Source organism: Bombilactobacillus sp. ESL1092 (assembly GCF_058107465.1).
The window spans coordinates 634,385-865,070 of the sequence record NZ_CM176594.1 but is presented as its reverse complement, the minus strand read 5'-3'; the positions used below and the strand labels follow the sequence as shown (position 1 = coordinate 865,070).

Annotated in this window: 188 protein-coding genes, 3 rRNA genes, 1 pseudogene, 1 riboswitch and 1 other annotated feature (2 of these 194 cut by a window edge); of the genes and pseudogenes, 132 read left to right on the top strand and 60 right to left on the bottom strand. The window is 38.9% G+C overall.

Annotation, left to right across the window (positions count from 1 at the left end; translation table 11 throughout):
- From AC3B6Y_RS03990 to AC3B6Y_RS03980, 3 genes are all read left to right on the top strand, one after another.
- Positions 1-559: the 3' portion of a DNA-3-methyladenine glycosylase I gene (locus AC3B6Y_RS03990; RefSeq protein ID WP_489769383.1), read on the top strand. It extends 14 nt beyond the left edge of the window; only the last 559 of its 573 coding nucleotides appear in the window; its start codon lies beyond the left edge, outside the window; its stop codon occupies positions 557-559.
- A gap of 229 nt (positions 560-788) precedes the next feature.
- Positions 789-2,195, top strand: coding sequence for a DHA2 family efflux MFS transporter permease subunit (locus tag AC3B6Y_RS03985; RefSeq protein WP_489757693.1), 1,407 nt, complete (start codon positions 789-791; stop codon positions 2,193-2,195).
- Positions 2,196-2,654: 459 nt separating this feature from the next.
- Entirely contained in the window at positions 2,655-3,524 is an 870-nt protein-coding gene (locus AC3B6Y_RS03980; RefSeq protein ID WP_489756843.1) for an aldo/keto reductase, read from the top strand.
- Positions 3,525-3,775: 251 nt separating this feature from the next.
- Here AC3B6Y_RS03980 and AC3B6Y_RS03975 read toward each other — a convergent pair whose 3' ends face one another.
- From AC3B6Y_RS03975 to amaP, 3 genes are read right to left on the bottom strand one after another with little or no spacing between them, the layout of a single operon-like run.
- Complete coding sequence (locus AC3B6Y_RS03975; RefSeq protein ID WP_489756842.1) at positions 3,776-4,270, bottom strand: Asp23/Gls24 family envelope stress response protein; 495 nt, start codon at positions 4,268-4,270, stop codon at positions 3,776-3,778.
- A 29-nt stretch (positions 4,271-4,299) separates the two neighbouring features.
- Positions 4,300-4,479: a DUF2273 domain-containing protein gene (locus tag AC3B6Y_RS03970; RefSeq protein WP_489756841.1), complete on the bottom strand. Its 180-nt coding sequence runs from the start codon at positions 4,477-4,479 to the stop codon at positions 4,300-4,302.
- Between the two features lie 12 nt (positions 4,480-4,491).
- Positions 4,492-5,049 carry an alkaline shock response membrane anchor protein AmaP gene (amaP, locus tag AC3B6Y_RS03965; RefSeq protein ID WP_489769384.1) on the bottom strand — a complete coding sequence of 186 codons (558 nt, stop codon included), beginning with the start codon at positions 5,047-5,049 and terminating at the stop codon, positions 4,492-4,494.
- A 188-nt stretch (positions 5,050-5,237) separates the two neighbouring features.
- Here amaP and AC3B6Y_RS03960 point away from each other — a divergent pair, with 188 nt between their 5' ends.
- The gene (locus AC3B6Y_RS03960; RefSeq protein ID WP_489756839.1) at positions 5,238-5,684 is read left to right on the top strand and encodes a pyridoxamine 5'-phosphate oxidase family protein; all 447 of its coding nucleotides are present in this window, start codon (positions 5,238-5,240) and stop codon (positions 5,682-5,684) included.
- A 146-nt stretch (positions 5,685-5,830) separates the two neighbouring features.
- Here the strand turns inward: AC3B6Y_RS03960 and AC3B6Y_RS03955 are convergent, their stop codons facing one another.
- The 3 genes from AC3B6Y_RS03955 to AC3B6Y_RS03945 are packed head-to-tail and all read right to left on the bottom strand — an operon-like array spanning position 5,831 to position 8,385.
- A complete protein-coding gene (locus AC3B6Y_RS03955) occupies positions 5,831-6,973 on the bottom strand; it encodes an ABC transporter permease (protein WP_489775026.1) in 1,143 nt (380 codons plus the stop codon).
- Positions 6,970-7,641: an ABC transporter ATP-binding protein gene (locus tag AC3B6Y_RS03950; RefSeq protein ID WP_489791449.1), complete on the bottom strand. Its 672-nt coding sequence runs from the start codon at positions 7,639-7,641 to the stop codon at positions 6,970-6,972. The genes AC3B6Y_RS03955 and AC3B6Y_RS03950 overlap by 4 nt, the downstream gene beginning before the upstream one ends.
- Positions 7,642-8,385: a hypothetical protein gene (locus tag AC3B6Y_RS03945; protein WP_489756836.1), complete on the bottom strand. Its 744-nt coding sequence runs from the start codon at positions 8,383-8,385 to the stop codon at positions 7,642-7,644.
- A gap of 523 nt (positions 8,386-8,908) precedes the next feature.
- On the opposite strand from AC3B6Y_RS03945, the gene AC3B6Y_RS03940 reads away from it, so the two are divergent.
- On the top strand, positions 8,909-10,348 hold the full coding sequence (locus AC3B6Y_RS03940; protein ID WP_489790139.1) for a glycoside hydrolase family 1 protein: 1,440 nt from the start codon (positions 8,909-8,911) through the stop codon (positions 10,346-10,348).
- Positions 10,349-10,486: 138 nt separating this feature from the next.
- Positions 10,487-11,014 carry a flavodoxin gene (locus tag AC3B6Y_RS03935; protein WP_489791447.1) on the top strand — a complete coding sequence of 176 codons (528 nt, stop codon included), beginning with the start codon at positions 10,487-10,489 and terminating at the stop codon, positions 11,012-11,014.
- Between the two features lie 112 nt (positions 11,015-11,126).
- On the opposite strand, the gene AC3B6Y_RS03930 is transcribed toward AC3B6Y_RS03935, so the two are convergent.
- Complete coding sequence (locus AC3B6Y_RS03930) at positions 11,127-11,669, bottom strand: TetR/AcrR family transcriptional regulator (protein WP_489769390.1); 543 nt, start codon at positions 11,667-11,669, stop codon at positions 11,127-11,129.
- A 122-nt stretch (positions 11,670-11,791) separates the two neighbouring features.
- Here AC3B6Y_RS03930 and AC3B6Y_RS03925 point away from each other — a divergent pair, with 122 nt between their 5' ends.
- The 5 genes from AC3B6Y_RS03925 (at position 11,792) to AC3B6Y_RS03905 (ending at position 15,427) form a co-directional block, all read left to right on the top strand.
- Positions 11,792-12,580, top strand: coding sequence for a hypothetical protein (locus AC3B6Y_RS03925; RefSeq protein ID WP_489791446.1), 789 nt, complete (start codon positions 11,792-11,794; stop codon positions 12,578-12,580).
- A gap of 292 nt (positions 12,581-12,872) precedes the next feature.
- Positions 12,873-13,727, top strand: coding sequence for an ABC transporter ATP-binding protein (locus tag AC3B6Y_RS03920; protein WP_489791444.1), 855 nt, complete (start codon positions 12,873-12,875; stop codon positions 13,725-13,727).
- A complete protein-coding gene (locus AC3B6Y_RS03915; RefSeq protein ID WP_489791443.1) occupies positions 13,724-14,581 on the top strand; it encodes an ABC transporter permease in 858 nt (285 codons plus the stop codon). The genes AC3B6Y_RS03920 and AC3B6Y_RS03915 overlap by 4 nt, the downstream gene beginning before the upstream one ends.
- 4 nt (positions 14,582-14,585) lie before the next feature.
- The gene (locus tag AC3B6Y_RS03910; RefSeq protein ID WP_489769394.1) at positions 14,586-15,038 is read left to right on the top strand and encodes a LytTR family DNA-binding domain-containing protein; all 453 of its coding nucleotides are present in this window, start codon (positions 14,586-14,588) and stop codon (positions 15,036-15,038) included.
- The gene (locus tag AC3B6Y_RS03905) at positions 15,035-15,427 is read left to right on the top strand and encodes a DUF3021 family protein (protein ID WP_489791442.1); all 393 of its coding nucleotides are present in this window, start codon (positions 15,035-15,037) and stop codon (positions 15,425-15,427) included. The genes AC3B6Y_RS03910 and AC3B6Y_RS03905 overlap by 4 nt, the downstream gene beginning before the upstream one ends.
- An 80-nt stretch (positions 15,428-15,507) precedes the next feature.
- Here the strand turns inward: AC3B6Y_RS03905 and AC3B6Y_RS03900 are convergent, their stop codons facing one another.
- Positions 15,508-16,944: a nicotinate phosphoribosyltransferase gene (locus AC3B6Y_RS03900; protein WP_489790414.1), complete on the bottom strand. Its 1,437-nt coding sequence runs from the start codon at positions 16,942-16,944 to the stop codon at positions 15,508-15,510.
- Positions 16,945-17,154: 210 nt separating this feature from the next.
- A riboswitch (M-box (ykoK) riboswitch) is annotated at positions 17,155-17,317 on the top strand.
- A 204-nt stretch (positions 17,318-17,521) separates the two neighbouring features.
- Here AC3B6Y_RS03900 and mgtA point away from each other — a divergent pair.
- Positions 17,522-20,164 carry a magnesium-translocating P-type ATPase gene (mgtA, locus tag AC3B6Y_RS03895; RefSeq protein WP_489791441.1) on the top strand — a complete coding sequence of 881 codons (2,643 nt, stop codon included), beginning with the start codon at positions 17,522-17,524 and terminating at the stop codon, positions 20,162-20,164.
- Positions 20,161-20,406, top strand: coding sequence for a hypothetical protein (locus AC3B6Y_RS03890; RefSeq protein ID WP_489769397.1), 246 nt, complete (start codon positions 20,161-20,163; stop codon positions 20,404-20,406). The genes mgtA and AC3B6Y_RS03890 overlap by 4 nt, the downstream gene beginning before the upstream one ends.
- A 142-nt stretch (positions 20,407-20,548) precedes the next feature.
- Here AC3B6Y_RS03890 and AC3B6Y_RS03885 read toward each other — a convergent pair whose 3' ends face one another.
- Together AC3B6Y_RS03885 and AC3B6Y_RS03880 are read right to left on the bottom strand one after the other, a co-directional pair.
- On the bottom strand, positions 20,549-21,004 hold the full coding sequence (locus AC3B6Y_RS03885) for a threonine/serine exporter family protein (RefSeq protein WP_489769398.1): 456 nt from the start codon (positions 21,002-21,004) through the stop codon (positions 20,549-20,551).
- 12 nt (positions 21,005-21,016) lie between these two features.
- On the bottom strand, positions 21,017-21,766 hold the full coding sequence (locus tag AC3B6Y_RS03880; protein ID WP_489769399.1) for a threonine/serine exporter family protein: 750 nt from the start codon (positions 21,764-21,766) through the stop codon (positions 21,017-21,019).
- Positions 21,767-21,840: 74 nt separating this feature from the next.
- Here AC3B6Y_RS03880 and AC3B6Y_RS03875 point away from each other — a divergent pair, with 74 nt between their 5' ends.
- Both AC3B6Y_RS03875 and AC3B6Y_RS03870 read left to right on the top strand, forming a co-directional pair.
- A complete protein-coding gene (locus AC3B6Y_RS03875; RefSeq protein WP_489769400.1) occupies positions 21,841-22,473 on the top strand; it encodes an NAD-dependent epimerase/dehydratase family protein in 633 nt (210 codons plus the stop codon).
- 79 nt (positions 22,474-22,552) lie between these two features.
- The gene (locus tag AC3B6Y_RS03870) at positions 22,553-22,816 is read left to right on the top strand and encodes a SemiSWEET family transporter (protein ID WP_489756828.1); all 264 of its coding nucleotides are present in this window, start codon (positions 22,553-22,555) and stop codon (positions 22,814-22,816) included.
- Between the two features lie 199 nt (positions 22,817-23,015).
- Here the strand turns inward: AC3B6Y_RS03870 and AC3B6Y_RS03865 are convergent, their stop codons facing one another.
- The gene (locus AC3B6Y_RS03865) at positions 23,016-23,771 is read right to left on the bottom strand and encodes a biotin--[acetyl-CoA-carboxylase] ligase (protein WP_489791440.1); all 756 of its coding nucleotides are present in this window, start codon (positions 23,769-23,771) and stop codon (positions 23,016-23,018) included.
- A gap of 194 nt (positions 23,772-23,965) precedes the next feature.
- Between AC3B6Y_RS03865 and fabZ (AC3B6Y_RS03860) the strand changes: the two genes are divergently transcribed.
- From fabZ (AC3B6Y_RS03860) to AC3B6Y_RS03745, 24 genes are all read left to right on the top strand, one after another.
- Positions 23,966-24,406 carry a 3-hydroxyacyl-ACP dehydratase FabZ gene (gene fabZ, locus AC3B6Y_RS03860; protein WP_489756826.1) on the top strand — a complete coding sequence of 147 codons (441 nt, stop codon included), beginning with the start codon at positions 23,966-23,968 and terminating at the stop codon, positions 24,404-24,406.
- 44 nt (positions 24,407-24,450) lie between these two features.
- Entirely contained in the window at positions 24,451-24,912 is a 462-nt protein-coding gene (locus AC3B6Y_RS03855; RefSeq protein ID WP_489756825.1) for a MarR family winged helix-turn-helix transcriptional regulator, read from the top strand.
- A 6-nt stretch (positions 24,913-24,918) separates the two neighbouring features.
- Complete coding sequence (locus AC3B6Y_RS03850) at positions 24,919-25,890, top strand: beta-ketoacyl-ACP synthase III (RefSeq protein WP_489756824.1); 972 nt, start codon at positions 24,919-24,921, stop codon at positions 25,888-25,890.
- Between the two features lie 26 nt (positions 25,891-25,916).
- The gene (locus AC3B6Y_RS03845) at positions 25,917-26,165 is read left to right on the top strand and encodes an acyl carrier protein (protein WP_489756823.1); all 249 of its coding nucleotides are present in this window, start codon (positions 25,917-25,919) and stop codon (positions 26,163-26,165) included.
- A 2-nt stretch (positions 26,166-26,167) separates the two neighbouring features.
- Positions 26,168-27,121, top strand: coding sequence for an enoyl-[acyl-carrier-protein] reductase FabK (fabK, locus tag AC3B6Y_RS03840; protein ID WP_489756822.1), 954 nt, complete (start codon positions 26,168-26,170; stop codon positions 27,119-27,121).
- Entirely contained in the window at positions 27,111-28,061 is a 951-nt protein-coding gene (locus tag AC3B6Y_RS03835) for an ACP S-malonyltransferase (protein ID WP_489769402.1), read from the top strand. Before fabK ends, AC3B6Y_RS03835 begins: the two co-directional genes overlap by 11 nt.
- Positions 28,061-28,795 (top strand): 3-oxoacyl-[acyl-carrier-protein] reductase, encoded by a 735-nt coding sequence (fabG, locus tag AC3B6Y_RS03830; RefSeq protein WP_489756820.1) that lies wholly within the window; start codon positions 28,061-28,063, stop codon positions 28,793-28,795. The genes AC3B6Y_RS03835 and fabG overlap by 1 nt, the downstream gene beginning before the upstream one ends.
- A gap of 11 nt (positions 28,796-28,806) precedes the next feature.
- Positions 28,807-30,039 (top strand): beta-ketoacyl-ACP synthase II, encoded by a 1,233-nt coding sequence (gene fabF, locus AC3B6Y_RS03825; RefSeq protein WP_489769403.1) that lies wholly within the window; start codon positions 28,807-28,809, stop codon positions 30,037-30,039.
- Complete coding sequence (locus AC3B6Y_RS03820) at positions 30,040-30,465, top strand: acetyl-CoA carboxylase biotin carboxyl carrier protein (RefSeq protein WP_489756818.1); 426 nt, start codon at positions 30,040-30,042, stop codon at positions 30,463-30,465.
- Positions 30,466-30,482: 17 nt separating this feature from the next.
- Positions 30,483-30,929 carry a 3-hydroxyacyl-ACP dehydratase FabZ gene (gene fabZ / locus AC3B6Y_RS03815; protein WP_489756817.1) on the top strand — a complete coding sequence of 149 codons (447 nt, stop codon included), beginning with the start codon at positions 30,483-30,485 and terminating at the stop codon, positions 30,927-30,929.
- A gap of 12 nt (positions 30,930-30,941) precedes the next feature.
- A complete protein-coding gene (locus AC3B6Y_RS03810; RefSeq protein ID WP_489756816.1) occupies positions 30,942-32,327 on the top strand; it encodes an acetyl-CoA carboxylase biotin carboxylase subunit in 1,386 nt (461 codons plus the stop codon).
- On the top strand, positions 32,320-33,177 hold the full coding sequence (locus tag AC3B6Y_RS03805) for an acetyl-CoA carboxylase carboxyltransferase subunit beta (protein WP_489756815.1): 858 nt from the start codon (positions 32,320-32,322) through the stop codon (positions 33,175-33,177). The genes AC3B6Y_RS03810 and AC3B6Y_RS03805 overlap by 8 nt, the downstream gene beginning before the upstream one ends.
- Before the next feature lie 16 nt (positions 33,178-33,193).
- Positions 33,194-33,937, top strand: a complete 744-nt coding sequence (gene accA, locus AC3B6Y_RS03800; protein ID WP_489757691.1) for a carboxyltransferase subunit alpha — start codon at positions 33,194-33,196, stop codon at positions 33,935-33,937.
- A gap of 158 nt (positions 33,938-34,095) precedes the next feature.
- Positions 34,096-35,091 (top strand): zinc ribbon domain-containing protein, encoded by a 996-nt coding sequence (locus AC3B6Y_RS03795; RefSeq protein ID WP_489769404.1) that lies wholly within the window; start codon positions 34,096-34,098, stop codon positions 35,089-35,091.
- Positions 35,092-35,161: 70 nt separating this feature from the next.
- The gene (locus tag AC3B6Y_RS03790; RefSeq protein WP_489769849.1) at positions 35,162-35,848 is read left to right on the top strand and encodes a response regulator transcription factor; all 687 of its coding nucleotides are present in this window, start codon (positions 35,162-35,164) and stop codon (positions 35,846-35,848) included.
- 2 nt (positions 35,849-35,850) lie between these two features.
- Entirely contained in the window at positions 35,851-36,894 is a 1,044-nt protein-coding gene (locus AC3B6Y_RS03785; protein ID WP_489791439.1) for a sensor histidine kinase, read from the top strand.
- Complete coding sequence (locus AC3B6Y_RS03780) at positions 36,891-38,423, top strand: UDP-N-acetylmuramoyl-L-alanyl-D-glutamate--2,6-diaminopimelate ligase (RefSeq protein WP_489791438.1); 1,533 nt, start codon at positions 36,891-36,893, stop codon at positions 38,421-38,423. The genes AC3B6Y_RS03785 and AC3B6Y_RS03780 overlap by 4 nt, the downstream gene beginning before the upstream one ends.
- 2 nt (positions 38,424-38,425) lie before the next feature.
- The gene (locus AC3B6Y_RS03775; protein WP_489769406.1) at positions 38,426-39,172 is read left to right on the top strand and encodes an aspartate/glutamate racemase family protein; all 747 of its coding nucleotides are present in this window, start codon (positions 38,426-38,428) and stop codon (positions 39,170-39,172) included.
- 147 nt (positions 39,173-39,319) lie between these two features.
- Positions 39,320-40,447, top strand: coding sequence for an LCP family protein (locus AC3B6Y_RS03770; protein ID WP_489756810.1), 1,128 nt, complete (start codon positions 39,320-39,322; stop codon positions 40,445-40,447).
- A gap of 399 nt (positions 40,448-40,846) precedes the next feature.
- Positions 40,847-42,413, top strand: a 16S ribosomal RNA gene (locus AC3B6Y_RS03765).
- A gap of 149 nt (positions 42,414-42,562) precedes the next feature.
- Positions 42,563-45,479, top strand: a 23S ribosomal RNA gene (locus AC3B6Y_RS03760).
- A 73-nt stretch (positions 45,480-45,552) separates the two neighbouring features.
- Positions 45,553-45,669, top strand: a 5S ribosomal RNA gene (gene rrf / locus AC3B6Y_RS03755).
- The 16S, 23S and 5S rRNA genes sit together here, the layout of an rRNA operon.
- A gap of 76 nt (positions 45,670-45,745) precedes the next feature.
- Positions 45,746-46,501 carry a threonine/serine exporter family protein gene (locus AC3B6Y_RS03750; RefSeq protein ID WP_489769408.1) on the top strand — a complete coding sequence of 252 codons (756 nt, stop codon included), beginning with the start codon at positions 45,746-45,748 and terminating at the stop codon, positions 46,499-46,501.
- Positions 46,502-46,518: 17 nt separating this feature from the next.
- Positions 46,519-46,968: a threonine/serine exporter family protein gene (locus AC3B6Y_RS03745; RefSeq protein ID WP_489756808.1), complete on the top strand. Its 450-nt coding sequence runs from the start codon at positions 46,519-46,521 to the stop codon at positions 46,966-46,968.
- 173 nt (positions 46,969-47,141) lie between these two features.
- Here AC3B6Y_RS03745 and AC3B6Y_RS03740 read toward each other — a convergent pair whose 3' ends face one another.
- Entirely contained in the window at positions 47,142-47,975 is an 834-nt protein-coding gene (locus AC3B6Y_RS03740) for an alpha/beta hydrolase (RefSeq protein WP_489769409.1), read from the bottom strand.
- The gene (locus AC3B6Y_RS03735; protein ID WP_489791437.1) at positions 47,953-49,059 is read right to left on the bottom strand and encodes a hypothetical protein; all 1,107 of its coding nucleotides are present in this window, start codon (positions 49,057-49,059) and stop codon (positions 47,953-47,955) included. Before AC3B6Y_RS03735 ends, AC3B6Y_RS03740 begins: the two co-directional genes overlap by 23 nt.
- An 80-nt stretch (positions 49,060-49,139) precedes the next feature.
- Here AC3B6Y_RS03735 and AC3B6Y_RS03730 point away from each other — a divergent pair, with 80 nt between their 5' ends.
- Complete coding sequence (locus AC3B6Y_RS03730) at positions 49,140-50,324, top strand: MFS transporter (RefSeq protein WP_489756805.1); 1,185 nt, start codon at positions 49,140-49,142, stop codon at positions 50,322-50,324.
- Positions 50,325-51,248, top strand: a complete 924-nt coding sequence (locus tag AC3B6Y_RS03725) for an alpha/beta hydrolase (RefSeq protein WP_489791436.1) — start codon at positions 50,325-50,327, stop codon at positions 51,246-51,248. It abuts the gene before it with no gap.
- Positions 51,249-51,267: 19 nt separating this feature from the next.
- Here the strand turns inward: AC3B6Y_RS03725 and AC3B6Y_RS03720 are convergent, their stop codons facing one another.
- Complete coding sequence (locus AC3B6Y_RS03720) at positions 51,268-51,795, bottom strand: GNAT family N-acetyltransferase (RefSeq protein ID WP_489756803.1); 528 nt, start codon at positions 51,793-51,795, stop codon at positions 51,268-51,270.
- Positions 51,796-52,014: 219 nt separating this feature from the next.
- Here AC3B6Y_RS03720 and AC3B6Y_RS03715 point away from each other — a divergent pair, with 219 nt between their 5' ends.
- The 3 genes and pseudogenes from AC3B6Y_RS03715 to AC3B6Y_RS03705 all read left to right on the top strand — a co-directional run.
- Positions 52,015-53,655 carry a peptide ABC transporter substrate-binding protein gene (locus tag AC3B6Y_RS03715; protein WP_489791435.1) on the top strand — a complete coding sequence of 547 codons (1,641 nt, stop codon included), beginning with the start codon at positions 52,015-52,017 and terminating at the stop codon, positions 53,653-53,655.
- A gap of 314 nt (positions 53,656-53,969) precedes the next feature.
- Positions 53,970-54,392, top strand: a complete 423-nt coding sequence (locus AC3B6Y_RS03710) for a hypothetical protein (RefSeq protein WP_489791434.1) — start codon at positions 53,970-53,972, stop codon at positions 54,390-54,392.
- Positions 54,374-54,523: pseudogene (locus AC3B6Y_RS03705) on the top strand (family 1 glycosylhydrolase); the annotation flags it as partial. The gene AC3B6Y_RS03710 and the pseudogene AC3B6Y_RS03705, both read left to right, overlap by 19 nt.
- 26 nt (positions 54,524-54,549) lie before the next feature.
- Here AC3B6Y_RS03705 and AC3B6Y_RS03700 read toward each other — a convergent pair.
- From AC3B6Y_RS03700 to trpX, 3 genes are read right to left on the bottom strand one after another with little or no spacing between them, the layout of a single operon-like run.
- Positions 54,550-55,356, bottom strand: a complete 807-nt coding sequence (locus tag AC3B6Y_RS03700; RefSeq protein ID WP_489791432.1) for an ABC transporter ATP-binding protein — start codon at positions 55,354-55,356, stop codon at positions 54,550-54,552.
- Positions 55,346-56,248, bottom strand: a complete 903-nt coding sequence (locus AC3B6Y_RS03695) for an ABC transporter permease (protein ID WP_489756799.1) — start codon at positions 56,246-56,248, stop codon at positions 55,346-55,348. The genes AC3B6Y_RS03700 and AC3B6Y_RS03695 overlap by 11 nt, the downstream gene beginning before the upstream one ends.
- Positions 56,245-57,249 carry a tryptophan ABC transporter substrate-binding protein gene (trpX, locus tag AC3B6Y_RS03690; RefSeq protein WP_489775045.1) on the bottom strand — a complete coding sequence of 335 codons (1,005 nt, stop codon included), beginning with the start codon at positions 57,247-57,249 and terminating at the stop codon, positions 56,245-56,247. Before trpX ends, AC3B6Y_RS03695 begins: the two co-directional genes overlap by 4 nt.
- A gap of 627 nt (positions 57,250-57,876) precedes the next feature.
- Between trpX and AC3B6Y_RS03685 the strand changes: the two genes are divergently transcribed.
- Both AC3B6Y_RS03685 and AC3B6Y_RS03680 read left to right on the top strand, forming a co-directional pair.
- Positions 57,877-58,509 carry a hypothetical protein gene (locus AC3B6Y_RS03685; RefSeq protein WP_489756797.1) on the top strand — a complete coding sequence of 211 codons (633 nt, stop codon included), beginning with the start codon at positions 57,877-57,879 and terminating at the stop codon, positions 58,507-58,509.
- A 773-nt stretch (positions 58,510-59,282) separates the two neighbouring features.
- Positions 59,283-59,825 (top strand): TetR/AcrR family transcriptional regulator, encoded by a 543-nt coding sequence (locus AC3B6Y_RS03680; RefSeq protein ID WP_489756796.1) that lies wholly within the window; start codon positions 59,283-59,285, stop codon positions 59,823-59,825.
- Positions 59,826-59,891: 66 nt separating this feature from the next.
- Here the strand turns inward: AC3B6Y_RS03680 and AC3B6Y_RS03675 are convergent, their stop codons facing one another.
- Positions 59,892-60,584, bottom strand: a complete 693-nt coding sequence (locus tag AC3B6Y_RS03675) for a hypothetical protein (RefSeq protein WP_489756795.1) — start codon at positions 60,582-60,584, stop codon at positions 59,892-59,894.
- 385 nt (positions 60,585-60,969) lie between these two features.
- Between AC3B6Y_RS03675 and AC3B6Y_RS03670 the strand changes: the two genes are divergently transcribed.
- The 3 genes from AC3B6Y_RS03670 (at position 60,970) to AC3B6Y_RS03660 (ending at position 64,794) form a co-directional block, all read left to right on the top strand.
- Positions 60,970-62,244: an MFS transporter gene (locus tag AC3B6Y_RS03670; RefSeq protein WP_489791430.1), complete on the top strand. Its 1,275-nt coding sequence runs from the start codon at positions 60,970-60,972 to the stop codon at positions 62,242-62,244.
- Between the two features lie 21 nt (positions 62,245-62,265).
- The gene (locus AC3B6Y_RS03665; protein ID WP_489769414.1) at positions 62,266-63,690 is read left to right on the top strand and encodes a glycoside hydrolase family 32 protein; all 1,425 of its coding nucleotides are present in this window, start codon (positions 62,266-62,268) and stop codon (positions 63,688-63,690) included.
- Between the two features lie 120 nt (positions 63,691-63,810).
- Positions 63,811-64,794, top strand: a complete 984-nt coding sequence (locus AC3B6Y_RS03660; RefSeq protein ID WP_489769415.1) for a LacI family DNA-binding transcriptional regulator — start codon at positions 63,811-63,813, stop codon at positions 64,792-64,794.
- Positions 64,795-64,877: 83 nt separating this feature from the next.
- Here AC3B6Y_RS03660 and AC3B6Y_RS03655 read toward each other — a convergent pair whose 3' ends face one another.
- The gene (locus AC3B6Y_RS03655; RefSeq protein ID WP_489791428.1) at positions 64,878-65,648 is read right to left on the bottom strand and encodes a tyrosine-protein phosphatase; all 771 of its coding nucleotides are present in this window, start codon (positions 65,646-65,648) and stop codon (positions 64,878-64,880) included.
- Between the two features lie 59 nt (positions 65,649-65,707).
- Here AC3B6Y_RS03655 and AC3B6Y_RS03650 point away from each other — a divergent pair, with 59 nt between their 5' ends.
- Complete coding sequence (locus AC3B6Y_RS03650; protein ID WP_489769417.1) at positions 65,708-66,451, top strand: glycosyltransferase family 2 protein; 744 nt, start codon at positions 65,708-65,710, stop codon at positions 66,449-66,451.
- 17 nt (positions 66,452-66,468) lie between these two features.
- Entirely contained in the window at positions 66,469-66,849 is a 381-nt protein-coding gene (locus tag AC3B6Y_RS03645) for a YueI family protein (protein ID WP_489769418.1), read from the top strand.
- 103 nt (positions 66,850-66,952) lie between these two features.
- Here the strand turns inward: AC3B6Y_RS03645 and AC3B6Y_RS03640 are convergent, their stop codons facing one another.
- Positions 66,953-69,277 (bottom strand): HAD-IC family P-type ATPase, encoded by a 2,325-nt coding sequence (locus AC3B6Y_RS03640; protein WP_489756788.1) that lies wholly within the window; start codon positions 69,275-69,277, stop codon positions 66,953-66,955.
- 73 nt (positions 69,278-69,350) lie between these two features.
- Here AC3B6Y_RS03640 and AC3B6Y_RS03635 point away from each other — a divergent pair, with 73 nt between their 5' ends.
- Entirely contained in the window at positions 69,351-69,998 is a 648-nt protein-coding gene (locus AC3B6Y_RS03635) for an HAD hydrolase-like protein (RefSeq protein WP_489791427.1), read from the top strand.
- Entirely contained in the window at positions 69,995-70,918 is a 924-nt protein-coding gene (locus AC3B6Y_RS03630; RefSeq protein WP_489791426.1) for an alpha/beta hydrolase, read from the top strand. The genes AC3B6Y_RS03635 and AC3B6Y_RS03630 overlap by 4 nt, the downstream gene beginning before the upstream one ends.
- A gap of 176 nt (positions 70,919-71,094) precedes the next feature.
- Here AC3B6Y_RS03630 and AC3B6Y_RS03625 read toward each other — a convergent pair whose 3' ends face one another.
- From AC3B6Y_RS03625 to AC3B6Y_RS03615, 3 genes are all read right to left on the bottom strand, one after another.
- Complete coding sequence (locus AC3B6Y_RS03625) at positions 71,095-72,507, bottom strand: C69 family dipeptidase (protein WP_489791425.1); 1,413 nt, start codon at positions 72,505-72,507, stop codon at positions 71,095-71,097.
- A 154-nt stretch (positions 72,508-72,661) separates the two neighbouring features.
- Positions 72,662-73,576 carry a class II fructose-1,6-bisphosphate aldolase gene (gene fba, locus AC3B6Y_RS03620; RefSeq protein ID WP_489756784.1) on the bottom strand — a complete coding sequence of 305 codons (915 nt, stop codon included), beginning with the start codon at positions 73,574-73,576 and terminating at the stop codon, positions 72,662-72,664.
- A gap of 677 nt (positions 73,577-74,253) precedes the next feature.
- Positions 74,254-75,072, bottom strand: a complete 819-nt coding sequence (locus AC3B6Y_RS03615; protein WP_489756783.1) for a helix-turn-helix transcriptional regulator — start codon at positions 75,070-75,072, stop codon at positions 74,254-74,256.
- Between the two features lie 158 nt (positions 75,073-75,230).
- Between AC3B6Y_RS03615 and AC3B6Y_RS03610 the strand changes: the two genes are divergently transcribed.
- Genes AC3B6Y_RS03610 through AC3B6Y_RS03600 form a run of 3 tightly spaced genes read left to right on the top strand, consistent with a single transcriptional unit; the run spans position 75,231 to position 78,147 of the window.
- Positions 75,231-76,895, top strand: coding sequence for a glycoside hydrolase family 43 protein (locus AC3B6Y_RS03610; RefSeq protein ID WP_489756782.1), 1,665 nt, complete (start codon positions 75,231-75,233; stop codon positions 76,893-76,895).
- Between the two features lie 8 nt (positions 76,896-76,903).
- Positions 76,904-77,176, top strand: coding sequence for a hypothetical protein (locus AC3B6Y_RS03605; RefSeq protein ID WP_489791423.1), 273 nt, complete (start codon positions 76,904-76,906; stop codon positions 77,174-77,176).
- A gap of 56 nt (positions 77,177-77,232) precedes the next feature.
- Entirely contained in the window at positions 77,233-78,147 is a 915-nt protein-coding gene (locus AC3B6Y_RS03600) for an MFS transporter (RefSeq protein ID WP_489791422.1), read from the top strand.
- Between the two features lie 153 nt (positions 78,148-78,300).
- Here AC3B6Y_RS03600 and AC3B6Y_RS03595 read toward each other — a convergent pair whose 3' ends face one another.
- The 4 genes from AC3B6Y_RS03595 to AC3B6Y_RS03580 form a co-directional block, all read right to left on the bottom strand.
- Positions 78,301-79,473, bottom strand: a complete 1,173-nt coding sequence (locus AC3B6Y_RS03595; RefSeq protein ID WP_489756780.1) for an ROK family protein — start codon at positions 79,471-79,473, stop codon at positions 78,301-78,303.
- A gap of 172 nt (positions 79,474-79,645) precedes the next feature.
- Positions 79,646-81,142 carry a xylulokinase gene (xylB, locus tag AC3B6Y_RS03590; RefSeq protein WP_489769423.1) on the bottom strand — a complete coding sequence of 499 codons (1,497 nt, stop codon included), beginning with the start codon at positions 81,140-81,142 and terminating at the stop codon, positions 79,646-79,648.
- A 112-nt stretch (positions 81,143-81,254) separates the two neighbouring features.
- Complete coding sequence (gene xylA / locus AC3B6Y_RS03585) at positions 81,255-82,598, bottom strand: xylose isomerase (protein ID WP_489791421.1); 1,344 nt, start codon at positions 82,596-82,598, stop codon at positions 81,255-81,257.
- Positions 82,599-82,710: 112 nt separating this feature from the next.
- A complete protein-coding gene (locus tag AC3B6Y_RS03580; protein ID WP_489769425.1) occupies positions 82,711-84,066 on the bottom strand; it encodes a sugar porter family MFS transporter in 1,356 nt (451 codons plus the stop codon).
- A 187-nt stretch (positions 84,067-84,253) separates the two neighbouring features.
- Positions 84,254-84,489 (top strand) — a binding site (T-box leader).
- 62 nt (positions 84,490-84,551) lie between these two features.
- Between AC3B6Y_RS03580 and asnA the strand changes: the two genes are divergently transcribed.
- On the top strand, positions 84,552-85,559 hold the full coding sequence (gene asnA, locus AC3B6Y_RS03575) for an aspartate--ammonia ligase (RefSeq protein ID WP_489791420.1): 1,008 nt from the start codon (positions 84,552-84,554) through the stop codon (positions 85,557-85,559).
- Positions 85,560-85,847: 288 nt separating this feature from the next.
- On the opposite strand, the gene AC3B6Y_RS03570 is transcribed toward asnA, so the two are convergent.
- Positions 85,848-86,426 carry a TetR/AcrR family transcriptional regulator gene (locus AC3B6Y_RS03570; RefSeq protein WP_489791419.1) on the bottom strand — a complete coding sequence of 193 codons (579 nt, stop codon included), beginning with the start codon at positions 86,424-86,426 and terminating at the stop codon, positions 85,848-85,850.
- 2 nt (positions 86,427-86,428) lie between these two features.
- Positions 86,429-87,757, bottom strand: a complete 1,329-nt coding sequence (locus AC3B6Y_RS03565) for a YhgE/Pip domain-containing protein (RefSeq protein ID WP_489791418.1) — start codon at positions 87,755-87,757, stop codon at positions 86,429-86,431.
- 318 nt (positions 87,758-88,075) lie between these two features.
- Here AC3B6Y_RS03565 and AC3B6Y_RS03560 point away from each other — a divergent pair, with 318 nt between their 5' ends.
- The gene (locus tag AC3B6Y_RS03560; protein ID WP_489791416.1) at positions 88,076-89,275 is read left to right on the top strand and encodes a CPBP family intramembrane glutamic endopeptidase; all 1,200 of its coding nucleotides are present in this window, start codon (positions 88,076-88,078) and stop codon (positions 89,273-89,275) included.
- A gap of 97 nt (positions 89,276-89,372) precedes the next feature.
- On the opposite strand, the gene AC3B6Y_RS03555 is transcribed toward AC3B6Y_RS03560, so the two are convergent.
- The 4 genes from AC3B6Y_RS03555 to AC3B6Y_RS03540 form a co-directional block, all read right to left on the bottom strand.
- On the bottom strand, positions 89,373-90,728 hold the full coding sequence (locus AC3B6Y_RS03555; protein WP_489756772.1) for a hemolysin family protein: 1,356 nt from the start codon (positions 90,726-90,728) through the stop codon (positions 89,373-89,375).
- Between the two features lie 134 nt (positions 90,729-90,862).
- Positions 90,863-92,014: a cation:proton antiporter gene (locus tag AC3B6Y_RS03550; protein ID WP_489756771.1), complete on the bottom strand. Its 1,152-nt coding sequence runs from the start codon at positions 92,012-92,014 to the stop codon at positions 90,863-90,865.
- A 166-nt stretch (positions 92,015-92,180) separates the two neighbouring features.
- Positions 92,181-93,710, bottom strand: a complete 1,530-nt coding sequence (locus tag AC3B6Y_RS03545; protein WP_489757689.1) for a ClC family H(+)/Cl(-) exchange transporter — start codon at positions 93,708-93,710, stop codon at positions 92,181-92,183.
- 56 nt (positions 93,711-93,766) lie between these two features.
- Positions 93,767-94,351, bottom strand: coding sequence for an endonuclease III domain-containing protein (locus AC3B6Y_RS03540; protein WP_489791414.1), 585 nt, complete (start codon positions 94,349-94,351; stop codon positions 93,767-93,769).
- A 186-nt stretch (positions 94,352-94,537) separates the two neighbouring features.
- Here AC3B6Y_RS03540 and AC3B6Y_RS03535 point away from each other — a divergent pair, with 186 nt between their 5' ends.
- Entirely contained in the window at positions 94,538-95,671 is a 1,134-nt protein-coding gene (locus tag AC3B6Y_RS03535; protein ID WP_489791412.1) for an NADH-dependent flavin oxidoreductase, read from the top strand.
- Between the two features lie 38 nt (positions 95,672-95,709).
- Positions 95,710-96,612, top strand: coding sequence for a TIM barrel protein (locus tag AC3B6Y_RS03530; protein ID WP_489791410.1), 903 nt, complete (start codon positions 95,710-95,712; stop codon positions 96,610-96,612).
- Here AC3B6Y_RS03530 and AC3B6Y_RS03525 read toward each other — a convergent pair.
- Positions 96,609-96,947 (bottom strand): winged helix-turn-helix transcriptional regulator, encoded by a 339-nt coding sequence (locus tag AC3B6Y_RS03525; RefSeq protein ID WP_489756767.1) that lies wholly within the window; start codon positions 96,945-96,947, stop codon positions 96,609-96,611. The two genes, AC3B6Y_RS03530 and AC3B6Y_RS03525, sit on opposite strands and share 4 nt — an antisense overlap.
- A 62-nt stretch (positions 96,948-97,009) precedes the next feature.
- Between AC3B6Y_RS03525 and budC the strand changes: the two genes are divergently transcribed.
- The gene (budC, locus tag AC3B6Y_RS03520) at positions 97,010-97,783 is read left to right on the top strand and encodes a meso-2,3-butanediol dehydrogenase (RefSeq protein WP_489756766.1); all 774 of its coding nucleotides are present in this window, start codon (positions 97,010-97,012) and stop codon (positions 97,781-97,783) included.
- A 204-nt stretch (positions 97,784-97,987) separates the two neighbouring features.
- Here budC and AC3B6Y_RS03515 read toward each other — a convergent pair whose 3' ends face one another.
- The gene (locus AC3B6Y_RS03515; RefSeq protein ID WP_489791409.1) at positions 97,988-100,579 is read right to left on the bottom strand and encodes a BspA family leucine-rich repeat surface protein; all 2,592 of its coding nucleotides are present in this window, start codon (positions 100,577-100,579) and stop codon (positions 97,988-97,990) included.
- Between the two features lie 229 nt (positions 100,580-100,808).
- Between AC3B6Y_RS03515 and AC3B6Y_RS03510 the strand changes: the two genes are divergently transcribed.
- The gene (locus tag AC3B6Y_RS03510) at positions 100,809-101,534 is read left to right on the top strand and encodes a GntR family transcriptional regulator (RefSeq protein WP_489756764.1); all 726 of its coding nucleotides are present in this window, start codon (positions 100,809-100,811) and stop codon (positions 101,532-101,534) included.
- Between the two features lie 142 nt (positions 101,535-101,676).
- Positions 101,677-104,043, top strand: coding sequence for a phosphoketolase family protein (locus AC3B6Y_RS03505; protein WP_489769435.1), 2,367 nt, complete (start codon positions 101,677-101,679; stop codon positions 104,041-104,043).
- A gap of 80 nt (positions 104,044-104,123) precedes the next feature.
- On the opposite strand, the gene AC3B6Y_RS03500 is transcribed toward AC3B6Y_RS03505, so the two are convergent.
- A complete protein-coding gene (locus AC3B6Y_RS03500; protein WP_489791501.1) occupies positions 104,124-105,062 on the bottom strand; it encodes a zinc-binding dehydrogenase in 939 nt (312 codons plus the stop codon).
- 339 nt (positions 105,063-105,401) lie between these two features.
- Complete coding sequence (locus AC3B6Y_RS03495) at positions 105,402-106,214, bottom strand: tyrosine-protein phosphatase (protein WP_489791408.1); 813 nt, start codon at positions 106,212-106,214, stop codon at positions 105,402-105,404.
- Positions 106,215-106,430: 216 nt separating this feature from the next.
- On the opposite strand from AC3B6Y_RS03495, the gene AC3B6Y_RS03490 reads away from it, so the two are divergent.
- Positions 106,431-106,913: a universal stress protein gene (locus AC3B6Y_RS03490; protein WP_489756760.1), complete on the top strand. Its 483-nt coding sequence runs from the start codon at positions 106,431-106,433 to the stop codon at positions 106,911-106,913.
- Between the two features lie 60 nt (positions 106,914-106,973).
- Here AC3B6Y_RS03490 and AC3B6Y_RS03485 read toward each other — a convergent pair whose 3' ends face one another.
- Positions 106,974-108,863, bottom strand: a complete 1,890-nt coding sequence (locus AC3B6Y_RS03485) for a beta-glucoside-specific PTS transporter subunit IIABC (protein WP_489791406.1) — start codon at positions 108,861-108,863, stop codon at positions 106,974-106,976.
- 496 nt (positions 108,864-109,359) lie between these two features.
- On the opposite strand from AC3B6Y_RS03485, the gene AC3B6Y_RS03480 reads away from it, so the two are divergent.
- The 5 genes from AC3B6Y_RS03480 to AC3B6Y_RS03460 all read left to right on the top strand — a co-directional run bounded on the left by AC3B6Y_RS03480 (position 109,360) and on the right by AC3B6Y_RS03460 (position 113,736).
- On the top strand, positions 109,360-109,851 hold the full coding sequence (locus AC3B6Y_RS03480) for a hypothetical protein (RefSeq protein ID WP_489791405.1): 492 nt from the start codon (positions 109,360-109,362) through the stop codon (positions 109,849-109,851).
- Between the two features lie 81 nt (positions 109,852-109,932).
- Positions 109,933-110,451: a GNAT family N-acetyltransferase gene (locus AC3B6Y_RS03475; protein WP_489756757.1), complete on the top strand. Its 519-nt coding sequence runs from the start codon at positions 109,933-109,935 to the stop codon at positions 110,449-110,451.
- Between the two features lie 186 nt (positions 110,452-110,637).
- Positions 110,638-111,510 (top strand): hypothetical protein, encoded by an 873-nt coding sequence (locus tag AC3B6Y_RS03470; RefSeq protein WP_489791404.1) that lies wholly within the window; start codon positions 110,638-110,640, stop codon positions 111,508-111,510.
- Positions 111,511-111,994: 484 nt separating this feature from the next.
- Entirely contained in the window at positions 111,995-113,245 is a 1,251-nt protein-coding gene (locus tag AC3B6Y_RS03465) for a carboxylate--amine ligase (protein ID WP_489791403.1), read from the top strand.
- A 20-nt stretch (positions 113,246-113,265) separates the two neighbouring features.
- Positions 113,266-113,736 carry a universal stress protein gene (locus AC3B6Y_RS03460; RefSeq protein WP_489756754.1) on the top strand — a complete coding sequence of 157 codons (471 nt, stop codon included), beginning with the start codon at positions 113,266-113,268 and terminating at the stop codon, positions 113,734-113,736.
- A 214-nt stretch (positions 113,737-113,950) separates the two neighbouring features.
- Here the strand turns inward: AC3B6Y_RS03460 and AC3B6Y_RS03455 are convergent, their stop codons facing one another.
- On the bottom strand, positions 113,951-114,964 hold the full coding sequence (locus tag AC3B6Y_RS03455; protein ID WP_489791401.1) for an NAD(P)H-dependent glycerol-3-phosphate dehydrogenase: 1,014 nt from the start codon (positions 114,962-114,964) through the stop codon (positions 113,951-113,953).
- Between the two features lie 96 nt (positions 114,965-115,060).
- Entirely contained in the window at positions 115,061-115,948 is an 888-nt protein-coding gene (locus tag AC3B6Y_RS03450) for an AraC family transcriptional regulator (protein ID WP_489756751.1), read from the bottom strand.
- A gap of 158 nt (positions 115,949-116,106) precedes the next feature.
- Here AC3B6Y_RS03450 and AC3B6Y_RS03445 point away from each other — a divergent pair, with 158 nt between their 5' ends.
- From AC3B6Y_RS03445 to celB, 16 genes are all read left to right on the top strand, one after another.
- The gene (locus AC3B6Y_RS03445) at positions 116,107-118,035 is read left to right on the top strand and encodes a sugar MFS transporter (protein ID WP_489791400.1); all 1,929 of its coding nucleotides are present in this window, start codon (positions 116,107-116,109) and stop codon (positions 118,033-118,035) included.
- An 11-nt stretch (positions 118,036-118,046) separates the two neighbouring features.
- Positions 118,047-120,251, top strand: coding sequence for an alpha-galactosidase (locus AC3B6Y_RS03440; RefSeq protein ID WP_489791399.1), 2,205 nt, complete (start codon positions 118,047-118,049; stop codon positions 120,249-120,251).
- Positions 120,252-120,305: 54 nt separating this feature from the next.
- Positions 120,306-121,481 carry a galactokinase gene (locus tag AC3B6Y_RS03435; protein WP_489791397.1) on the top strand — a complete coding sequence of 392 codons (1,176 nt, stop codon included), beginning with the start codon at positions 120,306-120,308 and terminating at the stop codon, positions 121,479-121,481.
- Positions 121,482-121,486: 5 nt separating this feature from the next.
- Positions 121,487-122,956 (top strand): UDP-glucose--hexose-1-phosphate uridylyltransferase, encoded by a 1,470-nt coding sequence (locus AC3B6Y_RS03430; RefSeq protein ID WP_489791396.1) that lies wholly within the window; start codon positions 121,487-121,489, stop codon positions 122,954-122,956.
- Between the two features lie 231 nt (positions 122,957-123,187).
- A complete protein-coding gene (locus AC3B6Y_RS03425; RefSeq protein WP_489791394.1) occupies positions 123,188-124,372 on the top strand; it encodes a phosphoenolpyruvate hydrolase family protein in 1,185 nt (394 codons plus the stop codon).
- Between the two features lie 85 nt (positions 124,373-124,457).
- Positions 124,458-125,672 carry a Tm-1-like ATP-binding domain-containing protein gene (locus tag AC3B6Y_RS03420; RefSeq protein WP_489791393.1) on the top strand — a complete coding sequence of 405 codons (1,215 nt, stop codon included), beginning with the start codon at positions 124,458-124,460 and terminating at the stop codon, positions 125,670-125,672.
- A gap of 1 nt (position 125,673) precedes the next feature.
- Entirely contained in the window at positions 125,674-126,504 is an 831-nt protein-coding gene (locus AC3B6Y_RS03415; protein WP_489756744.1) for a phosphoenolpyruvate hydrolase family protein, read from the top strand.
- A 162-nt stretch (positions 126,505-126,666) separates the two neighbouring features.
- Positions 126,667-128,613, top strand: a complete 1,947-nt coding sequence (locus tag AC3B6Y_RS03410) for a M13 family metallopeptidase (RefSeq protein WP_489791391.1) — start codon at positions 126,667-126,669, stop codon at positions 128,611-128,613.
- A gap of 260 nt (positions 128,614-128,873) precedes the next feature.
- Positions 128,874-129,818 (top strand): aldo/keto reductase, encoded by a 945-nt coding sequence (locus AC3B6Y_RS03405; protein ID WP_489791389.1) that lies wholly within the window; start codon positions 128,874-128,876, stop codon positions 129,816-129,818.
- A gap of 414 nt (positions 129,819-130,232) precedes the next feature.
- Positions 130,233-132,458 (top strand): putative mucin/carbohydrate-binding domain-containing protein, encoded by a 2,226-nt coding sequence (locus tag AC3B6Y_RS03400; protein WP_489791388.1) that lies wholly within the window; start codon positions 130,233-130,235, stop codon positions 132,456-132,458.
- A gap of 250 nt (positions 132,459-132,708) precedes the next feature.
- A complete protein-coding gene (locus AC3B6Y_RS03395; protein WP_489791387.1) occupies positions 132,709-133,416 on the top strand; it encodes a B3/B4 domain-containing protein in 708 nt (235 codons plus the stop codon).
- A 475-nt stretch (positions 133,417-133,891) separates the two neighbouring features.
- A complete protein-coding gene (locus AC3B6Y_RS03390; protein WP_489791386.1) occupies positions 133,892-134,440 on the top strand; it encodes a cysteine hydrolase family protein in 549 nt (182 codons plus the stop codon).
- Positions 134,441-134,756: 316 nt separating this feature from the next.
- Complete coding sequence (locus tag AC3B6Y_RS03385) at positions 134,757-135,542, top strand: 2-keto-4-pentenoate hydratase (protein WP_489791384.1); 786 nt, start codon at positions 134,757-134,759, stop codon at positions 135,540-135,542.
- Between the two features lie 280 nt (positions 135,543-135,822).
- Complete coding sequence (locus AC3B6Y_RS03380) at positions 135,823-137,463, top strand: mannitol dehydrogenase family protein (RefSeq protein WP_489791383.1); 1,641 nt, start codon at positions 135,823-135,825, stop codon at positions 137,461-137,463.
- Between the two features lie 226 nt (positions 137,464-137,689).
- On the top strand, positions 137,690-139,066 hold the full coding sequence (locus AC3B6Y_RS03375; protein ID WP_489791381.1) for a glycoside hydrolase family 1 protein: 1,377 nt from the start codon (positions 137,690-137,692) through the stop codon (positions 139,064-139,066).
- Positions 139,066-140,436: a PTS cellobiose transporter subunit IIC gene (gene celB / locus AC3B6Y_RS03370; RefSeq protein ID WP_489791379.1), complete on the top strand. Its 1,371-nt coding sequence runs from the start codon at positions 139,066-139,068 to the stop codon at positions 140,434-140,436. The genes AC3B6Y_RS03375 and celB overlap by 1 nt, the downstream gene beginning before the upstream one ends.
- 172 nt (positions 140,437-140,608) lie before the next feature.
- Here celB and AC3B6Y_RS03365 read toward each other — a convergent pair whose 3' ends face one another.
- Positions 140,609-141,619, bottom strand: coding sequence for a LacI family DNA-binding transcriptional regulator (locus AC3B6Y_RS03365; protein WP_489791378.1), 1,011 nt, complete (start codon positions 141,617-141,619; stop codon positions 140,609-140,611).
- 146 nt (positions 141,620-141,765) lie between these two features.
- Between AC3B6Y_RS03365 and AC3B6Y_RS03360 the strand changes: the two genes are divergently transcribed.
- The 8 genes from AC3B6Y_RS03360 to AC3B6Y_RS03325 all read left to right on the top strand — a co-directional run bounded on the left by AC3B6Y_RS03360 (position 141,766) and on the right by AC3B6Y_RS03325 (position 150,318).
- On the top strand, positions 141,766-142,497 hold the full coding sequence (locus AC3B6Y_RS03360) for a hypothetical protein (RefSeq protein ID WP_489791377.1): 732 nt from the start codon (positions 141,766-141,768) through the stop codon (positions 142,495-142,497).
- 13 nt (positions 142,498-142,510) lie between these two features.
- Entirely contained in the window at positions 142,511-143,962 is a 1,452-nt protein-coding gene (locus AC3B6Y_RS03355; RefSeq protein ID WP_489756732.1) for a PTS transporter subunit IIC, read from the top strand.
- Between the two features lie 21 nt (positions 143,963-143,983).
- A complete protein-coding gene (locus AC3B6Y_RS03350) occupies positions 143,984-144,952 on the top strand; it encodes an amidohydrolase family protein (RefSeq protein ID WP_489756731.1) in 969 nt (322 codons plus the stop codon).
- A 108-nt stretch (positions 144,953-145,060) separates the two neighbouring features.
- Positions 145,061-146,017, top strand: coding sequence for an NAD(P)-dependent oxidoreductase (locus AC3B6Y_RS03345; protein WP_489769454.1), 957 nt, complete (start codon positions 145,061-145,063; stop codon positions 146,015-146,017).
- 116 nt (positions 146,018-146,133) lie between these two features.
- The gene (locus AC3B6Y_RS03340) at positions 146,134-147,138 is read left to right on the top strand and encodes a hypothetical protein (RefSeq protein ID WP_489791375.1); all 1,005 of its coding nucleotides are present in this window, start codon (positions 146,134-146,136) and stop codon (positions 147,136-147,138) included.
- A gap of 12 nt (positions 147,139-147,150) precedes the next feature.
- Positions 147,151-148,683: an FGGY-family carbohydrate kinase gene (locus tag AC3B6Y_RS03335; protein ID WP_489791374.1), complete on the top strand. Its 1,533-nt coding sequence runs from the start codon at positions 147,151-147,153 to the stop codon at positions 148,681-148,683.
- A complete protein-coding gene (locus AC3B6Y_RS03330) occupies positions 148,680-149,552 on the top strand; it encodes an L-ribulose-5-phosphate 3-epimerase (RefSeq protein ID WP_489791373.1) in 873 nt (290 codons plus the stop codon). Before AC3B6Y_RS03335 ends, AC3B6Y_RS03330 begins: the two co-directional genes overlap by 4 nt.
- Before the next feature lie 70 nt (positions 149,553-149,622).
- On the top strand, positions 149,623-150,318 hold the full coding sequence (locus AC3B6Y_RS03325) for an L-ribulose-5-phosphate 4-epimerase (RefSeq protein ID WP_489756726.1): 696 nt from the start codon (positions 149,623-149,625) through the stop codon (positions 150,316-150,318).
- Positions 150,319-150,432: 114 nt separating this feature from the next.
- Here the strand turns inward: AC3B6Y_RS03325 and AC3B6Y_RS03320 are convergent, their stop codons facing one another.
- Both AC3B6Y_RS03320 and AC3B6Y_RS03315 read right to left on the bottom strand, forming a co-directional pair.
- The gene (locus AC3B6Y_RS03320; protein ID WP_489775085.1) at positions 150,433-150,870 is read right to left on the bottom strand and encodes a GNAT family N-acetyltransferase; all 438 of its coding nucleotides are present in this window, start codon (positions 150,868-150,870) and stop codon (positions 150,433-150,435) included.
- Between the two features lie 10 nt (positions 150,871-150,880).
- Positions 150,881-151,309, bottom strand: a complete 429-nt coding sequence (locus tag AC3B6Y_RS03315; protein ID WP_489791372.1) for a MarR family winged helix-turn-helix transcriptional regulator — start codon at positions 151,307-151,309, stop codon at positions 150,881-150,883.
- A 339-nt stretch (positions 151,310-151,648) separates the two neighbouring features.
- On the opposite strand from AC3B6Y_RS03315, the gene AC3B6Y_RS03310 reads away from it, so the two are divergent.
- On the top strand, positions 151,649-153,019 hold the full coding sequence (locus AC3B6Y_RS03310) for an NAD-dependent succinate-semialdehyde dehydrogenase (protein ID WP_489791371.1): 1,371 nt from the start codon (positions 151,649-151,651) through the stop codon (positions 153,017-153,019).
- Positions 153,020-153,077: 58 nt separating this feature from the next.
- Here AC3B6Y_RS03310 and AC3B6Y_RS03305 read toward each other — a convergent pair whose 3' ends face one another.
- The 3 genes from AC3B6Y_RS03305 to menB form a co-directional block, all read right to left on the bottom strand.
- Positions 153,078-153,611: a DUF308 domain-containing protein gene (locus AC3B6Y_RS03305; protein WP_489775088.1), complete on the bottom strand. Its 534-nt coding sequence runs from the start codon at positions 153,609-153,611 to the stop codon at positions 153,078-153,080.
- Positions 153,612-153,664: 53 nt separating this feature from the next.
- Positions 153,665-155,083 carry an o-succinylbenzoate--CoA ligase gene (locus AC3B6Y_RS03300; RefSeq protein WP_489791370.1) on the bottom strand — a complete coding sequence of 473 codons (1,419 nt, stop codon included), beginning with the start codon at positions 155,081-155,083 and terminating at the stop codon, positions 153,665-153,667.
- A gap of 236 nt (positions 155,084-155,319) precedes the next feature.
- On the bottom strand, positions 155,320-156,135 hold the full coding sequence (gene menB / locus AC3B6Y_RS03295; protein ID WP_489756720.1) for a 1,4-dihydroxy-2-naphthoyl-CoA synthase: 816 nt from the start codon (positions 156,133-156,135) through the stop codon (positions 155,320-155,322).
- Between menB and AC3B6Y_RS03290 the strand changes: the two genes are divergently transcribed.
- Both AC3B6Y_RS03290 and AC3B6Y_RS03285 read left to right on the top strand, forming a co-directional pair.
- A complete protein-coding gene (locus AC3B6Y_RS03290) occupies positions 156,116-156,541 on the top strand; it encodes a PaaI family thioesterase (RefSeq protein WP_489791499.1) in 426 nt (141 codons plus the stop codon). The two genes, menB and AC3B6Y_RS03290, sit on opposite strands and share 20 nt — an antisense overlap.
- Before the next feature lie 244 nt (positions 156,542-156,785).
- Positions 156,786-158,510: a pyruvate oxidase gene (locus tag AC3B6Y_RS03285; protein WP_489756719.1), complete on the top strand. Its 1,725-nt coding sequence runs from the start codon at positions 156,786-156,788 to the stop codon at positions 158,508-158,510.
- 178 nt (positions 158,511-158,688) lie between these two features.
- Here AC3B6Y_RS03285 and AC3B6Y_RS03280 read toward each other — a convergent pair whose 3' ends face one another.
- Complete coding sequence (locus tag AC3B6Y_RS03280; protein ID WP_489791368.1) at positions 158,689-159,087, bottom strand: GNAT family N-acetyltransferase; 399 nt, start codon at positions 159,085-159,087, stop codon at positions 158,689-158,691.
- A gap of 56 nt (positions 159,088-159,143) precedes the next feature.
- A complete protein-coding gene (locus AC3B6Y_RS03275) occupies positions 159,144-159,770 on the bottom strand; it encodes a nitroreductase family protein (RefSeq protein ID WP_489756717.1) in 627 nt (208 codons plus the stop codon).
- A 314-nt stretch (positions 159,771-160,084) separates the two neighbouring features.
- Between AC3B6Y_RS03275 and AC3B6Y_RS03270 the strand changes: the two genes are divergently transcribed.
- From AC3B6Y_RS03270 to AC3B6Y_RS03220, 11 genes are all read left to right on the top strand, one after another.
- On the top strand, positions 160,085-160,309 hold the full coding sequence (locus AC3B6Y_RS03270; RefSeq protein WP_489756716.1) for a hypothetical protein: 225 nt from the start codon (positions 160,085-160,087) through the stop codon (positions 160,307-160,309).
- A 93-nt stretch (positions 160,310-160,402) separates the two neighbouring features.
- Positions 160,403-161,275, top strand: a complete 873-nt coding sequence (locus AC3B6Y_RS03265) for an McbB family protein (RefSeq protein ID WP_489756715.1) — start codon at positions 160,403-160,405, stop codon at positions 161,273-161,275.
- Entirely contained in the window at positions 161,265-162,101 is an 837-nt protein-coding gene (locus AC3B6Y_RS03260; protein WP_489775090.1) for a nitroreductase family protein, read from the top strand. The genes AC3B6Y_RS03265 and AC3B6Y_RS03260 overlap by 11 nt, the downstream gene beginning before the upstream one ends.
- Positions 162,102-162,106: 5 nt before the next feature.
- On the top strand, positions 162,107-163,132 hold the full coding sequence (locus AC3B6Y_RS03255) for a YcaO-like family protein (protein WP_489791367.1): 1,026 nt from the start codon (positions 162,107-162,109) through the stop codon (positions 163,130-163,132).
- A gap of 12 nt (positions 163,133-163,144) precedes the next feature.
- Positions 163,145-164,221, top strand: a complete 1,077-nt coding sequence (locus tag AC3B6Y_RS03250) for a YcaO-like family protein (protein ID WP_489791365.1) — start codon at positions 163,145-163,147, stop codon at positions 164,219-164,221.
- Positions 164,222-164,232: 11 nt separating this feature from the next.
- On the top strand, positions 164,233-164,997 hold the full coding sequence (locus AC3B6Y_RS03245) for a hypothetical protein (RefSeq protein WP_489756711.1): 765 nt from the start codon (positions 164,233-164,235) through the stop codon (positions 164,995-164,997).
- A 12-nt stretch (positions 164,998-165,009) separates the two neighbouring features.
- A complete protein-coding gene (locus AC3B6Y_RS03240) occupies positions 165,010-165,705 on the top strand; it encodes an ATP-binding cassette domain-containing protein (protein WP_489756710.1) in 696 nt (231 codons plus the stop codon).
- A 169-nt stretch (positions 165,706-165,874) separates the two neighbouring features.
- Positions 165,875-166,630, top strand: coding sequence for a MurR/RpiR family transcriptional regulator (locus AC3B6Y_RS03235; protein WP_489756709.1), 756 nt, complete (start codon positions 165,875-165,877; stop codon positions 166,628-166,630).
- Between the two features lie 154 nt (positions 166,631-166,784).
- Positions 166,785-168,389 (top strand): maltose/glucose-specific PTS transporter subunit IIBC, encoded by a 1,605-nt coding sequence (gene malX / locus AC3B6Y_RS03230; protein WP_489756708.1) that lies wholly within the window; start codon positions 166,785-166,787, stop codon positions 168,387-168,389.
- Complete coding sequence (locus AC3B6Y_RS03225; protein ID WP_489791363.1) at positions 168,379-169,563, top strand: MalY/PatB family protein; 1,185 nt, start codon at positions 168,379-168,381, stop codon at positions 169,561-169,563. Before malX ends, AC3B6Y_RS03225 begins: the two co-directional genes overlap by 11 nt.
- A gap of 1 nt (position 169,564) precedes the next feature.
- Entirely contained in the window at positions 169,565-170,041 is a 477-nt protein-coding gene (locus AC3B6Y_RS03220; protein ID WP_489775094.1) for a PTS sugar transporter subunit IIA, read from the top strand.
- A 71-nt stretch (positions 170,042-170,112) separates the two neighbouring features.
- On the opposite strand, the gene AC3B6Y_RS03215 is transcribed toward AC3B6Y_RS03220, so the two are convergent.
- The 5 genes from AC3B6Y_RS03215 to AC3B6Y_RS03195 all read right to left on the bottom strand — a co-directional run bounded on the left by AC3B6Y_RS03215 (position 170,113) and on the right by AC3B6Y_RS03195 (position 175,161).
- Entirely contained in the window at positions 170,113-170,439 is a 327-nt protein-coding gene (locus AC3B6Y_RS03215) for a hypothetical protein (protein ID WP_489756705.1), read from the bottom strand.
- Between the two features lie 61 nt (positions 170,440-170,500).
- Positions 170,501-171,676: an MFS transporter gene (locus AC3B6Y_RS03210; RefSeq protein ID WP_489791361.1), complete on the bottom strand. Its 1,176-nt coding sequence runs from the start codon at positions 171,674-171,676 to the stop codon at positions 170,501-170,503.
- Between the two features lie 234 nt (positions 171,677-171,910).
- Positions 171,911-172,795 (bottom strand): PfkB family carbohydrate kinase, encoded by an 885-nt coding sequence (locus AC3B6Y_RS03205; protein ID WP_489791360.1) that lies wholly within the window; start codon positions 172,793-172,795, stop codon positions 171,911-171,913.
- Positions 172,785-174,152 carry a purine-cytosine permease family protein gene (locus AC3B6Y_RS03200; RefSeq protein WP_489756703.1) on the bottom strand — a complete coding sequence of 456 codons (1,368 nt, stop codon included), beginning with the start codon at positions 174,150-174,152 and terminating at the stop codon, positions 172,785-172,787. Before AC3B6Y_RS03200 ends, AC3B6Y_RS03205 begins: the two co-directional genes overlap by 11 nt.
- Positions 174,153-174,162: 10 nt before the next feature.
- Positions 174,163-175,161: an ADP-ribosylglycohydrolase family protein gene (locus AC3B6Y_RS03195; RefSeq protein WP_489791359.1), complete on the bottom strand. Its 999-nt coding sequence runs from the start codon at positions 175,159-175,161 to the stop codon at positions 174,163-174,165.
- Between the two features lie 248 nt (positions 175,162-175,409).
- Between AC3B6Y_RS03195 and AC3B6Y_RS03190 the strand changes: the two genes are divergently transcribed.
- Positions 175,410-176,594, top strand: a complete 1,185-nt coding sequence (locus AC3B6Y_RS03190) for a MalY/PatB family protein (RefSeq protein WP_489791357.1) — start codon at positions 175,410-175,412, stop codon at positions 176,592-176,594.
- 34 nt (positions 176,595-176,628) lie between these two features.
- Here the strand turns inward: AC3B6Y_RS03190 and AC3B6Y_RS03185 are convergent, their stop codons facing one another.
- On the bottom strand, positions 176,629-177,060 hold the full coding sequence (locus AC3B6Y_RS03185; protein ID WP_489769473.1) for a Fur family transcriptional regulator: 432 nt from the start codon (positions 177,058-177,060) through the stop codon (positions 176,629-176,631).
- Positions 177,061-177,342: 282 nt separating this feature from the next.
- Between AC3B6Y_RS03185 and AC3B6Y_RS03180 the strand changes: the two genes are divergently transcribed.
- From AC3B6Y_RS03180 to AC3B6Y_RS03170, 3 genes are read left to right on the top strand one after another with little or no spacing between them, the layout of a single operon-like run.
- Entirely contained in the window at positions 177,343-178,245 is a 903-nt protein-coding gene (locus AC3B6Y_RS03180; RefSeq protein WP_489756699.1) for a metal ABC transporter solute-binding protein, Zn/Mn family, read from the top strand.
- Entirely contained in the window at positions 178,238-178,867 is a 630-nt protein-coding gene (locus AC3B6Y_RS03175) for a metal ABC transporter ATP-binding protein (RefSeq protein ID WP_489756698.1), read from the top strand. The genes AC3B6Y_RS03180 and AC3B6Y_RS03175 overlap by 8 nt, the downstream gene beginning before the upstream one ends.
- Position 178,868: 1 nt before the next feature.
- Positions 178,869-179,663, top strand: coding sequence for a metal ABC transporter permease (locus AC3B6Y_RS03170; protein WP_489756697.1), 795 nt, complete (start codon positions 178,869-178,871; stop codon positions 179,661-179,663).
- Positions 179,664-179,770: 107 nt separating this feature from the next.
- On the opposite strand, the gene AC3B6Y_RS03165 is transcribed toward AC3B6Y_RS03170, so the two are convergent.
- Positions 179,771-181,057: an APC family permease gene (locus AC3B6Y_RS03165; protein WP_489769475.1), complete on the bottom strand. Its 1,287-nt coding sequence runs from the start codon at positions 181,055-181,057 to the stop codon at positions 179,771-179,773.
- A 234-nt stretch (positions 181,058-181,291) separates the two neighbouring features.
- Here AC3B6Y_RS03165 and AC3B6Y_RS03160 point away from each other — a divergent pair, with 234 nt between their 5' ends.
- Complete coding sequence (locus AC3B6Y_RS03160; protein ID WP_489791356.1) at positions 181,292-182,767, top strand: phage tail tip lysozyme; 1,476 nt, start codon at positions 181,292-181,294, stop codon at positions 182,765-182,767.
- A gap of 279 nt (positions 182,768-183,046) precedes the next feature.
- On the opposite strand, the gene AC3B6Y_RS03155 is transcribed toward AC3B6Y_RS03160, so the two are convergent.
- Positions 183,047-184,036: a D-2-hydroxyacid dehydrogenase gene (locus AC3B6Y_RS03155; protein ID WP_489756694.1), complete on the bottom strand. Its 990-nt coding sequence runs from the start codon at positions 184,034-184,036 to the stop codon at positions 183,047-183,049.
- Positions 184,036-185,217 (bottom strand): aminotransferase class I/II-fold pyridoxal phosphate-dependent enzyme, encoded by a 1,182-nt coding sequence (locus AC3B6Y_RS03150; RefSeq protein WP_489791354.1) that lies wholly within the window; start codon positions 185,215-185,217, stop codon positions 184,036-184,038. The genes AC3B6Y_RS03155 and AC3B6Y_RS03150 overlap by 1 nt, the downstream gene beginning before the upstream one ends.
- Positions 185,218-185,802: 585 nt before the next feature.
- On the opposite strand from AC3B6Y_RS03150, the gene AC3B6Y_RS03145 reads away from it, so the two are divergent.
- Positions 185,803-187,200, top strand: coding sequence for an amino acid permease (locus tag AC3B6Y_RS03145; RefSeq protein WP_489756692.1), 1,398 nt, complete (start codon positions 185,803-185,805; stop codon positions 187,198-187,200).
- Between the two features lie 138 nt (positions 187,201-187,338).
- On the opposite strand, the gene AC3B6Y_RS03140 is transcribed toward AC3B6Y_RS03145, so the two are convergent.
- Complete coding sequence (locus AC3B6Y_RS03140) at positions 187,339-188,253, bottom strand: magnesium transporter CorA family protein (RefSeq protein ID WP_489756691.1); 915 nt, start codon at positions 188,251-188,253, stop codon at positions 187,339-187,341.
- A 206-nt stretch (positions 188,254-188,459) separates the two neighbouring features.
- Between AC3B6Y_RS03140 and AC3B6Y_RS03135 the strand changes: the two genes are divergently transcribed.
- On the top strand, positions 188,460-188,831 hold the full coding sequence (locus AC3B6Y_RS03135) for a cupredoxin domain-containing protein (protein ID WP_489756690.1): 372 nt from the start codon (positions 188,460-188,462) through the stop codon (positions 188,829-188,831).
- A gap of 20 nt (positions 188,832-188,851) precedes the next feature.
- Positions 188,852-190,774, top strand: a complete 1,923-nt coding sequence (locus tag AC3B6Y_RS03130) for a copper-translocating P-type ATPase (RefSeq protein WP_489791497.1) — start codon at positions 188,852-188,854, stop codon at positions 190,772-190,774.
- Here the strand turns inward: AC3B6Y_RS03130 and AC3B6Y_RS03125 are convergent.
- Positions 190,771-193,326, bottom strand: coding sequence for a hypothetical protein (locus AC3B6Y_RS03125; protein WP_489791353.1), 2,556 nt, complete (start codon positions 193,324-193,326; stop codon positions 190,771-190,773). The genes AC3B6Y_RS03130 and AC3B6Y_RS03125 overlap by 4 nt on opposite strands.
- Before the next feature lie 291 nt (positions 193,327-193,617).
- On the opposite strand from AC3B6Y_RS03125, the gene AC3B6Y_RS03120 reads away from it, so the two are divergent.
- Both AC3B6Y_RS03120 and AC3B6Y_RS03115 read left to right on the top strand, forming a co-directional pair.
- A complete protein-coding gene (locus AC3B6Y_RS03120) occupies positions 193,618-193,992 on the top strand; it encodes a winged helix-turn-helix transcriptional regulator (protein WP_489756688.1) in 375 nt (124 codons plus the stop codon).
- Positions 193,993-194,077: 85 nt separating this feature from the next.
- Positions 194,078-195,256 (top strand): NADH-dependent flavin oxidoreductase, encoded by a 1,179-nt coding sequence (locus AC3B6Y_RS03115; RefSeq protein ID WP_489791352.1) that lies wholly within the window; start codon positions 194,078-194,080, stop codon positions 195,254-195,256.
- A gap of 109 nt (positions 195,257-195,365) precedes the next feature.
- Here AC3B6Y_RS03115 and AC3B6Y_RS03110 read toward each other — a convergent pair whose 3' ends face one another.
- Positions 195,366-196,238 (bottom strand): hypothetical protein, encoded by an 873-nt coding sequence (locus tag AC3B6Y_RS03110; RefSeq protein WP_489756686.1) that lies wholly within the window; start codon positions 196,236-196,238, stop codon positions 195,366-195,368.
- Between the two features lie 341 nt (positions 196,239-196,579).
- Here AC3B6Y_RS03110 and AC3B6Y_RS03105 point away from each other — a divergent pair, with 341 nt between their 5' ends.
- The 15 genes from AC3B6Y_RS03105 to AC3B6Y_RS03035 form a co-directional block, all read left to right on the top strand.
- A complete protein-coding gene (locus tag AC3B6Y_RS03105; protein ID WP_489756685.1) occupies positions 196,580-197,305 on the top strand; it encodes a MucBP domain-containing protein in 726 nt (241 codons plus the stop codon).
- Positions 197,305-198,984, top strand: coding sequence for a hypothetical protein (locus tag AC3B6Y_RS03100; RefSeq protein WP_489791351.1), 1,680 nt, complete (start codon positions 197,305-197,307; stop codon positions 198,982-198,984). Before AC3B6Y_RS03105 ends, AC3B6Y_RS03100 begins: the two co-directional genes overlap by 1 nt.
- A 303-nt stretch (positions 198,985-199,287) precedes the next feature.
- The gene (locus AC3B6Y_RS03095; RefSeq protein ID WP_489791350.1) at positions 199,288-199,506 is read left to right on the top strand and encodes a DUF1659 domain-containing protein; all 219 of its coding nucleotides are present in this window, start codon (positions 199,288-199,290) and stop codon (positions 199,504-199,506) included.
- A gap of 11 nt (positions 199,507-199,517) precedes the next feature.
- Positions 199,518-199,730 (top strand): DUF2922 domain-containing protein, encoded by a 213-nt coding sequence (locus AC3B6Y_RS03090; RefSeq protein ID WP_489756682.1) that lies wholly within the window; start codon positions 199,518-199,520, stop codon positions 199,728-199,730.
- Positions 199,731-199,880: 150 nt separating this feature from the next.
- The gene (locus AC3B6Y_RS03085) at positions 199,881-200,588 is read left to right on the top strand and encodes an MgtC/SapB family protein (protein WP_489756681.1); all 708 of its coding nucleotides are present in this window, start codon (positions 199,881-199,883) and stop codon (positions 200,586-200,588) included.
- Between the two features lie 181 nt (positions 200,589-200,769).
- A complete protein-coding gene (locus tag AC3B6Y_RS03080) occupies positions 200,770-201,303 on the top strand; it encodes a TetR/AcrR family transcriptional regulator (protein WP_489756680.1) in 534 nt (177 codons plus the stop codon).
- Between the two features lie 262 nt (positions 201,304-201,565).
- On the top strand, positions 201,566-214,123 hold the full coding sequence (locus tag AC3B6Y_RS03075; RefSeq protein WP_489791349.1) for a DUF1542 domain-containing protein: 12,558 nt from the start codon (positions 201,566-201,568) through the stop codon (positions 214,121-214,123).
- Between the two features lie 192 nt (positions 214,124-214,315).
- Entirely contained in the window at positions 214,316-216,196 is a 1,881-nt protein-coding gene (locus AC3B6Y_RS03070; protein WP_489791347.1) for a mucin-binding protein, read from the top strand.
- A gap of 246 nt (positions 216,197-216,442) precedes the next feature.
- Entirely contained in the window at positions 216,443-225,415 is an 8,973-nt protein-coding gene (locus tag AC3B6Y_RS03065; protein ID WP_489791346.1) for a DUF1542 domain-containing protein, read from the top strand.
- A gap of 211 nt (positions 225,416-225,626) precedes the next feature.
- Entirely contained in the window at positions 225,627-226,160 is a 534-nt protein-coding gene (locus tag AC3B6Y_RS03060) for a TetR-like C-terminal domain-containing protein (protein ID WP_489756676.1), read from the top strand.
- Positions 226,161-226,282: 122 nt separating this feature from the next.
- Positions 226,283-227,905: an SLAP domain-containing protein gene (locus AC3B6Y_RS03055; RefSeq protein ID WP_489791345.1), complete on the top strand. Its 1,623-nt coding sequence runs from the start codon at positions 226,283-226,285 to the stop codon at positions 227,903-227,905.
- Between the two features lie 186 nt (positions 227,906-228,091).
- Complete coding sequence (locus AC3B6Y_RS03050; protein ID WP_489791344.1) at positions 228,092-228,508, top strand: hypothetical protein; 417 nt, start codon at positions 228,092-228,094, stop codon at positions 228,506-228,508.
- Positions 228,509-228,527: 19 nt separating this feature from the next.
- Positions 228,528-228,716: a hypothetical protein gene (locus AC3B6Y_RS03045; protein WP_489791342.1), complete on the top strand. Its 189-nt coding sequence runs from the start codon at positions 228,528-228,530 to the stop codon at positions 228,714-228,716.
- 18 nt (positions 228,717-228,734) lie between these two features.
- Positions 228,735-229,709, top strand: a complete 975-nt coding sequence (locus tag AC3B6Y_RS03040) for a hypothetical protein (protein WP_489791340.1) — start codon at positions 228,735-228,737, stop codon at positions 229,707-229,709.
- Positions 229,710-230,437: 728 nt separating this feature from the next.
- Positions 230,438-230,686, top strand: the start of a protein-coding gene (locus AC3B6Y_RS03035; protein WP_489791338.1) for an SLAP domain-containing protein. 1,164 nt of this gene lie beyond the right edge of the window; only the first 249 of its 1,413 coding nucleotides appear in the window; the start codon lies at positions 230,438-230,440; its stop codon lies beyond the right edge, outside the window.

The following is a 230,686-nucleotide window of genomic DNA, read 5'->3' as shown; positions in this document are numbered from 1 at the left end:
TTCTCCAAATGTTCAGCGTTGTCCGTGGGTGGGCGATGATTCCTTAATGATACGCTATCATGACTACGAATGGTGTCGACCGACGCATGCTGATCGTAAGTTATTTGAATTTTTAGTACTGGAAATGATGCAAGCAGGCTTAAGTTGGAAAACCGTCTTGCATAAGCGTCGAGCGATGAATCAAGCATTTTGTTATTTTGACGTGCAAAAAATTGCGCAGGCAGATCCCTTAATGCAGGCTGCTTGGTTGCAGAATCCAGCTTTAATTAGGAATAAACGAAAGCTAGCGGCGATGGTTAATAATGCCCAAGTCTTTTTATCAGTACAACAACAATTTGGTACTTTCAACCAATGGGTTTGGACTTTAGCTGGTAATCGGGTGCACAATCACCACTGGCAGTCGCCAGAACAGGTGCCTACCACGTCACCTTTAGCGCAAAAAATGACCCGTGATTTTAAACAAAAAGGTTTTAAATTTGTCGGTCCCACGATTATGTATTCTTACTTGCAGGCTATTGGTGTTGTTAATGATCATTTACAAAGTTGTTCTTTTAAATAGTCTTATTTATAGTGCTTCAAAGATGCCTTTATTATGCAGGGTTGATGATAATTATCAATTCCTTGGTGATAAGGGTATTTTTTTAGTTATTACTAGAAATTTGAGTGACAGTAGGAGTGCTGATTTCATTTTTTTACAAAAAAAACTTACATCAAATTTTTTATTTTGCTAAGATAATCAAGTTGCGAAAAAATGAATTGAAATTCAAAGGAGTTTTTACATGGATGAAATGAAAGCTGTTGTAAAAGTGCAAAAACCCTGGCTAGTCATGTCTAGTATGTTAATTGGGGCCTTTGTGGGGATGTTATCGGAAACATCATTAAACATTGCACTACCACAATTAATGAAGGCTTTTAATGTCAGTGCTGCCACTGTGCAGCTCTTAGTCACTGGTTATATGTTAGTTATTGGTATTGTGTTACCATTTTCGAGTTTATTAACGAAATGGTTTACGACACGGCAAATTGTGATTTTTGGGTTAAGTGATTTTATTGTCGGCGCGATTATTGCGGCGCTGGCACCAAACTTTGGTATTTTGTTGTTAGGTCGAGTCATTCAAGGCTTAGGGACGGGTTTAATCTTACCGTTAATGTTTACTGTCGCAATGACGATTTTCCCGCCGTATAAATTAGGCGCAGCGATGGGTGTTTGTGCGTTGGTGATTATGTTAGCACCAGCTGTTGGTCCCACGTTAACGGGTTTAATTTTAGGCAAATTAACTTGGCATTGGGTATTTTGGTTGTTTGTTCCGTTTTTAGCCATTGGTTTAATTTTAGCGATCTTTGGTTTAAAAAATGTTGGGCAAATTTCTAAGCCTCATGTTGATCTTTGGTCAGTTTTAGAATCCGTTGTTGGTTTTTCCGCCTTAGTGTTAGGCGTTAGTTTTGCAAGTGAATGGGGCTGGGGTTCACCTTTAGTCTTAGGTTTATTAGTTGTGGGAATTATTGTCTTAGTTTTATATGCTTGGCGGCAATTACATTTGACCACTCCAGTGTTGAACTTACATGTCTTTAGACATCCAGCGTTTACCTTAGGAGCACTAGGCGTCATGTTAGACTTTGCGATTATTTTGTCGGCAATGTATTTATTGCCACAATATTTGCAGCAAGGACTGTCACTACCAGTTGCTCTAACAGGAATGATTATGTTACCTGGAGGGATTATTAACGCAATTGTGTCTGCCGTAGCAGGCCGCTTATACGATACTTTTGGGGCTAAGAAACCGGCTGTGGCTGGCTTTTTAATCGCTGTTTTAGGTGTGGTTATGTTATTATTATCCAATCAACATTCAACGCTGTTTTACATTATTTTGGCGCACGTGATCTTAATGATTGGTTGTCCACTAGCGATGTCACCTGCTCAAACGCATGCTTTGAATTCTTTATCTGGAATTGAGTCCGCGGATGGTAGTACGATTTTAAATACAATGCAACAAGTTGTCGGTGCTGTGGCTACGGCCTTATCAACGAGCTTTTTAAGCTTAGGCCAACATAATATTGCGGGCAATATGGCAACGAAGTTTACCAATGGTGTCCACTATGGCTTGTACTTTACCTTAGCTCTAGCCATTGCTGGGGTCTTAATTGCTTTTAATTTACGCAAGCAAGATCCACAAACACACTTAGAAGAAAAATAAAATGTTTGAAAAACAGAAGTTGGAACAATTTTCTGACTTTTGGTGCATCATAAAGCAAAAATGTTCGTATTAAATACGAGCATTTTTTTGTATCCGCTGCTTTTTTAGACGTTTTGATTGACTTAGAGTTAACTATAAGTATTATGATTAAAACGTAGTTGAGTAGTTTTTCAGCAGTTTGATAGCAGTATTTGATATTAGCGCTCCAAAGGACAAAAACTTGCGCCTAACTACGCCCAAGTACTAAAGTTAAAACCGATTTTAGTCTTGGTCTAGGTTATTGCTCAGTTTTTAAACGTCCTTTGTCGCAGTATTTGATATAGCGTTCCAAAAACCAAAAGCTTGCGTTTAACTACAACTAAGCTCTCAAGTCAAGAATCGACTTAAGACCTTAGTTTAGGTTAATCCTCAGCTTTTAAGCGGTTTTTGTCGCAGTATTTTATTAAAGGAGAGATGATGATGAGTATTTTAACAGAAGACTATACTTTAGCTAACGGCGTCAAAATTCCTAAGTTAGCTTTTGGAACATGGTTAATTGATAATGATCAAGTTCAACAACCAGTTCAAACAGCTTTGGCTGCTGGTTATCGTCATATTGATACAGCTCAAGCTTATGGTAATGAGGCCGGCATTGGTCAAGCCCTACAAGCTTCAGGAGTTAAGCGCTCAGATATTTTTGTCACTTCAAAATTGGCTGCTGAAATCAAGTCTTATCAAGAAGCAGTGGCTGCCATTGATCAATCACTGCAAACAATGGATTTGGACTATCTGGATTTGATGATTATTCATGCACCGCAGCCGTGGTCTGATTTTCGTAATGGTGAACATTATTTTGAAGGTAACTTAGCGGCTTGGCGCGCTTTAGAAGAAGCCTATCAAGCTGGTAAGTTGCGCGCTATTGGCGTTTCCAATTTTGAAAAGGTAGACGTTGATAATATTGTGAAGAATGGCTCGGTTAAACCAATGGTTAATCAAGTGTTAGCTCATATTGCTAATACACCATTTGAGTTAATTGACTACTGCCAAAAGCAGGATATCTTAGTTGAAGCCTATTCACCAGTCGCCCACGGTGAGATTTTACAAAATCCGCTCGTACAACAAATGGCTGCTAAGTACCAAGTTGAGCCCGCACAGTTATGTATTCGTTATTGTCTACAACTCAATTTGTTACCATTACCAAAGTCACAAACACCAGCGCATATTAAGAGTAATACGCAAGTTGATTTTGAAATTTCAGCCGCTGATATGGAGCAATTAAAGACTATTGAACATATCAAGGATTATGGTCAAGCAAACGATTTTCCAGTGTATGATAAATCGGATAAATAAAAGTTAATCAAAAAGGGCAGCTCACTAATTTAGATTGAGCTGTCTTTTTTTGCTTTGAAAGTGAAATAAAAAAATAGTACGCAGATTTGATTTGTTTTATAAAGGGTAGAAACTGGCATTTAACTACAAAAAAATCCTCAAGTTAAAAACTAACTTCAGGATTTTTTTTAGGCTATACTCAGTTTCTAAACAAATCTTTTGTCATGAATTTATAATCCTGAGCTTTGACCCGCTCTTTGTCGCAACTAAAATTATTGAACTCGTTGTTCATCACGCTTTTGTTGTTGCTTTTGGGATTGCTTTTGTTCAACTTTTTGTTTGGTATCTTTGGCAGAACCACTCAAGCGATCTTGCAAGCTAACGGAATCTTTTTCATGTTGTTGTTGAGTCTTAATGTCTACGACACTGACATTAACTTCCACGACATCTAAATCAGTCATGGATTTAACTTTTTCAAAAATTTGCTTTTTAATTTGATCATATAATTTTGCGATATCAATGCCGTATTCAGCAACAATATCAATATCAACTGCTACTTGTTTTTTACCGACTTCAACATTAATACCGGAAGTAACATCATCATTGTTGACTAATTTATCCGTTAAATTAGAGAAAAAGCCACCATCAATTGTTAAAAGACCATCAATATCTGATAAAGCAATGCCAATGATTTTTTGAATAACTTTGGAATCATAAGTTAATTCACCTTTAATTTGTTCTGCATTCGTATTTGTTGTTTGTGCCATTTTGATCTTCTCCTTTATCCAAAATTAAATTATTTATCATGCAATTGTTGCAGTAGTGGCCAATAATGACCAACAAGGCCACCGATGATTGCCAGTACTACTAAGAAAATAGTGCTTAAAAAACCTAAAACCAAAAAACAAACTGCTAAAAGTAAACCAATAATCACGCCAATAGTTTCGCCAGCGTGTTGGTCCAACCATTCTTTCATTGGAATGCCTCCTTAATAAACACGCTTTTTCTTCGGATCAGTCTGTGACTCAAAATTGGTAAAACGAATTTCAATCTTGGGCTTTTGTTGGACTCCTAATAACTGACGTAAATTATCTTCTAGTTGCTTTAAGTAGGCCACTAGCTTTTGTTTGACGCTATCACCGGGAGCTAAATCCCCGCTGACTTTAATCCGCAAATGATGGTTGGTTAATTTGGAACTAACTTTGGGATTTTGCAGGTAAGGTAAGTCCGCCAGTGAAGCGTTGATAAAGCCATTAATGGCCTTATTAGTAATTTTGACTTGTCCAGTGGGTTTATGAATTAATTGAAATTTATTGCGTGTCGGCCAGAAAATTAAAATTAGTAATAAGACAATTATTAATAAACCACTCAAGGCACTAATAATTACCAGGTACCAAATCCAAAGATCATTTAGTGAGACTAAATCAGGCAATTTTAGTCCTAGATATTGTTGCCACAAATGATTATTGCTCCATAAAATATAGAGCGGTAGCGGTAATAAAAGAATTAAGCTAATAATTAAAAACCATTTTTTGCTTCGTTTCAATTTTTCACTATCCTTTCTCCAACTAATTGTTATGGTAGCACGCGATCTGTTAGCGGTCTAATAATATGATTATTTGGTGAGAAATATTTTAAATCTTGTTAGTTTTTTGTCCAAAGTAAGACTTGAAACGTGTAATTTAACGGTATCAATTGTAGACTAAGGGCAAATAATGGAAATGGGTGGATAACATGAAGCAAACAATTCTGCAAGCTAACCAATACATTAAAAACGCTAAAGTTTGTGAAGTGGCGACGATTGATCGAATGGGTTTTCCCAGTCTTGTTTCGTTAACCCCCTTAACTTATCAACGCAGTGTGGCGACTATCTTGTTTTACACACGGTTTGAAAACTCTACAGTGGTTAATTTGGCCAATTGTGCCAATGCTGCTGTACTTTTTTTTAACGAACAAGATTATTCGTCAGTGATGTTAAAAGGTAGTCTGAAAATTGTGGCCCCCATTTCGGAACAAATGCGGCATAATTTAACAACTTTTCAAAAGCAATTACAATATGAACATCCCATTTTTTTACAGTTTCATACGTTATCAGTTAAACTACGCTCTGCTAATTTAAGTAATGATTTTACCAGCCAGCAGGGCAGTAGCGCGCATAATAAGATGGAAACAAAAAATTAATGCTCACATTGGGTCTTAGATCATCCGAGCATTAATTAATGATTGTGTTTTAAAAGTCAACAGTTTTTGCCTAAGCGGATTCAGATTTTAAAATTGAATTCGGTTAGTGCTTTACTGTTAAACGAATTTTGTTTTAGCGATTTGAATTACCTAATTAAGTTAACAATATTGCGTTTAGCAGCGCGGCGGGCGGGAGTATAGCTAAAGATAATGCCTACTAATAAGACAATTACTAAGACGATAATAATGTTGGTGGCTGTAATATCCATGGCAAAATGTTGAATATGCATGGCATTGACAATTGCTTGAATACTCAGGGCTAGTAATAAGGATACCAATCCACCAGCTAAAGTTAATAGGGTTCCTTCCATTAAAAATTGCAACGTAATATCATGCTTGCTGGCACCGATGGAGCGACGTAAACCAATCTCTTGCGTACGTTCAGCAATATTAGCAGTCATGGTGGTCATAATCCCCATCCCGGCAGTTACTAATGAGATTCCGGCAATAATGGCAATAAAGGCGGCCAGCATTTTAATAATTTTATCCATTTGTTTTTTGGCACCACTTGTATCCGGACAACTATAATCGCCCAAAGTATGATAAAAACCCTTGTTCTCTAACGTTTGTAAAATTTGAGCTTTGGCGTGTTGTTCTTGTTTCGCGGAGAGGTTCTTTTGTAAAGTGACATCCATTTCATCATAATCGTTAGCATGGCGTCCCTTGAGTAAACGATAATCATCTTGACTGATTCTGCCGCCAGCGGGGCCAGAGCCAATGGCAGGCACGGGTTTACTATAAAGTTTCGTAACTTCAAACGGGCGATCTTGGATGAAGAGATATTCCCCCACGCGGATATTACTAAAATTCGTATCTTTGAGTAACGCCTGATTTAATTCAATAACATTAGTTTTATGCGCATTGGGCCCAGATTTAATGGCTTCCAAATCCAATGATTTATTTTGCCCTTGCCAAACGAGATTCTTACTCAAAATGTCGTAAGACGGCAGAGTGACTTTTTGAACATGGGGCAAATTGCGAATTAGTTGTAAATCTGATTTTTGAAAGCTCCCAGTCTCTTCGTTGGGAATATACTCAATCATGAGCTTGTCACCTTCGTAACCTTGGAAAAAGAGGTGACTCACCGTTTTACTTAAACCATTACCGATTCCGAGGACTAATAAAACACTTAATGTGCCCACGATAATGCCCATGACCGACATCAGATTACGGAAGAAGCGTTTGCGTACACTATTAATAGCGATGCGCAGGTTGTTAAAAAATTTCATTGATATAACCGCCCATCTTTGATTTTGATAATCCGATCAGCAAATTGTGCTACCATTTCGCTATGCGTCACCATAATGATGGTTTTGTGTTGCTTAGCGTGCAAGTGTTGCATTAATTCCATGATCTTCAGTGAAGTGGCTGAGTCTAAGGCTCCGGTTGGTTCGTCGGCAATAATTAGTTTGGGGTCATTAACCAAAGCTCGTGCAATGGATACCCGCTGTTGCTGACCACCAGATAATTGCGTGGGGTATTTATTGGTTTGATCACTTAAGCCGACTTGCTCCAAGAGTTCTAAAATTCTGGACTTACGCGAGCGAAACGGATTTTTGCTATAAACATTAGGTAAATTGACATTGTCGAAAATAGTATAGTTGCGCAATAATTTGAAATTTTGAAAGACAAAACCAATGTATTGATTACGCAAATGTGATAAGCGGCGATCACTTTTGATTTGTTTCACGTTGGTCCCGTTGAGTTGATAAGTTCCTTGGTAAGCAGTGTCTAATAAACCGAGAATATTAATTAAAGTGGATTTACCCGAGCCTGAAGGCCCCATGACCGCCACGAACTCGCCCTCAGTAATGGCTAAATCGGGAATACTTAAGACATACTGATTTTTTTGATCATAGGACTTATGAATGTTCGAAAGTTGAATTACATTTGTCATTTATTTATCCTTGTCAATTAATTTAGTTTGTGGTTGTAAATAATTACGGTCAACATAATAATATTGGGGGTCTTTTTGTTGAATTTGCTCCGGACCTAAAGCTTTTTTAGTCCCGTCTGCTAGTTGCACTTGTTGATGATGAACTAATTTTTTCGGAATTTGTGTGTATTTTGAAGGAATGGAGATAATGACGTGTTGCCCTAAACGATACGTTTGGGGAAGTGATGTTTCAAAATTATAATAAGAAACGCCCGCCGTTTGTTTAACACTATTTAACTGTAAATAAGTGATCTGAGCCGCTTGAGCTGTTGTGTTGTTACCAGTTAAAGCTTTGACCTGAACATTATCGCCAACTTGAATTTTATTTAAATCATATTCTGAAACGGTTCCTTGAGCTTTAAACGGAGTCGTATAAACAGCGTTTTGGTCGTTACCGAGTTCAAAGACACCGTTGCTTGGAGCTAGTTGGCCGGTAGTATCTAATTTTTCACCGCGATAAACGCTGGCGCCGTTTTGAACTAATAATTGCCAATCGTTAACTTTCACGACCGGATATTTTTGTTGGTAAGTGACGTTGGCAGATAACTCCAGCGGGCTAGCAGCATGAACGACATAACTATGTTGCGTGTGCTTCGGTTTAGCAGCAGCTTTGGAGTGGGCTTGTTGACCGTGCCACCATAAACCACCACCTAGTACAAGAATAATGACGACAATAATTGTTATCCAAAGGCTTTTCTTTTTCATATTCAACATCCTTTAACTTTGAAGTATGTAACACATCAGCTGTGTACTACCACACTATAACTCTAAAAGGAGAATTTTGCAATTCACTTTTAATCTGACAGACCAAAATTTAATTTAAATAATAATTAACCTGCTAAATTACTGATTAATTGAATTTTCAACGCACTTTTTGAAAAAAGCAGTGAAAAGAAAAAAATTAATTGCACTTTCTTGATGAAATATTTATTTTATGGCCGTTAGTCAGCCTGTTAACATCAGTTGTCGATTACAGAAATAATATTAAAAAAGTAAAACTTTCTGTGATTTTTCATGTAAGAAAATGATATAGTGTTCTCTATAGATGCGGTTAAAATTGCTGGTCAGATAAAAAGTAATAGTTTTATGCTGATCTCTCGCTTGTAATTTTCAATCTATACTAAAAAGTAAGCGCTACAGTTGCATCGTTTACAAATGATCGGCAGTAGCGCTGGTCATAGTTGAAAGTTAACCGCTCAGAATGATTCAAGATTTAGGAGGAAGTTTAATGAGTTTTCCAAAAAACTTTTTATGGGGTGGCGCTACGGCGGCTAACCAATTAGAAGGTGCTTATCAAGAAGGTGGCAAGGGTTTATCACTACCAGATGCTTTGCCCGGCGGTAAGGATCGCATGGCTATTGTGAATGATCCAGAATTTGATTTTTCGATTGATACTGATAAGTATTTCTATCCCAACCATATTGGTAATGATCATTACCATCACTTTAAAGAAGATATCAAATTATTCGCAGAGATGGGTTTTAAGTGTTATCGGTTTTCCATTGCTTGGTCGCGGATTTTTCCCAATGGTGATGAAGAACAACCCAACGAAGCAGGCTTGAAATTTTATGACGAATTGATTGCTGAATGTTTGAAATATAATATTGAACCAGTCATTACGATTTCACATTATGAAATGCCTTTAAACTTAGTAACCACTTATGGCGGCTGGAAAAATAAAAAGTTAATCGACTTTTACGAACGTTTCGCTAGAACCGTCTTGACTCGTTACCATAAGCAAGTTAAGTATTGGATGACTTTTAACGAAATTAATAGTGCCGCCCATTTTCCAGTGATGGGTCAAGGTTTAGTTGTAGCTAATGGTGCCAATGATAAGAAGAATATTTTCCAAGCTTGGCATAATCAATTTGTTTCGAGTTCTAAAGCTGTCAAAATTGGACATGAATTAGATCCTGATTTACAAATTGGTTGCATGATTTTGTATGCTACTAATTACAGTTATGACTCTAATCCGGTCAATCAATTAGCTTCTTTGCAAGATAATCAAGCTAATAATTTCTTCTGTGCGGATGTGCAAGTACGTGGACATTATCCAGCTTATACGAAGAGTTTATTAGCACGCAATGGTGTGCAAATTAGTGATTTAGATTATACGGATGAAGAGTTAGACTTGTTAGCTAAATATCCAGTTGATTACATTGGCTTTAGTTACTACATGTCAACAGTGACGGAAGTGACTCGCTCTGATAACAAAACCACTGCTGGTAATTTAATGGGTGGCGTCGAGAATCCGTTCTTGAAATCTAGTGATTGGGGTTGGCAAATTGACCCTACCGGTTTACGGATTGCCTTAAATGAATTGTCTGATCGCTATCAAAAACCAGTCTTTGTCGTAGAAAATGGTTTAGGTGCGATGGATCAAGCTGATGAGAATCATTACGTTGCTGATGATTACCGGATTGATTATTTACGTGAACATATCAAAGCAATCGATGATGCGATTGATGATGGGGTTGACGTGATGGGCTATACGCCATGGGGGTGCATTGACTTAGTTAGTGCTTCCACCGGTGAAATGGCAAAACGCTATGGCTTTATCTATGTTGATGAAGATAACAATTGCCAAGGAACTTTCAAACGTTACAAGAAGAAGTCCTTTGATTGGTATAAGCAAGTTATTGCCTCTAATGGTGAAAATTTAGATTAATTTAAAAAACACTTGTCTCGAAATTATGAGGCAAGTGTTTTTTGATACTTGAATTTGACTAAATAATAAGTAATGATGGTCATAAAAAGAAATTATGTGAAAAAAAGTCAAAATCATTAACTTGAGGGGCGATGTGGAATGGTGAAAGCAAACAATCTAATTGTTTATTACAGTAGAACGGGTAATACAAAAGCGGTGGCACAGATCATTCAACAACTAGTTGGTGGTGATCTATTTGAAATCCAAGGAAAAGATACACCAATTCAAGACTACGAAGAACAAGTACGGCAAAATGTATTGGAACAAAATGAAAATATTTTACCAGCAATTAAAACTCAAATAACGAATTTTGAAGACTATCAAAAAATTTTTGTGGGGGCCCCCACCTGGAATATGGCCTTACCACAAATTGTCATGACATTTCTGAAACAATATGATTTTACTAATAAAATTGTCATTCCCTTTAATACCCATGGTGGTTTTGGCAGTGGTGCGAGCTTTACGCAGATTAAACAAACTGTGCGGGCACAACAAGTGTTGCCAGGTTTTTCGTTTGAAGGCGGACTAGAAAAACGGGGCATTGGCCTGGCTATTCAAGGGCGAAAACGTCAAGAAGCCAGTCAAAAAGTGCAAGACTGGTTGCGTAAGATTAACCTAAAAGCTTAAGGCTTGTGATAAAAAATAATGAGCTGCAATAAAAAGAACCACTTAGTTTGTCGGGCCTAAATCTGACAAATTAAGTGGTTTTTTCAATAACTATTTAATTGTGGGGAGAATTTTAGATAAATCCCGTTAAATAATTAGCACAAGTTAGCGCTAGTTGTTGTGGACTTTCCGGGTTAGCACTAGTTAACCAATGAATTAAAACGTTAAAGCTAGCACCGGATAAAAAGTAGAGTTGGTAACGATCAATGGAATTGGCGGGCATATTGCCTATGGATTCTTCAATATAGCGATCTAAAGTTTGCAATAATAATAATCCGTAACCCTTTTGATAAATCAAAAGTACGTAAGTCCGATTTTCTAAAAAAACGGTGAGTGATTGGGCAAATTTTTGCACGACTTGTTCATAAGAGAAGACATCTTTTAGGTTATTGTATTCGTGTGTTGAAGTTAATTTATCATGTAATTGATCCAAATAAAATTCAATCAGTTGAGCTTTGCTTTGAAAATTACGATAGAAACTACTGCGGGCAGTGTGGGCTTGTTTAGTGAGTTGAGTAATAGTAATTTCATTTGGTTCGTACTTTTTCAAAAGTTGGAAAAATGCAGTTATTAACTGCTGCTTGATGCGCTGATTTTCATTAGTTCCATAATACATGTTGTTTTCTCCCCTTATTTTAGTGACACAAATAAGTTAAAACTGTTGCACTAAATTATATTGTACTACTGCATTGATAACAGTATAGTAATCCTAATTAAAAATAGGAAGTGTCCATTATTATGCAGGAGATCACGATTAAAGTTAATATTGACGGTGACAATTATTCAGAACAACAATTACGATTGCTTCGATTTGAACGCGAAAAACATGTTTTACAGGAACTGTTGTATTTAGGAGCAAACATCAAATATCAAGGACGGGATTTAACCTATGAAGATGTGAATTACCTAAGTTATGAAGAAGCTACTCAGGTTAATTTACAGGCTAAAGCGGACTTAGGAATTGAAAAGATTCGACAATTATATGCAGAGTCTACCAAACGTTCAGAACAAATGTGGCGCGATATTGTTCAGAACTTTGATGAACAAGCTGAAATGATTCCTGCACGAGCAACTTTAGTAGTGACTGGAATGACTTTGGCACAATATCAAGAAAAATTAGCTTCTGTTTTGAGTGGCAGTGACTTATCTGTGATGTCGGAAAATCCCGAACATTTTCAGTTTACTGAAATGACTAACGGTGATGTAACAGAGAATTTGGGTATGGAAACGATGGGAATGTATGGTGGCCCGACCGAAGTTGTTTTGATGAAAGATGATCCCACGATTCAAACTAAAGTGACCGCAGATCCTGGGTTTCCACCAGCTAAGGCAGGTACTTCACGGTTACTGGATGGCACTTTACGGCATGATATTGCACGTCATCAAATGCGTGATATACCAAATGGCTTTGAGTTAAGGACTTGTGTTTATTTTCCTAAAGGAACGCCTAAAGAGATGGTTGAAGGTCATAAAATTCATTTAGCCTTAGAAGCTTATGAAATGATTAAAGCAGCAGTTGAAGCTTAAAATCAAATTTTATTTAAGATGTGGTTGAGACAAAAAAATTTGCAATCTTTTGTCCCAATCGCATCTTTTTTATTGCAAAAATTGGAATAGTAGTTAGTAGGATAGTCTGTTTCTAAATAATAGTTGCTTTTCAAAATTTAAGTAAAAAAGCAAAATACTACTTGATGAGTAAAAAATTTTAGGTACTTCATTGGCTTTTTAATAATCCAGAAATAACCACTTGTGTTCAATGCTGAGACAATTTAACTTTTCTTCGACATACTAACAATAACTGCTAGTAGAGGAGAAAAAAATGTTAATTGAAACTATTGGCTTAACTAAAAAATATGGTTCCAAGATTGCTTTAAATGCGATTAATCTTCAAATTGCCACTGGACAATTGGTCGCTTATTTAGGAACTAACGGTGCCGGCAAATCGACGACGATAAATATTTTAACAGGTTTGATGAAACCCACGACAGGAATCGTTCGCTATGCTGCCGACTTAAAGATGGGCGTTGTGTTTCAAGACAGTGTTTTAGACAAGAGGTTATCGGTGAAAAGCAATATTTTATCCAGAGCAAAAATGTACAAGCATTATGACAAAGACTGGTTAGCGGAGTTAATTGAAGTTATTGGAATCAAGCAATTTTGGAAGCAGAAATATGGCACTCTATCAGGCGGTCAAAGACGACGCGTAGACATTGCCAGAGCTTTAATTGACCAACCTAACTTGTTGTTTTTAGATGAGCCAACTACAGGTTTGGATCTACAAACTAGGTTAGTAATTTGGGATTTGTTACAGAAATTGCAACGCGAACAAGGTTTAACAATCTTTTTGACCACGCATTATTTGGAAGAAGCAGAAAATGCTGATCAAATGTACATCTTAGAAAATGGTAACCTTTTGGCCAGTGGTTCAACAGCAAGCATTAAAAAACGCTATGCTCCTAATAAATTGAAGATTCAAGCTGATGATGTTCAGAAAATTAAAGCTACCAGTGGTATACAAAAAAGGTCTGAGAATCAAATTGAACTATTGGGGTTGACTAGTAAACAGGCGATAGAGGTTTTACAAAATAATGCCACTATAATCCGTGATTTTGAATACCAGCAAGGTTCCATTGATGATGCTTTTATTAAAATTACGGGAAAGGAGCTGCAATGATGATAGCTTTGGTTCAGCGCAATATTAAAGTTTACTTTAGCAATGTTACAGGTGCTATGATGTCGTGTTTAGGGGCACTAATTGGTTTTTTTATTTATGTTTGTTTCTTACAAAGGTATCTTTTGGGGTCACTACCAGTTGTTTCTAATAAAAAACAGTTACTGGATTTGTGGATGTTGGCGGGATTAATAGTCATTGCGGGTATTACTACTTCTTTTCAAGCATTGAGTCAATTCGTGATCGATCGAGAAACTCATACAGCAGCTGATTTTCAATTGACCCATGTATCACCAGCCAAACGGAGTTTTAGTTATATTTTGGCGGCAACGTTTATTAGCTTCTTAATGCAAATCTTGGTGTTAGTACTAGCAGGTAGTTATTTTAAGTTAGTTGATAAAGTTGATCTACCAGCTGATTTTTATTTACCAGCAGTGGGTGTCATGTTTGTTGGTGGTCTGGCAGCCACTTTAGCTAATCAATTACTAGCGTTATTCATTAATTCCAGTACAACTTATAGTCACTGGGCTTCCATTATCAGTGCTGCATCCGGCTTTATCGTAGCCACTTATATGCCTTATGGGATGCTCTCCAAAAGTATGCAAACTTTGGTAAAATTAATTCCAAGTAGTTATGAAGCAGCCAGTTTACGTAGCCTTTTACTCAATGATTTGCGGGGAAGCAATCTGGCTTTGCCCTTGCGATTAAAAATGTTGCAGGATTTGGCAATTCATTTGGAAATTAAAGGACAACTTTTGACTAATGCCTTGAATACTTATGTAGAACTGGTGATCATAGCTGTGCTTTTGCTATTAGTTGCGGGTTTATCAATAATGATGAATCAAAGAAAGAAGTAATGATTTGAAAATTAGCGTACACATTGACCCTGGCCTGAATAAAGACGAGATTGCGGTAGAACTTAAGGCGGGTGCTGAGTCACTGGCGGTTGATAACTTATTATCCTACATTAAGCAATATGAGTTACAGGAACAAACTTTATTACCGATTAAAATAGCAGATCGGATTTTGACAATTAAGATGAAAGATTTAATCAAAATTGAAGTACAGGGTAAAAATTTAACCTATTATACTAAAGAAACTGTCATTGAGTCTAAAGGCCATTTATATCAAGTTTTAGAAAAACTAACTGCTGATTTTATTCAAGTTTCACGACATTGTGTCATTAATCTGGATTATCTGGATTCACTGGAAACGGGTTTTGCTGGCAATATGGTGGCTATTTTACAATTTAATTTAAAGACTGATGTTTCGCGGAAGTATTTAATAGAATTAGAAAAGAAGTTGGGATTATGATAAAAATATTACGTCAAGCTGTCAAACAGTTTATTACAGGGGTCGGATTTGGATCAATGGTTTATTTGCTAGTTTTGGCATGTATTCCTCATGAAATCAATATTTCTTTACTAACCGTTTTCGGCGTTTTCATATTTAGTGGATTAATGGGTGAAGGATCTTTTTTGATGGATACTGACTTTCCATTTTTAATAGCACTAGGATTACACTTCATTTTGATGTTGATTTTATTTTTAATGATGATGCTAGTTTGTCATTGGCCTATTGCTGTTTGGACGATTGTACTTTTTCTAGTGACATATATTATTATTTGGTTAGTGATTTTAACGCTCCGTGAGCAGCAAGTTCAGCGTATTAACTCCCGGCTACAAAAGCGTAAGTCCAAGTGATGGAAAGAAATAAAGTATAGAAATTAAAAACCACTGAGTAATCAGATTTTTAATCTGGCTTACTCAGTGGTTTTTGTTTCTTAGTTGTTTAAACTTTGTTGAATTAATTCGGTTTGTAAATCAGCCAATTTAGTGGTGATATAAACCGGATAAAAATCAGGATTAACCGTTCTTAATGTGGCTTCAGGTAATTCCGCTAATTTTTGCTGACATTGTTTTTGAATTTTGAACACGTCAGTTTCGCTTTTGACTACATGACCGTGGTCCAAAATTTGTTGTGATAATTCTTCAGCATCAAAGTTGGCCAGAGTAACCTGCTTTTTAACGGATAACGGATTGGAGTCCACTACTGACAAATTAGTTGGTAAAACTTCATCCGCTAAACTAATCACATCCGCAAAAGCTTGGTGATTTTGTTTGTCGTATAAGCGATAAGTTTTCTTAATGCCCGGTAAAGTTAACTTGTCGCGATTATCACTGACTTTAATCTTTGGAATTAATTGTCCGTCGTCAATGACGGCTGCTAATTTATAGACGCCACTGAGGACGGGGGAAGAAGCACTGGTAATTAATTTTTCCCCGACACCAAAGTTATCAATTTGTGCACCTTCATTGAGTAATGATTGAATGACGCGTTCGTCTAAGGCGTTTGAAACCGTGATTTTAATTTGAGACAATCCGGCATCATTGAGAGCTTGACGGGCTTTTTTGGTTAGTTGTGCAATATCGCCAGAATCAATGCGAATCCCACCTTGAACTTGCTGGCCGCCTTGCTGTAATTCTTGAAAGACAGTAATGGCATTAGGTAAACCCGAATTTAAGACGTCATATGTGTCAATTAAAAAGGAAGCATTGTTAGGGTAAATTTGTGCCCATTGGCGAAAAGCGGTAAGTTCATCTGGGAAAGATTCTACCCAAGCATGTGCCATTGTGCCAGCTGGGGGAATGTTAAACATTTGGGCGGCTAAGACATTTGAAGTACTGGTGCATCCACCAATAACTGCTGCTCGGGCACCGTTAACGGCACTGTCCGGTCCTTGGGCGCGGCGCGCACCAAATTCCATCACGGGTTTGTTGTGTGCGGCAAAAGTAATCCGGCGCGCTTTTGTAGCAATCAAGGATTCATGGTTTAAAATGTTTAAAATTAATGTTTCTAACAATTGCGTTTGAATTAAAGGTCCTTGGACAGTCATAATTGGTTCGCGAGGAAAGACTGGGGTACCTTCGGGGATTGCGGTAATGGAGCAGTCAAATTTAAAATTCTTGAGATAATCTAAAAAACTAGGGCTAAATGTGTTCAATGAAGCGAGATACTTAACATCGTCATCCGTATAGTGGAAATCTGCAACCGCTTCAATAACTTGTTGTAAGCCAGCAGCGATAATAAAGCTACCATTGTCGGGAACTTTGCGAAAGAAGACGTCAAACACGCCTTGCTTGTCTTTGCTAACTGCATCATAACCATTGGCCATGGTAAATTCATATAAATCAGTCAACATTGCTAAATTTTTCATGATATAGTTGTCCTTATTAATTTTTTGACAGAGTTCAACCAACCAATAGTGGTCTGAATAATCGGTCAAAACTATCACAGCTAGTATAGCATTACTAGGAAAGCATGAGTAGTTTTCACCGGTAAATACTTGATTTCTAATTGATTAAGCAGAATACTTGACTTGTCCGTTATCCCGTGTTAACTTATCATTTGTATTATATATAATTGATAACTAACTAAAAGAATAAAAGAGGCTCCTATTCGGACACATGCTACTGTACAGAAACGTTGCGAAACGCCAATGTATAGGACAGAACTTGCCGACCGAAGGCAAGTTCCCAAGTAGCTAGACTAAGTCTTTACGCCGGGTAGTGCTAAACGAAAATTTTAGGAGTCGCGAATAATTTTTTTGCGGCTTCTTTTTTTTGACTGTATCAATTGAAATTGTGACTAATGTCAGTTAGGCATGGTATGAAGAAATATTATTTGTATTACTAATATGAAGATTTTCTTTTTATCTCAACTTCAATGAAAGTTTATCAGGCAGTCAATAGGTGTTTATGAGCCTCCTTTGTTTAAAAACAAGGAGGTCTTTTTTGATGTTATCAGATCCAGAATTATTGAAGTTGGCTCAAGCGACTCCAGAGGCGGTGCAACAACAGTTTCACACGCAAACAACCGGTTTGACGAGTCAAGAAGTGACAGCTCTTCAACAAAAGTATGGGAGTAATCAGTTAGTTTATCACCACAAAACTCCCGTGTATCGCCAATTTTTACGAGCTTTTGCTACACCTTTTACACTAGTACTGCTGGTTTTAGCTGTCATTTCTTTTTGGACGGATTATGTTTTAGCCAGTCCAGCTGATAAAAGTTTCACGGCGACTGTAATTATTTTAGTCATGGTTATTGTCAGTGGCACCATGACTTTAATTCAGTCCATTCAATCAAGCAATGCTGCGGAAAAATTGCAATCGTTAGTGCAGGTTAATGTCCAGGTTTTTCGAGATCGACAATTACAAACAATTGCTTTGGCTGATTTAGTACCCGGAGATATTGTTAAATTAGCTGCTGGCGATTTGATTCCTGCAGATTTAAGAGTGCTGCAAGCCCGCGATTTGTTGGTATCACAAACGGCGTTAACGGGTGAAAGTTATCCGGTGGAAAAAGTAGTACAGTCAACGGACACTCATTATGAGCAAATTACTGATTTAAAAACATTAATTTTTATGGGGAGTAATGTGGTTAGTGGTACAGCTTTGGCCTTGGTTGTGGCTACCGGACAGCAGACGCGTTTTGGGGAAGTTACTCAAGGATTAACGAACAAAAAAATCACTGTGACTAATTTTGATGTGGGGATTAGTCAAACATCGTGGCTCTTAATTCGGTTTATGGCAATTATGGCCCCGATTGTTTGTGTTCTCAATGGTTTAACCAAAGGTAATTGGCTACAAGCCCTATTGTTTGGCGTTTCTACGGCAGTGGGCTTGACGCCCGAAATGTTACCCGTGATTGTGACTACTAATTTAGTCCGCGGAGCTTTAACAATGGCCAAACAGCAAACGGTGGTGAAGGACTTAAATGCGATTCAAAACTTTGGCGCCATGGATGTCTTATGTACAGATAAAACGGGGACGTTAACCCAAGATCAAATTATTTTAGAACATTATTTAGACGTGCATCAACAGGTCAATCCTCGCGTTTTACAGTATGCCTATTTAAATAGTCAGTTTCAAACGGGGTTAAATAATTTAATGGATCAGGCCATTATCCAAGCTGCGACAACTTTGGATTTGGAAGTTACGAATTATCAAAAAATTGATGAAATACCGTTTGATTTTAAACGGCGCCGTTTAAGTACAGTGGTACAGGTGCCCCAGCAAGCTGTCACAATGGTTACCAAGGGTGCATTTGAAGAAATACTACAAATTTGCTCTTATGTAGAGGACCAAGGACAAGTTGTAGCTTTGACGCCTGAGTGGCAAAAGCAATTGCAACAACAGGTCAGGAATTTGAATCAAGCCGGCTTGCGCGTGTTAGGCTTGGCCTATAAAACCAATCCTCAAGCCTCAGCTGATGCTAAATTAACAGTTGCTGATGAACAAGATATGGTCTTTTTAGGCTATTTAACCTTTTTAGATCCCCCGAAACAATCGGTGAAACAAGCATTATCTTCTTTGGCAGAGTATGGCACACAAGTCAAAATTATTACGGGTGATAATCAATTAGTAACTTCAGCTGTTTGTCAAAAAATTAATTTTGCAGTACAGAATGTGTTAACGGGACAAGAAGTCAGTCAATTAACTCCTGAACAGTTGCAACGCGCGGTGGAAACAACCAACGTTTTTGTGAAAGTTGGGCCTGAGCAAAAAGCTTTAATTGTGCAAACTTTGCGCAAAAATCAACATGTAGTGGGCTTTTTAGGTGATGGCATTAATGATGCACCGGCCATGAAAGCTGCCGATGTAGGAATTTCCGTAGATAGTGCTGTTGATATTGCCAAAGAGTCGGCAGCAATTATCTTATTACAAAAAGATTTGCAGGTCTTAGAACAAGGAGTTTTAGTCGGGCGCCAAACTTTTGGTAACATTATGAAATATATTAAAGCGACGTGTTCTTCCAATTTTGGCAACATGTTATCCGTTTTGTGTGCTAGTATCTTTTTACCATTTTTGCCCATGCAGCCATTACAATTACTATTTTTAAATTTGACTTATGATTTGTCCTGCTTAGTTATTCCATGGGACAGAATGGATCCCGAGTATTTAAAAGTTCCACGCAAATGGGAGGCACGCTCCATTGGCCGATTTATGGCAATTTTGGGACCGACGAGTTCATTATTTGATATTACGACGTATTTAGCCATGTATTTTGTGATTTGCCCACAAGTACTGGGGCATACTTTCGGACAAGTTCATGGTTTGGCGCAACAAGAATTTATGCAAATATTTAATAGTGGTTGGTTTGTAGAATCTCTCTGGACGCAGACTCTAGTTTTGCACGCTTTGCGAACACAGAAAATTCCTTTTGTGCAAAGTCGTGCTGCTAAGCCAGTACTACTTGTCACAATAGGGGCCGTCCTGGTTGGTTCATTAATTCCGTTTACCGCCATTGGACACTTTTTAAGATTGGCTCCTTTGCCAACTAATTTCTGGTGGTTACTCGGATTAACGGTAGTTTGTTATTTAGTATTAGTAACAATCGTCAAAAGAATTTACGTCCAACGTTATGGAGAATTGTTATGAAATCAAAGTTGAAAACTGAATTACGTTATCCTACCCAATTAATTATTGCCTTAACTTGGTTATGTATCGGAATTGCTTGGCTATTCGTGCAACCTGTAACGTGGACAACAGGGTTATTGGCAGGTTTGTTTATTGTTGGTGCCAGTTTAATGATTGTGGATTGTAGTACTAAAGGACACCGATTTGTAAAACGTATTTGGCAAAAATGTTGTAGCAAATGCCACTTAAAAGCCGAAGACTAACCTAAATTAAGGACTTAAGCATTTTTTGCTTGAGTCCTTAATTGTAGTTAGACAGTTAGATACAAGTTCCTATTCGTTGAAACACTACAATGTCTTAATTGATAGACATTCTTTGGCTTTCAAATTTGGCACAATATTTAACTTACTTTGGGTGCCGCAATTTGGTAGCGATATGTTGAAACCAAACTTCCCCAATCAATTGCGCTAGAACGTAGCCTAAAGCAATGGCCCCGGTTAATAAGGTAACATGTAAAACCTGTGTTAAGGCACTGTCACGTTGTCCAGTCATGAATTGTTCCAAGGCTTGGTAGGCACTGGCGCCTGGTACCAATGGGACGAGTCCAGGAATGTTAAAAATGGTACTGGGCTGTTTTTTTACCCGTGCTAAGATTAGTCCACTTAACCCGACGACTAGCGCCCCTAAAAAGTTCGCGGCAATTTTACCAACATTAATTTGAACCAACAACCAATAACAGGTCCAGCCTAAGCTGCCAGCAAATCCGGCCCAGCCTAAAGCTTTGACAGGCACTTGAATAAAGAGCCCAAACGCCACTGTGCCGATAAAACTTAACCCGATTTGTACTAATAAGTGATACATGCTAGCACTTCCTTAACTAATTAAATAAAAAGCAATCCCCACGCCGACAGCAATGGCGCCAACGACCATGCTGGACTCAATGCCGCGTTCAATCCCCGCTAACAAATTGCCTTCAAACAAATCTCGTAAAGCATTAGTCATCGGGACGCCGGGCACTAACGGCATAATGGCGCCAATGATAATGTTATTGATACTTTTACCACCAAAGAAATGAACGTCACCCATAGCCAATAAGGCAATTACTAACGCGCCGATTAATTCGCCGACGAACCGCAAACGACTGTGTTGCCCAATTACGATAGCGATCCAATAACCTAAAGCGCCAATGATAAAAGTACTCACAAAATCCTTCCAGTCGTATTTTTGCGTGAAGATAATCATTAAACACGCACTTTCTAAGCCCGCACCAAAGGTTTGCGTTGCTAAGGAAAATAAGGGGCGATCGCGCTTGATTTGCCGTAATTGTTGCTCAAAGGTAGCTAAATCAATTTCTTGAGCTTCGTACTGGCGGGAGAGTGTATTGACTCTGGTAATGTTATTCATATTGATGCCGCGCCGTGAAATTTGTAAAAAACGAGTATATGGCGCTTTTTTAAAGCTGACTAAAACTCCCGTTAAACTGGTGAAAGCGGCATTATCAACTTCTTGACCACAAAAGGCAATGCGGCGCATTGTATCTTCGACACGATACATTTCTGAACCGGCTTCCACTAAAATCTGTCCGGCTAAAAGACACACTTCCATTAATTGATCTTGCTGCATCTAAGCACCTTCTTTGAAACTAATTAATCATTATTATACTATATTCGTTAAATTGTTTGGGGGAGGTGAAAAGAGTGCAAGTTGGAATTATGGGCGGATCCGGTTATTTAGGACAGCAAGTGATTCGCCAGCTGCACAAACATCCGACTTGGCGAATTATTAGTTTTTCTCGTCATGGGCAGCAAAACTTGCCAACAAATATTCAGCAAATGGCTCAATTTGTAAGCACTGATATTTTGCACGATGATCAGTGGCAATATTGGTTAAACCAATGTGATTGGGTAATTGATTTAGTCGGAATTTTACGAGAACAGCCGCGGCAAAATATAACTTATCAAACGATGACTTTCGCTCCAGCCAAGATTGTGACAGATTATATTGTTCAACAACAATTAACCACGAAGATGTTGTATGTGGCGGCCAATTGGGCGCCGTGGGGCTTGAAAAAATATTTATTTTATAAAGATCAAACAGCCCTGTATGTCAAACACCAGTTACAGCAGCAAGCAGTGATTATCTATCCAAATTTAATTTATGATCGACAACGGCTAACTAGTTGGGGCTTGGCGCAATTATTACGACTGAGTAATTTACCAGCCATTGCGCCGATGACCCGCATAGCGTTTAGTCAAGAAATTGATAAAATTTTGCAACAGCAAGTGAGCTTTTTGCAACAGCGCCGTTTCTTGCATGAAAAAAATATGTAATTTTACTGTAAATTAAATCAAGGGTGTTTTAAACTAAAAACATTATTGTTATTTTACTGAACTGGGAGGAGTAAGGTTGATGTCAAAAAAAGAAAGATTTATGACTACTTTAGGCTGGATTGCTACGGGAACAGCGATTTTAATGTATGTTTCCTATATTCCACAAATTATTAGTAATTTACATGGAGCGAAGGGTAATCCAGCGCAGCCACTAGCGACCGTCTTGAATACCTTATTATGGGTTATCTATGCTTTGTTCAAAGATCATCGTGATTATCCATTGGCTGTTAGCAATGGTGCCGGTGTGATTTTTGGGGCTTTGGCAGTATTAACAGCTTTGTAAAAAAGCAAAGAGAAGTGGGGATCAAAAGAATTTTTCGTAAATTTCAACGAATATTTTCTTTTTACCCAACTTCTCTTTTTTAATTTTACCAACAATTTGGTAAGTGATTAATTGAGGTATTTAATGATGAATGTTGAAAATTAATTATGATAAAATTCTCAAATTTGAGAATGGCAATAAGCACCATGTCAGTGATTGATTAAATTGTTCGCACCTTCGTGGCATCACCACTGGCAATGACTTGCAAGCCGTGAGCGGTTTGTAAAATTAAACTGGCTTTTTGAGTAACACCGACAATTTGGCCGTAAACGACCTTTGGCCCCATTTGCACTTGCACTGTCTGGTTTTTCCAAGCCAGCTTGTCTTGATAGTCAGGTAAGAAAAAGCCAGTCGCAAAATGATCTTTGAAGTGCCAGATTTGCTGCAATAAATGGACGATCAATTGACAGATTGCTTGCTCAGTCGGTTGTTTGGTCAAAAGATTGGCCCCAATTGCTAAGTGATCTTGATAAAGATTAAGACCAATGCCAATAATAGCAACTTGGGGACGCGGCTGTTCGACTAAAATTCCAGAAATTTTCTGATCATTGACTAAAAGATCATTGACCCATTTAATTTGGGTTTCGAGTTGCCATTGTTGTTCAATGGCCTGATTTAAACACCAAGCAATACCGGTTGTTAAGAGTCCTTGATTTTGGGCAGTTAACTTTGGCAAAGCTAAACCAAGTGAGAGATAAATGCCACCAGTTTGAGAAATAAAGTTACGCCCTTTTTTACCATAGCCATTCGTTTGTTGATTACTGATCACTAGCTGAGGTGAAAATTTTTTTTGGCGGGCGACTTGTTGCTTTAATAATTGGTTGGTGGAAGTGACTTGATCATACCAAGCAATTTGCTGAGCTAAAAACGGCAGCTGCTGGTTTAATTGTTGTTCTAACAAAGTTAAATGTTGCATAATTAATTAGACCTCACATGAGTAAACTAATTTGAGCTTCAAAATAAAATAATTACGTAAAAAGAGACGAACTAAAAGCTATTCAAATCGGTCTTTATCATAGTCAAATTTGACATTTTAAGCAAGTTGCAATATGATACTGCCATCAAACAGTTTGATGTTTGAAATAAAATAAAGGAGCTGTTGGAATCTTAATGGAACTAAATTCAAGTGAAATACGGGCGTTAATTCCCAATCGATATCCGATCTTTTTCATGGACGGAGTGCAAGATATGCAAGTCGATAAATCAATTCAAGCGGTGAAGAACGTAACCGCTGATGAATCGTTTGTTGACAGTTATCGACCGGGACAATTTGTGATGCCATCAACGTTGATTATTGAAACCTTAGCTCAAGCAGCCTCAATTTTTATTTTGAGCTCACCGAGTTTTAAAAATAAAACAGCTTACTTAGGTGGGATTCCGAAGGCTGAATTTTTGTTTGATGTTCATGCTGGCGATCAGTTGCAGTTAAAAGTGGAATTAAAAAGACAACGTCAAAATATTGGCTTGGTTAGTTGCGTGGCGTCGGTTCATGATAAGCCAGCAGTGACAGCGGAATTAATGTTTATTGTCGAGGATGCGGTTCGTAGTTAACGGATTAGTTGCAGTTATTTTGACATTCTATAGGAGTAATACGAATGAAAGATAAAATGCAACGGATCAACCGGTTATTGACCACGGTTTATACTGATATTATGCGGGTTGAAGAACGGGAATTAAAAAAGAGTGATTTTAAGGACATTTCAGTTAAAGAAATGCACGCCATTGATGCAATTACTATGTATGATCACAAAACCAGTTCGCAATTAGCAGAAGAGTTAATGATTACTCCTGGTACAGTCACGACAATGGTTAATAATTTGGTACGTAAAGGTTATGTCGTCCGGATTCATGGCGATGATGACCGCCGAATTGTGCGTTTGGGTTTGACGAGAAAAGGCCGTTTAGTTTATCGAGCACATGATTTGTTTCATCGACAAATGGTAGCTAAGTTTATTGAAAACTTTGACGAGAACCAAGTTGAGATTATTGAACATGCCTTACTCAATTTACGAGCCTTTTTAGAATTTCCCGCGCATATCGATAAAACAAAGGAGTAATCCAGATTGGGATTGAGAATTAAGCAAACAGCTTATTATGTACCTGACAAGATTGTCAGCAATGATGATCTAACAAAGTTTATGGATACTTCGGATGAGTGGATTGCTTCCAGAACCGGCATTAAGCAACGCCACATTGCGCAAAAGCAACAAACTTCAGATTTAGCGTTGCAAGTAGCACAGCAGTTATTAGCAGCTAGTGATTTACCAGCAACTAGTTTAGATTTTATTATTGTGGCGACGATGTCACCAGATTATCAAACACCATCCACAGCGGCTTTAGTTCAAGGCAAGTTACAAGCCAATCAAGCATTTGCGTTTGATATTAGTGCAGCTTGTTCGGGGTTTATTTACGGCTTAGCTTTGGCTGATAAACTGTTAGCAACTACTTACCAACGTGGTTTAGTGATTGGTGCGGAAACTTTATCTAAATTGGTTGATTGGCAAGATCGTTCAACCGCGGTCTTATTTGGTGATGGTGCTGCAGGCGTTTTGGTGGAAGCTGATGCTAAGCATCCAGGATTGGTGGCTGAGGATTTGCAAACCTTAGGTGCGCAAAGTTCGGCACTCACAGCTGGGTATTTGCCGTTAAATTCGATCTTTAATCAAGATCAAACTGATCCACAACAGCGTTATTTTATGATGGATGGTCATGCTGTTTATCGCTTTGCCACCCATGAAGTACCCAATTCCATTCAACGTGTTTTAGCCAAAGCTAATTGGAACGTGAATGATATTGATTACTTTTTATTGCATCAAGCAAATGGGCGCATTATTAAAAGTATTGCACAACATTTAGATCAACCCGTAACTAAGTTTTTGCAGAATGTTGCAGAATTTGGCAATACTTCGGCAGCTAGTGTACCATTACTATTGGCGCAAAGTGTTGCAAACAAGCAAATTCAACGCGGGCAAAAGTTGATCTTAAGTGGTTTTGGCGGAGGTTTAACCGTCGGTAGTTTAGCGTTAGTTTATTAATTTTAATTATAAGGGAGTTTTATATTATGTCAGATCAAGAAATTTTTAACAAAGTCAAAGAAATTATTGTCGACCAAACAGGTGAAGAAGAAGAAGAAGTTACTTTACAAGCTAATATCAAAGATGATTTAAATGCTGATAGTTTGGATATTTTTGAAGTAATCAACGAATTAGAAGATGAATTTGACATCAAAATTGAAAATGAAGATGGTATTCAAACTGTGCAAGATCTAGTTGATTTTGTGAAGCAACAACTAGAAGCAAAGGAAGATTAAGCATGAAGTTAAGTCCATTTATTCAAAGTCTGGGATTGAAATATCCGATTTTTCAAGGGGGAATGGCCTGGGTCGCTGATGGTAAATTGGCGGCCGCTGTTTCCAATGCTGGTGGTTTAGGAATTATTGGTGCAGGCAATGCACCAGGTTCTGCAATTGCCGAAGAGATTAAAATTGCGCGGTCTTTAACCGATCGACCTTTCGGGGTCAATGTTATGTTATTGTCACCGCATGTTGAAGAAGTGGTGGAAGTTGTCTTGGAATATAAAGACAGCATCGCTTTAGTTACTACGGGTGCTGGTAATCCTGGCGATTACTTTACACGCTTTAAAGCGGCTAATATCAAAGTTATTCCAGTCGTTGGTTCTGTAGCATTGGCCAAAATGATGGAACGTGTTGGTGCAGATGCCGTGATTGCAGAAGGTATGGAATCTGGTGGTCATATTGGAAAGTTAACGACAATGGCCTTAGTTCCTCAAGTGGTTGATGCGGTTAATATTCCTGTCATTGCGGCTGGTGGTATTGGTGATGGCCGTGGTTTGGCAGCGGCTATGATGCTGGGTGCGCAAGGTGTCCAAATGGGAACCCGCTTTTTAGTAGCTACCGAATCTAAAGTTCATCCCACTTATAAAAAAGCGGTTTTGAAGGCTAATGATGCCAGCACAATGGTTACCGGTGACTTTGCAGGTCATCCATCTAGAGTTTTGAAAAACAAAATGGCTAAGACTTATGTGAAGTTAGAAAAAGCTGAAGCCGCTAAAGAGCATCCTAATTATAGTGATATTGAAGAATTAGGTAATGGTAGTTTGCGGCGTGCAGTTTTAGATGGTGATGCCAAGACCGGTGCTTATATGGCTGGTGAAATCTCTGGTTTGGTTAAAAAAGAACAACCAGCAGCTGAGATCTTGGAAGATGTTTATTCCCGGGCAGATCGGCTTTTAGGCGGTGACTATTAAGATGTTGGGATTACTGTTTAGCGGTCAAGGTGCCCAAAAAACAGGAATTACACAGGACCTGTACGAAAGTTTGCCAAGTTTTAAGCAGCATATTGATCAAGCAGCCGAAATTTTACAGTTAGACTTGCCAAGTATTTTATATGATGCAGCTTTGTCTGATCAGTTAGCACAAACGCGCTTGGCGCAACCGGCTATTTTGGCCATGAGTTGGAGCTTATATCAGGAATTAAAAGACTATTTAACTACTAAAGATTGCTTTGGCTTAGGACTAAGCTTAGGCGAATATAGTGCTTTAACTAGCAGTGGTTACGTTGATTTTGCTACCGGTTTGCAATTGATTAAGCGGCGTGGCGAATTAATGCAACAAGCTAGTGAGCAAACGGCCAGTGAAATGGTCGCCATTATGAAAGCCGATTTAGCTAGTGTTGAACAAGCAGTTCAGCAAGCTAGTCAATTCGGTGCCATTGGTGTGGCCAATGTTAATACACCACAACAGATTGTCATTGGTGGCGTCCCTACAGCAGTAGAGCGGGCTGTTGATTTATTAAAGCAGCAGCAGGAAAAACTACGGGTTGTTCCATTAAAAGTTAGTGGAGCTTTTCATACACCGTTGATGCAACCAATTCAGGCACAATTAAATTCGGCCTTAACGAAAGTTAATTGGCAGACCGGAACATTTCCAGTATTTAGTACGACCACTAAACAAGAATTTGCTCCGCAAACTTTGAGTGATAATCTTACGCAACAGTTAGTTTCGACCACTTATTTTGCAGCTACTTTACAACAGCAAGCATCAGATTTAACGGCAGTTCTGGAGTTGGGACCTGGGAAAACCTTATTAGGCTTTGCTAAAAAGATTGTGCGGAAGATTCCTACTTATCAAGTTGATAGTTATGATGGACTGCAACAGACAATTACAGCGTTGGAGGCAATGGATTAATGGAACTCAAAGACAAAGTAGTTTTAATAACCGGTAGCTCACGAGGTATTGGTTTAGCAATTGCCAAAGCTTTTGCACAGCAAGGAGCGAATATCGTTTTAAATGCGCGGCATCCCATTAGTGCCGACGTGCAAGCTCAAATTACCGCTTTTGGGGTTCAATGTTTTGATATTAGTGCTGACGTGACGCAGATGGACTCTGCAGAACAATTAATTAAGCAAACATTGGCTGCAGCGGGCCACATTGATGTTGTAGTTAATAATGCAGGAATTACTCGCGATGGTTTATTGAACCGGATGTCACAAGAAGACTTTGACAGTGTCTTACAAACTAATTTAGTGGGAACTTTTAATGTTATTCGTCAGGCATTACGGCCAATGTACAAACAACGTTCGGGATGTTTTATTAATTTAGCCAGTGTTGTTGGCTTGACTGGTAATATTGGTCAGGCTAATTATGCTGCCAGTAAAGCCGGCATCATTGGGTTAACGAAATCAGTTGCGAAAGAAGTGGCTTTGCGTAATTTACGTTGTAATGCAATTGCTCCCGGAATGATTGATACCCAAATGACGCAGCAATTAAGTGATAAACGGCAACAAGAAATTATTAAACAAATTCCACTACAGCGCTTTGGTCAAGTTGAAGAAATTGCCCAAACTGCTGTCTTTTTGGCTCAAAATAATTATATTACTGGCCAAACATTGACGGTCGATGGCGGCTTAACAATGCAGTAAGGAGAATCATTATGACAAGAGTAGTAATAACAGGACTAGGGGCTGTTACCCCTATCGGTAACGATGTTGCTAGTTTTCAAGCAGGTTTAAATTCACAAAAGATTGGTTTTGAACCAATTACTTATTTTGATGCAACTAGTACAGGAGTTACAGTTGCTGGACAGTTAGATGATTTTGATGCGTTACAGCATTTAACAAAAAAAGATACGAAGCGCATGGATGCTTTTACCCAATATGCGGTTTATGCTAGCGATGAAGCCATGGCGCAAGCCCAAATCAATGCTGAGAATACTGATGCCGATCGTTTAGGCGTAATCTGGGGTTCTGGTATTGGCGGTTTAACGACAATTCAACAACAAGTGATCAAAATGCATGATAAGGGTGCGGATCGGGTTTCGCCAATGTTTGTGCCCACTGCGATTGCTAATATGGCAGCTGGTAATTTGTCTATGCGTTACCAGGCCCATAATATTAGTACGACAATTGTGACTGCTTGTGCTTCCAGTACGAATGCGATCGGTGAAGCTTACCGTCAAATTAAAGATGGACGTAGTGACGTTATGATTACTGGTGGTTCAGAAGCTTCCATTAATCAGATTGGGATTGCAGGTTTTGCGTCTTTGTCAACCTTGTCTAAGGCCACTGATCCGACCAAAGCTAGCCTACCATTTGACGAAAGTCGTTCAGGCTTTGTGATGGGCGAGGGTGCCGGAACGTTAATTTTGGAATCTTTAGAACATGCGCAAGCACGTGGTGCTGAAATTTTGGGTGAAATTGTTGGCTATGGAACAACATCTGATGCTTACCATATTACTTCTCCAGACCCGAAAGGTACCCAAGCGGCGCGGGCAATGAGTTTAGCTATGCAAGAAGCCCAAATCACGCCGCAACAAGTGGGCTATATTAATGCTCATGGCACGGGAACTAAAGGCAATGACTCGGCAGAATCAAAGGCTATTAATCAAGTTTTTGGTGCTGATAGTTCAGTTTTAGTCTCCAGTACGAAGAGTATGACTGGTCATTTATTGGGCGCTGCGGGTGCAGTCGAAGCAGTTGCCACAACCTTGGCATTACAATCTGGACAATTGCCAGTGAATGTTGGAATTATGAATCAAGATGCAGACTGTGATGTGAACCTAGTAACAACTAACAATAACCAACGGACAATTGATTATGCACTCAGCAACTCCTTTGGTTTTGGTGGTCATAATGCAGTTCTAGCAATGAAAAGGTGGCAAGCTTAAATGACTTTTGAAGAAATTCAAGCTCTCATGAAGCAAGTTAATCAAAGTAACATTAATGAATTAGATTTGGATTTTGATGGTGGACATTTGTATTTGAGCAAGCAAAGTCAAACTGCTCCAGCCACCGTAACTCCTAGTTCAGTAGTACCAGATAATCAAGCTACTGTGGTAGAAGATACAGCACAATTGCCGCAAATCAAGTCGCCTTTAGTTGGGATTGTTTATCTCCAATCTTCTCCTGACCAACCACAATTTAAAAAAGTTGGGGATCAAGTAGAAGTGGGCGATGTTGTTTGTGTCATTGAAGCAATGAAGATGATGACAGAAGTTAAGAGTGAGATTAAGGGAACTATTAGTGAAATCTTAGTTTCTGATGAAGAGGTTGTGGAATATGATCAACCCCTATTTACTGTCACACCCAATTAGGAGGGCTCAGAAGATTAATGGAAGCAAATGAAAATAAACAAAGTTTAGATGTTGTCCAAATTCAAGAAATTTTACCACATCGTTACCCAATGTTATTAGTCGATCGAGTACTAGATTATCAACCTGGTCAATATGCAATTGGTCGCAAGAATGTTTCTGTCAATGAAAGTTATTTCCAGGGACATTTTCCGGGTAACCCCGTGATGCCTGGAGCTTTAATCTTGGAAGCTTTGGCACAAACAGGGGCAATTGCTTTATTAACGATGCCTGAATTTAAAGGCAAGACCGCTTATTTCGGTGGTGTTAAGAAAGTTAAATTCCGGCAAATGGTACGTCCCGGCGATAGTTTACGTTTGGAAGTTAAATTAGATAAATTACGTGGAAATATTGGTATTGGTAAAGCGACTGCTTATGTTGATGACCAAATTGCTTGTTCTGGTGAATTAACATTTGCCGTACAGTAGGTGAGAGTTGAAATGTTGGAAAAAGTTTTAATTGCCAACCGTGGGGAAATTGCTGTGCGGATTATTCGCGCTTTACGCGAATTAAATATTACCTCAGTAGCAGTTTATTCAACGGCTGATAAAAATGCACAACATGTGAAAGAAGCCGATGAAGCAGTTTGCATTGGTGGCCCACAACCAGCTGATTCCTATTTGAATATGCAAAACATTGTGAGTGCGGCTTTATTAACAGGAGCGCAAGCAATCCACCCAGGTTATGGCTTTTTATCCGAAAGTCCGGAATTTGCACAATTGTGTGAAGAATGTCAGTTGACTTTTATTGGTCCTAAGGCCAAAACCATTGCGTTGATGGGTAATAAGGCTAATGCGCGGATTACCATGCAACAAAATGAGGTGCCGGTTATTCCGGGTAGTGAAGGTTTTGTCGCTAATGCGCAAGAAGCATTAGCAATTGCCCAAAAAGTCGGTTATCCAGTCATGCTCAAAGCCGCTGCTGGTGGTGGCGGTAAAGGAATTCGTAAAGTTTTTAAACCAGAAGAATTAAGTGATTCTTTTGTGCAAGCGCAAGAAGAAGCAAAGTTATCTTTTGGTGATGACCGCATGTATTTGGAAAAGATTATCTCTCCTGCTAAGCATATTGAAGTTCAGATTATGGCTGATCAAGCAGGGCACGTGGTGGCCTTGCCTGAACGAGACTGTTCCTTACAACGACGGCAACAAAAAGTTTTGGAAGAAACGCCTTGCGTAGAGATTAATGAGCAAGAACGGCAACATTTGCAGCAGTTAGCCATTCGCGCAGTCAAAGCAATTGACTATCAAAATGTAGGGACGATTGAATTTTTAATGGATCCGCAACATCATTTTTATTTCATGGAAATGAATACGCGGATTCAGGTAGAACATTCTATTACTGAAGAAGTAGCGCAAGTTGATTTGGTGCAAGAGCAATTAAAAATTGCTGCAGGCGCTGATTTGTCCATGACGCAAGCGGATGTGCAGATCCATGGTGCAGCTATCGAAGCGAGAATTAATGCGGAAGATCCGAAAAAGAATTTTCAACCGCAGGCTGGTCAGATTAAGCAAATGTCCTGGCCCGGTGGGCTAGGGGTTCGCGTTGAAAGTGGCGTGAACAGTGGTGATCAGATATCACCATTTTATGATTCAATGATTATTAAGATTATTGCTTTTGGTTCACAGCGCCCGGTCGTTTTGCGCCGTTTGATTAATTCATTGCGAGAATTCAAAATTGATGGTGTCACGACGAACGATGATTTCTTGATTCAATTATTACAACAAGAGGAAGTTCGCCAAGGTCATTATTTGACCACATATATTGATCAAAAGTTTTTACCGCAATATATGGCACAATCCTCAAAGGGGGCTAGTGACGATGAGTGAAAATCATTTTGCGCCTCATCCGATTCAAGCCTTAAATAGTTATTATCATAATGTTCCACAAGGAATTTTTCGTTATTGTCCTCATTGTGGCAGTAAGTTTTATTTTCGGCGGGCCGGTAAATTTCAAGTTTGTCCGGAATGTGGTTATGGTTTTCGGGTGAATGCTCGCCAACGCTTGAAGATGTTAACGAAAGATTTTCAAGAATGGGATGCTGAGTTAGCCACGACTGATCCTTTAAAGTTTCCAGATTATCAAGAGAAATTGCATAAGGCTCAGACGAAGACAAAATTGTTGGATTCAGTTTTAACTGGACAAGCCAAGTTGGCTCAACATGATGTGGCTTTAGGAATTATGGATCCTAACTTCATTATGGGAAGTTTAGGAACAGCTACTGGTGAAAAAATTACCCGTTTATTTGAGCAAGCAACAGAACGAAAATTACCAGTTGTTATGTTCACTGCTTCTGGTGGTGCTCGGATGCAAGAAGGAATTCATTCCTTAATGCAGATGGCGAAAATCTCGCAAGCAATTAATGAACATCGCCAAGCTGGATTATTGTATGTGGCAGTGATCATGGATCCTACTACCGGAGGCGTAACAGCTAGCTTTGCCTCACAGGCTGATATTACGCTAGCAGAACCCCAAGCGTTGTTAGGTTTTGCTGGGCGGCGCGTCATTGAGCAAACCATCAATAAGAAATTGCCTTCAGATTTTCAAAGTGTAGAAAACGCTTATCAGCATGGTTTTATTGATGAAATTGTGGCGCGACCACAACAACTACAGAAATTAGATCAAATCTTGACAATTTTTGCTGGTCAAAAGTGGAAGGGAGCTGCGCAAAGTGAGTAAACAAGTTAGTACGATCATGGAAGGTGCGCGAAGTGATAGGAAAGCTGACTTGCAACCGCTGATTGATCAATTATTTACGGACTTTTTTGCTGTACATGGCGATCAAGTGGATAGTGATGATCCGGCGATTATTGCCGGCTTTGCTAAGCTCAAGCAACGGACGGTGGCGGTAGTAGCCACGAATAAAGGTCAGGAATTAGAGGAACGCCTAGCCACTCATTTTGGTAGTCCAACCCCGCAAGGTTATCGGAAAGCTTTACGCGTAATGAAATTAGCGCAAAAAATGGGTGCACCAATTGTCACGTTGATTAATACTCCAGGTGCTTATCCGGGTGAAGAGGCTGAAGTGAAAGGTCAAGGCCAAATATTGGCTAAGAGCATCAGTGAAATGTTGCAACTGCAAGTTCCCATTTTAACTATTATTATTGGCGAAGCAGGTTCGGGTGGCGCGTTAGCTTTGGCCTGTTCTGATCAAGTGTGGATGCTAGAACACAGTATGTATACTGTTCTTTCGCCAGAAGGCTTTGCTTCTATTATGTGGAAAGATTCCAAGCTGGCTAATAAAGCAGCGGAAATGATGCATATTGAACCCGCTTGGTTGAAACAAAATCAAATTATTGAACAAGTTTTACCCGAGACGGTTTTAGATGAGCAAGCCAAACAATTACAGACCTTGATTGATCAACAATTGGCTCAATTCGATCAGTTAAGTTTGTCTGATTTATTGCAACAGCGCAAAGAACGATTTCGTAAATTTTAATAAAATGTCTGATTAAGCGCAGCCAGCACCTATTTTGTTGGTTGCGCTTAATTTGTTTAAAAATTTAGTTGATAAAATTTGGTAATTCTTCATAATTATCCTTTAAGATAAAACTATAATTATCAATTAATATAACTGAAATTGAAAGGATGATTTTGATGCAATATTGTCCCAACTGTGGTGCCAAAATCAAAGCTAATGCCAAAAAATGTCCGACCTGTGGTTATCAATTAGTGGCGAAGCCGCAAAGAGCGCACGCTGATGCTGATGGTAGAGATCAAACTTATTCGCGGGCACAGCGTTATCATCAATCTTCGACTAATTCTATGGTCAGTTTTTTGCTCTGGCTCAAGAATAATCCCATTATGGATGTTTTAGCCGTTATTTTTGTTATTTTGACTTATGTTTATATCGGTAAATGGTTGAGCTTAGTGGTCGCACTGGGATTGATTGCGGCCGGTTATTGGCACGCTAATCGGCGGCAAACTAATCTGGATCAAAAAATCCGGAATGCTTTTCGCCGCAAACAGCCGGCAACTTCTGCGGCTATTAAACGGCGTCCAATGATCAAAGCGCGCGCTGATCACTATCAACAACCGAATTTTACCAAACCCTTACAACCACAAACTCAAGCGGGAGTAACAGAAGTGTCAACGGTTGCGCCAACAACCAAGTCAAAAAATCAGCGCTCGTGGCTGTTATTAATTATTGCAGGTATTTTATTGAGTAGCAGCTACTGGCCAAACTTTTTTAGTAATAACTTTTTTGGCAGCAATGTGGTGACTAATTTCTCTTTAGCGCAGACTATTAAACAAGCACTTAACTTGTTAAATTATTACTTACATTTTCAAATTAATCCGGATCTAGGATTATGGATTATTGCTGCCGGACCATTATTGATTATCTTGGGCGCCTTGATGCCGAATCATTTTGGGAAAAAGTTAATTAAGTGGGGTAATGTTTGGAACTTACTGTGGTATTTTGGTGGTTGGTTAATCTTACATGTGAGTTTGAGCTTTGCCGCTAAAAGTGGTGTCATGCAACCACTAAGTCTCGGTGCTAGTGGCAAATCAGCTTTAACATTGAGTATTTTATTATTAATTTTAACAATTTGGGATTGGCATCAATTCAAACAGAGTAATGTGCGGCAATAAGCGTTTCTTAAGATATGGTATGATATGGTTAAGTTTGGGAGATATAAGTTAACTTGTGAGGCGATAATTGTTGAAAATTTTAGTGGTAGACGATGACCAAGATATTGTGGAACTGCTCAGCATTTATTTAAAAAATGAAGGCTATCAACCAGTTGTTGCTAATTCTGGTGTACAAGCGCTCGATCAATTAAAAGCTAATCCGGATATTGCACTCTTAATATTAGACATTATGATGCCCGGCATGTCAGGAATTGAAGTGATTAAAAAATTACGTAAGGATTCACAAATTCCCATTATTGTAGTTTCTGCCAAAACTAGTGATTTGGATAAAATCCAAGGACTAATTACGGGTGCTGATGACTATGTGGTTAAACCCTTTAATCCGTTAGAGGTGATGGCCCGGGTGAAATCTTTGTTGCGCCGGACCCATGCTCAAGGTCACGAAATTTTACCAGATAAATTAGAAATTGGACCAATTACCATCGATAAAAGCTCCCACGAAGTCGTGACCAATGCGGGAGTGAAAGTGCAACTCACAGCATTGGAATTTGGCATTTTATATTTACTAGCCAGTCATCCTAATCGCGTCTTTTCTGCAGATGAGATCTTTGAGCGTGTCTGGAAGCAAGAAAGTGTGATTTCTGCCAAAACAGTGATGGTTCATGTGAGTCATTTGCGTGATAAATTAGAAGAAGCAACTAATGGTGAACAAGTCATCGAAACCGTTTGGGGTGTTGGCTACAAAGTGGAGGCTTAAACATGAAGGCAATGCTGTCCCGTCGGTGGGTAGTTTATATAACGACCATTATTTTCGTATTGGCCGTCGGCGGTGAACTCAAATGGGCCACGGTGATTAATCAAACGCCCCAGTTATGGTGGTTGATAGGATTGTTAGACGGGTTAGTAATAATTCTTTTAGCCTATCAATATTTATATCAACGCCAATTACATCGTACACAGTATTATCTGCAACATTTGGCGCGTGGCGAAGCGACTAGTGCTGATGGTATTACTATTTTGGAACTGCAACAATTAATTCAACAAATGGATAAAGTGATGCAAACCGCCAGTGAATCCATGAAAAATCAAGTGGCTGCGGAACAAAGTAAAGACGAATTGATTACTAATGTGAGTCATGATTTACGGACGCCATTGACGTCAATTATTGGCTTTTTAGGTTTAATTGAACAAAATCCGCAAACGTCAACGGCCGATGTGCAAAAATACGTGCATATTGCTTATCAAAAATCGTTACAGTTACGTTCGTTAGTGAATGATTTATTTGAATATGTTCGTGCTAATAACTCGAACACTAAATTAAATATTCAAACATTCGATATGATTCAAATGTTGGAACAGATTGATGCAGATTTTGAATTAGAAGCTAAAAAGCAGCATATTCAAATGGAAGTGGTTAGTGCTGTTCCACAGTTAATCATGCAAGCTGATAGTCAAAAGCTTGGGCGAGTTTTTAATAATTTAGTAATTAATGCCATCAAGTATGGTCAAGGTGCCGATCATATTTGGTTGTGCGCTAAAGAACAACAAGATCACGTAATTTTACAGGTGATTAATAATGGCCAAGCGATTGCTCCAGAAAATCAGCAACACTTGTTTGATCGTTTTTATCGTGTCGATCAGTCTCGTTCGAGTAAAACGGGGGGAACAGGCTTAGGGTTGGCCATTGCCAAAAGCTTGGTGCAAATGCAACATGGACAGATTACAGTCCACTCTGATGCACAACAAACTTGTTTTCAGATTGACTTACCGAAAAATTTAACCAGTGAAGGAGATAAATCATGACTTTGATTTTAAATGGTTGTACTTTATTATTGCAGGAACATAAGTTGCTAAAACAGGCTGATATTGTGTTTGACAATGAAATTACCGCCGTAACTTACGATTCACGGCAGGCACAAAAGGATGGCATGTTCTTTTGCAAAGGAACACATTTTAAAGAAAGTTATTTAAAGCAGGCTCAGGCTAATGGAGCAACAACCTATGTTTCTGAAGTAGCATATCCAGATATCAAGGGCATGAATGCCTTAATTGTAACCGACGTGCAGAAAGCGATGGCGTTATTAGGGGCGGCTTTTTATGGTTACCCACAGAATGATCTGTTTATTATTGCTTTTACAGGAACTAAAGGGAAAACGACTTCGTCCTACTTTACACGTGGAATTTTGCAAAATTATTCGAATCAAAAGACCGCCTTATTTTCGACGATTGATCGGATTTTAGGACCGAAGCCCAGTCAGAAATTTAAGTCCAATTTAACTACTCCAGAATCACTGGATTTATTTCATGATATGCGTGAAGCCGTAGATAGTGGGATGACGCATTTGGTGATGGAAGTTTCATCACAGGCTTATAAGCGTAACCGTGTTTATGGTTTAACATATGATGTTGGCTTCTTTTTAAACATCTCACCTGATCATATTGGTCCCAATGAACATCCCGATTTTGCCGATTATCTTCATTGCAAATTACAGCTCTTAGTAAATTCAAAGAGTTGTGTGATTAATGGAGATACTGACTATTTTGACGAAGTATATTTAGCAGCTAAAGCGACAACTCCTAGTTCTAAACTGTATGTTTTTTCACGCCAAGGTGGCAATGAACAAGTGGCGGACTTTGTTTATCAGAGTAAAGAGAGTACATTGGCAGAAAGTGAATTTACGATCAGGGCCCAAAGTGCTAAAGCTCAGCAACTGAATATTGCTGGTGATTATCAATTAAGTTTGATTGGTGACTTTAACGAAGCTAATGCGACTGCCGCAATTATTGGTGCTGGGATTGCGGGGGCCCCTTATGAATTGGCTCAAACATCTATTATGGATGTTCATATTCCGGGACGGATGGAATCAATTAAGACCAAGCAACACGGCACAATTTACGTTGATTATGCGCATAATTACGCTAGCATGTCGGCGTTGTTACATTTTTTAAAAACGGAAAATCCACAATCCAAAATTATCGTGGTAGTTGGTAGTACGGGCGACAAGGGCGTTTCGCGGCGTTCAGGTTTTGCTAAAGCTCTAAGTAAATACGCTAATCAGGCGTATTTAACGACTGATGATCCGGGATTTGAAGATCCTCAAGCTATTTGTGAAGAAATCAATCAGTTAATTGATCATACGAAAGTGCAAGTGGCAATTATTCTAGATCGTCAGCAGGCGATTCAAGCGGCGATTACTACTAGTCAACCGCAAGATATTGTCGTGTTAGCTGGTAAAGGTGAAGATAAGTACCAAAAAATTCGTGGTGTGAATGTGGATTATCCCAATGACTTAAATGTGGCACAACAGATAGTTCAGGAAATTGAGGGATAGCGATGAAAGACTTTTTTACAATTATTGGCGGCATGGGCACGGCAGCCACGGAAAGTTTTGTGCGTCTGTTAAATGCAAGAACCCCTGCAATTAAGGATCAAGAATATTTAAATTATTTATTAGTCAATCATGCTAGTATTCCTGATCGAACCGATTATATTTTGGATCATCAAAAACCGAATTTTTATCCCGATTTGTTAGAAGATATTCAACAACAATCACTCTTACAGCCCGCTTTTATGGTTATTATTTGCAATACTGCGCATTATTTCTATGAACAATTACAACAAGAGACGTCAATTCCATTATTGCATATGCCCCGGAGTGCTGTTAGCTATTTGAAACAGCACTATCCCCGAGCGCAAAAAGTGGGATTAATTGCCACGAAAGGTACTTTAGCGGATCAAGTCTATCAACAAGAATTACAACAACAGGGATTAGATTATACGTTGGGTGATGAACAGCTGCAGGCGGATGTGATGACTTTGATCTATGATTGTATCAAAGAACAAGGGATAGTTGATGCACAGTTATATCATCAGATTCTCAAGCGAATGGTGCATGATTTTGGAGCCGACGTGGTTATTTTAGGTTGTACAGAACTTTCTTTGGCCCAAGAGAAAGCACCGCAACATAATTATTCAGTAGTTGATGCGCAAAGTATTATGGTTGATACTTGTGTCAATTTAGGTCAAAGGCTACAGCAAGGCTTACCCGTAATGATTCAAGCTGGAGTAGCGCAGTCCTAGACTGAAAATTATTTTATATTAGAATTGCATTATTGCTTTGATAATGTATAATTAATAATCTAAATTGTGAAAAGCTTATTTAGCTTAGCGCTAAATCAAAATTCACAGTTGAGTAAATCATTTAGAATTTTGAGGTTAATTGAAGTAATGAATAATTCAGAACCAAATAAATCCTTATTGAAACGCAATCAAAAAGTTTCGATGCAATCACAGCACCAAATGGGAAGTCATCGTTTTTTGAAGAGCATTTTGCTCTTTTTAATTATGGCTATTTTTATCGTCGGGGCTTACGGCTTTCGGATTTACTCGCAAGCTAGTAATGCTTTAGGCAATGCTTATCGGCCGAGTACCGCAATTCGACCTTCCAAAACGATCGCGCAAAAAAAGCCAGTTACTATTCTATTGTTAGGAGTAGATACAGGCGATGAAGGACGCACTGATCGTGGTAATTCAGATACTATGATTTTGGCAACGATCAATCCACAAACTAAAAAAACAGTGTTAATGAGTATTCCACGGGATACTTTATCGGAAATTTATGGGATAAAAAGCGGCCAGCATGTGATTCAGAAAATTAATTCCGCTTATAATTTAGGAGAGTCTGAGGCAGCGGTGAAAACTGTGCAAAAATTAGTTAATATCAAGATTGATAATTATATTACTTTGGACTTTCATTCACTGCCTAAAATAGTAGACGCAGTCGGTGGAGTTGAAGTAGATGCACCGTTTGCGTTCAGTTACGATGGCAGTAGTTTTCATAAAGGTAAGCAAGTCATTAACGGCAAACAAAGTCTGTCTTACGCACGAATGCGTTACGACGATCCGCAAGGCGATTATGGTCGGCAAATGCGACAACGTCAGGTTATTATGGCAATTGTCAAAAAAGCAACTTCTCTAAGTACGTTACCTAATCTTCAAAAAGTGTTGAATAGCATTTCTAATTCGATGAGTACTAATCTATCATTGGATGATATTACTGCGTTAATTCAATATTATCGAGGAGCGTCTAAAAACATGGACTCTGATCATTTGCAAGGGCACGGCACCCTAATTGACGGAATTTCTTATGAAGTAGCGCCAACTAAAGAATTACAGCGCGTATCGGATAAATTAAGAACCAGTGTTGGCCAAGATAAAGAAAAGATTAATAACGTCGAGACACGACAAAATAAAATGAATGTGACGAAAAATGGTTTTGATTTTAAGGAAAAAGTAAATCAAAATTATGTAATTTATGGCGAAAATGTTAATAGTAATTACTTGATTGATAACTAAAAAGCAATTTATTTTAAAAATAAATTGCTTTTTTTATATCGTAAAAAAGCAGTCATACCAAGGGATAGAGCAATAAGTAGCAAAAAAGAATAAAAAAAGATGGGCAAAGGGGTTGCAAAAGGGTAAAAAAGTTGATAATATATTTTCTGTTGTCAATGAGTCATGCGCGTCACTGTTAAGCAAATAAAAAAAACAGTTGACAAGCTCATGATAAGATGATAAACTAAATGAGCCGCTTAATCAAGTGGTAATCAACAAAAAGTTAAGTAGATCTTTGAAAACTGAACAAAGTTTCTTTAAAAGCCAAGTGCTGGGTTCTTGAAAAAGAACCTGTCAATTTAAAAGTAATAAAGAAGACAAAGAACGTTAGAGTTCTAAGTCTGAGTCAACAAACTAACAAAAAATGAGAGTTTGATCCTGGCTCAGGACGAACGCTGGCGGCGTGCCTAATACATGCAAGTCGAGCGAGCAGAAGTAACGGAATACCTTCGGGTAGGAAGATATGGACGCGAGCGGCGGATGGGTGAGTAACACGTAGGTAACCTGCCCTTTAGCGGGGGATAACAATTGGAAACAGTTGCTAATACCGCATAAAGTGCTTAATCACATGATTAAGGAATGAAAGACGGTTTCGGCTGTCACTAAAGGATGGACCTGCGGCGTATTAGCTAGTTGGTGAGGTAAAGGCCCACCAAGGCGATGATACGTAGCCGACCTGAGAGGGTAATCGGCCACATTGGGACTGAGACACGGCCCAAACTCCTACGGGAGGCAGCAGTAGGGAATCTTCCACAATGGACGAAAGTCTGATGGAGCAACGCCGCGTGGATGAAGAAGGTTTTCGGATCGTAAAATCCTGTTGTTGAAGAAGAACGTGCTTGAGAGTAACTGCTCAAGTAGTGACGGTATTCAACCAGAAAGTCACGGCTAACTACGTGCCAGCAGCCGCGGTAATACGTAGGTGGCAAGCGTTGTCCGGATTTATTGGGCGTAAAGGGAGCGCAGGCGGTTTGAAAAGTCTGAATGTGAAAGCCCTCAGCTTAACTGAGGAAGTGCATCGGAAACTGTCAAACTTGAGTGCAGAAGAGGAGAGTGGAACTCCATGTGTAGCGGTGAAATGCGTAGATATATGGAAGAACACCAGTGGCGAAGGCGGCTCTCTGGTCTGTAACTGACGCTGAGGCTCGAAAGCATGGGTAGCGAACAGGATTAGATACCCTGGTAGTCCATGCCGTAAACGATGAGTGCTAAGTGTTGGGAGGTTTCCGCCTCTCAGTGCTGCAGCTAACGCATTAAGCACTCCGCCTGGGGAGTACGACCGCAAGGTTGAAACTCAAAGGAATTGACGGGGGCCCGCACAAGCGGTGGAGCATGTGGTTTAATTCGAAGCAACGCGAAGAACCTTACCAGGTCTTGACATCTCCTGAAAGCTGTAGAGATACAGGGTTCCCTTCGGGGACAGGAAGACAGGTGGTGCATGGTTGTCGTCAGCTCGTGTCGTGAGATGTTGGGTTAAGTCCCGCAACGAGCGCAACCCTTGTTACTAGTTGCCAGCATTAAGTTGGGCACTCTAGTGAGACTGCCGGTGACAAACCGGAGGAAGGTGGGGACGACGTCAAATCATCATGCCCCTTATGACCTGGGCTACACACGTGCTACAATGGATGGTACAACGAGAAGCGAACTCGTGAGGGCAAGCAGAACTCTAAAAACCATTCTCAGTTCGGATTGCAGGCTGCAACTCGCCTGTATGAAGTTGGAATCGCTAGTAATCGTGGATCAGCATGCCACGGTGAATACGTTCTCGGGCCTTGTACACACCGCCCGTCACACCATGAGAGTTTGTAATACCCAAAGCCGGTGGGGTAACCCTTCGGGGAGCTAGCCGTCTAAGGTAGGACAAATGATTAGGGTGAAGTCGTAACAAGGTAGCCGTAGGAGAACCTGCGGCTGGATCACCTCCTTTCTAAGGAAAAATAAACGGAAAGCAGTTGGCAAGAAACTTTGTTTAGTTTTGAGAGGTCTACTCTCAAACATTAGTACTTTGAAAACTGAATATTATGAGAAGAAAGACACCGAGAATCGAGAGATTCGAAAGTAAGAAGTAATAAGTAAGGTTAAGATAATAAGGGCGCACGGTGGATGCCTAGGTACTAGGAGCCGAAGAAGGACGCAACGAACAGCGAAATGCTCCGGGGAGTTGTAAGTAAACGAAGATCCGGAGATATCCGAATGGGGGAACCCGGCTAAGGTAAAGCTTAGTCACACTGCGACGAAAGTTGTAAGTGAGGAAGACGTGGTGAACTGAAACATCTAAGTAGCCATAGGAAGAGAAAGAAAAATCGATTTCCTGAGTAGCGGCGAGCGAAACGGAAAGAGCCCAAACCAGAGAGCATGCTCTTTGGGGTTGTAGGACTGGGACGTGAGATAGTCGAAGATAGCTGAATCAGTTGGGAAGCTGAACCAGAGATAGTGATAGTCTAGTAGGCGAAATCAGAGACACTCTACCAGTATCCTGAGTACGGCGGGGCACGTGAAACCCCGTCGGAAGCAGGGAGGACCATCTCCCAAGGCTAAATACTCCCTAGTGACCGATAGAGAACAAGTACCGTGAGGGAAAGGTGAAAAGCACCCCGGAAGGGGAGTGAAATAGATCCTGAAACCGTGTGCCTACAAGTAGTCAGAGCTCGTTAAAGAGTGATGGCGTGCCTTTTGTAGAATGAACCGGCGAGTTACGATTGCGTGCGAGGTTAAGTTGAGAAGACGGAGCCGCAGCGAAAGCGAGTCTGAATAGGGCGAAAGAGAGTACGTAGTCGTAGACCCGAAACCAAGTGACCTACCCATGTCCAGGTTGAAGGTGCGGTAAAACGCACTGGAGGACCGAACCCACGTAAGTTGAAAATTGCGGGGATGAGGTGTGGGTAGCGGTGAAATTCCAAACGAACTTGGAGATAGCTGGTTCTCTCCGAAATAGCTTTAGGGCTAGCCTCGGAGAAGAGGATCTTGGAGGTAGAGCACTGTTTGGACTAGGGGCCCAACATGGGTTACTGAATTCAGATAAACTCCGAATGCCAAAGATCTTTCTCCGGGAGTCAGACGGTGAGTGATAAGATCCATCGTCGAAAGGGGAACAGCCCAGATCACCAGTTAAGGTCCCAAAATCCATACTAAGTGGAAAAGGAAGTGGAACTGCACAGACAACTAGGATGTTGGCTTAGAAGCAGCAACTCATTTAAAGAGTGCGTAATAGCTCACTAGTCGAGTGGTTCTGCGCCGAAAATGTACCGGGGCTAAGTATGGTACCGAAACTGTGGATGTGCATCGAAAGATGTACGTGGTAGGAGAGCGTTGTAAGCACGAAGAAGCCAGATCGAGAGGACTGGTGGAGAGCTTAGAAGTGAGAATGCCGGTATGAGTAGCGAAAGACCAGTGAGAATCTGGTCCACCGGATGACTAAGGTTTCCTGGGGAAGGCTCGTCCGCCCAGGGTTAGTCGGGACCTAAGATGAGGCCGAGAGGCGTAATCGATGGAAAACAGGTTGAGATTCCTGTACTGTTCAGTGTTGTTTGAACGATGGAGGGACGCAGGAGATGAATTGTGAGCATGCAGCTGGAAAAGCATGTCTAAGCAGCGAGTCTGGATATGAGTCAAATGCTTATAACCGCGAAGGATGAGTTGTGATAGGGAGCGAAATTAAAGTAGCGAAGCACAATAGTCACACTGCCGAGAAAAGCTTCTAGTGAGACACTGAATACCCGTACCGCAAACCGACACAGGTAGTCAAGGAGAGAATCCTAAGGTGAGCGAGAGAACTATCGTTAAGGAACTCGGCAAAATAGCCCCGTAACTTTGGAAGAAGGGGTGCTGGTGTAAGAGCCAGCCGCAGTGAAAAGGCCCAAACAACTGTTTATCAAAAACACAGGTCTCTGCAAAATCGTAAGATGACGTATAGGGGCTGACGCCTGCCCGGTGCTGGAAGGTTAAGAGGATGAGTTAGACTTTGGTCGAAGCCCAGAATTGAAGCCCCAGTAAACGGCGGCCGTAACTATAACGGTCCTAAGGTAGCGAAATTCCTTGTCGGGTAAGTTCCGACCCGCACGAAAGGCGTAATGATTTGGGCACTGTCTCAACGATAGACTCGGTGAAATTATAATACCCGTGAAGATGCAGGTTACCCGCGACAGGACGGAAAGACCCCATGGAGCTTTACTGTAGCTTGATATTGAGTTTTTGTGTAACATGTACAGGATAGGTAGGAGCCGTAGAGATCGGTACGCTAGTATCGAAGGAGGCGCTGGTGGGATACTACCCTTGTTATATGAAAGCTCTAACCCGCGCCGTTGAAGCACGGCGGGAGACAGTGTCAGGTGGGCAGTTTGACTGGGGCGGTCGCCTCCTAAACAGTAACGGAGGCGCCCAAAGGTTCCCTCAGAATGGTTGGAAATCATTCGTAGAGTGTAAAGGTAGAAGGGAGCTTGACTGCGAGACAGACAAGTCGAGCAGGGACGAAAGTCGGGCTTAATGATCCGGTGGCACCGTATGGAAGGGCCATCGCTCAACGGACAAAAGCTACCCTGGGGATAACAGGCTTATCTCCCCCAAGAGTTCACATCGACGGGGAGGTTTGGCACCTCGATGTCGGCTCATCGCATCCTGGGGCTGTAGTCGGTCCCAAGGGTTGGGCTGTTCGCCCATTAAAGCGGTACGCGAGCTGGGTTCAGAACGTCGTGAGACAGTTCGGTCCCTATCCGTCGCGGGCGTAGGAAATTTGAGAGGATCTGTCCTTAGTACGAGAGGACCGGGATGGACATACCACTGGTGTACCAGTTGTCTTGCCAAAGGCATAGCTGGGTAGCTAAGTATGGAAGGGATAAACGCTGAAAGCATCTAAGTGTGAAACCCACCTCAAGATGAGATTTCCCATTCAGTAATGAAGTAAGACCCCTCAAAGAAGATGAGGTAGATAGGTTGCGAGTGGAAGTGTAGTGATACATGGAGCTGAGCAATACTAATCGGTCGAGGGCTTAACCAAGGGTGTCGAGTAAGAACATAATATTCAGTTTTGAGAGGACTAAGGTTCTTTCAGAAGGTAAGAAGAGAGCAAGTGTGGTGGCGATAGCGAGGAGGAAACACCTGGAATCATGCCGAACACAGAAGTTAAGCTTCTCAGCGCCGAAAGTAGTTGGTGGGAAACTACCTGCGAGGATAGGTCGTTGCCATGCTGCTTATAAAAGATTATCATTTTAATAATGATAATCTTTTTTTGTGTCTTTAAAAAGAATAGGATGAGTACTGATTATGGCTTACAAACAACAACGACGAATAGTTGACGTCGGATTATTAGCGGGAAAAATTATGATTGAATCCGGAGCAGAAATGCATCGTGCCCAGGATACAATGCAACGAATTTTGCTAAAGGGTGGAATTGAACACCCGGAGATTTATACGACGCCGACGGGAATTTTTTTAAGCGCTGATCGTTTGACTAATACAAGAATGGTGCAAATTAACCACGAAACGACTAATTTATATAAAGTGACGGAAGTTAATTCATTATCACGTCAATTTGTGGCTGAACAATTAACTTTAGAGCAATTAGAACAAGGGTTACAGCAAATTGAGCGGTCGATGTTAGATTTTCCATTGTGGTTAAAAGCGGCTGGCGCTTTTTTGTTGAGTTGCACCTTGATGATTTTATTTGTGGGCGAATATGATTGGGTTGATTTTGTGCCTGCAGGAATTGTAGGAATGATTGGTTATTTAATTGATTATTTTGTCAAACAATGGATTGATATTAGTTTTATCAGTACTTTTTTAGCAGCAACCACTATTGCGCTTTTAGCCGTTGTGCTTCAAAAAATTCACTGTGTAAATAATTTAAACTACTTAATTATTGGTGCTGTGATGCCCTTAGTGCCAGGAGTATCGTTAACGAATGCACTGCGCGACCTGATGGCACGGCACTTAATATCAGGGTTAGCTCGAATGGGTTCGGCGATTTTGAGTGCAATGGCGATTGGCGGCGGTATCGCAATGGTACTGAGATTCTTTTAAAGAAAGGAGTTTCGTATATGATACTAAATGCGATTCAAATTATTATTCAAATTACATTTAGCTTTGTCGGCACCATTGGATATGCACTCTGTATTAATATTCCGCGCACAGCGCTCATTACTAGTGGTGTTTGTGGATCATTAGGCTGGATGATTTATTGGATTTTAAGTAATTTTGTGAAATCAGGTAAAGTATTCGCTAACTTAATTGCGGCACTAATGATTGGAATTGTTAGTTATTTATGTGCGCGTTATAAAAAGATGCCCGTGAGTCTATTTAATATACCAGCGTTGGTGCCACTAGTTCCTGGAGCAACCGCATATCAAGCTGTACGAGCATTGGTTTTTGGACAAATCTTCGAAGGGCTGCATTTAACAGTGCTAGTCATTTTAATTATTGGGGCAATTGCAATGGGCTATATCTTAGCCCAATTAATTGTAGATCTTGCATTTCGGCGTTATTCATGATAAATTGATGATATGCGATGAGTCGAGTGATCACTTTTTAGTGATGATTCTGGGAATGTCGATTGTTATTAATAACAATAGCCAGCGGATATGGTGACATTTTTATCATTAGATGTGAACTGATGATAAATATTACTTGAAGTAATATCCCTTTAAAAAAGCCATAACAAAAGTTATGGCTTTTTTTCATTATTAAAATTAAATTGGTTCAAGATGTTTTCACGAATAATGTTTCGAACTTGTTGGTTAGCTAATAAACTGGAATGCTCACTATCGTCACCAGTGACGGTGGCCTGTGTGTATTTAGCGACCGTATTTTGAAAAATATATTTACCCGCTTCGACACTTTGATAAGGTACAGTGCCATCATCTTGATAATTTTTAGTGCCCGCAATGGAATCGACAATTAAATTCTTGGGTAATTGTTGGCGGTGCTGGTGTAATTGGTGAAAAATTGCGGTTTGATTTTTGATATTGGATTCTAAAGAATTGTAGGGCGTACCAATGGTAATTAAATGATTGATGCGCAAAGCGTTTTGATTAAAATATTTTTCTAAATACCACGTCCAAATTAAGCCGCCGTTAGAGTGACCGACGGCAGAGAAGTTGTTAAAGTTATAATTAGCAGTTAAATAATTGATAGCTAATTTGAGCCAGTAAGTTTGCTTTTTAATATTCTGGTATCCGTCAGCGTTATTTTGAAAAGCAATCACAATAAAAGGTTGTTTATCATGAGCAGTAATTTTCCCCGTCACATGCAAGTGATTGTTCGTCCGCACCGTAATTTTGACAATACTATGTCTTTTTTTAGGGGTATTATATTGCTTTAATAAATCATCAAAGCGATTTTGTGAAGCAGAACTGCCAGGGATAAAGATCACCGGGGATAGTGTTGAATTGTGGAACGCTTTTTCACTATAAACAGCCTGCTTCATTTGAAAATAGGCAGGAATACTGCTGAGGACAAAGATCAAGAGAATAATTTTAATCCACAGTGATTTTTTCATGGGCAACCTCCGCTTTCACAAATGGCAAATAAATTAAAGTGGAACTAAGGATGGCTAAAAGAGTCGCGAACAAAGCTGCCCAGTTGCCATTGGTTCCTAAAAAGTTCCAAAGAAAAGTTGGGGTGCCGGCAAAAATTTGGTAAATGGCAGGTGACGCCCATTTCAAATTAATGAAACAGTAACCAATCAGCATGCTTACTAAGGGGCTCACAATAAAGGGAATTAGGAAGCGATAATTGAATAAGACTGGTAGTTTAATGAGTAATGGGGCGTTCAGTCCAAACATGCTGGGAATCAAATTTTCGAGCACGATTTGGTAGCGATGATAATACAAAAGCGCAAAAATTAACCCCAAACAGCACCCGATTCCTCCTAAAAAGGCATAGCTAGTATAAAGCGAATGGGTATTCAATGGATAAGGCAAACTTTGATGTGATAAAGCAGCACTCAAATTGGCAGTAGCTGCGGGTGAGTTGATGGCTTGACTTTTAGCATTAAAGGGATTGATGAGCCCGAGCCAACTGCCCAGACAACGAATAATTGTCAGAAAAAATAAACTGAGTGGTTGAATTTTTTGAACATTAGTGGAAATACCAGGAATATTATTGAACCAACTCAAAGGGTTTAACCAATTTAAGCTATAGCCCAAAATAATAGCCACAGTAATAATCAAGGTAGGACAGTGGAGACGATTTAAAATTAAGGAACTTATCAAACTAATAATAATCACCAATAAAATCGGTGGTTGATTCAGATAAAGATTGGTATCATGGTTTAAACAAGTTAAAATAATTACTAAGCAAGTGCAGCAATGTGTGACTAAAGATGCTTGCGGCTGGAATTTTTGGGAAATAAGATAGCTAAGTAGTAATAAAATACCGAACTCCAATAAATTATTTAAATTTAGGAATAAGGGTAAATAGTGACTGAGGTTCGGTAAATGTAAGAGATGACGTAAAAAACCATTCGGGTTTATAACGCTACTAGTGATGAGATGTGAATAAGCATCAACTAGGACAAAGGGATAGAGCCAAGTTAAGATTTGTTGTCCTTGTTGTTTAATATTTGATAAATGAATGTTCAATCTAAATGCTCCTCTTCAAAAGATTGTGGCTAGATGTTAGTAACTATGACTTAATCCAAAAAACGGAAAGGAATTCTTCGATGGCAAATGAACAGCAACGGTGGTTATTAATTATGAATGTAATTTTTAATCTCGTTATGGGCTTTATTTTACCAGTGAATACTATTTTTATAACGAAATATTTACACGAATCAATGATTACTGCTGGTTGGGTCCTAATGATCTATTCCTTAGTGATGATGCTGGGTAATGCTTTGGGCGGTTATTTGTTTGATCGGTTTTCGCATACGAAAACGTTGTGCTGTGGCTATTTATTAGCGGCACTCGGTTTTGTGATTATGGCGGTTAATCATCAGTGGCCCTTGTATCCCGTTTGGTTAGTGATCGTAGGCTTAGGCATGGGCATTAGTTATACGGCGGTGAACTCATATACGGCGGTGGCAGCTCAGCAAAGTCATACGCCCCAAAAGGTTTTCAATGCAATGTATTTGGCGGCCAACGTCGGGATTGCCATTGGCTCCATGCTGGTGAGTGTGATTTTTCAAAGTAGTATTTTTTTAACTTTCTTTTTGCCAGCATTGTGTTTTGGCTTGTGTTTGGTAATTGTGTTTTGGCGTGGTTCGATCTTGGATGGCGTTCAACAGGTCCAGCATGCAAACTACCACGCTCCTTCAACTAATAATGGGCACACTAACCAGTTAAAGTCCCAACATTTGAGGTTGAATTTGATACTTTTATGCTTAGCCACTTTAATTGTCTGGTTAGGTTACTCACAGTGGGATAGCAATATGTCCTTATATATGTTAGATCGGCATTTAACAATGCACCAGTATAGTTTATTATTTAGTATTAACGCGGCGTCACTGATTATTATTCAGCCCTTGATGAATCAAATCATGACGCATTTGTTTCAATCCTTAAAATTTCAGATTGGTACGGGATTATTGATTATGGCGGGGTCATTTTTATTGTTACCTAATGCGACACATTATAGTCAATATGTGTGGAGCATGTTATTACTAACCATTGGAGAATCAGTTACGTTCCCCACCATTCCTGCCTTACTCAATAAATTTGCGAACGCGGATAACCAAGGACGCTATCAAAGCTTTTATGTCATCTTTGGTTCATTAGGACGGGCTGTCGGTCCTTATTTAGGCAGTCTATTGGCAACTCAATGGACTTTTAATAATCTATTTTTATTGATTTTTATTACGATTACATTAGCTGCCATGGGCGTTTTTTTAGTAAAGGAGGTCCGATAAATGTTTAAGAAAAAATTAGCCGGTGTAACAGTTTTAGGAACAGTTCCTTTACTAATCGGAAAAGTCTTGTTTGAATATGTACAGCGTCGTGACAGTTCAGCGTTAAAAACGCAACCACCACAATACTCATCCACCAACCAGGCCATGAAATGGGCCCAACAGTTTGAACAATTACCACATCGCACAGTCCAGTTAGTAGCCCATGATGGCTGGACGTTAACGGGCTTTTTGACCAGTAATCCCCAAAACTTAGGAACGGTTTTAATTGTTCATGGTTTTGGGGTGGATCATCATTCATTAGATAAAATTGGTGGTTTATTTTATCAATTGGGCTATAACGTTTTACAACCTGATAATCGCGCTGCGGGTTTAAGTGGCGGTGACTATTTAAGTTATGGTTATTTGGAAAAATATGATGTGCAGTTGTGGCTGCAGTGGCTACAACAACAATCTCAATTACAGGCACCTTTGATTTTATTTGGGGCGTCGATGGGAGCAGCGACTGTTTTACAGAGTTTGGCTTTATCTTTGCCCCCGCAATTAGCCGGCGTGATTGCCGATTCTAGTTACACTAATGCCCAGGCTATTAGTGAGTATACTATTCATCGTCAGTTTAAGTTGCCTAGTAAAGCCATAACCCAGTTGATTTCATTATGGTCGAAAGTTAAGTTTGGTGCCAGTTATGCGCAAATTGATGTCCGACCAGCATTGCAGCAAACGAAAGTCCCGGTTTTGCTAATTCGTGGTTTAAAAGATACGACGGTGCCCCCACAAATGTCAGCTCAATTAATGCAAGGAGTAACTTCAGCAGTGCAATTGGTGGACTTTGTTGATGGGAGCCATATTCGTTCCATTGAAAGTGATCCGCAGCGTTACGCACAAGTGATTCAACAATTCTGTGCACAGGTCACGGTCAAAAAATAAGTTTGAAGCTGGTCAGTGATTAATGACCAGCTTTTTTACTGCAAAAATCTTGAAAGTGGCGGCCCCAAATATCTAAGTCCAAAACTTTGCCTTGATTATTGGCTACGGCCGGTAAGTGACCCCAACGTTGGAAATTATTTTTACTAAATAAATGTTCACTTGCTAAGTTGGCACTAAAAATATAGGCAACAACTGTTTTTATATGCAAACTTTTTAATTGCGGAAAAATAAAATCTAGGGTGGCTTGGCCGAGACCTTGATGTTGTGCATTCTTATCTAAATAAATACTGATTTCACTGGTAGTTTGATAAGCAGCCCGACCATAAAAATCGGATAAGCTAGCCCAGCCCACAATTTGTTGCTTTTGTAAAATAACCCATAACGGACGTAGGGGATTTTGTTGATGTTCTAAAAACCAGCTTTGGCGTTGGGCGACAGTAACGGGTTCTAAATCGGCGGTAATCGTTTGGATAGGAATACTTTGGTTATAAATGGTAACGATGGTACTTAAATCTGGCAGCGTTGCTAAACGAAAAGTTGCTGGCATTAAAAAAATCTCCTCATAATTAATCTTAATAAAAGTGATTATAGTAGTTTTAAACGCGTAACTCAAGTGTTTGGTTCGTGTTGGTCGGGTTGCTGATTATTTTTACATTAATAATAATTATAAAAATAGCCACAACATCTCATTTACTTTTAATTAAAAAGAGAGTAAACTCAACACAACTAAACGGCTACAAAATTTAAGGGAGAAGAGATGGGAGCAATGAAGTTACCAAAGATGTTGCTGGGTGGTGGCATGACCTTGACGGCGGCTGTATTAATGGTAGGCTGTGGTTCCAAACAGGCTCAAGCGCCCACTAATGAAGTGCGGATTATGTCCAAAGACCTGTTAGCAACCATGGATACTTCCATGATGACTGATATTTTGAGCGCGCAAGCGGCACAGAATACCATGGCAGGTTTATATCGTTATAATGGTAAGACTATCGAACCAGAATTATCCACTAAAGTGGTTAAGCCAACCAATAACGGTTTAACTTATACCTTTCCATTACGCAAGAACGCTAAATGGAGCAATGGCGATCCAGTAGTGGCTAACGATTTTGTTAATTCTTGGCGGCGGACGGTTAATCCCCAAACTAAATCTCAATACGCTTATATCTATGAGGGGATTGCTAACGCCAAGGCGATTACTGCCGGGAAAAAACCAGTGGATTCTTTGGGGGTTAAAGCCTTAGATGCACATACTTTACAGGTTACTCTAGAGAAGCCAATTCCATATTTTAATGAATTATTAACGGGCTCGCAATTTTATCCGCAGAATCCGCGGGCCACTAAAAAGTGGGGGAAGAAGTATGGAACCAATTCGAAGACTTTAGTTTTCGATGGACCCTACAAATTGCAGAATTGGAGTAATTCCGATAATACGTGGACTGAAGTTAAGAATAATACTTATTGGAATGCCAAGCACGTTAAGGTCAAAACTTTGAAATACCAAGTCGTCAAAGATGCTTCGACTGCGTTGAATTTGTATCAATCGGATAAGTTGGACCGTGCGGAATTGAGTGGCGATACTTCTAAACAAATGAAGAATTCCAAGGGTTATAGCGTCCAAAAGCAAAATTCGACTGATTATATTGAACTCAACCAGAAGAAGTTGCCGATGTTCAAGAATCAAAAAATTCGGCAAGCTTTATCCTTTGCAATTGACCGCAAACAATTGACGAAAAAAGTTTTGGGTAATGGAACTTCAGTAGCTACTTCTGTAACGGCTGCCGATATGGCTTATGATCCTAAGGATCAATCGAAAGATTTTGTCAGTGAAACGAGTGGCACTGGTAAAGCCTATACCAAATATGATTTGGCTAAAGCTAAGCAGTTATGGAAACAAGGATTACAAGAAAGTGGTCAAACCAAGAAAAAATTTAATTTGGTTTTGTTAAGTGACGATACGGATATTGCCAAACAACAAAGTGAATTTTTACAAAGTCAATTACAAAAATTACCAGGTTTGAAAGTTACATTGAATAATGTACCGTATAAGAGTCGACTCAGTCGCTCAGTGAGTGGAGACTTTGATATGGTCATTACGCAATGGAATGCTGATTTTCCAGATCCGATTAATTTCTTAACCTTATTTATGACTAATAATTCTTATAATAGTGGTAAGTGGAGTAATCCACAGTATGACGCTTTATTGAATAAGAGCATGAATGAAGATGCCAATAATGTCACCGCACGTTGGAACGATATGAAAGCAGCGCAAGATATCATTAATGAACAACAAGGTGTCATTCCGCTATATCAAAATGGTCAAGCCTTTATGACGAAATCTAGAATTAAGAACCTGGATTTGAATCCGGACAATATGTATAACATGACTAACGTCCGTCTGAAAAAGTAGTTGAAGAATGTTTGATAGAATCTTCAAGTGTGTCGAAAGACAACTTTAATGAAGATTCTATTTTTTTGCTTTCCGCATCAAATGAAACGAAATATCAAAGTTTAATCCTTTTTTTGGAAATTCTGTCCCACTTTTGAAACAATTATCCGACAATTACTTTTGTTGTGTCGTTTCTGCAACACTTCAACCATTCTTGTAGTGGTTCTTTGCCTAAATTTTGGTTAATATACAATTGTCAACTGAGAGAAGTTCTCTCATCTGATCATAATTGTAGAACATTGTAACTTAAGACCTCTTATTAGGAGGTTGTTACAATGAAAACATTTTTAAGTCTTTTAAGCGTTTTAGCATTAAACGCTTCTGTGGTTTTTACTAATCCTGCTGGTTACTCCCCTAGTGCCGCAGCTGATGATGTAAAAACTGAAACAATGAGTGCTGTAAACCCCATATCAAATAATAAAAAACAGCAACCCATTCAAGTTAAGTCGGAATTAGCCAGTACTCCCCATACTGGTAGTTCTCTTAACTACTTCCCCAAAGATACTACTAGTCAAATGAATCAAAGTTCTCCCCAGAACAATGAATCAAAACAAACGGTACCTTCCCCCCAAGCAGATACCGCAAAGACCCCAACGTTGAGTGGTCAGCAAAGTAGTGATACTACTAATGCCATCGCGTTTAACAATGTTAAGTTTCCAATCGGAGATTTCCACGGCAGCTGTCCACAGGTGAAATGAAAAAACGTTACGGTCTAATTTATGTGGATATGGATGATCAGGGCCGAGGAACTTTAAACAGAACGCCTAAAAAGTCCTATTATTGGCTGAAAAAGATTATTGCAACTAATGGCGCAGCCTTGACTGAATAGCCGTCCTTAATAAAAAGGATTGCATGTTAGGCCTGAGAAATGTTTACTGGAGATTCGTGCGCGGATTTGGTTAAGAGTGCAGCTAACGCAGTAGCGGTTAGCTGCTTTTTTTCAGCGGCTGTAAAATCAGCTTGAATTTGCCCCTGATTTAAAACAATTAGCCGATTACCATATTGGAGTGCATCTTCAAGATGGTGGGTAATCATTAAACAAGTTAAATGTTGTTGGGTAACAATCTGATTAGTCTGGTCCAGTAACTGTTGGCTACTATGCGGATCTAATGCGGCGGTATGCTCATCTAATAATAAAAGCTCGGGTTGGTTTAAGGTGGCCATCAAAAAACTTAAAGTTTGTCTTTGACCGCCAGACAAATTTTCGGTTGGAGTATCGAGACGTTGGTTCAAGCTATTGCCGATGCGGGTAGTTAGTGCTTTGATTTGGGGCCGATTAGCCTGCAAATGACGAAAATGTAACCCCCGCTTTTGCCCTCTTTTAGTTGCTAATAAAATATTTTCGGCCACCGTCATTCTAGGTGCGGTACCACTTTTAGGGTCTTGAAAAACCCGGCTTAAAAATTTAGTACGTTGGGCAATTGAAGTTGTCGTAATATCTTTTTTATGGTGTAAAATTTGCCCATAATTTGGTTTAATATCTCCCGCTAACACGTTAAACAAAGTCGATTTACCGGCACCATTAGCACCAACAATGGTAATGAAATCTCCAGGATAAATTTGGAAATTTAGTTGATTAAGGATAGTAGCCTCATTATTCGTCTTTTGGTTAACTAAAGTGGTAATGTTTTTTAATTGTAGGATTGGTTGGCTATTTGTCATTATTAGGGCCTCCTTTTGCAAAAATAGTGTCTAATTTTAACCAATGTCGCAATTGCGGCAACATCAAACAAATGGCTAAGATAATAGCCGAAATCAAATTTAAATCATTAGTCGAAAAACCTAGTTGCAGAACAATTAGGAGAATAAAACGATAAATAATACTACCTAAAGTGACCGCAATTAAGCGCTGATTGAGGGTTAATTCGCCAAAAACAACTTCGCCAATAATGATGGACGCTAAAGCAATTACAATAATGCCAATACCCATATTAGCGTCAGCGTAACCATTATTTTGAGCGATTAAGGCGCCACTGAGTCCAACCAAACCATTGGAAATGGCTAAACCTAGAATAGTCATATTATCGGTGTTAATGCCTAACGACTGCGCCATGGTCGGATTATCACCAGTTACAATGAAAGCTTGGCCTAAGTCAGTCATTAAAAAGCAGCAAATTAATCCAGTAATAATAATGATAGCCAACCCACCAATGGTAATACTGTCAAAATAACGGGGTAAAGTTTTGAAGAAAGCGGCAGTGAAAAAAGTTTTTTGGCCTAGTAGTGAGACATTAGCGCCCCCCATAATTCGCAGGTTAACGGATAGACAGCCAGTCATAACTAAAATGCCCGCTAATAAGATGGGAATCTTCCCCTTTGTATATAACAATCCAGTAATTAAGCCTCCCACAGCTCCTGCTAAACAACCCAAAATGGTGGCTATTAAAGGTGAAAGACCGTGGGTAATGGCAGTTACAGTAACCGCTGCCCCTAGAGGAAAGGTTCCTTCAACGGTCATATCAGCAAAATTGAGAATACGAAAAGTTAAAAACAACGCAATACCTAAAATAGCCCAGAGTAATCCTTGCCCGATACTTGATGTAATTAAACTCATTTGATAATGCCTCCATCTCTCTGCGCAGCTTGCATAATTTTAGCGGGAACATGTAAATGCAGGCGCTGAACTTCTTTTTCATTGATAAGATAATGTCCTTTGATCACGTGTTGCACCGGATAATTAGCGGTTTGGTGTCCATGTAAAACATTGCCCGCCATTTCACCAGCTACGATTCCTAAATCTTTTTGCTTAATTGCATAAGCAGCACTGCCACCATCAGGCACCATGGTTTCCGCACAAGGGAAAACCGGAATGTTAGCATTATTAGTTACTTTGACTAAAGTCTTCATCGCGGAAGCAATGCCATTATCTTGGGGAGCGTAAACGGCATCGACTTGTGTCACCATTTGGGCAGCAACTTGTTGTAAATCATTGGTGTTCGTGATAGTGAACAATTTGGGTGTTAAACCTGCTTGGCGGACCACTTTGGCAAAAGCATGGGCGTTAGTTTGCCCACCATGATCAGAAGAAGTATAGATAATACCAATTCTTTGAGCCTGTGGCATGATAGTTCTAATGAGTTTGAACTGTTGTTTAACAGGATTCAAACCAGAAGAACCTGTAATATTAGCACCTGGATGGCGTTCGGACTTGACTAAGCCACTAGAAGCAGGAGCAGAAATGCCGGCTAACATAATGGGAGTATTACTTTGAGCACTGTTGGCTAAAGCCTGTGCAGCTGGAGTAGCGATCCCGACTAACAAATGATCTTTGTTAGCTAATTGTTGGGACATAGTTTTGAGATTGCTTTGATCACCCTGCGCATTTAAAAAATCAATCCGCAAATTTTTACCGACAATAAATCCTTTTTTCTTTAATCCTAGAACTACGCCTTTATGAATTTGATCCAAGGCGGGATGAGTGACCATTTGTAAAATTCCCACACGCGTTACTTGCGTGGAATTGGTAGCAGTTTGGGTGTTTGCTTTGGGATTTTGAAAGAAAGCAAAGCCCAGAAAAATCAATATTAGACTAATAAATGTTAGCATTCGTTTCATGATTCACCTCGTTAAATTATCCGGGCAAATAAAAAAGGCAAACCAGCATTACTCTGGTTTGCCCTTGAGAAGCCAAAGTCTGCTGTGTTAGAACCATGCAGGCTTTGGGAATGAAAAAATAAGTCAGCACGGATACAAACTGTTTGCCAGATCGTATCCGCTTAGAACGACTACGATCAGCAGTGCTGGCTTTGCCAAGATAGTTGAACGTTACTAATTGTTAACTGACTCATGTTGATCATCCTTTCATGTCTAAATTGGCATTAGTATAACTGAGACTTTGAGCAATGTCAACTTAATCTGAATAAGAGTTTGGAAGCTATCGAAGCTTTTAATGAGTAACAAAGTATGAAGACAATGAGAGATTATTGGTGCTAGACTAAGAAAAATGGGTAAAATGGATATGAATTTTATTTATTCTCATTTTTTATGAAATAGTGTTTCATTTATGGGACGATTATCCGACAACGTTTTTGATTGTGTCGTTTTTGCAACATTTTAACAACAGCTGTCGTTGTTATTAAGAATTGATGTGGTTATTATATAGTTGTTCCTTAAAAGGGACATTTAAACAAACTTGTAATACTCGTGATTTTGGACCTCTGGCTAATTAAGGAGGCAACCAACATGAAAGGTAAAACTTTATTAACAATTTTCAGTGCTTTAGCAATTAACTTAGCACTACCGATTGGACAGATGAATCGTCAAACTTTGGCGGATAGAAATACTGTTCAGCCGACACAAGAAATTACTGTTAATCATCAAGAACAAGCAACTAAAACCATTAAAACAACTAATAATAATCAACCAGTGAAATCTTCCCCCGCAGTGGTAAACACAACAAGCGGTTCTAGCACTGCAGTTTCACAGGCGAGTGTCACCATTATTGATCCTAGTCATCCTGAAAGTTATCCCCGAGATGTGATGACAATTGATAATTCAACTTATCAAGTCGCAGATTACCACGGCAATGGTATTATTCCCGACTCAGGTAAGGTTTATCACTGGACCGATGCACCACGCGATAATTGGTTTTTACTAGAACGTACAGGAACGCAAGCAAACATGGTTCAAAATTTACGAGTAGGTACAAAGGTTGTAGTTAATCAAAAAAGCTATCAAGTTTATGATTTACTAGCTAAAACTGATCAAAGTACTTCTCGTCCTGCTGCTATTCAAGCAGAAAATGGTGGCATTGTTCTTTACATTCAAACCACTAACAATCAAAAAGTTTCTAACTTTTATGTACTAGCTAAATAATAATTAAGACAAAGCATTGATCTGAAATTATATCAATGCTTTTTTTGTAGGTTAAAATATTGCGGTGGGCACAAAAGCTCTGAGAAGTTGAGTACTAACTGGTCAGTTAGTGTTACTGGCAAAAGCAACGATTATTTTTACATAAGGTCAGGTTCACTTATTAATTATTGCAAAAGTTGCGAAAAAATTATTTATTTTGTAATTTAATATTGACTAATCTGAATGAAATTGCACTGGATTTTTCAGAAAAATAAAAGATAATGGGTTGAAATAAATTAATCATTGCACAAGCTTAGCTACTAGCTAGTGGGCAATTTGTTTTCTGAAAGGCTTTTGTTGAGGAAAGGGTGAACAATTACTTTAATTCAAAACCCCTACTGATGGGGATTTGCCTCAAGATCCAGCAAATAAAAATAATTTAACTGGATTTAGGGTGTTATTTTATAGTTCTACGTGCTATAATATTAATTGTGCAATGATAGAACTTACTTAATTAGACTATGATCCGTTTGCTTGCGGTACTGTACGTTTTAATAAAAGGTAATTATCATTAGTGCGTTATAAAAACCAATAAGTTTTAATAGCATATTGTTCTATTGCCGTAGAATAGTTATTAGCTTATTGATAGTAATAGATAAAATAACATTAAGACACTTTATCTGGATTCATTGTTCTGGGGAGGACTTTGGTAATTCGATATGTAGTGTCTTTTTTGTTACATTTATTTGACTTAGGGTTTATGATAAACATGTATGGGTATTGGGGGGATTCTCATGTTAACAAAATCAGCACGTTTTAACTATACTAAACTAATGTTACAAACTTCTTTAGTTCAATTGATGCAGAAGAAGATGTTAGATGACATTACTATCAAAGAGTTGTGCAATGTAGCTAATGTGAATCGATCGACTTTTTATGCACATTATCGTAATACTTATGAAATCATGATAGAAATCATCGAGCAAAATTGTGATCTTTGGATTAATGCGGTAAGGGAGTGCCGTAAACAACCAGATTTCTTGGCAGCATATACTAAAATTTTGACGCAGGCACTTTTAAAAATTAAAGATGATAATCAAAAGTTTCGGGTGTTGTGTAGCGATGAATGTTTCTTTTTATTTGTCAAAACGTTAACTAACTATATTGTTAAAGGAGTATTACCACATAAATCTTTTGATTTAGTTTGGTATAATGTGGAAGGCGGTTTAGGTGCTGTGCGGCAATGGTATTTTGATGGGTCAAAAGAACCAGCCGAGGAATTAAGTCAACATCTAGCAGAGATATCGTATAAGAATTTGTTTTTAGATAATGATTAATCAAATCAAGCTACTAAAAAAGATTAGACCAACGTGTCTAATCTTTTTATTTTTATCTACAATTATTTATTTAGCGAGCACAAAGGTTAACGGGGAATTGTAAACTGGTTGTTCACATGTTTGAATTAAAATCCCACCATTGCTCTTTAAAGCTTCCATCGGCCGTGGGTCACTATGACTCACTCCATTTAAAATGGAATATACATGATATGTCTGATTATTTGCCGAAATTGTAGAACCTACTTGTAACTTCCAGACCATGTTTGCTTGCGGTGTTGAACGCTCTAGTAAAAACCAATTATCAACTGGTGCGTCATCCCAACGATAAATATGTCCATCTCCGGGAACATTTCCATTGCCGTGGAAATCTCCGATTGGAAACTTAACATTGTTAAACGCGATGGCATTAGTAGTATCACTACTTTGCTGACCACTCAACGTTGGGGTCTTTGCGGTATCTGCTTGGGGGGAAGGTACCGTTTGTTTTGATTCATTGTTCTGGGGAGAACTTTGATTCATTTGACTAGTAGTATCTTTGGGGAAGTAGTTAAGAGAACTACCAGTATGGGGAGTACTGGCTAATTCCGACTTAACTTGAATGGGTTGCTGTTTTTTATTATTTGATATGGGGTTTACAGCACTCATTGTTTCAGTTTTTACATCATCAGCTGCGGCACTAGGGGAGTAACCAGCAGGATTAGTAAAAACCACAGAAGCGTTTAATGCTAAAACGCTTAAAAGACTTAAAAATGTTTTCATTGTAACAACCTCCTAATAAGAGGTCTTAAGTTACAATGTTCTACAATTATGATCAGATGAGAGAACTTCTCTCAGTTGACAATTGTATATTAACCAAAATTTAGGCAAAGAACCACTACAAGAATGGTTGAAGTGTTGCAGAAACGACACAACAAAAGTAATTGTCGGATAATTGTTTCAAAAGTGGGACAGAATTTCCAAAAAAAGGATTAAACTTTGATATTTCGTTTCATTTGATGATTAATGGATTAAAAAAAGATTATCTAAAAAATATGATAACCGGTTGACATATGAAAACGAAATCATATAATAATATCTGTAAACGTTTTAAGATTATGATAACCGGTTGACAGTCAGAGTCACCGCAGAAAGGATTGAAAATTGTATGTTAAATCTTAAAAAAACGCTGAAGAATCCTTCTTACTTACAAAATTCAGTGACGTTACTTTTGTTTTTTGCATCTTGGGGTGTTTGGTGGTCATTCTTTCAAGTTTGGCTGACTTCTAAACAAAATGGTTTAGGTTTATCTGGTGGTGCTGTGGGAACTATTTATTCAGCCAATTCGTTAGTTACTCTATGTTTAATGTTTATCTATGGTACTTTACAGGATAAATTAGTGATTAAACGTTACTTATTAATTTTTTGTGCGATTTTAGATGCTTTAATCGGACCGTTTTTTGTCTGGATCTACGCACCATTATTAAGTCATCATTTTATTTTAGGAATTATTGTCGGGGCCGTCTTTTTATCAGCCGGTTTCTTATCAGCTTCGGGAATTTTTGAAGCCGTGGCAGAAAAGATGAGTCGCCGCTTTGATTTTGAATATGGTCAAGCACGGGCTTGGGGTTCTTTTGGTTATGCAATAGTGGCACTATTGGCAGGATATCTCTTTGTCATTAATCCCAAATTGAATTTTGTCGTGGCCTCAGGATTTGGGGTGTTGCTATTATTGGAATTAATCTTTTGGAAGCCTAAACAAGAAAAAACGGTGGATCAAAACCTAACTTTTGAAGGCGAAGGCAGTGATACACCATCTCTGAAAGATATGTTGAGTTTGTTAAAAATGAAAGAGTTATGGCTCATTATTATCTTTATTATGTTTACGAATACTTTCTATACGGTTTTTGATCAACAAATGTTCCCAGATTTTTATACGAAATTATTTGCTAATCCCGCTTTGGGTCAACATATGTATGGTACGTTAAATTCGATTCAAGTTTTTTGCGAAGCTTTAATGATGAGTTTAGTGCCGATCTTGATGCGGAAAATTGGTGTCCGAAATGCCTTATTACTCGGTGTGACAGTTATGTTTGTGCGTATTGGAGCTTGCGGATTGTTCCATAATCCGGTTGCGATTTCCTGCATTAAAATGTTACATTCAATTGAAGTACCACTGTTTTCGTTGCCGATCTTCCGTTATTTCACATTACATTTTGATACCAAATTATCTGCGACATTATATATGATTGGCTTTCAAGTCGCGTCACAGATTGGTCAAGTGTTACTGTCCAACCCCTTAGGAACCTTGCGCGATCATATTGGCTATAGTAGTACCTTTCATGTGATTGCCATTACAGTTTTGTTAGCGGGAATTTATGCATTCTTCGTTTTGAAAAAAGATGATCAAGATGTTAACGGTGATCCCTTTATTCGTTCATAAATTAAAAGTTGAGGTAAAAAAATGACAGCTTTACAAGTAACTAATCAGCGTTATCGCTTGGGATATCATTTGATGGCTCCAGCGGGTTGGATTAATGATCCCAATGGTTTTTGTTATTTTCAAGGTTATTATCATATGTTTTATCAGTACTATCCGGATGCCCCTAAATGGGGACCGATGCACTGGGGTCATGCGCGCAGTAAGGATTTATTACACTGGGAAACTTTGCCTGTGGCATTAACACCAGGCGATGCGGAAGATCAAAACGGTTGTTTTTCTGGTAGTGCGATTGTTAAAGATGATACTTTGTATTTAATTTATACCGGTAATAACTATTATGATGAAAAAGATCCCGATCGTTACTGGCAGAATCAAAACTTAGCTTATAGCACTGATGGCATTCATTTTACCAAATATGAACATAATCCCGTTATTGCTACACCGCCAGCCGATAATACACAAGAATTTCGCGATCCCAAAGTTTGGGAGCATGACGGTCATTACTATGTTATTTTAGGTGGACAAACTAAGGCTGGCTTGGGCCGCGTATTGTTGTATCGCTCCGATAATTTAGTGGACTGGGACTATTTAGGACCACTGACGCAAGCTAAAAATAGTCAACTAGAAGGTTATATGTGGGAGTGTCCGGATTTGTTTCATTTAAACGGTCAAGACTTATTGTTGACTTCGCCGCAAGGGATTCAAGCACAAAACCAGCAATATTTGAACTTACACCAAACGGTTTACTTTGCGGGTCAGCTAGATTATCAAACACCGCAGTTTGCCCAGATGGGTTTTCACGAATTAGATTTAGGGCATGACTTTTATGCGACGCAAACGATGCTTGCTCCTGATGGCCGGCGCATTGTGGTTGGCTGGCTAGCAATGTGGGAAAGTGACATGCCAGAACAAGCTGATGGTTGGTCGGGAGCGTTAACTTTGCCCCGCGAGTTAGTTTGGCAAAATGAGCATTTATATATGCGACCGATTCAAGAAGTGCAGTCCTTAAGACAAAAGGTATTGCAACAACAAAGCTGTGCCTTAAGTGAAAAGCCAATAATCATTAGTCAAGATCAAGCCACGGTGGAATGGCAATTAAACGTAGATCTAGTACAATTTCAGGGTACTAAAATCGAAGTTATGTTTCAAGATCCCACCACTACTGCCCAAACAAAGCTCACTTATTTAGTTAAGCAACAGCAATTAATTGTGAGTCGCACCGACCGCGAAACGGCTCGTTATGGTCAATTACAAAATTGTGATCAGTTGCAATTACAAATTTTTGTTGATCGTAGTTCCTTAGAAATTTTTGTCAATCAAGGCGAAGTGGTCTTTAGTGAACGTTATTACTTTAACCAAGCACCTGTAATTCAACTGCAAGCTGACGGTCAAGGAGTAGCTGATAGTTTGGTTTACCAGTTGGAAGCAGACACGAATCAATATTAAAAAGATTGTTTGTTGAAATTGACGAACCATTCTTTTTGTCCTAACCACTTTTTCATAGCAACTTTTTTGGTCAAAATAGTTGAGCTATAATGAAACTAAAAAAGTGGGGAGCAATGTTAGGTGCCAAAATTAGAAGATGTTGCGCAACTGGCAGGAGTTTCGAAAACGACGGTTTCACGTGTCTTGAATCGCCGCGGCTATTTAAGTCAAACGACGATTGATAAAGTTTATGCAGCCATGGACCAATTGGATTATCATCCCAATGTTGTGGCACGCCAATTGTATCATCATAAAACGGACTTGATTGGTATCTTATTACCATCTGTGGCGGATCCTTTTTTTGGTGAGTTGACTACGAGTTTGGAGAATCAATTATATCAACAAGGCTTTAAAGTTTTAATTGGTAATTCGATGAATAATTCGCGTAAGGAAGCGGACTATTTGGATCAACTATTAATTAAACAGGTGGATGGTTTAATTGTCGGTACGCATAATCAAGGCTTAAGCCAGTATCAGAAAAAAAATTTGCCGATTGTGGCGATTGATCGCATTGTCAGTGATGACATACCCATTATTGCTTCGGACAACTTTCACGGCGGTCAGTTAGCGACCCAACATTTGTTGGATCAAGGCGTCACGAAAATTATTCATACGAATGGTCCCCATGATCTCGCTACGCCCGCCCAACAGCGAAGGCGAGCTTATGAACAAGTGATGCAAGACCATCAGTTAACGCCAGTGACGTATGAACTAGATTTTAATATTAGTGCCGCGGCTAAGCAGCGCGTTTTTCAAAAGATTTTTCAAGAACATCCAGATGTGGAAGCTATTTTTGCCGCTAATGATACAGACGCGATCTTAATTTGCCAAGTGGCTCTAGAATTTGGGCGCCGAGTACCTGACGATTTGTTAGTAGTGGGCTATGATGGCACTACTTTATTACAAAACCTCTTTCCACAATTAACGACTGTTGTGCAGCCAATTGCTCAATTAGCGCAACTGGCGGTTGAAGTTTTACAGCAAAGATTACACGGACAAGCCACAGATTCGGAATATATTTTGCCCGTCCAATGGCATGCCGGCCAAACTGGTTTCCAAAAATAAAGAGAGTCCCTTGTACAAGTTTCAATTGGATCACAGTTGCTACTTATTGGTAACTGGATCACGAACTTGATGAAGGGACTCTTTTATATGGAATCTTTGGTAGTGTATAACTGAAGTAAAAGTGCTTTTTTAGTGGGGCTTAAACCCAGAATTTGTTGTTCAAATTTTGACCAGGAACCATACACTGCCGTTACGGCCGTCTGAATAGCCACAACAGCAGCTTGATCCGCGGGTGTGAAATTCATTTGTTGAATAGTTTGATCGTTAGGATTATCTAAATAAGCTAGATCAGTGGCGTGGGTGTACATGAGATTAGTCAGGAGATAATCTTGCGTAATATAGTCGATGGGTACTTGTAAAACTAGGAGTAGTAAAATGGCTAAAATGCCTGTGCGATCTTTACCCGCTGAACAATGGAAGACAACGGATTGATTGGGGTGCTGATTTTCTAATAAAACCGCGAAAAAATGATAAAAAACTTGTTGGGAATAATGATCTAAGACAACTTGTTGGTACATGCCGGGTAACCCAGAAAATTGTTGGTCCGGGGGCAATGTTTGATAAAGCTTATCACCGGTAGTAGTACTAGAAGGTGCTGCATAGAGTGGTGCGGCAATTAATGTTAAAAATGAAGTCTCGGGATCCGGCCAATTTTTTCGTTCATATTCAGATCGCAAATCAAAACTGTAGCGTAAGCCGTAATGCTTTAAGTAGCGCAATTCACGCGGTGTTAAGGCGCTTAAGTAACCGGCACGCAAAATTTTGTGCCAGCGAATGTGACGGTAGTCGGTTGTGGGATAACCGCCCAATTCTCGAAAATTATTAGTGTTAGAAAATTGAAAAATTCTTTGCATTGAGAATCCTCACTGAAATTAATACAATATAGGTATTGAAAATTAGGAGACAGTTTATAGTGAAATTAACGTTAGTGATGCCTTTGTATAACGAAGAACAATTGCTCCGACGTAGTTTAACGTCCATTGTTCAACAAATTAATCAGAATTTTGAATTGTTGATGGTTAATGATGCTTCCACTGATCAAACGGTGGCGATTGCCCAAGAGTTTGTCCAACACCACGCTAACTTTCGGTTAATCAGTCAGACAACTAATCAAGGCATTTCGGCGGCTCGCAATCGGGGAATCTTAGAAGCACAGGGGGACTTAATTACTTTTATTGATGGTGATGACTGGCTGGAACCACAATTTACCGATTATTTTTTAACGTGCTTTCAAGATCAACAATTAGACTTAGCCGTGTGTGGTTTTGTTAAAGAATCTGCGAAGAAAGTCCTCAATAAAATCCAACCATTGCCCCCAGCTTATTATTCGCAAGCACAATTAGTTAAACAAATAACTAAAATGACAAATGGCTCGGTTATGGGTTACACCTGGAATAAAGTTTATCGTCTGACAACGATTCGCAAGCATCATTTAACTTTTGCACCCGACTTGTCTTTGATGGAAGATCAGGTATTTAATATCAAATACGTGGCGTTGACAAGTCGCTTCTATGTGGACTCTACGCCATTGTATCATTACTGGCAACATGGTCAAAGTGCAACCCATACGTATAACTTGCAGCATGTTAAAAGTATTGGTCAGGCTAATTATCGAATTTTGAAAACTTTGTATCAAGTTAAAAAGTATCATCTTTGATGAATCTAGGTGTAGAAATGACAAGTGTAGAAGACTATTTAAAGCAAAATGTTTTTGGCAAGCCGCAACTAAAACCCGATGAAAAACGTAAATTTTTGGGTAATTTTCAAGAGCGAGTCGCGTTAGCTTTAACGGTAGCACAAGTGCGCCAAGTGCAAAATTTAGCAGTAGTTAAACAAGTCATGCAAAGATATCCGCAGTATCATTTGTATATTAATGGTCGTTTGAGTCATAGTTATCGTCAGCCATTAGTGAAACTAGCGGTGCAATTAAATTATGCTTTTACGATTATCAATCAACAAAATCTGAGAACCGCCACTAAAGCATTAGGTGATCAAGAAATGGGATTGGTGATTGCGGATGCCAAACAAGCTGTTAAAGGCCCAATTCTGATTTAATTTAAATGATGGTTAACAACAAATTAATCATTCAGTTTACAAAGTCAAACTTCAATTTTTTGCTTAATCGTTCCTCAGCTTTTAGGCGACTTTTGTCGCGGTATTATTTGAAGCAGTAACGGACCAGAAATTCACGTAAAATTTTAAATACCGGATAAAAGGTGATTAGGATGATTAAGCTCCAATAAAGTTGTTGATGGTGAAACAAATTCAACAGCTCAAACGGTTTACCCCAACCAATGAACATGAGTAGATTAGTGATAAAAAGGAGGGTGAAAATAATTAGTGTACCGCGATTAATGGGGCGCGAGATAGTCCATAATGCAGCAAAACTGATCATGCTAACGGCAAAAACTGCCAAGGTAGAAGTTAATGGGTAATGAAGTTGATACTTAGTACCAAATAAGACAAGTAAGACTACAAATAATGTAATATCTAAAGCAGCTGGCAACGCCACTTGCATGACATTTTTGTAAAAGCGGCCTTCAGGAGGACGAAAATCAGGCTGCAAGGCTAAAAATAAGGTGGGAATTCCTACGGTTAAAGCGTTAATCGGCGTTAATTGTGCCGGATGAAAAGGATAGTTGGTGCGCATAACAATAAAACAAATGGTTAACAGCACTGAATACATAGTTTTAATCAGATATAAGGCTGCTACTCGTTCAATGTTATTAATAACGCGCCGCCCTTCATTCAGAACGTAAATCATGGAATCAAAATCTTGGTTTAATAAAACAAAGTCGGCAGCACTTTCAGCGGCATCACTGTTGCCCGCAATAGCAATGCCACAATCCGATTGGCGCATTGCTAAAACATCGTTGACTCCATCACCGGTCATGGCGATTTGGTGCTGGTTTTGTTGTAAACCTTTGATTAATTTTTGCTTTTGCTCCGGTAAAGTGCGCCCGAAAACGGTATATTTTTGGGCAATTTGGCCGTAATCTTCGAGGGGACGGTCTACAGCCACACTGGACATATCAATAGCTTTGATGTCGGTACTTAAATTAACTTGTTGCGCAATGGTTTGAACGGTAGCTGGATCGTCGCCAGAAATGATTTTTAAAGCGACACCTTGCGTTTGAAGATATTGAAAAGTATTAGCCGCCGTCGGTCGCACTTCATCTTGAATCAAAAGATAGCCTAAGAGTTGTGGCTGTTCAATGGTTTCAGTAATGAGTTTTGGTGATTGGACGACAGCCAAGACACGATAACCTTGTTGCGCATAAGTTTGCGCGCGCTTAATTTGGTCAGTGTCATGTAAGATAAAATTCGGGGCACCTAAGGCAAACGAGCCTTGGTGTTTTAAATTAACGGCGGACCATTTACGTTGTGAAGAAAAAGCTACGATACTCTCAATGGCTGGTAAATCAGCTGCTGGTTCTTGCGCTGTTAAAATGGCCTGGGCCGTTTCATTGGTTTCATTGGTAGCACGAACGATAGTTTGACTAATGGCTAACAACTGTTGCGTAGTTAAACTTTCCGCAATTACTTGAGTTAATTGCAGGTTGCCCGTGGTAATGGTGCCAGTTTTGTCTAAACATAGTGTATCAACGCGTGCTAAGGATTCGAGCGCCGTCATAGATTTGACTAGGACTTGTTTATGGCTCAAGTGAACCGCGCCAACGGCCAGGGCCACAGAAGTTAGTAAGACGAGTCCCTGAGGAATCATGCCGATAATGGAGGCGGAGGTCCCTAAAATGGCCGCTGACCAATTATGGGAATGCTGAAAACTGCTCCAAAAGAGCAACAATCCTAAGGGGACAATGATATAGGTGAGAACTTTGATAATTTGGTTGATGATGTTTAATAATTGTGAAACATTGTGCTGTTGTTGCTTGGCAGAATTTGCTAAGCGATTCGCAAAGCTTTGCTCCCCCACAGCCGTTAATTCAACCAGGGCCTGGCCACTAACAACGGAACTGCCGGATAGAACTTGATCATTTTCGGTTTTAATGACTGGAGTTGATTCGCCAGTAAGGTTAGATTCATCAACTTCTAAATGGGAGGTTTGCCGAACGCGACCATCGGCGGGAATTTGGTTACCACGCTGTAAGATTACGAGATCATGCAAGACTAATTCATCTTGAAAGACCGTAGTTTGCTGTCCAGCACGGAGAACTTGGGTTTTTTGGCGATTTAAAAAAGTTAAATGATCCAACTGCCTTTTAGCGTGGATTTCTTGATATGTACCGATGATAAAATTGGCGACGACGGGTCCTAAAAAGAACAGATTAGCGAAACGACCAGTGCTAAAAATCAAAATGGCAATGACTAAATTGACCAGATTAAATAAAGTAATCAGATTTTTTGATATAATTTTAGAGATTGGTGTGGAATTTTGATTTTTGACCTGATTAGTATTGCCATGCTGGCACTGTTCTTGCACCTGTTGTTGACTCAGACCAGTTTGGACGTTAGTACCTTTCATGAGTTCACCTCAATTATGATATACGAATGATTGTAGTCTTATTTTGTAAAAAAATTGTGAAGAAGGAATTAATTTGTTAAGAAATATTTTTTTTGATTTAGATGGAACCCTAGTTGATAGTGGCTTAGGAATTATGAATTCCTTGAAGTTTGCGTATCAAACGGAAGGCTTAGTAGTCCCAGCTGATAGCCAACTACGGAAGTTCATTGGGCCACCTTTGATGGAAAGCTTGGCGCAATACAGTCAAATTCCGGCACATAGTGAATTGTCGACTAAACTGATTGCAGATTTTCAAGATTACTATGGTCGAAAAGGTTGGTTAGAATTAAATCTTTATCCGCAGATTACTGAAATGTTAGCACAATTACGTCAATTAGGAAAACAACTTTTTGTGGCAACGGCTAAACCGGAGAATTTTGCGCGTCAAATTTTAGCAGAATTACACTTAACAGACCAATTTAATGGTATTTACGGTGCTGATTTGAGTGAAATCATGTCTAAAAAAGAGATCATCGCTCAAGCTTTGACTGATAATCAATTAACAGCTGCAGAAACGCTGATGATTGGTGACCGTAATACGGACGTTCTCGGCGCAAAAGCTAACCAAATAGCAACGATTGGGGTATTGTACGGTTTTGGTACGGCTCAAGAATTACAGCAGGCGGGTGTCATTGATTTAATTGAGCAACCGTTAGATTTAGTGAAGAAGGTTCAGGCATGATTAAAAAGCACTGGAAAGCATTGGTGATCACTTTAGTCGTGTTGTTGCTCGCGGCAGATTTGGGTGGCGCCTATTATTTGTTTAATTTTGCAATTAAAAAGGGGGGCTACAGTGCCCGTAACGCTGGTCAAGCATTAACGACCAGTGAGCTATGGGCCAAAAAAGCGCCGCAGCAAGTTTGGCAGCAAACAACAAGTGACAAAGCACGAGTTCATTTAAAAGCGCGCTATTATCCAGCTGCTCAGACGACGAAGAAAACGATGTTATTAGCCCATGGCTATGGCGATAATAGTTTAACAATGGGTGCATATATTAAATTATTCCATCAAGCAGGCTATAATGTGTTGGCACCGGATGATCGCGCTTCAGGACGCAGTGGTGGCCAATACTTAGGATACGGTTGGTTAGATCGCAAGGACTATCAAGGTTGGGTGCAGCAAATTTTACGTAAAAATGGCATGCAGAGTCAGATTGGTTTATTTGGCGTTAGTATGGGTGCGGCCACGGTTATGTATTATTTGGGGTTAAACGTGCCGCAGCAAGTCAAATTTGCGGTCGCCGATTGTGGCTACGCTTCGATTAAGGGTGAATTGGAACACGAATTACAGGCCCTCTTTCACTTGCCAAGTTTTCCGTTGATTCCAACCGCTAATATGTTTACTAAAATGATTGCCAAGTATAGTTTTTATTATGCGGATACTGCGCAAACTTTAAAGCATAATCACGTACCACTGTTTATTATTCACGGTACTAAAGACACTTTCGTGCCGACTAAAAATGCGCGGATTAACTATGATAATGACCATGGTCCTAAAAAATTGTGGTTAGTGAAAGGCGCTAGTCATGCGCAGTCTTATCAAAAACAACCACAACAATATCAAACCAAAGTCTTAGACTGGGCACAACATTATTTTAAATAGTTGGGTTTTAATATCAGTTGTATATGTAAAAAAGAACTTTCCGGATGGAAAGTTCTTTTTTTGCTTTGAAGCGGAATTGAGCACAATTTTTATGTGACATTGCTCTCAGAAGCATAAGTTTGTATCTAGCTACAGTAATAGTGTAGCTTTGACCCGCTCTTTGTCACAACTTTAATTTAATCGTGCAAAGTAAATTGTAAATTCATCCGTGGAGCCACTAAGCCCACCATCTCACCTAATAATTCGGTCGAATTGGTCAAAGAAATTTGGGCCATTTGGTCATTAACTTGGGTTAAATAACTGGGGACATCACTTTCTTTAATCGCTTGTTGATCGGCTTGAATTTGTAAATGACGACAAGCGGCGACCGTTTTTTGTTCGAAAGCATTCTCGGAATCTTCAACCAAATTAAAATGTCCATCACCAAAAGCGGCTAAAGTATTAGCTAACCAGTACATTTTTTGAGGATCAAATTGGTCAGTGGTATCGCGATAAGTTGCTGGAGTATCATTAATATTAGCATAAAAAGGAATTACTGCGTTAAAAGTATTGGGGCCAAAGGCTAACCAATGAACACTGGCAATTTCTTGAGGAACATTATTGCGAATCTGTAAAATGTGTAACTCTTGATTGCGGTTGATGCCGATAGGCCGGAATAATTTCTTTTGTTCCGCACTATTGGTTGTACCATAAACATCATACGGCGTGTTTTGGTAATGGGAACTTAAGACAAACTTGACATCTTCAATGCTGATTTTTTTCGTTGTTTGACAAATAAAAGGCAAGTCTTGATCAATTGGTGTCGTTTGAAATTCGGGATTGAAATATTTTTGTCCGAACCACGCACGAGGATTATTGTAACGAGTATCTTTGATAGTGGCACTACCAAAAATATGACGTAAATTATAGCCTTCGGGATCGGGATTTAAGTTGTTTTGTTCAATTAAGTCCTCTAAATCGCTACAGCAGAGGGTATCGGGCGATTGAAAATCAAAATCAGTAATGTTAAAGCGATTAGGAGCAATTACATAAGAATCATCAGGAATCCGGATTGCGGCCCAGTGGTGACCGGCAATACTTTCGAAATACCAAACTTCATCATTATCGGCAAAGCAAATGCCGTTAGTCTCATAGGTGCCGTAGTCTTCTAACAATTGTCCTAAACGTTCTACTCCTTGGCGCGCACTGTGGATATAGGGCAAGACAATGGTGGGGATATCTTCTTCTCCTAAGCCATCGTCGACTAAGGGGTCCAGCCCCAAAATGCGACTGTTGGTGGTAATCGTTTCTGTAGCACTCATAGCGACATTTTCACTATTGATCCCTGCCGCTGCCCAGAGCCCGTGACCACTAACAGCTTCCGGAGTGGAAGTATAGCCTAACGGATTGGCTGGTAAATCCAAATTGAATTTACTTAAAACAGCTTGATAATGATGCGGTTGATCTTCAGGTTTCACGTAAACAAATTTTTGTGGATGCAGCGGTGCATTACCGTCTTCATTGCGCGCAATGATGGTCGAACCATCAATGGATGCATTCTTTCCGACTAGAATTGTTGTACAAGAACCTTTTTTTCGGTGTGGTTTCATGATAAGCCTCTCTTAATTATTTATTTCACCTATATTTTAAGCCAATTCCTGAAGAAATACAGTAGGTTTCACGGTTTTTATCGAATTTCCAAATCAAAAAACGCAACTGGCTGAAAAATTGCCAGTTGCGTTTAGTCAATAAATTTAATTGTTATTATTCTTCGTTTAAGGAGCTACGATCAAAGGCAGCAGATTTTAATTCTTCATCAATTGATGGAGTACCTAACCAACCGATCATTTCCTTCATGGAATCAGTAATAGCTTCAGCACCAGGAAGAAGTAACTTACGAGGATCATAACCCTTGTTAGCTTTATCTTCATCTTTGTGTTCTTCAAAGTATTTACGAGTAGCTTCTTGGAAAGCTAATTGGAATTCTGTGTTGATGTTCACTTTAGAAATACCAAGAGAGATCGCCTTCTTGATTTGTTCTTCAGGAATACCAGAACCACCATGCAAAACTAAAGGTACATCAACGGCATCAGCGATTTCTTTCAAACGGTCAAAGTTTAAGCCCGTCCAGCCTTCTGGATAAACACCGTGGATATTACCAATTCCACAAGCTAATTTGTCAACGCCAGCAGCAACAAAGGCTTTAGCATCTTCAACAGAAGCTAATTCGCCACCTTCAGCACCTTGGTTTTCACCGATTTTACCAATTTCAGCTTCAACAGAAATACCACGTTCATGAGCCAACTTAACGATTTCTTTGGTCTTAGCCAAGTTCTCTTCTGTTGGTAAAGCATGACCATCAAACATAACTGATGAATAGCCTAATTTGATACATTCAATGGCTGAGTCATAGTCACCGTGATCCAAGTTCAAAACAACTGGAACGGAGATGTTCATGGAATCCATTTGATCTTCGACCATGTCTTTGACGAATTTGTAACCACCCATATATTTAGCAGCGCCAGTAGAAACTTGAATTAATAATGGAGTTCTTGTTTCTTCAGCAGCCCGCAAAATAGCGCGTGTCCATTCAACGTTGTTAGTGTTATAAGCACCAACAGCATAATGATTTTTCCGTGCGTCTTTAAAGATTTGATTACCGTTATCTAAATAAGCCATTTAAATACCCTCCTAGATGTACAACCTACAGACACATTGTACCGTAATTCTGAAAATGGAACAATCATTTCCATGATGTAATCGATTTTAAATCGGAATTGTTAGTAATTGTGTGATCTGAGCAACAGAACGAGGTAATTTTTTTCTTAATTTAGATAAAAAATGATAAAGCAAATGCCAAGACACAAACACCAATAATAATGTTCCAAAAATATCGAGCTAAAAATTCCCAACCATTATTAATAGGCTGAGAGCGCTTTTTGTTTTTAGATACAGGGATAGTTTTATTTTTAAAATCTGAACCAAAGAGCAGTTCTTCAACAGGTACCTTGAAACAAGCGGCAATCGCCTGGATTTTATTTAGGTCAGGAGTAGCTTCTTGAAGTTCTCACTTGGAGATGGTTTGGCGGGTAACATTTAAACTTTGAGCTCATTGTTCTTGTGAGATTCCTTTTTCTTTTCTTAATTGTAAGAGTTGAGCTGCAAATTGGATTTTCATAGGTTAAGGCTCCTTGCTTTTTTAATCTAAATATAGCTAAAAATAGCGAGTGCTACCAGCAAATTTTCCCGGGAAATTGCGCAAATTAAAATGGCATATGGGCAATTCTAATTTGCTTGTTTTTAAATACTTATTCTGAAACTTTTTCTATCTCTCAAAAAAATTAAATCATGTAAAACTAAAGAGATGTTTGTTCTTGGCGAACTTGAATAGGTAATTTACCATACATTTTTTTAAAAAGATTTCGAGTAGTTCTAGGATTTTTGAGACCATATTTATTCATAAGATCTTTAATAGATAAATCAGTATCAATTAAATCCTGATAAAAGGCGGTTAATCTTAATTTATAAATATATTGTGTAATTGTGATATCGGTTTGCTGTTTAAATAAGCGGGATAAATAACTGGCGTTGTAATCAAACATTTTGGCTAAATCCTGGACCTTGATTTGCTGTGTAAAGTGATTATTAATGTAAACGATAATGTCTTTTAAATAACTAGTGCTTTCCGATGTTTGTTCTTGACTTTGAGCAAAATTGTCGATTAATTGTTGCATTATTTGCAAGATAATCGTTCCAATCTTTAAATTAGTGCTGGGAGTCTTGGTTTGAACGATGGTATTCAATTGCTTAAGTAGAGCCATAATTATTTGTGCAGGCTGGGAATTGTTATCAATGATTTGAAAATTTAACTTTTCCGGATGTGTCAGGTAAGGCTCGATGAATTGTAATGGTATTTGTAAAACTAGTGATTGATTGGGCGTATTAGTGACATCGTGAATAACACCGGAAGAAACTACAATAAATTGATTAGGATATACCGGATGAGTTTGCCCGTCAAAGTTAAATAATAGTTTGCCTTTCATCACAAAAACTAATTCAATACTACTATGCCAGTGAAAGGGTACATAACCATTGATAGTGACGTCTGATTCATAAAAGCGCACACCAATTTTTAAATTGGGAATAACATTTTCATGATGATCCAAAATTTTCATTACCTTTCTAAAAGTGACAATTCTTACATCTTAATGTTAATTTATTTACTAAACAAACTAAATCAATTGACACAAAATCGCTTTCATTATAGCATGATTTCAGTTAATTAATAACCAGATTATGCTATTAATCAATATTTTTAATGGGGAGAGTTTTTATGTCAGAGATTAATAATCCAATTATTCCGGGAATGGCACCAGATCCTTCGATCATTAGAGTGGGAGACGATTATTACATTGCTAATTCCACTTTTCATTGGAATCCAGCTATTCAAATTTTTCACTCCAAAGATTTAGTAAATTGGCAGCTAATTTCTTATGCACTAACAGCTGGAGAAATTAATTTGCGAGGAACTAATACACCAGCTGGTATTTGGGCACCACATCTATCGTTTGATGAACACCAACAGAAATTTTGGTTAATTTTTTCGCATATGCAAAATATGGCTGGTCGTGAATTTAACGCGGATTCCTATATTATGTCGGCTGATAGAATCACTGGTCCGTGGACTAAACCAGCTTATGTGACATCCATTGGATTTGATCCAGCCTTATTTCATGATACTGATGGCAAACATTATCTTTCTATTTTAGAGTGGGAAAGTCGTACTGGTTTTCAAGCTCCAGGACATATTGTCATTGCGCAGATTGATTTGCCAACTTGCAAAGTTGGTCCATGGCATCGAGTTGCGACGCACTTTACGACTAGAGGATGTGCCGAAGCACCACAAATTTACCGGCATAATTCCTATTATTATCTATTAATTGCTGCGGGGGGAACTGGTTATGCTCATGGAGTTGAAATTGGTCGCTCATCACAGATTTTTGGTCCATATCAACCTAACCCGACAGGCGAACCGATTATTACGTCTTCGCCACATCATCTTTTCTCTCTAGGCGATCCTGACGCGGGACATTTTGAAATGTATAATCCCAATTCACCAATGCAAAAAGCAGGCCATGGTTCACTGGTTGAAACTCCTAATCATGAATGGTATTTAGCACATTTGATGTCACGGCCTTTACCAACAACTAAGTTAAATCCATTAGGACGTGAAACTTCCTTACAAAAAATGGTTTGGAATCAAGAAGATTGGTTAGAAATGGCAGATGGCTCTAACTTAGCCAAAATTAAAGTTGCTGCTCCGAAAGGAACCACTGCTGTTCAATATGATCATGATAGTTTTCAAGATGAATTTGAACAAAAGACTTATGATTTACGTTTTATGACACCTTATCATGAACAGAGTTCTGATTGGGTTAATACGACTGATAATCCAGGTCATTTGCGCATTTATGGTCGTAATTCATTCTTTTCACAGGACGATCCATCTATTATGGCGACTCGTGCAACCTCCTTTAATTATGAGGTACAGACTAGTCTGCGATTTCAACCACAGCATTATTCGCAAACGGCTGGTTTAGGACTTTATTATGACTCTAATAACTGGTTGTACGCACGCTTATGTCAAACTGACGATGAACAAGGTGTAGTTTTAAGAATTTTACAAGCCAAATTAGGTGAACGCATTGATCATCTATTTAATGAAGTAGCGATAACTGCGGGGCATATTGAGCTCAAATTGAAGTATCAAGCAGGAATGGTGACTGTTAGTTACCGTTTTTCAACGAATGAATCATGGAAAATTTTGGAAAATCAGATTGATGTTACTTATCTATCAGATGAAGGCGTTAATGGAGAACCTGGTGAAATTGGTGGTTTTACAGGATTATTTAATTTTATCGGAGCAGTAGATGCTTACCAACATCAGTCGTTTGCGGATTTTGATTATTATCGCGTTGAAAATTTTAAAGAGGAGTAAGATGACCTATGAAAAAATTAACGATTCCTTTAAAACGTTTAGTTCCAGGATTGATTATTGGCCCAGCTAGTTGGTTAGGACCATATGTAACTTTAAATAGTTTATTTTTACCGGCAATTATTCAGCATTTAGATGCAGCTAATAAGGTGAATATTGTGGCGTTATTTTCAACTTGTGGTATGATTGCAGCCGCCTTATCTAATATGGTGGCTGGGGCCTTATCTGATCGCACCCGTTCACGTTTCGGCAAGCGGGCACCTTGGATTTTGGAGGATCTTTAGCGTTCATGATCTTAATGATTATGGCATCTTTTGCCAAGAGTATTCCTTAGTTATTAGTGATTTGGATTTTAGGACAAATTGCTTTGAATACTATTGTGGCACCAATGGTGGCTTGGTTAGATTTAGCTCCTGAAGAAGGAAAGGGAACTGCTTCTTCGGCTTATGGTGGCTTAGGGATGGCTTTGGGGAATAATGCCTTTAATATTGTTGGAGCAATGTTTTTAAGCCATTACCAATTAGGATTTTTGATTTTTGGTATCTTTACTTTTGTAGGAACTACAGTTGCGACGATTATTGTTCATGAACCATCTAATTTGGATGAGCAAATTGAAGTTTCTAAAAAAGATAAAACACATAATCATTGGTCTTGGAAAGAAGTTAAGGCAATTTTTCCTGTTTGGTCTGTTGGTCGCGATTATTATTTAGGATTAATTGGTAAATTTTTTCAAGGTATCGGCAATTTTGCGATTACAGGTTATATTTTGTATATTATGACTGATTTTTTACATCGTGGTAGTCAAACGCAATCTTCCATTCAGTTAGTTAATACTATTATGGTGATTTTGGGTGTCTTGATGGGCTTTACTGCTGGCCCTATTTCTGATAAATTGAAAATTTTAAAAATTCCAGTAGGTTTCTCAACGATTTTCTTAGCTATTGGTGCTTTGACCTTATTCTTAGTGCGTAATACGGCTGGAATTGTAATTTACTCATTGTTTGCCGGATTAGGAATGGGTATTTGGAACTCTTTAGATAATTTGTTAAATCTGGAAGTTATCCCGGATCAGAATCGAGTGGCCTTTTTCTTAGGAATTTATAATTTAGGTAATACTATTACTCAAGCTTTAGCACCAGTGATTGCGGCGGCGGTTATCTCTTGGTTCCATTTTTCAGCCATTTTTATTGTTTCATTTGCTTTTTCCTTAATTGGTGGAATTTCAATTTTGTGTATTAAATCAGTTAAAAAATAGTTGGATTGAGTTGTTAGAAATTCAATCTTAAAATAAAAGACTAGAGTTACAAAGTGGTTTAGAAGTTGAATGGTTTAATCTGATAATATCTAACTTCTACAATGTGCTCTAGTCTTTTATTTTTAATTCAAAAACAAATCTTGAACAGGATCATCAATCAATATTAGTGTTATTCAGAATCAAGTCATATTGATCTAAATCTAAAACGTGATGTGTAATTAACGAGCATGCTCCCAATAAAATAGCATGGTGTGAATGCTTAGTTAATTGTAAACTAGGAATCATTTTTAACTCACTGGTGGTCGCTTGAATTGCTTTAAAAATACTTGGCAGTTCTTCCATTAGCGGAGAATTAATAAATATTTTTTCTGGTGCAAAAGAAACCGCTGCATTAAAAATAATGCGAGCAATGGAGGTGATAAAAGAATCCAAAACTGCTTGAACTTCTGGATCGTTTTGTTGGAGTAATTGTTCGAGGTCTTGGCGATTAAAAGAAGATACTTGTTTTTGTTCTTTAACAGTGTCTAAGATGGCGTCTTCTGAGCAATATTGTTCAACTTTTTCATATTGATATTGATTGTGATGGGTAAACATTAAGGAATTACCGATTTCACCGGCAGCACCATTGGAACCATAGTAAAGGTGCCGATTTAAAATAATTCCGGCACCGATTCCTTTGTGGATGCTAATACATAAAATATTGTCTTCATTTTTAGCTTCGTTAAAATCACGTTCATAAACGGCTGATAAATTAGCTTCATTCTCTAAAATAACTGGAACATGATATTTGGTTTGGTATTTTTGAACTAGATCAATATTGTCCATTTTTAAAAATGGTGATTTGAGAATTTTATTTTGAAAAACTACACCATGAATGGAAAAGCAAATCCCCAATAACCCATTGGTAGTCTCAGTTTCTTGTTTTATAAACGTATCAATGGTTTGATCGATTAATTTGAGAATGTCTTGAATATTATGCTTAGTTAATTCCTTAGTTTGGTAGTAAGCAATACTGCCATTCAAGTAGTTAGCCATAAAGTGGAGGTGTCGATAACCAATATCAATACTGATGGTATACCCAAACTTTTCATTTAAACTAACTAAAACGGGTTTTCGACCGCCATTTTTGGAGGCTGAGCCATTACCAACTTCTTTCAAATAACCTACTTGTTCAATTTCATTGTATAGAGCGGTAATTGATGATTTATTAAGTTCTAAATTGCGGGCAATTTCAATTCGAGAAATAGGACCATTATTAATGACTTGCTGTAAAACACGATTGATATTATTTTGATGAAAAGCCTTACGACTAGCAATTTTGCTCATGCTTTTCCTACACTTTCTTTAGAATTTAGTTGGTTTAATTATACAACTTTAAAAAAAAGATATATAGAAAGTGTTTTTTGGCCCCTATGACAAAATGCTGTTCTAAATATTCTTTATTAACTAAAAAATCTCCAAGCAATCATTCTTACGCTTGAAGATTTTATAAATAACTTTAGTGCTTAAATTTGAGTAATTCCTTACTGATCTTTTTAGTTTGGGGATAAACTTCTTGATAGATTTGATGTAAAGCTTGATATTGTTGAACGTTATCTGGCTGAGGGGTATAACTTTTATTAAGATGGATAAAAGTGTTAGCACAGTTATTAAAGCTGTCAAACCACTTTAAGCCTACTGCGGCAATCATTGCTGCTCCTAATCCAGGACCTTGTTCTGTCGTTAAGCAAACAACTTTTTTATTAAAAATATCTGCTTGCATTTGTAACCATAACTGACTTTTAGCACCACCGCCAATTGAGACTACGGTGTCAAACTGACAGTTATTTTGAGTATAAATATCTAATAAATCTTGTAGACTAAATGTGATACCTTCCATAACCGCTCGCACAAAGTCTTGTTTTTTGTGATTGCGATCTATGCCAATAAAACTACCACGAATCTGTGAATCGGCATAAGGAGTACGTTCGCCTACCAAATAAGGAGTAAATAACAATCCGTTAGCTCCCAGAGTTGACTGCTGGGCATCAGCAGTCATATCTTCAAAGCTATTATTGGGATAAAAAGTTTGCTTAAACCAATTAAAGGAATCACCTGCTGCTAAAGTAACACCCATAGAGTAGTAAGAATTAGATATGCCATGGCTTTCAAATTGAAGTTTGCCTTGATAATTGGTTTTGTCAGTTTCGTATTTGAGAATTACGCCAGATGTACCAATACTTGATAAAACCATATTAGGCTTTAAAATACCTGCACCAATAGCACCGGCAGCGTTATCAGCAGCACCGGCAAATGTTTTAGTAGTAGTCTGTAAGCCGGTTTTTTGAGCAAAAGCTGGTGTTATGAACCCAGTAAAGGCTGTGGATGGTATTAAATGAGGACACATACTCAGTGGAATATTAAATGTTTGACAAATTTCTGAACTCCAATTTTGTTTTTGAGCGTCGAGCATGACGGTACCGGTGGCATCAGAATAATCAGTTGCTAGATTACCAGTAATTTGATAGCGTAAGTAGTCTTTAGGTAATAAAAAAAGTTGGGCCTGTTGCCAGATTTCTGGTTCGTGCTCTTGTACCCAAAGTAATTTAGGCAAAGTAAAACCTTCTAGCGGTTTGTTATAAGTTATATCGATAAAACGTGGCCCCATTTTTTGCATAATTTCTTGACATTGCGAAGTAGTACGAGTGTCGTCCCATAAAATGGCTGGTCTTAAGATTTGGTTTTGTTTATTCAATAAAACTAAGCCATGCATTTGTCCAGAAAAACTTAAGCCTTCAACTTGTTTTGCTTGAATGGGAGAAGATTGTAGCAATGTTTGAATCGCGTTGCTGGTGCCCGTGACCCATAAGTTGGGGTCTTGCTCACTAAAACCTGGCCGGGGATGACTAACTGCAAATGAAGAACTGGTTTGTGCAATGATGATTCCATCTTGAGATACGGCCGATACTTTAACTGCGCTAGTTCCTAGATCAATTCCTAATACATACTTTTCCATGAAACTCATCTCCTTGAAAATAATAAAGACTGAGACTTCAAGGTAAAAAGGTTGTTACATAAACTTTTAGGCACTTTTTATCTTTACAGTCTCAGTCTTTAACTTGATTAATTTATTCACTCAAAGTAGAAATGATATATTGATTGATGATATCTTTGATTTGTTCCAGATGGTCAGATGATGTAGCAGCCCTTAATTCGGATTGTGGCTTATCAATGATATATTGTTCCAAACTATTGAAGTCTGCAGTTCCATTTTCTATTTCTGCGCCAATACCAGTTTGATAAGAACTATAGCGTTCAGACACAATGTTTTCTAGAACTTTGTCTTCCTTGAGCTTAACAGCAACTCTTAAGCCAGCAGCAAAGGTATCCATACCAGCAATATGACTGTAGAATAAATCGTTAGCTTCAAAAGAAGAGCGCCGCGGCTTAGCATCAAAGTTTAAGCCACCATGTGGTCCAATGCTACCATTTTCAACAACTTCGTACATTGCGGCAACAGTTTCATATAAGTTAGATGGAAACTCATCAATGTCCCATCCTAATAACTTGTCTCCTTGATTAGCATCAAGTGATCCTAACAGTCCGGCATCTCTAGCCACTCGAATTTCGTGTTGATAAGTGTGTCCAGCTAAGTTGGCATGGTTGCCTTCAAGATTTAATTTAAAGTCTTTATCTAAGTCATATTCTTTCATAAAGCCAATGGTAGTGGCAGCATCAAAGTCATATTGATGGGTCATTGGTTCTTTTGGTTTAGGCTCTAATAACATTTGAGCATTAAATCCAATTTTTTTAGCATAATCTTTGGCCATATGGAAGAAGTGGGCGATATGCTCTTGTTCTTTTTTCATATCAGTATTCCAAAGTGATTCGTAGCCTTCACGCCCACCCCAAAATACATAGTTTTCAGAACCAACACGCTTGCCAATTTCCAAACTATGCTTTAATTGAGCAGCGGCATAGGCATAAATGTCGGCGTATGGTGAAGTGGCGGCTCCAGCAACGAAGCGCGGGTTGGTAAACATATTAGAAGTATTCCATAAAACTTTCATGCCAGTAGTTTTTTGGTATTCAACAATCTTATCTACGATTTTATCAAGGTTTTTATTAGTTTCCCTTAGGGTATCGCCTTCAGGAGCTAAATCACGATCATGAAATGCTAAAAAATCGACGCCTAATTTGTCATATAATTCAAAGGCAGCGTCAACCTTGGCTAGGGCATTATCCATTGGATCGGTGTATTTATCATAGGGGCGAATAGCAGTACCATCACCAAAAGGATCAACTAGTCGTTGATCAAAGGTATGCCAATAAGCAACCGAAAAACGTAACCAATCCCGCATTTTTTTGCCAGCAATCACTTCGTCAGGGTTATAGTAACGAAATCCGAGAGTAGATTTGGTATTGTTTTGATGACCAACATATTTTATTTTATCAATATTCCAATAACTCATGAGAAATTCCTCCCAATTAATTAGTTTGTATAAAAAACCAACTTAATTCAATTACTAAAATACATCTTTTATTTTTATAAGTCAAGCAATAATAAAGGGCTTACATTTTTAACTAATGAATAGATTGTTGGCTTTTGCTTCTTAGAGTTGCTTCGATTTCTTCCAGACTGCGATTTCTGGTTTCGAAAACGTATTTGTGCACGAACCAAAGAGCTGCGAAGCAAAGAATTCCATAACCAATAAATAAACTACCAGTACCAAAATAGTTTAATAAAGAAGGAAAAGTTAACGAAACAATCATATTGGCAGTCCAATTGATGACGCTAGAAAATGAATTGCCTAAACCGCGAATATTTAATGGAAAGACTTCACCAACCATGATCCACATAATTGGTCCCCAGGTTCCTGAGAAGAAAGCAATGTAAATAGTTAATGCTAATACGCAGATGATTGCCGCAATTTGTGATTTTCCAGAAAATTTCATGGCAAAACTCATAATAAATAATGAAGTCCCCATGCCAACGGAACCAATATTCAATAATTTTTTACGATCAATTTTATCCATTATAATGACGGCTACGGCAGTTACAATAACATTAAAGATGCCAATGCCTATATGTGCTAATAATGCTGCAGAAACGCCAAAGCCTACATCGGTGAAAATTGTTGGTGCGTAGTATAAAACAGTATTGCACCCCATAATTTGTTGAAAAATAGCCAGTCCAATACCGATTATTAAAGCCGGACGCACTGTTTTACTAAATAATTCGCTCCAACCACCACTCTTAATTTGAGCAGCAGCATGAATGTTATTGAGTTCCGTTTCTACAGCAGCCTGGTTACCATGGTTCATGTTTAAGAGAATTTGCTTAGCTTGATCTTCATGTTGAATTTTGATTAAAAAGCGGGGACTTTCAGGTAATAATAATCCACCAAAGAATAGAATTGTAGCAGGAATAGCAGCAAAACCTAACATCCAACGCCAGCCTGTATACATTCCGGAAAAGGAATAGTTGGTGACATATGCGATAAAAATACCAATCATTACCATTAATTGAAATAAGCTAGAGACGGTACCACGTTTTTCTGCGGGTGCTAATTCTGATAAATAAGTGGGGATTAAAGCTGAGGCCGCACCAACGGCCATCCCTAAAATAATTCTAAAAATAATCAGATTCCAAAATCCTTGCGAAAATGCTGAACCAATAGCTCCGATAAAAAAGATAATAGATGATAATAACAATAGTTTTCTTCTGCCAAACTTGTCAGAAAGTGGTCCAATGATTGCCGAACCAATGATTGCTCCAGCTAAGACGGCACTAACGACCCAACCTTGTTGCCAACTGTTTAAATGGAATTGCTTTTGAATAAATAAAATGGCTCCAGAAATAACGCCTGTATCGTAACCGAAAAGTAATCCACCTAATGCACCAAAAAAATAAATGAAACCAGTTGAAATTTTTTTCATGGTTCTTCCTCTTTTTTATTTTGTAATTAAGTTGGTTTATAATACAAACTATTATAGCAAAATAAAAAACGTTTTCAAACGTGTCTGAAGATAATAATATAGCTATTAAATAACATTTTTTGCTAATCTATTTTTAATATATATCTTGCAATTTTAATTTTTGGTGTTATAGTGATAACCATAAAAACTAAAAACATTCAGAAAGAGGAGTAAAATAGTTGAACTGGACAGTGAGTTGGGAGCGGTGAGAACCCAATACCAGAATTAACTATTTGAAAAACACTTTCGTCAGTTGTAGGCCTGAAAATACTAGTTAAGTAAGGTTTGCCGGTAATGGCCGTTATCATCCATAGCGTATGTTTGTACGTGTTTGAGTTGGCTGCAAAGCAACTAGGGTGGTACCGCGAGTCCTTCGTCCCTTGATTGGGATGAAGGGCTTTTTTTTAGTTTTATTTAATTGATAATTAATTAAGGAGGATATTTCCATGACATTAATAATTCCGAAAGACTATGATCCAAAATTATCAGTTCGAGAAACCGAAAAAGCAATTCGGTATATTCGGGAAACTTTTCAAACCGAATTTGGTGCAGCCATGCACTTAGAGCGATTAAGTGCGCCGATGTTCTTACCACATGGCACCGGTTTGAATGATAACTTAAATGGCGTGGAAACTCCGGTAGCGTTTAAGATGAAAGATTATCCTGATGACTCAATTGAGATTGTCCATTCGTTAGCTAAGTGGAAGCGCGCAGCACTACAAAAATATGGTTTTCAAGTTCATGAAGGTTTATATACAAACATGAATGCGATTCGCAAAGATGAAGATTTGGATAATTTTCACTCGATTTACGTTGATCAGTGGGATTGGGAACGAGTAATTACGCGCGAAGAACGCACATTAGATACATTAAAGCAAACTGTTAAGTTAATTTTTAAAGTAGTGAAGCATTTAGAAGATGAAGTCTGGTATCGTTATCCACAAGCGGTTTATCATTTGCCTGATGAAATACATTTCATTACTACACAAGAGTTATTAGACCGTTATCCAGATTTATCGCCCCGGGAACGTGAAAACGCGATTTGTAAAGAATTGGGCGCCGTTTTCTTAATGAAAATTGGCGGTGAATTAAGCAATGGTCAAAAACATGACGGCCGGGCGCCAGACTATGATGATTGGCAATTAAATGGGGATATCTTATTCTGGTATGAACCGTTGCAAGCTGCTTTAGAGTTGTCCAGTATGGGGATTCGGGTTGACGAAAAATCGCTGCAAAGTCAGTTGGAACATGAAAAAGCAACTGACCGGTTAAAATATCCGTATCACCAAGGTATTTTGCATAACGAGTTACCATTAACGATTGGTGGTGGTATCGGGCAGTCCCGCTTATGCATGTTATTGTTAGGTAAAGCACATATTGGTGAAGTGCAAGCTAGTGTCTGGCCTGAAGAAATGCAAGAGCAATGTGCAGCGGCCAAAATCCAATTGCTGTAAAAAATGGTTTTGCAGTAGTTAATCAAAATTATTCTTATGCTCAATCTGCTCCAGAAAAACGAACAATAATGGTTTTAATTCATAACTCATCCAACTTGAGGAACATAAATTTACGAGTTGTAATAGTATCATATCAATTTGTAAAATGAATTTAGAACATGTGGTTCTTAATAACTAAAAAAGACGCTCAAAAACTTTTCTGATAAGTTTAAGAACGCCTTTTTATATTGGATTAAATCATTGTTATTTAGTTTAAAATTCATATTTGGGTAGTTTTATGGTTCAATTCTAGTCTTTGTCCGCAATCAAATGATCTAAGAAAATCTCTGTATTGTCTGTTGGAGCATGACTACCAATAGTCATATTTGATAAGTCATATTTCAACACGGAACTGCCAAAGTTCATCAAAATTAAATTCAAAACTTCGGCTTCGACGTTAATGTTTTTTTTAATAAGACCACGATGTTGTAATTCTTGAAAAAAATCGACAAACAGACGATAGCGCGTATCAAAAAATCTTTGGCTAGCATCAACTAGTTCTGGAAATTCATGTCCCTCTCGTACCGTGATTAAAAATGATAATTGGTGTTGGTCAATAAAATTTCGGTAATCTTGCATTGCGCGTTGAAAATCAGTCCGCACATCACCGTTGATTTGAAAAGACTTAGCATTTGTTTGAATTTGCTTAATGTAATTATCAACTAAGTACTTTAATAAAGCCTTTTTGTTTGGAAAATGGCGAAATAAAGTACTCTCGTTAATGCCAGCTTCTTGGGCAATTTTGCGGGTGGTAGTTCCACGGTAGCCATATTTACTAGCTAATGTAGCAAACGCTAGCATAATTTTTTGGTCGGTATCGTCTGTCATAGTTAACTCAGCTTTCTTAAATCAACAAATGGTTGTTTTTTACGAATAATTATAATAATTAAATTCAAAACAATCAAACTAATTAATAAGAATAACTGGCCTTGAATATTGGCGCTGAGACCGTGACCGCCATAAAAATTAATCATATCCGCCTGAATATTGTAATACATCGGTGAGATGTAGTGCATGGTGCGATAAAAGCCATTCATAGCACTCACTGGCAGCATGCCCGCACCAGAAACTACTTGAATCATCGTGAGCAAAATATTTACTGTGACGCCAATTTGACCAATGGCAAAGTAGATAACACTGGTAAAATTAAATGCAGTCAGCATGAAGAGACTGTGAACCAACCAAAGTAATCCTAAGTTCAGCTGGTGGAGATTTAACATGACACTCATGAACCAGGAAATTAGGCCGCCATTAACGAAAGAAATTAACAAGTAGACAATCTCAATATGGAAAAAAGCTTGAAAACGGCCGATCTGTTGGGCGAATTTGGCATAAGTTCCATAAAGTAATAGTGCGGCAATCATCGTACCTAAAAATAAAGCAATGGTGGCGAAAAAGGGCGCCATGGAATAATTCATCCCTTGTTTAACGGGATTGGTGGTGTGTAGTTGAACTTTAATAACAGGCTGGCTCTGTTTTTGTGCTTGTTGTTTGGCAGCTCGCAGAATTGTTTGCGCTTTGGCCTGGGCTGCTTTTTGCGCCTGTTGTTGCTGCTGGTGAACTTGCTGTTGTAATTGGGCAGTTAATTTGGCCTGCTGTTCTTCTGGTGCGGCAGCAATTTGTTGTTTGGCTTGGGTAACTTTTACTTGGGCCGCTTGCTGTTGTTGGACTAGTGTTTGCTTTAATGCAGTTAATTGTGGTTGAGCTAGTTTTAAAGTAGTCTGTTTCAAAGTTAGCTGTCGTGTAAGCTGGGAGCTAACTTTTTGAGTTACCGTGTTCAAACTAGTATTGACACTAGTGGGATTGGCTTGATTAACATAAAAGGTTAATTGTGGTTGCTTATTGTGCAGTGCTTGTTGTGCAAAATTGGTAGGAATATCAATAATTAAATAAGTTTTGCGCGCTGCTAAATTAGCTTGCGCCTGTTGGAGATCTCGAGTTTCATGAATGTGCTTGAAAGGAAGCTGCTTTTTTAATTGCTGACTAATTTGGTGACTAGATTTGGATTGATTGACAATAGTCACCGGTAATTGGTCCAAGTTGTTGGGCATGGCTTGATAACCAGTAAAATAAATCAAAAAAACGAAAATTCCAAACAATAAAGTTACTAGAAAACCTAAGATAGTGCCGCGATTACTTAAAAATTTTTTCAAATGCATGATTTCAACTCCTTATTTTGATATAGGAGAGCATACGCGCATTCGTTTTTAAAAGCAAGCACGTACTTGCTAAAAATTGTTAAATAAATTATCTTAAGGAAAGACAAAGTGGTTTGGAATAAAACAATACTCGTCTAAATTGATGATAAAATTTTTTGATTCCAGATTCATTATGTAGGCGCAACAAAGTTTGAATAGTGGCAGCAATGTGTCATCAATGTTCATTTTTGTAGCACTTAGTGGAAAATTCTTTTAATTCTGGAAAATTTTGGCATAATTTGTGGGATAGTAAGATTAATGTGAAGGAAGGCAACAAAGATGAATTACCAAAGTTGGAAAACGTTTATGAACTTCAGTTATTTAGCAACCTTTTTAATATTGCTGTTTTTGGGTGTAGGAACCAATATGCTCTCACAACAATTGGAATTTAATTATTTAATAATTGGGATTGTGTTTATCGCGTTCGGGTTGAGATTTGATTTATTTGATAATCGGTGGTTACCGAAATTAACACATCGTTTTCACTCCCATATTTTAAATCAAATTAATTTTTGGGGACAATGGTTTGTGCTGGTACTTTTGACGCAAGATGTATTTATTAATAATTATGTTTTGAAAACTTGGTTGGCACACAGCTCATTTTTTATCAGCACGTTCTGGCTCATCTTGTTGATGACATTATTATCCATTAGTAGTGTTTTTACTATCACATTAGTACGGCCACATCATCGCTGGTCGTTAATAGTAGTATTGCCATTATTGATTATTTTAGTCTATGAATTCATGATTAATATTTTTGCAGGCTATACTTATTCTGCGGTACCAATCCCGCACAGTCTGCTCTTTTGGAGAAATTCACTCTTGGCTTGCATGGTTTTTATGATCATTCCGTTTATCTATATTTCTATTCAGGAATTACAATTAAAACCTATCATTTTATGGAACTGGACAGGCTTGAAAAAGAAGCGGATTCTCTTTGGTTCCATGATTATTTTCTTTATCATTATCTTTTATTTGGATTCAGCAGTTTGGCTTCATCCTCTCAAAACTTGGCAGTGGCCCAATCTGGAGCAAATAGTCTTTTCAGTTCGTTCGGGAGTGTTGGAAGAACTGCTTTATCGCGGTTTATTTTTAAGCCTGGGATTGTCTTATGTTAAAAAGCATTCCGGTTATGGCTTTGCGATTTGGAGTTCTTCAATCGCTTTTGGTTTAATGCACGTAATGAATCTTTTCAGTGCACCACAGCACTGGCAAGCAGTACTTTTATCGACAATTGATGCGGCGGGCATTGGGGTTTTCTTTGCTGTTTTATATTTAATTACCGATAATCTATTACTAGTGATACTAATCCATACATTGTGGGACTTGTGCCAAAATGCAGTGACTGGAAGTGGCAATATGAGTGTTAATGGGGGATTAGGCTTACTGATTGTTTTGAGTGTTTTTGTCTTGAGTGTCTTGTATTCTAGTTGGCTGGCGAAACGCTATCTCACTACTCGGCAAAGTCAATTAGGTTAAAAATATTATTTTAATTCAATTGTACCAACTAAAAAAGCATTACAATCAAGATTAATTTCTGATTGTAATGCTTTTAATTTTTAAAGTTATGGTGCGATTATTCATTTGATGATGGAACCGACTTTTGATTGGCTGGTTTATTAATAGTTACTAAAAATTTATTAACATAAGAATGCTCGAAATCCACCACTTTAAAGGTGAATTTATCTAACTGGACAATACTGTTTAAATGCAAGTTCGGATTTTGATCGAGCATATAGCCGGATAAAGTAACGGAGTCCACGTCTTCAAATTCAGCTAAATCAACTTTGAAGTAACGTTCAAAATCATAAAGTGTGGTTTGTCCACTAACTGAATAAGAACCATCATGATTATTGATGATGTACTCTTCGGAAACATTATCAACTTCATCTTTAACCGTACCAAACAATTCTTCATAAATATCTTTGTCAGTGACAATACCACTGGTACCACCATATTCGTCAACGACGACGACGATGGGCGTTTGCTTGGCAATCATTTGCGTTAAGATATTATGAATCGGCATATTTTCGGGCACGGTCACAATGGAACGCAGCATACGACTAATGGGAATCTGGCCATTAACCTGTTTTTGCCGCACTAAATCATAAATATAAACGTAACCTAAAATTTTGTCTTTGTTATTATTCGCCACAACTGGAAAACGTGAAAAACCTTGCTGTAAATAATCTTTAATGACTTCATTGACAGTGTCAGTTACATCAACAACATAAAGCCGGGTGCGATCAATCATGATATCTTTAGCTACTTTGTCATTGAGATCAAAGGCCCGTTGCATATACAGTAAGTCATTTTTGTCTAATTCGCCGTTGCTGACCGAATCACGCGATAAACGTAAAATTTCTGATTGACTAAAAACTTCACTTTCTGAGTCAGCGGGCTTCATTCCGATCATTTTGACAATGCCCGTTGCCGAAATATTCAGTAGCCAGACGAAAGGATAGGCTAAGGTGTGAAAGGCTTGTAGTGGCGTGACAGTTAATAGAAGCATTTTCATTGGTAAATCAATACTGATATTTTTCGGGACAATTTCAGTGATTACCACTTGCAGGTAAGTTAATAAAAGCAAAGCAACCACGGAACTAATAGCGTGAAGCGTTGTTGAAGATTTCAATGAAATACCCAAAACTTGATCAAAAAAAGATTGTAGGGTGTCTTCACCAATCCAACCTAAAATTAAACTGGTCACCGTTGTGCCCACTTGAGTAGTGGATAAGTACTCATTTAAGTTGTTGACCATGTGTAGTGCACGGTGTAATTTTTTTTGATTTCCTTGCTTATTTTCAATTGCATCTTCAATTTGGCTCACGCGAGTGGTTACTAAGGCAAACTCAGCCAAAATAAAGAAGAAAGCAATCGCAAAGATGACAACAATCCAGATAAGGTTGATAAATATCTGAGCGTCTGACAAAACAATTATTCCCCATTTCAAAGTGAATTTTGAGACTAATTATACCAGTGATAGCCAGATTATTCTATGAGAGAGGTACGGTAATTAGTTTCGATTAGCTATTTAATGATTATTATATAATGGTTGCTGACCTTTTAGGGATGAGAAAAGACAGCTTTTAAAAGTAACGGTGCGACTAATGTTGTGGCGATAATAGCACCAATAATTGCTGAGTAACGATTACTGGAGAATAAATGACTCTGTAGTCCTAACTGGGCAATAATTAAAGCCATTTCCCCGCGCGAGATCATCCCAGCACCGATGATAGCAGAACTATGTCTAGAAAATTTAGTTAAGCGCGCACCTAAACCAGCACCTAACATTTTTGCGATGATACCACCAATAGCTAATACTAAAAATAATCCCATGTTTTGCAGAATTCCGGATAGAGAAATATTCAAGCCAATGCTGACAAAAAAGACTGGAATAAAGATGGCATAGCCGATGGGCTGCAATTCGTGATTGATACTCGTTTGATGGTTAGTTTGACCGATAGCTAGGCCAGCAAAAAAGGCCCCGATAACATCACTTAAACCGACTGCATTGGCTAGAACAGCTAAGCTAAGGCAAATCATTAAGGCCATAATAGTTTCGGAATTGGGAAGTAGCAATTGAGAACTAAGTTGCATCAGATAGGGAATTACCCACCGACCAAGAACTAATAAAACTATCAAATAGCCAACTTGAAGTGCTAGTGTCAACGGTAAATGTTGCTGCTGGGTGCTAGTTGTAACATGACTGCCGACAAAACTAAGCAAGATGCTAAAAACGATAACTGCCAAAATATCATCGACTACCGCTGCACCTAGAATCGTGGCTCCTTCGGCACTGGTCAATTGGTTCATTTCTTGTAAAACAACAATAGAAATGGAAACGGAAGTTGCAGCAAATGTCACACCTAAAAATAAGCTGTCTAATCGTGAAAAATGAAAAAAGCGGCCAGTAAAATAAGCGGTGAAAATTGGTAAAATCATCCCCAATACTGCAACCAAAATGCTGGGACGCCAAAAGCGGCGGAGGGTCGATAAGTCACTTTCCAGCCCGGCCATGAACATTAACAAGACGACGCCAATCTCTGCAAAAGTTTGAAGTAAATTGTTTGGCTGGACCCAATGCAAAAATGCCGGGCCTAAAATGACGCCACTCAGCAGTTCACCGATAACAGTCGGGAGGTGCAATCTACTACTAAGATGACCTAAAATAGTGGTGGTGATTAAGATTAAACATAATGAACTCATAAACTTCATTAGCGAACAAACTCCTTCAAATCATAAAAAAAGACTTTCAAAAAAGTCTTTGGCAACCCAAACCAAAGCAAATTCTTGAAAGTCGAAACTCCAACCAATACTTATTAAAAAATTGATAATCATTGATATCTTAACAGAAATAGTAAAATGTGCAAGAATACGCAGATTATTCCAATTGATGCAAGAGGTTTTTAACTGTGTCGGCTTGACTAGCATCGGTCAGAATAATTAAGGTTTCACCCGCCATGATGAGTGTGTCACCGTGAGCGATCAGGGTTTTGGCGCCTTGGCGAATACCGATTAACAAACAATCCTTCGGCCACTGAATGTCGCGCACTTGTTGACCGTTGAATGAACTATCAGTCGAGATTGGTAACTCAAATTGTATGGGGTGACCACTAATCTGGTGGAGCGTTTGCGGAATGGTCATTTTGGCTAATAAGGATGCGTAGATGGGCGCACCACCGAATAAATCATCAACAATGTAAGCCACTAACGACAAAAGGGCTAGTGGAACGAGATGTTGCAAAGAGCCAACCATTTCGGTAATTAATAAAATAGCAGTAAACGGAGCTTTACTGATTCCGGCAAAATAAGCAGCCATTGCAAATACTAGGAGATTGACGATGTATTTGGTTGACAGTAAACCTAACTTGACAGCGATAGTGCCATATAATGTGCCCGTAATGGCTCCTAAAGTTAAAATTGGTAAAAAAATTCCACCAGCTAGTCCTGAGCCATAGGAAATCATCGAAAAAATAAAGCGCAATAATAATAAAAACAGTAAAGCTTGAAGTCCCAACTTCAATTTACTTAAGTTCAAGATAATACTGTTACCACCACCAAGAGTTTGTGGTAAAAAGTAGCCTAAAGGAATTACTAATAACAAAGGAATTAAACCATGAAAAATACGGGGTAACCAGCCGAAACATTTGGCGTATAACCAAGACATCAGTAATAAAATTCTTTGATAGAAAAAACTGAAAATTCCCAGAATTAGACCAAGAAATAACAAATGGTAGTAGGAATGGAGGGGAAACACGGGTAAATGAGCCATGTACAAAACGGGTTTTAAACCAAAAATATTCATTGAGATTAAATCTGCACTAATGGCAGCGGATAAGGAGGTCATCCAAATTAATGGGGAAAAATCATGATAAACTTCTTCTAAAATAAATAAAGTCCCTGCTATCGGAGCGTTAAAGGCCGCTGATAATCCAGCAGCAGCGCCACTAGCTAATAAAATTCGTTGATTTTTAGCTGATGGTTCCCAGTATTCACCTATTCCTTGACCGACCGCCGCTCCTAGCTGAATGGATGGTCCTTCACGCCCTAAATACAACCCTGATCCGATTGCTAAAACACCAGCAATGAATTTGCGCCAAAGAATGGGCCACCACTTTAAGCTAATCCGTTGAGTTAATAGGCCTTCAACTTCCGGAATACCGGAACCCATAATGTGGGGTTGTCGTTTAGTTAATAAACCAATGATGATGGCAATTGCAACATTAATAAGTAAAATAACTAATAAGAATGAATGCTGGATATGGGCTAATTGGTAAAGTTTGAGCCAAGTAGCTAAAGATTTAACAATTAATAAGCGAAAATTACCAACGACCAGTCCTGTTAAAATGCCAATCAGGATGCCTTTGATAATAAATTTAAAATTAGTTGTATCAAATCGTTTGATATTGATTGCATGTCATCTGCCTTACTCATATTTTGAAGGAACTTAGTCTTTTTTCAACCAGTCTAATTCAGTTTTTGATGTAGATAATCGAATAAATGATCATCAATTAAAGCGTGGAACTCTTGAAAATCTTTGACGGACATATGCGCCAGTAACGGTGGCTCTAAGTAATTTTTGATTTGCCGATAGGTCTTTTTTTGTACGTCTTTGTTTTCTAAGTAGAAAATCATCTTTTTAGAGTAAGCATCAGCAATAAAAACTGGATAGTTGAAAATATACAATAAAATAGCGTCAGCTGTTTCATTGCCAATGCCTTTAATCTTTAAAAGCTGCTGACGCAATTTAGCTTGCGGAAATTCATCGGCTACGGTTTGAAAATTGAACTGATAGGGTTGTAAGAAACGAAACGCCGCTTGAATGGTGTGGGCTTTAGCGTTGTAAAAGCCACTGGGTTTAATTAAAATTTTCAGCTGTTCTAAGGATAAATTACATAATAATTGGGGCTCAAAGTTAGTCTGGCTACGTAAATTACATAGCGATTTTTCAACGTTTTTCCAATTAGTATTTTGCACCAAAATAGCACCGATTAGAGTTTCGTAATCGGATTTTGATGGCCACCAAAATTGGGGTCCAAATAATTGATACATATCTAAGTATACTTGGTAATAGTCGATGGGTATCACCTCTAACTCTTAGCTTCATCATAAGATAAGGGTCAGCTTCTGACAAGTTGAAGTGAATAGTATCAAAAAAGTCAGTACTGTTATTGACTAACTTTATGAATTATACTACTGGCACAGATCAAAACGAAGCTAGGGAGGCCAATTATAAATATGACTGAATACAAGTTTTTACAACCATATCATTTTAAAAATAAAGCTGTGCAATTAAAAAATCGCATTGTGATTCCGCCTATGACAGAACAAATGTCCTTTGAAGATGGAACGGTCACGAGTGATGAAATTGCTTATTATGCTCAGCATACAGGTGGCGCAGGTTTATTTATTACAGCCACAGCAAACGTCAATGCTTTAGGTAAAGGTTTTGAAGGTGAATTGAGTATTGCTGATGACAAGTTTATTCCTGGTTTAAGTCGTTTAGCAGCTGCGATGAAGCAAAATGGTACTAAAGCTGTCATTCAAATTTTTAGTGCAGGACGCATGTCCAATAACAAAATTTTGCGGGGTGAACAACCAGTTAGTGCCAGTGCTGTAGCGGCAGAACGTCCAGATGCTCAAGTGCCCCGTGAATTAACGCCTGCTGAGATTGAACAAACCATTAAGGACTTTGGCTTAGCTACAAAAAGAGCGATTCAAGCTGGCTTTGATGGCGTGGAAGTCCACGGCGCTAACACCTTTTTATTACAACAATTTTTCTCTCCGCATTCTAATCGGCGCACAGATGCTTGGGGCGGATCACTAGAAAAGCGAATGAAATTCCCATTAGCCGTTGTGCAGGAGGTTGCTCAGGTAATTGAACAATATGCGCCGAAGTCCTTTTTGCTCGGTTATCGGTTGTCACCGGAAGAGTTAGAAAATCCGGGGATCACTTTAGATGATACGTTGCAATTAATTGATGAATTAAAGCAATATCCAATTGACTATCTACATGTTTCGCAAGGCGATGTTTGGAAAACACCAAGTCGTGATCCAAAATCGACGGTCATTGTTAATGAAGCTATACAGAAACGAGTTGCTGGGGCGATGCCCTTAATTGTGGTTGGTGGCATCAAAACACCGCAACAAGTTCAAACAGCCAGTGCAGAATTTGACCTGGTAGCAATGGGGCACGAGTCCATTTGGGAACCTAAATGGGTGCAAAAAGTGCAAAGCAATGAGGAACAGGCGATTAGATACCGGCTAGTGCAAGCTGACATGGAAGATTTGGGCATCAAACCGAGCTTTTTAGAGCAAATTGCCGAAACCATGGGCGGTTACGACCAAGTTTTTGCAAAAGATAATAATTAAATTTTGTTGGATTAGTTGGTTGAAAAGAAGTGAAGCTGATGAATTCTGAAAGTAAGTATCAAGTGCAATTGGGGATTTCACCAATTAGCTGGCGGAATGAAGATGACCCTAAAATTGGGCAAAAGACAGATTACCGGCAAATTCTGGATGAAGTTGCTTTAGCGGGTTATCAAGGCACCGAAGGAGCGGGTTATTTTCCCAGTGCACAACAAGTGAAAGCACAAGCAGATCTTAGAACCATCAAAATTGCTGGTCAGTGGTTTAGCAGTTTTATCTTGCGAGACGGCATCACACAATCCTGTCTTGATTTTGAACGGCATTGTCAAAAATTAGCTACTATGCAAGCTCATTTTACAGTCTTATCAGAGCAAACTAATTCCATTCAACGCCGAACAGACCAGAATATTTTTACTGATAAACCGATCTTTACTGATGATCAATGGCGACAATTGTGTTCAGGATTAAATGAGTTTGGCAAAATAGCGCAAAAATACGATGTCCAAATTGCCTATCATCATCACTTAGGAACTGGTGTCCAAACCATAGCGGAAGTATCCCGCTTGATGGATCATACTGATCCTCATTTAGTCGGACTATTGCTAGATACAGGGCATGCTTTTGTTTCAGATGGTTCCTATCAGCCACTTTTAGAGCAATATGCTGCCCGGATCGTGTATCTGCATCTAAAGGATGTCCATGTAAAGCAGCTGAAGAAGTTTCAACAAACCGGTTCGGCCTTCGGCAAGACGATTTTAAATGATACTTTTACAGTTCCCGGACAAGGGGATTTGGACTTTCAACCAGTGTTTGATTTTATTCAGCAGGGTTATCACGGCTGGGTCATGGTAGACGCGGAACTAAATCCAGCCCATGTCGATTCGCTAGCTTTAGCAATTAAAGCACACGGTTTCTTGAAAGCAAGGTTAACCGAACTAGATTAATTCAGACTTAAAGCAGGATATTCTTCACCAAACTTAGTAATTTCACTTAAAAGTGGTTTGAGTTCTTGCCCTGTCTTGGAAAGAGAATATTGAGTTTTGGGCGGATTAGTTTGAAAATCGGTGCGCACGATGAGCTGGTCTGCCACTAATTCCTTTAAAGTTTGGGTCAGTGTATGTGCGGTGATGCCATATAAAGAACGTTGCAATTCGTTAAAACCATAGCTTTTTTCGGCTAAGTGATTCAGGATTAAAACTTTCCACTTACCACCAATTAAAGATAAAGTTTGCGCTGTGGCACAATTGCATTTGAGTAACTGTTCGTAGGTTTTTTTCATGAGTGAAACGACCTTTCTTTTAGTACAAAATAATAATTCATTATAACAATTGGAGATTGAAAATGACTAATAAATACGCTTTAAATGATCAAGTAGTTTTAGTAACTGGTGGTGGCAGTGGTATTGGCCGCGCCATTGCGCAAGGCTTTTTAGATAATGGTGCTAAAGTGGCTGTTTTAGGTCGGCGCCAAAAGGTACTGGAAGAAACTGTTCAAGGTTATGATGCTGCTAAAACTTTAGTCATTGTTGGCGATATTTCCCAGCCGGATACAGCACAAATGGCGGTAACCAAAACGATTTCCCAGTTTGGTCAGTTAGATGTTGTGGTCAGTGATGCGGCCGCCTTTGCTGCCGATGAAATTGCTAATTTAACACAAGCTGACTGGGAAAAAGTTCGAGCAACTAATATTGATGGCTTTTTCTATTTGGCGAAAGCTTCCTATTCAGCTTTAAAAGCAACCAAAGGAACATTAATTGCGGTATCATCAGTGTCTGGCAGCAATGGTGATTGGCAACAATCCATTTACAATGCCAGCAAACATGCCGTGAATGGCTTTGTCAAATCATTAGCGTTAGATTGGGGTAAAGATGGTATTCGAGTGAATGCGGTGGCGCCAGCCTTTACACTGACAGATATGACGAAGGGGATGGCACAATCTGATGAACAATTAAAACCATTTATTAATCGGATTGCTTTACAACGTCCAGGTCGGCCAGCAGATATTGCCCCCGCAGTATTGTTCTTAGCATCCAGTGATGCTGCTTACATTACGGGCACAATTTTAACTGTTGACGGCGGCACAACCGCCTCCACAGGGCAACCTCATCTTGAGTAAGATTTTAGTGGCGAATCCAAGCTGCTGAAGCTAGAGTAAATATAATTTTTCGTTAAATTCGACGAACAGTTTTTTAGAACCAAGCGCTGAATAAATAAAAGTTGGAGAACAAGAATCTGAGACCAATGCTTGTATTAACAAGGATTGCTGCGGTCACAGACTGGTTGTTACTCCAACTTTTTTATTTTGAAAACTATTATTCAATTAATGTAGTGAATCTGTTAGAGAGTAGGTAATAATAAACTGATTGTTTAAACTCGGTCTTTGTACACCATTTTGCCAACTAACACCAAAGCCGGTACTAGCAGGATAATTCCATTGATATTGCTCGCTCGTATTTGCAGTTAAATTTTTACTAGATTGAATCACAGTGTTTTGATTCATAATACTTTGCTGGTTAAATAAGATTGCAACATTTGAACCTTTAGTTTGGCGTGCACTGGCATTTAATTGCCAGTCATTGTTAGGAGTAGGACGATTGTCTTGAATTTCAAATTCTTGTGGCCCTACTAAGGGCGCAGACCCCGCGCGATAATCATAAATGTGATTGAGTGATAAAGAACGAGGATATTTAGATAAGACGACTTTCCAGCTCGGCTGCCAAATATAGGTTTGAACTTGCCCTAATGCCCGTTGTTCAATTTGAGCATTAGTCAAAAGAGCACCACTAGGTTGATAAATGTTAGTGTCACTTGATTTAACTTCTTGCCAATTGTTAGTCAAACTTTGATAGTTATTATTTTCTGGAAAAGCGGTATTATTGCCAGGAGCTGTTGGCAATTTAGCAGCAAGCGTTAATTTAGTTTGCTTGCCTAAAGTGATTTTCCATAAATTAGTTAAACCAGCCAAGCAATTAGTATCATTAGTCGTTTTAGTAGTGTCCAAATTAGTTAGGTCCAATTGTTTCAGACTAGTATCCTGATAAAAAAGATGGTCAATTGAGGCGTTATCAATCGATAAATCATTGAGATTAGAAACGGTTTGTAAATTTTTACAATTGGCCAGTAAGCCACTGGCATTACTGAAAAGCACTTTCCCCGTGTTTACGGTCGCGTTAACGCTCGCACTTTTGATTTGGTCAACGTAAGGCTGCCACGGCCAAGTCCCTAATGGTGAGTTTTGAGTATCAGTGGTCGTTGCTTGTGGTTGATGGACGCTATTATTGCCATCATCAAATAAAACTAAGTTGCCCGTGGTTAATGATAATCCCCACCAGCCTGATTGCCAGACGTAAGTTTTCACGGTTGTGGGATTATTTGTACCTGGGTAAAGTTTTATTAAATCATTATTACTATATAAAGGACCATTGGCCTGATAGTCGTCGGCGCCAGTTCCTAATTCTTGCCAACTATCGGACGTCGAAAGATGTTGAGGATTGACTTCACTGGGATCAGTACTAAAGGCCTTACCATTTCCAGGGGCAGCTCGTAAACCGCAACTGGTTCCTAATTTCAAATACGGACTGAGTGTTAATTTACACAGATTAGTCGTTCCTGTAAACATATTGGCTTGCGCCGTACTGGATTTCATATTTAATTTGCCGATATCAAGTTGGACTAATTGAGAATCATTATAAAAAAGATTATCAAAAAATTTATTTTGACTGCCGATTAAATTGGCGCAAGCAATGGTTTGTAAGCTTGAACAGTTGGAAAACATACTGCCAAGGTTCGTAGCTTGATCTAGGTTCCAAGTACTGATGTTGATGTCTTTCAGTGCAGTACAATGATCAAATAGACCATTGGCAGCTCCGACTTTATCAGTCTGCCATTGTTCAAGTCCTGAGATACTAGTTAGATGAGTACACCCTTGAAACATTTTAGCTAAATTAATAGTTTTAATATTGCTAGTGCCGATTTGAGCGCCGATTTGCCAACGACTCAAGTCGAGGGTTGTTAGTGCTTGACAACTGTTAAACAGGTTAGATAAATCTGCAGCATTGGTAACATTTAGTTGTTCAATATTTTGAATAGTTGTTAAAGCGCTGTCCCCGCTAAACATTCCCGAAATATCGGTAAAATTATTGCTAGCAAAGTTAGTTCCTAGGTTAATCGTCGTTAAGTTAGTGCAATTTTGAAACATATTACTAGTCTTGAGACCATTGGCGCTTTTTGACCAGGAGCTTAAATCTAATTGCGTGAGATCTGTACAGCCTTTAAACATATTCGTCGTGGTATTAGCGGCAGATAAATCTAAGGCAGCAATTTGTTTATTCATTTGCGTTGAATCTAAACTTTGGCAACCGTTAAATAAACTACTAAAGACCACAACATAATGAGTGTTGAGTTGGTCTAAACCATTAATCTTGGTCAAATTACTCATTCCCCAAAATAAGCAACCCAGATCATCATTGGGCGGGGTAAATTTTTGACTACTGGTATTTTGAAAAGTCACAGTTTTGATTTGGGACAAGTTGCCGTTTAAAGCATAATACCACGGATAATATTTGTAATTTTCAGAATCTGTGTAAGTCGGCTGAAATTTGGTACTGTCTTGCTTTAAGGCATCTAGGTTAATGGTTAAAGTGCCGGTGGTTGCAGTAAAATTCCACCAAGAGGTATCGACGGCGTTACCATTAGGTGGAGTCAAACTAGCTAGTGGTTCACTATCTTTGATCAGTGGATTTTGAATTTGCGTCGGAAGTAAATTAATACTTTTCGATTGCAGAACGTTAGTTGGCGGCAAATTAACAGCCGCTTGGGTTAGATGGCTAGTAAATAGGCAGATAAAACCAATTAAGAAAGCAATCGTGCAGTAAGAATTTTTTATAATCAGCCAATTTCGTTTGGCAATCATTCTAGCATCTCCCTGAACCAACTCTGTGAATTACCTAGTTAATAATTGTAATTTTACTCTATTTTTGTGAGATTGTAATAATTATTCTAATAGTTTTACTGAAAATATTTTATTTGACTTTTGATAAATTTGAGGTGATTGTTCATGGACGCGGATTCATTTTGAAAAAGCTTACCCTGACATGGCATAATAGATTTGATAACTTTCAAAAGTAAGGATGGAAAAATGCATGAGTAAACCAATTTATGTTCAAATTGCCCAAACGATCAAGCGCAACATTACTCACCATCACTATGCTAATCTCAAATTGCCGGATGAACGCAGCCTAAGTGAAAGCTTTGCCGTGAGCCGCAGTTCAATTAAGCGGGCGATCCAACTATTAGCTGATCAAGGTATCATCTTTAAAAAACAAGGTTCAGGCAATTTTATTAATCCGCTATTTTTAAAAAATAAAACTGCACTAGATTATACGGGTGACAATGTTGGTTTAACAACAGCCATGGTTAAGAATGGACAAACGCAGCAAATTCAAGTTTTAAGTTTAGATGTGCAAAAGCCGCCTTTGGAAATCCAACAAAATTTATTTTTAAATGACGACGATTTTGTTTATGTATTTCAGCGGCTCCGCAAGCTGGATGAAATTCCAATTTTAATTGAGACGAGTTATTTACCCGTCCGCTTGTTGCCTAATCTCTCACAAAAAGTTTTGGAAAATTCTTTGTTTAATTACTTAGAAGAACAAAAAGGAGAGGTGATTAATCGGGCGTATTTAGATATGGCTGCCGAACCGTCTTCACCGACGGATCAAAAATTATTGCAGTTAAAACCGACTGAACCAGTGGGCATTATGGCGGGGATTTTCTTTCGTGATGACGGTATTCCGTTTGAATATTCGAGCATGCGTTTGCACTATAAGTACTGGAATTTTGCCACCTTCGTTAATTTAAATAAATAATTGGGTCGTACCATTTTTTAAAATGGTTGACAAAAGTTTGTGCAAGGTTTATAAATATCATGTAAGGGCTCTTAGTGAAGTAGATTTTGCAGTGCTGATTGTCACAATATTTGCAACCGAATTATTTTTAGGAGGAAGAGCAATGACAGATTACAGTAGTCCAGAATATTTTGATTTGATGACCAAATATTTTGATGCGGCTAATTATATTTCAATTGGTCAATTATATTTAAAGGATAATCCGTTATTAAAGCGGGAACTCAAAGCTGATGATGTAAAGGTTCATCCAATTGGACATTGGGGGACAATTGCAGGGCAGAACTTTATTTATACTCATTTGAATCGTGTGATCAATAAATATGATTTAAACATGTTCTACATTGAAGGACCTGGTCACGGTGGACAGGTCATGGTCTCTAATTCTTATTTAGATGGCAGTTATAGTGAGATTTATCCAGAAATCACTGCTGACGAAGCCGGTATGCAAAAATTATTTAAACAATTTTCGTTCCCCGGTGGTGTGGCTTCACATGCTGCTCCGGAAACTCCCGGTTCCATGCATGAAGGTGGCGAATTAGGTTATTCAATCTCTCATGGTGTTGGTGCTATTTTAGACAATCCCGACGTCATTGCTGCGGCGGTAATCGGTGATGGTGAAGCAGAAACTGGTCCACTAGCCACTTCTTGGTTCTCTAATGTCTTTATTAATCCTGTGACGGATGGTGCTGTTTTACCGATCTTAAACTTAAATGGTTTTAAGATTTCAAATCCAACTATTCTGTCTCGAAAAACTGATGAAGAACTAAAACAATACTTTACCGGTATGGGCTGGGATCCAATTTTTGTGGAAGGCGACGATGTAGCAAAAATGAATCCCGAAATGGCTGCTGCGATGGATCAAGCCATTGAAAAAATTCATTCCATTCAACAAGAAGCTCGTCAAAATGCAGCTGCAGATGCCAAAATGGCTCATTGGCCAGTAATTATTTTCCGGGCACCCAAGGGCTGGACTGGTCCGAAATCTTGGGATAATGAACCAATTGAAGGCTCATTTAGAGCACATCAAATTCCAATTCCAGTTGATGCTAACCACATGGAACATGCTGATGCCTTAGTATCTTGGTTGAAATCTTATCATCCTGAAGAATTATTCGATGAAAATGGTACTTTAAAGCCAGAAATCAAAGCTTTGACACCTAAAGGTAACCAACGGATGTCAATGAATCCTATTACTAATGGTGGTTTAGATCCAAAACCATTAAAGTTGCCTAATCCTGATGATTATGAATTCAAATTTGACCAACCGGGCACCGTCATTGGTCAAGATATGGTGGAATTAGGTAATTATTTACGTGATATTATTAAACTTAACCCAACCACTTTTAGAATTTTTGGACCGGATGAAACCATGTCCAATCGCTTGATGCACATTTTTGAAACTAGTGAGCGCCAATGGTTGGAACCCATTAAAAAGCCGAATGATCAATTTGAAGCTCCAGCTGGGCGAATTTTGGATGCACAATTGTCTGAACACCAAGCTGAAGGCTGGTTGGAAGGTTATACTTTAACTGGTCGTCACGGAATTTTCTCAAGTTACGAAGCCTTCTTACGGGTAGTTGACTCAATGTTGACGCAACACTTCAAGTGGATTCGTAAGGCCAACGAATTACCTTGGCGGAAGAAGTACCCAGCTTTGAATGTTATTTCAACTTCGACTTCTTTCCAACAAGACCATAATGGTTATACACACCAAGATCCGGGTATTCTAACTCATTTGGCTGAAAAGAAACCGGAATATATTCGGGAGTATTTACCAGCCGATGCGAATACTTTAATTGCAGTTGCTGCACATTCTTTGAATGAACAAGAAGTAATTAATTTAATCATTGCTTCTAAGCAACCACGGCCACAATTCTACTCCATGGCAGAAGCTAAGGAGATTGTGGAACAAGGTGTGAAAGTCATTGATTGGGCCACTAATGATCACGGTCAACAACCAGATATTGTCTTTGCAGCGGCGGGCACAGAACCTAACATGGAATCTTTAGCAGCGATTGATTTATTGCATGCTGCTTTCCCAGAAATGAAGATTCGCTTTGTTAGTGTAGTTGACTTATTGAAGTTGCAAGTACCAAGCAAGAATCCGCGCGGCTTGAGTCAAGAACAATTTGATGCCATCTTTACCAAGAAGGCACCGATCATCTTTGCTTTCCATGGTTTTGAAGATTTATTACGGGATATCTTCTACGAACGGAATAATCATAATATGTATGCGCATGGTTATCGGGAAAATGGTGATATTACGACACCATTTGATATGCGGGTTGTTAATGAACTGGATCGTTTCCACTTAGCCCAACACGCAGCTAACTTGGTTTATGGTGATCAAGCCCAAGACTTTAGTCACCAAATGGATGCTAAGTTACAAAAGCATCATGATTATATTCGGGAAAATGGTGCAGATTTGCCTGAAGTTGATAATTGGCAATTCAAAGGCTTTGCAGATTAATTAAATATGTAAATAGCATTATAAAAATCCTTAGGCTCAATGGGCTTAAGGATTTTTTGGTTTGATGATTGATAAATTATTTACAGTTCGGGAGAAATCAAAACTTTGACCTGTGATTTATCCGTAGTTAATGATTTAATTCCGTCAACAGTTTGTTCTAACGGAATTTTCTTTGTAATTAATTTCTGGAAAAGCTCTTGATGGTTATTGATGATGTTAATTACTGTGGGAAAACAGTTTTCATAGCCTAGGGTGGTATGGATATTGTGACCGTTCATGATGGCATCATTGATATCCAAAGTAATGGACTGACCAAATAAAGCGTCCACTTGAATTAAGCCAGTAGAAGCAGTTACTTGATTAGCAGTATCGAATGTCGCTTGCACTCCAGCACATTCAAAGGCAATATCGACGCCAGCTGGTAAATCAGCATGGATTTTTGCGACCACATCATCGCTAGTAGGATTTAAAGTGTTCGTAATTCCCAGTTCTTGAGCTTTAGCTAGACGTTGTGTGGAGACATCAGAAATATAAACTTTGGTGGCTCCAGCAATTTTGGCAAGTAGTGCCGTGCATAATCCAATGGGACCAGCGCCCATGACCGCAACTGTTTGGCCGGCAATTAAACCACTACGTTTGATGCCTTCATAGGCGACAGAAGTCGGTTCCGCTAAAGCTCCTAAGTCAAATCCCATTTCATCCGGGATAGGATGAACAAATTGGGCTTTAACGTTGGCATATTCTGCCATGCCGCCATCATCTGAAACGCCAATGAAATTACCGCTACCATCAGGGCCAACGGCATTGAGGCAATAATTGTATTGCCCCTTCAGACAATTGGGACAATGACCACAGGCTAAAATAGGCTCAATTGCCACACGGTCATTGAGCGCAATATTTTGCACATTTTTGCCAAGCTTAACTACTTGTCCCGAAAATTCATGTCCTTGAATAATCGGAACAGTTTTGCCAGATAAAGGATTCGGTTCATAAGGTAAAGCAAAACCATCGGCATACATGTGCACATCGCTGCCACAAATTCCAATGAACTTGACTTTGACACCTGATCATCTTGGGGTTCGGGGAGTTCTACATCTTCAATCCGGATATCCTGTTTCCCATAAATGCGCGCTGCTTTCATAATAACTACTCCTTTCTTTAATAACGACAACTATATTTTAAATGACTAGTGAAAGCGGCGTCAACAACTAATTAACTTTTTCACAATAAATCAGTTATTTAACATTCCACTGATTTTATGAATGCTATGGTAATAATGAATCTATACGACAAAAAAGCTCCTAAACTTAGCATTTGTTAGCCAATTTTAGGAGCTTGAATCATTGCTTAATTGCTTGTTAATCTAAATAAATTTTACGTAAATCTTGTAAATCGCCATCACTGACATTTAGTTCAGTTTGAATAAAGTTTAACCAACTGCCAGCGGTTTTTTTGATTTCAGCATCCGCAATGCGCAGATAATCAGGACTAACAGTTAGTAAGGCTTTGGCGGAAATTAATTGTTTGGGATTTAAGCCTTGGGCCTGCAAATCGGCCAATTGTTGGTCAATATAAGCTTTAGACGCCACATTAGTAAACAGATAGTCTTTGATGATAATGTCAGCATCAACATTTAAAGCGGATAAAAGTAGGGCTGCACCAATCCCGGTTCGATCTTTGCCAGCAGTACAATGGAACAATAAAGTTTCATCGGCTTGATCATTAGCTAATAATTGTTCAAAGAAAATGCGATAGGCTTTTTTGGAACTGTCCAGATTGATGATATCCTGATAAGTATCTAACATGTTAGCGTGGCCGTTTTCAGGAATATCCGATAAAGCCTCTTTTTCCAAGGCGCTTTTATCTTCTTCATCAGCATTAAATTTAGAGGCTTGGGTTAAATCTACTTTGAAAACCGGGTCAAATAAATATTTAGCCTGTGCGGGAACATGATCGGGGACTTTAGCTTGTTCATCGGCAGACCGAAAGTCAATATCAAACCGGACGCCATAATCGTCGAGATAGTCTAAATCTCGCTGATTCAAACTGCCTAAGCTACCAGACCGAATTAATTTATGTGACTTTAAATGGTGACCATCTTTCGTGGGATAGCCGCCTAATTCACGAAAATTATTTCCAGATGAAATATCTAATAATTGTTTTTGATCCATAATGTACCTCCGTAGACTTTTACTTAATTTTATCAAAGATATGGTTCAATAGGCGAGTCATTTTAATTTTTCATTCACGAAATTCCAAGTAAATTGTCTGAAAAATGATAGTATTATGTTATAATTAAATTAATAAAATTATTTATAATTTTAGGACTAGAAACTTCGCCAAGATAGAACTGCAATTGTCTTTGACGAGAAGGGGTGGCAAACCTTATGCAAGAATATCAAAGAATTTTAGTCCCTGTGGATGGTTCTAAGGAATCAGAAACGGCACTTAAAAAAGCAACACAAGTCGCAATTAGAAATCATGCCACGGTTGATGTTTTGAACGTCTTGGATACGCGGCAGTTTGTTGGGGCGTATGGCGGCATGTTAACTAGTGATATCATCTATCAAATTACGGAAGATTCACAGAATTATTTAGCGCAATTAAAAGAGCAAATGGTTGCTGATGGCTTGGATGCTGATAAAATTCAAATTCATATTCGCTTTGGCGATCCGAAAGTAATTATTGCCGCAGATTTCTTTAAGGATTACGATGATGATCTCATTATCTTGGGTTCCACGGGACTGAATGCGGTAGAGCGACTATTGGTCGGTTCAGTTTCTTCATATGTGATTCGCAATGCTGCAACAGATGTGATTGTAGTGCGGACAGAATTGGATAATAAAACCGTACCTGCCAAAAATAAATAATTAATTAAATGATTGTACAAAAAAATCCTTCAAAATTTTTGAAGGATTTTTTGATTATTATTAATTTTTCGGAGTAACGGTAATCAATGGGTTACCATCAGCTTCTGTGTCATCGGTAAATTGGAAATCATAATTGTCCGTATTAGTCACAATCATCATTACCGTATTGTCATAACCGGCTGCTTTGATTGCTTCGTAATCGAATTCAATTAAAGGTGTTCCCGCTTCAACGTGTTGATCTTTTTCAACCAATAATTTGAAGTGTTCACCGTTCAAGTTAACTGTGTCAATTCCTAAGTGCAATAGCACTTCAACACCATCATCACCGGTGATGCCGACAGCGTGTCCAGTTGGATAAGCAACACTAATGGTTCCAGAGATTGGTGACGTTACAACTTTAGCAGTAGGTACAATGGCGATTCCTTTACCCATTGCCTCAGAGGCAAAAACTTGATCACTAACACTAGTAATTGGAATAACAGTACCGGCAACTGGGGCAATTAATTCTGTTTCAGTGCCGTTATTAGTTGTAGCAGTGGAAATATTTTCAGTAGAAGCAGTAGTTGCTTCGGTAGTAGCTGCTGCTGGAGCAACATCTTTGTTGACACCACCCCAGAGATAAGTGAAGACGGCAGCTAAGATGAATGCCAAAGCATCACCCACACAAGATAAAGCAAAACCTTTACTGATGAAGGTTGGCAAGCTCAAGATGCTGGCTAAACCAACGGTATTGGCATGCACACCGGAAAAGGCGACAATGGCCCCACCAATTCCACCAGCAACGACAGCGCAGTAAAATGGTTTCTTCATTTTTAAGGTAATACCATAAACGGTTGGTTCCGTAATACCGAAGATTGCGGTAATGGTGTTCGAACCAGCTAAACCTTTCATCTTGTCATCTTTAGTCTTTAAAAAGACTCCTAAAGCAGCACCAGCTTGTGATAAAACAGCTGGTAATAAGATTGGCATCAATGGATCATAGCCCCATTTTGATAAGTCGTTCATCATAACAGGAACAAACGCCCAATGCACACCAAAAATAACAAAGACTTCCCAGAAAGCACCGAGGACTAATCCAGAGAGAATCCGGACATGTTGGTACAAAGCTAAAACAATACCAGCTAAGAAACCACTGATGGCGTTACTGATTGGTCCTACAATTAAGAAGGTTAATGGAACCAAAATCATTAACATACATAATGGCGTTAAAATGTTACGCACTGACTCATGCCAAAACTTGTTAAATAAGGGTTCTAACCATTTTTGAACGACTACCACTAACAAGATAGGAATAACCGTACTTGTATAAGTAGCTTTAGAAACTGGAATGGAGAAGAAGTCTAAGCCTTTCATGTTAACCATGGTTGGATAAACCAAAGCCATCCCAATGGCAACGGTCACATATTGGTTAACTTTCATTTGCTTAGCAGCAGTAAACGCTAAAATAACTGGTAAGAAATAGAAGATTCCATCAGCCGCGGCATACCAAATTTGATAAGCACCAGTTTTGGGTGTCATCCAGTGTAAAACGACAAATAAAGACAATAAGCCCTTTAAAATACCGGCACCAGCCATGGCACCTAAAAACGGTGTGAAAGCACCAGAAATAAAGGAAACAAAAGCATCAAACATGCCCTTAGCAGTTAACTTTTTCTTACCTTCACTGGCCGCTGGTGTAGCAGGTGCATCATCACCTTCACCCAAGCGGGGGTCGATACCAACTAAAGCATCGTATACGCTACCAACATTGTTACCAATAACAACTTGATATTGTCCTCCGGCTTGCACGACAGTAATCACACCATCAAGGCTTTCAATTTTATCTTTCTGAGCTTTACTTTCATCCTTTAAAGTAAAGCGTAAACGCGTGGCACAATGCCAAGCAGAGTTGACGTTTTCATCACCGCCAACGAGCTGAAGGATTTGTCCCGCTAAATCCTTTTCGTTCAATGTAATCCCTCCATTATTAGAGTAATGCTATCAATATTTGATTGATAACGTTTTTAACCTAAAAGTTAATTCTATACTAAAGAAAAAAAATTAACAATATCAATTAAAGTAAAATTAAGATAAATTTTCTGTAATTAGGAAATATTGGTTAAAAATAAAAGCATTATTGCTCATAAAAGCGATTATTACAATTAAATTTCGCAAAAAATAGTAATAAATTAAGTGCTGTTAAAACACTAATTTGTAAATATGTACATTTAAAATCATACTTTTTACATTTTTTTCATAGCTTAAATTGGTTTTTGGCACAGATTAATCTAGCATTTTTTCCAAGAAGTAAAAACGTGAGTCTAACTATGTCCAAAAACTAAAGGTAAAAGCAACTTTTGCTGTGCTTAGCTTTTAAGCGCTGGAGTTGCAGTATAGTTGCTGGTATCTCATAGGCGAAACAGTTATAATTTAATAATAAAAGCCTGTGGCTTGCGGGAGGAAAACTATGGAAACACAAACGATTAGTCAATTAGCCGATTGGTTAGAAGAACACAGCGCGCAAATTGTTGCACAGACTGAAACTTTAGATGTGCAAAAGATCTATGAACTGTTAGATGGTTTGGCCATTTTACGCCAGCCTGTGCAAAATTATTTAACTATGACCGAAGAACAATATTACCAAAATGAATCCGATCATCGCTTAACTTTGCAACATGAACAACAAACTTTAGCCCAACTGCAAGATCGGATTTTAGTTAATCATGTTGATGGCAGTTTTGTGAAAAATGAAATTAATTTTGACTATAATCACGAAAATCCTTACCAAACAGGCGGTTATAATGCTCAAAGTGATCTACATTTAATTGAATATGCGTTAGAAGTTATCGGGGCAGTCGCCAGCAATACACTAATGAGTGATTTGCGGAATAATTTATCGCCAGATGCTGTACTATCAATTGCTTTGGCGGCTAATCAAATTGAGCAGTGGCAAAAGTAAAAAAATTTTATTTAAAAGGTTGCAATTTGTGATTGACCTATGTACCATGTTCTGGTGTTTCAATTTTGGGAGGGATAGATAATGCCAGTCACATATTTACGGAAAGTTCACGCTGATGAAATTGAATTAGTGGTCGAAATTATTGAAGAAGCGAAAGGTGTCCTTCGCGGTCGGGGTGTCGACTTGTGGCAAGATGGTTACCCTGATCAAGCTATTTTACAAGATGATATTGACCGAGGTATCGCTTACTTTTTAATTAAAGATGATCAAATTGCCGGTGTTGCCGCCTTGGAGGATCAGGGTGAGAGTAATTATGATCAAATTTATGATGGTCAATGGAGTCCGGATTCGCACAAAAATTATGCCATTATTCATCGCGTAGCGATTTGTCAGGGACATCAAGGCGAAGGTCTATCATCAATTTTTATTCAGCACCTATTAACAATTGCCGCTTCGTTGAATTTTAGTGATGTCCGTATTGATACGCACTTCGATAACTTGGCCATGCGCCATGTGATTGAAAAAAATGGTTTTACCCAATGCGGGACGATTGATAATGTAATGCATAAACCATGTGTTGCCTATCAGCGGTTTATTTAATTGAATTCAGTCTGACTATGAGATTTCTAAACTCTGACTTTGCTATGAAAAAGTTAGAATTCAGAAATCTTATTTTTTTCTTTTAAATAAATTGCAGTTGAGTAATAACAAATTTTGGCGTTCATGGTGTGCCCGACTATAATAAGCCTTAGAGAGACTTATTTTTAATTGAGGGGGAGTTTGGCAATGTCAAAATCAAAAATTATCAGTAGTTTCTTATTAATTAGTAGTGTTTGGGGCGTATTCATGGCACAGAAGGGCGAGACAGTCCACGCAAAAGATTATAATTATAAAGTGGTTACTACGACCAGCGGGCCATATACTAATTTATACGATAATCAAGGGCAATTGATTAAACAGCGCTTTGTGCCGGTTAATACTGATTGGCGTGTCGGCAAAATTAAAACGATGAGTAATCTGTTCTATTATCAAATTGCGGGTAACGAATGGGTCAAGAGTAGTGATGTTTGGGCTAATTTTGAACCAACATCGGGTCGCTTGAAACAGCGTTTGGTCGGAACGATTAAAAACCCGATTAGTGCGACTTATTATGCTGATGGTCAACAAGGCATCAATGATGGGGTCGATCTGGCTTATCAATCAACGTGGAAAATTGGCAAAGTACTTCAGAATGCTCAAGGCCATTTGTTTTATCAAGTTGCGCCCAACTTGTATGTCCGTGATGATGATTTAGCGGTGAATGGCACGCCAGATCATATTGTGCAACAGCCCGATTTTGGAATTAATGGACATCCGGCGCAAAATATGGGATTGATTGGAACCATCAAAAATTCCACAACGAAAATTTATAATGCTCAAGGTTATTTGTACATGGGCGATGGCGTTGATTTTGCTAAGCAGTCGACGTGGAAAATTGGTAAAGTGATTAAAAATAACCAAGGACAACTATTTTATCAAGTAGCCCCTAATATGTATGTGGGTGATGATGATATGATGTTAAATCAACCACCTAAAAAAATTATTCAGCAAGCGGATTTTGGTTTAAAGCAGCAACCTGCGATTAATGTTAAAGATAGTACCACTAAGACTGATGCTTAAATTGTCAGGCCGTAGGTTATTGAGCAATGAGTAAGCGTCCTTTGCCGCAGTATGTTGATTTAGCGCTCCAAAGGGCAAAAACTTGCGCCTAACTACGCCCAATAACTAAAGCTAAGAGTCACTTTAGTTTTGGCCTAGGTTAGTGCTCAGCTTCTAAGCACCCTTTGTCGCAGTGTATTGATTAGCGCTCCAAAAGCAGCAGTTTGCGTCTAGCTACGAATCAGTCCTCAAGTTTAAAGTGCAAAACTTCAGTACTGATTCTTGACTATACTCAACTGCTAAGCGCTTTTGTCACAGTAAAGTTTAAAATTTGGTTGTAATTTGAAATTTAGTGCTATATTTGACGGCTGATTTGGTACAATGTGGTTGTACTTGATCATTGATTATTCCATTGAATAGCTGAGATCAGTTTCAGAAACTCAAAATTAATTAATTCAAACTTAGTAATAAAGGAATGTGAGAGATTATCGATAATCAGAGTGAAGTGAATTTTACACCAGTTATTTTAGGCAGTGATATTAATGCTTACGGTTTTGCGCGGTCATTTTATGAATTAACGCATCAACCAGTGCAAGCCTATGCCCAAGAAGCTTTGGCACCCACCAAGTATTCAAAAATTATTAATGTCAATTTATATGACGGTTTTACTGAGGATCCAGCATTTATTAAAAACATGCGCCAAATTGCCAAAAAGTATACTGAACATACAGAACCCGTTATATTATTGGCGATGGGTGACGGTTATGCGGAATTGATTTCTAAGCATAAAGAAGAATTATCACAAACTTTTGTTTGTCCTTATGTCGACTATGACTTGTTACGCAAATTAAATAATAAAGAATCATTTTATCAGATTTGTGAACAATACCATTTGCCACATCCACAAACAAAAATAATTACCAAACAAATGTATCAACAACAGGACTTGACGGTACCGTTTGATTATCCAGTAGCGTTAAAACCAGCTAATAGTGTTGAGTGGTTGGATATTCATTTTGAAGGGCGCAAAAAAGCATTTACCATTCAAGATGAAGCGGAATTTCTGGATATTGTTGCCAAGATTTATGATAATGGTTATGAATCCGACTTGATTTTGCAGGAATTTATTCCGGGAGATGATTCACATATGCGGGTCTTAAACGCCTATGTTGACCAACATCATCATGTCAAGTTAATGTGCTTAGGCCATCCGTTATTGGAAGATCCGACACCGGCGGCAATTGGTAATTATGTGGCAATTTTACCGGAATACAATCAAAAGTTGTACGATGTTTTGCAACGCTTCTTGGAAGAAATTGAATTTACCGGTTTCGCTAATTTTGATATGAAATTCGATGATCGTGATCAGGAATTTAAGCTGTTTGAAATTAATTTACGCCAAGGACGTAGTAGCTTTTATGTTACTTTAAATGGTTATAATTTGGCTCAATTTGTGGTTGATGATTATGTCAAACAAACCTTGGATGAACAGCCAACCGTTTACGGTAATAAGAATAAAGCACAGCATCAACTATGGCTGGGAGTTCCGACGGCTGTCTTTAAAAAGTATGCTTTGGAAAATCAATATAAAGAAATTGCTCTCGAATTATTGCGACAAGATCGGTATGGCACAACTGTTTTCTATAAAGGTGACTTCGGAATTAAACGTTTAGTGTTGTTAAGTTACATGTTTTATCGCTATCGAGGACGATTCAAACGTTACTTTGAAGAAAATAAGGGCCAAAACTTTAAATAATTTTAGTGGAGGTTAGGAATTTGGATTCAGAATTGAAGAATTACCAAGTAACAGAAAAGCGGTTTAAGAAGATTTTAGTAGGCATTGATGTGGACGATTTTACTTCATCTGATCATGCATTTAATGCTGCTTGTACCATGGCGAGAGATTTGGATGCACAACTAGGAATTGTTGCTGTTTTAGAAACGCAAGATGTGAATGTTTTTGACAGCATGTCACCAGAAAAAATGGATGATAAGCGTTTGAACTTGTCACACGACTTGTTAGAATATCTGAAAAAAGCTGATAATTTTGGTGTGAAAGAAGCTAAGCCTATCTTAGCCGAAGGTGATCCCGATAAAGTTATTTTGGATGAAGTTGTGGCTGATTTTCAGCCAGACTTAATTGTGTTAGGTTCTGAAGCCAAAACCTTGTTAGGCAAGACTGTCGGCAATGAAGCCAAAGGAATTATGGAAAAATCACCTGTTAGTGTGTTAATAGTGCGTGACTAATTTTTAAAATAATGATGAGGTACTTCTTCAGTGAAGTGGGAACAATTAATTAAGTAATGCTTATGTAATTCTAAACAGAATTTGAGTATTAGTTTTATTGTTCCGACATTTACTTGAGAAGTACTTTTTTTGTATCATCAAAAAAAGCTGGGATAAATATTAGTAGTTTGCATCTACTACTGATATTTGTTCCAGCTTTATGTTCAAAATATGATTAAATTTCTGCTTTGCCTTCACGTTGCATAAGTTTTTTAACTTCTGCTTTCACGTCGGCTTCTTGGTATAAAACGTGATAAATAGCTTCGGTGATTGGCATTTCGATTTGTTCTTGTTGCGCTAATTCATAAGCAGACTGGCAAGTTTTGACTCCTTCAACGACCATGCCCATATTATCAATCACGTCTTGTAATTTTTGACCTTGGCCTAATTGTTTACCAGCGCGCCAATTCCGAGAATGAACACTGGTACAAGTGACCACTAAATCACCCACGCCCGATAAACCGGTAAAGGTTAACGGGTTGGCGCCGAGCTTAACTCCGAGGCGTGAAATTTCCGCTAAGCCCCGGGTCATTAAAGCCGCCTTGGCATTATCGCCATAACCGAGTCCAACGAGGGCCCCGGTTCCTAAGGCAATGACATTTTTTAAAGCGGCGCCTAATTCCACGCCAATTACGTCTGAATTAGTATAAACACGAAAATAGTCGTTCATAAAAATCTGTTGGACTGTTTGGGCTGCGGCCAAATCAGAACTGGCTGCAGTAATTAAGGTGATGTCTTTTTTAGCAACTTCTTCAGCGTGACTTGGACCGGATAAAGCAACGATAGCTTGATAAAGATTGGTCGGTAACACGGCCTGTAAGATTTCTGAAATTCGTAAATGAGTTTGTTGTTCTAATCCTTTACTAGCATGCACAATAATCGGTGGTTGTGGCAAGGTTTGTAAAATAGGTTGAATTTGTTGCGCCACACCACGAATGGCAGGAGTCGGTACTGCAAATAAGACTATTTGTGCGCCTGTTAAAGCAGTTGTAAAGTCAGTGGTGGCAATTAACTCTTGCGGATAGTGATAATTTTGAATATAGTGCTCGTTGGTATGTTGTGTGTTTAACTCGTGAACTTGTTGGGCACTGCGTGTCCATAAATGAACATCATGACCGTTTTGAACTAGTACACTGGCTAGGATACTGCCCCAAGATCCAGCTCCTAAAACCGCAATTTTGCTTTTCATAACTTCACCCTTATCTTAATAATTTATCAATTCCATTATACTCTGGAATGAATTAGTTGTATTGAAAAATTCAGTAACTTGTCGTGAGAGTCGGTCTTAACGCCGTAATTGAAAATTCAGTTTTTTAGTCAAATCGTTTTTGATGGAATGACTGGTGGTTTCACGTTTTTGAAATTGTTTGGGGGTAATGGCGAAGAGTTTTTTAAAAGAGCGAATAAAAACATCCACATTGGAAAAGCCAACGACGTGGGCAACATCACTGATAGACATGGTAGTCATACTTAATAAATCTACCGCATATTCAATTCTTAAATGGTTCAAATAGTCGTGCGGCGTCATTTGTAAATCTTGTTTAAATAATTTGGAAACATAAACGCGATCAAAACCAATAGCCTGACACATGGTTTTGACCGTAATTGGTTCTTGAAAGTGTTGCGCTAAGTAATCGGTGGCTTTGATCGTACAGGGATGTAAGATGACGGCTTTGTCCGGTGTAATTACATCTGTTTGATAATGAGCTAACCCTGCTAATAATTGGTAAATAATCCCTGTCATGAATAGTTCATCGACCAAGTTTTTAGATTGGTGTTGTAGACATTGTTTGACGCAATCCACAAAAAAGTTTAATTGGCTGGTTTGAAAGACTAAGCGTTGGTTGGAAAAGCCCATTTTGTCTAAATAAAGATGGGCTTTACTACCTTGAAAACCAAAAAATAAATATTGCCACGGATTCTGGTGGTCCGCTTGGTAAGCAATGACTTGTTGTGGCGTTGATAAAAATCCATCACCAGCACTTAATTGCCAAATTTGTTGTTGCGTTTTGACAATCCCTTGTCCTTTCAAAATAATATGAATTAAATATTCATGGCGCATTGTCGGACCGTAATGATGATCGGCTAAATTAGTGGAAAAACCGGCGTGGGTTAAAAAGAGATTAGCATTAGGATCAGTGGTTTGGTTGAAAATATTGACGATTTTTTGCATGAAAAGCTCCTTATAACGGAATAAAAAACTACATTTAATCGATTTTAACACAATCAAGGCAATTTTAATTTGAAAAGGCTTCATTTACAATTAAATGTAAGCGATTCAAGGAAGCGCAAACATTTTACTTGAATGGCCATAAATACTGAGGTGAGAAAATGGCAAAATTAAAAACACGAGTTTCCTATATGCTGGGGACTTTTGGACATGACTTTTTTGCGGCAGCCATGTTGAATTATTTCATTATGTTTATTACCAATCATTTGTTTATTACCAATAATAATCATTTTAATAACCAAATGATTGGCTTAATTACAACCACGATGGTAGTGATTCGAATTGCTGAATTATTTATTGATCCGTTTATCGGTAATATGGTAGATAATACGCATACACGCTTTGGTAAATTTAAGCCATGGGTAATTACGGGAGCCATCGTGTCTGGTATTGCCTTAGCGGTGTTATATACCAGTTTAGGTAATCTAGCAACCAACAATCCGGGGTTATATATTGTTGCTTTTGCGGTCATCTACATTATCATGGATGTTTTTTATTCGTTTAAAGATATTGGTATTTGGTCCATGGTACCAGCGTTGACGCTAGATTCCAATGAACGAGATACTATCAGCACCTGGGGGCGTCTAGGTTCGACAATTGGCGGTAACTTAGTTACCTTAGCGGTAGTTCCGATCGCCCTCTTTTTCTCAGTCCATTATAATGGCGGTCAAGGTGATCGGCGGGGCTGGTTTGCTTTTGGAGTTGTCACTGCTTTGTTATCCATTCTGGGTGCATTAATTATTGGCATTGGTACTAAAGAGCAATCCACACCTTTACGTGAAAATAAGCAGAAAACCAGTACTAAAGATGTTTTTAAAATTCTTTTCCAAAATGATCAGTTAATGTGGACGGCAGTGGCTCACTTCTTCTTTGCGATGGGCTGGGATTTGGTGAATTCATTATTACTCTATTACTTTACCTTTATTTTAGGTAATTCTTCCAAATTTGCGATTTACGGTACGGTCAACTTTATTGTGGGGATGATTTCCGTTTCGCTGTTTCCAGCTTTGGCGCACCGTTTTCAAAGACGGAAGGTCTTTTTAATTGGAACACTGGTGATGATGCTGGGCATCTTCTTATTATTCTTTGCTAACTTTTCCACACCATTTGTGATCTTTTCGGCGGCACTAGCGGCTGCTCCACAACCATTATTGTTCTTGGTTATTATGTTGACAATGACTGATACGATTGAATATGGTCAGTTAAAATTACACCATCGTGATGAATCATTAGTCTTATCTGTTCGGCCGTTGGTGGATAAATTAGCTTCTGCGATTGTTAATGGTTTAGTTTCGATCATTGTTATCGCTACTCACATGTCAGGTAATGCCAAAGTTTCGAGTATTACCAGTGCGGATTCTTGGCAATTTAAATGTTATATGTTAGCAGTGCCACTATTGTTATTATGTTGTTCATTAGTAGTTTATTTACGCAAGGTTAAAATTACGGAAGCTAAACATGCACAAATTGTTAGTCAACTAGAAGCTAGTTGGGGTAGTGAATTTGCACAAACAACAACTAATGCACCAGAGAGCAACAATACGGATAGTAATGCCGCAGTTGCTGATGACGAACTAGTTTTGTTAGCTCCAGTGACTGGACAAGTACAAACCTTAGCACAAGTAGCCGATCCAACCTTTGCTGCCGGTAAAATGGGCCGCGGAGTCGGCATCATGCCGCAAACGAACCAAATTGTTGCCCCTATTAGTGGGACAGTGCAACTTTTATTACCAAGTAAACATGCAATTGGTCTGTTGGCAGATAATGGATTAATGGTCCTGATTCATGTCGGTATTGATACGGTGCAGTTACGTGGCCAAGGCTTTAATTTGTTGGTCGATCGAGGGCAAGAAGTCCAGTCTGGTGATGTTTTACTAGAATTTGATCCGCAAGTGATTCAAGCTGCTGATTTGTCAGATGAAGTATTACTGACTATTTTAAACGCTAATGAATTAACTAAATTCGAATTATTAACGCAGCCAGAGCAAAACATTACAGCACAACAACCGTTACTGAAAGTACAAAAATAAGGAGTAAAATTATGGCGATTATTATTGATGAAGCAAAAAAAACCTTTCATTTACAAACAAACCATGCCAGTTATTTATTTCAAGTTTTGCCCACTGGTGATTTACAACAGTTATATTATGGAGCTCGCTTAAGTGAGCCTATTAATCTTGCTAATTTAACACAAGTAGCTGGACAAGATGCCACTCCAGCGCAAGAGGTTGATGGTCAAGAATTTCAATGGGACGTAATCAATCAGGAGTATAGTAGTTTTGGCCACGGCGATTTTCGACCAAGTGCTTACCAAGTTACTTCACCGGCGGGGGATCGCATTAGTGAATTTCAATATCAAAAATATCAATTATCTAATGGAAAACAACGCCTAGCACATTTACCGTCCACATTTGATGATAATCAAGATCAAAGTCAAACATTAACCATTTTTTTACATGATCAGTTGGCAAATTTAGAATTGCAATTAAATTACACAATTTTTCCAGCTCAAGATGTTATTGTCCGCAGTGCTCGTTTTGAAAATTTAAGTACCCAAGCAGTACAATTACCTCGGGCTTTAAGTTTACAGTTAGACTTGCCAGATAGTGATTATGACTTCTTACAATTTGCAGGTTCCTGGGCCCGTGAGCGCCATTTAAGTCGTAATCATCTACATGACGGTGTGCAAAGTATTAGTAGTTTACGCACGGCTTCAAGTCATCAACATAATCCGTTCTTTATTCTAGCGCGGCCAACAACAACGAATTTGACTGGTGAGGCTATGGGCTTTAACTTTGTTTATTCTGGCAACTTCTTGGATAGTGTGGAAGTAGATCAGTATCAACAAGCACGAGTTTTAGTAGGGATTAACCCGGACGAGTTTTGTTGGCAATTAAAGCCCCAAACCAGTTTTCAAACGCCCGAAGCGATTTTGAGCTATACTACGGCAGGATTAAATCAATTGAGTCAGCAACTGAGTGATTTTTACCAGAAGCACCTCATAGCGCCCCAATTTGCACAGCAAGAACGCCCAATTTTAATTAATAATTGGGAAGCCACGTATTTTGATTTTGACGAAACTAAGTTGTTACATTTGGCTGATCAAGCAAAAGATTTGGGGATTGAATTATTTGTCTTAGATGATGGTTGGTTTGGCAAGCGGGATGATGATACTACTTCTTTAGGTGATTGGGTGAGCGATCGCCGTAAGTTGCCACAGGGAGTAGCCCATTTAGCGCAAGAGATTCACCACAAAGGATTAAAATTTGGTTTATGGTTTGAACCCGAAATGATTTCTTTAGAAAGCCAATTATATCAACAACACCCCGATTGGGTTCTCCATGTTCCGGGACGTAAGGCAACGCCAGGACGGCACCAGTATGTTTTAGACTTAGCGCGCCCAGAAGTCATAGATTATTTAGCACAAGCTTTGAGTGAGATTATTGCCCAAACGCAGTTAGATTATGTGAAATGGGATATGAATCGCTATATTACTGAAATGTACAGTGCAGCTTTTGCCCCCGAGCAGCAGCAAGAGTTAGCACACCGTTATATTTTAGGTGTTTACCAATTGTATGAGCGGTTAACAACCAAGTTTCCGAAGGTGTTGTTTGAATCTTGCGCTTCCGGAGGCGGGCGTTTTGACTTAGGACTGATGTATTATGCGCCACAAGCTTGGACTAGTGATGATACTGATGCCGTGGAGCGCTTATTGATTCAATACGGAACGTCGTTTGGTTATTCTTTGTCGATGATGGGAGCACATGTTTCAGCGAGCCCCAATGAACAATTGGGACGCAAGACGTCCTTAAATACTCGCGGGGCGGTGGCCTACTTTGGCGATTTAGGTTATGAATTAGATATAACGCAATTAACGCCTGATCAATTAGCTCAGATTAAACACCAAATTCAGTTTTATAAACGTTATCGGAAGATCTTTCAATTTGGGAATTTTTATCGTTTACAAAGTCCGCTGGCAGGCAACCATAATGAGTTAAGTTGGGGTGTCGTTAATGCTGAACAAACAGTGGCCATCGTAGCGCATTATCAATTACTCAATCAGCCCCAATGTTTGAATTCACGGTTGAAATTGCAGGGCTTAGATCCTAAGAAGCAGTACCAGATTAATGGACAACCAGCTGCTTATTCAGGCAGTCAGTTAATGAATGCGGGTTATGTTTTGCCCAAGTTAACGAAGCAAGAAGCTGATTTTCAAGCACAATTATTGGTAATTAAAGCAATTTAAATTGAAGATTATTCATATCTTGTTGCAACCTTGTTTAATAAAGAAGGAAATTTTATGACCATTACCCCAGCAACTTTAACGAACGCTTTTGTACAACAATTTGCACAGCAACCCACGAACTTTTATTTTGCACCGGGACGGATCAATTTAATTGGTGAACATCTGGACTATAATGGCGGGATGGTCTTACCTTGTGCAATTAGTCTAGGAACCTATGCGGCTATCAGACCACGAACCGATCAAAAGTGGCGACTTTACTCCGAAAACTTTGCCACAAGTGGTATCTGTGAAATTGATTTGGCTAATTTACATTTATTTAAGGATAATACGTGGCTGAATTATGTTGTGGGAACATTAGAATTATTACTACGGCAAAAGTTTCAGTTAACACATGGATTTGACATTTTGATTCAGGGGGATTTGCCTAATAGTGCAGGCTTATCTTCATCAGCTTCTTTAGAGTTATTGCTAGGGATTATTTGTCAAAGCCAGTTTAATCTGTCGATTTCTTTACAACAATTGGCTTTGAATGGACAGCAGGTAGAAAATGCCTTTATTGGAGTCAATTCGGGAATTATGGATCAGTACGCGGTGGCGTTAGGACGAAAGCAGCAGGCTATTTTATTAGATACGAAGACGTTAACTTATCAATATGTACCGGTGAACTTGGGCGACTATCAAATTGTGATTATGAATTCCAATCAACCGCGAGCTTTAGCTGGTTCAAAATATAATGAACGGCGAAATGCTTGTGAAACTGCGTTAAATTTGTTGCAAACCAAATTAGCAATTCAAACTTTGTGTGAGGTTACGCCGCAGCAATTAGATGAATATAGCTATTTGTTGGTGGATGCAGACGTTTTGAGTAAAACCCGCCATGTCGTTTGGGAGAATCAACGCACTTTACGGGCACAAACTGCCTTGAAACAACAAGATCTAACGACATTTGGTCATTTGTTAAACGCGTCGCATGTTTCCTTGGAACAAGATTTTGCTGTTAGTGGCATGGCGTTAGATACTTTAGTACATGCCGCTTGGCAATTTGGCGCCTTAGGAGCTCGGATGACGGGGGCAGGCTTTGGTGGGTGCGCGATTGCGATTGTGCAAAAGGAACAAACGACAGCATTTATTCAACAGGTAGGGCAAACTTACCAACAAGCAATGCACCAAACAGCGGATTTTTATGTAGCAGAAATTGCTGATGGACCACATGAGATTAAGGAAGGTTGAACTGAATGGCAACTTTGATTGAAGTGTACGCTGACCGAATTATTCAAACACAGCAAACTTACCAACCGCTAGATCGACGTTATTTAATTAATTTGATTTTGCAAAAGGTTGGTTCTACGCCGCAAGGCTCAGCGCTGCAAGGGTCTTTATTGGAATTAGCACAACAATTAGTTATTTGTGCGCAAAATAATCAGCGAATAACTAAACCGTGGCAATCAGCACAGCTGTTAGCGGAATTAACAGATTTGTATACGCCAACTCCGAGCCGAATTAATCAAACATTTTGGAATCAATATCAATTAAGTCCACAACAAGCAACCACAAACTTTTATCATTTATGTCAATCTAATGGGTATGTTCAAGAAGCCGCAATTAAAAAGAATATTGCCTTTCAAACGCCGAGCCCATATGGTGATTTGGAAATTACGATTAATCTTTCGAAACCAGAAAAAGATCCTAAGCAAATTGCCAAGGCCAAAAAACAAGTTAGTGGCTATCCTCATGATGCTCTTAGTTTTGAAAATGAAGGCTATTTGGGAAGTGAGCAGCAAGCACCGCGTCGCAATCATCGCTTAATTCGGCTGAGTTTAGGTGGTGAAATGTGGGGCTTGCAGTATTCACCGTATGCTTATTTTGAGCAACATTGTATTGTGTTATCACAAGCGGAGCGGCTGATGAAAATTGACGCAACCACTTTTAGTAATTTATTAGCAGCTGTTAAAATTTTGCCACACTATTTTTTTGGCAGTAACGCTGATTTACCGATTGTTGGCGGCTCGATCTTAGGCCATGATCATTATCAAGGTGGTCTGCATCAGTTTGCAATGCAAAAAGCGCCGATACAAACTGTTATTTCGTTAAAAGATTTTACTGATGTGACGGCTGGTATTGTGAAGTGGCCGGTAGCCACTATTCGCTTGCAAGGCACTAATCAGCAACGCCTAGTCGCTGCGGCTACGCGAATTTTACGAGTTTGGCAACAATATTCTGATGAAACAGTCGCAGTGTTAGCACAAACTGCAGGGCAAAATCACCATACAATTACGCCTATTGCTTATCAAAAGCAGGGGCAATACGTGTTGGATTTAGCATTGCGCGATAATCGCACTTCAATTCAATATCCGGATGGTATTTTTCATCCACATCAAAATTTGCATCATATTAAACGAGAAAATATTGGTTTAATTGAAGTGATGGGCTTAGCCATTTTGCCGCCGCGCTTAGTTCCTGAATTACAAGAAGTAACTAAATTTTTATTACAACAACCAAACCAAATGGCTGATTATCATCGACCTTGGGCGCAAATGATGCAACAGAAGTATCCAGAGATTGATACACATAATGTTCAACAAATTTTGCAACAAGAATTAGGCTTGGTGTTTCAACAAGTCTTGGCAGATGTCGGTGTGTTTAAACAAGATAACAAGGGTCAAGCTGCTTTTCAACGGTTTATTCAAGCTGTTAATCAGTCTTAAATTAAATTGGCCAAAAGTTGCTGAAAAGTTCAACCAAAATATCTGACTTTTAAAGCACAAAAAATGTTCGTATTAAATGCGAACATTTTTTTGTTCTATACTTTTTGTGTGGAGTCACATCCAAATGACATATTTAATGTTACTAGATTATTGGACAAACCAGTGTCTTTTTAATTATTGTTGAAAATAGTAAGATTTGGTTAAAAGTAAATCTTTATCAGAGGTCAATTTATGGTTAATCAATTAAAAAGTTTATTGAAAAGACAATTAAAATTAAAGCATCCGCTCTTAAGTATTAGTACTACCACAGGGATGAGTGCATTACGTGCCTTAAATGCCGGAGCAGACTTTATTATGGTTTTGAATTCTGGTAAGTTCCGCCAAATGGGACGCTCATCTTTAGGGGCATATTTACCTTTTACTAACAGTAATCGTCAGATTTTTGATATCACTAAGCAAGAAATATTGCCACTTATTAATGATTTTCCTTGCGTGATTGGTATTAATGCTACCGATCCTTACCTAAGTGTGTCGAATCTTATCAACTTTTTAAAGCAGTATCACATTTCCGGTGTAGTAAATTATCCTACGGTTAGTTTGTTAGATGGTCAATTTAGAGAAGCCTTGAGTGAAGCCAATATTAAGTATGATCAAGAAATTGAGTTGTTAGAAACGCTACATAAGCAGGGTGTTTTTACGGTAGCTTTTGTTACCAATGAAAAGGAAGCGCTAGCAGCTAATCAAGTTGGAGTGGATGTCATTTGCATTCACCTGGGGTTAACAGAAGGTGGTGTACTGGGTGCACGTAGAATGGCTACTTTTGAATCAATTATTGATAAAGTTAAAAATATTTGTGAAGCTTTGAACCAAACCTCTTGTCAAAGTATCTTGATGTTGTACGGAGGTGTTATCAATGATTTAACAGAAGTTCGTTATATCTATAATCTTTTGCCGACTATTAGTGGCTATATTGGTGGTTCTACTTTTGAACGTATTATTCAGGAACAGACAATTGCCAAACAAGTTCATGATTTTAAAACCGCTGATCATACACCAGATGATTCTTTGACTATAAAGACTTTAAGTGATGATTGCCTCCATTATCAACCAATTCAATTTATTGAAAATTATATTCAAAATAACTATTCAAGACCTATTCGCTTAGCAGATTTAGCACAGATTTTACATTTATCACCTACTTATCTAAGCACGATGTTTAAGAAACAAACTAATAAATCATTTACAGAATATCTGGTCCGTTTTCGTCTTAATAAAGCAGTAGAATTGATGAAACATCAAGAGCAATCACTTAGTAAAATTGCGGAATTAGTTGGTTATTATGATTATGCACAGTTTAATAAAATTTTTAAAAAGTATTTTGGTCAAGCCCCTAGTGTTTATTTAAAACACATATAATCACTAGTAGCGTGAACAATATTACCTGTTTTTGTAACCGCTTTTGACATAATATGAATTTATAAAGTTGAAGGGAGGTTAATTAATGAGCACAATTGCTTTAGTAGGGACTTTAGATACCAAAGGTCAAGAGTATGGCTATGTTCGTCAGATACTGGAACAGTTGGGAAACGAAGTAATTATGATCAATGCAGGTGTTTTTGAACCAACGGTACCAGTGAATATTGATGATGATCAAATAGCTAATGTTGAAGAATTAACCATGGATGATATTCGCAGTAATTATACACGTGGTGAAGCTAATGCTATCTTGGGCCATGGGTTAAGAATACTATTGCCAAGGTTATATCGAGAAGGTAAATTTCAAGGAATTTTATCACTAGGAGGTTCAGGCGGAACTGCTTTGGTTACTCCAGCGATGCGGACATTACCTTTGGGTGTGCCTAAAGTCATGGTTTCGACGATGGCTTCAGGTAATACTAGTGACTATGTAGGAACCAGTGACATTTTAATGATGCCATCAATCGTTGATGTTTCCGGTATCAATAAAATCTCACGGAAAGTATTCGAAAATGCTGCCAAAGCTGTTTCGGGAATGGTTAATTTGAAAGTTCATACTGAAAGTGATGACAAGGCATTAATTGGAGCTACCATGTTTGGAGTGACTACTCCGGCAGTGGATCATGTGCGTCAATTATTGACACAGCAAAACTTAGAAACTTTGGTTTTTCATGCTACAGGAACTGGTGGTAAAACGATGGAATCTTTAATTTCCCAAAATTATTTTGAGGGCATTATAGATTTAACTACTACAGAAATTGCTGATGAACTTTGTGGCGGTGTCCTGACAGCTGGACCTACACGATTAGAAGCGGGGATTATATCCAAAATTCCTGAAGTAATTGCTCCAGGAGCTTTAGACATGGTTAATTTTGGAACATTTGATAGTGTTCCTGATAAGTATCGACAGCGCAATTTAGTTAAGCATAATCCGACTGTAACCTTAATGCGGACAACGCCAGCTGAAAATAAAATGTTTGCCGAATATATTAGTGATAAATTAAATCAGGCACAATCACCTGTTACGTTTATGATTCCTTTAAAAGGATTTTCAGAGTTGGATGCTATAGGTGGTCCATTTTATGATCCTGATGCTGATCAAGCATTTGTTACTACATTAAAATCTCGCTTGTATAATCAGTTAGTTACAGTTAAAGAATTACCCTATAACATAAATGATCCACAATTTACCTCTAATTGTGTGACGGAATTAAATTATTTGATGAAAGGAAATGATTAGATTGGATAATAGAAGCAGAAGTCAAATTATTGCAGATTTTAAACAAAAACGCCAAACAGGTGAAGTGTTAGTTGGGGTTGGTGCAGGAACCGGTATTACTGCTAAAAGTAGTGAAGCTGGTGGTGCAGATATGTTAATTATTTATAATTCTGGTCGTTATCGAATGGCTGGTCGTGGTTCTTTAGCCGGTCTATTGTCTTATGGTGACGCTAATCAGATTGTAGTTGAGATGGGCCAAGAAGTGCTACCAATTGTTAAGCATACTCCTGTTTTAGCGGGCGTTTGTGGAACTGATCCGTTTAGAGTAATGGATATTTATTTAAAGCAATTAAAGGATCAAGGGTTTAATGGTGTTCAAAACTTTCCAACGGTTGGTTTGATTGATGGTGTATTTCGTCAAAACTTGGAAGAAACAGGTATGGGTTATGATCTAGAAGTAGACATGATTCATAAGGCTCATGAATTAGGAATGCTAACAACACCTTATGTTTTTGATACTGATCAGGCAACGAAAATGGCTGAAGCGGGTGCTGATATCTTGGTTGCGCATATGGGGTTAACTACCAAAGGTGCCATTGGGGCACAGACCGCTTTAACTTTGGATGAATGCGTTGAAAAAGTACAGGCAATTTTGGATGCTGGACGTAAAGTCAACCCAGATATTATGGTAATTTGTCATGGTGGTCCAATTGCTGAACCTGAAGATGCAGCTTATGTTATTGAACGTGTTAACGGAATTGACGGATTCTTTGGTGCTTCCAGCATTGAACGTTTAGCAGCAGAAAAGAGTATTAAAGAACAAACAGAAAAGTTTGAAGCAATTCGCAAATAATAGTATCCATTTATATTTTAATTAAATTCAAATAGCCCCTAGATGCGATTAGATCTAGGAGCTTTTTTATTGCATTATTATAATGTTGTTTGTAAATATTATCGTCCGCCACTTGATTGTGATAGAATTTGAACTATTAATAAAGTTATAGGAGGCAACGATATGAGTTCAACAATCCAACAAGTAGTTGGTGGTCAAGGCGATACGACTAAAGGTGCAACTGCGACCCCGCAAGATAATTTGTATTTAGCGGTCAATGGTGAATGGCTAAAGACTGCCAAAATTCCTGCTGACAAGTCGCGTGTCGGTGGTTTTTCGGATTTGGATTTAGGTATTGAACAACAGTTAATGCAAGATTTGGCAGATTTTGCGGCGGGTACTAAAGAAATTACTAATCCGTTACTGGCGCAGGCTGTTAAATTTTATCAAGTAGCTGCTGATATGGAGCGCCGCAATCAAGAGGGATTTCAGCCTGCCCAAGCTGGTTATGAGCAAATCAAGCAAGTTACTAGTTTGGCCGATTGGGTTAAGCAATTGCCAGCATGGCTAGCAGCAGGATATCCATTGCCTTTTAGTGTTTATGTGACGGCAGATATGAAGGATACCAGTAAAAATGTTGTCGATTTTTCTGCGCCGGGTTTGATCTTGCCGGATACGACTTATTATGAAGATAATCCGAGTGGTCAAAAATTGTTAGCAGTTTATCAACAAACAGCAACACAATTACTACAAGCCATTGGAGAAACTGCCGCCAATGCTAACCAGATTGCCCAACAAGCCGTGGCGTTTGATCAGTCATTAGCTAAAGTAGTGAAAAGTGCTGAAGAAAAAGCCGATTATGTCAAAGACTATAACCCAACAGCCTTAAGTGATTTGACTAAATTAGGCGGCGTCGTTGATTTTCAGAGCTTGATCGAAGGAGCAGTCGAAGACAACGTAGCCACTGTCAATGTCAGTGAACCGCGTTTTTATAAATACTTTACAGAGATTGTTAATGCAGCTACTTTTGATAACTTAAAGAGCTGGACGTTAGTTAATTATGTTATGGGTGCGGGTGCTTATTTAAGTCAGGATTTACGCGAAATTGCCGGACAGTTCAGTTTGGCTTTGAGCGGTAATCAAGAATTACAGGCACCATTAAAGCAAGCTTATCATTTAGCAGGCTCATATTTTGATGAAGTCATTGGCCAGTATTATGGGCAAACTTATTTTGGTGAGCAAGCCAAAGCGGATGTTGAGCAAATGGTCCGTAAAATGATTGCAATTTATGAACAGCGGATTCAGCAGAATGATTGGCTAAGCTTTCAAACCAAACAACAAGCTGTTGTGAAGTTAGATAAGATGGTGCTCAAAATAGGCTATCCTGAAAAAGTTAATGCTGTTTTCCAAAAGATAACTGTTGATCCAAAGGAATCTTTATGGGCTAATATTCAAGCCATTACTGAAGTTTTGATTGCTGACAATTTTGCTAAATTTAAACTACCAGTGGATCGGGGCGAATGGGCAATGCCGGGGCATTTGGTTAATGCTTGTTATGACCCCTCTCGTAATGATATTACGTTCCCCGCCGGAATTTTACAGGCGCCATTTTACAGTTTAGAGCAATCTAGCAGTGCTAATTACGGTGGCATTGGAGCCGTGATCGCTCATGAAATTTCGCATGGTTTTGATAATAACGGTGCTCAATTTGATGAATATGGAAACCTGCATGACTGGTGGACTAAAGAAGATTATGCGAAATTTAAAGAATTAACGCAAAAGATGATTCATGAATTTGATGGGATTGATTTTGCGGATGGCAAAGTCAATGGAAAATTGGTTGTGAGTGAAAATGTGGCAGATGCTGGTGGTTTAAGCTGTGCTTTAGAGGCCACTAAGTCTGAAGCGGATGCTGATTTAAAAGAATTCTTTATGAATTGGGCGCGCGTTTGGCGGACCAAATCCACACCACAATTGATGGAAATGTTTTTGAGTATGGATGTGCATGCGCCAGCTCCTTTACGGGCCAATGTCCAAGCCCAAAACATGGACGAGTTTTATACTACGTTTAATGTTGGCGAACATGATGGTATGTGGTTAGAACCAGAAAAGCGGGTCAATATTTGGTAGTTAATCAAATCAGAAAGTTGGTAAACAAGCAATTTCATTGCCTGTTGCCAGCTTTTTTTAATTGTTCAAATTTTGCTTAATTAAAAATTTGTTTGCCGTCATTTGGTAGCAATTTCAAACTAAATACTAGTAAAAGTGTTTTTTAGTAATATAATAATTTATAGAAACAAATGTTAGCGCTATCGATGAGTTCGGGGATTAATGAATATATTTTGGCGAAAATTGCAGAATAACTAGTGCTGACGAAAGGAGAGATTATTATGGTTGAGACAGTTCAGATTGGTAAAAGTGATGTAACGACAATTAAGTTAGGTTTGGGTGCTAATAAAGTTGGTGGTCATAATCTATTTCAAAATTTGAATGAGCAAGATGGCTATGATTTGTTACGCGAATCTATTGCCCAAGGTGTTAATTTTTTAGATACGGCGTTTGATTATGGACGCGGGCGTTCGGAAGAGATTATTGGCGACGTCTTGCAAGAATATGATCGTTCCAAGATAATTGTGGCTGATAAGGCGGCACAAGATCCAGCCCAAAACTTCGCCATGAATAACACTCCACAATTTTTAACAGAAGCTGTTGATAAGGCTTTGAAGCGGTTAAAGACCGACTACATTGATATTTTTTATATTCATTTTCCTGATGAAAAGACTCCTAAAGATGAAGCCGTGGCTGCTTTAGTTGATTTGAAAAAAGCGGGTAAAATTCGCGCTATCGGGGTTTCTAACTTCTCCTTAGATCAAATTAAGGAAGCTAATAAAGATGGTCAAGTTGACATTGTAGAAGATCAATTTAGTCTAATCTATAAAAGTCCAGCCCAAGAAGAAATGCAATATCTCAAAGATCATCAAATCTCATTTGTACCATATTTCCCATTAGCTTCGGGCTTGTTAACTGGTAAATATACTAAAGCCGATTGGAACAAGTTTCACCAAAGTGACGGCGGTAAGTTATTGGAATATTTAACTGAATCTAAGTTCAATGATGCAATTACTGGCTTGGAACAAGTTCGGACCATTGCGCAAGCCCATGCTGCGACAGTCACGCAAGTTGTTTTAGCTTGGTATATGGCTAATCCACTAGTCAGTGTGGTCATCCCAGGAGCACGGAATGTCAAGCAAGTTCAGGGCAATGCCGCCGCCTTGAAAATTAATTTAACTGCGAGTGAATATCAAACAATTGATCAAGCATTTAAGATGTTTTAATAGATACTAGATCAAAAGATTAGGTTGAGACAAAAGTTGGAAGTGCAAGCCAAACTTCTAAACAATTTTTGTCGCAACCTTTTTTGTTTTAGTTGTCACTATTTATGTTCGGAAATTATAAATTAAATTGATCAATAAGGTTGGATTAATGCTTGGTAAATGTTAAGATGTTTTCTTGTGCATTTATCTTATTGTGTGAACTATTTTTGCTGTACTAAATCTTGATATATCAAAAATAATAATCAATTAATCAGAGAAGCTTACAATAGATACTTAAAAATTGAAGACTGCCAGTGCTTAATGGTTAAATGATTTTTGTTTTAGTTCTATCATAGAGAAGCGCAGCATTTTGTTTTGCTGCTGTTATTTTGGAAAACTGAGCAGTTTAAAAAATTATGTTTTGGAGGAATCAAAGTGAAGAAAAATTTCTTAAGAATATCAGGATTATTTTTGTTGATGTTCTTTTTCTTTATTAGTAGCGCGCTGAATATTAAGGCGGCTACCAAAACGCAAACCATTACCAGTTTGCCCGAACCAACTTGGATTGAAAATGCGGGTATGAGTAAGGGTAAGTATCATGATCGTCAAGATTTGGGATTTATCTTGCGTGAAAATACGGTCTTGAAAGTTCGGCAAACCAATCCTAACTTTACTGGTAACTTAACCTTGCGATTACTGGGTTATGATTCAAAAATGGAAAAAAGTGTGACGGTCGGTTCCAGCTGGACAACTGTGAGTGCGGATTCACCATTAGTACCCTTTGTCGATACTCCTTATGGCAAGACATCTGCGACTTTAGAATATGAAATCGAAGATACGAGAGCGCAAAAGCCGTTACCAATTTATACCTACAAAGGTAATCAAACCGCCTTTTTCAAGACTTGGGACCAATACGACGGTAATTTTGCGTTAATTAAGGGCAAAGACTTTCAATTATTAATTCCCAAGAGTGATAAGGAAGCTGTGAGAAAGTTAACTGATTACAAAAACTTAGACGAATTAATTGATCACTATACTGAGATCTTTGCTTTTTATAACAAAATGGCCGGTTTTGACGGATCTACACCAACCAACATGAACGGTCAAAATCGTTACTTCTTAAAAGCAGATGCTCATGGCTCTGGTGGCGCTTATTATAGCGATCAGTGGGCCGCTAATACTTCCAGATCCGTTAAAATGTGGCTGACCAAACTTGATTGGGCTACTTTACACGAAATTGCGCACGGTTATCAAGCTGGTTTTGACGGCGTCGGTATGTATACCGGTGAAGTGTCTAATAATTTGTTTGGCGTGCAATATCAATATACTAAGTACGGTAAGAAAGCTGATCAAATTGGTTGGCTCTTTAACTATGGTAAAAAAGATGCCGTTGAAAATAGTCTGTACAAAACCTTAGTGACTGACAAAGGCGGTTATGCTGATGTTGATTTACGCGGTAAATTAATTCTATTAACCATGCTCAAGCAAAAAGCTGGTGACAGTTCCTTTACTAAGATGTACCAAGAATATCGGCAATTAGCCAACCAACCGGGATTTAAGAAGAGTGACTACCCATTACCAGACTTGATGAACCAAGTTTACAGTGAAAATAGTCACCAGGACTTTACCCCGGTATTACAACGTTGGGGCTTAAGCGTTAATGGTTCACAACAAGAAAAAAATCGAGCTGCTAATTATCCAGCTGTGGCGTCCTTAGCTGATGTCGTACCACAAGCTCAACTAGCTACTGCGCGGAAATTATTAGACAAAAACATTTTAATTAATTCCAATTTTGAAATGGTTCAAAACAAAGATATTGCCCCGTTAAACTTGACTGGTAACTTAACGTTGAACCTAACTACTGACGATATTCAAAATCTAAAGGGTACTACAATTGCCTTGAAAGATGGTGCTAAAGTGGTGGCTTCGCAACCAATCACGGCTAAGACTATTACCTTTAAGAATGTGCCGAACGGTATTTACACCTTAGCTTTCTCTGGAAAAGCCATGCAGCAATACATGCCGAATAAGAACTACGTTTATGCGAAAGAAGCGAACAACAATACAGCACTGACTTTGAAAAATGTTAGTGTTAGTTCTTTAACTAATCAGGAATTAGATTTTCTGGGTGTCAATGACAATAAGTTTGCCACCTTGAAGACAAATTTAAATCAGCACCAGGCAACTTTGGCAATTACTAATACCACACCGCATTCTTATTACAAGGGTCAAAAGTATGCACAAATAACTGTGAAAGACAGCAACAATAAGACTACTTTTACTAAGACCATTGAAGGTACTGGTGTCACTAAGGGGAATGTGACCTTTGCTTTAAACCCGGGTGATACACTGGAGATTTATCATGCAGAAACGAAGAATCGCTTAACATCGACAGATAACATTGTTGATAAAACTAATAACATGAACAAGTGGACTGTGACTAAGTTTGGTTTAAAGAACAATGCTTTAAACAATGATCCACAACAAACTTTGATCAATAAAATTAGTAATCAATGTTCCCAATTGATGAATCAACAAGACCAACAAAATATTCCATTAGCACAATCGCCAGTGAAAAAAGCTTTGTTGGCGGACATCAATTTGTTAGATGAACCATATCAGAGTACCTACAAACAGATGTATGGTCTTTTGTTTAGATAATAGCTTCTTTTCAAGAAAAAGGTTTTAGAAATTATTGATTATGTAATTTAAAAATACCGCTTTACTTTTTATATTGGACGTCAGGTGAGTAAAACTAGGAATTTCTTCCGCAGATTTATTAACGCCTGTGGCGTCCTTTTTTATTTGCAACAAAGTTTGAGATATTTATTTGGCGTCTGGAAAAGCTAGTCTATAATATGAATTGTGAAGAGAAAATGATTTATTTCTGGTGTTCAGAGGAGAGAAAACTATGTTAACCAAATTTACGGTTAGTCCAAAGTTCTGGCAATTATTTCCAGAGGCCAGTATTTCGGTAATTGTTGCCAAAGATGTTGATAATCATTCGCAAGCTGATATGCCAAAGTTGTTGGCTGAAGCTAACCAGAATGCTGTTAAATGGTTACCAGAGGATGCGATTGGCCAAAATCCGGTAGTTCAAGATTGGCGGCAAGCTTATCACAAGTTCAAAACCAAAAAAGGGGCTCGTAGTTCAGTCGAAAATTTGCTGAAGCGGGCTAAGCAAGGTAAAGGTGTCGGTTCGATTAATCCGATTGTCGATCTTTATAATATTGTATCTTTGACATGGGCTTTTCCTTTGGGTGGACAGGACATGGATTTGTTGCAAGGTCATTTAGAGTTAACGATTGCGCACGGTGGTGAGCAGTTCTTCCCAATCGGCGAAGATTCTGCTGAGGAAGCTTTGCCAGGTGAAGTAATTTATCAAGATGAAGAGTCAGTTGTTTGTCGTTGCTGGAATTGGCGGGATAGTAGTCGCGTAGAGATTAGTGAACATTCTAAAAATGTGATTTTTTATTTAGAAAATGTTAATCCTGACCGTGCGGATGATCAAAAGCAAGCTGTAGAATTGTTGCAAAATCTACTACAGAAATATTTAGGAGTCCAAACGCAAACTTGGCTTGTTAATCAGGAAAATCCAGCGATTGATTTTAGTAAGTAACATCTTTAATATTCTTGAAATAAAAAGGCTGCTCATCGTAAGTTGATGAACAGCTTTTTTCGTATAGTGTTGTGAATGGTAGTGATCTATTCAGTTGCAGAAATAATTGGTAAGTCAGATTTGAACAGCTGAAAACGTGTGGTAAACTTTGGTCTAAAGTGATAGTATCAGGGTATTTATTGTCAAATTAAAATGTTTTTACCCCAGTAACTAGTGTTGTAGTGTGTTTAGAAATTTTGATTGAGATATTTGAAAGATATTATGATATGGTTTGGTAGTTGTATCAGGCTTTCACAAATCATTAAATGAACCTTGAAAAATAATGTCTCCACTTTTTTTAAATTTGTTGCAGAATTTTAGTAATACCTTGAGTATGTAATCTAATGCTGAGCTTTTCAAAGATATATAAGACATCGCTATAGTTAAAATACAAACTAATCTCTAAAATTTAGTTAATCAATAAGGAGAATTTGATATGGGAAATGTAGCATTAGTGGTAATTGATGTACAAAAAACTTTTCGCGATGGTAGCTGGGGAGCGCGAAATAATGAATTTGCTGAAGATAATGTGCAACAGTTGTTACAAATTTTTCGTAAGCAAGAAGAATTAGTTATTAACGTACATCATATTAGTGATGATCCGCAATCGCGGTTTTATTTTCAAAGTCCTGGTTTCCAATTTCAAGAGCAGGCCGAACCTTTATCTTCGGAAATTGTTTTGGAGAAAACGGTGAACAGTGCTTTTATTGGAACTAAATTAGAAAATATTTTACGAGAACATCAAATTAAAAAATTATTCATTTGTGGCTTGACCACGCCGCATTGCGTATCCACCACTACGCGAATGGCTGGAAATTTAGGATTTGATACTTACTTAGTGGAAGATGCAACGGCTTCTTTTGCAATTAAGGATTATCGTGGTCAAAGTTATAGCGCCCAAGAAGTTCAGGATGTGTCAATTGCTACCTTGGATCAAGAATTTGCGACAATTATCAAAACCGTTGACGTGGAAAAATATATTTAAGCTTTCCATTTTGACTTTGAAGACTTGTCAATAGTTGCTTAGTTTTGAAACTAAATTAGATTAACTGTTGACATTTCTAAATTAAAGTTTTATAACTAAATTATAAAATATTAAAGAGGGGTAAAACAATGACATCATCAGTACAAGCAACTACACGAATTATTATCAGCATTGTCATTATTGAATGATAGGTGCTGACAACTTGTGGTGCCTATCAAATCCAATTTGGTAGGCAGCTGATGATTCATTTTTAGGTCCGCTGCTTAAAACATAAGCCGCGGATCTTTTTTATTTCTCTAACAAAGGAGATAGTATCATGACACTGACAGAACAACAAAACCAATTAGCTAAGGATTTATACCAAGCATTTAAGGATAATCAACCGCTCCAAAGTTTTGATTATGCTGATGTGGTCAATGATTTTGACACAGCATATGAGGTGCAACAAGCAGTGATGAAATTAAAGGGGCAGCCCACTGCTGGTTATAAGGTATCTTTAACTTCAGAGCAAACGCAAAAAATGTTTGATGCTGATTCACCACTTTATGGCGCGCAGGTAGCGGACAAATTTTTAGATTCTGGAACCACCTTGAGTTTGAAAGATTACAATGAGCCTTTGGTCGAAGTGGAATTTGAATTTACTGCTAAACGACCGCTGACTCCCGCAATGTCAGAAACCGAGTTGTTACAAAATTGTTATGTTGCTGCGGATATGGAGGTGCCTGATGCGCGGTTTACGAACTGGTTCCCGGATCTGAATAAATATTTAGTATTAAGTGATACGGCTGTTGGGGGCGCAGTCGTGGGCGGCAAGGTGAAAGATGGTGCTACCTTAAAGTTAGCGGATTTAGCTCACGTTTTTGCAGTTTTAACTTTTAATGGTGAGGAACAAGCCCATGGCCAAGGTAGTGAAGTTTTGGGTAATCCAGTGACATCTTTAAAATGGTTAGTTAAAAAATTGTCTGAGCAAGGCTTTAGTTTCCCAGCGGGGACGCATGCGTCAACTGGAACATTTATCTTGCCGCCACACTTACAACCGGGAACTTGGGAAGCAAAATTTACGGATGATTTTGGAACAGTCACTTTGAATGTAACTGACTAATGTCATTGGAAGTGGTCATGTTTTAAATGATTTAAGGGTCTAATGTTCGATCGGTGATCGAAGTTAGGCTCTTTTAATGTTTTATAGCTAAAATTAAAAATGGTATAATAAAAGGTATTTTTAGAAAGCGATTACGCGAAATTGAGCTTAATTCTAGAAACAATGGCGAGCGTAACTGTCTTTCTAGGAATATCCAACCAATTAGTCAGAGCAGCAGCTACTAGTTGAGTTACTTGGCTAATATTTACTTAAGCATAACTAAACTTAAAGGAGTAATGACATGGTTCGATTGACGGATGATTATCAACAACAAGCAACAAGTTTTCGAGAGGCGGGCATTACCGTTCCCCAATACGATCAAACTGCGCTTACACAAAAAACGCTCCAAGCTCCCATTTGGATTCATTTTGGTGGCGGCAATTTATTTCGTTGTTTTCATGCAAAGATTGCTCAAGATTTATTAAATCAGGGGGAATTAGACCGCGGAATCATTGTGGCGGAAACTTTTGATCCCGAAGTGATTGAAAAAATTTATCAGCCAGCCAATAATCGGATGCTTAGTGTTGTTCTCAAAGAGGACGGCACGTTAGATAAAGAATTGTTAGCTAGTGTGGCCGCTTCACTATTTGTAGATCATAATGATGCCCAGCAGTGGGCGCAATTGACGAACTATTTTGTGGCACCAACACTACAATTGGTGACTTTTTCAATTACGGAAAAAGGTTATTCATTAGTTGATGTGGCCGGCAACTTAACCAAGGCAGCCCAGGCAGACATTGCTCACGGACCGGAGGCACCAATCACCAATATGGGTATTGTGGCGCACTTGTTATATGAACGTTTTAAAGCTGGTCAATTACCACTAGCGTTAGTCAGTACCGATAACTTTTCACAGAATGGTTTAAAACTGCAAACGGAAGTTTTACGAATTGCCAAAGGCTGGGTTGATAATCAGTTGGTAGCAGCCGATTTTATTGATTATTTGACTAATCCTGAGTTAATCACCTTCCCGTGCAGTATGATTGATCGGATTACGCCCAGTCCAAGTGCTGATGTAGCCCAACAATTACAACAAAGTGGTTTTAGTGATACACAAATTTTGACCACAGCTAAAACCACCGTGATTGCACCCTTTGCCAACACTGAGGAAGTGCACTATTTAGTCATTGAGGATAACTTTCCAAATGGGCGTCCGCAGTTGGAACAAGCAGGGGTTATTATGACTGACCGAGCCACGGTTAATGATGCCGATCAAATGAAAGTAACGGCGTGCTTGAATCCTTTGCATACTGCCTTAGCAATTTTCGGCTCGTTACTAGGCTTTACTTCGATTGCTGATGAAGTGGCTGATGCCGATTTATTGGGTTTAATCAAGAATTTGGGTTATGGTGAAGCTCTGCCTGTAGTCAAAGATCCCAAGATTATTAATCCACAAAAATTTATTGCAGAATTAATTGACAAGCGTTTGCCTAATAAAAATATTCCAGATACTCCATATCGGATTGCAACGGATACGTCACAATTATTAGCGATCCGCTATGGAGTAACGTTGCAACATTATGTAGATGATCCCACACGCGATCCGCAAACTTTGGAATTTATTCCTTTAATTTTAGCGGGCTGGTGTCGTTACTTAATGGGCGTAGATGACCAAGGACAGCAGTTTGTGCAAAGTCCCGATCCCCAATTGGCAACCTTAAAAGCTTATGTACAAGACGTACAGTTAGGAGCTTCTGATGTAGATGTGCACCAGGTTTTACAGCCCATCTTAAGTAATCGTAGTAGTTTTGGGAATGATCTCTATGCAATTGGCGTTGGTACTAAGGTTGAAAATTACTTTCAACGCTTAATTGCTGGCCCGGGTGCGGTACGGCAAGTGTTGCATGATACGGTGACCACTAAGGGAGAGCAATTTCATTAGTTGACAGGGATAGAATTTGTTGCTTAGCAATAACTAACTTTAAAAAATTACAATGGAGTGCCTATATTTTAGGTGCTTTTTTGTTGTACAAAATAAGTTTTTACGTTAGAATACGATATTTGTTTGGTGAAGGACAGCACTTACTTGACAAAGCATGGTAAGGCTTTCATAATGCTTCGTATGACAGATGATTCTGAATTAATATACTTAAAATAAAGGAGTTATTATGCTAGATAAAGATTTTTTATGGGGGGCATCATTATCGGCCCACCAAACTGAAGGGGCGGCTAGTGAAGATGGCAAGTCTGCTTCGGTGCAAGACTGTCGCCAACGCGATCCACAAATTGCTGATTTTACAGTGGCTAGTGATCATTATCACCGCTATCAGGAAGATATTGAATTATTGGCTCAGATGGGAGCCAAGGCGTTACGGATTTCGATCCCGTGGACGCGGATTATTCCCCAAGGTGTGGGTGCGGTTAATCCGTTAGCGATTAAACATTATCAAGACGTGTTTAATACAATGCATCACTTTGATATTGAACCGATGGTGACAATGTATCACTTTGATTTGCCCCAGAGCTTGCAGGAACAAGGCGGTTGGACTAATCGACAAACGGTCCAAGCCTATGAGCAATATGCACAAACTTTGTTTGAAAATTTTGGTGATCAAGTTCATTATTGGTTAACCATTAATGAACCTAACATTATGTTGTTAGCTGATCGCAAAATTTTAGGATTTACTTATACTCATCAGCAGCGCTACCAAGCTTTTTATAATTTAATGATTGCTGAAAAAAAGGCCTTTGCTTTATGCCACCAAATGTTACCGCAAGCTCAAATTGGTCCAGTGCCTAATATTTCTTACGTTTATCCAGGGAGTGCTGATCCAAAAGACATTCGTGCGGCGGAATATTTTAATGCGGTGCGGAACTGGGCGTATTTAGACTTTTCGGTACGTGGGCGGCTGAATCCTCTGTTTAAATCTTATTTACACCAAACCGGCATTGATTTGGAAATTTTACCAGAAGATCAAGCTTTGGTAACCGAGAACTTTCCGGACTTTTTGGGAATCAATTATTACACGAGTGTAACTGTTGAATATCCCAAGACGCACCAAGACCGGCTCAGTGGCGTCAGCGATCAGCAATCAGAAGACGTCTATGAAGCAGGCTTTTATAAAGGATTGACCAATCCGTATCTACAGAAAAATGATTTTAACTGGACAGTAGATCCTTTAGGTTTACAAACGACACTGGAAGTCATTAATGATCGTTATCAATTGCCAATTTATATTACGGAAAATGGCTTAGGGGCATATGATGAATTGACCAGTGATCACCAAATTCATGATCCATACCGCATTGATTATCTCAAACAACATATTTTTAGTGTGCAACAGGCTGTGGCAGCTGGAGTGCCTGTCAAAGGTTATTTACCGTGGTCAGCCTTAGATTTAGTGAGTGTGCATGAAGGAATGAAAAAGCGTTATGGCTTAATTTATGTCGATCGGACAGAGCAAGATTTAAAAACGCTGGCCCGTTATCCCAAAGATAGTTATTTCTGGTATCAGCAAGTGATTAAACAGCGAGGAGTCGAGTAATGCAAGCAATCTTTGATTTTTTAAATAAGTACTTGTTACCGCCGCTCAATAAATTAGCCAATACCAAAATCATTCGGGCCATCATGGATGCCAGTTTGGCAGCGGTGCCCTTTACGATTGTGGCGTCTATCTTTCTAATTTTAAATAATTTGCCACAAATTTTTCCCTTTGCGGCTAATTTTTTCAAAAATACCATTATGAAATTTAGTGGCTTTTACATGTTGGGCAATACCATGGCTTTGGGTTCCATTGCACTCTATTACGCAGTGGCTTTAGGGTATTATTACATTGAACAATATCGCAAAGCTGGAGAAACTCAACTTAATTCGTTTACCGGAGCTTTACTGTCATTATTTGCGTTTTTGTTAACCGTTCCTAGTATTTCTTGGCAAAAAGGATCCGCTGTGGGTGCAGATAAAGTGGTTGCCGCCCATAACTATCTAGCTGGTGGGGTATCCATGGTTAATGGTTGGCTGACTCGCTTTGGTGGCGTCGGAATTTTTATTGCAATTATTACGGGAGTTATTGCCGTGCAGCTGTACCGTTTGTGTGTCAATAAAAATGTCACCATTAAAATGCCCCAAGGGGTCCCGGAAGGTGTTAGTCGCTCCTTCGCCTCGTTAATTCCCGCTATTTTAGTGGCGGTGGTAATGATTGGTTTAGATATTATCTTAGGCTTAATGGGGACCGATTTACATCAACTATTATCTGCACCATTTGGCTTTGTCAAAAATCTGACCGGATCATGGTTAGGCATGATGGTAATTTTATTATTGATTCACTTACTCTGGGCTGTTGGTGTTCACGGGACGGCAATTATCAAGAATAGTTTTGTAAACCCCATTTTATTAGTGGCTTTAACCGAAAATATTAATGGTCAGCATAATATTTTTGCCGGCGATTTTATTAATATGTGGGTCTTTATTGGTGGCGCTGGTGGTACGCTGGGCTTAGTAATTTTAATGCTAACTGTGGCCAAATCGGCGCAATTGAAAACTTTAGGCAAAACAGCGATTTTACCAGCCATCTTCAATATTAACGAACCAGTGATTTTTGGAGCACCGATTGTTTATAATCCATATTTGATTATTCCGTTTATCGTTAATCCCATGATCTTAGCTTCCATTGCCTATATGGCAATTAAACTACACTTTGTGGGTTATGTTAATGCCGCGATTGCCTGGATTTTGCCAGTGGGTGTTGGCGCTTTTATTGGAACAAGTGGCAATTTGATGGCTGCCGCAGTGGCGTTGTTGAATTTAGTCGTGTCACTAGTCATTTACTATCCATTTTTGAAAATGTATGACAAGAAATTATATCAAGAGGAACAACAAGCAACTTCCGAACCAGTCGCTAATCCAGTAAATTAAAAATTTGTACAGTTCAAAAGTCGCAGGAATCTGCGGCTTTTTTAGTATCAGCAAGTTATTAGAAACAACACGCTGAAAAATTAAGGTTGACAATTGGAGGAAAACGAATACAATAAGATTGTAATTTAGTTAAACGGTTAACTAAATTTGCTCAACCAAATCGGTATTTGGTTTAAAAACTGGCGCCGGTAATCTGTTTGGTGGGAATAAGTTTTAATTGTGGTGCTTGCGAACTGTGATCTTTGGTAGTGATTTTTTGATGTAATAATTGAATAGCGGTTTGCCCAATTAAAAAGGAGTCTTGGCGAATGCAGCTAATTTTTGGATTAATCACTTGCATCCAATCAAACTCTTCGTAGGTTGCAACTCCATAATCTGCGGGATAACTATAATTGAGTGTTTGCATAGCTTTTAATAACCGTAGTAGTACCCGCGCATTCATACAGAAAAAACCAATCTTTTTATTGCGTGGTTGGTGCATGATGGCGGCTAGATTATTTGTGAATTGTTCGTATTCTTGATCTAAGCCGTTATGTGGCACGGTTAACAAGTGATCGACTGTGTTGTGATAACCGGTGGCTTTTAAAAAACCTTCAAAGCGCTGAGTCCGAGTACTAATGTTCTGAAAGGGCCAAGTGACAAAGTATAAATCATAGTTTTTCTGTTTCATCTTAGCAACTAATTGTTTGACTGATTCGACGTTATCAGTCGCAACAGTGTCAATATTCAAGGGACTTTGTTGGCGGTCAACCATGACGGTTGTTTGATTTGACAATGATTTATAGACCGGACTATCCGGATTGACTGGATCGACGATCATGCCTGCCACTTTCTCATTAGTTAAACGGATAATATTATCCATTTCCTTTTGTTCACGATTGTTCGAATTGGTAAAAAGAACGCGGTAGTTGAACCGATCGCATTGATCGTAAATACCAGATAACATTTGCGAAGTAAAAGGATTAGTAATGTCGGCGAGAGAAATACCAATAGTGTTATTTTCGTTGCGGGCCAGATTGCGGGCACTACCGTTAGGAGCAAAGTTAGTACTGCGAACAATGGTTTCTAATTTTTGCCGCGTTTTTAATGACATGCGTTGATAATTACCGTTTAAAAAATTAGAGACAGTGGCGGTTGAAACGTTTGCCATTTGGGCAATATCTTTAATTGTTAATTTTGTCATAATGTAACCTTCGAACAGAGATAATTTTTATCTTTAGTATAGCAGATTCGTGCGGGCAAATGGTAAATGACCTTTAGTCGTTAAGTTAAAAGGTTAATCGTTTAATATTGATATTTATTTCACAAAAAATTAAAGGAGGTGATAAAATGCCAAAATATATTGCCAATACTGCTGTTTTTCAGCACTTGATTCAAGCACAGGTGCCATATCAAAAAATTATGCAACAAACTAAATTATTGGGTTTTGATGTGCTGGAGTTACGTAGTGAATGGTTGGATTTGCAGCCATTAGCTTTACAACAACTACAAAAACAAGCCCAACAAATTAATTTGCCGTTGTATTTGAGTATTAATGATGTTTTGTTTCAAGCCGGACAACTAAATCCTAAATTGTCACAGTATGTCCACTTACAGCAAACTTTACAGGCACAGTCGTTAAAACTGAATTTAGGTGAATTTGCGCCTACGAATGCTAATTGGGCAACGCAATTAGCGCAAATTTTGCAAGCAGATTGTCAATTAGAGATTGAGAATAATCAAACCTCGACTCAAAGTGATTTGACGCAAACTGCACAGTTCTTTCAAAGTCTCACCCCACAATTGACAAACGTTCATTATTGTTTTGACGTGGCGAACTGGTATTGGCTAGATGCTAGTATTACTCAAGCCTGGCAAACTTTACAGCCAGTCACGAACTACTTGCATTTGAAAAATGTTCAAAATCAACAAGTGACGACGGATTTAATGCAAGGATCAATTTCATGGTCAGACTTTTTGCCGACAGTGTCGAAAGTTGAGCAAATTGGTTTGGAATATGCCACTGATCAGGCTACGTTAGCGCAAAATTTACAACAAATTCAACATTTGTTAGCGCAGTAAGGAAGGTGAAGTTATGTTAGAAACAGTCAATCAAATATTTCAAGTTTTTGGTGCTAGCGTAGTGGTTCCGATCATGATTTTTATTGTCGCAGTTTGTTTACGGGTAAAAGTTAAAACAGCGATGATGAGTGCGTTCTATGCAGGAGTTGGTTTAACTGGCTTTGGTTGGATTATTCAAGCTTTTACACCAGTTGTCACGAAAATCATTAAGCAAATGGTCAACCAAACGGGAATTAAATTACCGGTTGTAGATATTGGCTGGCAAGCAGGCTCGTTAGCTTCGTTTGGCTCATCAGTTGGTTTAAGCTTCTTTGTTTTTGGTTTAATTGCGGAGTTGTTATTATTTGCTTTCGGTGTGACTAAAATCTTTATGGCTTCGAATTTATGGAATAATTTTGGTTTTATGATTTGGGGCACGTTATGTTATTACGTTACGCATAACTTCTGGTTATCTTTGGGACTATCATTCTTTATGTTACTATATGCACTATTATTAGCAGAAGTCCAAGCGGATCGTTGGTCTGATTATTATGGGGTGAAGAATGCATCAGTCGCTTCGCTACATAATATTGAGCAAGTGATTCCGGCTATTATTTTAGATCCATTGTGGAATTTATTAGGTTTTAACAAGGTTAAGATGACTCCGGAATACTTTAAAAATAAACTGGGTGTCTTTGGCGAACCGACAACGTTAGGAGCTATTTTAGGTTTATTGATTGGCATTTTGGGTAACTTAACGAAACTGGGAACTTTAAAAGCTTGGGGGCAAATCTTATCCTTTGCGATTGAGTTGTCAGCGGTCATGACAATTTTCCCATTAATTACGGACGTCTTTTCCAAAGCCTTTACGCCGTTGGCAGATGAAATTGACAAGCGCAAAAAGCAACAAACGCAAACTGCGAGTCAAGTTGATCCGGTCAAAGATAAAAAGCGGTGGTTCTTGGGCGTTGATGATGGCGTTGGTTATGGTGAACCTGCAACCATTATTTCGGGCGTGATCTTAATTCCAATTATGGTGTTAATCGCCTTTATCTTACCGGGAAATAAAACTTTGCCAATTGTGGACTTGATTTCCTTGCCGTTCATGGTGGAATCCATTGTCGCCTTAACACGGGGCAATATTTTAAAAGTAATCGCGAACGGCATTGTTTGGTTTAGTTTAGGCTTGTATGCTTCTAGCTGGTTAGGCAGCATTTATACGGGAGCTGTGTCACATTACGGTGCGGCAATTCCAGCTGGCATTGTCTTGATTACGAGTTTTAATTTGATGGCACGGCCCTTGAATGCACTAGTCTTTGCTGCCTTTATTTCGAAGAATCCACTGTGGATTGGTTTAGTAATTGTTGTTTACTTGGTACTGTTGTATGTATTACGCAGATATCGGCCACAGATTTGGCGCTATTTGAACAAGATGGCGGATAAAAATGCTGGTTACGCTGGTAGTCAAGAAAAAATTGAGTATTGATTTGAGAAAGGAAGTTTCACGATGAAAAAAATTGATGGACATTTACATTTAGTACGGTCAATTGCTGGCTTAAACGGCAAAGGACGCATGACGCCTTTAGGTCATGGGCAAACGATTTGGGATGATGGTACATTAGTCAAATTAATTCCTGATGGCTGGGGTGATGATAATTTCTTAGCCGAATCAGCATTGCAAGTGATGGATGACAACGGTATTAATAAGGCGGTTTTATTACAAGGTAGTTTGAATGGTTACCAAAACTATTATTCTTACCAAACAGTTAAAAAGTATCCTGAGCGTTTTGTGGCCGCTTTTTCGGTTGATCCTTTTACTGAAAATGCGATGCAAATTGTGCGGCGGCATGTCGAAGACTTAGGCTTTCGGGCTTTAAAGTTTGAAATTAGTGAAGGTGGCGGTCTGCACGGTTATCACAAACCATTTCGTTTAGATACTAATCCAGAAGTGGGTAAGATTTTGCACTATTTAGCGGACTATCCTGGGTTTGTCATTACGACTGATTATGGTGATTATACACAATTTAGTTATGAACCCGAAGCAATCGCCACCTTAGCACAGCGCTATCCACAGTTAGATTTTGTGGTTTGTCACTTATCTTTCCCGAATGCGGATCATTTGGATCGTTTAGAAAATGCATTAACCCAATGGCAACCGTATGACAATATTGCGACCGAATTATCAGCTATTCAAGACATTGAAGGGGAGACGGAATTTCCATTTCCACGGTGTCAAAAAGATGTGCGCTTAGCTAAGAGTGTCCTAGGTGCTAAACGGATTTTCTGGGGCACAGATTCTCCGTGGTCTTCAACTTTTAACTCTTATCATAATTTAGCAACTTGGTTAGAAGCGACGGATATCTTTACGCCTAGTGAATTAGAAGATGTGATGTATAACAATGCCGAACGCATTTACTTTAAAGAAAAAAATGTGCAAGCCATGCGGGTAGCCGAAGATCCCGTGTTTAAAAAATAACGCAGACTAGTCTAAGCTACGTACTAGACAAATAAAGCTAGTTGAGAGTGCAACTAGAACTTCCAGCTAATGAGTTCACCGATGAATTAATAAAGGAGCAATCAATTAATGAGTAAAGCAAAAATTTTAGTCACAGGAATTATTCCAGAAGCGGGTTTAACGGAATTAAAAGCCACGTTTGATGTGACCTATGAACCAGAAATTGAAACGCGCGCCTGGATTTTGGAGCATTTAAAAGAATACGACGGTCTGTTATTAATGGGCACCAAAGCGGATCGCGAACTGATTGATGCGGGTCCTAACTTGAAAATTATTACCGCTAATGGTGTAGGTTTTGACCATATTGATATTGAGTATGCGAAACAAAAAGGTATTGTGGTAACTAATTGTCCCCAAGGGGTGCGTGTACCAACGGCGGAAATGACGATTGCATTGATCTTGGCAACGGTGCGGCGTTTGCATTTTTATGATCAACTGGTCCGGCGCGGCGACTGGGTTGATGTTTCCGAGCAGAAATACATGGGCATGAGCTTACAAGGTAAAACTTTAGGGGTTTACGGTATGGGCCGCATTGGTTCGCAAGTAGCAGCATTTGCCCAAGTTTTAGGCATGCAAGTTATCTATAATGATGCACGTCGATTAGATAGTGACTTGGAACAAAAATTAGCCGTGAAATATGTTGATTTTGAGACTTTGGTTCAGCAAAGTGATGTGATTACGTTACATGCGCCTTCCTTACCATCGACCATTGGTATTTTTAATGCAGCTGTTTTTCAGCAGATGAAACCAACTGCTTATATCGTAAATGCCGCTCGGGGAGTATTAATTAAGCAAGATGATCTCATCAAAGCTTTACAAACCGGCGAAATTGCGGGGGCGGGATTAGATGTTTTTGAAACAGAACCCAATATTCCACAAGCTCTAAGAGACTTAGATAATGTAGTCTTAAGTCCACATGCCGGGACGGGTACGTTAGAAGCGCGCACGGCGATCGCGCAAGAAGCTTCGACTAACTTGATTAATTACTTCCAAGATCACAGTGCGCCTAATCAAGTTAATCAGTAAATTTAAATAAAAAGTTAATCGCAAGCTTTAGCAGATGTTCGTCTGATTCATAGGAGGCTGGGGCAAATTGTTGTCCTAACCTTCTTTTATTTTTGAATAGAGGCAAGGTGTTCCAAATGAAATTTAAAAAAGTTTTTAGTGATCAATTGGATCACTGTTATGCTTTGTTACACTTACAAGCTTTAAATCAGGATTTTTTGATTGTTGCTTCCGAAGAAGACCAACCTTGTTATGCCTATGATTTGAATCATCATTGGCAAAAAATCACTGTCTGGCCCAATATTGGGGGCACGATGACGTTAGTTGCTATTCCTGGCACTTTGAACTTTTTAGCAACACAAAAGTTTTATCCCGGCTTTAACTCAGCCACCTGTCGGATTGTCAAAGAAACTTTTACGGGAAACGGTTGGCAACAAACAGTTGTCGGTGAGTGTCCGTATATTCACCGCTTTGATATTATTCCCAAAACCGGGCAAACGGGCTTTTGGTATGTTGGTTGCTCGATTGCTAACAGTAAACAAAAGACGAACGATTGGTCAGATCCCGGTAAAATTTGGGTGGGGGAATATGATGATGATCAAGCACGCCTGCTTAACCTGCACGCACTCAAACAGCGCATTACGCAAAATCATGGTTATCAGCGTTTAGCGACTTGTTCTTTAATCACGGGTCGAGAAGGAGTTTTCCGTTTAAGTTGGCCGACTGAAACGCAGTCGTGGCAGTTACAACAATTGACCACAGCCGCGACGTCCGATATTTGTTGTGCGGATATTAATCAAGATGGTGCGCCAGAGTATTTAACCATTACGGATTTTCACGGGGCACATTTACGCTTATATGATCAACATTTTCAGTTATTGCAACAAACAACCACTCCCACCCCCTTTGGACATGCACTTTTTGGCGGGCCGATTGGGAGTCGAGAGTATTTCCTATTCGGTTGGCGAGCTGGGCAACAAGGCTTAGCGTTAATTGAGCATCCCGATTTAAAACTGCAATTAATTGAAACTGGTGTTGGTCCCAGTAATGTTTTGGTTTATCAAAAGCAGCAACAATCTTATTTGTTAGCGGCTAATCGCGAGGCTAATGAAGTGGCAGTTTACCAAATCTTGCTGGATTAGGAGGAATAGGTCATGCGGTATTATTTAACGATTGATAATGGTGGTACCAAAACCAAAGTAGTGATTTGTGACCTGAATGGGCAACAGGTAGCAGTTAGTGCGTTTCCCACCCAAAAAGTCCGAGCAGATGCCGAGGTTCAAGAAATTAAACTGCAAGATTTATTGGCACATTTGGGTCAAGCCATTAGACAAGCTCTGACACAAGCAGCCTTGAGCGCTGAACAAATTGCCGCAGTGACGGTTGTAGGACATGGCAAAGGACTATATCTTTTAGATCGTCACCAGCAAATTTTTCATAATGGTATTTTATCGACTGATCAGCGAGCTATTGAGCTAGCACAACAGTTTGAAGCGCAGGTTACTCAAATTTATCCCATTAGTCAACAACACGTCATGGCTAGTCAAGCGCCTGTTTTATTAGCTTGGCTCAAACAAAATCAGCCGGCCGTTTATCAACAAATTGGGACCGTTTTTTCTAATAAGGATTTTATTCGCTACCTGTTAACGGGAGAAATCTATCAAGAAATCGGTGATGCTTCGGGCAATAACTTGCTCAATTTGACAACACAACAGTATGATGAGCGCCTACTTGACTTCTTTGGGATCCCCGAAATCAAAGCAGCCTTGCCACCGTTAGTGCAAGCAACCACGATGTGTGGGCATTTAACCGCAGCTGCCGCGCAAGTGACCGGCTTAAAGCCGCAAACACCAGTTTTTGGGGGCATGTTTGATATTGATGCTTGTACGTTAGCGACGGGCGTTTTGGATGAAAGTTTATTAAGTATGATTGCAGGTACTTGGAATATGAACTTACTGGTGGGTTCGGCGCGTGCCCCCCAACAATTAGGTTTGATGAATTCGCTCTTTGTGACACAACAAAATTTAGTCGAAGCCTCTAGCCCGACATCAGCCGGCAATTTAGCTTTAATGATTAAAATGTTGTTAGCTGATGAAACGCTTAACGCAAAGAAACAACAGCGTTCAATCTATGACTATTTAGAAGATTTTTTAAAAGTTACCGATCCGAGTTATGCGCAGGTCTTCTTCTTGCCATTTCTGTACGGGAGTAATGCGCATCCCGATGCGCAGGGAGCCTTAATCGGTTTACGGAGTAATACCAGTAAATCTGAGTTGATTCGGGCAGTTTATGAGGGTATTTGTTTTGCACATAAGACCCATGTCCAACAGTTATTACAAGTCACCACGCAGCCACAAGTTGTTCGCTTGTCTGGTGGAGCGGTTAATTCAATGCAATGGATGCAAATGTTTGCGGATGTTTTGCAATTACCTGTGGAAATTCCACAAGCTACGGAATTAGGCGGGCTAGGAGGTGCCATTTGTTGTGCGGTGGCTCAAGGGGCTTGGCCCGACTTTAAAACGGCCGTTCACGAAATGACACACGTTAAGCAACGCTTTGAACCAGATTTACAAGCTAGTGCTGTGTATCAAGCCAAATATCAAGTCTATCAAGAATTAGTGCAAGCTTTAAATACTAGTTGGCCAGCTGTAGTGCAGTTACAGCAACAATTGGGAGGTACAAAATGATTACTAATCCATTAGGTATTTACGAAAAAGCATTACCGCAAAATTTAACGTGGCAACAAACGTTTGAATTGGTACATGAATTAGGGTTTAACTTTTTGGAATTTTCGATTGATGAAAGTGATGAGCGCTTAAAACGTTTAACGTGGAGCCGTCAGGAACGGCAAGAATTTCGGCAAGCTTTGTGGGCAACGCATAGTCATATTAATACGTTAATGTTGTCTGGACACCGGCGTTACCCTTTGGGAGCGAAGGATCCGGCAATTCAAGCAAAGGCGCTGACTATGATGCAACAAGCACTCGACTTAGCGGTAGACTTAGGCATTCGAAATATTCAATTAGCGGGCTACGATGTTTATTATGATAAAAAGACTCCGTTAAGTCATGAACTATTTATTGAAAATTTACAACGCTGTGTCGATATGGCAGCCTCCAGATTAGTCATGCTCTCCATTGAAACGATGGATGATCCGTTTTTAAATTCCTTGAGTAAAATTCAAGAAGTTAAACAGCAAATTGCTAGTCCATGGCTGCAAGGATATCCGGATATTGGCAATATTTCAGCATGGCCGCAAAATGATGTAATTACTGATTTAGAGACCAATATGAAACAAATTGTAGCGGTTCATTTAAAAGATACTAAAAAAGTAACTACTACTAGTCCGGGCCAGTTCAAAGAAGTACCCTTTGGTCAAGGTGACGTAGATTTTGAAGGGTGCTTACGCGCTTTTAAGCGACTCGGTTATGCTGGAAGTTTTACAGTAGAAATGTGGAGTCAAAAAGCTGCTGATCCCGTGGCTAAAGTGCGCCAAGCGAAGGAATTTTTTGACCAATTGTTTGCGCAAGTAGGCTTAAAGCAAGCTGCTCTATAAAACAGGTGCTAAAAGTTGAGGATTAGTGAAATCCCAGTTGTCAGCAGATTTTTAATTGAGGGGGGTTAACATGTTAGAACAATTAAAACAAGAAGTTTATGAAGCCAATATGCAATTACCAAAATTAGACTTAGTGACTTTTACCTGGGGTAACGTCTCGGGCATTGATCGTAAGCAAGGTCTCTTTGTCATTAAGCCTTCGGGAGTAGCATATGATGCTTTGCAACCAGCAGATTTAGTGGTGGTTAATTTGCAAGGGCAAGTCGTTGAAGGTGACTTGAATCCTTCAAGTGATACTCCTACGCATGTGGTTTTGTATAATGCTTTTCCCAAAATTGGTGGGATTGTGCACACCCATTCACCGTGGGCAGTTGCTTTTGCGGCTGCTAAAATGGATATTCCAGCTTTAAATACGACCCATGCGGATACTTTTTACAATGATATTCCGGCAGCACGGGCTTTGACCCAACAAGAAATTGAAGCGGGTTATGAAGAAAATACCGGTCAAGCCATTGTAGAAACTTTTAAGGAGCGCCACTTGGATTATCAGGCGACTCCGGGAACATTAGTGAGTCAACATGGACCGTTTGCTTGGGGAAATGATGCTCAAAATGCTGTCTATAATGCTAAAGTGCTGGAAACAGTGGCCGCTGAAGACTATCATACGATGCAATTAACCCGAGCTAATTGTCATTTGCCGCAATATTTGTTGGATAAACATTATTACCGAAAACATGGTGATAATGCATATTACGGTCAAAAATAATTTTTAAAAATGCTTTTCAATACAATAACTAAATGTGAGTAACGCTGTGACCCCCGAAGCTAGGATAACTTCGGGGGTCATATTAGTTGCAATTTGGTCTGGAGTTCGATGGTGTTAGGACAATGCTGAATGAACCATCTTAATGTGTGGTGTTGACTCAAAGATGAACGGTTGTCCTTGACTGACAAAGTCGAATTTTTGATAGAACGCCTCAACTTGTTGTTGTGCTTCAATAGCAATTGGTTTGCCAGGAAATTGTGCTGTAATGGTTTGGAAGATCTGTTCCATTAATTCTCGTCCTAAGCCTTGACCACGATATTTTTGATCAGTTACCACACGGCCGAAAGTAAGATGGTCGCCTTCTGAAAAAATGCGCGCATAGGCGATAACTTGCTGATCAACAATGTTAAAGACATGCCAAGCCGTTAAGTCGTGAGCATCAACTTCTTGATAGATTCGTTTTTGATCAACGACAAAAGTTTTAGTTCTTAAAAAATAGATTTGGTATAGTTCGTAAGGGGTTAATGTCTCGAAATTTTTTGCCTGCCACATAAAATTTACCTCATTTCTCAAACAAAATCGTATTGATTAATTTAAAAGCTTGATACAATTGGGTCTGCTGTCGTTCAGGAACAGAAGCAATAATTTTTTGGATTTGTGCATCCGATTTTTGATTAAGGTAAGCCACAGTTTGCTGACCATGGGAAGTTAAGAAGATATCCACTGAACGTAAATCCGTTGAAGAAGGTTCTTTTGTGATTTCCTGTTTGCGCACAAGTTGATTGATTAAACGGCTAGTATAGCTTTTATCCAGATGTAACGACCGGGACAGCTTCATCGGCGTGACTGGATAATGAAAACTAATCTCTAAAAGCATTCGACTCTCGGGCCAAGTTAAGTCAGTATCGAAAACTTGCTTATCTAAGATGCCTAATAGTAAAGTATAATGTCTGTTAAAATGCCGAATTAACTCAGCTGAGTTGGGATCCATTCCCGTGTCACCTCCCTTTTGTCTTATTATAATAACGAGTAGTGGCTTTTGTCCACTAAAAATAATTAAAATTAATTTTTATGTTCTTATTTAGAGTTAAGGATAAAATACGCTGTGGCATTGTACGTTTAAATTTACAAAAAATTCGGGGCTCAGTATGATTAAGATATCCTGAAAATAAAAGCTGGTTTTTCAAGTTTGTGAATTGAATTTGATTATATTTTTTATAAGTTAAAACTTAGTAAACGATATTATGACCTAAAAATAAACGCTTTAGTGTCGCTGAATAGCACAGATAGTATTATAATGATATTGTGAATTTTGAAAGGAGTGTCTCTTATGGCATATCAAACAATCTATCCTTATACAGGTGAACTATTAAAACAGTATGATGATGCAACACCAGCTGACCTTGAAGCAGCGCTAGCTACTGGTCACCAACTCTACAAAGCAATGCGCGACCAACCGGTGGCTGAACGTGCCCAAATTTTACACCAAATTGCGCAAGCGCTCACAGAAAATGAAGATGAGTTAGCGAAGGCAATGACCTATGATATGGGTAAGTTATTGACGGAGGCTAAAGGCGAAGTGCAATTGTGTGCGGCCATTGCCGAATACTATGCGCAGCACGGTGAAGAATTAATGCAGTCAGTTCCATTAGAAACCCCTGCTGGTAAAGCTTATTACTTAAAACAAGCAACTGGAATTATTGTGGCAGTTGAACCTTGGAACTTTCCACTATATCAAGTAGTGCGGGTCTTTGCTCCGAACTTTATTGTTGGTAACCCCATGATTTTGAAGCATGCTTCGATTTGCCCAACTTCAGCCCAAAAATTAGCGGACTTAGTTTTAAAAGCTGGTGCCCCGAAAGGCGCATTAACCAACCTCTTTATTAGTTATGACTTGGTGTCAAAAGCCATTCATGATCCGCGCGTAGCTGGGGTTTGCTTAACTGGTTCTGAACGTGGTGGCGCTTCAGTAGCGAAAGAAGCCGGTGACGCCTTGAAGAAGTCGACTTTGGAATTAGGTGGTAACGACGCCTTCATTATTTTAAGTGATGCTGATGACGCTGAATTAAAGAAGATTGCCCCGGATGCACGATTGTATAATGCGGGACAAGTCTGCACTTCTTCCAAACGTTTCATTGTCATGGCTGATAAGTATGACAGTTTTGTTGCCATGTTAAAGGAAGCTTTTGCGAATGCTAAAATTGGTGATCCCATGGATCCCACAACGGTTGTAGCACCTTTGAGTTCAAAGAGTGCGCAAGAAAAATTACAGCAACAAGTCGATACGGCTATCGAACATGGTGCCAAATTAGTTTATGGTAACGAACCAATTGACAGCAAAGGTTTCTTCTTCCAACCAACAATTTTAACTGACATTGACAAAGATAATCCGATCTTTAATCAAGAAATGTTTGGTCCGGTTGCTTCGGTTTATAAAGTTAATTCTGAACAAGAAGCAATTGATTTGGCGAACGATTCAAGTTACGGCCTAGGTAATACGGTCTTTTCAGGTGATGTCGAGCATGCGAAAGCTGTGGCTGCGAAAATTGAAACGGGGATGTCCTTTATTAATTCTGGCTGGGCTTCTTTACCAGAATTACCATTTGGTGGCGTCAAAAACTCTGGCTATGGTCGGGAATTAAGCGATTTGGGCTTAAATGCCTTTGTTAATGAGCACTTGGTATTTGAACCAAAGAAATAAATTTTACAAAATTGAAGTAATCAAAAAGATTCGCCTGCTTTGGCGAATCTTTTTTTTACTACTTATTTTTATAAATACGGGTATTGATAAATTCCATGACGGCTAAAACGATTAAACCGCCGCCCAATAAACGAAAGAAAAAGCGCAACATATCAAAGGGATTAAAGACTAAGGCAATACCTAAAATGATTAATAACAAAGAGTAGCAGTAGTCCCACCACGGAGTCACATTGATATATTTGCGATTGCTGCGGGCGTTAAAAAATTGATTGACGCCGTTAACTAATAAGACAATGCCTAAAATAACTGGTAAGAGTGGAAGTAAGAGGTGGGCAATGGGAAAGATGAGAATTGCTAGTAAAAAAGAAACTACCGCAGTGGTGTACGGGCTATTATTGTCGCTATGACTTTTGGATAAGAGCCAACCATCATGTAAAGCGATTAATCCTAGACCGATCAGGTAAGCAGAAATTAAATATAAAATCGCGTTTAAACTTTTATCGGGATTAATTAAAATAACAACTCCGGTGACTGCGAGAAAAATAATTCTGAGCCAGCGATACCAATTAAATTGGCGATAATATTGTTTCATAGTCAATAACTCCTCTTTGTGTGAATCACGTTCATAATTAAGGGCAATTTTTGTTAAAGCAATTGGAATTTTAGTTGTTGGAGTCCCTGCCGTTTTAGTTTACCACTGCTGGTTTTTGGTAAAGCTGCGACTTGCCGAAATTCCACGGGAACTTTATAGTGTGCTAAATATTGGCGACCATAGGCGGTTAATTGTGCGGAGGTGACGGGCTGGTTCAATTCGACATAAGCAACGGGAACACTACCCCAGTGACGATCAGACTGGTGGGTCACACAAATATTGTGAATTTGGGGTAATTGTTGGTACAGATTTTCAATTTCGGCGGGGAAAATATTCTCACCACCAGAAACGAACATATCATCAATTCTGCCTTGCACGAATAAAAATTGTTCATCATCCAGATAGCCAATGTCGCCCGTTTTAAACCAGCCATCAGCGGTTAATTTTTGTTGAAATAATTCTGGCTTTTGCCAATAACCCGGGGTTAATGCCGGGGATTGGAGCTGGATCTCACCGTTTGGCGCAATGCGAATTTGATTGCTGAATAAAGCTTGACCACAAGAGCCTAATTTACGTTGTGCATCTGGAGGATTTAAGGCTACAACGTTGGAGCAGGTTTCGGTCATACCATAAGATTGTACTACCGGAATATGTTGGGTTTGACAAACTTGTAAGGTTTTTTGATCAATAGGGGCTCCTCCGAGAAACATTAAGCGAAAGCGGGAGTTGTAGGCAGTAGTTTTAACTTGCAAGAGTTCTTGGAGCATAGTGGGGACCACTGACATAATCGTGATTGGTTGTTGACAAAGTAATTGATTATCGTTGGTAGCGTCAAACTTATCTGCTAGATACAACGGAATGCCATAAATTAAAGAGCGCAGCAAAATAGAAAAGCCCGAGATATGAAACAATGGTACCACGCACAGCCAACAATCACTGGCCGTAATTTGAAAATTCAATAAAGTGTTCATGGCAGAGGCCCAGTGATTACCATAGGTTTGCAAAACACCCTTCGGTTGCCCCGTGGTTCCCGACGTATACATCAAACTAGCCACATCGTCACTTTGAATGCTGAAAGCGGGATAGGGTTGGGGCGCTAATGTGGATAGAGAATGTGGAGTAATGATTTGAACCTTATCTGTTGGCAATTGTAAGTCGTTTTGATCACTCAGACAGAACTTTACTTGAGCATCTTGTAATTGTTGGACTAATTCGGTCGCGGCTAAGCGAATATTGCAAAAGACAATGGTCGCATTTAATTGTTGCAATGCTAAGATATTCAAATAAGTATCTAAAGTATTGTGTCCAAATAACCCCACATGATCTTGGGGGTGAATGGATAAGTTGGCCAATTTTTGGGCACGATGTTTGACTAATTGTTGAATTTGTTGGAATGTATAGTACTGGTCTTGATAATATAAGGCTATTTTGTTAGGTGATAATTGCGTTCGTTTGTTTAACCAGTTTTGCATTAAAAAACTTCTTTCTAAAGGCTGAGCCTCAAAAAAGACTGGAACCACTGTTGGATTTCAGTCTTTGGTTACTAGGTGTGCGATGAAGATCATCAAATGTTTAGGTTTGCAGCTTGATAATTGCGCTCCAAAGAGCAAAAGAATGTATCTAACTACGCCAAATTCAAAGTCAAAAAACGACTTTTAAATTGGGCTAGGTTAGTCTTCAGCTTTTAACCAGTTTTGTTCACAGCTTGTTATGGGAACTTGGGGAACTTATCGAAATCGGGTTCGCGTTTTTCTAAGAAAGCGTCACGACCTTCTTTACCTTCATCTGTCTCATAAAATAACATGGTGGAGTCGCCAGCAATTTGTTGCAGACCAGCTAGGCCGTCCGTATCAGCATTCATGGCAGCCTTAATAAAGCGGATGGCGGTTGGTGATTTCTTTAAAATTTCGTGACACCAAGCTAGCGTTTCCGTTTCAACGTCGGCCAACGGAACGACCTTATTGATCCACCCCATTTCAAAAGCCTCTTGGGCACTATAAGGTTTGCATAAAAACCAGACTTCTTTGGCGCGCTTATGACCAATGACTCGGGCTAAATAAGCGGAGCCATAACCGGCATCAAAACTACCAACTTTTGGTCCTGTTTGCATGAACTGGGCATTATCAGCCGCGATGGTTAAATCACAAACTAATTGTAAGATATTACCCCCACCAACGGACCAGCCTTTGACCATGGCAATCACGGGCTTCGGGATCACGCGAATTAAGTGTTGTAAGTCTAAGACGTTGAGCCGGGCAATTTTATCTTTACCAACGTATCCACCGTTGCCGCGCACTTTTTGGTCACCACCGGAACAAAAGGCTAAATCGCCTTGACCGGTTAAGATAATTACACCAATGCTTGCGTCATCGCGACAATAGTTAAAGGCCTCAATCATTTCTTGAATCGTGTCCGGAGTAAAGGCGTTACGCACCTGGGGGCGATTAATTGTAATTTTGGCGATTTTATCTTGTCGCTCAAATAAAATTTCTGAATAATTCTTAATAGTTTGCCAATTCGTCATAAAATTTTCCTTTCTGGAGGTCAGAACAATCGATTTAATTCAATATCTCGGGATCAAAATCCTACACCAAGCTCCCCAAACGGTTTTATTGCAATTACCCATTACAGCACAAGTCTTACAACCGTACGGCCAGTTGCATGGAGGTATGAATAGTGTTTTAGCCGAAACCGCGGCTAGTTTAGGCGCTAATTTAAATTTACCAGCTGAGCAAGTAGCCGTCGGCACACAAATTCAAACGAATCATTTACGTTCGGTGAGGCAAGGTGAATTATTTGCAGAAGCACACCCGATTCAAATTGGTCGGCGGATTCAAGTTTGGCAAGCTAGTACTTATCAAACTTCAATCCAAGAGCCAACTAGTATCAGTACTGTCACCTTGATGGCAGTAGCTAAATCCTCTAAATAACATCTTAGCATATCAAAGTTTGGTGTTGAGGAAAAGTGCTAAGTTGATTCTTTAGAATTGGTGGTTCAAATTTTGCAGGAAGGGGGAGATTGTAGCTGTCTTCACAAATGAATGTGAAAATATTAAATTTTTCCTAATTAATTAGGATTGGGCATTTAACTTTTGTTTGTGATTGATTCGTGGTAGAGTAGAATAATGTAATTTCAAGATGTTGTTCAGATTTAATCGGAGATGGAGAGATATAATGAAAATTAATGCTGCCGATAAAATGGTTCAAGTTATGCAAGCTTGGGGCATTGATAATGTATATGGTTTACCTGGGGATTCTGTAGATACAACCATTGAAGCTTTGTATCGCAAACGCGATCAAATTAAATTTACACAAGTTCGGCATGAAGAAGTTGCTGCGTTAGCTGCTGCTTCGCATGCCAAATTAACTGGTCAAGTGAGTGTTTGCTTGTCCATTGGTGGACCTGGTGCCATTCATATGTTAAATGGTTTATATGATGCTAAGATGGATCACGCACCAGTTGTGGCTATTTTGGGTCAAATTCAATCTCATTTATTAAATACTGGTTTCTTCCAAGAAGTCAATACACCACAATTGTTCGAAGACGTTGCTGTTTATAATCGTTTGGTAACTAACCCAGAAACCTTACCAGCAGTTATGGACGAAGCAATTCGGGCCGCTTATACGAATAAAGGCGTTGCAGTTTTGACGATTCCAGATGATGTACCGGATCATAAAATTTCTGATACGTTTAAACCAACGGCTGATCAATTCCGTTTGGATGCTCCTAGTGCTGATGTGAAAGATATTGATCAAGCTTTAGCCATGATCAAAAAAGCCAAAAAGCCAGTAGCTTTGATTGGTGTCGGTGCTAAAGAAGCGCAAGAACAAGCTAAAGAATTTGTGGAACGTTACTCCATTCCATTTATTCAAACAATGCCCGCTAAGGGAACCATTGATGATGATCATCCCAATGCGTTAGGACAAATCGGTAAATTAGGTACGAAACCTGCTTATGAAGCAATGTTTAACGCCGATTTATTAATGTTAATCGGAACTGATTATCCTTATGCACCTTATATCAACCAAAAGATTCCAACAATTCAAATTGATAATGACCCAAGTAAAATTGGTCACCGTCATAATATTGATTTGGCGATCGTGGCAGATACCAAAGATGCATTAACCTTATTAAATACCCGTGGCGAAGTGATCAGCGATCGGCCATTCTTAAAAGCTTGTCAAAAGAATATGCAAACTTGGCGCGCTTGGATGAACGACGTTAAGAACAAGAAGCATAATGGCGTTTTACCATCCAAGATGTTTGCTAAAATGAGTGAAGTGGCACCAGCTAATACGGTTTGGTCCGTTGATGTGGGGACTTCAACTTCATTTGGTGCCCGGTTTGTTGATGTTAAGTCCACGCAAAAATATACCATTTCTGCATGGTTAGGAACTATGGGCTGTGCTTTACCGGGATCCATTGCTTCTAAAATTGCGATGCCACAACGCCCAACTTATGCAGTTTGCGGCGATGGTGCTTTTGCCATGGTCATGCAAGACTTTGTTACTGCAGTTAAATATGATTTGCCAATGGTCGTTGTTGTGTTAAATAATCATTTGTTAGCCTTCATTGAATATGAACAACAATCTGCGGGCCAACAAAATTACGGCATTGATTTGGCAGATATTGATTTTGCTAAATTTGCTGAAGCTTGTGGTGGTATTGGCATCAATGTTACTAACGATGAAGAATTTGCTCAAGCTATGGAACAATACAAGAACCCTACTAAGCCAGTTTTAATTAATGCTGCGGTTTATGATGAAGCTCCATTACCAGGTAAGATTATTAAAGATGAAGCTGAAGGTTATTTGAAGTTTGGTTTTGAATATTTCAAAGACAAGTTCCAAATCCCTAAGATGCCACCATTGCGTGAAATCTTACGGCAATTCTTATAAAATATAGTTTGCTGAAAGTCGTTTTCGAGAGAAGACGGCTTTTTTGGTATAACCATTTTTAGAAAATGGATAACAATAAAAAATAAGATTTTAACCAGGTTGTTTCAATTAACCTAGAGTTAAAATCTTATTTTATTTACATATTGAATGAATCATTTCAATCTAAATACACTAAGGATTATTTTCTTAATTGAAAAGCATTCTCCACTTTCTCGAAACCAATCTTCGGATAATATTCCATTGCTTTGGGTGCCGCTAATAAATAAAGTTTGGTGTGCGGACCAATTTGTGTATTTAATTTGTTAACTAATGTTTGACCAATACCTTGTTTTTGATAATTAGCATCTACGGCTAGGTCACTTAAGTAGCAAAGATCATAGCCAGAATCAACTAAGGCGCGGGCTACCCCGACTAGTTGGTCTTGATCCCAAGCAGTCCAGAGAATATCAGAATCCTTTAAGACTTGCGCAATCTTTTTAGGTTGCTCGATTGGGCGGCGCAAAGCTAAAGTGGATCTTTTTAAAAGATCAATATAGGTTTCAACTGTCACGTTGACTTGGTTACTGTAAGTAATCATGCTTGCACTTCCCTGAGTATTATAGTTTGTTTTATATGATAAATTAGTTTTGAAACTTATTCAATAATCCGAGCAAAATCCGATACAAGATAGCGTTGTTTATCGTTACCTTGTTCGGCGGCTATACCGACGGATAAGAACATAATCGGAATTAAATGGGAATCAATATTTAAGCAATCCATGACTTTAGGAAAATCAACGCCACGCATTGCCACGGAATCATAGCCAAAACACCGCACCACATGCATTAAATTCATCGCAAATAAACCAGTGTCTAAATTAACACCTTGCGCAGTTTTATCTTCGGGGTGTGTTTGATAAAAGTTTTCTAAGCCCTGTTGATATGCAGTAATGGCCGTTTGATCATGGGCATCTAACAAGCCATGATTAATGGAAAAATCGGTTAGAGTTTCGGTTTGATAAGCAGATAAATCGCCTAAAATAAAGAACAGTGCTGAGGCTGTTTCGACTTGCTCTTGGTCGGAAGCCAACTGACGTAAAACTTTTAACTTAGCTTTGTCTTTGATCACCACGACTTTCCAGGGCTGCGCGTTGTTACTAGAAGGTGCCGTGGCTGCCAACTCCAACATTTTATTAATAGTTTCATCGGAAATAGTTTGGGCCGGATCATATTTACGAATGGATTTACGTGCTACTAAAAAATTAATCATCTCTTGGTTCATGTTTTAGCCTTCTTCTTATTTAATCTAACTTTATTATAGTTTTATTGTTAAAAAATGAAAAGGCTAACATTGGGCTGGTGATTTGGAAAGTCAACTTTAAAAGGTTCCAGAATTGAATTTTAAAAAATTCTATTAAGCTAACAATTTTGGCACATAAAAAAACTATTTATTAAGTTAAAGCTATTCTGAAGTAATACTTTGATACAAGATTGTAGTTAATCTTGATATTGAGCAATAATAAATTAAAAAATGCCATTGACTTTTAATCTTATATTAATATAATTCTAATTACATTCATATAGGAGGATTAAAATATGCAAACTATTAAAGCCAAGGATTCTTTAAAAACAAAAGATTATTTGAAAATTCGAGACAAAAAAGCAAGTGCAAAACTTAATAGATCTTTGGAACAAAATTCAGAACATAAATTTGGATATGGAGGAAGTCTTAAAAGTAATAAATTAACCGAAATACATGATGGTAATAATTACTTTTGTTGTTCTTCTAGTAGTGGTAGTTCTACTGTAAGCAAAAGGTAAAAATATATTATTTTAAGGTCGCATGGTATCACATGTGGCCTTAAATAATATATTGAAGATTATAATAAATTGGCCATATGGAGGAATCATAAAATGAAAGGTAGTTATGAAATATTACCCTTTTTCTTATATAGTGGTGTAAATGAGTTACTTCAAAATGAATATGGTATAACTGTTATCAATGATAAAGATTTGTCAAACCTTTTATTTAAATGGGATAGAGATTCAAGAAAGCTTGTCTCATATGATGAAATATATAGTGTTTTTTGTGAAGATACTGATGAGCTTATATCATTTTTAATAAATAAAAAAGTTTTAAAAAAAAGCATCACAACATATTCAATTGAAATTAAAAATATTGTGATTGTATCAGATGACTTGCATATTAAATCCAATGTTTTTTCTTATTTAAGATCTAAATTAGATTTAAATGTAGAAAGTATTAGTGTTACTGAGGTTCAAGAATTTTTAAACATGAATTTATCTACTGATGATATGATAATAGTTTCTTTAACGAAATACAGTTTTAAGGATGCCAACTTGATTAGAGAAAAAATCATTGATAGCAATAGCATATCATTGTTTGGTTATTATTATGCTGGCAATTATTATATAGATAATTTGTATAAAACCGAATGGTATAATCCTTGTCATCAGTGTAATTTGGAGAATATAAAAGCTCAATTACGTATTAACACTACCGGAGATGTAAGTTATCAAGAAATAATTGATGATATTTATAAAACAGATAGTGAAATGATTATAAGTACACAATTACCAGACTACCAGAAAGACTTTATTTCCTTGTCATTGTTTTCCATAATAAATAATTTTATAGGAGACGGTGAATATTCTAGCATTAATCCAGAGTCGCTTTCGTTAGTTACAAAAATAGATTTAAATAATAACAAAGTATATAAAGACTTTTCTGTATATTGGGAGTTATGTGATTGTTATGAAAAATAATGATAAAAGTGCATCTTCTGAAAAGGAACTTTTAATTGCAAAAAAAATGTCAGAACAATTATTAAGTAAACGAACATTAAATGATATTGAAAAATTTCATCAATCAACGACCTGGCAGGTTCCTTATAACTGGACTTTCAATTCAGGAGTTATAGAATGGGAAAAACTTGTGGAGTATAAAGACATACTTCCAGATAACCCTTTAGATACTATAGAAATGTTTCCTAATTATAAGATACCTAATTATAATTATCCTCAATCTACGAGACATTTTAAAAAAGATAAATATATTGATAAAAGTAAAATAGCAGATATATTAGGTAAGGCGTTTGGTAGATATGAGGGATTAGGCTCAAAAAATTATGGTTCAGCAGGAGGGCTGTATCCAGTAATTCCAGTTATGATTGTTTTTAGTAATAATGAAATACAAGATATTGATGCAGGTGTATATGTTTATGATTCAGAGCATTATTCACTTCAATTGATTAAGAAGATATCCAATAAAAAAGATTTTAAAATGTTATCAATAAATGTTAACTCGGCTTTTCCTGGCCAACTTTTGTCTAATATATGTTTTGCATATGCAATAGATTTAGAAAGAGCTATTTTAAAATATGGTCGTAGAGGATATAGGCATGCACTAATAGAATCAGGATTAATTGCAGAGAGTTTACACTTATCTCATGTATCGTGTTATAAGGAATTCGGGGATTGTATTTGGTCTGGATTTAATGATAATGCGTTGACTCGTGCCTGTGGATTGAATGCGAAAATGACGCCTGTTACTCTTCTACAGTGGTTTGGATTGAAAGATACTAATAGGTGAATATTATGTTTACTGTCTATCCAGATGATAACAACCACATCTATAATACAATGTTTAGTTGTGATAAAACAAAATCTTTTTTTGCATCTTCTAGAATAGGCATTCTATTAAATGAAGATACCTATTCACCCAATGATTGTGGGTCCTTTGGAATTAATAAATTATTAGCAACAAAAAAAGCATTTTCGGAATCAGTAGAAAGAAGAAGTTTGTCTGGAAGTTCAAGCAACGAAATCCTTGTTCAAACTATTGACATTTTTAGCGGTTGTGTAAAAGAAATAAACAAAAATAATTTCTATTTTGCTGATAAAGGATGTCTAGATACAACTTCTACAGCAGCAGATACTAATGGTAACTATGCTGTGTATAATTCCATATTAGAATTGATTGAAAAGAATGCTACAATGCTTTTCTGGTATAACAATGAAGGATATCAATTGTATTCTGAATCAATGAAAAATATTTTGATTAATATCACAGGGGAAAATTATGATCATAAAGTTTTTATCAATGATAGTTTTTATCCTGTTTTAGTTGTTTATGTATTTTTATACGTAAATGGACATCCAATTGTTGTGGGTACGGGGTCTGGTCTTTCTTTAAAGTATTCTTTAGAAAAAGCTGTTAATGAAGCGGTCTTTTTAGCCAAAATAGAAAATGATAATAATAGTATTATTGATTATAAGGGAATGCTTTATGATAACTATACTTCAATGAAGAAAAAGTCTTTTGATGATATTAATGCCGAAAGGAAACTATCATCATACTCAAAAAAAGAATCTTTCAATTGGCGTAATGAAAATAATATCTCTATTAAAGACTTAAAATTGTCATTACGTAGATTTACAAATCATTTATATATTCATTCACTGAGCGTTTCATATAAAAAATTGATTTGTATAAGATCTTTTTCTCCTGAATTGATCAATTATGTACCATTTAAGCAAAATCTTAAATTTGATAGAAAGATATATCATAGAATAAGTAGAGATGTTTTAAAAAATGATTTTCCTGATAATCCAATTATGTAAGGACATATTATCATGTATATAAAAAATAATAATGCAAATATAGATAGTTCATTTTTGATACAAAATATATCTTTTGAGGATAAAAAATTCTTAGAAACAAACTTTTGTCATACTTCGATATTACCCTTAAAGATAAAGAACGCAACTGGTAACTCTGCAACGTTTAATAAAAAAAATTCAGTAATGGCATGCTTTGGAGAATATAATGAAAGATTGTCCATGTTTTACAATATTAATTCAAAAATTTCTAAAATACCTGCTTTTTCGTTATTTGATGACAGTGTGTTAAATGTTAATCCAGCTGAAGTATATATGAATTATTCACTAAGAGGATTAAATGGATATAAGAAAATATTTACTGATTCGTGTGGCGTTGCTTCGCATACTAATTCTGAATTAGCACTTTATGCTGCTATTTTGGAGTTTGTGGAGAGACAGTCTTTAATATTGACTTGGTTATCTAAAAAAAGGGGAAGAGAGTACCCTATAAATTTATTAAATAATTATCCTGAAAGTAGGCATTTAATTAAAAGGTTCAGTAGTATTTTTTCTTACTTTAAAGTCTATGATATTTCTTTGTATAGCGATATTTTTGTTATTTTAATAATAGGAGGTAATAAAGATTCATTTTCTATAGGCTTGGATGCAAACCTATCTTTTAGTGAGGCTTTAAAAGGTGCATTGGATGAATTTTGTCAAAGCTATGAATCTATTTTATTGTACCAAAACAACCCCAATTTAAATGAACAAGAGTTATATAAGAGAAATTTTTTAAATCAAACTTCTAAAGAATTTATTCAAAAATATACTTTTTTGGAGGGAGATATTACGAACTATTATCCTGAAAAATGTCAAAACAGCAATTTGATTAATTTAAAAAAAGTTATACAAAAAGTTCCTATAGATTATTATGCTCTTTCAATACCTCCTGCTATTAGTCAAACTAACCTAAGAATAGTTAAAGTTTTTTCCCCTGATGCTTTTCCACACATGAATACTCAAATAATTGATCCACATAAATATAAGATAGCTAATGTGTCTGGAATACAAGACTTTCCTAACATGGGCAAGTCAATTCCTTTTCCGTGAGGTTAAACAACATGAAAATTATTCTTAATTATGCTAAAACCTTTAATAAAATTATTTGGTCTGAAAAAATACCACTTATATATACTTTGTTATTACCAACTGCTTTATATATTTTTTCTAACTTTCGACGATTATCTATAGGAGGTATTTCCATAATTAAATTGTTAGCTTCAACCAGTGATTATCTAGCATATATGATTGTTTCAGTAGCTATCAATGGAATTGCATTACAAATAATTAGTTTTCGCGAAAGTGGTTTTTTAAAAACTGTCACGATGATATCTGGAGGAAATCGCAAATTTCCAGTCTATGGCCTACTAGTGAGTGAATTTATTTTTGGATATTTGTGTGTCTTGATGTTTGGAATTTTTATGGCAATATTTAATTTTAACAAAATAATTATGATTATTTTGATCTATACATTGATTTATATTTGTTCGGCCATACCAGTCATGTTATTTAGCGTATTGCTAACCATTTTTCCAATGCGCGTGAATACAAGTAGCATCTTGGCTAATTTAATACTACTAGGGTTAATCTGGTTATCGGCTGTTCGTCAAGATACGGGTTCCTTTTGGGGAGAGTTACTTTTTGGCATGAATCCAGCTGATTATGTAACACAAGTTATTGTTGTCATACTTAATTTGTTTAAAACTCCACATGTGATTAACCTATATCAAGTATTGTCGATTTTTGTTTTATTTATCATTTATTTTTTCATTGGTTATGTGGCCAGTGCTAAAGTTAGAATCAATTCCTTAACATCTAGAAATTAGGAGTGTGTGGACATGAAAATTGTTTTGGATAATATTTCATTTAGTTATCAGGATCATACAATCTTCAAAAACTGTGATTGTCAATTTTTGCCTGGAAAAATTAATTATTTAATTGGGTATAACGGTTCCGGAAAGAGCACGTTGTTTGACCTGATCAGTGGTGTTCAAAAAGTTGATAATGGAACAATTGTGTCATCGATAAAGACTAACGAAATTGTTTATCAAACGCAAAATCCAATCTTCTTTGGTTCCTTAAATGGTAATGATTTAAAGCAATTTATTTTTGGGATTGCTACTGGCTATCAAAAGATTGAAGTTAATCAATTAAGCCCGCACTTTAAAAAGTTATATTCTGGTTTAATGAATCGTAAATTAGGATCTATGTCTGTGGGAGAAAAGCGCTGGTTGTTAATCTTTTTGGAAAGTTTTTTACAAAAGAATGTTTTTCTACTTGATGAACCTACAAGCGGCGTGGATCCAGTAGCTAATAGACAAATCAACGATCAACTTTTAACTTTAGCTCAAGATCCTCAGAAATTAGTAATTGTTACTACGCATGATTTGCAACACTTGGTAGAAGCTGATTGTTATATTCATCTGCTGAGTCATCAAAAAATTCGAACTTTTAATAGCTTTGAAGAGTTTATAGCCGTCGCACAAAAATCTGATCCTGAAGAAGCTTTTGCTGTCTTAACAGGTAATGAGTAGTAATTAATTAATTTTCGTATCATTGTTAAGTCTTCATCAATAGTTAGGAACTTACTGATTATGATGAAGACTTTTTTAGTGATAAAATAATTGATTTTGCTGCAGTTAAAGCTCAAAATCTTTATAATAAACAAGTGAATTTTTTTACAATGGTCAAAGGGAGACAGCGATGACTTTATTTTTTAAAAATATTGAACGGCAAAGTGCAACTTTAAGTACCGCAGAACGGCAAGTGTTCGACTATCTGAAACGCGCGGCACCTGAATTTTTAAAGCAGGATATTGCCCAAATTGCGCGGCAAACTTATGTATCGACAGCAACAGTTAGTCGGACGATCAAAAAATTAGGCTATCAAAATTTAACGGAATTTAAGTTTTATTTGCGTAAAGCGTTGGAAGGCGAGCAGGCAGAGCAAATCACCAAAAGGGATTTTTTAAAGCATTCGGGTGCAATTCCTCTGATTGGGCGCGAAGACTTAGATTTATTACAGTTAAAGCGGGTGACGCAATTAATTAATCAAGCGCACCATATTGAATTTTTAGGATTGGGACCGTCTTATACGGTGGCAGTGGATGGTGCGCGGCGCTTAATGTTTGCAGGTAAAAATTCTTCGAGTCGTTCCGAATGGGATGAGATTGATCGGGTGGTCTCCACGATTGATCCTAGCGATTTGGTATTTTTGATCTCTTGTTCCGGAGAAACCGCGGTGATGGGGCGTTGTGCGGGAATTTTACAGCAACGGTTGGTTAATACGGTTGGCATTATTGGCAATGTTCAGAGTTCTTTGGCGGGGAAAGTCACCGAAGCTTTTGAGCTGCCAGTTCCGAACATTTATTATCAAGATTTGGATTTGTCGACGCGCATTCCACTTTTACGGTTAGTGGAGTTAATTATTGATGAGTATATTTACCAATATTGTTTGTAGTTACCAGATTTACTAGGTCGTTCGTTTTTTATTGTTAAAATTGTAACCATTTACAAAAAATGTAAATTCCGACATTATCCTTGAAAGGGCTATTTTCGCCAGTAAATTTGTTTTATTCTGTAATCGTATTCAAAAAAAGAGAAGGAGTAACGAGATGTCGGAACAAGAAGAACCAAAGAAAAAAGTTACTGCTTGGGAGTTTTTCCAAGGTTTAGGTAAAACTTTCATGTTACCAGTTTCGTTATTGGCATTTATGGGCTTGTTATTAGGAATTGGGAGTGCCTTTTCCAGCCCGAGTATGCTTAAATTATTACCATTTTTAAAGATCACACCAATTCACTTGATCTTTCAGTTTATGTCTACAATTGGTGGTTTTGCCTTTACTTATTTACCAATTATGTTTGCGATGGCGATTCCTTTAGGTTTAGCCCGTGAAGAAAAAGGCATCGCTGCTTTTGCAGGATTTGTGGGCTATTTTGTGATGAATATGTCCATTAACTTTTATTTAAAAGTTACCCATCAACTAGTTCCTGTCAGCAAAATGCAAGCTGCCGGTCAATCGAACACCTTTGGGATTCAAACTATTGAAATGGGTGTTTTAGGTGGAATTATTGTCGGTTTAATTGTGTATGTTATTCATATTCATTTTTACCAAACGCAGTTACCAGATTCGTTTGCATTCTTTAGTGGCACGCGTTTTGTACCGATTATGACAGCCTTGGTTATGGCTTTAGTGGGCTTAGTAATTCCCATGATTTGGCCGATCTTTTCAACAGCTATTAACAGCTTAGGTTGGCTGATTCAAAAAGCCGGTGTCTTTGGACCATTTATCTATGGTACTTGTTTACGGTTATTGATTCCGCTAGGTTTGCATCATATTTTGTTAGCGATGATTCGTTTTACGCAAGCTGGTGGGACCGCAGTGGTGGCCGGTCATCACGTTGTCGGAGCGTTAAATATCTTTTATCAGGAATTGCAACACGGCTTGCCGATTAGCCACCATGCGACCGCCTTCTTATCGCAAGGTTATATGCCCACGATGATGTTTGCTTTACCAGCAGTCGCATTAGCGATTTATAAAACGTCCTTCCCTGAAAATCGGAAGAAAGTTAAAGGCTTGTTGATTTCGGGAGTGATTGCTTCGTTTGTAACGGGAATTACGGAACCAATTGAGTTCTTATTCTTATTTATTTCACCAGCTTTGTATATTTTCCATAGTATTATGTCTGGTTTAGGTTATATGGTGATGGCCTTATTAAATGTTGGGATTGGCAATACTGATGGTGGTATTTTAGATTGGTTGATCTTTGGTGTCTTGCAAGGACCCGCTACTCGTTGGTGGATTGTCCCAATTGTCGGAGTGGTTTGGTTTGCCATTTACTACTTTGTTTTCAAATGGGCCATTGAAAAGTATAACTTAAAGACTCCTGGTCGTGAAAAGCACGCTAGTGCAACAGATACAGAGGATTCAGGTGAGCAATTCGATGTGCCACAAATTTTGGCAGGTGTTGGTGGTGCCGCTAATATTGTGAACGTCGATAACTGCGTGACCCGCTTACGTTTGATTGTTCAGGATACGGATTTAGTGAATGAAGAACAATTGAAAGCAGCTGGCGCGTTAGGAGTTATGATTTTAGATAAACAAAATGTGCAAGTGATTATTGGCACCCAAATTGCCACAGTGCGTAAACAATTTGATGCGGTATTAAAAGAGCAATCAATCGGTAAAGGAGAAACTACACAAGCTGATGGAGTATAACTTTGATGAAATTATTGATCGTCATGATGAAAAATGTCGCAAGTGGGATCGGACGATTATTGAACACGAATTTGGTCCTATTCCGGACGATTTTATTCCCATGTGGATTGCTGATATGGACTTTCGTTCCCCCCAAGGAATTTTAGATGCTTTCATGAAAGCTAGTCAGCGGGGAACCTTTGGTTATACGTACACGTATCCGGAATTTTATCAAACCGTAGTACAATGGCAACAACAGCAACACCAAGTCTTTGTCGATCCAGCCTGGATTACGTTAGGCTATGGTAGTGTGGCGACGATGTATAATTTAGTGCAACAATTTTGTGACGCCCAACATGGTGTGATGACTTTGACACCCACTTACGGTCCTTTTGGCCGCTGCGCTCGCGATAATCACGTGCCGGTTGGAATGAGTCCGTTAATTTTAAAAAATAATCGCTATGAAATTGCTTGGGATGACTTAGAGCACCAATTACAGGTTCAACAACCACATTTATTATTTTTCTGTAATCCGCATAATCCTTCCGGACGGATCTGGTCGCCACAAGAAATTGAACGCGTGGCCCAACTGTGCTTGGATCATCAAGTAATTATGGTTAGCGATGAAGTTCATAGTGAACACATTTTAAATAATGGTCACCACACTTCAGCGTTGAGTTTGCCGGATAAGTATTTACAAAATTTAATCTTTTTGACTTCACCAAATAAAGTCTTTAATCTCGGTGGCTTAAAAACATCATATTCAATTATTCCTAATCCACAATTACGTGCACATTTGCGCGCTAACTATCAAAAAAATTCGATTACGTCACCGAATATTTTCGGAATTACAGCTATTGTTGCCGGTTATCAAACGGGGAACGATTGGCGGCGCGCGATGGTCGATTATGTTTCACAGAATTATGAATTAGCCCAACAAATGTTAACAGATCAGCGGCTACAATTGATTCCTATGGAATCATCATATCTCTTGTGGGTCAAAGTTAGCGATTTGGGAATTAGTGGTGCAGAGTTTACGCAAGAGTTGGCTACGCAACAAGGCGTTATCTTAGAAGCGGGGACGGACTTTGTCGGTGACGGTCAAGACTTTACACGGATTAATTTAGCAATGCCGCGCTCTCAAATCAAAACGGCTTTATCGCGGATTAAGCAATTTATCGACGGGAGGTTTTAAGATGTTTGGCTTGAAAAAGAAAAAAAGAGTAGCAGATGAAATAGTCGCACCGGCCAATGGGCAATTAATTACTTTAGCTGCTTTGAAGGACGGAGTCTTCTCAAGTGGCATGATGGGGCAAGGTTATGCAGTGATTCCTAGCGACGGTCAAGTAGTCGCGCCCGTTAATGGTACCATTGTATCCATTTTTCCTACGAAGCACGCGATTACTCTAAAGGATCAGCAAGATCATGAAGTCTTATTACATTTAGGGATTGATACGGTCGAATTAAATGGTGCCCCTTTTGAGATTAAGGTGCAAGCCGGCCAAATTGTGACAGCAGGCACAACTTTAGCACAGATGGATTTGGCCATGATTCAACAGCAGCAGAAAAATCCGAGTGTCATTGTTATCTTTACTAATTTAAAAGAAGAACAACTTCAATTGAATGACTTGCAAACAGTCAATGCAGGAGCTGTCGTGGCAACTTTGGAATAATTCTCATTAAAAAAAACTGTCAGTGAACACTTTTTACGGCGTTCACTGACAGTTTTTTATTTAAGCTATGTTTAACGTTCTGGTTCCTTGATTTTAGCTTTTTCTTCACGATACCAATTTTCCCACAATTGTGGTGTATTGAGTTGTTCCATCTCTAGTCCAGCATTCTTTAACAAGTCTTCCAACAAGGCGTTGATAATATCTGAATGTTGTTTGATTAAAACTGGAACAATATCTTTCATTCGAAAGCTGCGATCATGAGCAATAAAAGCATTTAATTCAGTGACATGATGATCGACATCATATTGAGAAATAACCTCTAAATCATCATCCTGAAAGTGATGTACGTAAAATTGTAAAAATGCAGCAACCGCTTTTTCACTATATGGCTGTGCCAAATATCTCATCCTCCTCTAATTACATACTTTAATCATGACACGAAAACTCTTGATTGTAAAATTAATTTTTTAACCGTTGTTGAAAAAAGGTGCGTAGAAAAATAATGACGCCCATTACTAACGCGATGATAATTTGTAATTGGTAAGTTCCGGTTAGTAAGTTGGGACTAAATTTAGGAACTAAATTGTTGAAAAATAAAGCGGATCCGGAAAATCCAAGACTGGTAATCGCGGAAAAACAGCCCATGACTAGGGGATAATGTTTGGCGGTGGCTAAGCCAGAGAGTAGATAAGGAACTGTCATTAAGGTAAGGGCACTGCCACTTCCAATTAAAAAGGTGGCAATGGCAATGCTAGTGGTGGTGTGCAGTCTTAGTAATAAAAAACCGCCGAGGGCGACTAGAAAGAAATTGGCCACTAAAAGATATTGTTTAAATAATTGGCGTACCCAACGGATAACAAGACCCATCACAATAGCAGCCAAGCCATCCAACATCATAATCCGGCCCGTTAAAGCGGGTGTTCCTAAATGGAAATGTTGAATATAAACAGCATTTTTATTATAGAGCACGGCTTCTAACGCAATCATGACGCTGGCCACAATCAAATAATAGATAATTGAGCCAAACTTAGTTTGAGTAACTTGAGTGTTTTCGTCTGTGTCTGCTTTTTGATCTGGACGTTTATTAGGTACGACAAAACTAATAATAATTAAAGCCATTGCTGCTAAAAAGAAAAGATAGTAAGCGTGTAGCCAGTTGTGGCTTGCTAACAGCCCACTAAAGAAGACCATCACCATTGATGAACCATTTTCTAAGGCCACAACGCTGCCGAGCATGGTGGCGAGTTGCTCACCTTGGAAGGTATAGGCTTGTAAACTAGGTAAGATAGTCGTGATCCCGCCGGTTCCTAGCCCTGCTAAAAAGCCCCAAAGCAATAATTGATTGACTGATTGATGAAAAAGAAGCGGTAATAAGCCGCCCAACGTTAAAATGCTAACACTAATTAAAGCAATTTGTTTAAAAGTCCAGCGGTCTAACAATTTACCAAAGACTAAAGCGGAAATCACAGCAGCGGCATCACCAATCGTGGCGATGGACTCTACAGCCGTACTATTGGCATGTGGAAAAGCTTGTCCAATGGCCGCAATAGCGGGCGAGGTTGATGATGATAGGCGCGCAATAATTGCTAGAATGACAATGCCGAGTAGCAGTTTTCTGGTTTTGTGATTGAACATAGAATAATAACCCTCAATATTTAAACATTTTTCATTAATTTTATAATATAAATTTGTGTTTGACTAGTTTCATGAGTTGCAGTTAGTATTCGGTTTTGCTCGCAGCTGGTTATAATTACGCTCGCAACACAAAAGCTTGCGTTTAACTACAATTAGACTTTTAAGTTAAAAAGCAAACTTCAAAGTCTAATCTAGGTTAGTACTCAGCTTTTACTCGATTTTGCTCGCAGCTGGTTAATAAAAATTACTGTTTAGTTTTTGAACAATAGTGCCTGCAACTTGGTTAGCTTGCTGTAAAGTATCAGGCCACGATTTTTGCTGCATTAAACCAGCTAAGAGGCCGCCACAATGAGCATCACCAGCGCCGCTGGTATTTTGGATAGTTTTAATTTTTGGAGCAGGAACGCTTTGATAAGTTTGACCATCGTAAATGACGCACCCACGGGCGCCTAACGTTACGATAACGGGCTGTTGGGTGACAGCAAAAATAGTCGCTAATTGTTGCTGGAGATCGGTGGTTTGGGGCGCCAAGGTTTGTAATTCAACTTGATTAGCGTGAACCATAGTTGGCAATTGCCAGAGTTTTTGTAAAGTAGCTTGTTCAATGGTGCCAATGCGTGGCGAGGTATCAAATAAAATTGGTGTGTGCGGGGCATGGGTCTGTAATTGGTGCAAAATTAGCTGGGCACAAGATGAATTTTCTAACTCATAGCCACTAAGATAGATATATTGGTAACTGGCCCAATCGCAAGCCTGAAACCAATCTGCTTGCCATTGTAATTCAATCCCAGCGAAAGTTAAAAAGCTCCGTTCTCCATTAGGCTCAACTAAACATAAATCCCAGCCGTTGTCTTGGTGTCCTTGCGCTAACAAAGGCTCGATGTGCCATTGCTGAAATTGCTGTTGAATAATTTGGGCAAATGGTCCTTGACCAAGCGGCACGAGTAAGTCACTGGCAATTTGTTGCTGTTGTAAAGCACTGTAAACATTGAGCGCACATCCCCCGACCGTGGTCTGAGGCGAACTAGCGCCGATATCGCTGCCGGAAGTCGGTAAACTAGATACTTGGGTCAGCAAATCCACTAAGGCAGCGCCGATAACTAAGACTTTAGGCTGCATTTTGTTTTCCTCCCTGGTTGAAGATCTGTTCAATGGCGATTAAGATTAAGGCTACTAAGGCGGCCACAAAGACACCTAGGCTATTATTTTTAAAAATACCGTAAGCAAAGGGTCCCTGCCAAACAGCATTATTAGTAAATAACAATCCGCTTACAGTAGCAATTAACCACGTTAGAATATTAAACCAGCGATATTTGGGAGCAGTTTGAGTTTGAATCAACTTGAGGTCATAGCCGTGTTGGCGTTTAAACAAAAAGTCACTTAAAAAGACGGCCAACCAAGTTACTAAACAAATACCTAAGAAATTTAAGAAAAGTTCGAAGTTACTTAAGAAGCCAGCAGAAAAGAATAAAACATAAATAGCAATTCCAAAAACGAGCAAACTATGAACAATTAAGGAACTCGATTGTTTGAGATTAATGCCAAAGGTTTGCAGATTAATCCGTGCGGAGCGAAAAGAAACCATACACTGGGGCACTAAACCGCCAGCGGCAATCAAGAAGTATAAGACACCCATCCAAGTTGGTAAGACGCTGTACATCACTTGGTAAGGATCGCTACTATTAGCCAAAGTTGGGGCACTAGTGCTTAAGAAAATCCCACCAATCATTAACACAAACAATGGCAAAGCACCGCCAAGGGTCGTCGACCAAAAAGTTTTATGCAAATTGGTTTGCGGTTGGACGTAAGCGCCCCAATCAGCAGCAGCCATAGACCAAGAAATGCCCGAACCCGCAGCAATGATGCTGACTGCAGGCAACCAACCTTTGATCCAAGAACCATGATGCATAGACCAGGCAGTTTGCCAATTGGTTTTTAATAAGAAGAAAATAAAAATTACAAAGGTTAAAATTCCAAAAATCCAACTTAGCCACGTTTGAATTTTGGCTAATAGGTCTTCTTTTAAAAAGCCGGATAAGACAATCAAACTGGTGAAAATCAACAGACAAATCAAAATAGTGACGGGATTTTTGGGTAAGTGCAAAGTCTGTAACATAGCAACAAATAATAAAGTTCCGGTAATAATATTAACAGCGAGCCAACCGACCATGTTAATCCACGCTACGATATTAGGAATTTTATTGCCATTAATGCCAAACGGTGCACGACTCAGTTTAAAAGTCGTGATACCATTTTTTTGCCCGATCATGGCGATAAAACCCGGAAAAATAAAGGACAGAGAACCAATTAAAGCGGCTAAAACGGCTTGAAACATTGACAAATGGTAGCTAACAATAATGGCACCATAAACGAATCCCATAATACCAATGTTAGCGGCAAACCAATTATAAAATAAAGCTAGTGGTTTCAAGGTACGTTCTTTTTTTGGAATAATAATTTGTTCTTGTTTAGTCATGATTTACTCCTTATTGGCGAAACTGGTTAATTGCTTGTGCAATGCTCTGCAAATTATGCTGGGGATTTTGTTGATCAATCAGTTGAAGCCAGTTAGGAGGAATTGCCTCAACTCCTTGATAAGCGCCGCAAATGGCGGTGGCCATGGCACCAATGGTATCGGTGTCGCCCCCTAAATTAGCACAGAAGAGCGCACACTTTTGAACATCACGCCAATAATAAGCAATGGCAAACGCTGTGGGTACACTTTCCGAGAGCATTGTGCCGGTCCCCAGCACTTCATAGATTGCTTGGCGAAATTGCTGTGGTTGTTGCTGAAATTTTTGGGCCCAGTGTATTGCTAATTTAACACGCTGGTTGATGTTTGCCGCCCATGTCGGAGCTCCTTGCTGAAACCCTAACGCGCTAGTTTGCAACGCAAAATCAACAATTTGTTCCCAATCGGTGTAGACCATGGCCGCACTGACCGCACCAGCAATTAAGCACGCACCACTATAAGCAACGTCACTCGAATGGGTAACCTGAGTAACTTGCACAACCAGTTGCACCAAATCATTTTGCTGATCAGGGGTAAATAAAGTACCAATCGGCGCAATTCGCATGGCGGCACCGTTGGTCAAAGCGGTGGCGGTCACAGAAGCTGTAGGTTGATGATGTAGCGCTAAAGTTAAGGCAGCTTTACTACTAGGTCCGAGAATATTATTTTCCCAAGCATTAACATCTTTTGCCCAGGCTAAAAGATGTTGGACTAAATTGTCCGTCTCGGGTTGCCAATTAGTTTGAATCAAAGATTCTAAAATAACTAAGGCTTGGTTAGTGTCATCGGTGTATTGCCCGCGTTGAAAATATTTGGCAATGTCGTTGTTGGCAGGACCGGCAACAAAATCACTAATTCCATTAGGGAAAGTGGCCTGGATTTGTTGTTGCGTCCAGAGTTCAGTAGGCATGCCTAGCGCATCACCGATCGCTTGACCATATAAAGTTCCTAAAATTTTATTATTGGAACGCAATGTTTTCTCCTTTATTGTTAAAAAATAACTAGCAACGTTAATCATTTTTAATGATAGTTTAAAATCGAACAAAAATAAATAGCCATTCAAGCGGATCCTTGATTGGCTAGGATGAAAAATGACTATTAAAAACAAAATAATGTAATAATTCTTGATTAATGTTGACTTGGACCACTCATTTTTTTAAAATGGTCTAATCTTTGTAGTAAAATTAATCATATAATGTTGAGAAAAAAGGAGTAATCAATATGAACTTTGACCAAGTTAATCAACGTAAAAATACGTATAGTATTAAGTGGGACGGTGCGAAAGATGTCTACGATAATCCCAATGTAATTCCCATGTGGATTGCGGATATGGACTTTCAATCACCCAAGGCCGTGGTTGAAGCAATTCAAAAACAAGCCGCACAAGGAATTTATGGTTACAATGTGGAACCAAACATGACGGATATTCCCCAGGTAATTGCGCAGTGGTTGCAACAACAAAACAATTGGCAGATTGATCCAGATAATTTAGGCTATAGTGCTGGCGTAGTCAATGGATTGTCGCTGGCTATTCGCGGTTTAACTAACGAAGGTGATGCAATTATTACGCAAACACCGTTGTACGGTCACTTTAAAATTGCAGTGGAGGAGAGCAAACGTCAATTAATCACTAATCCTTTGAAAAAGACTATGCAGGGCTATCAAATTGACTGGGCGGATTTTGAAGATAAGATCAAAGCTAACCAGGTCAAAATGGCGATTTTATGTAATCCGCATAATCCAACTGGGCGGGTCTGGACAACGGCGGAATTGAAAAATTTTGTCCAAATTTGTCAGAAGTACCACGTGATTATTTTATCTGATGATATTCATAGTGATTTGATTTTACCCGGCAATCATTATGCGCCATTGGCTACCGTTTGTCCTGAATATCAAGATCACATTATTACTTTTAAGTCACCTTCCAAAACGTTTAACTTGGCAGGCTTACAATTTGCCTATTACTACACTACAAATGAAGCTTATCAAACAGCAATGCAACAAGTAGCAGCGTATGCTTCGAATCCGGATTTACCAACAGCGTTTGCTTTGCCCGCTTTAAAAGCTGCTTATACGAACGGTCAAGACTGGTTGAGTGAGTTATTGCGTTATTTAGCAGCCAATTTACAGTTTTTGACGACGCAAATTGAAGAACAAACGCCAGCTAAGGTAACGCGCAGTCAAGCCACTTATTTATCTTGGATTGATGTCAGTTATTTAAAGGTTTCTGAACAAGAATTACAACAAGCTTTAGATCAAGGTGGCGTTGGTGTCCAAACGAACAGTGAGTTTGGTTTAACTGACGCTGACGGGCTGTTTATTCGCTTGAATTTTGCTACTTCCAGAGCCACGTTAGAACAAGGTGTGCAACGCCTGATCAAAGTTCTGCAAGCTTTGGCTAAATAGTTGCGGTTAATTAGTTAGTAATCTGAGTGCAGTACTAAAGTTTTTGGTGCTGACACTTTTCACAAATGCCCAAGACTTCCACATGAAAGGAGTCAATTTGGGCATTTTTTAATTGCTGTAAAGCTACTTCAAAATTGGGCAAGGGAATCTCATAAGCGCGACCACAAATTTGGCAAATGAAGTGGCTATGTTCTTTGGTAGTGAAGTCACACTGGAATTTCACGCGCAAGCCATTGGTGAACATTTTAGTTTCAACGATCGCCAAGTTTTGCATTTCTTTGACATTACGATAAATGGTTTCATGACTCATTTTTGGAAAAGTTGCCCGTAAGTGTTGATCTAATTGGGCCAAGGAAATGTAGTAATTGCTGTGTTGAACTAAATATTCTAATAAACTGCGACGTTGCTTGGTGAGTTTGAGATGATTGTCTTGTAGAATTTGAAAAGCTAGTTGTAATGGTTCCATTGAATTACTCCTAGATAATAATTATGTTGCTCAAAATTATGTAGTGGCTTTCTCAAACGCTTTAATTATAGCATACAGCTACGAAAGAATAGTTCTTTATGGTAGAAGGGATAATTATCAAAACTATTATTTAATGGATTATGATCGTTATTGTTGAAAAATACTCGCAATAAAATATTACTATGTTATTGGTTAGACGACTAAAATAAAGTATGATACAATCTAAAAAGTAATTATTACTATTTAGCTAATGCTAATTTATGTAGTGGAGGAATTACTTTGATGAAGGTTCAACAACGGCGATGGTTGTGGCTGATTTTGGTTTTGACTTTGTTCATCGTTACTGGTTGTCAAAAGCTAGATTCACAGCCGCAAGCGACACAGCAAAAACTGCAGATTGTTACTTCTACGCCGACTTATGCTCAGTTAGCTCGACAAATTGCTGGTTCCCATGCCAAGGTTCAATCGTTAATTACTAATCCCAATGCTGATCCGCACGATTTTGAACCGACAACGCAGGATGCTAAAACTGCCAGTCAAGCAAAAATTGCCGTGTATAATGGCTTAGGCTATGACAGTTGGATGGATAAATTATTGGTAGATAACCAGCAAGTGCAAGCCATTAATGTGGGGCAAGTGATGCACAAGTCGCTCGGAGCTAATCCGCACATTTGGTATGACCCGCAGGCTTTAGCACAAACGTCCGTGGTATTAACCAAAAAGTTGAGTCACCAATTACCACAATACCGTCACGATTTTGAGCGCAATCAAACCCGCTATTTAAAAACCTTAGCACCTCTACAAACCCAGTTACACCAAATTAAAGCACAACGCACTAAAAAGTTAGTGGCGGTCAGTGAACCCGTCTTTAATTACTCGTTACACCAAATGGGCTATCAAGTAGCTAATAAACAGTTTGCTAAAGCCATTGAAGAAGGTTCTGATCCGACTCCTCAAGCTGTGCAAGAGTTACAGCGGTTAATTACCGAACACAAAATTGCTTTTTTTGTTGTTAATCAACAAACAACCAATACGGTGGTTGATAATTTAGTTCAATTAGCGCAGAAACATCATGTTCCGATTGTTAAAGTTACTGAAACTCAGCCAGCGCATTTAACTTACCAAGAGTGGATGCAGCGGCAATATCGTCAAGTTCAAAAAATTGAGGCGCAAGCACATGAATAAAGTTTTGATTCAAGCAGATCAACTAAGTGTTCAGTTTGAACAAAAAATTGTTTTTCAAAATCTATCTTTTGCGATTACGCAAGGAGATTTTTTTTGTATTACTGGTCCGAATGGTTCGGGCAAAACCACCTTATTACGCGTGATTTTAAAACAATTATTGCCAACTAAAGGACAGTTAATTGAACGTATTAGTTTAAACCAAATTGGTTATGTTCCGCAATTTCGTAATTTGGATGAAGATTACCCTTTAGCAGCTAAGGATTTTGTTACCTTAAAGCTCAGTCATTCTTTGCGTCCGTGGTTGACTACTCAGGAAAAGGGCCAAGTGCAGACTGCTTTAACACGGGTGCATTTACTGAAAAAGCAAACATTACGGATGGGACAAATGTCCGGTGGTGAGAAGCAACGCGCTTATTTAGCTCAAGCAATTGTGGATCAACCGCAATTACTAATTCTGGATGAACCCACGGCGAGTTTAGATCAACAAGCTAAGTTTGAAGTAATGGATGTAGTTGAAGAATTGAATCACCAAGGCACGACCGTTATCTTTATTACTCATGATCCGGAATTACTACAGCATTACGGTCAAGCTAAACGCTTAGAATTACAAGGACGTGATTAGAATGTTTCAGTATGAATTTATGCAAAATGCGTTTATCGTCGCCACCATCATTTCATTATTATGTGGGATTATTGGCGTTTTTGTGACTGCCAAAAAATTATCTTTCTTAACGCACACGATGTCTGAAATTGGTTTTTCGGGGGCTAGTTTTGGCTTATGGCTCAATTGGAGTCCTTTAAATGGCATGCTCTGTTTTACAGTTTTGAGTGCACTGATTGCGGGTTGCTTTAATAAAACCAAGGCCTTGAAGGGCACCATTATTAGTTTGATTTCCGCTTTTTTTATGGGTCTAGGAGTTTTGTTTTTGTCGATTTCCAAAGCCAGCTCTTCTTATGCCACCAATATTTTATTTGGTAGTATTGTGGGCATCAGTACGCACGATGTACACCAAATTTTACTCATTGCCATTATCGAATGTGTTGTTTTATTGTTGATTTATCGACGGTTAAAATTTGATGCCTTTGATCCAGTCGGGGCTCAAAATAGTGTGCGACTGAGTTGGTTAATTAATTTAGTTTTTTTGGTGATGATGTCGTTAACGATTAGTATTGTGTCGCAAATTGTCGGCTCACTGTTAGTCTTTGCATTATTAACTTTGCCAGCAGCAACGGCGCAATTCTTTGGCAAGTCGGTACACAGTTTAATCATGATAAGCATTGTTTTAGCCTTAATGGGAACGTGGTTGGGTTTAATGCTCGGTTATTGGACCAATTTACCGGTGACCTTTTTTATTACTACTATTGAAACCATCTTGTATCTGGGCGCCGCTTTGTATCATAAAGTAGTGCGTAATTAAATTGAACGGTCAAGAAAGAGGTAGGGACAATAAAATTAATGTTCAGGGTGAACATTAGTTAATTAAACGATTTGTGTCCCAGCCGCTTTCTTTTTTTATGGTTAAAATTATGATTTAGTTCGTACTTGCCAATGACGGTAAATTTTCATGCCGACATAAAGGGGAACGCCTAAGAGTAATGCACCTAAGCCTAACAATAGTTGGTGATGAGGGACTCGCGTTAGTAACCAGCAACTAACGCCAATAGCCAGTAAGGGAATAAAGGGTCCACCTTTTAATTTAAACTGTTGAGCGGTTAAGGTTTTGGTTTTAGCAAAAACTAAAACGGCCAGACAAGTCGGCAGATATTGAGCAAAACGCGAAACGGCACTAATTTGTGCCAACAAGTTGAAGGATCCTTGCCAAGTAATGATTAAAGTCAAGGCAGTGCCAATTATGATGGCCAACACTGGCGCTTGGTGATGGTTGCGCCAATTTAACCAATGTGGCAGGCTACCATCAGCTGCTAAAGCAACGGCCGCGCGCGGTGTGACAAAACTCGAAGTGATTAGAACCCCGAGCATAGACAGCAAAGTCCCACTCGCCATTACGGCTTGCCCCCACGAACCGGTAACTTGGTGTGCAGCTTGTTGTAGCGGTACGGCAACTTGGGATAATTGAGCTCCCAAAATGCCCGTAGCCACGATTTGAATGAGTAAATAAATACTAGTAACGCAACCGATCACGACGATAATAGCCCGCGGTAAATTCTTTTGGACGTGCTGCATCTCTCCAGCAGCTAAGACCATACTTTCAAAGCCGGTACAGGCATAAAACATGGTCACTGCTGCTGGCGCAAAATTTTGCATGAGCTTTTGTGAAGCGGGCCATTGAGTGTGCAAATTAGTCCCGTGGATAAAAAAGCTACCCACGACAATAAAAAGGATTAAGGGGATTAATTTAGCTAATGAACTACAATTAATCAACATTTTGGAAACTTTCACACCGCCAATGTTTAATAAAGCTAAAGTGATAATCAGGAGGGTAACAATAATCTTTGGGTGCAAAATAGTGGGAAAGATTGCTTGAAGTTCGGTGGCTAAAGCAGCACCCATAGTTGCTTGAGCAATAATGCAAATGGCCCAAGTCATAAAGCCGACTTCAAACCCCACAAAATTGCCAAAGGCACTTTTGGCATACAAATAAGCGCCGCCATCTTCATGAAAGTAAGTCGCCGCTTGGGCGAAACAAAGGGCAAGACTGATGACTAAAAAGGCGTCAAAAATAATGACTAAAAAGCTACCATTGCCGACCAAATGAGCGATTTGTTGTGGCAGTAGAAAAATTCCAGAACCAATGATGCCATTAACGCCAAGTAAAACAATACTGAAAAATCCTAATTTGTGTTGTTGCATGGGGCCACATTCCTCTCAATTATTATTGTCATAAGTTGAGTATAACGAAGTGCATTAGTTTCAGTTAGGATTTTGATTGGTCAAAATAAGTTTAAAACTTGGATTGCTGAAATGATTGCTAGTTAGATAATTAATTATTTGTTTTAACTGCACAGCAATTTCTGCTGTTTTGTATTAAAATAAATCTAGAGCTTTCATTATTTTGTAGGAATTTAATTGAAGGAACTTAATTTAATGAAGAAAAAAAATTCATCGCATTTTTCTAAGCGTCATTTTCAAACTTCCATTTTACCTAAATTAACTCCTGAACAAGCAGCGGCTGCCAACGATCACCCTGATACCAGTTCTACTTCTGACAATGCCTCAGAATTGGTAACAGCTCAGAGTATTTACCGCATGTCCAGTTTGGTTTATAGTGCTGATTATCAGCCCTTTCAAATTAAAACTGCACGGACAGTGCGGCAAGAATTATTAGCTAAGGATTGGAGTGAACAGGCGATTGCGGGAGTATTAGGCAATATGTCTGTTGTCAGCCAGTTGCAAGTTAATCTGCAAAATCAAGGTTATGGTTTGTTGCAGTGGACCAAATTAGCGGAACTAGCGGGTTGGTGTCAGCACCAGCACTTGGATTATCAAACGGTTGTAGGGCAGTGTGCCTTTTTAAATTACGAATTACAAATCAGTCAACATTTTCAACCATCAACCATTTATGAAATGACGGGGGTGCAATATATTCAAAGTACTGCCAAACCAGAAGTTTTAGCGGAGGTTTTTGCAAAGAGCTATCGGGGAGTGGCGCCTACTTTGCAACTGCAACGTGGGACACAAGCTCAGTATTGGTATCATTATTTACAACAACCTCAAAACGAAACAGCAGCTGTTCCACGTAATTATACGGTCAATCAAGTTACTCCGATTCGCTTGCAACCTGATGAAGATGGCATGATTGTAGGTGAGTACGCGGCTGGTGAAACAATTAATTATGTTAATACGGAACAAATTGCCGGCCAAACTTGGCTGGTTTATTACAATCCCCGGGGGCAAAAGTGTTATGTATTAATCCCCAGTCAAGCAGCAGCTAATCAAACACCAGTGCAACATGAACCACCACGTCACGCCTATACTTTATTAAAGAAGACGATTGTCTACGATCAGCCCGAAATTACGGCCAAAAAAATTGGAACGCTAGCGGCAGGCAAAGTCATTCATTATGAAAAACAACTCACGAATAGTGCTGGTGATTGGTTAGCTTATCGTTCCGCGTCAAAAGATTTGCGTTACTTATTAATTGCATCGAAACGCACCATTAATACTAGTGGCGAATACCATATTTTAAAAGCGATCCCAGTTTATGATCAACCCAATTCGCAGGCGGATACGATTGGTCAATTGCCGGAACATACGCTGATTAAATATCAACGCAAATTTTATCAAAATGATCATTGGTGGTTAGAATATCGCAGTGCTTCGGGGAATCTCTGCTATTTATTATTACCTGAACCAACGGCAGATACGAATGTTTTGCAAACCTATGTGGTGCAGACTTTATCGAGTATTCATCTAACGCCGAGTTTGCAAAGCAAGATTTTAGGTCATTATAATCCTGGCGAAACGGTGCATTATTTTAAAACCGTCAGTGCTGAAGGCTATACGTGGCTAGTGATTAATGCGGCTGATGGTAGTTGGAATTATGTGCCCAAATTAAATTAAATCTACTATATTAATAGAAGCTGAGACAAAAATTAGTAGATTGTTGACAAAAAATAATTATTAAGTTTAGAAGGACAGGAAGAAAAATCTACAATATCTCTAGCATTTTTTGCGGGGACTGTCGCGGAGTCACTTTCATTTTGTTGGAGGTGACTTTTTTGTACAATCAAAAGGATTTTAAAAGAATTGATGAGCAGATAGAAATTTAAAAAAAGGTTCGTCCAAATTTGGATGAACCTTTTTTATGTGACTCAAACTATATCTAATAGGATTGCCTTATCACTTGATGAGGTGTTCACATGTGCCAGTACTAATGAGCTGTAAAGTATCGTCTAGGCTAATATCCACCATGTTTTGGACCGCTACATTAGTGTAAAAACCCACGTGAGGGGTGATAATGACATTATCCATGGCCTGCAAGATTTCTAATTGTTTGCTTGGTAATGGTTTGTTACGTAAATCAAAGTTAAAGAATTTTTCTTCACCAGAAACAGCATCCAAAGCAGCACCTGCTAAGCGCTTTTCTTGTAGAGCAGCAATCAAAGCATCGTTGTCAACGACTGGTCCACGGCATTCATTGATTAAATAGGCCGTCGGTTTCATTAATTTGAGCTCGGGAGCATCAATCAAGTCCTCGGAGGTGGGGTTTAAGTCCACATGTAAGCATAATACATCGGCTTCTTGCAGTACTTCTGTTTTCGTTTTGAAAGTTAAAATCGAATCCAACTCATGATTAGGTTTGGTATCATAAGCAATTACCTGGGCGCCCAGCAAATTAAATAATTTTGCGGACGTGCCACCAATCCGACCGGCACCAATAATTCCGATGGTTAAAGTGTGAATCTCTGTTCCTTGTAGACCGGCCCAGCGGTAATCTTGTTGAGCAACTCGTTGATCAACTAACTCTTGCTTCCGAATTAAACGTAAAGTATGGGCGAGCGTTAGCTCAGCGACGGAGCGGGGCGAATAAGCAGGAACGTTGCTGACTTGGAGGCCATTTTGTTTAGCTAATGCTAAATCAATGACATCAACGCCAGCGGTGCGGGTGGTGATTTGCTGAAGGCCCGCGGCCTTCAAAGCGGGATAAACACTGGATTCAATGGGACTGCGTTGTTGAATAACTAAACCATCATAATCTTTCACTAAGTCAATCGTCTCCGGATGGAGTTCTTGATCAGACATTGTCACTTGGACTTCTGGATGGCGTTCTTGCCAATTGTTAATTGCCTTTTTTTCATCGTCACGAACACTCAATAATAAAATTTTCATTAGTTTTCTCCTTTAGCTTGTCGTTGTTGTTGTACATAGTTAGTTAAGTTTTGCATACCCGTTTTGATGGTGTCTAAACTTGTTGCATAGCTGAAGCGTAAGTAATGTTCACCACCAGGACCAAAATAAGAGCCGGGTACCGCAGCTACGAGTCCATTTTGAGCCAGATCATAAGCAAAGGCTTCATCGTCTTGATTAAGATCGGGCGCAATTTTGGTAAAGACATAAAATGCTCCATTCGGTTGCGCGCAAGTGAAACCTAATTGTTGTAAGTGCTCAATTAAGTAGTCCCGGCGTTTTTGATACTCAACCTTCATAGCTAAAGCGTCATCCAAACCGTTAGTCAAGGCTTCGTAAGCGGCATCTTGTGTGACAGTAGCAGTCGTCGTAATTGTGAACTGATGGATCTTGCTCAATTCATCAGTGATTTTTTGCGGCGCAGCCATGATGCCAATCCGCCAGCCGGTCATGGCATGGGACTTCGAAACCCCCGTAATTAAGATCGTTTGCTGTGGCAATTCATTGACGATCGAAGCGTGCTCGTGATCATAATTTAGTTCGCTGTAAATCTCATCAGACAAGACAAAAATTGGTTGATCTTTCAGAACTTCCGCTAAAGCGTGTAGTTCTGCTTGAGTGTAAGTTACGCCGGAAGGGTTCGCCGGTGAATTTAAGACGAGCATGCGCACGTTGGGATTTTGTGCTAAAGTTTGGCGCAATAAATCCGGAGTTAACTTAAAGCCGGTTGCAGCAGTATTAACGAGGACTGGTTGTCCGCCAGCAATGGTGACATCGGCAATGTAGAGTGGAAAAGTCGGTGTGGGAATGATCACTTGTTCGCCAGGATTTAACACGGAAACAATAGCCGTATAAATGGCTTCGGTAGCCCCTTCGGTAATAATAATTTCACCCGGTTCAAAGTGTTGTTGGTATTTAGTAGCTAAGAAGTTAACCGCTGCTTGTTGTAGTTCCTTGGTGCCGTTAGACGGAGCATAGTGGCTGCGATTAGCGTTGATACTGTCAATGGCCGCTTGCTTAATATGTTCCGGAGTATCAAAATCCGGTTCACCTACCGTAAAATTAGTGATGTTGGGAATTTTTTGTGCAAAGGTGGAAAAAGCTAAAATAGCAGATGGCTTCACCTGGGCCAAATTGTGATTTAAATAGTCTGTCATGTCCATTAGGATTCATTCCTCTCTTAATAATGCCAAATAAAAAGCCTAGCAGTTGTTATCTCACTGCTAGACTCAAAAAATTTCGATTTAATTTTGATATCGGCCTAGCAGTTTCAATTTTACCTGCAAGGCCTGATGGGCTAATCTCAAATAAGCCTTCATTTCTCGCGGGTGCGAACAGTTCAGTGTTTGCACTCGCCAGTATTGGAGATTGCAAACACTACCTAAAGAAACGAAAGTTATAATACCAAGTATTCAACTGTTGATAAGTAAATGACTTCATGGTCAAAACTCCTAACTGTTGGAATAAACTTAATTTAATATATTTTGAATAAACTGTCAAGACTTGCTCTCATTTTATTTTAATTTAAAATAAGCACTAGTAATTTTTAGAATCTTAAATTTAGCACCACGCAATTTCAAAATAGTTAATTTTAAAAACTGGTATAATGAGTGCTTAGGTCTGTCGACTAATTAAGCTTTTATTTTGGTGCCTATCAAATTTAGCCGCCAAGCAAAAATCAAATTTGACAGACCAGACAATTTAATTTATTCTAAAAATTAATTTTTGATTAAAGGGAAATGGTGAAAATGTCAATTTGGAAAAAAATGACCCAAAAAGCAGATGTACAGCAATATCTCGAGTCTGATCAACAATTCCAAAAAACCATGACGGCCAAAGATTTAATGGCGTTAGGAATTGGGGCGGTAATTGGCACGGGCATCTTTATTATGCCGGGGACAGTTGCCGCAACGCTGAGCGGTCCGGGAGTAATTTTGAGTTTTTTATTGGCCGCGATTGTTTGTGCGACCGCCGCGATGTGCTATGCGGAGTTTGCTTCATCACTGCCAGTGGCTGGTAGTGCTTATTCATATGGCAATATTGTCTTTGGCCAATTTATCGGTTGGGTAATTGGCTGGGCGTTAATTTTGGAATACATGTTAGCAGTTGCGACGGTTTCAGTTGGTTTTTCAGCGTACTTCAATTCCTTCTTGAGTGGTTTTAATATTCATTTGCCGAAAGCCATTTCGGGTGCTTATAATCCGAGTCAAGGAACTTATTTCAATTTAGTAGCCATGATTGTGGTTGTCCTCATTGCTTTGATGTTATCGCACGGAATGCAAACGTCGATGAAGATTAATGATTGGATGGTGGTTATTAAAATTGCCATTATTATTCTGTTTGTTGTTGTGGGTTGTTTTTATGTTAAGCCTAAGAACTGGACACCATTTTTACCATTTGGCACTAACGGTGTCTTGGCGGGAGCTTCCACTGTTTTCTTTGCTTATCTGGGGTTTGATGCAGTCTCGTCCTCCGCACCAGAAGTTAAAAATCCGCAGCGTAATTTGCCGATTGGGATTATCGGGACTTTGATTGTGGCCACAATTTTATACATGGCCGTCTCGACCGTTCTAACAGGAATGTTACCTTACACCAAGTTAAATGTGGCGGATCCTGTGGCTTTTGCTTTACAATTTTTCCACTTGAACGGGGTAGCTGGCATTATCTCCATTGGCGCGATGGCTGGTATGTTTACGATGATGGTGACCATGATTTATAGTAGCTCCCGGTTAGTTTACGCTATCGGGCGTGATGGTTTATTGCCACGCTTTTTAGGTGATGTGAACGAACATCATTTACCCAATCATAGTTTACTAGTAGTCACGATTATTATTGCGGTAATGGGTGGCGTGGTTGATTTGAACCATTTAGCCGAGTTAGTGAACATTGGAACTTTAATTGCCTTCTCCTTTGTTTCCATTGGCATTATCCCATTAAGAAAACGCAAGGATATTCATAACGATGGCTTTAAGGTACCTTTGTATCCTATTTTGCCTATTATTTCGTTATTACTGTGCCTGTACTTGATGACTAAATTAAAACTAATCACTTGGATTGCTTCTCTAATCTGGTTTGCGATTGGCGTGATCATTTATTTAGGCTATGGCATTCGTCATGGCACAACAGGCGATAATTTGGACAATTAAAAAATTTTAGTTGAGAGTTACCTATTCACTCAAGAGCAAGATAAAAAAGGAAATGTTCGTAAATTTGTTCAAAATTTACCAGAACATTTCCTTTTTGCTTGTTATGAAGGGCTTTCAGCCAGCAATTGTGCGCACAGCTTATAATTTTTTGTGTTGTTTTAATAACAGTAATAATAAAAGTGACAACAAGATGATAATGCCAATGATTAGTAACCAAGCACTATGTAATTTGGCAAAAGGTAATTCAACATTCATCCCGTAAAAGCCGGTAACTACCGTAGGGATCGTTAAGGTTAGTGACCAGACGGTTAATAGTTTCATGGTGCTGTTCAGGTTGTTGTTGGCAATTACATTAAAAGTGCTCGAGATTTGTTCGACAACGCCCAATTCAGTTTCTACCATTTGTTGCACCTGTTGACCTTCAACTAAGGCATCAATTAAAGCGGCATTGACGGCTTTGGTTTCATTGATGTGCTTGACAAATTGGGTCTGAGGCAAGCGTTTAATCACACTGACGTCTAAGGAAATGCCACTGTAGAATAAACTTAAGGTTTGTTGCAAGAAGGATAACGCAATTAAGTCACTGTTTTTAATCTTTTGGCGTAAGGTATGTGCCAATTGATTTCTTTTTTGGGTAATTTTATGAATGATCGGCACAAAGCTATCCATCAACTTTAAAATAATATTTAAAATTAATTGTTGGGGTTCTAATTGGGGCCGGTTATTAACAACTTGCTGAATTACCTGATCGAAATAAATACTATTGTCTGGATTAAAAGTAAACAAATTTTCGCGGAATAATAACAAACCAACGGGTTGGGTCGTGTATTGTAAATCTTTGGCTTCTAACAATTTGGGAATTTGGATAATAATTAATTGCGTATGATATAACGGATCATAGTCGTAATTGGGATTTTCATCTAAGTCGGTGACGTAATTAATAATGTCCGGTTTGATTTGGTAAAATTCTTGGAGTTGCTTACGGTCATCCAGTGTTAAATTTTTGGTAACAATAATATTTAAATTATCAGTCATCGGCGTTGCTTTAATCATATAATTAACCTCGCATGCTTTGATCTGAGTATCCAACTCATTTTAGCACTAAACGAAGGTTTAATTAAGCCAGAGTATGAATTGTCAGTGAGAAGTGGAGGAAAATAATAGGGTTGAACAATGAGCAAATGACTAGTTTTAAAAATTTACAATTGTAGTTTTTGGTGCTATATTACATTTGTAAATTAAAATTGGAGGTGCAAGTTATGCTACAAGTAATCATTACAATCATCGTCGTAGGTTTAATTGGTTTAATTAGTTGGTGGTTCTTTGCGCAAAGAACCACGTCTAAAGAAACGGCACAAATTAAGGGACAGACCCAGGTTGCTAAAATTAAGGTCGACGGCGGCTTCCAACCTGAAGTAGTCACTTTACAAAAAGATTTACCAGCACAGTTGGAATTTGTTCGTAAAGATCCGTCCAGCTGTTTAGAAGAAGTGATTTTTAGTGATTGGGGTATTAAGCAACATTTACCACAAGATCAAACGGTGACGATTCCCATTAATACTGATCAAGCTGGGGAATTTGAGTACTCCTGTGGGATGCAAATGTTTCACGGCAAGATTGTGGTGAAATAAACTGGGGTGAAAAGATGAAGTTGAATCTAAGACAACGCTTTGTGATAGCCGTAGTTTTTTCAATTCCGTTGTTAATTTTGATGCTTCTCATGCTGGGACACATTATGATTGACGGAGCTGACTGGCTTAGCTTTGGTTGCACGACCATTATTTTATTATTTGCGGCGGGGCCTTTTTACCGAAGTGCTTGGGCGGCATTGAAGTTGCACCATGCCAATATGGATACGTTGGTTGCCATCGGGACAGCGACAGCTTATTTATATAGTGTCTATGCGCTTTTAACGAAGCACGCGGTCTTTTTTGAGAGCGCGGCTTTTATCGTGGTCTTTATTTTGTTAGGCCAAGTCTTAGAAGAGCATATGAAACAAAAAGCCGCTAGTGCTGTGGATCAGTTACTCGACTTGCAAGCACCGACAGCTTTGTTACAGCAAAATGGTCACTGGCAAGAAGTGCCACTAGCCACTTTACAAGTGGGGGACGTGGTTCTAGTTAAGCCGGGAGCCAAGGTCCCTTTAGATGGTCAAATCATTCAAGGAACTTCAACTATAGATGAATCTTTGGTTACCGGTGAAAGTTTACCGATTACTAAAACTGTCGGTGATCAAGTGATTGGGGCCACGATTAATGGCAATAATAGTCTAGAAGTACAAATCCAAAAAGTGGGAGAGCAAACTTTTTTAGCCCAAATTATTGCTTTAGTGAAACAAGCGCAAACTAGCCGGGCACCGATTCAAAAATTAACGGATCGAATTTCCAATGTCTTTGTCCCTGTCGTCTTAATTGTTGCGTTATTGACGTTTTGGGTTTGGAGTGTTGGACTAAAAGCTAGTGTCACGCAAGCTTTAACTTATGCGGTGAGCGTGATTATCGTTGCTTGTCCTTGTGCGTTAGGTTTGGCGACGCCAACGGCATTAATGGTCGGTACTGGTTTAGGCGCTAAAGCGGGTATTTTAATTAAAAACGGTACTGTTTTGGAAGCTGTCAATCGGGTGCAGACCTTAGTTTTTGACAAAACGGGGACGATCACAGAAGGACGGCCCCGTGTCGTTGACGTTTTAGGCAATAGCAAGCAAGTATTGCAGTTAGCGGCAGCTTTAGAGAAGCAATCAGACCATCCACTAGCGCAAGCTATTGTTACCAAAGCCCGTCAAGCGCAAATAGCACCCTTAGAAGCGACGGCTATTAAGACATTACCGGGCTTAGGATTGCAGGGTGATGTACAAGATCAAACGGTGTTAGTCGGCAGTGAAGCCTTATTTACTCACGCCCAAAATCCGTGGTCACAAGAAATCAATCACTTAAAACAAGAAGCTAAAACTTTGGTGTTAGTCGGCACTTCTCAGCAAGTTCAGGGCGTGATTGCGCTACAAGATCCACCAAAAGCCAATGCCCAAGCAGTCTTTCATTGGTTGAAGCAACATCATTACCAAACTGTAATGCTGACAGGAGATAATTCCAGCGTTGCCCAAGCTGTTGGTCAGCAAGTAGGAGTGCAAAAAGTGATTGCGCAAGTGTTGCCCAAACAAAAAGCGCAAACTATTGCCCAGTTACAAAAGCACAACGCGGTAGCGTTTATTGGTGATGGTATTAATGATGCTCCGGCTTTAACCCAAGCAGATGTAGGGATTGCCATGGGCTCGGGAACGGACGTTGCGATTGCGGCTGGAGGGATTGTGTTATTAAAAAATGACTTGCAAGACGTGGTACGCGCTTTAGTGTTGAGTCAAAAAATCTTTCGGCGGATTAAGGCTAATTTATTTTGGGCCTTTATTTATAATTTGTTAGGCATTCCGATTGCGGCTGGTTGTTTTAGTTTTTGGGGGCTGAGTTTAAGCCCTGTCTTGGCTGGCTTGGCTATGGCTTTAAGCTCGCTATCAGTCGTCACCAGTTCAGTATTGTTAAATTATACGTCTTTAAAATTGCACTTCACTCCTGAGTCTTAATCGAGGCTATTCTTAATAGTATATTGAATCGTCGCTTGATAATGGCCGCCTGTTAAAGTAGCGGGAACATATTGCAAGGTAAAACCAGCTTGAGAATCAGCCGTTAAATCCCAAGTGAATTGTTGATTGTGAATAGTTTGCTTGCGGGGATTTAACTCGTACGGTTGATCTGTTGTTAAGTTGTGGTGATTGAGCTGCAATTGTAAGGATTGGGACGAAGGCGTAAAGGCAGTAGCAGTAATGAGCACATTCCAATTTTGACCTTGAATTGAACTGGCGTGTAAATCTGTGACACTCACGTTTTGTTGCGGGTTTTGATTAGGTTTTAATTGCTTGGTTAGTAAACTACTGTCAGCGATGATTGGACCAAAAGTTAAATCAGCGGGAATCTGGGTCAAGTATAATAAGTTGCCAACTTGGGGAATATAAGTGGCAGCTTGTTTTGTATGTTGGGGATTGTCACTTTGGTATTGGGCAATGAGTTCGTTAGAATGATACGTTTGCTCACTAGCAAGGTGCAACCATTTCCCGGTTTTACCTTGCAGGCTGCCAGCCTGGTCATCTTGTGGTAGCGCAGCTAAGTTAGTTTGTGTGTTAGGTAGAAAGTTGTTGTCTGCTCCTAAAGTCAAACTGGCTAAACCTGTATCATTCGCGAAAAAGTCCACCGTGGTTGCTGCCGGATTCATCTTTAAAGTTGCTAAATTTAAGAGTGTGAGCTGGGGATTATTGGTCAAAAAGTCATCAAAATTAGTCACTTGGATCGCTTGCTGAAAGTTACTAGGCAAAGTTAAAGTATCCAGGCCTGTTTGCGCGAACATCCCCGCCATATTCGTGGCTTGAGTGAAATTTAAATGATCTAGGCCGTTGATTTGTTCCAAATGACGGTCGCCACTAAAAAATTGAGAAAAATTGGTAGCTTGACTAGTATTCAGATCACTAGGCAAAGTAACCGTGGTTAATTGGGACATCTGGGCTAAAAATTGTTGGGTATTATTTAAAGTGACATTTTGCCCAAAGTGGACTTGTGTCACATTATAACTTTGCGGACTCCAAGGTGGCATCCCCGCGTATTGGCCCACAGCATTATCGCGAATATAGAGAGTTTGATCTTTGATATACCACCAATTATTAGGACTCAGAACTTGTGCGGTGGCTTGTGGGGTAGCAGTTGCGTTTTGATTCAGCAATACTTGAGCAGTATTAGGCACACCATAGTAAGTGTTTTGATCAGTGCCGACGCTACTGGGAAAATCATCGAGTGCTTGCTTAGGATCAAGTTGCCCGTAAATTTTGAGTACATACTTGTTATCGTAAAAATAATTGGCTTGGCTGGGGTCGGTGAGATTTTGTAAAGCTGTGGGATCAGCGGTGGCCGTAATTTGATTATGAGGACCAAAAGTTAAGTGAAATAGTTTGCCAGCTCCGGAAACGACGTGATCATTTTGGTCCACCACGCGAGTATTTTGTTGATCGATGATTAAATGGGAGTTTAATTGATCTTGAATTTGGAAACTGTTATAAGCTTTGGCGACCGTAGTCGCATTGGGAATATTTTGTTGCACACGATAAAGTGCATTGTTGGGCGCACTAAAGTCACTTGCAGTGAGCCCAGTTTTGGTGGGTTTGGGTGGCGCATAAGAAAATAAATTTTGATTAGTATAATCAATCCCGACTGAAGCCCGTTCTTCATTACCTGTGGGATCAGCAAAACTGTAAGTGAAACTGGTACTGGGGGTGGAGCGGTAGCGCAGAGTTAACGGATTATCCATTTTGCCCGCTTTTTCCTGACTCATGAATTGATAGGCTTGCCCAGCTAGATGGCGGTAGCCGAAAGTGGAGTTAGCCGGATAATAAAGTTGGTCTTGCTGATTATCTAAGGCATCACTATCAATATTTAAAACTTTAGCTTTATTAATGCCTAAAAAGTTCCAATAGCCTTGAACGTTGACCAACTGATTGGTGCCAGTTTTATAAAAACGGATTTGATTAGTAGCTGACCAACCGATTCCGCGGGCTCTGAGATGAACATTCAAAAAATCATTGGCGGCAATGCCAATTGCGCCATAACGTTCGCTACTAGTACCCGGCAAGTTAAAAGTTGAATGAATTTTCAAATCTAAAGCTTGACCTTGAAAGGTTCCAACGTGACTAAAGGTAGTCGTGGCGCCAATTTTAGTGGCCTGATTTTGAGCAGTTAGCTTCAAATATGGCTTGCCATTCATTTGAGGATCATTGAATACTTCAGAAATTTGGGCATCAGTATCGGAATCGGCGGTAAAATCAGTTTGTGTTTGTTGGGTAAAGGTAGGACGAAAAGTATAAGTGTTATCAGCAATAGGCGCACTGGTTGGTGAAACTTCGTGTGCGTTGTTGAGCTTAGATAACGGTTGAAAGTCTGGTGGGAGTTGTGTTAAATCATTATCCGAAAAATCAACTTGATTAGGATCTTCTTCACCAATGCTATCGGCTAAAATGGTGTTGGGATGACTGATGAGACAAAAGCAGGTACTAATAAATTCTAGCCAAAATAACCAATGTTTGAAACGTCGCATAAGAAGATCTCCTTTATCCAAAGCCGTCTGCCAGTTAAACAAGACTGACCGCTAATAAGCCAGCGTCATCGCGGCCAACGGCAATCACTAATAGTTCAAACCTTGATCTCCTTTTCAGACCTTATGCTAGTACAATTAAAACGATAAATATAATTTTTAGCTCAAAAAATAATTAAAAAAGATAGTTATTTGCTATTGCATAGCTAAAATCCAGCATTTTAGACATTTTATTAAAAATAGTTATTATAATTTTGAGATGCATCTTGGAAATTATAGAAAGGAATCGTCAAGATGAAAAAAAGTTACAATTTAGCAGTAGAAGCGACGATTGATGTGATTGGTGGTAAATGGAAACCCGTTATTTTATGTCATTTGGGCATGGGACCACTACGAACGGGTGAACTACGGCGGAAAATTCCGCAAATTTCACAACGAATATTGACGAAACAATTGCGAGAGTTGGAAGCAGATCAGATAATTGAACGCTGTTCTTATGATCAAGTACCCCCTAAGGTGAAGTATTGTTTAACTGCTGAAGGCAAAAGTTTGCGGACCATTTTGTTGGCGATGTCAGATTGGGGAGAAAAGCTAATTCAACGGCAAATTCAGGCAGGACAAGAGATTGAATTACTGCATCCAGAGCCGACCGGGTTTGAAAAAATGTAAAAAATGATAGGAACAAAAAAGTACCTACTTGTTTTAACTAAAACTGCTTGCATAATGAGAGATGTGAATATGTAGGGGGTTAATGATGACAGAACATTTATTTTTACAACCAATGGACTTGAAGCCTGGGGTAACGATTCAAAATCGCATTGTCATGGCGCCAATGACAACGAAATCTAGTTTTTATGATGGTTCCGTGTCGAATGATGAAATTGAATATTACCGGCAACGTTCAGGAGCAGGAATGGTCATTACCGCAGTTGCAAATGTTAATGACTTGGGTAAAGGTTTTGAAGGTGAATTATCGGTCGCTGATGATCGCTTCATCCCTGGTTTACAACAACTAGCAAGTGCCATTAAAACCAAAGGTTCGAAAGCAATTTTGCAGATTTTTAGTGCTGGGCGGATGACTAATAGTAAGATTTTGCGGGGTCAACAACCGGTCAGTGCTAGTGCCATCGCTGCCACGCGCAGTGATTCGCAAGTGCCACGGGCTTTAAGTGAAGCAGAAATTGATACGGTGATTAAAGACTTTGGTGCGGCTACACGGCGCGCCATTCAAGCAGGCTTTGATGGTGTGGAATTACACGGTGCGAATACTTATCTACTACAACAATTCTTTTCACCACATTCTAATCGGCGTCAAGATCATTGGGGTGGTTCGTTAGCTAAGCGTATGAATTTTCCTCTAGCAGTGATCCAAGAAGTTCGGCAAGTAATTGAACGTTATGGTAATGAGCAATTTATTTTGGGTTATCGCATTTCGCCGGAAGAAATTGAAAAACCTGGTATTCAAATTGCTGATACATTGCAGTTGATTGATCAATTGGCCCAACAACCAATTGATTATATTCATACTTCGATGGGTAATTATCAACGAACGTCTTTAAATGATACTGCGGATTTAGAGCCATTGAACCAAAAGATTTTGCAGGTGCTTAATAGGCGCAAGCCGTTAATTGAAGTGGGATCGATTGCGACACCGCAAGATGCTGATCAAGCTTTAGCGAGTGGCGCGAGTTTTGCGGCGCTCGGTCGAGAATTAATTCGGGAACCATTATGGCTAGATAAAGTGCAGTTAGGTGAAGAACAGAATATTCGCTATCAACTAGACCCAGCAGAAATGGATGAACTCAAGATTCCGCGCGGTTTGCAACGCTCCTTGTTAACAGAATTTTTACAGGTGATTGATTTTACTGATCAAACGGCGGCTAATGATTATTTACATCATCCAGCTCCGATGGAAGGTTTAGGACGTAAATAAATTAAAGACTAAAAAAGAGATTGGAATAACCAACCGCAGATTTGTCATGAGACAAACTTGCATTTTGGTAATTGCAATCTCTTTTATTTTGACATACGTTTAATTCCATTTAGGAATCAATATCTTTCGGTGTGACTTTACTCCGACCATCCGCGGCAGCTTTTTGAATAGCACGGATAATATCACTATCGCTAGCCGCTTTTTCTTGAATGCCTTGGGAACTTAATTCTTGACGAGCTTTTTGAATATCAGCTGCGGTGATTTGTTTACCGTTAGCTGTTTTATTTTTAACGATATCAGTTTCGCCGGGAGCTGCACTATTATTAGCCTGTTGGTTATTAGCGTTAGAAGAATTGGCATGACTAGCTGAATTGGTATTCTGATTGTTGTTTGTGGTTGTTGCGCCAGTCTTTTGTTGCAGTTTTTGTGAGCTATTTAATAAAATTTCAACAGTTTGCTTATACAGATCACTATAATACTTTTGGTGAAATTCGTTGGTTTTTAACAATTTAACTGCTTGTTGGTAGGCATCATTAAATTGATTGTGATCATTAGCTTGCTCGATTTGTTCGAGTTGTTGATTAAAACTTTGGCGCTTGGCTTGCACATGCTTAATCTTGGTCAATTGCTTTTGAGCGATGGTGTGCAATTTTTGTGAGCCAGCGTCAATTTGTTTGGCCTTGGTTAAGGCGTTTTTGGCGTCTGCAAAATGATAATTAGTTTGGTAGCTTTGGGCCAGCTTGAGATAATGAGCTTGGCGTTGCTTGGTATTAGCTTGTTTATCACCTTTTTTGACAGCACCGGCGGCCTGATAGTAGGCATCAGCTGCAGCGTAATTGTGCTGTTGAACGGCGTGATCAGCTTTAGTCATCAAATTGTGATAGGCTGGCTGACTATTGGTGCTATTATCTTTGGTTTGACAGCCAGTTAAGGTTAAAATACTAGCGCTTAGAATTAAAGCCGACGTTAAATATTTTTTCATGATATGAACCTCCGATAAGCACATTATACCATGTTTTAGTAGACGGCTGAAAAACTAGCTAAGGTTGAAAATTAGCAGTGATGTTGGCGGCAGTCGAGAATCCAATTTTTTAATTATGGGAAAAATTTTCAGATTTCCCACATAATCTTGCACGCAAATAAATTGTGCTTGGTATAATAAAGAGACTAAGGTTAAAAATTCAAAGGATTGGGACACTAAAAAAAGCAAATATTCGTTTCAATTGATGGAAAAGCCTTTTTGTCTCAGTTTCAGTTAGCTGGGGATGGTGTCGTGACTTTGAGCTTTTGCCATAGTGAAAAACTGTAATGGAGGACCAATTAATGACACAAGGTCAAGCAGTCGTGAAGTATTTAGATTTACAACGTCAAGAATTATTGCCGGCCAAAACTTTGCAAGGTGAAGTCGGAACGGTGATTGAATATGAAATCCCGCAAATTGAAGGCTATTTGTACTTTTCCAAATTAGAGTTAGATGTTGAAGCGGATCAACAACCAGTCTTTATTGCAGATCAAGTGCAAGAAATTGAACTACGTTATCAAACAGTGGAACAGTTCCAAGAGATGGTTCATGTTTCAAAATTACGCACCCGTAAAATGAGCAATAAATTGGAAGTGTTGGGCGAGCTAGGTGATAGTGTCCCGGTGGTTGATGAAAATAACCATCCGTTATTAGGCACCACGGCTTGGTCGAAGATGTATCTAAATTATTTGCGCCAAAAGCAAGTTGGCGATACCACTTTGTATAACATTGGCAGTGACCAATGGTTGCGAGCTAGTGATGTAGAATTGCGTCCAGAAATTGAAGAAGACTATGGTCCCAGTGAACAGCAAATTAACGCCACTGCCACGGTGAATATTCCAGATAATATGCAAGTGACGTTATGGCAAATTGATGAAAATCAGTCGGTGGCTAATCATTTGCCAGAGCAATTATTGGATAATGGCACGGAGTTGCAAATTGATCGGCAAATCCAAATAGGCCAAGATTTGTTCTATCATATTGTTGATAGCGCCTGGATTAAAGCCAATCGGGTTGTCTTAAAATAATGAATACAACCGTAACGATAACTACCACTAAAAGTAAAGGGTCCATCAACTGGTGGATCGGTTTACTATATCTAGTTTTAGGGCTAGTTTTTAGTTATATTTATTTTCGGTACCGCAAGTTTATTTGGGGCGACGATTTTAGTTTTCATATGGCACGCTTGAGTGAATTGTTACAAGTGAAGCTCACGCAATTTCCCTACCTGGCGACTCATACTTTTGGGCAAACCGGTAATTTGGTGAATCTATTTTATCCAGCGCAGTTATTGTATCCGCTAGTGATTTTGATTAAATTAACCCATCATCCGGTCTTGGCGCTCTATGTATACGTGGGACTCTGTAATTTATTGAGCTTAATTTTGTGTGATTTTGCGGCTTATAAGGTCACTAAAAAACGCTTAGTTAGCGTCAGTTTTGCCATTTTGTATACTTTTTCTTTTTACCGCATGCAAGTGTTGTATACGCGCTTTGACTTGGGCGAATTTTTGGCAACGATGTTTGTGCCCCTCGCTTTTGCCAGCTTTTATTGTATCGCTCGGCAACAAGGTGGTAAGAAAGCTTTAATTTTGGCAATGGTGGGTTTGATATTTAGCCATGTCTTGACCACGTTGTTAGTCATCGTGAGTTTGATTGTTTGGTATGTCGGACTAGTAATCCGGCGTACGCTTGGTTGGGCACAAACTAAAACTTATCTCAAGGCGACACTTTGGACTTTGGGGCTAAGCGTTTGGTATTGGGGACCATTTATCCAGCATTATTTAATGACCCCCAGTGGTTTGAAAGCCACGCAAGTAGCTCCTACCCAAATGAAGGCTTACTCTTGGGGAGCGCAAAAAGTAGCCTTATGGCATAATTTAACCTTTCCGGCTCATACCGCGGGTCCTGTTATTTTCGGCCTGAGTTTGCTACTACTGCTGTATCTAATTGTGCGTTGGCGCCAATTATCCCGCGCTTGGAAAGTGATTTTTGCATTAAGCTTAGTGAGCTTTTGGCTAACGACGCCGAGCTTTCCTTGGTTCTTATTTAAAAATTCGGTGATTAATACGTTGCAATTTCCTTTTCGCTTGAATTTATTTTATACTCTTGGCATTACTTGGTGTACCGCACAAGCATGTGGACAAATCACGGCCCGTAACGGGCGCTTAGTGATGACTGCGTTGGTGTTGCTACTCAGTTGTGGTGCCACTTTAAATTCTATGCAAAAAGTAGTTAATTACCGTTTTAATTGGGATAAAATTAATTTAACGGATGCTAATTTTGCTCAGTACGCCAACAATCCAATTCCAAATGATTATTATCCTAAATCCGCACAAAAGGTCATTAAGATGTTACCTTGGGGACAAGGATACGTGAATGATCAGAAAAAGTTATTTTACCCAGTTGGTGGGTTAAATCAATTAACGTATCACTTTCAAACGAAACCTCGAACTGCGCAAGTGCAGTTACCGTTAATTTATTATGGACCATTGTATCAAGTGCGACTTAATCAGCATTTGGTGCCCGCGTATGGTTCAACACACGGATTATTGACAGTTCAGACCACTAGCCGCACTAATCAAGTGACAGTAACTTATCAACCAACTAAAGTTGACCGGTGGAGCTTTAAAGTCTCATGCTTAATATTACTGATTTTTGTAATGGTTAATTGTATTCATATTGATGTGACAAGAGATCGTCAGTAACGACAGCTGAGCGAGAAAGCTAGCTAATCCACTATTATAATTGTGGAATCAAACAATAATTTTCATCAATAAAAAAAGTCTACTTATTATTGAAGTAGGCTTTTTTATTGATGAAAATTTCGAGTTAGAAACCAAAATTATGAAGCTATAAGATAACTACCTTCTACATTATAGAATAAATTTTACAAAAAGGAAATTCTTTTGACTAATTTGGTTCCGTTTTTATTTTGTGAAACGTTATTAATAGTGTAGCAAGTAATTACCGGCCGGTAACCACTGCTATTAATAGGGAGGAGAATTAATATGGCAGAACAACGTAATTGGCAAGATAGTAGTCTCGTTTTTAACTTAAGTAATGGTGATCAACAATTCAAGCAAAATTTAACGAATGTGGTTGCTGATCCGAGTGATGACCAAATCGCCACTGTCGGTCGCGCCTTAGCGGCCTTAAATCCAGGGGCAAGTTTAATTGATGCCGCTTTAACAGTCCATTCACAATTAATTTTTGATCAGGCAAATTAGGAGGTTAGCAGATGAAAGTATTAAAAATGAATTTCACTACCCAAGAAGGCAAGATTGTTTCTTTGACTTTGAAGAATGTGGCCCAAGATTTGACTTCACAAGTTGTGTTAAGTCAAATGCAACAGATTGCCCAAGCTCAGTTGTGTCAAAAAGATGGTGTGGATCTTTACCATCAACCGGCGACGGCTGAATATGTCGAAACAATCGAAACGCCGTTGTTTTAAATCAATAAGTTTAAACTGAACGCTTTGCAAAAGAAAAAATTTGCAAAGCGTTTTTTTATGTAATCGATAATAAATATTTTAAATTCACAGTTAAAATGAGTATAATTAAAAGCATTGTACCTAAATTTTATAGAAGAAAGGAAGAATCGTATGGATTTACATTTACCTTTAACCGAAATCATCTTGCGGTTACTGCTAGCAGTGCTTTGTGCGGGGTTAATTGGTTATAATCGCCAGCAAAAAAATCATTCCGCTGGTGTGAGAACGCATATTTTAGTTTGTGTTGGGGCTTGTATAATTGCGATGATGCAAAAAGAGATTGGGTTTAATGCTTTGAACATGGCAGCTAGATATCCGCATTATGCGGGCGTGTTACGCGCTGATGATGCGCGTTTGATTGCGCAGGTAGTTAGTGGGGTTGGTTTTTTAGGTGCTGGAACAATTTTGGTGCATCATCATACAGTGCGTGGTTTAACCACCGCAGCTAGTTTGTGGACGGTTGCTGGTTTAGGCTTGGCAATTGGAATGGGGAATTATGATATTGCCATTGCGGGCACGATTGTGGTCTTTATTGTGTTAGGTTTTTTAAAACGTGTTTTGCATATTACACCCGTCAAAAAAATTATGATACAGTATCATCACAAGAAAGAAACTAAAGAGTTTATTCAGGAGTATTTTAATCAGCATAATATTACGGTGCGTGATGTTAATTTTAACGTGCAACAAGCAGATGCTGACGAGCACATTTACACTAATGTATATGAGATTGAAATTCCTAGTAAAATGAATTATTCTGATATCATTGAAGATATTTCAATGAATTCTAATGTAATGTCAATCAAAACAATTAGTGTTTAACAAGTAATAGGAAATTTTGCAAAAAGGTAGTTGAAAAATCAGGAATCTAAGAACAATTTAGCTAATAGTAGTGTTTAGCTAGATACTTGGTGGATTCGACAACTGGATGAAAGTAGTTACTAGTCCAGTTGAATGCTGAATGGGAAGCAATCTGTTGGCAATTAAGGGGATTATAGAGTAAATGAGGACACAAGATCGGCGTGTGGAATATACAAAAAAAGCAATTGAAACGTCGTTAATTGAACTATTACAACATAGTGATTTAATGACAATTACTGTGAAGAAGTTATGTGAAAAAGCGGGCATCAATCGTTCAACTTTTTACATATATTATCGCAATACTAGCGAAGTGTTGGAAGCAATGGAACAAGAGATGATTGCGATCATCGATAACTTTATTCAAACGCAATTAGTGGATAATCATAATCAACCGTTAACAATGTATGACTATTACGTGCGCTTTTTTAATTATATCAAGCGTTACCCGAAGCGCAGTTTGATCTTGATCAATTCTAGCGTTTCAGAAAAATTTGAAAGGGATTTAGCACGCTTGGCGAACCAAATTAGTAGCTTGCAGGGCAATGAGTTAAGCAATTTTCAAGTGACTTATATCATCTTTGGCACATTAGCGGCGGTGAAGATGTGGTTTAAAGAAGATATGCAAACGCCAGTGGAGCAATTAAGTAAAGAATTAGCGCAATTAGGTCATGACTAGTTAGCTGAATGAGCGTTTCTTATTTAAATAAAAAATAAATTAAAATTAATTAACAAGATATGTGTTTGTTGCATTTGTCACAATTTTTTGAGTTGGATTTTGAATTTAATTGTGCTAATGTAAAAAGCGCATATTTTTTTGTTTATTTGCCGATAAACAAATGGAATTTTCCAATCGTTAAACAATGAAAAGTCAGTTTTAACGTAATTTATTTTTGTCAATTGTTTGAAATAGTTTTTGCTTAATTGGGGAGAACGTACTAATGAATAAGAAACGAATTTTAGCAACTATGGGTGTGACTTTATTTTCGTCCACTTTGTGGTTGGCTACGAATAAAACGAGCGTGCAAGCTGATGAAACTGCCACGCCAGATAGCGTTAATCAAGTAACGCCTACAACGGATAATCAGCATACTGCTGATACTACTGCAACAACAAGTGATTTAGCAGCTGGCAAAATTGCGGCCAAAAATGCAATTAATTTAAGTGTGCAGACGGCAACTAGCCAGATTAACAATTTAACCATTGATGCTACGCAAAAAGCCAACTTGTTACAACAGCTGCAGGGAATCAATGACCAATTTGCCGCTCAAGTGGAACAAGCCCAAACCACCACTGAGCTCACACAAGTTCAAGCTACGGCGCAAGCTCAAGTGCAAACGACTGTGCAACAAGCAACGAGTTTGACCACAACTAATACGACGTCAGATGCTAATAATACATCTACAACAAATACAAATGTGACTACTACGTCCACAACTGACTCTGCGTCTGCACCAGCAACGACTAATACTACGGATACCACTTCAACTACTAATACTGATCAAACGTCAACCAGTGTAGCGAATGTTTCCGGAACGCCAGCAGCGGATGCCGGTCAAAATACATCAGTCACGTCTAGTAATCCAACTGCAGTTACGCCTGCGACGAGTGCGTCCGATTCTACGACAAATACAAAACCGCACATTGCAAATTATTTAGCCGGACCAACGTCTGATCCTGCCTTACAACCGGACGACACCGGAACGGTTTATGTCAGCACGGCACACCAGTTCTTAGTTGCGATGAACTCTTTTAATTCGGGTGGAGATCGGTTAACTAATAGTGATAATATTTCAACCATTGTTTTGTTAAACGATATAACGATTTCTGCGGCTGATAAGTTAAATGGTACTATTCAAGTTGAAGATAATCGCAATGTGACAATTAAATCGCAAGATGGCAAGCGGTTCTTTTTAGATTTACGAGGAAATTATATTAATACCAGTGGTAATATCACATTCCAAAACATTGATACTTATGGCAGTAATTACTTTGGCGTAACTAGTCCTAGTGGTTCTGCTATCGTTACCTTTGATAATATGACATATACCGGGGCCCAGATGATTCATACTAATGGTGCAGAAGATATCCACATTAAAGGAACAGTTGTTTCTACGTCAGTCGCTTCTTATGAGGCACCAGATGGTAGTGGGACTTTAGTTCAAGCTTCAGATTCTAGCTCGGTTTCTCAACAGGTTATGGAAGTTAATGGTAATGGGAAAATCGAATTTGAAGCGGGGTCCCATTTCACAGGTAAAACTCTTCGAGAAGATGTTCTTGTTATGACTGGTGCCGGAAGTATTGTCTTGGATGAAGGAGCAGTAGTTGATCTGGAACCGCATAGTTCGGGAAATTCTGGTACGGAAAAGGGTGGTTATCCGAGTGCAATTAAAATTACCAACTCAGGGACTGTCACAGTAAACAAAAATGCAGTTTTGAACATTAAAGTAGCAGGAACCGATGACTCAGATTTGACACAAGCTATTCGCTTAGAGAGTGGTTCGATTATGAATGTCTTGGCAGGAGCTAAGGTAAATATTATAACCAATAGTTATATTGTTAATAACTCTGGTCTGGTACAAATTGGTGGTAATTTAAATATCGGTAAGGGAGCCGACTTTGAAATTGTCGGCCAAGATATGAAGGACTTCAATGGCCCTATTTTGAATATCACTAACGGTACTATTAACTTAACTGGTGGGACATTTAAAGCTCAAGTTGACGGTACGGGGGCGACGACGCTGTTAAATATTGCGGGTGCCCATGTGAATATTGATAACCCCCAAGACTTTGTCTTAGATGCCACTACAAATAGTAATGCCCATTTAATTAGTGACGGGCAATTTGCTTTAAATGATGTGAAATATATTAGTGCTGATGGTACAGTTTCTGGTCCGCTAGATAAGTTAAACATGAATATCAGTAGCGATACAGTTGGTACGATTAACGATCCTGCAGATGCCAGTGCAGCGAGTGATATCGTCGGTGAGAATTATGCCTCCGAACAACCAGTAGTGAGTGATCTAAGTGGTAAGGATTTAACTGGCTCTAGAATCGAATTTGTGTCGGCAGGACCGTTTGTGGACGTTGACCAAGCAACGATTGATCCAGATAAGACGGTTGTATCAGGTCATACCAATAACACCAATGCATATATTTATGTGGTAGTGAAACATAGTAATGGCACAACGACGCCATTACCGGGGACACTTGACACATCGGATAAGTATTGGCGTGATAGTGCACCTAAGTATGTGGCGCAAAGTGATGCGCAAGGTAATTTCTCCTTTGCCATCCCGGCTAATACATTACAACCAGGTGATCATTTAGAGCTGTCAGCTAATAAGGATTTTGTTGATAGTATTGAACCTTTAGACTTTGATCCAGAGGCCGCCGCCGCCGCGGCCGCTGCTTTACAAAGTACCAAAGATACGGCTATTCAAGCACTGCAAGCCGCCCAAACAGCAGCTAATGACCAAATCGCTAAAGCTAACTTAACTGATGCCCAAAGACAAACTGCTCAACAAGCCGTTGCTGACGCTTATACAACGGCAGCAAAAAATGTTAATTTGGCTACGTCTGCTGATGCGATTAACACTGCTCAAACTAACGGTGTAACAGCCATTAATGCGGCGGCGCAAACCGCCATTGCAACGGGTGCTTTAGATAACGCAAAGTCTGCTGCCCAAAAGATCTTGGATGATGAATTGACGAAAGTTAATAGTCAGATTAATGGTTTTAAGAATTTAACAGATACGCAAAAAACTACTTTAAAAGCCCAAGCCCAACAAGCACATGACACAGCTGTTGCTCAAGTAACAGCTTCTACAAATACAACTGATATAACTAATGCGCAAACAGCTGGTGTGACCGCAATTGATGCCGTGGCTAAGACGGCGCAAGATGATGACACTACCGCTTTGACGAAGGCTAAATCGGATGCCATTACGGCGTTAAAGACTGCGCAAACGGCAGCACATAATCAATTGAGCAAGTCGAAATTAACAGCTGAGCAAAGAGTAGCGGCCATGACTCAAGTCGATAATTTATATACAGCTGCTGAAAAGAAAATTAATGCTGCTACTGATAGCCAGGCAGCCACGACTGCTGAAAAAACTGGTCAAACACAGATGAATCAAGCAGCCATGGACGCAATTAATACTGGTGTGTTGGCTAACGATAAATTAGCTGCTACTCAAGCTTTAGATACTGAGTTGGCAACGGTTAATGATCAAATTGACGGTTTGAAAAACCTGACAACCACTCAAGTCACTGCATTAAAAGCGCAAGTACAAAAAGCTCACGATGACGCTGTAACGAATGTGAACGCCGCTGCTGATCACGCCTCAGTTTCTCTAGCGCAAAAAACAGGGATTACTAATATTGATGCAGTTTTAGATACTGCTAATAATAGTGATGCTTTGAATGCGGCGCAAACAGCCGCTTTAGCAGCTTTAACTCAAGCACAGACGACAGCCAATACCAAAATTGATGGTTCAAGTTTGAGTGCTGCCCAAAAGAAAGTCGCTAAACAAAAGGTACAGACAGCATTTGATTCAGCCAAGACGCAAGTCAATGCTGCGACTGACCCAACTGCTGTACAAACGGCCCAAAAGAATGGTCAAAGTGCTATTGCCAATGCAGCAGATACTGCGATTACTGCGGGTGAATTAGCCAATGCGCAAGCTAGCGCTAAAAAAGCTTTGGACGCTGAATTATCGCAAGTCGATGGTCAGATTGATCAATTACAGAACTTAACGGATACACAAAAAGCTGCTGCTAAAGCCCAAGCGCAAACAGCTCGTGATGCTGCTGTTACGGCCGTTAATAAGTCCACAACGGTAGCTGATGTCACAACTGCTCAAAAAACGGGAATTAGTAAGATTGACGCCGCTTTAACAACGGCTCAGACTGATGACACTAAGGCTTTGAGTCAAAGTCAAACTGCTGCCTTAACTGCTTTAACTACGGCACAAAATGACGCTAATGCCAAGATTGAAGCTTCTAGCTTAAGTGATGAGCAAAAAAAAGCTGCCAAACAACAAGTGCAAGCTGCTTATGATGCAGCAGTAACACAAGTTAATGGTGCTAAGAATCCGACTGATTTAGCAGCAGCACAAACTGCTGGCCAGACAGCCATTACGAACGCCGGTGCTGACGCTATTGCGGCAGGTGAATTAGTGAACGCGCAAACAGCAGCTCAACAAAAATTAGCTGCTGAATTATCTCGGGTAAATGATCAAATTGATCAATTGCAGAACTTAACGGATACACAAAAAGCTGCTGCTAAAGCCCAAGCACAAACAGCGTATGATGCTGCAATCACAGCTGTGAATCAGGCCACAACGGTAGCTGATGTTACTAGTGCCCAAACTGCGGGTATTACGAAGATTGACGCTGCTTTAACAACGGCTCAAACTGATGACAATAAGGCTTTGGGGCAAAGCCAAACTAATGCCTTAACTACTTTAACGACGGCGCAAAACGACGCTAATGCTAAGATTGAGGCTTCTAGCTTAAGTGATGAGCAAAAACAAGCTGCCAAACAACAAGTGCAAGCTGCTTACAACTCGGCTGCAGCACAAGTTAATTTAGCAACGAATCCAACTGATTTAGCAACGGCACAAAGTGCGGGTACAGCTTCGATTACGCAAGCTGGTGAGGATGCTATTGCGGCAGGTGAATTAGCCAATGCGCAAACAGCAGCTCAACAAAAATTAGACGCTGAATTATCACAGGTTAATGATCAGATTGATCAATTACAAAATCTTTCAGCTGATCAAAAGCAGGCTGCTAAGTCTCAAGCCAAAGCGGATCATGATGCTGCGATTAAGGACGTGAAGGCGGCAACAACCATTGCTGACGTAACCAGTGCACAAAATACTGGGATTACTAAGATTGACGCTGCTTTAGAGACAGCTAAGAGTGATGACACTAAGGCTTTGGGGCAAAGCCAAACTAATGCCTTAACTACCTTAGCTACGGCACAAAACGATGCCAACGCCAAAATTGAGGCTTCCAGCTTGACGGCCGAGCAAAAGACGGCGGCTAAGCAAAAAGTCCAGGACGCTTATGATGCAGCAGCACAACAAATTAAAGCAGCGACAAATCCCGCAGATTTACAAGCAGCACAAACTGCTGGCACGACGGCGATTACGCAATCCGGTGCTGATGCTATTACCGCGGGTGAATTAGTGAACGCGCAAACGGCAGCTCAACAAAAATTAGCTGCTGAATTATCGCAAGTCAATGATCAAATTGATCAATTACAAAACTTAACCTCTGATCAAAAAGACGCCGCTAAAACACAAGCACAAACAGCGCATGATAATGCTGTAACGGCAGTTAACACTGCGACAACAGTAGCTGATGTCACTGGTGCACAAACTACGGGCATTACGAAAATTGACGCTGCTTTAGAGACAGCTAAGAGTGATGATGCTAGTGCCTTGGGTCAAAGCCAAACTACGGCTTTGACTGCCTTAGCTACGGCACAAAACGATGCCAACGCCAAAATTGAGGCTTCCAGCTTGACGGCCGAGCAAAAGACGGCGGCTAAGCAAAAAGTCCAGGACGCTTATGATGCAGCAGCACAACAAATTAAAGCAGCGACAAATCCCGCAGATTTACAAGCAGCACAAACTGCTGGCACGACGGCGATTACGCAATCCGGTGCTGATGCTATTACCGCGGGTGAATTAGTGAACGCGCAAACAGCAGCTAAAACGGCTTTGGATTCTGAATTAGATAAAGTTAAAGGTAAAATTGATCAATTACAGAACTTAACCGCTGATCAAAAGGCCGACGTTGAGAATCAAGCACAAACAGCGCATGATAATGCTGTAACTGCAGTTAGCACGGCGACAATGGTAGCTGATGTCACTAGTGCACAGAAGACGGGGATTACCAATATTGATGCTGCCTTAACAACGGCCAAGACTGATGACAATAATGTCTTGAGTCAAAATCAAACTACCGCTTTAAATGCTTTAGTTATGGCACAAAACGATGCCAACGCCAAGATTGATGCTTCTAGCTTAAGTGATGATCAAAAGACGGCTGCTAAACAAAAAGTTCAGGACGCTTATGATGCAGCCGTAGCCCAAGTTAATACTGCTACTAATCCAGTCGAGTTAGACCAGGCACAAACCGATGGTAAAAATGCGATTACGCAATCCGGTGCTGCTGCTATTGCCGCGGGTGAATTAGCTAATGCGCAAGCGACAGCTCAAGAAAAATTAGCTGCTGAATTATCTCAGGTCAAGGATCAGATTGACCAATTACAGAACTTAACAGCTGACCAAAAAGCTGACGCCAAAGCGCAAGCACAAAAATCCTATAATGATGCGGTTGAGACGGTTAATGCGGCGACAACGGTGGCTGACGTAACAGCTGCCCAAGAGACAGGCAAAACGAATATTGATGCTGCCTTGAAGACCGCCAATGATTCTGATGCAACAACACTCCAAAATAGTAAGAATGATGTTTTGGCTGCTTTGGTTGCTGCTCAACAATCTGCTAATGATGAAATTGCTGCTTCTAGTTTAAGTGATGAACAAAAGATTGCTGCTAAGCAAAAAGTTCAAGCAGCTTATAATGCAGCCGTAGCCCAAGTTAATACTGCTACTAATCCGTCCGAGTTAGACCAGGCACAAACTGATGGTAAAAATGCGATTATACAAGCTGGCGCTGCTGCTATTTCCGCTAGTGAATTGATCAATGCTCAGGATGCTGCTAAAACTGCTTTAGACACAGATTTAGCCAATGTCATAAGCCAAATTGGTCAATTACAGAACTTGACTGCTGATCAAAAGGCCGACGCTGAGAACCAAGCACAAACGGCGCATGATAATGCTGTAACGGCAGTTAACACGGCGACAACAGTAGCTGATGTCACTAATGCTCAAAAGACGGGAATTGAAAATATTAATGCAGCACTGAATATGGCTAATAATGATGACGCTAGTGATCTTCAAAACAGTCAAAACTCTGCCACTGCTGCTTTAACAACTGCGCAAACTGCGGCCAATAGTCAAATTGATAATTCTACTTTAACAGATGAACAAAAAGCAGCCGCCAAGCAAAAAGTGCAAATTGCTTATAATGCAGCAATAGATAAGGTTAAAGCAGCTACCGGTCCAACTGAGTTAACTTCTGCGCAAAACAACGGCGTTAATGACATCAATACGGCTGCTAATAATGCGATTATTGCTGGTGAATTAGCCAATGCAAAGTCTGCAGCTCACAGCACTTTAGATGCTGAATTACAGACGGTTAACGATCAAATTGATCAATTGCAGAACTTAACCACTGATCAAAAAGCCGACGCTAAAGCGCAAGCACAAAAAGCCCGTGATGCTGCAATGACGGCGGTTAGTGCGGCAACAACGGTAGCTGATGTGACAACTGCACGAGATGCGGGTAAAACGAACATTGATAAAGCTTTGGATACTGCTAGTGCTTCTGATGCTGCAGCTCTTCAAAGTAGTAAGAGTGATGTTGTAGATACCTTGGCTGCTGCGCAAAACGATGCTAATGCCAAGATTGAGGCTTCTAGCTTAAGCGATGAGCAAAAACAAGCTGCTAAACAACAAGTGCAAGCTGCTTATAATGCTGCGGTAGAAAAAGTTAATAGCGCTACTAACCCAACTGATTTGGACCAAGCACAAACTGACGGTCAGGCTGCGATTACACAAGCGGGTGCTGATGCTATTGCAATGGGTGAATTAGTGAACGCGCAAACAGCAGCTCAACAAAAATTAGCTGCTGAATTATCTCAGGTCAAGGATCAAATTGACCAATTACAGAACTTAACAGCTGACCAAAAAGCTGCTGCTAAAGCCCAAGCACAAACAGCGTATGATACTGCAATCACAGCTGTGAATCAGGCAACAACGTTAGCTGATGTTACTAGTGCCCAAACTGCGGGCATTACGAAGATTGACGCTGCTTTAACAACGGCTCAAACTGATGACAATAAGGCTTTGGGTCAAAGCCAAACTAATGCCTTAACTGCTTTAACGACGGCACAAAACGCTGCTAATGCCAAGATTGAGTCTTCTAGCTTAAGTGATGAGCAAAAACAAGTTGCCAAACAACAAGTGCAAGCTGCTTACAACTCGGCTGCAGCACAAGTTAATTTAGCAACGAATCCAACTGATTTAGCAGCTGCCCAAAGTGCTGGTACGGCTTCGATTACGCAAGCTGGTGACAATGCTATTGCTGCTGATGAATTGGAGAATGCCCAAGCAGCAGCCAAGGATACTTTGGATTCTGAATTAGATAAAGTTAATAATGAAATTGATCAACTTAAGAATTTAACGGATACGCAAAAAGCTACTGTTAAGAATCAGGCGCGGCAAGCCCATGATAATGCGATTAAGACCGTGAATGCGGAAACAACCATTGCTGACGTAACCAGTGCACAAAATACCGGGATTACCAAGATTGACGCTGCTTTAGAGACAGCTAAGAGTGATGATTCTAGCGCTTTGGGTCAAAGTCAAACTAATGTTTTAACTGCTTTAACGACGGCACAAAACGACGCTAATACCAAGATTGATGCTTCCAGTTTAACGGCTGAGCAAAAGACGGCGGCTAAACAACAGGTGCAAGCTGCGTATGATAAAGCAGCACAACAAGTTAAGTCAGCGACAAATCCCGCAGATTTACAAGCAGCACAAAGTACTGGCCAGGCAGCGATTACGCAAGCCGGTGCTGATGCCATTGCTGTGGGTGAATTAGCGAATGCGCAGTCTGCGGCTAAGGATGCTTTAGATAATGAATTAGATAAAGTTAATAATGAAATTGATCAACTTAAGAATTTAACGGATACGCAAAAAGCTACTGCTAAAGCGCAAGCACAACAAGCTTATAATGATGCCGTTAAAGCAGTTAACACTGCGACAACAGTAGCTGATGTCACCAGTGCACAAGAGACAGGTAAGACAAACATCGACAAAGCCTTAACGACTGCTCAAACTGATGACAAAAATGCTTTAGGTCAAAGTAAAACAGCTGCCTTAACAGCATTAAATGATGCGCAAAAATCTGCTAATGATAAGATTGATGCCTCTAGCTTAAGTGATGAGCAAAAGCAAGCTGCTAAGCAAAAAGTTAAAGTTGCTTATGATGCAGCAGCAGCCCAAGTTAATAGTGCTACTAATCCAACTGATATGAACAAAGCACAGACTGATGGCAAAAATGCGATTATGCAAGCCGGAGATGCTGCCATTACCGCGGGTGAATTATCGAATGCGCAAAAAGCAGCTAAAGCGGCCTTAGATTCTGAACTAGATAAGGTTAAAGGTAAAATTGATCAATTACAGAATCTAACAGCTGACCAAAAAGCCGTGGCTAAATCTCAAGCGCAAAAGGCCCACGATGCTGCGCTCAACGCGGTTAATAATTCAACCACAGTAGCTGATGTTACTAGTGCACAAACTACGGGTGTTACTAAGATTGGTGCTGCTTTAACAACGGCTCAGAGTGATGACGCTAGCGCCTTGGGTCAAAGCCAAACTAATGCCTTAACTGCATTAAGTGATGCACAAAAAGCTGCTAATGATAAGATTGCTGCTTCCAGTTTGACAGATGAGCAAAAGACGGCTGCTAAACAAAAAGTTCAGGACGCTTATGATGCAGCAGCAGCCCAAGTTAATAGTGCTACTAATCCAACTGATATGAACAAAGCACAGACTGATGGCAAAAATGTGATTACTCAAGCCGGTGCTGATGCCATTGCCGCGGGTGAATTAGCGAACGCGCAAACAGCAGCTAAAGCGGCCTTAGATTCTGAATTGGATAAAGTTAAAGGTAAAATTGATCAATTACAGAACTTAACAGCTGATCAAAAGTCTGCTGCTAAAGCGCAAGCACAAAAGGCTCATGATGATGCGATGACGGCAGTTAACACGGCAACGAATGTAGGCGATGTGACAAACGCACAAAATACAGGTAAGACGAACATTGACAAAGCATTTGATACTGCCAACGATTCTGATGCTATGGCACTTCAAAATAGTAAGACTGACGTTTTAGCTGCTTTGTCTGCTGCACAAAAAGCTGCTAATAATAAGATTGCTGCTTCCAGTTTAAGTAATGATCAAAAGCAAGCTGCTAAACAAAAAGTTCAGGACGCTTATGATGTCGCTGCTGCTCAAGTTAATGCGGCTACTAACCCAACTGATCTAGCCACAGAACAAGATAACGGTCAGGCTGCAATTACCCAAGCCGGTGCTGCTGCCATTGCCGCGGGTGAATTAGCCAATGCCCAAGCAGCTGCTCAGCAAAAATTAGATACTGAATTATCGAATATCAATGCACAAATCGATAAACTCAAGAATTTAACGGATCAACAAAAGACTGACCTGGAGAACCAAGCCCAACAAGCGCATGATGCTGCAATAGCGGCAGTTAATGCGGCAAAGACGGTTGCTGATGTGACCAGCGCCCAAGATGAAGGTAAGACGAATATTGACAAAGTTTTGGACACCGCAGAAGGTTCTGATGCTTATGCTTTAAGCCAAGCTCAAGCAGCCGTAGTGACAGAATTAACCAATGCGCAAACGGCGGCCAATGCTAAAATTGATGCTTCCAGCTTAACAGCCGAGCAAAAAGCCACTGCAAAACAACAAGTGCAAGCTGCTGTTGAGCAAGCAAAAACCAAAGTTAATGACACACATAATCCAACTGATTTGCAGGCCGCCCAAGCTGATGGTACGAAGCAAATTGCTACAACTGCTGATACTGCCATTGCTGCTTTTGAATTGACTAATGCCCAAACTGTTGCCCAACAAGCTTTAGCTGATCAGCTAGCTCAAGTTAATGCGGCCATTGATCAATTATCCAACTTGACGGCTAAGCAAAAAGCAGACTTCAAGAGTCAAGCTCAACAAGCGCATGATGCTGCAATTTCAGCAGTAAATGCGGCTCAAACACCAACGGCTGTAACGACAGCGCAAACTGACGGTGTAAAACAATTGACTGCGGTTGTGACTAGCGCCCAACAGGCTGACGCTGATGCGTTAGCAACTGCCAAGTTAAATGCTCAACACGATTTGCAAGCTTCGTTGAATGCGGCTAATCAGGCTATTAATGCTATGAACTTAGCACCTAAGCAAAAGACTGCTTTAATACAGCAAGCTCAACAAGCTTATGATCAAGCACTGACGGCAATTAATCAGGCTACACAAATTACTGCCGCAACAACGGCGCAAACTGCAGGTTCTAAAGCGCTCAATGATTTGGTAGCAGCCAATACTAATCACAACTTAGCGCAAGCGCAAACTGATGCCATTGCAGCGTTACAAAATGCTTTGACTAACGCTAATCAGTTAATCAATGCTATGACAGTAACCGATGATAAAAAGCAAGCTTTACTGGCTAATGCCCAAAGTGCGTTTGATCAAGCCAAATTGCAAGTCAAGCAAGCTCAGTCTTCAGAAGCTGTGCATACCGATAGTGATCAAGGTATTCAAGCAATTCATGCGGTGACCGTTCAAAATGTTGCTAGTGATGTAAATCAAGCCAAAGCAGATGCCAACCAAGCTTTAGATCAGGCTTTAGCAACGGCTAATAAGCAAATTGATGATTTGCATATTTCTCAAGCTAAGAAGGATCAGTTAAAACAACAGTTAGCTGATAACCATGCTGCAGCTCAACAAGAAGTGAATGATAGTACTACGAATACGGGTGCGGCCTTGAATGGAATTGCTGGTATTGAAAACTTTAATTCTTTATTACGGGATATGGTATTAGATAATCAACCACCAATCATTACGTTGCCAAGCACAGATGATTCGGATGCAGATAAACAACCAACTACGACACCAACGAACACTGCTATTTCCGGGGTAGTTACGGTTAAACCAAACGTTAATGCGGGCTTTGTGACCTTGTATGATCAAAATGGTCAAGCTATTGATCGTGTAGTCGGAGCAAAGACTAGTTGGAAGACCAATAATCGTACCATGATTAATGGTGAACTTTACTATCACGTGGCACCAAACGAATATCTGAAGGCGAGTGACGTGAACTTTAATACGGCTAAGCAAGCAACGGTAGTTGATGGAGTCTTGACCGTACGCTCAGACTTAGCACAAAAGACCGTTCCTGTCTATGATGCCGAAGGACAAATCATTGCTAACCGTAGTTTGACTGCTGGTACTCAGTGGTTGACTAATGGTGCTCAAGAAATGATTAATGGTCAGGCTTATTACCAAGTTGCACCAAATGAATACTTGGCAGCTTCTGATATTAATTGGACACCACAAGCTATGGTTCTTAATAAAAAAGTGGGCACATTAGCAGTGAATAATTCTAATGTTGCAGTTTATGTTTATGATGCAGCCAAAAGCTTAATGGTTAAATCGACCACTCAAACCTTAGCGAATACTAATGCATGGCGTTACGATTACCAATTAATTGTTAATGGTCATGTTTATTACCGCGTTGCCGCTAACGAATGGGTTGAACAACAAAATGTTTTAAGTGACTAGAACCAAAGAAAAGCAATTCTTCTAATGTGAAGAATTGCTTTTTTATATGCTTTAAAATGTAATTTTTAATTCATCGGTGTTTAATATATTTGATTTTTATATTACATTATTTTAAATATTATACTTGATTTTTTAATTAATAGCCTTAATATTTAATTATAATTTAAAAAATATGCAAAGAGGAATCTACGAATGAACTCGAAGAAAAAAATAACAACAGCTGGGGTCTTTTTTGGATTAGTTTGTGGTTTAATATTGACGCAACAACAAATCTATGCCGATACAACTGCCACTTCAGAAACCACAGTACAAAATACTCCAACAAATTCCACTACTGATGTAAATCCTGTGGCAACAACGCCAGACGCGACCACTGAGGTGGCTGCCAATACTTCAGATAGTAATGTACTTTCAGATAGTGCGGCTAATAATAGTTTGCAGCCAAGTGATATTAACGATGCGAATAACAGTCCTGCTTTACAAGCTGATAGTGCAGCTATTGATTCAACTAGTGAACAGGCGGAGTCTACTGCTCCAGCTACTTCTGTACCAACTACTTCTGGCAGTAATTCTATTTCAGATAATTCCCCATCAAATAGTGAGTTAATTACTAGTGGTACTTGTGGAACCAGTAATTGGGATTTTATTCGTCAGGACAATGACTATACTTTAACTTTTCATGCCGGAAAAATGGGAAATAACACAATTTATGATGATATATTGGACGATCAAAATAGTAATTTGTTGACTAAAATAAATTTGGATCAAGGTGTATTAGTAAATAACTCTTTATCGTATTTTTTTGCTGATTTGACTAATCTACAGGAAATTAATGGCTTAAATTATTTAGATACATCCAATGTGACTGATATGAGTTATATGTTTATTGAAGATAGAAGTCTTAAAAAACTGGATCTTAGTACTTTTAATACTGATAAAGTTGATAATATGATAGGAATGTTTTTTGATGACAATTCTTTACGAAGCCTCAATTTAAGTAGTTTTAAAATGAATAATTTAGACAATTATAAATTTGAGCATATGTTTGGCTTGGATAATAATCTTTCTCATTTAGTATTAGGAAACAATATGCGTTTTTTTAGTAATTCTGATATTGATAGAGGTGAATCTAGTAACACTAATTTACCAGATGTTCCTGTGCAAGGAACACCAGTAGCAGGTACCAATTTGGTTGTTCAATCACCATATTGGATAGCAACTAGTGGATCAGATCAAGGAACAAAATACACCTCTCATGAATTGATGAATATGCCAGGACGGGATCAAGTTACTACTTATGATTGGGATACTGAAAATCCAGTTCCAAGAGATGTTGAAGCTAAGGCAGTAACACGTACTATTAATCTCCACCAACCAGATGGTTCGATTCAAACGCAGACGCAAACAGGCATGATTCAACGGATTGTTACTAAGCATGATGATGGCACCACAACTTATGGTGATTGGTCTAAAGTGCAATGGTCAGAATATGATGTTCCAGAGATTGCGGGTTATCAAGCAACTATCACACAAGTGCCAGCAACTGACATTACAGCTGATTTAACAGATCAAACTGTGGATATTTATTACACACCAGCTGAACAGACTGTCACAATTCAATATGTTTTAGCCGGTCAAATAGTTGGTACTCAAAAATTAACCGGTTATCTTGGTGATGTGTTGAATATCAATTATCATGCCCCTGCTGGTTATGATATTATTGATTTTCCGCAAGCAACAGTCACAGTTGATGCGTCTGGAGATCAAGTGTTGCAAGTTGCAGTCGCTAAACAAACGCAAATGCAAACGAAGACGGTGGTACGGACTATCAATATTCATTATCCCAGTGGCATTATCAAGACACAAAACCAAGTAGTTGTTCTCAATCGCAGTGTTGATCTTGATGTAAATACTGGACAGACAGTTTACGGTGATTGGAATACCGGCAAATGGGCTGCAGTTACTGTTCCTACAATTAACGGTTATCAAGCCAATCAGTCTAAGGTTGATGCGCAGGATGTTGTAGCTACTGATGCTAATCAAATTGTGGATATTTACTACCTAAAAAACTGATTAATTTAAATTAAAAATATTTAAAAAACGACAATTACTCCAACAATTGTCGCTTTTTTGTTGCTATAAAGTTATATATCAATAAAAATAATGCGAATAATTGGCTATTTTTATATAAAAGTGGTTAAATTTAAGTATTAAATTAGTTAATATTCTTATTTTAACGATAATTTTTTAGATTTTTGGCAACTAATAAAAAGCAATTAGCTGACAATTATTACTTAATCTGAATTGAGGGGACTCATAATGAAGAAAAAGAAATTACTTATGACTTTAGGGGTGACATTATTTTCATCAACCTTATGGTTGAACGTTAATAAGACTAACGCCGCAGCTGACAATGTTGATGATACTAATGCCGCCAGTCAAGCAAATGTCCAAGCAACACCAAAGACCTCTACGTCTACCACGAATCAAACAACCGATTTAGCAGCTGGTAAAGTAGCGGCCAATAGTGCTTTGCAACTGAATGTTCAAACGGCCAAGAATCAAATTACTGATTTGCAATTAGCAGCAGAGCAAACAGCTCCCTTGCAACAAAAGTTACAGGAGATTAGTACGCAATTTGCTACTCAAATTGACCAAGCACAAACTAGTGCTGACTTAACTAATATCCAAACGACGGCGAAAGCCCAAATTCAAACCGTTGTACAACAAGCTAATAGCTTACAAACTAAAACTGTCGATAATCAGGCTGAAGCAAACAATACAACAACTACTCCAGCACCAACTCAAGATGACACCAATACTGCTCAAACTACGACAGCAAGTGCTACTGACGCGACCCCGACTACTGCTAACGACGAATCAAGTAGTAATACGGACACGTCAACCAATACAGGAACCAATGAGCAACCAGATGAAACTGCAGCTACTAATAGTGAACCACAAGTTAATCCTGCTGCAGTGGCAGCAACGGACACCACAACGAAGCCACAAATTAGTAATTTTGATGACACAGTTGCACATGTCACGAATCAAGTAGAGTTAGCTGCTGCTGCCGCTAATGCCAATGTTAATACGATTATCTTGGACAATGATATGACATTAACTGGTAATACCGATATGCAGATAGTTAATCGAGATGTGACAATTGAGTCAGCTGGAACTAATCGCTATTATTTGGATATGCGGGATATGCGTTTTACTACAGGTAATGGTGACAATACAATTACCTTTAAGAATATTGATTTCTATGGTTCTAATTATTGGGGGATTATTAATCCATCAGGTAAATCCAATACTGTTAATAGTGATGGTAGTATTAATCGTGGTCAGACCATTGTTTTTGACAATATTACTTATACCGGCAAACAGATGATTCACGCTAATGGGCAAACCGTGGTGATTCGGAACAACGTTCAAGCCACGTCAGTTCCAAGTTATGATGCACCAGATGGGTCGGGCACGGTTACTAGCACGGGCTACAATCCGCAACAAGTTATTGAAATTAGTGGTTCTGGTGCCGTTGAATTTGAATCAAATGCAACATTTACAGGTACTAGTTACAGAGATCAAGTTATTCAAATTGGTGCTGGGGGCAATGTTACTTTAGATTCTGGTTCTAAGGTTACCTTAAATCCTCATAGCCATGGCCAATGGTCAGAAGCTTTTTATAGTAATATTGCTGGTATTTATATTAATGGTGCAGGAACTATTGATGCCAAAGATGGGTCCACTTTAAATATCAACGTAGCTGGTGAAGACGCTAAAGATACAGCTCAAGCCATTAATATTGGTAATGGTTCTAAAATTAATCTTGAATCGGGTTCCACTGTAAACATCAATAGTGATGGTACCATTTATCAAAACTTGGTATCCGTTGGTGGTAGTTTAAACCTTGACGAAGGCTCTAGCTTCAATATTAATGGTCAGAACATGGATACATTTAAGGGCTCTATCGTTAATATCAGTAGCAACGGTTCTATCAATAATACCGGTGGAACTTTCAAGGTGGCAGTTGATGGTACTGGTGCCATGACCTTATTGAATATTTCTGGAGCCAAGGTCAATATTGATAACCCGAAAGACTTTGTCTTAGATGCCAGCAATAACGCCAATGCTAAATTGATTAACAATAGTACCTTAACGTTAAATGATGTGAAGTTTGTTCACGGAACAGAAACTTCCGGTCCATTAGATAAGTTATCTTTAAAAGTTAATAACAATACTATTGGCACAATTAATGCACCTAGTGATGCTAGTGCGACGAGTGATATTGTGGGCAAAACTTCTGACGCTGAACAACAAGTTGTTGGTTGGTTAAGTGATCAAAGTTTGACAGGTAAGAAGTTAGAGTTTATTTCCGCAGGTCCGTTTATTGACGTGGATAATGTGGCTATTGATACTGATAAGACACACGTTACAGGTCATGTTAGTTCGAAGACTGCTGGTGCTGATCTCAGCAATACCTATATCTACGTGACTGTGAACCACGGTAGTACGCAGACACCAATGACAGGTACTGTCGCTGCCGATTATTGGCGCGATACTACTCCTAAATATATGGCGAAGACTGATGCTGCTGGTAACTTTAGTTTTGATATTCCCGCTGATACATTACAACCCGGTGACACTTTAACTTTCAGTGCCAATAAAGATTTTGTTGACGGTTTGACACCATTGAATGTGGATCCTGAAGTGGCCGCTGCTTTACAAACCAGTCGTGATACGGCCGATGACGCCATTGATGCTGCTGCCACGGCTGCCAAAACAGCGATTGAAAGTAATTCGAGCTTAACACCGGAGCAAATTGCTGCTGCCAAAACGGCGGTTGATGATGCTGTAACGGCAGCTAAAAACAATATTGCCTCTGCTACGACTACTGATGGTATTACCGCTGCTCAAACAGCCGGTGAATTAGCAATTAATAAAGCCAAAGCGCAAGCACAATTAGATAACGCCCAAGCAAGCGCCTTGAAGCAATTAAGTGATGCTGGCTTAACGGGGACAGACTTAACTACTGCACAAAATGCCATTAGTCAAGCCTACCAAACGGCTACTGATCATTTAACGAATGCTAATGATCAAGCTGGTGTCGATGCCGTTATTAATAACGATTTACCAAAAATTACCGCTGCGGCTACAACAGCTGTGAACGATCACCAATTACAACAAGCTAAAGATGAAGCCAATGCCGCCATTGATGCCGCCGCCAGTGCTGCCAAAACGGCAATTGAAAGTAATTCCAGCTTAACACTGGAGCAAATTACTGCTGCTAAAACGGCGGTTGATGATGCTGCAGCCAATGCTAAAACCAATATTGCCTCTGCTACAACCACCGATGGCATTAACACTGCTCAAACAGCCGGTGAATTGGCAATTAGTAAAGCTAAAGCGCAAGCGCAATTAGATAACGCCCAAGCAAGCGCCTTGAAGCAATTAAATGATGCTGGGCTAACGGGGACAGACTTAGATAATGCAACAGCTGCAATTAGTCAAGCTTACCAAACAGCAAATACGAATTTAACGAATGCGGATGATCAAGCTGGTGTTGATGATGTCATTAGTACTGATTTACCAAAAATTACCGCTGCGGCCACATCTGCTGTGAATGATCATCAATTACAACAAGCTAAAGATGAAGCTAATGCGGCCATTGATGCTGCCGCTAATGCTGCTCAGACGTCAATTGATAACGATACGAGCCTGACACCAGCTCAACGTAATACGGCTAAGAATCAAATTACGACTGCTGCCAATCAAGCTAAGAATAATGTTAATACTGCTACAACTACAACCGCTGTTAATTCTGCGCAAACCGCTGGTAAGTTAGCAATCAACAAACTAGAAGCGCAAGCGCAATTAGATAATGCCCAAGCTAGTGCTTTGCAACAATTAAGTGACGCTGGCATTACTGAAGATCCAGAATTAAGTGCTGCGGAAACAGCCATTAATCAAGCGTATCAAACAGCTACTGACAATTTGACGGCAGCAACTAAACAAAGTGCGGTTAATCAAGTAATTAGTACTGATTTGCCCAAAATTACGCAAGCTGCTACGGCTGCTGTCAGTGCGCACCAGTTACAACAAGCTAAGGATAATGCCGATGCCGCGATTGATGCCGCCGCTACGGCTGCCAAAACGGCAATTGAAAGTAATTCGAGCTTAACACCAGAACAAATTACTGCTGCCAAAAACGCGGTTGACAATGCCGCAACTAGTGCTAAATCAAACATTGATTCTGCTACCACTAACGATGATGTTACAACGGCGCAAACTGCTGGTGAATTAGCTATTAATAAATTACAAGATCAAGCCCAATTAGATAACGCGAAAGCTAATGTGGAAGCCCAATTGACGAGTGCTGGCATTACAGGAACTGCTTTGACAACAGCACAACAAGATTTGACAGCTGCTTATAATGAAGCTTCAGCTAATTTAACGGCAGCTAAGACAAAAATAGCTGCTGATCAGGAAACGTCCGCGGGCGTCAAAGCCATCAACCAAGTTTTAGCCACTGCCCAATTAGCTGCTGCTAAAACCAATGCGCAACAAGCGTTAGCTAATAAGTTACAATCGGTCACCACGGATATTAATGGCTTGACTAATTTAACAAGTGCACAAAAGAAAACCTATCAAGATCAAGCTAAAGCTGCTTATGATCAGGCCTTTGCCCAAATTAGCAAGGAAACTGATCCAGCTCAAATAGCCACTGAACAAACAACTGGCGAAGAGCAAATTGCAGACGCTTTGACCACGGCCCAAACAGAAAATAAAGCCGCATTAACGACTGCTCAAACTAGTGCCAAACAAGCTTTAGACCAAGAACAAGCAGCTGCTTTAGCTAAAATTGACCAATTAAATTGGAACACACCAGCACAAAAAACGTCGGCTGAACAGCAAGTCAACCAAGCCCATGATGCTGCCGTAACGGCTGTTGATAATGCAACCACCACCGCAGCTGTCACGACTCAACAACAAACGGGTATTGACCAAATGCAACAAGCAGCGATGGATGCCCAGAATTTGGTTAATGATCAAGCCAACGCCATTGCTGTTTTACAAGAAACTAAGACGCAGGCTTTAGCTAAGTTAGACCAATTGAATTTAACACCGGATCAAAAAACTGCTGCTACGACTGCTGTGAATACTGCCTTTGACCAAGCGGTGGCTAATGTCAAAGCAGCTGGTAATGTGCAAAGCATTGCCCAAGCGCAAGCAGATGGAGTGACGCAGATTAATAATGCGGTTGCCGATGCCAATAGTACAGCGACGGCCTTGCAGCAAGCTAAAGATTTGGCTAAGGAGCAATTAGAGTCTGCTAAAGATACCGCTGAAAAGCAGGTTAATGCGCATGCTAATTTGACGGATGCACAAAAACAAGATTATATTCAGCAAATTGAATCAGCCTTTAAAGAAGCTAATGATAATTTGGCTAGCCAAACGGCGATTAGTGCGGTGCAAAATGTTGCTAATGCTGGTATTAAGCAAATCAATGATGTCGTGACGACGGCTGCTGACCAAAACGATTTGCAAAAAGCACAAGCTGATGCGCAAACGCAATTAACGACTGCTAAGCAAAAAGCTGATGCCCAGATTGATGGGAATACGAAATTGACGGCTGCGCAAAAAGCGGCGGCACACCAACAAGTCACATCTGCTTATAAGGCGGCGCAAGCTAATATTGACGATCAAACAACGATTGCTGATGTCAATACTGCCCGCGATGACGGCATTACGGCCATGAACGCTGCCGTAATTGCTGCCAATACAGATGCTGAAAACCTCAAACAATCACGTTTAGATGCGATTCAAGCGTTGGCAGCTGCTCAGGTCAAGGCCGACGATGATATTGATAATAGTTCTTTAACAGCGGCTCAAAAACAAGCTGCTCATCAACAAGTCGCAGCTGACTACACCAGTGGGGTAGCGGCCATTAATGCTGCGAGTGATATTACTGGCGTGACAACGGCACAAAGTACTTGGGTGCAACAAATTCAACAAGATGTTGTGGATGCTAATAATGCGGCTCAAGACTTGGAGAATAAGCAATATGACGCAATTGCCGAATTAGCAACAGCCAAAGACCAAGCAGATCAAGCCATTGATAATAGTTCGTTAAGTGATGCCCAAAAGACTGCCGCTCATCAAGCTGTCGCTACCGCTTATCAAGATGGAGTAGACGCGATTAACGGTGCCACATCGACGACTGAAGTTGACCATGTTAAAACGCCAGCCTTAGACCAAATCAATGCAGCATTAACTAATGCTCAACAAGCTGCGGCTGATTTATTAGATGATAAAAGTGCTGCTAAGCATGCTTTGATGACTGCACAAAATCAAGCTTATCAAGCAATTAATGATTCTGATTTAACGCCAGCTCAAAAGCAAGCCGCTAAAGCTGAGGTGGACGATCAATATGACAATGCAATTAATAATGTTGATCAAGCGGCTACGCCGACAGCTGTTCAAACTGCTCAAGGTGATGGTGTCACTGCGATTGACCAAGCAGTCACGGATGCTAAGAAGGCTGCGGCTGATTTAGCAACAGCGAAGACGGGCGCCATCAAATCCTTAGATGATGAACAAACTAAGCAGAATACGGCTATTGACGATGATACTAATTTAAATGCTGACCAAAAAGCGGCGGCGAAACAAGCAGTTAAACAAGCCCATGATCAAGCTGTAGCGCAAGTTAATGCGGCTAGCGATACTGCGGGAGTTACCAGCGCACAATCTGCCGGCATTAGTGCAATTGATCAAGCCTACACGGATGCACAAACTGCAGCCGCTGATTTAGCAAATGCGAAAGCTACTGCCTTATCCGCGTTAGATACGGCGCAATCGGATGCTAATAATCAAATTGATGCGGATGACAATTTAAATGCTGATCAAAAAGCTGCTGCTAAAGCTAATGTCCAAGCCGCTTATGACGCTGGTAAGCAAGCCATTCAGACCGCAACTACGACGTCTGATATTACAGATGCTAAAGACGGTGCGACATTACAAATTGAGCAAGCAGTGACTGATGCCCAAGGTAAGGCGGATGCTTTACAACAAGCGAAAAATCAAGCCTTATTGGCTATTGCGCAAACACAGGCTGATCAATATAACAAGATTGACCAAGCTGATTGGACACCTGCACAAAAGCAAGCTGCTAGAGCAGCCGTTAAACAAGCTTACGATCAAGGTGTCAGTGGTATTAATGCCGTGAGTGATGTCAATGATGTGCCGCAGACGCAACAAGCTGCCCAAACGGCCATTATTAATGCTTATACGCAAGCTCAACAAGCCGTTAAAGATTTAGCAGCTGCTAAGACTTCGGCCCAACAAGCTTTACAAACGGCCAAAGATAATGCAGATAATGAAATTAATAATTCTAATTTAACTGACGCTCAGAAGCAAGCTGCTTTGGCGGCGGTTGATCAAGCCTTTAAGCAAAGTCAAGCCGATGTAGAGGCTGCCACCACGACGAAGGCAGTTGATACAGCACAAACTAATGGGGTGACCGCTATTGCTGGGGCTGTCATTGCCGCTAATACGAGTGCTAGTGAATTAGCAGCTGATAAAACAGCGGCTTTAGCTGAGTTACAACAGACCTTAGACCAAACGAATTCAGCAATTGCAGCTGATTCTAATCTAGATGACGCTCAAAAAGCTGCCGCTACTCAAGCTGCGCAAGCTGCTTATGATGACGCTGTAAGCAATGTACAAACTGCTAATTCTGCTACAGCCGTGATTAATGCCAAGAATACAGGTAAGCAAGTTATTCAAGCGGCTTTAAGCGATGCGCAAACTGCTGCTCAAGCTTTACAAACTGCTAAAAATAATGCTTTACAGGACTTAGATAATGCTCAGCAAGCTGCTGATGATGTTATTGATGCTGATCCTAGTTTAGATACTGATGCTAAAAAGCAAGCGGCGAAAGCTCAAGTTGCTGCTGCTTATAATCAAGCAGTCACTGCCGTTACCGCCGCTAGTGATGTAGACGGGGTTAATACGCAAAAGACTGCGGGTGTGGCTGCGATTAATCAAGCACAAAGTGATGCACAAGCATTGCAAGCTGCCAAGGATACGTCTTTAGCCGCTTTAGCAGATGAGCGTGATACTGCCCAACAAGCGATTATTGATGCTAATTTGGATCCGGACGCTGCCGCTGCTGCGCAACAAGCAATTACTGCTGCTTATGGACATGCGGTTGACCAAGTTAATAATGCACAAGATGTGGCGAGTGTTGATACGCAAAAAGCAGCCGGAATAACTGCGATTGATCAAGCAGTAACGGCTGCGCAAACTGCTGCACAAGCACTACAAACGGCAAAAGACTCAGCTTTAGCTGCTTTACAAACGGCTAAAGAAAATGCGGACAGTCAAGTAGCTAGTTTAGATGCTAGTCAACAAGCTGCTGCTAAAAAAGCTATTCAAGCGGCGTATGATCAGGCCGTTGGCAAGGTTAAGGCTGCTACGACTCCGGCTGATGTCACAACCCAACAAGATGCTGGCGTAGCTGCGATTAACCAAGCAATAACGGATGCTAAGAATACTCTTGTGCCAACATATCCAACTTTACCAGCAACTAATCCCGATGTTGACCAGCAGACTAAGCCTGATGAGACAACTATGCAAAAACAAAATGGTGTGGTCACGGTTAAACCTAATGTTACTAATGGTTATGTTGCTTTGTATGATCAAGATGGTAACCAGATTGATAGTCAAGTGTTGGGTGCTAATACTGCTTGGAAGATTGATTATAAGCGTATAATTAACGGTCAAACTTATTATCGTGTTGGTGCTGATGAATATGTCAAAGCTAGTGACGTTGATTTGACTCCAGAGCAAGCTGGCAATAACCAAATTGTAGATGGCGTTGTCACAACTAATAAAGCCCAAGTGCCAGTCTATAATGCTCAAGGGCAAGTGATTGCCGAACGGACTTTAGGTCACAATACGCAATGGTTGACGAATAATCAACAAACAATTAATGGTCAAACTTATTATCAAGTGGCTCCAAATGAATTTGTCTCTGTCAACGATGTTACTTGGACACCACAAGCGATGATTCTGAATCGCAAAGTGGGTGCCTTAGTCATTAATCAAACCAGCGCGCCCGTTTATCATTATGATCCGGCTCGCAGTTTGATGGTGAAGTCCAATAGTCGCACAGTTACCAACCAAAACCCTTGGCGCTATGATCGTCAATTAATCGTTAACGGCCATACTTATTATCGGGTGGCTGCTGATGAATGGGTAGAAGCTGACAAAGTACTTTTGAATTAATTTGAATCTTTAAAATGAAAATAACTCCTGATAGTTTAAGCTGTCAGGAGTTATTTAATTAGAATGAAAATTAAGCTTTTAATCAAATGAAAACATAAAATGAGGTTTCAGAAAAGCTAAAAAAGATTTCATACACTTTTAGACTATTTGTTGGATAAGTTGTATGATAGATCGTAGTATGATCAATAAATAACAATTAAGGAGACATATTATGGCAAAAGAGAATCGGCGCGTCCAACGGACGAAAACTCAGATTCAACACACACTGATTAATTTGATGCAAAAAAATGACTTAGATGATATTACAGTGACGCAACTATGTGATCAGGTTCCGATTAATCGGTCGACGTTTTATGCGCATTACAATTCAACGTATGATGTGTTGTTAGAAGTTGAAGATCACGTCATGCATGCCTTCATAGAATATTTGTTTCAACAAAAGCAGTTATCAATGGCCGAATATCAGTCACAGATGGACCAATTGTATTTAAAGATTCTGACGTTTGTGCAACAAAATAAAGAAGCAATGAAAGTGATGTTTACTTATCCAATTAATGATAAGTTTCATACCGATTTACTGAACTTGTCCCAGGAGAATAATACCTATACGGGGAATGTTTACCAGCAGATCTATACAATTGCTGGAGGTTTAGCCATGGTGCAACTGTGGCTCAAGAATGACTTAGATATTTCTCCTGAAGAGTTGAGCCAATTGATGATCGAAATGGGTCCGTTTAATAAGTAAACTAAAATGAAGATCTTAGTTTTAAAAATGAAATGGATAAATATTTTTTAATTATCATTATTAGTTGAAGTTTATGTTAGAATTCAATTGTATAAAAATTGGATTTTGAGGGGGATCTAATAATGAAATATTCCAAGTTATGGCAATCAGGAATGATTGCAGCGGCCTTAATTGCTGTTGCACCGCTTGCGGATACAGCAGTTAATGGTGTAGTGTTGCCAACAATTGTTCATGCTGAAGATAAAGACGATGACGCTACAAAGGCTGATGTGACAACAATTAATAATTTCGTGAAGCATTTTAACACTGAGCAAGTGGTATATTCTAAATCGCAATTACCAAACAATTTAGAGAGCTTTATTAATATGAGTGAACCAGTCAGTGTTTTAAATGGCAAGCCGGGATTAGTTGGTGACGATGGTGAATTGTCTGGGATGGCAGCACGTTATTACAGTGGTGATAAAGATAACGCCGATGCCAAAGCTTTATGGAAAATAGGTGACAAATATAGTACTAAAGTCACAGTTAATGTGAAAAAGGATGCTGACGATCAAGGCACTGACTATGACATCAAACCTGATAAAGAAACCGATCAATTAAAACAAATTGTCCAAGATTTAATTTATAACGGTGGCTTAGTGACTGAAACAATCGAATTTGTAAAAAATACTGATTCTAGTAAAGAAGTAGAAGGAAGCAAGCACATTGTTTTAAAAGCTAAAATTGTTGGTGGCAAAGAAGATGCTGTTAACTTTGCTAATGCATTTTATTCCAAAGCTAACTATCGAGGTAGATCCGAAGATTTAACGACTAATTACTTCAATCATAGTGGTGTTTTAGTTGGTAAAACTAGTGATGCTGATAGTGCTGGTTTATTGGAGAAGAATACCGATGGTACTTATAAAGTTCATGGTATGGCAGAAGATTTCTTAAAGACTGATCAGCAAGCAGTTTTGGAACAAATAGCGAATGATTATCCCGATTTAGCTGTGAAGGTAACTTATCAATATAAAGGTAGCGATGTACCAGAAGCTAAATTAGCGGATACTATTACGGATTTAAAGGCTAACGGTGGCGACATTACTGAAACTTTAACCTTGAATCAACCGGAAGCTGCACAGACTAAAGCTGCCGATTCTACAACACAATTAGGTAACCCTATTAAATTAACACTTCATGTCGATAAGCAAGCAACTGGTGACGAACCAGATGCTAATAAGAAGCCGGATGCTGATAAAGATAAAAATGACAATAATCAAAATGCAATTGTAGTGACTCACAGTATTTCTGGTGCGGTAACCGTGAAAAATGATGTTCCTGATGGTTATGTGCACTTATATGATGCTAACGGAACAATTATCTTAGATCGTGCTTTGTCAGCCGGAACTGCTTGGGTTACTGATGGCAAGCGGACTTTGAATAATGGTCAAGTGATGTATAAGGTCTCACCAACTGAATATGTTTTAGCTTCGGATGTGAACTTTGGTGATAAGAAGTCAGCCTTTACAGAAATGGGTAGCGTCACAATCTCAAAAGAACGGGGAATTGTTGATGTGACTGCTCCGGGAGTTGTCTTCTTAAATGCTTGGGAAGATGCAGGCCCAGGATTTAAAGTTTTGCCTAATCGGGCAGTGACAACTAATACACGTTGGTTCTACGATAAAAAGGCAAAAATTAATGATGCTACTTATTATCGAGTTTCCGGTTATGAATGGATTCGCGGTAATTATGTTAAAGTTGAATAGCATTAATTGATAATGGTGAATGTCGATGAGCTTACTCATCGGCATTTTTTTGTGAGACAGGACTTAAATTAGATTTATAAGTTCATATGCATAAGATCAAAAAAATTGGCTGAGCTAGATATTTAAGTGTAAGACACTACCCAATCCTGAAATATTATTAAGCAGCGGGAATTTTCAGCCAGTGCTTTGTTATTTTGGATTAAAGGATCAATTTCAGTTGATTATCGGTTTGTGAGAATTAATGAACCAAATACTATTTTTGGCTTAATCCTGGCTGGGCAGCATAAACAAAATATTCCTGATTCTTCAACGGAAACAGCTTATAAAGTAAAACGATTTTATTTCTTTTTAAGCTCTAGTGCATTGATGGGGGCCATTATATTATTAATTGGTGTTGCTATTTTTTTAAGTGGAATTTTGACACAACTTTCAATTGAAAAAGGTGGTTCCAGATATATCATTCAAGTTTCCTTCTACAACAAGCAGGGTATCATTGATATTCAACAAGCTATTGAGCAAGCTTTGTCCGCAGATATTGATAAAACGGATCAAAGTCTTTACCACCATCGTCTAAATAAAGAAGACATGGATGCAGTGGAATAAAACTGGGTAGGAGTTAGAAATGAATAAGCTTAAACAGGTTTCAAAGAAAACGTGGATTATTTTAGCAATTATTGTTGTAGTGATCCTGGGATCAATTTATTTTTATGATCATCGTAAGATATCTATTTTAGATAATGAAGATACTCAATTAACTTTTACCGGATATAACGGATCCGGTAGAGCAGAGTATGATCAAGATAAAATTTAGGATAAAATGCTAGCGGTGATGGTTAAACGAGCAAAGTTAAGTGATTACTTTAAGCATGAGTTAGAAGACAATTCTAGTTCTGATATTTTGGGGCTGGCTAGTTTGACATCTGAAGATAAGGACAAGTTAGCGAAGGTTTTACAATGGATTGATGAAACTAGCTTTAGTATCAACCGAGATGAAAACTTAAGCAATGGCGAAAAAGTCACTTTAAAAGTTACAGTAAAAAGTGATAAAACTAATCCAATTAAACCACAAACTAAAACTTATACGGTTAAAGGTCTTAAACATGTTCAGTCAATTAATACTAGCTCAATTTTTAAACACTTGAAAGTTCATTTTGCCGGTGTTAATCATCATGGTATAGTTTACTTAACTAGCGGAGATAAAGACAGTGACGATTTGGTCTTTGATGTCACAAATAATGGTAGTTTAACTAATGATCGAAAAGTAACCATTAAATTAGAAGACTCGAATGATGATTCTCAAGAAAAGTATGTTGGTAAGAAATCTATTCAAAGAAAAGTAATCGGCTTGCAAGATGTTACTAAAACTGAAAATTTGGCCGCTGTAAAGTCTGTAACTGATAATTTAGTTAATGATCAAAATAAGTCCAGTGACTTTGAGACAGTTACCAATACTTTTTTGAGTTTGTACTTGCAACCGGATGATCAAGAACATGATACAACGACTGAAGAATCTACCGTTAAAGTTAATGATAAAGAAGACGTAAAGCGTTTACCAAATCAATGGATTATTATTGCTTACTATAAAACGCAACGTGATGAAAAAGATGCATTTGATCCAGATGATTCTTCTCATACTGAGTATAATAAGGTTCAGATCAATCATATCAAATTAAATCATTCTAAATTAAATATTGACGAAGTTAATACAGATGATAATTCTAATAATGATAGTTTTGATGATTACAATGAGGTCAAAACAGATGTTCATAATGTAAAAGCGGATGGCGGTGTTAAACTTCAATAAATTTTGCTAGATAAAGGTTTAAATCATCAAAAGGGCAATTTCAAAGTAAGAACCTAGATATTAAATTAAAAATATGAATACTATATAAATAGTGCTGACATGGTAGTGACTTTCTTATTAAGCAAGTATTCCAGTTGGGCTATTTATTTTTGCTATTTTCATATTTGTCTTCAGTTATATTAACTAGTACCACGCGTGTTTTTATACATATTGGTTTGAATTTGCAGACATATTAAAATCATTAATTGTACATTTTAGCCAAATGAACATTGCGTCGTTTTTGAATAGAGTAATGAGTATAAATTTTTATATAGTGGCTTCAAAATGTTAATTCAATCTTGAACTAAATATTACAAGCTAGGAGATTTTTAGTTGCTCTTAAGGAGTTCTGACATTTCGAACACTTTTCTTGTTAGAGGTAATTTTAAAGTGGAACTTAGTCGGCATTTTTATTTCAATTATTTTAACTAACATTGTATGTATATAATCTTATAAATTTTATTCTTTTTTAGACCTTAATTGGAAATAAGCAAAAAAATAGGATTTATTTTAAATACTAAAGAAAATATTTTCTGTGAAATGATATCGATTTTTAACATAATGTTTTTTGGATTTAGAACATTTATTAAAGTAAACGGTTGATAAAAATTGATTAGTGGCTATAATCAAGTTAGGAGCACATTATGCTCTAGTTAATAAAAATTAGATTTAAAGAGGGGTAGTTTAACATGAATAGAAATATATTAAAACATTCTAGTGTAGTTATCGCTGCTTTATTAGCAGTTGCTCCAATTGCTACACAAGTACCCAGTGTATTTGCTGATAACACAACTACTGCAAGTACTACTAATAATACTGACTCTGATAGTAATGCAACTACTACAGGTACCGAAGCTAGTGATGTAACAACTATTAACAAATTTGTAAGTCACTTTTCTACAGATACGGCTAATATTACTACCCAACAAGCTGCTGCT

Excerpts from the sequence above, each read along its gene's own strand:
- AC3B6Y_RS03300 (WP_489791370.1), bottom strand. The coding sequence starts at position 155,083 with ATGCAAAACTGGTTAAACAAACGAACGCAATTATCACCTAACAAAATA.
- AC3B6Y_RS03960 (WP_489756839.1), top strand. The coding sequence starts at position 5,238 with ATGAAGCAAACAATTCTGCAAGCTAACCAATACATTAAAAACGCTAAA.
- AC3B6Y_RS03285 (WP_489756719.1), top strand. The coding sequence starts at position 156,786 with ATGAAAATTAATGCTGCCGATAAAATGGTTCAAGTTATGCAAGCTTGG.
- AC3B6Y_RS03470 (WP_489791404.1), top strand. The coding sequence starts at position 110,638 with ATGTCAAAATCAAAAATTATCAGTAGTTTCTTATTAATTAGTAGTGTT.
- AC3B6Y_RS03270 (WP_489756716.1), top strand. The coding sequence starts at position 160,085 with ATGCAAACTATTAAAGCCAAGGATTCTTTAAAAACAAAAGATTATTTG.
- AC3B6Y_RS03885 (WP_489769398.1), bottom strand. The coding sequence starts at position 21,004 with ATGTATCACTTATTAGTACAAATCGGGTTAAGTTTTATCGGCACAGTG.
- fba (WP_489756784.1), bottom strand. The coding sequence starts at position 73,576 with ATGGCTTATTTAGATAACGGTAATCAAATCTTTAAAGACGCACGGAAA.
- AC3B6Y_RS03340 (WP_489791375.1), top strand. The coding sequence starts at position 146,134 with ATGAAATTTAAAAAAGTTTTTAGTGATCAATTGGATCACTGTTATGCT.
- AC3B6Y_RS03280 (WP_489791368.1), bottom strand. The coding sequence starts at position 159,087 with ATGATTACTTACAGTAACCAAGTCAACGTGACAGTTGAAACCTATATT.
- AC3B6Y_RS03605 (WP_489791423.1), top strand. The coding sequence starts at position 76,904 with ATGAAAAAATTAACGATTCCTTTAAAACGTTTAGTTCCAGGATTGATT.
- AC3B6Y_RS03125 (WP_489791353.1), bottom strand. The coding sequence starts at position 193,326 with ATGCGACGTTTCAAACATTGGTTATTTTGGCTAGAATTTATTAGTACC.
- AC3B6Y_RS03235 (WP_489756709.1), top strand. The coding sequence starts at position 165,875 with ATGACTTTATTTTTTAAAAATATTGAACGGCAAAGTGCAACTTTAAGT.
- AC3B6Y_RS03980 (WP_489756843.1), top strand. The coding sequence starts at position 2,655 with ATGAGTATTTTAACAGAAGACTATACTTTAGCTAACGGCGTCAAAATT.
- AC3B6Y_RS03770 (WP_489756810.1), top strand. The coding sequence starts at position 39,320 with ATGAATAATTCAGAACCAAATAAATCCTTATTGAAACGCAATCAAAAA.
- AC3B6Y_RS03225 (WP_489791363.1), top strand. The coding sequence starts at position 168,379 with ATGGAGTATAACTTTGATGAAATTATTGATCGTCATGATGAAAAATGT.
- AC3B6Y_RS03190 (WP_489791357.1), top strand. The coding sequence starts at position 175,410 with ATGAACTTTGACCAAGTTAATCAACGTAAAAATACGTATAGTATTAAG.
- AC3B6Y_RS03525 (WP_489756767.1), bottom strand. The coding sequence starts at position 96,947 with ATGAAAAAAACCTACGAACAGTTACTCAAATGCAATTGTGCCACAGCG.
- malX (WP_489756708.1), top strand. The coding sequence starts at position 166,785 with ATGTCGGAACAAGAAGAACCAAAGAAAAAAGTTACTGCTTGGGAGTTT.
- AC3B6Y_RS03865 (WP_489791440.1), bottom strand. The coding sequence starts at position 23,771 with ATGCAACATTTAACTTTGTTAGAACAACAATTAAACCAGCAGCTGCCG.
- AC3B6Y_RS03905 (WP_489791442.1), top strand. The coding sequence starts at position 15,035 with ATGATAAAAATATTACGTCAAGCTGTCAAACAGTTTATTACAGGGGTC.
- AC3B6Y_RS03665 (WP_489769414.1), top strand. The coding sequence starts at position 62,266 with ATGACAGCTTTACAAGTAACTAATCAGCGTTATCGCTTGGGATATCAT.
- AC3B6Y_RS03100 (WP_489791351.1), top strand. The coding sequence starts at position 197,305 with ATGAATACAACCGTAACGATAACTACCACTAAAAGTAAAGGGTCCATC.
- AC3B6Y_RS03820 (WP_489756818.1), top strand. The coding sequence starts at position 30,040 with ATGACTTTTGAAGAAATTCAAGCTCTCATGAAGCAAGTTAATCAAAGT.
- AC3B6Y_RS03775 (WP_489769406.1), top strand. The coding sequence starts at position 38,426 with ATGAAAGACTTTTTTACAATTATTGGCGGCATGGGCACGGCAGCCACG.
- AC3B6Y_RS03925 (WP_489791446.1), top strand. The coding sequence starts at position 11,792 with ATGCAGGAGATCACGATTAAAGTTAATATTGACGGTGACAATTATTCA.
- AC3B6Y_RS03985 (WP_489757693.1), top strand. The coding sequence starts at position 789 with ATGAAAGCTGTTGTAAAAGTGCAAAAACCCTGGCTAGTCATGTCTAGT.
- AC3B6Y_RS03085 (WP_489756681.1), top strand. The coding sequence starts at position 199,881 with ATGGATTTACATTTACCTTTAACCGAAATCATCTTGCGGTTACTGCTA.
- AC3B6Y_RS03455 (WP_489791401.1), bottom strand. The coding sequence starts at position 114,964 with ATGAAAAGCAAAATTGCGGTTTTAGGAGCTGGATCTTGGGGCAGTATC.
- AC3B6Y_RS03310 (WP_489791371.1), top strand. The coding sequence starts at position 151,649 with ATGGCATATCAAACAATCTATCCTTATACAGGTGAACTATTAAAACAG.
- accA (WP_489757691.1), top strand. The coding sequence starts at position 33,194 with ATGGAAGGTGCGCGAAGTGATAGGAAAGCTGACTTGCAACCGCTGATT.
- xylA (WP_489791421.1), bottom strand. The coding sequence starts at position 82,598 with ATGAGTTATTGGAATATTGATAAAATAAAATATGTTGGTCATCAAAAC.
- AC3B6Y_RS03200 (WP_489756703.1), bottom strand. The coding sequence starts at position 174,152 with ATGACTAAACAAGAACAAATTATTATTCCAAAAAAAGAACGTACCTTG.
- mgtA (WP_489791441.1), top strand. The coding sequence starts at position 17,522 with ATGTTATCAGATCCAGAATTATTGAAGTTGGCTCAAGCGACTCCAGAG.
- AC3B6Y_RS03205 (WP_489791360.1), bottom strand. The coding sequence starts at position 172,795 with ATGCAGCCTAAAGTCTTAGTTATCGGCGCTGCCTTAGTGGATTTGCTG.
- AC3B6Y_RS03495 (WP_489791408.1), bottom strand. The coding sequence starts at position 106,214 with ATGGATCAAAAACAATTATTAGATATTTCATCTGGAAATAATTTTCGT.
- AC3B6Y_RS03750 (WP_489769408.1), top strand. The coding sequence starts at position 45,746 with ATGGCTTACAAACAACAACGACGAATAGTTGACGTCGGATTATTAGCG.
- AC3B6Y_RS03265 (WP_489756715.1), top strand. The coding sequence starts at position 160,403 with ATGAAAGGTAGTTATGAAATATTACCCTTTTTCTTATATAGTGGTGTA.
- fabZ (WP_489756826.1), top strand. The coding sequence starts at position 23,966 with ATGGAACTAAATTCAAGTGAAATACGGGCGTTAATTCCCAATCGATAT.
- AC3B6Y_RS03935 (WP_489791447.1), top strand. The coding sequence starts at position 10,487 with ATGGTGAAAGCAAACAATCTAATTGTTTATTACAGTAGAACGGGTAAT.
- AC3B6Y_RS03785 (WP_489791439.1), top strand. The coding sequence starts at position 35,851 with ATGAAGGCAATGCTGTCCCGTCGGTGGGTAGTTTATATAACGACCATT.
- AC3B6Y_RS03445 (WP_489791400.1), top strand. The coding sequence starts at position 116,107 with ATGGCAAAATTAAAAACACGAGTTTCCTATATGCTGGGGACTTTTGGA.
- AC3B6Y_RS03855 (WP_489756825.1), top strand. The coding sequence starts at position 24,451 with ATGAAAGATAAAATGCAACGGATCAACCGGTTATTGACCACGGTTTAT.
- AC3B6Y_RS03150 (WP_489791354.1), bottom strand. The coding sequence starts at position 185,217 with ATGGACATGACAGACTATTTAAATCACAATTTGGCCCAGGTGAAGCCA.
- AC3B6Y_RS03490 (WP_489756760.1), top strand. The coding sequence starts at position 106,431 with ATGCAAGAATATCAAAGAATTTTAGTCCCTGTGGATGGTTCTAAGGAA.
- AC3B6Y_RS03105 (WP_489756685.1), top strand. The coding sequence starts at position 196,580 with ATGACACAAGGTCAAGCAGTCGTGAAGTATTTAGATTTACAACGTCAA.
- AC3B6Y_RS03730 (WP_489756805.1), top strand. The coding sequence starts at position 49,140 with ATGGCAAATGAACAGCAACGGTGGTTATTAATTATGAATGTAATTTTT.
- AC3B6Y_RS03540 (WP_489791414.1), bottom strand. The coding sequence starts at position 94,351 with ATGTATCAATTATTTGGACCCCAATTTTGGTGGCCATCAAAATCCGAT.
- asnA (WP_489791420.1), top strand. The coding sequence starts at position 84,552 with ATGACATTAATAATTCCGAAAGACTATGATCCAAAATTATCAGTTCGA.
- AC3B6Y_RS03140 (WP_489756691.1), bottom strand. The coding sequence starts at position 188,253 with ATGATTAAAGCAACGCCGATGACTGATAATTTAAATATTATTGTTACC.
- AC3B6Y_RS03745 (WP_489756808.1), top strand. The coding sequence starts at position 46,519 with ATGATACTAAATGCGATTCAAATTATTATTCAAATTACATTTAGCTTT.
- AC3B6Y_RS03580 (WP_489769425.1), bottom strand. The coding sequence starts at position 84,066 with ATGAAAAAAATTTCAACTGGTTTCATTTATTTTTTTGGTGCATTAGGT.
- AC3B6Y_RS03450 (WP_489756751.1), bottom strand. The coding sequence starts at position 115,948 with ATGCAAAAAATCGTCAATATTTTCAACCAAACCACTGATCCTAATGCT.
- AC3B6Y_RS03080 (WP_489756680.1), top strand. The coding sequence starts at position 200,770 with ATGAGGACACAAGATCGGCGTGTGGAATATACAAAAAAAGCAATTGAA.
- AC3B6Y_RS03065 (WP_489791346.1), top strand. The coding sequence starts at position 216,443 with ATGAAGAAAAAGAAATTACTTATGACTTTAGGGGTGACATTATTTTCA.
- AC3B6Y_RS03710 (WP_489791434.1), top strand. The coding sequence starts at position 53,970 with ATGAAAACATTTTTAAGTCTTTTAAGCGTTTTAGCATTAAACGCTTCT.
- AC3B6Y_RS03955 (WP_489775026.1), bottom strand. The coding sequence starts at position 6,973 with ATGAAATTTTTTAACAACCTGCGCATCGCTATTAATAGTGTACGCAAA.
- AC3B6Y_RS03970 (WP_489756841.1), bottom strand. The coding sequence starts at position 4,479 with ATGAAAGAATGGTTGGACCAACACGCTGGCGAAACTATTGGCGTGATT.
- AC3B6Y_RS03405 (WP_489791389.1), top strand. The coding sequence starts at position 128,874 with ATGGTTGAGACAGTTCAGATTGGTAAAAGTGATGTAACGACAATTAAG.
- AC3B6Y_RS03245 (WP_489756711.1), top strand. The coding sequence starts at position 164,233 with ATGAAAATTATTCTTAATTATGCTAAAACCTTTAATAAAATTATTTGG.
- AC3B6Y_RS03165 (WP_489769475.1), bottom strand. The coding sequence starts at position 181,057 with ATGCAACAACACAAATTAGGATTTTTCAGTATTGTTTTACTTGGCGTT.
- AC3B6Y_RS03345 (WP_489769454.1), top strand. The coding sequence starts at position 145,061 with ATGAGTAAAGCAAAAATTTTAGTCACAGGAATTATTCCAGAAGCGGGT.
- AC3B6Y_RS03110 (WP_489756686.1), bottom strand. The coding sequence starts at position 196,238 with ATGAAAAAATATTTAACGTCGGCTTTAATTCTAAGCGCTAGTATTTTA.
- AC3B6Y_RS03715 (WP_489791435.1), top strand. The coding sequence starts at position 52,015 with ATGAAGTTACCAAAGATGTTGCTGGGTGGTGGCATGACCTTGACGGCG.
- AC3B6Y_RS03920 (WP_489791444.1), top strand. The coding sequence starts at position 12,873 with ATGTTAATTGAAACTATTGGCTTAACTAAAAAATATGGTTCCAAGATT.
- AC3B6Y_RS03890 (WP_489769397.1), top strand. The coding sequence starts at position 20,161 with ATGAAATCAAAGTTGAAAACTGAATTACGTTATCCTACCCAATTAATT.
- AC3B6Y_RS03335 (WP_489791374.1), top strand. The coding sequence starts at position 147,151 with ATGCGGTATTATTTAACGATTGATAATGGTGGTACCAAAACCAAAGTA.
- AC3B6Y_RS03685 (WP_489756797.1), top strand. The coding sequence starts at position 57,877 with ATGAAAGGTAAAACTTTATTAACAATTTTCAGTGCTTTAGCAATTAAC.
- fabK (WP_489756822.1), top strand. The coding sequence starts at position 26,168 with ATGAAGTTAAGTCCATTTATTCAAAGTCTGGGATTGAAATATCCGATT.
- AC3B6Y_RS03565 (WP_489791418.1), bottom strand. The coding sequence starts at position 87,757 with ATGCATTTGAAAAAATTTTTAAGTAATCGCGGCACTATCTTAGGTTTT.
- AC3B6Y_RS03325 (WP_489756726.1), top strand. The coding sequence starts at position 149,623 with ATGTTAGAACAATTAAAACAAGAAGTTTATGAAGCCAATATGCAATTA.
- AC3B6Y_RS03350 (WP_489756731.1), top strand. The coding sequence starts at position 143,984 with ATGAAAAAAATTGATGGACATTTACATTTAGTACGGTCAATTGCTGGC.
- AC3B6Y_RS03870 (WP_489756828.1), top strand. The coding sequence starts at position 22,553 with ATGTCAAAAAAAGAAAGATTTATGACTACTTTAGGCTGGATTGCTACG.
- AC3B6Y_RS03720 (WP_489756803.1), bottom strand. The coding sequence starts at position 51,795 with ATGCCAGCAACTTTTCGTTTAGCAACGCTGCCAGATTTAAGTACCATC.
- budC (WP_489756766.1), top strand. The coding sequence starts at position 97,010 with ATGACTAATAAATACGCTTTAAATGATCAAGTAGTTTTAGTAACTGGT.
- fabF (WP_489769403.1), top strand. The coding sequence starts at position 28,807 with ATGACAAGAGTAGTAATAACAGGACTAGGGGCTGTTACCCCTATCGGT.
- AC3B6Y_RS03670 (WP_489791430.1), top strand. The coding sequence starts at position 60,970 with ATGTTAAATCTTAAAAAAACGCTGAAGAATCCTTCTTACTTACAAAAT.
- celB (WP_489791379.1), top strand. The coding sequence starts at position 139,066 with ATGCAAGCAATCTTTGATTTTTTAAATAAGTACTTGTTACCGCCGCTC.
- AC3B6Y_RS03390 (WP_489791386.1), top strand. The coding sequence starts at position 133,892 with ATGGGAAATGTAGCATTAGTGGTAATTGATGTACAAAAAACTTTTCGC.
- AC3B6Y_RS03260 (WP_489775090.1), top strand. The coding sequence starts at position 161,265 with ATGAAAAATAATGATAAAAGTGCATCTTCTGAAAAGGAACTTTTAATT.
- AC3B6Y_RS03880 (WP_489769399.1), bottom strand. The coding sequence starts at position 21,766 with ATGCAGCAAGATCAATTAATGGAAGTGTGTCTTTTAGCCGGACAGATT.
- AC3B6Y_RS03250 (WP_489791365.1), top strand. The coding sequence starts at position 163,145 with ATGTATATAAAAAATAATAATGCAAATATAGATAGTTCATTTTTGATA.
- AC3B6Y_RS03320 (WP_489775085.1), bottom strand. The coding sequence starts at position 150,870 with ATGTGGCAGGCAAAAAATTTCGAGACATTAACCCCTTACGAACTATAC.
- AC3B6Y_RS03255 (WP_489791367.1), top strand. The coding sequence starts at position 162,107 with ATGTTTACTGTCTATCCAGATGATAACAACCACATCTATAATACAATG.
- AC3B6Y_RS03315 (WP_489791372.1), bottom strand. The coding sequence starts at position 151,309 with ATGGATCCCAACTCAGCTGAGTTAATTCGGCATTTTAACAGACATTAT.
- AC3B6Y_RS03060 (WP_489756676.1), top strand. The coding sequence starts at position 225,627 with ATGGCAAAAGAGAATCGGCGCGTCCAACGGACGAAAACTCAGATTCAA.
- AC3B6Y_RS03210 (WP_489791361.1), bottom strand. The coding sequence starts at position 171,676 with ATGTTCAATCACAAAACCAGAAAACTGCTACTCGGCATTGTCATTCTA.
- fabZ (WP_489756817.1), top strand. The coding sequence starts at position 30,483 with ATGGAAGCAAATGAAAATAAACAAAGTTTAGATGTTGTCCAAATTCAA.
- AC3B6Y_RS03560 (WP_489791416.1), top strand. The coding sequence starts at position 88,076 with ATGAATTACCAAAGTTGGAAAACGTTTATGAACTTCAGTTATTTAGCA.
- AC3B6Y_RS03655 (WP_489791428.1), bottom strand. The coding sequence starts at position 65,648 with ATGCAAAGAATTTTTCAATTTTCTAACACTAATAATTTTCGAGAATTG.
- AC3B6Y_RS03645 (WP_489769418.1), top strand. The coding sequence starts at position 66,469 with ATGACAAGTGTAGAAGACTATTTAAAGCAAAATGTTTTTGGCAAGCCG.
- AC3B6Y_RS03375 (WP_489791381.1), top strand. The coding sequence starts at position 137,690 with ATGCTAGATAAAGATTTTTTATGGGGGGCATCATTATCGGCCCACCAA.
- AC3B6Y_RS03175 (WP_489756698.1), top strand. The coding sequence starts at position 178,238 with ATGAATAAAGTTTTGATTCAAGCAGATCAACTAAGTGTTCAGTTTGAA.
- AC3B6Y_RS03420 (WP_489791393.1), top strand. The coding sequence starts at position 124,458 with ATGAGCACAATTGCTTTAGTAGGGACTTTAGATACCAAAGGTCAAGAG.
- AC3B6Y_RS03510 (WP_489756764.1), top strand. The coding sequence starts at position 100,809 with ATGAGTAAACCAATTTATGTTCAAATTGCCCAAACGATCAAGCGCAAC.
- AC3B6Y_RS03135 (WP_489756690.1), top strand. The coding sequence starts at position 188,460 with ATGCTACAAGTAATCATTACAATCATCGTCGTAGGTTTAATTGGTTTA.
- AC3B6Y_RS03500 (WP_489791501.1), bottom strand. The coding sequence starts at position 105,062 with ATGTATGCCGATGGTTTTGCTTTACCTTATGAACCGAATCCTTTATCT.
- AC3B6Y_RS03570 (WP_489791419.1), bottom strand. The coding sequence starts at position 86,426 with ATGACAGACGATACCGACCAAAAAATTATGCTAGCGTTTGCTACATTA.
- AC3B6Y_RS03240 (WP_489756710.1), top strand. The coding sequence starts at position 165,010 with ATGAAAATTGTTTTGGATAATATTTCATTTAGTTATCAGGATCATACA.
- AC3B6Y_RS03155 (WP_489756694.1), bottom strand. The coding sequence starts at position 184,036 with ATGAAAATTTTATTATTGAGTGTTCGTGACGATGAAAAAAAGGCAATT.
- AC3B6Y_RS03170 (WP_489756697.1), top strand. The coding sequence starts at position 178,869 with ATGTTTCAGTATGAATTTATGCAAAATGCGTTTATCGTCGCCACCATC.
- AC3B6Y_RS03410 (WP_489791391.1), top strand. The coding sequence starts at position 126,667 with ATGAGTTCAACAATCCAACAAGTAGTTGGTGGTCAAGGCGATACGACT.
- AC3B6Y_RS03220 (WP_489775094.1), top strand. The coding sequence starts at position 169,565 with ATGTTTGGCTTGAAAAAGAAAAAAAGAGTAGCAGATGAAATAGTCGCA.
- AC3B6Y_RS03740 (WP_489769409.1), bottom strand. The coding sequence starts at position 47,975 with ATGAAAAAATCACTGTGGATTAAAATTATTCTCTTGATCTTTGTCCTC.
- AC3B6Y_RS03380 (WP_489791383.1), top strand. The coding sequence starts at position 135,823 with ATGGTTCGATTGACGGATGATTATCAACAACAAGCAACAAGTTTTCGA.
- AC3B6Y_RS03630 (WP_489791426.1), top strand. The coding sequence starts at position 69,995 with ATGATTAAAAAGCACTGGAAAGCATTGGTGATCACTTTAGTCGTGTTG.
- trpX (WP_489775045.1), bottom strand. The coding sequence starts at position 57,249 with ATGAAACGAATGCTAACATTTATTAGTCTAATATTGATTTTTCTGGGC.
- AC3B6Y_RS03040 (WP_489791340.1), top strand. The coding sequence starts at position 228,735 with ATGGTTAAACGAGCAAAGTTAAGTGATTACTTTAAGCATGAGTTAGAA.
- AC3B6Y_RS03070 (WP_489791347.1), top strand. The coding sequence starts at position 214,316 with ATGAACTCGAAGAAAAAAATAACAACAGCTGGGGTCTTTTTTGGATTA.
- AC3B6Y_RS03595 (WP_489756780.1), bottom strand. The coding sequence starts at position 79,473 with ATGAGCAAAATTGCTAGTCGTAAGGCTTTTCATCAAAATAATATCAAT.
- AC3B6Y_RS03435 (WP_489791397.1), top strand. The coding sequence starts at position 120,306 with ATGACCATTACCCCAGCAACTTTAACGAACGCTTTTGTACAACAATTT.
- AC3B6Y_RS03550 (WP_489756771.1), bottom strand. The coding sequence starts at position 92,014 with ATGAAGTTTATGAGTTCATTATGTTTAATCTTAATCACCACCACTATT.
- AC3B6Y_RS03430 (WP_489791396.1), top strand. The coding sequence starts at position 121,487 with ATGGCAACTTTGATTGAAGTGTACGCTGACCGAATTATTCAAACACAG.
- AC3B6Y_RS03810 (WP_489756816.1), top strand. The coding sequence starts at position 30,942 with ATGTTGGAAAAAGTTTTAATTGCCAACCGTGGGGAAATTGCTGTGCGG.
- AC3B6Y_RS03945 (WP_489756836.1), bottom strand. The coding sequence starts at position 8,385 with ATGAAAAAGAAAAGCCTTTGGATAACAATTATTGTCGTCATTATTCTT.
- AC3B6Y_RS03950 (WP_489791449.1), bottom strand. The coding sequence starts at position 7,641 with ATGACAAATGTAATTCAACTTTCGAACATTCATAAGTCCTATGATCAA.
- AC3B6Y_RS03845 (WP_489756823.1), top strand. The coding sequence starts at position 25,917 with ATGTCAGATCAAGAAATTTTTAACAAAGTCAAAGAAATTATTGTCGAC.
- xylB (WP_489769423.1), bottom strand. The coding sequence starts at position 81,142 with ATGGAAAAGTATGTATTAGGAATTGATCTAGGAACTAGCGCAGTTAAA.
- AC3B6Y_RS03330 (WP_489791373.1), top strand. The coding sequence starts at position 148,680 with ATGATTACTAATCCATTAGGTATTTACGAAAAAGCATTACCGCAAAAT.
- AC3B6Y_RS03480 (WP_489791405.1), top strand. The coding sequence starts at position 109,360 with ATGGAAACACAAACGATTAGTCAATTAGCCGATTGGTTAGAAGAACAC.
- AC3B6Y_RS03615 (WP_489756783.1), bottom strand. The coding sequence starts at position 75,072 with ATGAAAATTTTGGATCATCATGAAAATGTTATTCCCAATTTAAAAATT.
- AC3B6Y_RS03680 (WP_489756796.1), top strand. The coding sequence starts at position 59,283 with ATGTTAACAAAATCAGCACGTTTTAACTATACTAAACTAATGTTACAA.
- AC3B6Y_RS03780 (WP_489791438.1), top strand. The coding sequence starts at position 36,891 with ATGACTTTGATTTTAAATGGTTGTACTTTATTATTGCAGGAACATAAG.
- AC3B6Y_RS03365 (WP_489791378.1), bottom strand. The coding sequence starts at position 141,619 with ATGACAAAATTAACAATTAAAGATATTGCCCAAATGGCAAACGTTTCA.
- fabG (WP_489756820.1), top strand. The coding sequence starts at position 28,061 with ATGGAACTCAAAGACAAAGTAGTTTTAATAACCGGTAGCTCACGAGGT.
- AC3B6Y_RS03505 (WP_489769435.1), top strand. The coding sequence starts at position 101,677 with ATGACAGATTACAGTAGTCCAGAATATTTTGATTTGATGACCAAATAT.
- AC3B6Y_RS03930 (WP_489769390.1), bottom strand. The coding sequence starts at position 11,669 with ATGTATTATGGAACTAATGAAAATCAGCGCATCAAGCAGCAGTTAATA.
- AC3B6Y_RS03385 (WP_489791384.1), top strand. The coding sequence starts at position 134,757 with ATGACACTGACAGAACAACAAAACCAATTAGCTAAGGATTTATACCAA.
- AC3B6Y_RS03145 (WP_489756692.1), top strand. The coding sequence starts at position 185,803 with ATGTCAATTTGGAAAAAAATGACCCAAAAAGCAGATGTACAGCAATAT.
- AC3B6Y_RS03355 (WP_489756732.1), top strand. The coding sequence starts at position 142,511 with ATGTTAGAAACAGTCAATCAAATATTTCAAGTTTTTGGTGCTAGCGTA.
- AC3B6Y_RS03535 (WP_489791412.1), top strand. The coding sequence starts at position 94,538 with ATGACTGAATACAAGTTTTTACAACCATATCATTTTAAAAATAAAGCT.
- AC3B6Y_RS03440 (WP_489791399.1), top strand. The coding sequence starts at position 118,047 with ATGGCGATTATTATTGATGAAGCAAAAAAAACCTTTCATTTACAAACA.
- AC3B6Y_RS03975 (WP_489756842.1), bottom strand. The coding sequence starts at position 4,270 with ATGGCACAAACAACAAATACGAATGCAGAACAAATTAAAGGTGAATTA.
- AC3B6Y_RS03395 (WP_489791387.1), top strand. The coding sequence starts at position 132,709 with ATGTTAACCAAATTTACGGTTAGTCCAAAGTTCTGGCAATTATTTCCA.
- AC3B6Y_RS03075 (WP_489791349.1), top strand. The coding sequence starts at position 201,566 with ATGAATAAGAAACGAATTTTAGCAACTATGGGTGTGACTTTATTTTCG.
- AC3B6Y_RS03180 (WP_489756699.1), top strand. The coding sequence starts at position 177,343 with ATGAAGGTTCAACAACGGCGATGGTTGTGGCTGATTTTGGTTTTGACT.
- AC3B6Y_RS03115 (WP_489791352.1), top strand. The coding sequence starts at position 194,078 with ATGACAGAACATTTATTTTTACAACCAATGGACTTGAAGCCTGGGGTA.
- AC3B6Y_RS03305 (WP_489775088.1), bottom strand. The coding sequence starts at position 153,611 with ATGAAACAATATTATCGCCAATTTAATTGGTATCGCTGGCTCAGAATT.
- AC3B6Y_RS03095 (WP_489791350.1), top strand. The coding sequence starts at position 199,288 with ATGGCAGAACAACGTAATTGGCAAGATAGTAGTCTCGTTTTTAACTTA.
- AC3B6Y_RS03425 (WP_489791394.1), top strand. The coding sequence starts at position 123,188 with ATGGTTAATCAATTAAAAAGTTTATTGAAAAGACAATTAAAATTAAAG.
- AC3B6Y_RS03160 (WP_489791356.1), top strand. The coding sequence starts at position 181,292 with ATGAAGAAAAAAAATTCATCGCATTTTTCTAAGCGTCATTTTCAAACT.
- AC3B6Y_RS03360 (WP_489791377.1), top strand. The coding sequence starts at position 141,766 with ATGCCAAAATATATTGCCAATACTGCTGTTTTTCAGCACTTGATTCAA.
- AC3B6Y_RS03915 (WP_489791443.1), top strand. The coding sequence starts at position 13,724 with ATGATGATAGCTTTGGTTCAGCGCAATATTAAAGTTTACTTTAGCAAT.
- AC3B6Y_RS03675 (WP_489756795.1), bottom strand. The coding sequence starts at position 60,584 with ATGAAAACATTTTTAAGTCTTTTAAGCGTTTTAGCATTAAACGCTTCT.
- AC3B6Y_RS03625 (WP_489791425.1), bottom strand. The coding sequence starts at position 72,507 with ATGAAACCACACCGAAAAAAAGGTTCTTGTACAACAATTCTAGTCGGA.
- menB (WP_489756720.1), bottom strand. The coding sequence starts at position 156,135 with ATGACGAATTGGCAAACTATTAAGAATTATTCAGAAATTTTATTTGAG.
- AC3B6Y_RS03700 (WP_489791432.1), bottom strand. The coding sequence starts at position 55,356 with ATGACAAATAGCCAACCAATCCTACAATTAAAAAACATTACCACTTTA.
- AC3B6Y_RS03185 (WP_489769473.1), bottom strand. The coding sequence starts at position 177,060 with ATGGAACCATTACAACTAGCTTTTCAAATTCTACAAGACAATCATCTC.
- AC3B6Y_RS03805 (WP_489756815.1), top strand. The coding sequence starts at position 32,320 with ATGAGTGAAAATCATTTTGCGCCTCATCCGATTCAAGCCTTAAATAGT.
- AC3B6Y_RS03610 (WP_489756782.1), top strand. The coding sequence starts at position 75,231 with ATGTCAGAGATTAATAATCCAATTATTCCGGGAATGGCACCAGATCCT.
- AC3B6Y_RS03725 (WP_489791436.1), top strand. The coding sequence starts at position 50,325 with ATGTTTAAGAAAAAATTAGCCGGTGTAACAGTTTTAGGAACAGTTCCT.
- AC3B6Y_RS03695 (WP_489756799.1), bottom strand. The coding sequence starts at position 56,248 with ATGAGTTTAATTACATCAAGTATCGGGCAAGGATTACTCTGGGCTATT.
- AC3B6Y_RS03940 (WP_489790139.1), top strand. The coding sequence starts at position 8,909 with ATGAGTTTTCCAAAAAACTTTTTATGGGGTGGCGCTACGGCGGCTAAC.
- AC3B6Y_RS03090 (WP_489756682.1), top strand. The coding sequence starts at position 199,518 with ATGAAAGTATTAAAAATGAATTTCACTACCCAAGAAGGCAAGATTGTT.
- AC3B6Y_RS03045 (WP_489791342.1), top strand. The coding sequence starts at position 228,528 with ATGAATAAGCTTAAACAGGTTTCAAAGAAAACGTGGATTATTTTAGCA.
- AC3B6Y_RS03275 (WP_489756717.1), bottom strand. The coding sequence starts at position 159,770 with ATGAACCAAGAGATGATTAATTTTTTAGTAGCACGTAAATCCATTCGT.
- AC3B6Y_RS03530 (WP_489791410.1), top strand. The coding sequence starts at position 95,710 with ATGAATTCTGAAAGTAAGTATCAAGTGCAATTGGGGATTTCACCAATT.
- AC3B6Y_RS03120 (WP_489756688.1), top strand. The coding sequence starts at position 193,618 with ATGAAAAAAAGTTACAATTTAGCAGTAGAAGCGACGATTGATGTGATT.
- AC3B6Y_RS03795 (WP_489769404.1), top strand. The coding sequence starts at position 34,096 with ATGCAATATTGTCCCAACTGTGGTGCCAAAATCAAAGCTAATGCCAAA.
- AC3B6Y_RS03515 (WP_489791409.1), bottom strand. The coding sequence starts at position 100,579 with ATGATTGCCAAACGAAATTGGCTGATTATAAAAAATTCTTACTGCACG.
- AC3B6Y_RS03055 (WP_489791345.1), top strand. The coding sequence starts at position 226,283 with ATGAAATATTCCAAGTTATGGCAATCAGGAATGATTGCAGCGGCCTTA.
- AC3B6Y_RS03640 (WP_489756788.1), bottom strand. The coding sequence starts at position 69,277 with ATGAAAGGTACTAACGTCCAAACTGGTCTGAGTCAACAACAGGTGCAA.
- AC3B6Y_RS03475 (WP_489756757.1), top strand. The coding sequence starts at position 109,933 with ATGCCAGTCACATATTTACGGAAAGTTCACGCTGATGAAATTGAATTA.